We start from the raw sequence: 228,465 nt of genomic DNA, 5'->3' as shown, positions 1-228,465 counted from the left end.
CCGATACGCTGAACCTGCTCCATTCTGTCCATAAGGAAATCCCCATGATTCGCTCCTCCTTGCGCTTCACCACCCTGTGCGCCGGCCTGCTGCTGTCGGCCAGCGCCCTGGCCCTGTCGCTGGGCGACCTGTCCCAGAGCGACGCCTCCGGCGGCCTGAAGGACGCCCTCACCCAAGGCGCGCAGATCGCCGTCAAGCAACTGAGCACCCCCGGCGGTTTCAGCAACAACCCCGACGTGCGCATCGAACTGCCGGGCAACCTCGGCAAGGCCGCCAAGGCCATGAAGATGTTCGGCAAGGGTGAACAGGTCGAAGCCCTGGAAACCAGCATGAACAAGGCCGCCGAGGCCGCGGTGCCACAAGCCCAGGCGATCCTGGTGGACGCGGTGAAGAAGATGACCGTGACCGATGCCAAGGGCATCCTCAGCGGCGGCCAGGACTCGGCCACCCAGTACCTGAACAAGAGCAGCCGCGAGCAGATTCGCGCCAAGTTCCTGCCGATCGTCAAGCAGGCCACCGACAAGGTCGGCCTGGCCCAGCAGTACAACAACTTCGCCGGGCAGGCCGCAGGCCTGGGCGTGGTCGACGCCAAGAGCGCCAACATCGAGAGCTACGTGACCGAGAAAGCCCTGGACGGGCTGTTCGAGATGATCGCCAAGCAGGAAGAGAGCATTCGCCAGAACCCGGCCGGTGCCGCGACCAGCCTGGCCAAGAAGGTGTTCGGCGCACTCTGAGGCGTCGGTTCCGATCGCGGGTCAAGCCCGCTCCCACCGTGGGAGCGGGCTTGACCCGCGATGTTGTCAGTCCTTCCTGACCCTGAACCACGCCGCATACAGCGCCGGCAGGAACAGCAGGGTCAACACCGTGGCGACGATCAACCCGCCCATGATCGCCACCGCCATCGGCCCGTAGAACACGCTCCTCGACAGCGGAATCATCGCCAGCACCGCCGCCAATGCGGTCAGCACGATCGGCCGGAAGCGCCGCACCGTGGCCTCGATGATCGCCTGCCAACGCTCCATCCCCGCAGCGATATCCTGTTCGATCTGGTCCACCAGGATCACCGAGTTGCGCATGATCATCCCCGCCAGGGCGATGGTCCCGAGCATGGCGACGAAACCGAACGGCTGGCGGAACACCAGCAGGAACAGGGTCACGCCGATCAGCCCGAGGGGCGCGGTGAGGAACACCATGAACATCCGCGAGAAACTGCGCAGCTGGATCATCAGCAGGCTCAGCACCACCACGATGAACAAGGGCATGCCGGCATTCACCGAGCGCTGGCCACGCTCGGAGTCTTCCACCGTGCCGCCCACTTCAAGCAGGTAGCCATCGGGCAGCTCGCTCTTGATCTGGGCCAGGGTCGGCTGGATCTGCTTGACCAGGGTCGCCGGCTGCTCCTTGTCGTAGATGTCGGCGCGCACGGTGACGGTGGGCAGGCGGTTGCGGTGCCAGATGATGCCTTCCTCGAAGCCGTATTCCAGGGTCGCCACCTGCGACAGGGCCACGCTCTGGCCGTTTTCGGTGGGCACCGCCAGGCTGCCGAGGTTGCCCAGTTCGCGCCGCTCCTGCGGGGTGCCGCGCAGGAGGATCTCGATCAGCTCGTTGTCCTCGCGGTACTGGCTGACGTTGCTGCCGGTCAGCGAGCTCTGCAGGAAGCTCGACAGGTGCGCGGTGCTCACCCCCAGCGCCCGGGCGCGGTCCTGGTCGATATCCAGGTAGACCGCCTTGCTCGGTTCCTCCCAGTCCAGGTGCACGTTGACCACATGGGGGTTCTCACGCACCTTGGCCGCTACCTCGCGGGCCAGGGCGCGGACCTTCTCGATGTGCTCGCCGGTGACGCGGAACTGCACCGGATAGCCCACGGGCGGGCCGTTTTCCAGGCGCGTGACCCGCGAACGCAGGTCGGGGAACTGCTGGTCGAGGGTGCCGATCAGCCAGCTGCGCAGACGCTCACGGTCCTCCAGCGACTTGGCCAGCACCACGAACTGGGCAAAGCTCGCCGCCGGCAGCTGCTGGTCCAGCGGCAGGTAGAAGCGCGGCGAGCCGGTGCCGACGTAGGCGACGTAGTTGGCGATGCCGTCCTGCTGCTTGAGCAGTGCCTCCAGCTGCTTGACCCGTTCGGCGGTGTTGTTCAGCGAAGCGCCTTCGGCCAGCTTCAGGTCGACCATCAGCTCCGGCCGGCCGGAGGCCGGGAAGAACTGCTGCGGCACGAAACGGAACAGCAGGATGCTGCCGACGAACGCGGCGATGGTCAGGACGATCACCGTCTTGCGCCGCCGCACGCACCACTCCACCACCCGCCTGACGCGCTGGTAGAACGGCGTGGCATAAGGGTCGGGGGCATGTCCGTCGGCACCATGGCGGGCCGCGTGAAGCTTGGCCAGGTCCGGCAGCAGGCGCTCGCCCAGGTAGGGCACGAACACTACTGCGGCGACCCAGGAGGTCAGCAGGGCGATGGTCACCACCTGGAAGATCGAGCGGGTGTACTCCCCCGTGCTCGAAGCCGCCGTGGCGATCGGCAGGAAACCGGCGGCGGTGATCAGAGTACCGGTGAGCATCGGGAACGCGGTACTGGTCCAGGCGTAGCTCGCCGCCTTGAGCCGGTCGTAGCCCTGCTCCATCTTGATCGCCATCATCTCCACCGCGATGATCGCATCGTCCACCAGCAGCCCCAGGGCCAGTACCAGCGCCCCCAGCGAGATCTTGTGCAGGCCGATGCCGAAGTAGTGCATGGCGGCAAAGGTCATGGCCAGCACCAGCGGAATCGCCAGCGCCACCACCAGGCCGGTACGCAGGCCCAGGGAGAAGAAGCTCACCAGCAGGACGATCGCCAGGGCCTCGATCAGCACCTGCACGAACTCGCCGACCCCGGCCTTCACCGCCGCCGGCTGGTCGGACACCTTGCGCAGTTCCATGCCCGCCGGCAGGCTCTGCGCCAGGCGGGCGAACTCGCCTTCCAGGGCCTTGCCGAGCACCAGGATGTCGCCGCCGTCCTTCATCGACACCGCCAGGCCGATGGCGTCCTCGCCCATGAAGCGCATGCGCGGCGCGGGTGGGTCGTTGAAACCGCGCTGCACGTCGGCGACATCGCCGATACGGAAGGTGCGGTCACCTACGCGGATGGGGAACTGGCGAATCTGCTCGACGCTGTCGAAGCGCCCGCTGACCCGCAGTTGCAGGCGCTCGCTGGGGGTTTCGAAGAAGCCTGCGGTGCTCACCGCGTTCTGCTCGCGCAGCGCCTGCTGCACGGCGGCCAGCGGTACGCCCAGAGTGGCCAGCTTGACGTTGGACAGCTCGATCCAGACCTTCTCGTCCTGCAGGCCGATCAGCTCGACCTTGCCCACATCCTTGACCCGTTGCAGCTGGATCTGGATACGGTCGGCGTAGTCCTTGAGCACCGCATAGTCGAAGCCGGCGCCGGTCAGGGCATAGATGTTGCCGAAGGTGGTGCCGAACTCGTCGTTGAAGAACGGCCCCTGCGCCTCGGGCGGCAGGGTGTGCTTGATGTCCGCGACTTTCTTGCGGATCTGGTACCACAGCTCGGGGATGTCCGCGGAATGCATCGAGTCGCGGGCCATGAAGGTGACTTGGGACTCACCGGGCCGCGAGAACGAGACGATCCGCTCGTACTCGCCGGTTTCCATCAGCTTCTTTTCAATACGCTCGGTGACCTGGCGCGACACTTCCTCGGCGGTCGCCCCGGGCCACAGGGTACGGATGACCATGGCCTTGAAGGTGAAGGGTGGATCCTCGCTCTGCCCCAACTTGGTGTATGACATGGCGCCGATCGCCGCCAGCAGGATCATCAGGAACAACACGATCTGGCGATTGCGCAGCGCCCAGGCGGAAAGGTTGAAACCCATCGGGACTTACTCCTTGGCCGCCAGGTTCACTTCACGGTTGCTGCGGTCCACAGGCCGCACCTGCTGCCCTTCGCGCAGCACATGACCGCCCGCGGCGACCACCCAGTCGCCGGCCTGCAGCCCTTCGAGCACCGGCACGCTGTCGGCGCCATAGGCGCCCAGGCGCACCTGTGCGCGTTCCAGGCGGTTGTCCTTGCCGACCTTCCAGACATAGGCCTGGCCGGCCTCGGCAGTCACCGCCGAGAGCGGCACCGCCAGCGGCGAGCGTTCGGCATGCTCGATGAACACACGGGCGCTCTGGCCGAGTTCGGCCGGCGTGTCGCTGGAGGTGAAGGCGATGCGTGCGGCAAAGGTCCGCGAACGCGGGTCCGCCGCCGGGGACAGCTCGCGAATGCGGCCCTCGAAGCGTCGGTTCGGGTGCGACCACAGCTCCACGCTCACCGCCTGGCCGACGGCGAAGCGGGCGAACTGCTGCTCGGGCAGGCCGATGGCCACTTCGCGCTCACCGTCGGCGGCGAGGGTGAACACAGTCTGTCCGGCGGCCACCACCTGGCCCACCTCGACCTGGCGCTTGGCGATCACCCCGGCCTGGGGCGCGCGCAGCACTGTGTACTCGGCCTGGTTGCCGGCCACTTCGAACTCGGCCTTGGCCTGCTTCAGCCGCGCCTGGCCGGCACGGTAGAGGTTCTCGGCGTTGTCGAACTGGGAGTGGCTGACCATCTGCCGGTCCAGCAGTTTCTGGTAGCGGTCGCGCTCGGCGCGGACCAGCGCCAGGTTGGCCTCGGCCGCCGCCAGCTGGGCGCGGTTGGCCTCCAGCTGCAGGCGCACGTCCTGGGGATCGAGTTCGGCCAGCGGCTGCTCGGCCTTGACCCGCTGCCCCTCTTCCACCAGGCGCTTGCTGACCTTGCCGCCGATGCGGAACGCAAGTTCAGGCTCGAAGCGCGCGCGCACCTCGCCCGGATAGCTGTCGGCCGAGGCCTGCGCGGGTTGCGGCTGAACCACCAGCGCCGGGCGCGGCGCGGCAGGTGGCGCGGCCTCCTGGCCGCAGGCGGAAAGCAGGAGCACGGCGACTGCCGGCAGGGCGAGGGACAACGCACGACGCAACATGATGAATGACCTTTGGCAGAGGGCGCATCGAATATTTATACTGACGAGTATATTAAGTCAGCGAACCGGGCCGGGGAAGCGGGCGTGTCAGAGAAAATCCATATTGGCCTTGCGACGTATGCTGCAGCCGACGCCTTCACGACCCGGTAAGATGTGTCCCTTTCACACTGAATGCGGTCCCTCATGTCCAACGACGCACCCATCGGCCCAGGCCGGCCCAAGGACCTGGCCAAGCGCGAGGCCATCCTCGAAGCCGCCAAGCACCTGTTCCTCAGCCTTGGCTATGCCAACACCAGCATGGATGCGGTCGCTGCGGCGGCAGGTGTTTCAAAGCTCACTGTCTACAGTCATTTCACCGACAAGCAGACGCTGTTTGGCGCGGCGGTCATGTCCACCTGCCAGAACCAGTTGCCTGACTTGATGTTCGAGTATCCGGAAGGGGTGGCGGTGGAGGATGTGCTGCTGAACATTGCCCGGGGGTTCCAGGCGCTCATCAGCAGTGACGAAGCGGTCAAGCTGAGTCGCCTGATCTTTGCCCTGGGTAGCCAGGATCCGGGGTTTGGGCAGTATTTCTACGAGGCGGGGCCGAAGCGGGTGATGGCCGGGATGGCGGCGCTGCTGCATTGTGTCGACCAGCGGGGGTTGCTGCGGATCGACAACCCGTTGCGGGCGGCGGAGCATTTCTTCTGCCTGGTGAAGGGGGCGCCGGATTATCGGTTGTTGCTGGGGTGTGCGCAGGCGCTGAGTGGGGATGAGGCTGAGGCGCATGTGCGGGAGGCTGTTGGGGTTTTTGTTCGGGCTTTTCGGAGGTAGTTCGGGTTCGGGTTCGGGGGTGATTGTTTTGATTTTTGCATGCTCATTCGTAGGCGATGTCGACATTTAGTCACCTTTTCGCCTTTACGGCGACCTACTTTTCTCTAGGGAAAAGTAGGCAAAACCGTTCCGCTCCGTTCATCCGGCCCCTACGCTGCGCTCCGGGGTCCCCTCGCTCCGTTCTTGCTCCCGGGAGGACCGCGCTGAACGCCCCATCCTGGGGCGCAGCGCTTGACGGCCATCCATGGCCGTCACCTCCCTACGCAAGAACTCCGCTCGGCCTCCTGAAGTCGCAATTGGCGGCGCCTGGACTATTGCGCGCTTAGAAGCAAGAGCAAGAGCAAGAGCAAGAAATGCGAAGTTAGTTTTTTGGCCATTAATTATGTATTGGCTGTTCCGGCCCTTTCGCGGGGCAAGCCCGCTCCTACAGATATCTATATAACGACGACTATTGCGTGGGAGCGGGCTTGCCCCGCGATACGATCGAGAGATCAACTAAACTTTCAACTAGCGACAGCTGCGCCAGTCCAGGCGCCGCTCGTAACTTCGCGACTTCAGGAGGCCGAACGGAGGTCTTGCGGAGGGAGGTGACGGGCATGGATGCCCGTCAAGCGCTGGGGCCCAGGATGGGCCCTACAGCGCGGTCCTCCCGGGAGCAAGGCCGGAGTGAGGGAACCCGGAGCGAAGCGGAGGGCCGGATGAATGGAGCGAGGCGGCTTTGGTTACTTTGGCCAAGACCAAAGTAACCCGCCGTAAGGGCGGAAAGGTGAATAAGCGTCGACATCGCAAATGAATGCGCATATAACTTCAAAAACAAACACCACCCAAACCCAACGAACTAACGAACTAACGAACAGTCAAGCCTTCAAAGCCTTCTTGGGATATATATCATACCGACTCGATTTCCCCTCCAGACTATGACTCGGCTTGGCCCCCTCGATAATAGGCGCCTTGCGCGGCCGCTTGACCACCACCCGATGCGTGGCGAGCGCCAAAGCCGCCTCGAGCAACGCCGGCGCATCCAGGTCATCGCCGACCAAAGGCCTGAACACCCGCATTTCCTTCTTCACCAAGGCACTCTTGTCCCGATGCGGAAACATCGGATCCAGGTAGATCACCTGCGGCGCCTCCCCCTCCCAAGCCCGCATCCGCTCGATGGCATTGCCGGTCAGCAAGCGCATGCGCGCAACGATCGGAGCAATCTCCTCATCCCCCCGCGCCCGCACCAACCCATCTTCCAGCAGCGCGGCAATCAACGGCTGACGCTCGATCAGGGTCATCTGGCAACCCAGGCTGGCCAGTACGAACGCATCCTTGCCCAACCCCGCCGTAGCATCGAGCACCTGCGGCCGCACGCCCTGGGCGATGCCCACGGCCTTGGCGATCATCTGCCCGTTGCCACCGCCGTACAACCGCCGGTGCGCCGCCTGCCCCTCGACGAAATCCACCCGCACCGGCCCCGGCGCCTGCGGCCCGAGCTGCTGGATCTGCAGCCCCTCGTCCCCCAGCTGCACGGCGAACTCCGCGGCATCATCGACCAACGGCAAGCCCAGCCGCTCGGCCCATGCCTCGGCCTGCGCCTGAAACTGCGGGGCCAGTGCCTCGACCCTGATACCTGCGCCTTGCTGCTGCTCTACCATCCGTTCCCGCACTCGAAATAAATTAATGAAACCCCGGCCAGAGCCGATACAGGCAATATCCCGCTATTCTGCCAGAGCTCAACGTCCGCGACTGCCATGTCAGACACTCTTCCCATCGGCTTGACCTACTTGTCGCCCGTCGGCAACTACGGTCGACAGAATACCCAGGCACTGGGTGGCGTCAGCCACCTGTGGCAGGATTTCTTCGCCCAGGCCATGGCAGAGCAATCGCAAGGCGAAGTCGACACCTTCAGCCAGGCGCTGCTGCAGTGCGACCAGGACAGCGGCGAACCGGTCGGCGGCGCCCGTGCCCTGGCCCTGATCGACGCCCAGCGCGCCCTGCCGGTTCACGACACCGAGGTGGCCCCGCCCGAGCCGCTGTTCCTGCCCAAGGCGGAACTGGAAGCCAAGCTGCTGCCACCCGCTCCGGAGCCCTTCGACACCGTCGAACTGATCGAGCAGCAACGCCAGCTCGATATCAGCAACAGCTGGTTGCGCCCGGTGATCATGAGCCAGGGTCACCCCATCGCCGAGCCCGGCCCCGACCCATCGCCGCGGCCGCTGTTCCTGCCAATCGCCGAGTTCGAGACCAACCTGCTCGACCCTGCGCCCGAACCCTTCGACGAGCAGACGCTGGCCAAGCAGCAGAACGACCTGGAGTTCGATATCCACTGGGCGCGCCCGGTGGTGCTGAACAACGTGCGCGTGCACGCCTGAGTTCAACGGCAGATCTGCCAGAAGCCCATGTCCAGGTGAAAGTGGTTGTGGTGCGCGGCGTTGTAGTCCGGCCCCAGCGCCGTGCTGAAGCTTTCGCAGGCCGACGCCTGCACTTGCCGCAGGAAGTCAGCCTTGGGGCCCTCTCCCGACCAGTCCTGGGCCAGTACGATGCGCTGGCCATCCTTCAGACGAAAACCACTGATATCCAGCGCATTGGCCGTGGCATGCTGGCTGAGCCGGCCCTGCTTGCGGTGGTAGACATTGCGGCAGGCAAAACTGCCCAGATGATCGACCTGAACCACTGGCTGACCGAACACCCGCTGCGCCGCCGGCTGCAATCCATGCATTTCGAACAGTGCATAGGCCACCGCCAGCGGACAACTGGCGAGGAAGCTGCTGCTCAAGCGCGCCTGCCCGCCCTCCACACGCCAGACGTTGCGCAACGGACAAGCGGCCTGCGCCGGGCTGTCACTCTGCGGGCGATAACGCAGCGTGGTGGTCTGCAACGCCTGGCGGCATAGCTCGGGATCGTCGCGCAGACGCGACAGCTTGTAAGGCGTCAGCAAATTCGGGGGCTGCCGAACATCCAGAGCGGCCCAGGGGCTCCAGGCAGCCGGCGGGCGCCAGCCCATCAACCAGGCGAGCAGCACAACCAACAGCAGGCTGACCAACGCAGTCAACGCTCTACCCATGGGCCCTCAACGGCGGAACAAGTCATTGAGCTGGGCAAATGGCAGAGCCTGCTCGCCATAGCTGAAGGTGCCCTGCTCACGGATCTCCAGCGCGGCCCGCTGGAAAGCGCCCAACGCCGCCCGCGCCAGCGAGGAACCGACACTGATGCGCTTCACGCCAAGGTCCTGCAGCTGATTCACGCTCAACGGTACCCCCGGCATGCCCATCAGCACATTCACAGGCCTGGGTGCGACAGCCTGCACCACCGCCCGGATCTCGTCGACGCTGCGCAGACCAGGCGCGTACAGCACGTCCGCTCCGGCCTCGGCATAGGCCTGCAACCGGCGGATGGTGTCGTCCAGGTCGAGACGCCCGTGCAGCAGGTTCTCGGCGCGGGCACAGAGGGTGAAGGGGAAGGACAGGCTGCGGGCGGCCGCGACGGCGGCGCGCACCCGTGCCACGGAGAGTTCGAAATCGTAGATCGGCGCGTCGTTGCGCCCGCTGGCATCCTCGATCGAGCCACCCACCAGCCCCACCTCGGCAGCGCGCAGGATGGTCTGCGCGCAGTCTTCCGGCAAATCGCCGAAACCATTTTCCAGATCAGCCGCCACCGGCAACGGCGTGGCGTCGACGATGGCGCGGGCATTGTCGAGGGTCTCCTCGAGCGTCAGCGCGCCTTCGGCATCCGGCCGCCCGAGGCTGAACGCCAACCCGGCACTGGTGGTGGCCAGCGCCTCGAAGCCCAGGCTGGCCAGCATCCGTGCGGAGCCGGCATCCCACGGGTTGGGAATGACGAACGCGCCATCACGCTCATGCAGGGCCTTGAAGGCTTCGGCTCGCAGGGTTTGCACATCCATGGTTCAACCTCCGACAGTCAGATCACAGTAGCCCCAGTTGTTCGACCTCAGGGGCACGCGGCAATTCAGGCAGCGCCGCCAAGCCTGGCAGCTGGGCCATCAGGCGCTGGTGAAAACGCTGGGCCAGTGCCGCGGCCAGACGGTTGTCCGAGGTATGCAGGAAGACGTACGGGCGGCGCCCCTCCTCGATCCAGGCGGCGACCTTGTCCACCCAGGGCGTGAGGAAGCGTTCGTTGGCCTCGAGCTCGGGATGGCCGATGAAGCGCACCTGCGGATGTTGGGTAAAGGCTGCCGGGCGCGGCGGCACCTTGGGCTTCTTGGCCTGGGCATGGAGCACGGCGGGCTCGCGCGAAGCGCAGCTGAACAGCGCACGCGGATCCAGGCAGATACGCTCGACGCCGCGTTCATGCAACAGGCGGTTGAGCTGGCGCTCCTCCTCGCCACGGGCAAAGAACGCGTCATTGCGCACCTCCACCGCCACCGGCACGCCGATCTCGTCGAGAAAGTGCGCAAGCTCACCCAGGCGCGCCGGGCCGAACATCGCCGGCAACTGTAGCCAGTAAGGCGACACGCGCTCGCCCAAGGGGGCCATCAGCCGGGTGAAGTCCAGCGCCGAGTCGAGCTGCTCGCGCAGATCGCCCGCGTGGCTGACATCACCGGGAAACTTGGCGGTGAAGCGAAACCCCGCCGGCATGATCTGCGCCCAACGCTCGACCGTCGCTGGCGCGGGACGGGCATAGAAGGTGGTATTGCCTTCGACGGCGTTGAATACCTGGCTGTACAGCCCGAGGAACTCACTGGTGCGGGCGTCGGCGGGGTACAGGTACTCGCGCCAGGCGTTCTCAGCCCAGGACGGGCAACCGAGGAAATAAGGGAGGGGTGATGGCGTCATCCATCAAATGTACAGGTCCAGCCCCAGCACTTCCATCTCCCAGTCGGTGAAGCCGGCAGTGGTCAGGTAGCTGGCCAGCGCCGTGGAGGTACGCCGGTCGCGGGCGCGGGGATAGATCAGGTCCTGCTGACGGGCCGGCAGGTTCTCGCCGCGACGGCTGGCACGACTGACCTGCGCGTCGATGTCCTCGATGATCTCGGCATCGGCTTCGTCGATGACTTCGCCACGCGCCGGCGCCTTGCGAGGCGCACGCTTGATGGGGTAGCTCTGTGAGGAGAAGCCGTCGATACGCATGACAGGGGCACTCAGGATCAATGATGGCAATTTAGCAGCATCAGGAATCCTTCGCTAATGCCCGAACTGATAACTGGACCACAGAACGCGCAAAAGGTTTTATCGTGAACGGCGATAGCCGACGAACTGCATTCAACGCGCCTTGGGCGTAGCCACATTGTCGCGCAGGTACACCGGTTGCGCCTGCTCGGCGGCGACCGCCTCGCCCCGCGCCCAGGCGAAGCCGGCCAGGGTGAGGATGTCCAGGGCGTTGGGCAAGGCAACGGCATCGCTGGCCGCGACCTGCACGGCCAGTCGCTCGGCATAGCCCCAACCGGTGCCGGCGCCGAACCACTCGCCATCCAGGTCTTGCGGCAGCGCAACCCGCTCGGGTGGCAGGACCATTTCCTGGCCGATCAGGCGCATCTCCCCCTGCTCGGCGCGGTAGCAGCCCCAGTACACCTCATCCATGCGCGCATCGATGGCCGCGGCCACCTGCTGCACGCCCCGCTCACGCAGCGCGCCCTGGGCCAGGGCCGCCAGGTTGGAGACCGGCAGCACCGGACGCTCGAGGGCAAAGGCCAGCCCCTGGACCACGCCGATGGCGATACGCACGCCGGTGAAGGCGCCCGGGCCACGACCGAAGGCGATGGCGTCCAGCGCGCTCAGCGCCACGCCCGAGTCGGCCAGCAGCTGCTTGATCATCGGCAGCAGCTTCTGCGCGTGCAGGCGTGGGGCCACCTCGTAGTGGCTGGTCACCTTGCCGTCGTGCAGCAGCGCGACGGAACAGGCTTCGGTGGCGGTATCCAGGGCCAGCAAGGTGGTCATCGAACGAGGTATCCAGGCGACAGGGGAAAAAGAGCGGCAGTATAAACGACAACGGCCCGCAAGCGGGCCGTCGTGACGCACGGTGATGGATCAGCTCAGGGCTGCCAGCACCTTGGCGGTGATCGACTCGACCGAGCCGACGCCTTCGATGTGGCTGTACTTCGGCTTGCCGGCGTTGGCGGCCGACAGCTTCTGGTAGAAGTCCACCAGCGGCTTGGTCTGGCTGTGGTAGACCGACAGGCGGTGACGCACGGTTTCTTCCTTGTCGTCGTCGCGCTGGATCAGGTCTTCGCCGGTGACGTCGTCCTTGCCTTCCACCTTCGGCGGGTTGTACTGGATGTGGTAGGTGCGGCCCGAGGCCAGGTGCACGCGGCGACCAGCCATGCGGCCGACGATTTCTTCGTCGTCCACGGCGATCTCGACCACCGCGTCGATGTCGACACCGGCGGCGACCATGGCTTCAGCTTGCGGGATGGTGCGCGGGAAGCCGTCGAACAGGCAGCCGTTGGCGCAGTCCGGCTGAGCGATGCGCTCCTTGACCAGGCTGATGATCAGCTCGTCGGAGACCAGCTGGCCGGCATCCATGACCTTTTTCAGCTCCAGGCCCAGCGGGGTGCCGGCCTTGACGGCGGCACGCAGCATGTCACCGGTGGAGATCTGCGGAATACCGAACTTCTCGGTGATGAACTTTGCCTGAGTACCTTTACCGGCCCCGGGAGCTCCCAGCAGAATTACGCGCATCTTGTGCTCCTCATATTTTTCTTTGCAAATCAACGGATTCGGCGCACAAGGCCAACTCCGGAAAATCGGACGAGACCGTAAAATCGGTCAAAAGGCTGCTCAAGATACACAGCGCCCGCCCCCCCGACAAGCGTCCAAAAGTGCCAGGAACGGGCCGCCCGCCGCTGGCCGGGGCACTGGTTGCGCCCGGCGCAACCGGCCGTCGGGGGTTGGCGCAAGACCAACCCCGCCAATCACCGAGACCGGTCTCGAACGACCTCAGCCGGTGTTGCGCAAACCTGCCGCGATCCCCGCCACGGTCACCAGCAAGGCCTGCTCCAACGGGCTGTCCAGAGCGGCTTCACGACTGCGCGAGCGCGCCAGCAGCTCGGCCTGCAGGCGGTGCAACGGGTCCAGGTAGGTGTTGCGCAGGCGGATGAATTCCAGGGTTTCCGGGCTGTGCGCCAGTAGCACCGGCTGCCCGGTCAGGCCCAGTACCACCTGGCACGACTGCGACAATAGGTCGCGCAGGTGCGCGCCCAACGGCAGCAGTTCGGGTTGCACCAGACGTTCGTCGTAGGCCTCGGCGATTTGCGCATCGGCCTTGGCCAGGACCATCTCCAGCATGTCGATGCGGGTGCGGAAGAACGGCCATTGCTCGCGCATCTGCGCCAGCAGCGTCCCCTGCCCGCGCGCCAGGGCATTGTTCAGCGCCGTTTCCCAGCCCAGCCAGGCCGGCAGCATCAGCCGCGTCTGGGTCCAGCCGAAGATCCACGGAATCGCCCGCAGGCTCTCGATGCCCCCGGCGCGGCGCTTGGCCGGGCGGCTGCCCAGCGGCAGGCGGCCGAGCTCCTGCTCGGGGGTGGACTGACGGAAGTATTCGACGAAGTCCTGATTCTCGCGCACCACGCCGCGGTAGGCCTTGACGCCATCGGCGGCCAGCTGGTCCATCAACGCGCGCCAGGCCGGCTCCGGCGGTGGCGGCGGCAGCAGGGTCGCCTCCAGCACGGCGGCCAGGTAGAGGTTGAGGTTCTGCTCGGCAATGCCGGGCAAGCCGAACTTGAAACGGATCATCTCGCCCTGCTCGGTGGTGCGGAAACGCCCGCCCACCGAGCCCGGCGGTTGCGACAGGATCGCCGCGTGGGCCGGGCCGCCGCCGCGCCCGACCGTGCCGCCGCGGCCATGGAACAGCAACAGCTCGACCTGGTGTTCGCGGCAGATGCGCACCAGGTTCTCCTGGGCGCGGTACTGGGCCCAGGCCGCCGCGGTGGTGCCGGCGTCCTTGGCCGAGTCGGAATAGCCGATCATTACCTCCTGCGGCCCTTGCAAGCCGGCACGGTAGCCCGGCAAACCAAGCAGGCGTTCCATCACCGGGCCCGCGTTGTCCAGGTCGGCCAGGGTCTCGAACAGCGGCACCACGCGCATCGACCGGGTCAGCCCGGCCTCCTTGAGCAGCAACTGCACCGCCAGCACATCGGAGGCCGCGCCGGCCATGGAGATCACGTACGACCCCAGCGACGCCGCAGGCGCGGCGGCGATCTCGCGGCAGGTGGCGAGCACCTCGGCGGTCTCGGCCTGGGGCTGGAAGTGCGCCGGCAACAGCGGGCGACGGTTTTTCAGCTCAGCCTGAAGGAACGTGATGCGTCGCTCCTCGTCCCACTCGGCATAGCGACCGAGGCCGAGGTAATCGGTGATTTCCGACAGCGCGTCGCGGTGGCGGGCGGCATCCTGGCGCACGTCCAGGCGGACCAGGAACAGGCCGAAGGTCACCGCGCGGCGCAGGCAGTCAAGCAACGGGCCGTCAGCGATCACCCCCATGCCGCATTCATGCAGCGACTGGTAGGCCAGCTCCAGCGGCGCGATCAGCTCGCGATTGTCCACCAGCACCGCGGCGCTGGCCGGCTGCGTGCTCGTCAGCGAGGCATGGGCCCAGGCGCGGGTGGCGCGCAGGCGGTCGCGCAGCTGCTTGAGCAGGGCGCGATAAGGCTCGGCGCTGTCGCCGACCTTGTCTTTCAGCGCGGCGCTGGCCTGCTGCATGGACAGTTCGGCGGCCAGTCCGTCGATATCGCGCAGGAACAGGTCGGCGGCCATCCAGCGCGCCAGCAGCAGGACTTCGCGGGTGACCGCCGCCGTCACGTTGGGGTTGCCGTCGCGGTCACCGCCCATCCAGGAGGCGAAGCGCACCGGCGCCGACTCCAGCGGCAGGCGCAGCCCGGTGGCCTCGAACAAGGCCGCGTCGACCTTGCGCAGGTGGTTGGGGATCGCCTGCCACAACGAGTGCTCGATGACCGCGAAGCCCCACTTGGCTTCATCCACCGGGGTCGGCCGGGTGCGACGGATCTCCTCGGTGTGCCAGGCTTCGGCGATCAGGCGGCGCAAGCGCTCGCGTACCTGCTGGCGCTCGCCGGGAACGAGGTCGCGGTGGTCCTGCGCGGCCAGTTGCGCGGCAATGGCGTCGTACTTCTGGATCAGGGTGCGGCGGGCCACCTCGGTGGGATGGGCGGTAAGCACCAGCTCGATGTTCAGCCTGGCCAGTTGCCGGGCCAGCTCATCGTTGCCGTGGCCCGCCGCCTTCAGCCGCGCTAGCAGTTCCGGCAGCACCCGCGCCTCGAACGGCTCGGGCTGGTCGGCGTCGCAGCGCCGGATCAGCTGGTACTGCTCGGCGATGTTGGCCAGGTTGAGAAACTGGTTGAACGCCCGCGCCACCGGCAGCAGGTCCTCCTCGGCCAGGTCGCCCAGGGTCGAGCTCAGTCGCTCGCCCTGCCCCCGCCGGTCGGCCTTGGCGCTGTGGCGGATGTCCTCGATCTTCTGCAGGAACGCCTCGCCATGCTGCTGGCGGATGGTCTCGCCCAGCAGTTCTCCCAAAAGGTGCACATCCTCGCGCAAGCGCAGATCGATATCACTCATCAGCCTTCTCCACTCCAGGAAACCGCATGCGCCCAAGAGTGCCCACTCGCGCCGGCGCCTGGCAAGCCGGAAGCGGCCAGAGCGACTAAAGTGAACACAGGACATCCGAAGCAATGCCATTACCAGGCTTTGACAGAGGTCATCATGAAAATTCGCCAACTCGCCCAGCACTGGGAACAGAACGCCGCCGGCCGCCTGAGCCCCACCGGCCATGTCCTGCACCTGGACATGGAAGCCGAAGCGCGCCTGGCCGCGCTGATCGACATGTACCCCAAGCGCAGCCCCGAGGAATTGCTGGGCGAACTGGTGGCGGCGGCGCTCGAAGAGCTTGAGGCCAGCTTCCCCTACATCAAGGGCCAGCAGGTGATCGCCACCGACGAGGAAGGCGACCCGCTGTACGAGGACATCGGCCCCACGCCGCGCTTCCTGGCCCTCTCCCGACGCCACCTGCAGGCCCTTGGCCGGGTGCGGGAAGAGCAGTCGCACTGAGCCTTTCCGGGTGCCGGGCAAGACCCGGCATACCGTCATCCACAGCGGAAGTTCCACGGAAATTCCGCTGACTGATTAGTCAGAAAAAAATACCTTTAGCGTGCAAATTTTTCTGAACTATTCAAAAAACGCCTCGGTCACAGCCAATAGCCATCACGGCAAAACCCTGTAAACACGGGCCTTTGCGCCCGACGCTGGCCACAGGGGAACAGCGATAGCCACTACGTGGCATCGTCGTTTAACAGGAGTGACCCAATGGAGTTGACCACCATGAAGACCCGCATCGCACAACCTTCCTCCACTCACCTGCGCGGGCTCAAGCTGGCCGCGCTGGCCCTGGGCAGCAGCCTGGTGCTGGCCGGCTGCGCGGGCAAGCCGCCGACCGAGCAATACGCCGTGACCCAGTCGGCGGTCAACTCGGCGGTCAGTGCCGGTGGCACCGAATTCGCCGCGGTGGAGATGAAGGCTGCCCAGGACAAGTTCAAGCAGGCCGAGATCGCCATGCACGACAAGCAGTACGACCAGGCCAAGCTGCTGGCCGAACAGGCCGAGTGGGACGCCCGCGTCGCCGAGCGCAAGGCCCAGGCGGCCAAGGCCCAGAAGGCCGTGCAGGATGCCCGCCAAGGCATCAACGACGTACGCGAGGAAGGCCTGCGCAGCGCCGAATGAGCCCTGCCCAGCCTCATGAGCCTTCGTTAACGATCAAAGGATGAACACTATGCGCAACTACGTCATGATTCCCGCCCTGCTGGCCCTGAGCGTAGGCCTCGCCGCCTGCTCCCACGACCCGAACGCCAACCTGGAGTCGGCCCGCACCAACTTCTCCGCCCTGCAGAGCGACCCGCAGTCGAGCAAGGTGGCCGCGCTCGAGACCAAGGACGCCCAGGACTGGCTGAACAAGGCCGACAAGGCCTACATGGATCGCGAGGACTCCAAGAAGGTCGACCAGCTCGCCTACCTGACCAACCAGCGCGTCGAAGTGGCCAAGCAGACCATCGCCCTGCGTGGCGCCGAGGCCGAACTGAAGAACGCTGCCGCCCAGCGCGCCCAGGCCAAGCTGGACGCCCGCGACGCGCAGATCAAGAAGCTGCAGGACAGCCTGAACGCCAAGCAGACCGATCGGGGCACGCTCGTGACCTTCGGTGACGTGCTGTTCGACTTCAACAAGGCCGTACTCAAGAGCAGCGCCTACCCCAACGTCACCAAGCTGGCCCAGTTCCTCCAGGAGAACCCTGAGCGCAAGGTGATCGTCGAGGGCTACACCGACAGCGTTGGTTCGGCCAACTACAACCAGACCCTGTCCGAGCGTCGCGCCGCCGCGGTGCGCATGGCACTGGTACGTGCCGGCGTGGATCCTGCACGCATCGTCGCCCAGGGGTACGGCAAGGAGTACCCGGTGGCCGACAACAGCAGCAACTCGGGCCGCGCGCAGAACCGTCGGGTGGAGGTGACCATCTCCAACGACAACCAGCCGGTGGCGCCGCGAGCGGTGAGCCAAGTCCAATGAGGGCTGCTGTCTGAATGAAAAAACCCGCCTGATGGCGGGTTTTTTCATGCTTGACCTTCCGTCAAAAGCACCTTTGAAGACACCTTTAAAAGCACTAAACTGAGGCAACCGTCCTTCTCGACAAATGGGTTGATACAACTATGACCTACCCTGTCCTCGCCGATCTGGCAGCATCCATCACCGACCTTAAGAAAGACCCAATGGGCACCATTCGCCAAGGGCACGGTGAAACCGTGGTGATCCTCAATCGGAACGAGCCCGCCTTCTACGCAGTACCACCAGAGCGCTACGAGGCGATGATGGATCTGATTGACGATATCCAACTGGCCGAGCTGGTACGCCAGCGACTTGGCGGGCCTACCGTGAGGGTGGATATCGATGAGCTCATCGCCGACGCAGAGCGCGACAGCAAGCTACAACCTTGAGTTTGATTCACGAGCGCACAAGGAGTACCGCAAGCTCGAACCCACATTGCGCCTGCAGCTTGCCAAGAAACTCAAGGCCCGGCTGGCTCAACCCAGGGTTGAAAAAGACCGGCTCAATAACATGGCTGATTGCTACAAGATCAAATTGAGATCAGCCGGCTACCGCTTGGTCTACCAGGTGATTGATCAGCGCGTGGTAGTGCTTGTCATTGCGATCGGCAAACGTGAACGATGCGATGTCTATTCAGTCGCCAGCGCGCGATTGAACTGATCGGGCCGCATTGCAGCAGCCCCATCATTCACTGCACCTGCTGCGGCGTCTCCTGCCCCATGCAACGCACCGCGCGCTTGCGGTTGTCCACCAGCACCCCGGTCAGGCCCTTCTGCTCGGTGTCGAACAGCACCAGCACGCCATCGATGCACTGTGCCACCTGTGGCGCCGGCGTCAGCGAGACCTTGTAGTCTTCCCCCGGAATGGTCTTGAGCATGGTGAAATCCTGCAACAACAGCGCATCCTCGGGCTTGGCGAAATGCAGGTAGCCGTAGTACCAGAGGGTTCCCACCGTCACGATGATGCTGCCGACGCCGGTCAGGATCAGCGGGATGGCGTTGCGTTCTTCACTCATTGCTTGTTCTTCTCGTCAGGGTAGTCGGGGACTTCGGCCAGGCGGCGCAGGCCGTTGAAATGGGCAGGGTCTTCCAGGAAACGCAGCATCACCTGACGCCAGGTCGGGTCGGCGAAAGTCTGCACATGGTCGCCCCGGGTCAGTTGCAACACCCGGGGCGGCGGCGCCTGGCGGTACAAACGCAGGCCGTTGTCCAACGGCACGAGGTTGTCGTCGATGCTGTGGAAGAACAGCTTCGGCGGGCTGTCCAGGCGGGCGATCGAGTTGATCGCGCTGTCGCCGTCCGGCACCAGCCACGACAGCGGCACCTGCAGTGGCCAGGTCATCCACGAAGTGCTCAGGGCATAACGCCCCACCGCCCGGTAGCTGGCCGGCACGCCATCAAACACCAGGGCGCTGAAGCGTCGGCGCTGCTCGGGGTGCTGGGCCAGGTAATGGATGGCCATGGCCCCGCCGAGGCTCTGGCCCAGCAGCACCAGCGGCCTGCTCTGGGTCTGGGGCGCCTTGTCGAGCCAGTCCAGCGCCGCGCCGATATCGCCATACACCTTGGGCAGTGTCGGCTTGCCCTGGGACAACCCATAACCGCGATAGTCGATCATCAGCACCTGGTAGCCCGCCTTCGGCAGCCAGTAGCTGCCGCCCAGGTGCCAGGCCAGGTTGCCACCATTGCCATGCAGGTGCAGCACCGTGCCCTTGACCTCGACGCCCTGCGGCACGGGCAGCCACCAGCCATGCAGGCGCGTGCCGTCGGCGGCGCTGAGGGTCAGGTCCTGATACTGCAAGTGGGCCTTTTCCGGGGTGAACGGCTGGCCGGGCTCGGGATAGAACAGCAGGCTGCTGCAGCCGCCCAAAAGCAGCAACCCGAGGCCGAAGGCGAGGTGACGGCAGGCGTCAGAGAATGTTCGCGTAGTCGGCTTCAATACGGTCCAGGCTCAGGTGGTTGAGGAAGTTGGAGAAGCACATCCAGGCCGACAGCGCGTTGAGGTCGCGGAACTGCTCGGGCAGGTACTTGGGCGGTTCGACCAGCCCTTCCTCGACCAGCTGGCGCAGCGTGCGCATGTCTTCCAGGGTGGTCTTGCCGCAGAACAGCAACGGGATCTGCTCGAGCTTGCCCTTCTTCACGGCCAACTGAATGTAGTTGTAAACCATGATGAAGCCCTTGAGGTAGGACAAGTCCTTGGTGAATGGCAGGCCATTGGGCACCGAGCCACGGAACACCCGGCTGGCGTTGCTGTAGCTCTGCCCCATCTCGAAGCCCTGGCCGCGGAAGAACTCGAAGACCTGCAGGAAGTCGGCGCCCTCCTCCACCATGTGGATGGCGCGGGTGCGGTTGGTGAGCTTGCGCAGGCGGCTGGGGTAGGAGGCGAAGGCGATCACCTCCATGAGGATGGCCAGGCCTTCCTGGGTCACCGTCGACGAGGGCGGGCCCTTGGCCAGGAAGGTGCAGATCGGCTGGTTCAGGCCGTTGAGGGTGGTGCCGACGTGCACCAGGCCTTCATGCACTTCCAGGGCGCGCACATCGCGGCTGTTGAACATGGCGTCGGCGCGCACCTTGATGTAGTCGGCGCCAGCCGCGGCGTCGGCAACGATGCCGTCGGACTCGAACACGCGGATGGTCTCCTCGGCCTCGCCGAACACCTTGTTCAGGCGACGCTGGAGGATCTCCACCGCTTCCTTGGCCGTGAGGTTCTTCGGCTCGTCCTTCAGGTCGCCTCGACCGTCGATGTTGTTCAGGTAGTCCGAGAGCATCAGGCCCAGATCGGCCAGGGTCGGATCACCAGCGTGGAAGGCATCGGAGGCAGCGCCGTAGAGCTCCTGGGAGATCAGCCCGAAGTCCTCGGTGCCGCGTGCCTCGAGCATGCGCACGACCATGCGGTATTCCTTGCACATGCGCCGCATGATCTGCCCGACCGGGTTGAACTGGCCCAACTGCCGGGTGATGTCGCGCTCGATGCTCTGGAACTCGGCCTTCACCGCGCTGGAGTCGAACGACAGCGGGCGGTTCTGGTAGTAGGCACGGTCCACCGCCGGTGGCTCCTTGCCCTTGGCCTTGAGGAAGCCCTGGCGGATGCCGTCGTCCCATTTCACTGCGTCGAGTACGCGGATCGGGGTCTGGGTGGCGACGATGCGGTCGGACAACGTGCGTATGGTCTGCTGGTACTCGTCCACGCGGGACTCCTTCTTGGAGCCTCATCGCGGGGCAAGCCCGCTCCCACAACCCGGAGCGGGCTTGCCCCGCGACGAGGCCGGTATGCTCACTGCTATTTACCGGAACGCTGGAAGCGCGCCACCTCGACGAACAGATCGGAGTTGGCGGGATCGTCCAGGTACGCCAGCACCCGCTCGGTCGGGCTGTCGATCAGCACGCCCTCGCCGTTATCTTCCGGCACTTCGGTACTGCGTCCGCTCAGTTCTTTCTTGGCGACGGCCTGCTGCACCTGCTCGACATCGAGGTTGTAGACCACCAGCTGCTTGCCGTCGATCACCTCGAAGCCACCGATCAGGAAGTTGCCGCCCAGGCGCTTGGGCACCCCGGCCGACAGGTACCAGCGGTTGCCGTGCCGGGCCACGGTGAAGGCGTATTCCTCGGGGGCCTTGCCCTGGGCACGGGCCACCGCCTTGTAGGTGTTGCCGCCGGCGCGGCTGATGCTCAGCTTCAGCGGCTGGCCCCAGGCGTCCTTGCTGCTCCACTGCCCGAGCAGGGCCTTGGGCGCCGGCTGGTTGGCCGGCAGCGGCTCGTCGAACGTCACCAGACAACCGCCCAGCAGGAGGAATGACAAGGTCAACAACACCACACGCCAGGCTTTCATCAGGTTCTCCTTGAAAAGTCGTTCGCCACTCAGGCCGAGGCCAGCACCATCTGCAGGTATCGGACAAGGATAGCGAGCATCTGCTCATCGGCCTGCGCATTCGCATCCTTGAGCAGGCCCTGATATTCCATCTGCTCGATTATCGCCGTCAACATCTGGGCATCCTGCTCGGGCTGGCGCGAGCCGACCACCTGCAGGATCTGTCGCGCGCCATGCAGCAGGATCTGCTCGTGGGCCTGCACCAACTCGGCCAGGCGCGGGCACAGCAGCGCCTCCTGGCGGAAGGCCTGCTCGGCCATGAGGAAGTCGCGGCGGTTGTTCAGTTGGCGCAGGACGTAGTCGGCCAGCATGCGCGCCACTTCATCGGCCAGGTGCGCCCGGGCCTGGGGGCTGCCGTCGCCCTGGGCCAGCAACTGGCGCAGCACGCCTTCGGTGTTGGTCCAGAGCTTGGCCATGTAGGCCGCGCTGCGCTCGACGTACTGGGCGAAGGTATCGGCCAGCAGGTCCTGGATATCCTTGAAGTAGTAGGTGGTGGCCGACAACGGCACACCGGCCTCGGCGGCCACGGCGCGGTGGCGCACGCCGCGCACGCCATCGCGCACGACGATGCGCATGGCGGCGTCGAGGATCTGCTGGCGGCGCTGCTCGCTGCCCTGGCGGGCGGTCTTGCGGCCCTGGTACTGCACGCTCTCGGCGACGGCGGTGGCGATGCCGGCGGCGCCTTGGTGGGGCATTGCGGGGGTCACTGGAGGTACCTCATGAACAGTGGGTTACCGGTGCCGACCTCATCGCGGGGCAAGCCCGCTCCCACGTTACACCACAACGCTCAAGCCCTGCGGTGCAACTGTGGGAGCGGGCTTGCCCCGCGAGGAGGCCCGCACTGACAACATAAAGCTTCAGGCATGAAAAAGCCGCCTCGAAAGGCGGCTTGTTCAGATCGCTCAGGCCTGTGGACGCATGTGCGGGAACAGGATCACGTCGCGGATCGACGGCGAGTTGGTCAGCAGCATCACCAGGCGGTCGATGCCGATGCCCTCACCGGCGGTCGGCGGCATGCCGTATTCCAGGGCACGGACGAAGTCGGCATCGTAGTGCATGGCCTCGTCGTCACCGGCGTCCTTCTCGGCCACCTGGGCCAGGAAGCGCTCGGCCTGGTCTTCGGCATCGTTGAGCTCGGAGTAGGCGTTGGCGATCTCGCGGCCACCGATGAACAGCTCGAAGCGGTCGGTCACGGCCGGGTTGTCGTCGTTGCGACGGGCCAGCGGCGAGACTTCGAACGGGTACTCGGTGATGAAGTGCGGCTGCTCCAGCTTGTGCTCGACCAGCTCTTCGAAAATCATCACCTGCAGCTTGCCCAGGCCTTCGTGGCCGAGCACCTTGGCGCCGGCTTTCTTGGCGATCTCGCGGGCACGGTCGACGTCCTGCAGGTCGGCGGCGGTGAGCTCCGGGTTGTACTTGAGGATCGAGTCGAACACCGACAGGCGCACGAACGGCTCGCCGAAGTGGAACACCTTGTCGCCGTACGGCACGTCGGTGCAGCCCAGTACCAGCTGCGCCAGCTCGCGGAACAGTTCCTCGGTGAGGTCCATGTTGTCGCGGTAGTCGGCGTAGGCCTGGTAGAACTCGAGCATGGTGAATTCTGGGTTGTGACGAGTCGAAACGCCTTCGTTACGGAAGTTGCGGTTGATCTCGAAGACTTTCTCGAAGCCACCGACCACCAGGCGCTTGAGGTACAACTCAGGCGCGATGCGCAGGAACATGGCCATGTCCAGGGCGTTGTGGTGGGTTTCGAACGGCTTGGCCGCGGCGCCGCCGGGGATGGTCTGCAGCATCGGGGTTTCGACTTCGAGGAAGTCGCGCTCGATGAGGAACTTGCGGATGTGCGAGATCACCTGCGAACGGACACGGAAGGTGTGGCGGGTTTCCTCGTTGACCATCAGGTCGACGTAGCGCTGGCGGTAGCGCTGCTCGGTGTCGGTCAGGCCGTGGTGCTTGTCCGGCAGCGGGCGCAGTGACTTGGTCAGCAGGCGCACGTTGGTCATCTCGACGTACAGGTCGCCCTTGCCGGAGCGGGCCAGGGTGCCTTCGGCGCTGATGATGTCGCCCAGGTCCCAGGTCTTGACCGCGGCCAGGGTTTCTTCCGGCAGGGTCTTGCGGTTGACGTAGACCTGGATGCGGCCGGTCATGTCCTGGATGACCATGAACGAGCCACGGTTGAGCATGATGCGACCGGCGACCTTGACCGGAATGCCGGCTGCTTCCAGCTCTTCCTTGGTCTTGTCCGCGTACTGCTTCTGCAGGTCGTTGCAGTAGCTGTCGCGGCGGAAGTCGTTGGGGAAGGCATTGCCCTTGGCGCGCTCGGCGGCAAGTTTTTCCTTGCGCAGGGCGATCAGGGCGTTTTCTTCCTGTTGCAGGTCTTGCGCTTCGGTCTTGAGGTCGCTCATGTCGTCATTCTTTCCATCAGGTGTTCGTTGCCCCTGTCGGGCAGGGCACGCGATACGGGCCCTGGGCCTCGTATCGCGGCGGTGGTGTGCGGTTTACAGCCCCTGCTTGAGGCTCGCTTCCAGGTACTGGTCGAGGTCGCCGTCCAGGACCTTCTGGCAGTCGCTGCGCTCGACGCCGGTCCGCAGGTCCTTGATGCGCGAGTCGTCGAGCACGTAGGAGCGGATCTGGTGGCCCCAGCCGATGTCCGACTTGCTGTCTTCCAGGGCCTGGGAGGCGGCGTTGCGTTTTTGCATTTCCAGCTCGTACAACTTGGCCCGCAGCATTTTCATGGCGGTGTCCTTGTTGGCGTGCTGGGAGCGTTCGTTCTGGCAGGCCACCACGGTGTTGGTCGGCACGTGGGTGATACGCACCGCCGAGTCGGTGGTGTTGACGTGCTGACCACCGGCACCGGAGGAGCGGTAGGTGTCGATGCGCAGGTCGGACGGGTTGATCTCGATCTCGACCTTGTCGTCGATCTCGGGCGAGACGAACACCGCCGAGAACGAGGTGTGGCGACGGGCGCCGGAGTCGAACGGGCTCTTGCGCACCAGGCGGTGCACGCCGATCTCGGTGCGCAGCCAGCCGAAGGCGTACTCGCCCTTGATGTGCACGGTGGCGCCCTTGATGCCGGCGACTTCGCCTTCGGACAGTTCGATGATGGTGGCATCGAAGCCGCGCTTGTCGGCCCAGCGCAGGTACATGCGCAGCAGGATGTTGGCCCAGTCCTGGGCCTCGGTGCCGCCGGAGCCGGCCTGGATGTCCAGGTAGGCGTTGTTCGGGTCCATCTCGCCGCTGAACATGCGACGGAACTCGAGCTGGGCGAGGGATTCCTCAAGCCCTTGCAGCTCGGTCTCGACATCGCTGACAGCGCCTTCATCGCCCTCCTCGACGGCCATGTCGAGCAGGTCCTTGCAGTCGGTCAGGCCGTTGGACAGTTTATCGAGGGTCTCGACCACCTGCGCCAGCATGGCGCGCTCGCGGCCCAGGGCCTGGGCGTACTCGGGTTTGTTCCAGACAGCGGCGTCTTCCAGCTCGCGGTTTACTTCGACCAGACGATCATGTTTGTGATCGTAGTCAAAGATACCCCCGAATGGATTGGGAACGCTCGGTGAGGTCCTTGATGGTGTTCAGGATCGGTTGGATTTCCATGGGCGGGCAGCTCTCGTGCGAATTCGGTGAAAAGCCCGCGAGTATAACCGAGTCTGGGGTCTGGCGGCAGACCCGCCGGGCGGTCTGGGCGCAAACCCCTTTACGCCCGATTCCCGGCGTTGCCGTTGCCGTTGCCGTTGCCGTTGCCGTTGCCGTTGCCGTTGCCGTTGCCGTTGCCGTTGCCGTTGCCGTTGCCGATCAAGAGTCTAGCGCCATACTCAACTAGCGACAGCTACGTCAGCCCAGGCGCCGCCCGTACCTTCGCGACTTCAGGAGGCCGAACGCAGGCCTTGCGGAGGGAGGTGACGGGCATGGATGCCCGTCAAGCGCTGGGGCCCAGGATGGGCCCTGCAGCGCGGTCCTCCCGGGAGCAAGGCCGGAGTGAGGGGACCCGGAGCGAAGCGTAGGGCCGGATGAATGGAGCGAGGATTTTTTGGTTCCTTAATGAGATGGTCACCCCGGCACCCTGCGAGGCGTACGCTTTCGCAGGGTGTTTTTTCTTCGGAGACCGTCATCATGAGCACCGTGACACTGATCGGCATCGACATCGGCAAACATACCTTCCACCTGCATGCCCAGGACAAGTTCGGCAAAGAGGTATCGCGCAAGAAGTGCTCAAGGCTGCAGATGATGCGGTTTCTGGCCAATCATCCTCCCTGCACGGTGGTGATGGAGGCCTGTGCCGGTTCGCACTATCTGGCTCGAGAACTCACGGCGATGGGGCATGAAGCCAAGCTGATCTCGCCTCAGTTTGTTAAGCCTTTCGTCAAGAGCAACAAAAACGACTTCGTTGATGCGCAAGCCATCTGCGAAGCTGCTTCCCGGCCTTCCATGCGCTTTGTGACGCCAAAATCGCCTGAGCAGCAAACGCTCTCTGTTTCTCATCGGATGCGTGAATCATTGATCCGCGACCGAACCAAGACGGTGAACCAGATGCATGGGTTCCTGCTCGAATTCGGCGTCAGCCTGCCGACCGGACTGGCAGTGGTCAAACGCCTCGCTTCTGTGCTTGAAGAGCACGACTTGCCTGTACGTCTTGTCGCATTGTTGCAGCGGCTACATGAGCATTTCGTCTACCTGAGCGAGCAGATCAAGTTGTTGGACGAAGAGCTGGTGAGCCAGCTGACTGACGATGATCTGGGTAGTCGTTTGCTGAGTATTCCGTGTGTCGGACCGATCACCGCCAGCCTGCTGGCTGTGGAAATGGGCGATGGCCAGCAATACGGCAGTAGCCGGGACTTTGCGGCCTCTGTAGGTCTGGTGCCCCGTCAGTACAGTACCGGTGGCAGACAGAATTTGCTGGGGATTAGCAAGCGCGGCGACAAGAACCTTCGACGCTTGCTGGTGCAATGCGCACGGGTTTACCTGATGCGTTTGAAGTACCAGAAAGGCCCATTAGCCGATTGGGTGCGCTCACTGCTCGCTCGACGTCACTCCAACGTGGTGGCCTGCGCGTTGGCCAACAAACTGGCACGCATCGCTTGGGCCATTACCACTCGGCACACGCAATATAAAACGGAGCCAGGCGCCATGAACGCCTGACCCCGTAGTGCTGCACCGTGTTTCACCATCAGGTTTTGCGATAGCTGTACAACAGATGAAACAAACGGCCGATCGGCCTGACGATGATCCTGGGATCAAAAATGGCTCTTGGAAGCCGCTTACTTTTTAAGGATTGTCAGGTGCGAACGCTCATCGTGGCGCGGGCGGATACGAGCCCATCAGACGCCGGATAGATTTACGCAAGCCATCCATTTCATCTGATGAACAGTATTGCAGAAAACGGGGTGACCATAGATTTTGATCCTTCAAAAAGGGACTCGCCGTAAGGGCGAAAAGGTGACTATGCGTCACCATCGCAAATGAATGCGCTTACAACTGTGAAAACGCACGCCGATCGCATTTGACTTTGACTTTGACTTTGACTTTGACTTTGACTTTGACTTTGACTTTGACTTTGACTTTGAGAGTGTGTTTTGAAAGTTATATGCGCATTCATTTGCGATGGTGACGCAATGTCACCTTTCCGCCCTTACGGCCATCCCTTTCAAGGTCTTTTGGTTTTAGCGGCCTTGATGACCCGATCCGTCGAAACGTGGGCATGCACAGCCGTACCTTGCACCCAGGCCTTCGCTTTGGGCACCTTGGGGCCTCGTGGACTTTTCACGACCTGTTTGGGCTGGATGTTTCTGGCTAGCTCCAGCAGGCGCTGGGCCAGTTTGTCTATCGGTACAACTGGCATGTACTCGGATGGCAGGGCAATCTGCATGCCTTCGTAACCCCCTCTGATCTGCACCGCCAAGTGATAGATCGAGGCTTCCCAATTATCGGGCAAGGCATCCCGATGGGCCTGCTCAACACTACGTTTGAGCAAGGCCAGAACGTTGTATGCCAGAACGGCAGTGGTGAAGCCAAGCAAGGCAGCTCGCGGGCTGCCAAGGGTTTCAATTTCACTTTCCAGAATCGCTTCCAGTCGCTGAAACATCCCTTCGATGCTCCAGCGACGGCGATAGAAGTCTGCGATTTGTTGTGCACTGATGCTCTCGGGCAGATTGCTCCAGAACATCAAGCTGTTATCACCTGAGTCGTTTGGCGAATGAAGTGTCAACTCGACACGTCGCCAGCAGTGCCCGCCTTTTACTTCGATGGATTGCTCGCGCACTGTGCCTGTTGCTACCGGCATCGGTGCTTGCCACTCACCTTCTTGGATCAAGCGGGGATGTTTGGCTTGCTGGCGAATGACAAATGATGTGCTCACCTGTTCGCACGCCTCCATGACAGGCAGCGTGCAGTAGAGGCGATCAGCGACCCAGACCTGATTGGCCTTTGCTTGAGCCAGTAACGGCAAGACACAGACGCGCTCACTTGCGTAGGCGTCTTCACACGGTTGGAGGTCGATCACCTGATCCAGATCGGGATCGTAGACCACTACCGAGAACCCGGGGCGAGCCGCCCCACGCTCTTGGCGCAACGCACCAAGACGCTTTTCGGTGGAGGCCAGGTGGCTTCCATCGACTATCCGAACTTGCCAATCAGGAAGCATGGCTGAATAGCCCAACTCATGGATTGTCGGCGCCAAGCGCTGCGCACAGCCTGTCACCAGAGCACGCAACAGGGCAGGTTCGGTTCGACTGATCTTGTCGTAAAGGGCCGCCAGACTGACGGGAAGGTCGTCTAGTTGTCTCGCGGCAGCATGTAAGGATGGCTTCAAGCCCAGAGAAACAAGCGACATCAGCTTGACGATGGTCGAGAACAGCAATTCGCGAGAATACTGCCGTTGCCGGTGCTCCTCGAAAACCTGATCGACCCACTCCGGCGCAATGGCCTGCTCCAAGGCAAGTTTGGCCATTACGCTGGCGGGTGCTTTTTTCTCGAATCGCGCTAGTACATCAGCCCACATCGTTCGGGTCTTCCTGACTGGATTTCAGTGGATTCTACCGAAGACCTTGAAAGGGATGGCCCTTACGGCGGGTAACTTTTTGAAGGATCAAAAAGTCACCAAAAAATCCTCGCTCCATTCATCCGGCCCCTACGCTCCGCTCCGGGGTTCCCTCGCTCCGTTCTTGCTCCCGGGAGGACCGCGCTGAACGCCCCATCCTGGGGCGCAGCGCTTGACGGGCATCCATGCCCGTCACCTCCCTCCGCAAGAACTCCGCTCGGCCTCCTGAAGTCGCAATTGGTGTTGCCTGATCTACCGCGCACTTAGAAGCAAAAGCAAAAGCAAAAGCAAAAGCGAAGAGCGAAGAGCGAAGAGCGAAGAGCGAAGAGCGAAGAGATTGGAGTTTAGGTTTCAGCCAGCAATTGTTGTTTACAACCTCTGCCGACAAGCCGGTCCCGCAGGGTTAGTGAAGTGCTGAAAACACTAATACCCCTGCGGGAACTCACTTAGGCAATCCCGACTTGATTACGCCCGCTGTTCTTGGCCAGATACAACCCCTTGTCCGCCGCCGAAATCAGTTGCCGACAGTGACTGCCGACACTCGGCGTCAAGGTCGCCAGACCGATGCTAACGGTCAGGTGCGAGGCCGCCTCAGGGACGGTGTGGGCAATCTTCAGGCCCATGATGGTCTGGCGCAGCTTTTCCGCCACCAGCCGCGCGCCACCAGGCGAAGTATTGGGCAGCACCAGGGCGAACTCCTCGCCGCCATAGCGCGCCGGCAGGTCGGTCGGCCGCGAGCAGCAGCCGCGAATGGCCTCGGCCACCTGACGCAGGGCCTCGTCACCGGCAAGGTGGCCGAAACTGTCGTTGAACGCCTTGAAGTAGTCGACATCGACCATCAGCAACGACAACTGCTGCTGCTCACGAATAGCCCGGCGCCACTCCAGCTCCAGGTATTCGTCGAAGTGACGGCGGTTGGACAGCCCGGTGAGCCCGTCCGAGTTCATCAACCGCTGCAGCATCAGGTTGGTGTCGAGCAACTGCTGCTGGCTCACCCGCAGGGCGCGGTAAGCCTCGTCACGCTGCAACAGCGTCAGGTACGAACGCGAGTGGTAGCGGATACGCGCCACCAGCTCGATGGTGTCCGGCAGCTTCACCAGGTAGTCGTTGGCCCCGGCGGCGAAGGCCGCGCTCTTGACCAGCGGGTCCTCCTTGGTCGACAGGACGATGATCGGGATGTCCTGGGTGGCCGGGTTGTTGCGGTATTCGCGCACCAGGGTCAGGCCGTCGAGGCCCGGCATGATCAGGTCCTGGAGGATCACCGTGGGCTTGATGCGCATGGCCTGGGCCACCGCCTGGTGCGGGTCGGCGCAGAAGTGGAAGTCGATGTTCTCTTCATGGGCCAGACCACGGCGCACCGCTTCGCCGATCATCGCCTGATCGTCGACCAGCAGGACCATCGCCGCGCTTTCGTTGATGGTCGTGAAACCTTCGATCGGTAGATCATTCATCCGTAGTCACCCGTTGACCGCCGGCCACGCGGCGCGCCTCAATACATATCGTCATTTCGAAAAGATTTCCATCAGTCGCCCGGCAATTCGCTCCAGCGGACGGATTTCCACCGCCGCGTCGATCGCCGCGGCGGCCTTGGGCATGCCGTATACCGCGCTGCTCTGCTGGTCCTGGGCGATGGTCAGGAAGCCCTGCTGGCGCATCAGCTTCAGGCCCTGGGCGCCATCGCGCCCCATCCCGGTAAGCAGCACGCCCACCGCATCGCCAGACCAATAGCGCGCCACACTCTCGAAGAACACGTCGATCGAGGGCCGGTAGATTTCGTTGACGGGCTCGGCAGTGTAGGCCAGCTCGCCATTTCTCAGCAGACGGATATGGTGGTTGGTGCCGGCCAGCAGCACCTGCCCCGGCTGCGGAGGCTCACCCTCGCGGGCCAGGCGCACCGGCAGGCCGGACGCGGTGCTGAGCCATTCGGCCATGCCGGCGGCGAACACCTGGTCGACATGCTGGACCAGCACGATGGCCGCCGGGAAACTGCGCGGCAGGCCCTTGAGCAGTACCTCGAGCGCCGCCGGCCCACCCGCCGACGAGCCGATGGCCACCAGGGCACGGCGCTGCGAAGTCTCGCGCAGCGGCGCGGCCACCGCCCGGGCAGCGCTGGGACGCTGCTGGCCGATCAGCCAGCCGATGTTGAGGATCTTGCGCAACAGCGGCGCGGCCGCCTCCCGGGCGTCGCCCGCGCCCAACGCCGGGGTATCGACCACATCCAGGGCGCCATGGCCCATGGCCTCGAACACCCGGTGCACATTCTGCTTGCGGTCCACCGTGACGATGACGATGGCGCACGGGGTCTCGGCCATGATCCGTCGGGTGGCCTCGACACCGTCCATCACCGGCATGATCAGGTCCATGAGGATCAGATCAGGAGTCTGCTCGGCGCACAGGCGCACCGCCTCGGCGCCATTGCCCGCCACCCAGATCACCTGATGCGCGGGTTCGAAGGCCAACGCGCGGCGCAGGGCCTCCACGGCCATAGGCATGTCGTTGACGATGGCGATTCTCATCCCTGGGCACCTCCGATCAGCTCCACGACCGCCTCCAGCAACGCATCGTCATGGAAGCTGGCCTTGGCCAAATAATAGTCAGCGCCGGCATCCAGTCCACGACGCCGGTCTTCTTCACGATCCTTGTAGGACACCACCATCACCGGCAACGATTGGAGGCGGTTGTCACGCCTTACCAAGGTGACCAGCTCGATACCGTCCATGCGCGGCATGTCGATGTCGGTGATCAGCAGGTCGAAATCATCACTGCGCAGGGCGTTCCAGCCGTCCATGCCATCGACGGCCACCGCCACGTCATAGCCGCGGTTGCCCAGCAGCTTGCGCTGCAGCTCGCGTACGGTGAGCGAGTCGTCGACCACCAGGATGCGCTTGCGTGCCACGCCCTTGCCGCCCCGCCCGCCCCGTTCGATACGTTCCAGGCGGCCGGTGCTGAGCAGTTTGTCCACCGAGCGCAGCAGGTCCTCGACATCGACGATCAGCACCACCGAGCCATCATCGAGCAGGGCGCCGGCGGAAATGTCCTGGACCTTGCCCAGGCGCGCGTCCAGTGGCATCACCACCAGCACCCGTTCGCCGATCAGCCGCTCGACCGCCACCCCATAGAGCTGTTCGCGCTCACGAATCACCACTACCCGAAGGCTCTGTTCATCACCCTGGGCCGCCGGCCGGTTGAGCAACTGACTGGCAGCCACCAGGCCGATATGCCGCCCTTCGTGCCAGAAGTGCTGACGGCCTTCGATCTGCACGATGGCCTCGGCAGGCACTTCGACGGTGCGCTCGATATGCGCCAGTGGGAAGGCATAGGCCTCGCCGCCCACCTCGACCACCAGGCTGCGCACCACCGACAGGGTCAACGGCACTTCCAGGTGGAAGCAGCAGCCCTGCCCGGCAACCTGGGTCAACTCGATAGACCCGCGCAGTTCGCGAACCATGTGCTGCACCGCGTCCAGTCCGACACCGCGTCCGGAGACCTCGGTGACCGTATCGCGCAGGCTGAAGCCCGGCAGGAACAGGAACGTCAGCAGCTCGGCCTCGCTCATCTGCGCCACGGTCTCGGCCGGCGACAGGGCACGCTCGACGATACTGCGGCGCAGGCGCTGCAGATCGATACCGGCACCGTCGTCGGACAATTCGAGAATCAGCAATCCGGCCTGGTGCGAGGCGCGCAAGCGTACCGTGCCCTCGCTTGGCTTGCCGGCCAGCAGGCGCTGCTCGGGCAGCTCGATACCGTGATCGACCGCGTTGCGCAACAGGTGCGTCAGCGGAGCCTCGAGTTTTTCCAGCACATCGCGGTCGACCTGGGTCTTCTCGCCCTCGACCAGCAAGCGCACGGGCTTGTCCAGCGAGCGGCCAAGGTCGCGGACCATCCGGCTCTGCCCGGTCAGCACATCGGCGAACGGACGCATGCGACACGCCAAAGCCGTGTCGTAGAGCAACTGCGCGCGCTGGCTGGCCTGCCAGCCGAATTCGTCCAGGTCAGCCGCCTGTTGCAACAGGATTTGCTGGGTTTCGGCCAGCAACTGCTGGGTCTGGGCCAGGGCTTCGAGCACTTCTGGCCCCTGGCCGCTCTCCTCCAGCTGGGCCTTCAGCCCGTCGAGCCCCCGCATGCCCTGGCCATGCATGCGTTTCAGGCGCTGCAGGGTGGCCAGGTAGGGTTTCAGGCGCTGGGTCTCGACCAGCGACTTGCTCGACAGGTCCAGCAGGCTGTTCAGTCGGTCGGCGGTGACCCGCAACACCCGCTCGCCGCCCTCGCCACCGCGTTTTCCGGCCTTGCGGGCAGGCACCGGCTCTGCCTCGACGTCGGGTTCAGGTGGCGACAGGGCCTCAGGCTCCGGCAGTGAGGGCTGGACGACAGGCGGCAGGCTCGCTGCACTCGGCTGCGCGTTGGCCAGCAAGGGTGCCGAGGGGTCGAGCAAGGCCGCCATCTGTGCCAGGAACACCGCCACGGCGGCCTCGCTGTCCTGGTCGCCCGGCGTGGCGATACGCATCAGCAGATCGGTGCCCTGCAACAGTGCGTCGATATGCTCGGGGCGCAGCAGCAGGCGGCCCTCCTGGGCGGCCACCAGGCAGTCTTCCATCACGTGGGCGACACTGACCCCGGCGTCGATGCCGACGATCCGCGCCGCCCCCTTGAGCGAGTGCGCCGCACGCATGCAGGCCTCGAGCTGATCAGGTTGCGCGGGGTTGCGCTCCAGCGCCATCAGGCCCGCGCTGAGCACCTGGGTCTGGGCCTCGGCCTCCAGGCTGAACAGCTCGAGCAGCGACGCATCGCGCATTTGCTCCGGGGTCATGACAGGCTCCGCTTCACGGCTGACATCAGGTGTTGTTCATCCAGCACACGCACGCTGCGCCCGCGCCACTGCAGCACCGCCGCGGTGAAGTGCGCAGCATCGCGGCCATTGTCCAGGCTCGCCGGGTCGAGGCGATGGATCCCGTCGATCTCATCCACCGGCACCACCACCGGCCCGCCTTCGGCCGCCAGGATCAGCATGCGCGGCATGCTCCGCCCGCCGCGCTCGCTGCCCGCCTCGACCGGCACGCCCAGCAGGTCGGCCAGCGACAGGCAGGGCACCAGCGCCCCGCGCACATTGGCGACCCCCTGCAGCACCCGTGAACGCTGGTGAGGCAACGAGTGCACCGGCTGCAACGGGGCGATCTCGGCCAGGCAGGCGGTGGCCAGGGCCAACCATTCCTCGCCCAGGCGGAACAGCAGCATCGAGCGGCCGACCGCCTCCTCCTGTACAGCGGGAGCCTCGAGCTGTTCATCCTGGATCAGCGCATAACGGTCGAGCAGGCGCGTGGCCGCCTCGGCATAGACCTCGCAGTTACGGCAGTGCACATGCCGTGGCAGCAAGGGGCACTGTTTGTCGCCATGCACCCCGATACGGTTCCAGCAATCATCGATCTGCTCGTCATCGTGGGCAATCAGTTGCATAGGGTATCCGCCGCTCATCGTTCAGACTCCCGGCCAGCCCGAGCGGCACGCTCCTGCAGGCGTCGCGCGCCCGCCTCGTCGCCCTGCGCGGCCAGCAGCATGGCCAGGTGCATCAGCGCCTCCGGGTGCTGCGGCTCGAGGTAGAGGGCCTTGCGGTAATGGGTGATGGCCTGCGCGGCATCGCCCTCGGTATCGCTGAGCAACCCCAGCCAGTAGTAAACCTGTGCCTTGGGCGCGAACTTGCGCAGATAGCGCTCGCAGCCTTCCCTGGCCTGGGCGCTGTCACCGGCATTGGCATGCTGGGCGATGTTGGCCAGCAGTTGCGCCTCATCCTCGGTCGGCATCGCCTTGGCGACTGGCACGGCATTCGGCCTGCCGACCCGCGGCGACAGCGTCACGATACGCGGTGGCACGGGTGGCACCACTGCAGGGCGGGCCACCGGCGCCGGCTTGGCGATGACGACCGGCGGCGCTTCTTCCTGACGAACGTAGGCGAACGACTGGGCGATCCCCAGTGGTCGCATACCCAGGCGCGCCAGCAGGCTGCCCTCGGCCGGACCGATGAACAGGACGCCCTGGGCATGGGTCAGGTGCTTGAGCACCTCGAACACCCGCTGCTGGGTCGGTACGTCGAAATAGATCAGCAGATTACGACAGAACACGAAATCGTAGAGGCCTTCACGGGCCCGCAGCGCCGGATCGAGCACGTTGCCCACTTGCAGGCTGACCTGCTGGCGCACCCGCTCATCCAGGCGATGGGCCTCGTCGACGACACTGAAATGTCGCTCGCGAAAGGCCAGCTCACTGCCGCGGAACGAGTTGCGGCCATAAACGCCTTGCTCGCCCTTGGCCACCGAGCTGGGGCTGATGTCGATGCCGTCGATACGAAATGCCCCGGGGTTCAGCCCGCCGTCGAGCAATGCCATGGCGATCGAATACGGCTCCTCGCCGGTGGAGCACGGCAGGCTGAGGATCCGCAGCGGCCGGGCGCCGGCCAGCTCAGCCACGCGCTTGTGGGCCAACCCCGCCAGGGCGGTGAAGGATTCGGGGTAGCGGAAGAACCAGGTCTCCGGAACGATGACCGCCTCGATCAAGGCCTGCTGTTCATCGGTCGACTGCTGCAACCGTATCCAGTAGTCGTCCAGGTTCTCGGCCTGCACGAGTGTGCAACGCTGGCGCAAGGCACGCTCGACCATCGCCGCGCCGACCGACTCGACGTCCAGGCCGATACGTTCCTGCAGGAAACGGAAAAAACGCTGCTCACTCATGCCTGCACCTGCCCTGGCTCCAGCGGATACAGCAACTCGCGCACCGCATCCGACAACAGGTCGTCCACCTCGATGCGTTGCAGCAAGCCCCGGGCGTCCTGACGCACTGGTCCGAGGTAACGCGCCTCGGCATTGTCCAGCCCGTAGGGTTGGAAATCTTCGGGAGCACAACGCAGGGTGTCGGTGGCCTGCTCCAGGATCAATCCCAGCTGCAACTGCGGACGCTGCGGATCGACGCGGTAGTGCACCAGCACCAGTCGCGTACTGCTGCGCGACTGGGCCGGCGAGCCGAAACTGAGCGCCGACAGGTCGATCACCGGCACCAGCGCACCGCGATGGGCGAGCACACCAGCGACCCAGGCCGGGGCCTGGGCGATGGGCTTGAGCGCACGATGCGGCAGGACCTCGATCACCTCGCGCACATCCAGGGCGAAACGCTGGTCGGCGATGCGAAACTGCAGGTACAGCACGCCCTTTTCAGTGGTGGCGCGCGCCTCGCGGGGGGACATGTCGTTCATCGTCGTCAGACTTTGAACCGCGACACACCACCCCGCAGCCCGGCGGCCACCTGGCTCAGTTCGTCGATGGCGAAGCTGGCCTGGCGCAGCGACTCGACGGTCTGGGTGCTGGCATCGCTGAGCTGGGCCAGCGCCTGGTTGATCTGCTCGGCGCCGGTGGCCTGGGCCTGCATGCCCTCGTTGACCATCAGCACCCGCGGCGCCAGCGCCTGCACCTGGTGGATGATCTGGCTCAGTTGCTCGCCGACCTGCTGCACCTCGAACATGCCGCGGCGCACTTCCTCGGAGAACTTGTCCATGCCCATCACCCCCGCCGACACCGCCGACTGGATCTCGCGCACCATCTGCTCGATGTCGTAGGTGGCCACGGCGGTCTGGTCGGCCAGGCGCCGCACCTCGGTGGCGACCACGGCGAAACCGCGACCGTATTCGCCGGCCTTCTCCGCCTCGATGGCGGCGTTGAGCGACAGCAGGTTGGTCTGGTCGGCGACCTTGACGATGGTCACCACCATCTGGGTGATGTTGCTGGCCTTTTCGTTGAGGATCCCCAGCTTGGCATTGACCAGGTCGGCGGCGCCCATCACCTGGTGCATGGTTTCTTCCATGCGGGCCAGGCCCTGCTGGCCGGAGCCGGCGAGGCTCGACGCCTGGTCGGCGGCGCTGGTGACTTCGGTCATGGTGCGAACCAGGTCGCGCGAGGTGGCGGCGATTTCCCGCGACGTGGCACCGATCTCGGTGGTGGTGGCGGCGGTTTCGGTAGCGGTGGCCTGTTGCTGCTTGGAGGTGGCGGCAATCTCGGTGACCGAGGTGGTCACCTGCACCGACGAGCGCTGGGCCTGGGCCACCAGGTTGGCCAGGGACTCGGCCATCTCGTTGAAGCCCCCTTCGATCGCGCCGAACTCATCCTTGCGGTCCAGATTCAGGCGCATGCTCAGGTCGCCGGAGCGCAGGCCGTCCAGGCCGTGGACGATGCGTTGCATGGGCGCGGTGATCGCGCGCATGAGCAGCAGGCCGCAGACACCGGCGGCGATGATGGCCAGCAGCAACGAGACGATCATGCTGCCCTTGGCGGTGTTGACCGCGCTGACAATGTCATTGGTGGCCTTGTCGGCGGACTCGCGATTGCGCTCGATCACTTCGTTCAGGTGCTGGCGCCCTTCCTTCCAGGCCGGCGTGAGCACATCCATGATCAAGCGCTGGGCTTCGGGGTAGTTCTTCTGGCGATAGGTTTCCAGGACCTGGTCGACGAGCTTGACGTACTCCTCCTCCAAACGGGTGAAGTCGTCGAACGCCGCCTGGTCGGCCGCGTCGCGAATGGTCGCCTGGTAGCTGGCCATGTGCTTCTTGAGGCGATCATCGAAGCTCTTGAACAGTTCAAGATCGGCTGTGGTGATCTCACGGTGGTTCGACAGTCCCACCAATTGCTGGCTGGTGACGTAGCTGTCGACCCAGGCACTGCGGATCATCGAGCTGTAGTAGACGCCGGGGATGCTGTCGGACCCCACGGCTTCCTCGCTGGACTCGATCGCCACCAGCCGCGAATAGGCGGCCACGATCATCAGCAGCATGATGGCGATGATCACGGCGAAACTTGCCAGGATCCGTTGGCGCAAGGTCCAGTTCTTCACATTCAGCCCTCAGGAATTCGATACGAGCGGGAAAAATCGCCGAAGTATAGCCCAGGCTTCCCGTTCAATTGCGGCTGAATGCGGCGGTATTCAGGCGTCCGTGCCCGTTCAGGTGGCCAAATGCCGGTTCATTGACCCCCGGCAAGCCTGACCTGGTTCTCCAGTTCCTGGCGCAAGTTCGGGTCGAGGCGCAGCTGGCGGGCCAGCTCATCGAGATAAGCGCGCTCCATGAAGTTCTCCTGATCGACCATCATCACGCTGGCCAGGTACATCTCGGCGGCCATTTCCGGGGTCTGCGCGGCGCGGGCGACCTCGGCCGGGTCCAGCGGCTTGTTCAGTTCGGCATGCAGCCAGTGCTGCAACTCGCGGTCGCTGTCCAGGCGAGTGAACTCGCCCTCGATCAATGCCCGCTCGCGTTCGTCGATATGGCCATCGGACTTGGCCGCGGCCACCAACGCCCGAAGCACGGCCTGGCTATGCTGCTCGGCCTGGGCCGGCGGCAGGCGGTCGAGGGTCTGCGGTTCGTGATTGCCCCCGCCCTGGCGCGCCTGCCAGTTGCCATAGGCCTTGTAGGCCAGCACGCCAAGCGCGGCCAATCCGCCATAGGTGAGCGCCTTGCCGCCATACTTGCGCGCCTTCTTGTTCCCCAGCAGCAGGCCCATGGCTCCGGCCGCCAATGCGCCACCGCCAGCACCGGACAGCAGGCTGCCGAGGCTCCCGGAGCCCTTGTGACTGGTGCCCTTGCCCTGTTGGTTCTGCAGCATGGATTGACCGGTTTTCAATAGCTGATCGAGCAAACCACGGGTGTTCATCTGGCAGACCTCGCAAGCATCCAAAGTAGGTAGGGCTCCAGAGTAGGCCGGCAAGCTGAAGCCACGCTTAACGCATTTGCATCCGGATGTTGCCCAGCTTGGTTTGTTGGCTGCGCCAGTTGCTTCCAGTAGGGAGCGTTACCATGGCGCAGCGGTTTTTCCACACAACCGCGCGACATTTCCCACGAATTGCCCCTGCGGCGCCCTACCGTTGATCTATTGAGCTTTGCGGTACTGGTATCACAGACTGATACCATGAATAATCATCAACGTGCGTTACTCGAACTCGTCTTCAAGAAGCCCGTTCCACGAACGCTGGACTGGTCGCGCCTAGAGTCCCTGCTGGTTTCGCTCGGTGCTCGGGTGATCGAAGGCAGGGGTTCACGCGTGCGGTTCGAGCTCAATGGCGAGGTCGCGACCTTCCATCGCCCTCACCCCGACCGGCACGCCAAGCCCTATCAGGTGCGCGATGCCCGCCAGTTCCTGGAGCAGGCAGGAGTTACCCCATGAATGTGATGAACTACCGCGGCTACTCGGCCCGCATCGAATACAGCGACGAAGACCAGCTGCTGGTTGGCCATGTCGCCGGCATCCGCGATGTGATCGGCTTCCATGGCGAATCGATCAGCGAACTGCGCCAGGCGTTCGAGGAAGCCGTCGATGACTACCTCGAAACCTGCCAGCGCCTGGGGCGCGAACCGCAGAAGACCTACTCCGGAAAACTCAGCCTGCGCCTGGAGCCCACCCTCCACGCCAGCGTAGCGGCGAAGGCCGAGCTGGCGCAGAAGAGCATCAACCAGTGGGTCAGCGACATCCTCAGCCAGGCGGCCTGTCGCTGAGTCAGTCGCGCAGGTCCGACTCGTGGATGGGGTTGGCCCGGCTGGTGGCCCGCTGATACTGCGCCGGCCAGGTCGCCTTGTTGCCACCCAGGTCGTCGTCGGCATGCAATGGCCAGTACGGGTCGCGCAGCAGCTCACGGGCGAGGAAGATCACATCGGCCTGGCCGGTGCGCAGGATATGCTCGGCCTGAGCCGGTTCGGTGATCATGCCGACGGTGCCGGTGGCGATTTCCGACTCCTTGCGTACCCGTTCGGCGAAGCGGGTCTGGTAGCCGGGGCCGGTGGGGATCTCGGCATTGACCGAGGTGCCTCCTGACGACACGTCGATCAGGTCGACGCCCAGGGCGCGTAGGCGACGGGCCAGCTCGACGGTCTCGTCCGGGTTCCAGCCGTCCTCGACCCAGTCGGTGGCCGAAACCCGCACGAACAGCGGCAGTTCCTGCGGCCAGGCCTTGCGTACCGCCTCGGCAACCTGCAGGGTCAGGCGGATGCGGTTCTCGAAACAGCTGCCGTACTCATCGCGGCGCTGGTTGCTCAGGGGCGAGAGGAACTGGTGCAGCAGGTAGCCGTGGGCGGCGTGGATCTCGACCACCTTGAAGCCGGCCTGCAATGCCCGCTCGGTCGCGGCAACGAACGCGGCGACCACGTCCTGGATCTCGTCCTTGGTCAGTTCACGTGGCGGGGTGTGCTGCGGGTCGAAGGCGATCTTCGACGGCCCGACCGGTTGCCAGCCGCCCTCCTCGATCTTGACGCTGCCCTGCTTGCCGAGCCACGGCCTGTGGGTGCTGGCCTTGCGCCCGGCATGGGCCAGCTGGATACCGGGGACGGCGCCCTGGGCGGTGATGAAACGGGTGATGCGTTGCAGGGGTTTGATCTGAGCGTCGGTCCACAAGCCGAGGTCCTCGGCGGTGATGCGTCCGTCGGCGGTGACCGCGACGGCCTCGCTGATTACCAGGCCCGCGCCACCGACCGCGCGGCTGCCCAGGTGGACCAGGTGCCAGTCGTTGGCCAGGCCGTCTACGGCGGAGTACTGGCACATGGGGGATACGGCGATGCGGTTGGGCAGGGTCAGCTGACGCAGGGTGTATGGCTCGAGCAGCAGGCTCATGGGGCACCTCCCAGGGACTCCAATGGTTTCCGGGCCGGCTTTTGTGGTTTGGGGGTGGGCCGGTACCGGTAGGTTTCAGACTAGACCATGGGGTGGGGGGTGTTCTGGGTTCTTGGGATCCTGGGGTCGGGGTCGGGGTCAGTTCAACGGCGACCTACTTTTGCTCTTGGGCAAAAGTAGGCAAAAACCGCTGGCTCCATTCATACGGCCCCTACGCTTCGCTTCGGGGTTCCCTCGCTCCGTCCTTGCTCCCGGGAGGACCGCGCTGAACGCCCCATCCTGGGGCGCAGCGCTTGACGGCCATCCATGGCCGTCACCTCCCTCCGCAAGAACTCCGCTCGGCCTTCTGAAGTCGCAATTGGTGGCGCCTGAACTATCGCGCGCTTAGAAGCAAGAGCAAGAGCAAGAGCAAGAGCAAGAGCAAGAAATGCGAAGTTAGTTTTTTGGCCATTAGTTATGTATTGGCTGTTCCGGCCCTTTCGCGGGGCAAGCCCGCTCCTACAGGGTTATATATAACGGCGACTATTGCGTGGGAGCGGGCTTGCCCCGCGATACAATCGATAGATCAATTAAATTTCAACTAGCGACAGCTGCGCAAGTCCAAGCGCCGCTCGTAACTTCGCGACTTCAGGAGGCCGAACGGAGGACTTGCGGAGGGAGGTGACGGGCATGGATGCCCGTCAAGCGCTGGGGCCCAGGATGGGCCCTGCAGCGCGGTCCTCCCGGGAGCAAGGCCGGAGTGAGGGAACCCGGAGCGAAGCGGAGGGCCGGATGAATGGAGCGCAACGGCTTTGGTTACTTTGGCCAAGACCAAAGTAACCCGCCGTAAGGGCCATCCCTTTCAAGGTCTTCGGTAGAATCCACTGAAATCCAGTCAGGAAGACCCGAACGATGTGGGCTGATGTACTAGCGCGATTCGAGAAAAAAGCACCCGCCAGCGTAATGGCCAAACTTGCCTTGGAGCAGGCCATTGCGCCGGAGTGGGTCGATCAGGTTTTCGAGGAGCACCGGCAACGGCAGTATTCTCGCGAATTGCTGTTCTCGACCATCGTCAAGCTGATGTCGCTTGTTTCTCTGGGCTTGAAGCCATCCTTACATGCTGCCGCGAGACAACTAGACGACCTTCCCGTCAGTCTGGCGGCCCTTTACGACAAGATCAGTCGAACCGAACCTGCCCTGTTGCGTGCTCTGGTGACAGGCTGTGCGCAGCGCTTGGCGCCGACAATCCATGAGTTGGGCTATTCAGCCATGCTTCCTGATTGGCAAGTTCGGATAGTCGATGGAAGCCACCTGGCCTCCACCGAAAAGCGTCTTGGTGCGTTGCGCCAAGAGCGTGGGGCGGCTCGCCCCGGGTTCTCGGTAGTGGTCTACGATCCCGATCTGGATCAGGTGATCGACCTCCAACCGTGTGAAGACGCCTACGCAAGTGAGCGCGTCTGTGTCTTGCCGTTACTGGCTCAAGCAAAGGCCAATCAGGTCTGGGTCGCTGATCGCCTCTACTGCACGCTGCCTGTCATGGAGGCGTGCGAACAGGTGAGCACATCATTTGTCATTCGCCAGCAAGCCAAACATCCCCGCTTGATCCAAGAAGGTGAGTGGCAAGCACCGATGCCGGTAGCAACAGGCACAGTGCGCGAGCAATCCATCGAAGTAAAAGGCGGGCACTGCTGGCGACGTGTCGAGTTGACACTTCATTCGCCAAACGACTCAGGTGATAACAGCTTGATGTTCTGGAGCAATCTGCCCGAGAGCATCAGTGCACAACAAATCGCAGACTTCTATCGCCGTCGCTGGAGCATCGAAGGGATGTTTCAGCGACTGGAAGCGATTCTGGAAAGTGAAATTGAAACCCTTGGCAGCCCGCGAGCTGCCTTGCTTGGCTTCACCACTGCCGTTCTGGCATACAACGTTCTGGCCTTGCTCAAACGTAGTGTTGAGCAGGCCCATCGGGATGCCTTGCCCGATAATTGGGAAGCCTCGATCTATCACTTGGCGGTGCAGATCAGAGGGGGTTACGAAGGCATGCAGATTGCCCTGCCATCCGAGTACATGCCAGTTGTACCGATAGACAAACTGGCCCAGCGCCTGCTGGAGCTAGCCAGAAACATCCAGCCCAAACAGGTCGTGAAAAGTCCACGAGGCCCCAAGGTGCCCAAAGCGAAGGCCTGGGTGCAAGGTACGGCTGTGCATGCCCACGTTTCGACGGATCGGGTCATCAAGGCCGCTAAAACCAAAAGACCTTGAAAGGGATGGCCGTAAGGGCGGAAAGGTGAACAAGCGTCGACATCACAAATGAATGCGCATATAAATTTCAAAACAAACTATCAACCTATCAACCAATTAACCAATCAAAACAAAATCACCGAGCTTCCATGTGAGCAATCATCAACTGCACACTCTCATTCCCCCGAAACTCATTCACATCCAGCTTGTAAGCCAACTCCACCCACCGCACAGTAGGATTCGGCCAAACCTCCCGATCAACCCCAAACGCAATCCCATCCAACCGCACCGCCCCACACTCGCTCTTGAGCACTACCTTCAGATGCCGCTCCCCGACCACCCGCTGCTCGACCAACTGGAACACCCCATGGAACAACGGCTCGGGAAAGTGCTGCCCCCACGGCCCGGCATTGCGTAATGCCCGCGCCAGGTCAAGGTGAAACTCCTCAACCGCCAGGGTGCCATCCGACAACAGCCGACCGGTCAGGTCATCCTCACGCAGCTGACGCCGTACCTCTTCATCGAACGCCTCGGCAAACGCCGGGAAGTGCTCGGCCGGCAACGACAACCCCGCCGCCATCGCGTGCCCGCCAAACTTGCTGATCAACGCCGGATGCCGCGCCGCCACGGCATCCAGCGCGTCACGGATATGGAACCCCGGTACCGAACGCGCCGAGCCCTTGAGCATCCCCTCGCCCGCATCGGCGAAGGCAATGGTCGGACGGTGGTAACGCTCCTTCAACCGCGAAGCGAGGATACCGATCACCCCCTGATGCCAGTCGGCGTCGAACAGGCACAGGCCATAAGGCATGGACTCGACCGGCAGGTCCTTGAGCTGGGCCAGCGCCTCGCGCTGCATGCCCTGCTCGATGGACTTGCGGTCCTGGTTCAGGCCATCGAGCTGCTGGGCCATGTCCAGCGCCAACGCCGCGTCCTCACACAACAGGCATTCGATACCCAGGCTCATGTCGTCCAGGCGCCCGGCGGCATTCAGCCGAGGGCCGAGGATGAAGCCCAGGTCGGTGGAGGTGATGCGTCGATGATCGCGCCGCGCCACCTCGAGGATGGCCTTGAGCCCGGCGCGAGCACGGCCGGCACGGATACGTTCCAGCCCCTGGTGCACCAGGATGCGGTTGTTGGCATCCAGCGGCACCACGTCGGCGACGCTGCCCAGCGCCACCAGGTCGAGCAGCTCGCCGATGTTCGGCTGCGGCTGCGTCTCATAGCGCCCCAGGCTGCGCAACCGCGCGCGCAGGGCCATCAGCACGTAGAAGATCACCCCCACTCCGGCCAGGGACTTGCTCGGGAACCCGCACCCCGGCTGGTTCGGGTTGACGATGGCATCGGCGGCAGGCAACTGCTCGCCCGGCAGGTGGTGGTCGGTGACCAGCACCTTGAGCCCGGCAGCCTTGGCCGCTGCCACGCCGTCGACGCTGGAGATACCGTTGTCCACGGTGATCAGCAGCTGCGGCTGGCGCTGCAGGGCGACCTCGACGATTTCCGGGGTCAGGCCATAGCCGTATTCGAAGCGATTGGGCACCAGGTAGTCGACATGCGCCGCGCCCAGCAGGCGCAGGCCAAGCACGCCAACAGTGCTGGCGGTGGCGCCGTCGGCGTCGAAGTCACCGACGATGAGAATGCGCTGGCGCTGGTCGAGCGCCTCGACCAGCAAGTCCACCGCCGCATCGATGCCCTTGAGCTGCTGGAACGGCAGCAGGCGTGCCAGGCTCTTGTCCAGTTCAGCCTCGGACTGGACGCCACGGGCGGCATACAGGCGGGTCAGCAGGGGTGGCAGGTTGCCCAGCAATGGCAGGGGAGACGGCAGGGGACGAGGTTCGATACGCATGAGTCTTCGATAATCCGCTGTGAATCAGGTCAGCCGCGCTCGCCGAGCAGCCACTGCAGCTGCACTTCGTGCTGGCCACGGTCGTCGGTGACGAACACCGTGCCTTCGCTGATCATCACATCCCACTTGATGGTGCGCGGCATGTCGGTGGCGAGGACTTCCAGCACGTCCTGCGGCACGGCGGCGATGCTCAGGTTCTTCAGGCCCTTGACTGCGCCGAGCACCTTGTTTTCCCAGACGCGCAAGCTGCCGTAGGCCAACAGGCTGGTGCGCTCGGTCCGCCGCGAGCACCAGGTCAGGCGGTCGGCGTCGGGCTGGCCGACTTCGATCCAGTGCAGGATGCGGTCGTCCAGGCTCTTTTCCCACAGGGCCGCCTCATCGACATCCGACAAACCGCGACCAAAGGACAGCTGCTCGTTGTACCAAAGGGCATAGGCCAGCAGGCGCACGGCCATGCGTTCTTCGGTTTCCGAAGGATGACGGGCGATGGTCTGGCGGACGTTCTCGTACACGCCGCGATCGAGGTCGGTCAGATTCAGTTCGAACTTGTAGGTGGTGGACGGCTGGGCCATGGGCAATAGGCTTCTTGCGGGAGAAAGTCGCACAGTCTAACTGATCCCGGGCGCCAGCGTCGGATCAGACAACGCCGATATACCTGCCACCGCCGAGCTGTGATACAACCTGCCCTCACGCCCAGCCGCCACGGATGCCCCATGCCTACGCCCAGCAAACCCCTCGCCGGCCTGAAAGTCATCGAGCTCGGCACCCTGATCGCCGGCCCGTTCGCCTCGCGGATCTGCGCCGAATTCGGCGCCGAGGTGATCAAGGTCGAGTCCCCCGATGGTGGCGACCCGCTGCGCAAATGGCGCAAGCTCTATGAAGGCACCTCGCTGTGGTGGTTCGTCCAGGCGCGCAACAAGCAGTCGCTGACCCTCAATCTCAAGCACCCGGAAGGCCGCGACGTGCTCAAGCGCCTGCTGGCCGATGCCGACATCCTGATCGAGAACTTCCGCCCCGGCGTGCTGGAGAAGCTGGGGCTGGGCTGGGACGTGCTCCATGCCCTCAACCCGCGCCTGGTCATGGTGCGCCTGTCGGGCTTTGGCCAGACCGGGCCGATGAAAGACCAGCCGGGCTTCGGCGCAGTCGGCGAGTCCATGGGCGGGCTGCGCTACATCACAGGTTTCGAGGACCGTCCGCCGGTACGTACCGGGATCTCCATCGGCGACTCCATTGCCGCCCTGTGGGGCGTGATCGGCGCGCTGATGGCCCTGCGTCATCGCGAGGTCAACGGTGGCACGGGCCAGGTGGTGGACGTGGCGCTGTACGAGGCGATCTTCGCCATGATGGAGAGCATGGTCCCGGAGTTCGACGTATTCGGCTTCATCCGCGAACGCACCGGCAACATCATGCCGGGCATCACCCCCTCCTGCATCCACACCACCGCCGATGGCCGTCACGTGCAGATCGGCGCCAATGGCGATGCGATCTTCAAGCGTTTCATGCAGGCCATCGGCCGCGACGACCTGGCCAACGATGCCGCACTGGCCACCAACGACGGCCGTGATGCACGCCGCGACGAGTTGTACGGGGTCATCGACCGCTGGGTCAACAGCCTGCCGCTGGCCGAGGTGATGCAGGCGCTGAACGATGCCGAGGTGCCGGCCAGCCGGATCTACTCCGCCGAAGACATGCTGGGCGATCCGCAGTTCCTCGCCCGTGAGATGTTCCTCCAGGCCCGACTGCCGGACGGCAAGCCATTCAAGATGCCGGGCATCGTGCCCAAGTTGTCCGACACGCCGGGCTCCGCCGAGTGGGTCGGTCCGGCACTGGGCGAGCATACGGCCACGGTGCTGGCAGGCCTGGGCTACGATGCAGCCGCCATTGCCCGCCTGCGCGCGGCCGGCACGGTCTGACCCACGCACCATGCGGATCCGCCATTTGCCCATCGTGCTCTGCCTGTTGCTGTTCGCACTCGCAGGGCAATCGGCCGAGGCCAGGGAGCGCCTGTTGTGGCTGGTGCGCGACCTGCCGCCGTTCACCATCTTCGAAGGACCTGCCAAGAGCCAGGGGGTGATCGACCAGTTGCTGCCGATGCTGATCGCCCAAATGCCCGAGTACGACCACAGCATCGTCCGGGTCAACCGGGCCCGGGGCCTGCAGATGCTCCAGGAGCGCAGTTTCACCTGTGACCCGACCCTGCTGTGGACCCCTGAACGCGCCAGGTATGTGCATTTCTCCCAACCTTCGTTGGGCGTGCTGAGCAGTGGCCTGATCGTGCGCAAGCAGGACCAGGCCCTGCTCGCGCCGTACCTGGACGGCCAGCAGGTCGACCTGCAGCGCTTGCTGGCCGAGACCCGCCTGAAGCTGGGCATCGTCGCCGAGCGCAGCTACAGCGTGCAGGTCGACGAGGTGCTCCGGCAACTGCCTGATACCGCCTTCAGCCGCCACTACGGCAACGATGCCACGGCCAGCCTGCTGCAGATGCAGCAATTGGGTCGCCTGCAACTGGTGCTCGGCTACTGGCCGGAGATGCGTTACCTGATCCAGCAGCAGAATGGCTCGCTGGACGACTACAGTTTCCACCCCATCCTTGGCGTGAACCGTTACCAGTTCCTGCATGTAGGCTGCTCGGATACCCCGCTGGGGCGCGAGGCGATCGCCCATATCGACCAGCTGCTGCCGACCTTGCGTCGCGATACCTTGCCCGAACTGTACGCCCACTGGCTGGACCCGGGGCTGCAGGAGGACTACCTGGAGCAGGCCAGGCATTTCTTCGACCAGGGTGAACCGTCGGCGCGCTGAAGCGTTGCGAAGTCGATGGCGCAGGGGCGTACCTGGAGTCGGAACAAAAAGAAACCCCGGCCGCTGGGGAGGACGACCGGGGTCAAGCGAAAGCCCTTGGGACTTCCAGTGACAGTCTGGACGGTACCGGAGCAAAGCACCATCAGACGGCCCTTGCTGAATCTGATGGGCCTGTCAGGCAAAGGTTCCGTGCATCTGCCGCTGATGTTGCAAGGCGGCGATCACACAGGGTTGCAGGCGACCTTCGACGATCTGCACGTCACGGTGCAGGCCATCGACCAGGTCGATCAGCAACTGCTGCTCCGCCAATTGACGAGCGCAGACCCCACGTTGCAGGATCGCCACCCCGTGCTCGTCATAGAGTGTCAACTGGCGACTGCCAAGGCTGTCGGGCGTACCAAGCTCGGCCTGGTATGGGGCAAGGGCTTCGTTGAGCAGTCTGCAGATTCTTTCCATCCGGATCACTCGCTGGCTGAGGTTCGAGGAAACTGACCATCGGGCCGACGGAACGTTCGCCTCTGCCCGTTACCGCGAGCATGCGCGGCCAACATGACAGTTTCGATGTACCCGGCCAGCGTCCGATCAGAGGCGCTCCAACACCTGTTCCAGGCCTACCATCGACATCGGCCATGGCAACTCTGCCAGCACGTTCAAGCCGTACTGGCGTGCCTCGAGCGCCAGATCCATTTCCCCCGCGCCGGCACACCCGACGAACAGTAATCCCCCCGCGCAGGAAGCCTGCACCAGGTACTTGAACAGGCGCCGGGCATAGCCCCTGGGCATGCGCTGGTCGAGCACCAGTACATCCACCGGGCGCTGCCGTGCCGTCGCGGTCGGCACGTCATCGGTGACCCGGACGCTGTAGACGCCCTGGGCATTGAAGGCCTGATGCAACAGCATCTGGTGATAGGGCCGAGCCTGGTGGATAAGAACATTGAGCTGACGCATGAGCTTCCCCCGGAACAGTATGCCTTGTAGGTTGGAACGACCACTTTAGTAGGGGCATGTGCCGAACTACATGGGAAAAGTCTGAAAGAGCGAAATCCTGTGCCGTGGACATGAAAAAGCCCGTCCAGGACGGGCTTTTTCGCATAGCGCTCGGCTTACAGCGGCTTGCCGCGGTTGCCATGCTGGCTGACGAAGGCCTGGACGGTCTTCAGGTCGTTGGCCAGCACCGTGCAGCGCTCCTCGCGGCTGAACAGATCGCTCAGGTGCGCTGGCAGCTCCAGGGCCTTGGCGACACCGGCCTTCTCCACCGCCTCGGGGAACTTGACCGGGTGCGCGGTGCCCAGCACCACCATCGGCGTATCCAGGCTGCGGCGGCACTCGCGGGCAGCCTTGACGCCGATCGCGGTGTGCGGATCGAGGACTTCACCGGTGGCCTTGAACACCTCGGCGATGGTCTCGCAGGTCTGCTCGTCGGTGACGGCCAGCGAGTCGAACAGCTTGCGCGCCTCGGTCCAGCGATCCTGCTCGACGCTGAAGCCACCGCCTTGCTTGAAGGTGTCCATCAGCTGGGCAACCGCGGCGCCATTGCGACCGTGCAGGTCGAACAGCAGGCGCTCGAAGTTGGACGAGACCATGATGTCCATCGACGGCGACAGGGTCGGGTGCAGGGAATCCTTGACGTACTGGTTGCCGCTCATGAAGCGGTGCAGGATGTCGTTGCGGTTGGTCGCCACCACCATCTGGCTGATCGGCAGGCCCATGTTGCGCGCCAGGTAGCCGGCGAAAATATCGCCGAAGTTGCCGGTCGGCACCGAGAACGCCACCGAACGGGCCGGGCCGCCAAGCTGCAGGGCTGCATGGAAGTAGTAGACGATCTGGGCCATGATCCGCGCCCAGTTGATCGAGTTCACCGCCACCAGGCGGGTGCCCTTGAGGAACGACTGGTCGGCGAAGCTGGCCTTGACCATTTCCTGGCAGTCGTCGAAGTTGCCTTCGATGGCGATGTTGTGGATGTTGTCGCCGAGGATGGTGGTCATCTGCCGGCGCTGTACTTCCGACACGCGCTGGTGCGGGTGCAGGATGAAGATGTCGACGTTGTCGCAACGGCGGCAGCCTTCGATGGCGGCAGAGCCGGTATCACCGCTGGTGGCGCCGACGATCACCACACGCTCGCCGCGCTTGACCAGCACGTGATCGAGCAGACGGCCGAGCAGCTGCAGGGCGAAGTCCTTGAAAGCCAGGGTCGGGCCGTGGAACAGCTCCATCACCCACTCGTTGCCGTTGAGCTGGCGCAGCGGCGCGACGGCGGCGTGGGCGAAGTTGCCGTAAGTCTCTTCGAGGATCTTCTTGAAGTCGGCGTCGGCGATGCTGCCGTCGACGAACGGGCGCATCACCCGGAAGGCCAGCTCGTGGTACGGCAGGCCCGCCCAGGAGGCAATCTCTTCCTGGGTGAAGCGCGGCAGGTTCTCGGGTACGTACAGGCCGCCGTCGCTGGCGAGGCCCGCTAGCAGGACGTCTTCGAAGTTCAGGGCCGGAGCCTGGCCGCGGGTACTGATATAGCGCATGGGTGCAAACCTTCGATGCTGGGCGCGGGCCGCCGTCGCGGCCCGCCGCCGGAATTAATTGAGCTGTTCGACGCGGATGCGCACGACCTTGCCGATCACGTCCTGAAGCGCTTCCAGGGCGACGATGGCGTCGTCGATGCGTTGCTCGACCACACGGTGGGTCAGCAGGATCATCGGTACCAGGCCGTCCTGTTCCTCGGCTTCCTTCTGCATGATCGACTCGATGTTGATGCCGCGCTCCGAGAGGATGCTGGCGACCTGGGCCAGCACGCCCGGGTGGTCCTTGGCCTGGATACGCAGATAGTAGGCGCTTTCGCAGGCTTCGATCGGCAGGATCGGGTGGGCCGACAGCGCGTCCGGCTGGAAGGCCAGGTGCGGCACGCGGTTCTCCGGATCGGAAGTCATTGCACGAACCACGTCGACCAGGTCGGCGACCACCGACGACGCGGTCGGCTCCATGCCGGCACCGGCGCCGTAGTACAGGGTGGAACCGGCGGCGTCGCCGTTGACCATCACCGCGTTCATTACGCCGTTGACGTTGGCGATCAGGCGATCGTTGGGGATCAGCGTCGGGTGCACGCGCAGCTCGATGCCGTCGGCGGTGCGACGGGCCACGCCCAGGTGCTTGATACGGTAGCCCAGGGCCTCGGCGTAGTTGACGTCGGCGGTGGTCAGCTGGGTGATGCCCTCGGTGTAGGCCTTGTCGAACTGCAGCGGGATACCGAAGGCGATGGACGCCAGGATGGTCAGCTTGTGCGCGGCGTCGATGCCTTCGACGTCGAAGGTCGGGTCGGCCTCGGCATAACCCAGCGCCTGGGCTTCGGCCAGCACGTCGGGGAAGGCGCGGCCCTTGTCGCGCATCTCGGTGAGGATGAAGTTGCCGGTGCCGTTGATGATGCCGGCCAGCCAGTTGATGCGGTTGGCCGACAGGCCCTCGCGGATCGCCTTGATCACCGGAATGCCACCGGCCACGGCGGCTTCGAAGGCGACGATGACGCCCTTCTCGCGGGCCTTGGCGAAGATCTCGTTGCCGTGCACGGCAATCAGCGCCTTGTTGGCGGTGACCACGTGCTTGCCGTTCTCGATGGCCTTGAGCACCAGGTCGCGGGCGATGGTGTAGCCGCCGATCAGCTCGATGACGATATCGATCTCGGGGTTGCTCGCGACTTCGAACACATCAGCGGTAATGGGGGTACCGGTAATCTGGCAGTTCGGGTTCTGCGAGCGCATGGCAATCTGTGCCACTTCAATACCGCGCCCGGCACGGCGGGCGATCTCCTCGGCGTTGCGCTGAAGTACATTGAAGGTTCCGCCACCGACGGTCCCCAACCCACAGATGCCTACTTTGACCGGTTTCACTGTGAACTCCCCATAGAACGGCCGGCACCTGCGCCGACCGTGAAACATGCCGTCACCCCATGACGACGGCGTCTGAATTGATTACTTGCTCTCGGCCAGGGCCAGCTTGGCCACTTGCGGCGCCGGCTGGTAACCCGGAATCACCTGGCCATTCTGTAGAACGATCGCCGGCGTGCCATTTACACCAATCGATTGGCCCAGCTGGAATTGCTTGCTGACCGGGTTGGCACACTTGGCGGCCTTGATCTCCTTGCCGTCGACCATCTTGTCCAGCGCCGCGCGGCGATCGCTGGAGCACCATACCGCCTGCAGCTGCTCGTCACCCGGCGAACCCAGGCCCTGGCGCGGGAAGGCGACGTAGCGCACTTCGATACCACGGCGGTTGAGTTCCGGCACTTCGGCGTGCAGCTTGTGGCAGTACGGGCAGGTGGTGTCGGTGAACACGGTGATGTGCGACTTGGTTTCACCCTTGGCCGGGTAGACCACCATCTCGCCGACCGGAATGCCGTTGATCAGCTTGGCAATGCCCTGGCGCTCGGTCTTCTCGGTGAGGTTGACCGGCTTGCCGTCCTGGATCTGGAACAGGTAGCCCTGCATGACGAACTGGCCGTCGGCGCTGGCGTACAGCACGCGACCGCCCTGCAGCTTGACTTCGTACAGGCCATTGAGCGGGCTGCTGCTGACGCTCTCGACAGGCACTTCCAGCTCGAGGTTCTGCAAGGACTTGCGGATCGCCTGCTCGGCACCGGCATTGGCATCGGTGGCCGCGGCGACGGCAAAGGTACTGGCCAACGCCAGGGCGGCGGCGGCGAAAATCTGGGTCACGCGCATGGGGTACTCCTGAAGGCGGACGGGGCCGGATGCAGCACGCCCGTACTGAAAACGGGGTGTCATTGCGGCCCTCGGTGCAAACCGTCCAAGCCTACCACAGAAGCGGCGGCGGTCGAGGCGTGCTCGATCGGGAGCGCAAGGCTGCGTGCGCCAGGGGGCGGCGGTTACCTCGGCTATCAATCACCGTCTACCAGCAAGACCTCATCTGCATCACTGGAAACTTTCAGAAAATCAACCAAAGCAAGCACATCGCGATCAATGTCCTGCAACAGCAGCGCAATCAACATCTTCTGCTGCCTGGGATAAATCCTGGATCGCCCATAAGGATCGATATAAAGCCCCGTCTTTTCACGCAACTCAATAAATGCGCCCTGCACACGCTTCACCTCAGCGTCACTCAGTTGAAGGTAGGGCTTGTCGCCTAGCGTGTCCGACAGATAGGAGATGTCCAGCATTTCGAAAACCTTTAACCTTTACTTGAATCAACCGAAAAGCAGCTTACGAGATCGCTGTCAAGCGCATAGACAAACTTTAGTGAAAATGAACTCATCCAGTGATTGATGAGCCTTATCGCGCCATGCCTGTCCTGAGCTAATTGCTGCGTACTGAAGTAACTGTTTTTCGACTTGTTCTTGTACAAGGAAAAAGTGAGTTCATAGCTGACAAGCGATACGTCCCTGCCAGATGGACGACACCAGACATCAATGGTTGCTTTGATCTGACTACGCTCACCCGTAACGCATTCGCTGAACGCATAAAAAATATCGGCGTCGAAAAAATTCGCGCGAACCATCATTTGCTCAAGCGGATTATCGATCCTATCAAGGATATTGGGATCAGCGTCAATGAAGTTATTCTTGACCACTGCCCAGCCAGCCGGCATCTGCAAAAAAGCCAACGGGTGGTTTAAAGCCAGGCGTTGAACTATATTCATTTTTTACCTTCGTCAGCGGATGCTCACCCAGTCGTTACAGCGGGAACAACTAAACCACCTAAACCAATGCACTGCGACCTCCACTGTCTTTCTCATATATCCAACCTCCACAGGCTATCCGCCGAGCCCGCTTTGGTTCGACTTTTGTGCAGCGCTCAGGTCAATTGTACGCGGCGTAGAATAGCGCGCAGTTGATTCGCCAATTCATGATGTTACCGACGAATTTTGTTCAGGTTTCCCAGTACGTAGTCGCAATTACCTTTGGCGTCAGGCTCTATCCCCTTCAACCGGGTGAAAAATTTGCGTGCGTGCTCGCTCATGACCCTGACAAATTCATCTTTATCAACTGCAACAGAAACCTCACTATGGCAGGTGACGCTCACCTGCAGACGACCGTTGCTGGGGGTCAAATTGACTTCGATGGGCTGGTCAGGAAAATAACATCTAAACGATTTGCCTTCACTGATCTGTAGCAATCCTTCTGACAAATAGCTCCACAGGTCGTCGACGTAATCAAACATGCTTTTATCAATAAGCGGTGTACCATCAATGGTAAGAACCAGAGCCCCTTCGATAGACGCCTGGCCATTGAACCTGCCTTGATATTCGAAGAAGTCGGAAAACCGTTCACCCGTCTTCACATAGGTTTCAATAATAATTCTATTCTTCATCTTGGATATAATTGTCCTACTCTGCCGCTATTAAGCCCAACCACATACTCTACGCCCCCGGAAGTACCACTGATCTGGTACTTACCAACAGTACCCTTACCGACCAACACACCTCTATTCTGCCTCATGACATCGCGAACAACACTCGAAACATCTTGGATCGATTTTTCAGCATCGGCATGCTGTTGATAACCCGGTTGGTGACCTCGCCGAACGGAGCTTAGTCGCCGGACCAGCGCAGCTGGCCCTGCTCGTTGGTGCACTCCAGCGGGGCGCTGTTCAGGTCGCAGTGCAGCTACAGGAATCCCGCTCACCATAGGCCGTGTTTAGTTGAACGGAGATTAAATAATAAACCTGGAGAATCAGAATCTCTTTCCCGGCTTATTAAAAATTCATCTAAAAATATTTAATATCATATTTTCCAACCACATCGAAAACATGATCATAAGTGCTAAGAACTATATGCTGGAGCCCATCTCCATCTATGTTATCTATCAAATCAAAGCTCGACAGAGAGTGTTTTTCATATGGATAATCATCCATTTTATACACAGACATACTTTTAATATCACTAAACAAAAACTCAACATTAACATCAGGTGCATCTGTAATCATTGGCTTGCAGGAACGCAAAGACAACGATGCTTTAATGACAAACTTAAAAGGATAGAGTATTAATTCAGTCCCTGAAATAACCAAAGCATCTCGCCCATAAATCAGACCATATTTTGTTTCTATTGCCTTAACATTCATATTAGCCACAACCTCTTGTCCTTATCGATTTACCACCATCACCAGTTGAAAACCTTCGATCAAGATTTATTTTAGACAATTCCTCTGAAGTTGCCCATCTGGATGGGATTTTGGATACACCAGCTTCTTTCGCTGCGTACAGCCTTCTATTATCCAAGCTAAACACTGAATCTTTATGTGCTCCTTGAGACAATAAGCGCTCTTGAACATTGGCAGGTAAATCCCGCATCCTGACTTTTCTGATTGGCTCAAGTTCATTTATATACAAGGGATCATTTATAAGTCTATGTGTCAATCCATTAACACTTCTTCCATCCTCAAACACACCATTAATACTGTCTTGTGAGAATAAAATCGTTTTAGGACTAACAGGAGATAATCCAAGCGGATCAACCCACCCGTTCGGATTCGGCGCATACTGATAAAGATTCGTGCCACCCAGCAACCCTATCGGATCCGGCTGCGTGAACCGCCCGACATCCGGATCATAAAACCGAAACGTGTTGTAGTGCAGACCCGTCTCACGGTCCAGGTACTGACCCTGAAACCTGAGGTGCTGCCCTTCGATGAAATGCGCCTCACGCACCTCCTGCAGGGTATTGCCCCAGACCTGATAGCGCGCCTGCCAGACCGCCTCGCCACTGTCATCCGTCAGCTGTTCGGGCAGGCCATTGAGATCGTTATGGTAGTAACGCACCTGCTGGTGCTGCCCCATACCGTCAACCCGAGCCAAGGGTTCGTGGCTGTCTTCGACATACAGGTAAAGGCTGGTCTGGCTGTAGCGATGCTCCTGCAACAAGCGCAGGCCATCCCAGGCGAAACGGGTCTGGTCGAGCAGATTGCCCTGATCGTTGTATTCGCTTTTCTCGACACGCCGCCCGAGCGGGTCGTAGCGCATGTTCAGTATCCGTTCGCGCCCACCGTGCTGGCTGCGCACCTGGATCAGGCGGTGCTCGGCGTCGTAGCTGAAGTGCTGGATGCCACGCCGACTGCTGCGTTTCTCGATCAGGCGGCCGAAGCCGTCGTAGCGGTAGCGTTTGTCCTGGTAGGTGAGCAAGCGGTTATGGCGTACCAGGCCGATGCCGGCCTGGGGGCCGTCGAGCAGGTTGGCAGCAGCGTCGTAGGCGAAGGTTTCGCTCTGGCCCTGGCCAGCGTCCTGGCTGGCCATGATCCGGCCGCTGGCATCGTAGTGCAGCAATTGCTGGTGCTGGCTGCCGGGCTGCTGGTTGAAACGGCCGATCAGGTTGTCTGCCGAGTCGAAATCGAAGCGTTGCTGTACCGTAGCCGGCAGTTGCGGCGGCTGGTGGTTGGGGCGGCGCAGGCGTGAGCGCAAACGACCGCTGCGGTCGTACTCGCTGCGGGTGCTGACCCGGCCCTGGGTGCGCAGCACTTCACGGTGCAGGCGGTCGCGTTCGAAATCGCTGATCACCTTGCCGTCGAGGTTGAGCTGGTGCAGATGGCCGCTGCCGTAGTACAGGCGGTTGAGCCAGCGGCCGTCGGGCAGCTGGGTCTGGATCAGGTTGCCGAGTTCGTCGTAGTGATGTTGCAGCACACCATTGGCGCTGTGCTCTTCCAGCAATTGGCCGAGGGCATCGTAAGCGAAATCCAGTTGCTCGCTGTTGCCTGCCTTGTCGGTGAAGCTGATTGCCGTCAGTTGATCAAGGGGATCGTAGCTGTACTGGGTTTCACCATCGTCGGTGCGCTTTTTGATCAAGCGCCCGACGGCATCCCGGTGCAATTGATGAATGATCGCTTCAGCATCGCCTTGGGGGGCGGGGAGGTACTCAACGCAACTGAGGTTATCCAGCCGGTCGTAGTGATAGCGGCTGGCGCTGCCGTCCAGATCCTGCTGTTCAGTCAGGCGATCAGCCAGGTCCCAGCTGAACCTGTAGCTTTCGCTATTTTCATTGGTCAGCGCCAGCAGCCGCCCGTAGGCGTCGTAACTGAACTGCACCCGCCGACCATGCGGATCGATACGCTGCTGCACCTGGCCACGCCGGTTATAGCGGTATTGGGTAGAGTGCCCGGCGGGGTCGGTATAGCTGTTGAGCTGGCCGTTGCGATCGAGCTGATAGTGCTCACTGCGCCCATCGGGCAATTGCGAGCCGAGCAATCGGCCCTGGGCATCGTACTGGTACTCGGTACGTTCGCCGAGGGCATCGGTGACCGCCTGCAGATGCCCGCGCCGGTCATAGCTGAAGCGGGTCGGATACCCCGAACAATCGACCTGCTCAATCAGCAGGCCCAATTCGTTCCAGCGCAGGTGCTTGTGCTTGCCCGCCGCATCGATGATCTCCACCACCTGGCCGCGTTGGTCATAGCGGTAGCGGGTGGTGTGACCCAGCGGGTCGGTTTCGCTGCTGCAGTTGCCGCGCTGGTCGTAGCGATAGCGCCAACGCCTGCCGGCCTTGTCGGTCTGTACCCGGGGCAGCGACCAGTGTTCCAGCCATTGGGTCGCCTCGCTGCGACCCAGTGGGTCGATGCTTTCGCAGAGGTTACCGGACTCATCGTACAGGTACTGCCATTGCCCGCCTTGCGGGTCGGTAGCGCCCAGCAGCTGGCGTTCGTCGTTCCACTCGAAACGCCAGGTGTGGCCGAGAGCATCGGTGTACTGGGTGATCTGGTACTGCGGGTTCCAATAGCGTGTGCTGACCCGCTGCAAACCGTCGGTGACCCGGGTGATGCCAGCCTCGATATCGTAGTCGAAGTGGTATTCGTCGCCGTCGTCGGTCCAGTGTCGGACCACGCGCCAGTCGTCTGCAGCACGAGTCCACTCATAGAAACAGCGCAGGCCGCTGGGCAGTTGGTGTTCGACCATGCGCCGGCCCTGGTCATAGACGAAGCGCCGTTGCACCTGGCCGCTGGCGTCGCGGACTTCGGCCAAGTCGCCATTGCTGTCATAGGCATAGCTGACCAGCAGCTCGTTCGACTCGTCGCTGTACCATCGCTCGATATGGCTGACCCGGGCTGGCCATTGGCTGCTGTAAACCACCTGCACCTGGACCACATCGAAGGTATCGCGCAGCCTGAGCAAGCGGCCGTTGCTGTCGTAGTCCAGGTAGATGCGGTTGTCGTTGCGGTCACCCAGTTGCGTCAGGCGCAGGCGCTGCGGATTGTTCGGGGTGGGTTGGAACAGGCGATAGAGACCGTCGACGCTTTCGATCAGCAGCTCGCCATTGTGCGCGCGACGGACGCTGAGGCCTTCGCCGGCGCTAAACACGGCATCACCACGAGGGATATGGCCCATGTCGACGACCCGTGCCTGCTCGTCGGTGAACAGCAGGCGCTCGCCGCCTTCAGGATGCGCTTCGATAGCGACGAAGACTTCGTAATCGACGCTCCAGCCAGCACCGAACAAGCCGTCGCGGCGTTCATCCCGGCTATTGTAGTAGCGCTGCCAGTCCAACGGGATCAAGCCCGGAAGGCTGAAATCAAGCTCGGCTTCGCCGCTCAACAGTTTGGCGCCAGTGGCGCTGTGGACCGGGTTGGGCGAGCCGGCGATGGCGCTGGTGATCGCCCCGGTCACCTGGCTGGTGACGGCGCTGCCGATGCCGCCAATCACCATGCAGCCGAATTTGCTGTAGAACTTGCCGCCGCGCCCGCGCAGCATCATCAAGGCGGTAATCGCCAAGCCGATGCCCGGGGTCTTGCCGCTGCGAATCTCGCGGACCACGATCGAGTCGCCGCCGATGCGCACATTATCGGAGACCAGCCCGGCGTCGACGATCACCGCCTCGCAGGTGCTGCGATCGCCGCTGCGACAGGCCGGGTGACCGTTGATGGTGACCTTGCTCGAGCCTTCTGCCAGGTACTGCGGCGGCATCGGCGGATGCTTGCTGCAGAGGATCTTGTCGTCGTCGGCAGGCTCGGTGTTCGGCGCCGGGCTGGCGACCGTAGGCCGCCACATCTGCGAGAAAAAGCCCTTGGCCATGTCGAGGAAGCTCTCTTCCTCCTCCTCGGCCGGCGGCTGAGCCGCGTCGCTGCCGGCGGGCGCAGCGGCGGCAACGATGACGCCGGCAGCGCGGGCGGCCGGTTTGCCATTGGTGCGGGTATTCTTCGAGCCGGTGAGGATGTTGGCTTGCACCGAGGGCGGGAACAGGAAGTTGCCGATGCCCTCGCATAAACGGCTCAAGCCCTTGTCGGCCCCGGTCTTGCTCATGACCACGCCGACCACGATGCCCACCACCGCTCCGAGCACGAAGCAGCCGAGGCCGCCAGTGGCCACGGTCAGGCCCAACGCCGCGGTTACCGCCGCGGTGGCCAGCATACCGATGGCGACGTTGGCGGCCACTTCCAGCACACCGCTGACGATGTCGGCCATCATCGAAGTGTGCATCAGCGCATCGCCCTCGCGGGCGGCCCACAGGGCGTCAGACATTACTGACCGGCAACGGCACGGCTGCAGGCCACTTGAACCTGGTCATGCTTGATTTCCATATCGAGCGTTTGAGGTGTCGATATTTGCTGGATGATCGCCCGAGCGTCAACCTCGAGGGTGATGCAAAGCGTGTAGTTCCTGCAGCCGCGCCTTGGCCACATGGGTGTAGATCTGCGTGGTGGACAGGTCGCTGTGGCCCAGCAGCATCTGCACCACGCGCAGGTCGGCGCCATGGTTGAGCAGGTGGGTGGCAAAGGCGTGGCGCAGCGTGTGCGGCGACAGCGGCTTGTCGATGCCGGCCACCCGCGCCTGGTGCTTGATGCGGTGCCAGAAGGTCTGGCGGGTCATCTGCTCGCCGCGCTGGCTGGGGAACAGCACGTCGCTGGGGCGCCCGCCCAGCAGCTCGGCGCGGCCATCGCGCAGGTAGCGCTCGATCCACACCACCGCCTCCTCGCCCATCGGCACCAGGCGTTCCTTGCTGCCCTTGCCCATCACCCGCAGCACGCCCTGGCGCAGGTTGACCTGGTCCAGGGTCAGGCTGACCAGCTCGGTCACCCGCAGGCCGCAGGCATAGAGCACCTCGAGCATGGCACGGTCGCGCTGGCCGATGGCTTCGCCGAGGTCCGGCGCCTGCAGCAGGGCCTCGACATCGGCCTCCGACAGCGACTTGGGCAGGGGCCGGCCCAGTTGCGGCATGTCCACCTGCAGCGTCGGGTCGACTGCGACCAGCCGCTCGCGCAGCAGGTAACGGAAGAACCCGCGCACCCCGGAAAGAAAGCGCGCGGTCGAACGCGGCTTGTAGCCCTGGTCGAAACGCCAGGCCAGGTGGTCGAGGATCAGCTCACGCCCGGCATCGGGCAGTGCCACGCCATGCTCCTGCAGCCAGCCATTGAACAGCGCCAGGTCGCTGCGATACGAAGCGCGGGTGTTGTCGGACAGCCCCTTCTCCAGCCAGAGGGCATCGAGGAACTGGTCGATCAGGGGGTGGTCCAGTGCAGGCATGAAGACTCGGTGGCAAACGACGAAATGACGCTTAGTCTTTCATAACACGGCATGCAGAGGGAGCCCGCGTGAACGAACAACAGATTCTTTTGAGTGTCGGTGGCATCGGCGCTGCCGCCCTGCTCTGCCAATGGCTGGCCTGGCGCCTGAAGCTGCCGGCGATCCTGTTCCTGCTGCTGTGCGGCATCCTCGCGGGGCCCGTGCTGGGCTGGCTGCAGCCGCAGGCGCTGTTCGGCCCGCTGCTGATGCCGCTGGTGTCGCTGGCGGTGGCGCTGATCCTGTTCGAAGGCAGCCTGACCCTGCACCTGTCGCAATGGCGCGAGATCGGCAGCGTGGTTCATCGCCTGGTCACCGTCGGCGCGCTGAGCACCTGGCTGGTGATTGCCCTGGCCACCCACTGGCTGCTGGGTTTCGACTGGCCCCTGGCGATCCTGTTCGGCACCTTGACCCTGGTCACTGGCCCCACGGTGATCGTGCCCATGCTGCGGGTAGTGCGGCCGAAGGCGGCGATCGCCAACATCCTGCGCTGGGAAGGCATCGTCATCGACCCGATCGGCGCGCTGCTGGCGGTGGTGGTGTACAGCTTCATCATCGCCAGCGCCGCCGGCGAAGGCCTCAGCCACAGCCTGGCGACCTTTGCCGGGGTGATCTTCTGCGGCAGTGCGCTGGGCGTTGCCGGTGGCTGGCTGCTCGGGCAGGTCATGCGCGAGCAGTGGCTGCCGGAATACCTGCACAACCTGGCCTCGCTGGCGGCGGTGCTGGGCATCTTCATCGCCGCCAACCAGATCGTCCATGAATCGGGCCTGCTGGCAGTCACGGTCATGGGCATGTGGCTGGCCAACATGCCCGGCGTGGACGTGCGGCAGATCCTGCATTTCAAGGAAAACCTCAGCGTGCTGCTGATCTCCGGCCTGTTCATCCTCCTGGCCGCGCGGCTCGACCTGCACGCGCTGTTGGCCCTGGGGCCGGCGGTGCTGGCGCTGCTGCTGGTGATCCAGTTGCTGGCACGGCCGCTGAACGTCCTGCTGTCGACCCTGGGCTCGCCGCTGAGCTGGCGGGAGCGGGCATTGCTGGCCTGGATCGCGCCACGGGGCATCGTGGCCGCGGCCGTGTCGGCGATCTTCGCCATTCGCCTGGACCAGGCCGGGCACGACGGCGCGCTGCTGCTGGTGCCGCTGACCTTCGCCGTGATCATCGGCACCGTGGTGCTGCAAAGCGCTACCGCCAGGCCCCTGGCCCGCCTGCTGAAGGTAGCGGAACCTGCGCCGAGCGGGTTTCTCGTGGTCGGCGCCAACCCGCCTGCGCGGGCAGTCGCCAAGGCCCTGCAGCAACTGGGCTGTCGGGTGCTGCTGACCGACTCGAGCTGGGAGAACATCCGCGCCGCGCGCATGGACAACCTGCCGACCTACTTCGGCAACCCCGCCTCGCAGCACGCCGACGCCCACCTCGACCTGGTCGGCCTGGGCCATCTGCTGGGGCTGTCACCGGCGGGCGAGCTCAATGCCCTGGCCTGTGCGCGTTTTCGCCATGACTTCGGCCAAGGCCGGTTGTTCGTGCTGGCCAGCGGCCTGGAAAAACAGCGCAGCGACAAGCACCGGGCCAGCGAGGAGCATCGCGGGCAATTGCTCGGGTCAAGCCCGATGACCTATGGACAGCTGGCCAAGCTGCTGCACCAGGGTGCCGAGCTGTACAGCACCACGCTGACCGAGGCCTTCGGCTGGAGCGACTACCAGCAACTGCATGGCCCGCGGGCCACGCTGCTGTTCGCCCGGGACGGGCAAGGCTGGGTACATGTGGCCAGCCCGGACAATCCGCTCAAGCCGCAGCCTGGGTGGACATTGGTGGCACTGGTGGAGCCGGAGCTGACCGAGCAGCCTGTGGCGCATTGATCCATGAATGGCCCTGGAATCAGGCCAACGGCAGCACCGGCACCGGGCGCTTGTCCTCGTCGATGGCGACGAAGCTGAACACGCCATGGATCGCCCGCTCGCGGCCATCGAGGTACATGTTCTCGACGAACACATCCACCTGCACCTGCAGGCTGGTGTTGCCGACCTTGATCACCGTGCCCACCAGCTCGACGATCGAACCGGCCGGGATCGGGTGCTTGAAATCGATACGATCGGTGGACACGGTCACCAGCGGCAACCGGCAGAACCGGGTGGCGGCGATGAACGACACTTCGTCCATCCACGCCAGGGCGGTGCCGCCGAACAGGGTGTTGTGGTGGTTGGTGGTGTTGGGGAACACGGCCTTGGTCACGCGGGTCACCGACAGCTCGGTGCGGCGCTGGATTTCCTGGTCTCGGGTGGTCATTTTCGGGTCACATCGCAAGGGCGGGTTTCAGAAAGCAAAAAAGCAGCCCGAAGGCTGCTTTTTTCTCGCAAGGCGGCCTAGGCCGCCAGGCAAACTGTACTCAGGACAGTTTTTCCTTGATGCGAGCGGCTTTGCCGGACAGGTCGCGCAGGTAGTACAGCTTGGCTTTACGCACGTCACCACGACGTTTCACGGCCAGGCTGTCGATCTGCGGGCTGTAGGTCTGGAAGGTACGCTCTACGCCAACGCCGCTGGAGATCTTGCGCACGGTGAAGGCGCTGTTCAGACCGCGGTTACGCTTGGCGATAACGACGCCTTCGAACGCCTGCAGACGCGAGCGGTCGCCTTCCTTCACTTTAACCTGAACGACAACAGTGTCGCCTGGTGCGAAGGTCGGGATCTCTTTGCTCATCTGCTCGGCTTCGAGCTGCTGGATGATCTTGTTGGTCATGCTGTGCTCCTAAGATGGATACTTGATCCACCATCGATACGTTTAACTATCGTCCCGCTCGCGGATGTATTCCTCGAGCAGCTTCTTCTCTTCTCCAGAAAGCGAGCGACTTTCCAGAAGATCGGCGCGTCGTTCGAAGGTCCTACCAAGGGACTGCTTCATCCGCCAACGCCGGATATGTGCATGGTTGCCACTTAGCAACACGTCGGGAACACGCTGATCCGCATACACCTCAGGTCGGGTGTAGTGCGGGCAATCCAGCAGACCGTCGGTGAAAGAGTCTTCCTCCGCCGAGTCCACATGCCCTAAAGCTCCGGGCAGCAGCCGTGTAACCGCATCGATCAGTACCATGGCCGGCAGCTCGCCACCGGAAAGCACATAGTCGCCAATCGACCACTCCTCATCGACATGAGCCTCGATAAAGCGCTCGTCGATGCCTTCATAACGACCGGCGATCAGGATCAACGATTCCTGTTCGGCCAGGCCTTTGACCGCCTGCTGGGTCAGCTTGCGGCCTTGTGGCGAAAGGTAGATCACCTTTGCCGATGCTCCGGTTGCCTGCCTGGCGCTAACCAGGGCGTCTTCCAGAGGCTTGATCTTCATCACCATGCCCGGACCACCGCCAAACGGCCGATCATCCACGGTGTGGTGGCGATCTGTGGTGTAGTCCCGCGGGTTCCAGCAGGTCACTTGCAGCAACCCCTGTTTCACCGCGCGGCTGGTAATGCCGTACTCCGTGATGGCCGAGAACATCTCGGGGAACAACGTGATGACGTCTACGCGAAGGTTACCCATCGTCTAGAAGTCCGCGTCCCACTCAACCCGCATCACGCCTGCGTCCAGGTCGATTGCCAGCACGCATTGCCCGGTATAGGGCAACAGACGCTCGCGATCATCCAGGCTGCCTGCGCAGGGCTTGACCACCATTACATCGTTCGCGCCGGTCTCCAACAGGTGATCGATCTTGCCGAACAGTTGTTCGTCCTGATTGATGACCTTCAGGCCCACCAACTGGTACCAGTAGTACTCGTCGGCTGCCAGGTTGGGCAAAAGGCTCCGCGGGATGCAGATTTCGTAACCGCTCAGAAGACGGGCTTCATCACGATCATCGAGGCCTTTGAGTTTCACGACCAGGCCCTTCTGGGAGCCACGACCGCTGACCAGCTCGACCTGTTTTACCTTGCCTTCATGCTTGAGCGTCCAGCGCGGGTAATCCAACAGGTTTTCAATCGGATCGGTAAAGGAATACACCTTCACCTCGCCGCGAACGCCGTGAACCGAAAAAATCTTGCCAACGACGATGAGGTCATCAGCCTTTTCTGGCGTCGCGTTCATACTGCTCAGGCTGCAGCCTTGGCAGCTTCCTTCAGCAGCTGAGCAACGCGCTCAGACGGCTGTGCGCCCTGGCTCAGCCAGTAGGTGACGCGCTCTTGGTTGACCGACAGCTTGACTTCGGCGCCCGATGCGATCGGGTTGAAGAAGCCAACGCGCTCAACGAAACGGCCGTCACGGGCGTTACGCGAGTTGGTCACGGTCAGGTGGTAGAATGGGCGCTTTTTCGAGCCGCCACGGGCCAGACGAATGGTTACCATGTGAACATCGTTCCTATAGTCGGTGCTGCAAAACTGAATGCCCAATGGGCACACGGGTGCCCAAAAGGCCGCATATTCTCGGGGAATACACGGACATTTGCAAATGCCTTTTTCGGCAATGCCGGGGCCTGCCGCTCAGTTCTGCCGGTTTGGGCCTCCTCGCGGCGGCCATGATCCCGCCGTAGCGGGGGTCTGGCGGGCTTCTTCATATAAGGAAGCCCACCGGATTCTTTTACAGTTTCGGCATGCCGCCACCCGGCAGCATCCCGCCAAGGCCACGCATCATCTTGGCCATGCCGCCCTTGGCGGAGAATTTCTTCATCATCTTCTGCATCTGCTTGTGCTGCTTGATCAAGCGGCCGATGTCCTGCACCTGGGTGCCGGAGCCGAGGGCGATGCGGCGCTTGCGCGAACCGCTGATCAGGTCGGGGTCGCGACGCTCGGCCGGGGTCATGGAGTTGATGATCGCCTCCATCTGCTTGAACTGCTTCTCGGCCGCGCCCTGGGCATTGCCCATCTGCGACAGGTTCACGCCACCGATGCTCGGCAGCTTGTCCATCAGGCCGCCCAGGCCGCCCATGTTCTTCATCTGCTGCAGCTGGTCGCGGAAGTCCTCGAGGTCGAAGCCCTTGCCCTTCTTCAGCTTCTTGGCCAGCTTGTCGGCCTTGGCCTTGTCGATGTTCTGCTCGGCCTGCTCGATCAGGCTGAGCACATCGCCCATGCCGAGAATGCGCGAGGCGATACGATCCGGGTGGAACGGCTCCAGGGCCTCGGTCTTCTCGCCCATGCCGATGAACTTGATCGGTTTGCCGGTGATGGCGCGCACCGACAGCGCGGCACCGCCACGGGCGTCGCCGTCGACCTTGGTCAGCACCACGCCGGTCAGCGGCAGGGCATCGCCGAAGGCCTTGGCGGTGTTGGCGGCGTCCTGGCCGGTCATGGCGTCGACCACGAACAGGGTCTCGATCGGCTTGACCGCGGCGTGCAGCGCCTTGATCTCGTCCATCATGTCGGCATCGACATGCAGGCGACCGGCGGTGTCGACGATCACCACGTCGATGAACTTGAGCTTGGCTTCGCGGATCGCCGCCTCGGCGATGGCCACTGGCTTCTGGCTGATATCGGACGGGAAGAAGGTCACGCCGATGTCGTTGGCCAGGGTTTCGAGCTGCTTGATCGCCGCCGGACGGTAGACGTCGGCCGACACCACCATCACGCTCTTCTTCTTGCGCTCTTTCAGGTGACGCGCCAGCTTGCCGGCGGTGGTGGTCTTACCGGCGCCCTGCAGGCCGGCCATCAGTACCACGGCGGGTGGCGCGGCGTTGAGGGTCAGCTCTTCGTTGGCCGCGCCCATCAGGCTTTCCAGCTCGGCCTGGACGATCTTCACGAAGGCCTGGCCCGGGGTCAGGCTGCGCGACACTTCGGTGCCGACCGCGCGTTCCTTGATGCTGTTGACGAAATCCTTGACCACCGGCAGGGCGACGTCGGCCTCGAGCAGGGCCATGCGCACTTCGCGCAGCGTGTCCTTGATGTTGTCTTCGGTCAGCTTGGCCTTGCCGGTGACATGGCGCAGCGTCTGTGACAGGCGGTCGGTCAGGTTTTCGAACATGGTGATCCTTTCAGGCCCAGTGGAGCCGAGGTTTTTCAGATGCCCAGGTGAACATGTACACGCGCCGGGCAGAGCAAGGCGGCGATTATAGCGGAGAGCGGCGGCGGCGCACACCTTGGAGCAGCCCCTCTGGATATTCGGTGACCATGCCGGCCTCTTCGCGGGTAAACCCGCTCCCACAGAGATCGCGCACGCCCCTGTGGGAGCGGGTTTACCCGCGAAGAGGCCGGCATATGGGGTACAAGTCGCTCGCCAGGCACCGGAGCAAGGCTTCCTGGTCTTCCTTGCCCACCGCGATCTATGCCAAACTCCGTCCCTTTAGGGCTTGCCTGCCAGGACTTATGTTCTCTTCACCCAGCCTCATCCCCAATCTGCTCGCCGCCTTCCTTTATCTGGCCGCGACCGTCTACCAGGCCACCGGACTGGCCCGTGGCGCCCGCGCCGACAAACGGCTGCTGGGCCTGCTCGGCACGCTGGCGGTGGTCGCCCAGGGCGGCGCCCTGTTCTTCCAGCTGATCACGCCCCTGGGCCTGAGCCTGGACTTCTTCAGCGCCGCCAGCCTGATCGCCGTGGCGGTGATCGGCCTGACCCTGCTCGCCTGCCTGAGCATCCCGGTGGAGAACCTGCTGGTACTGCTGTTCCCGCTCGGCGCGGTGACCGCGCTGCTGGCCCAGTTCGCCCCGCCCGGCACGGTGCCGCTGATCAACGAAGAGCCCGGCATCCTCGCGCACATCCTGCTGTCGATCCTGGCCTATGGCCTGTTCACCATCGCCGTGTTCCAGGCCCTGCTGCTTTTGTTGCAGGACCACCAGCTCAAGCACAAGCACCCGTCCGGGCTGATCCGCAACTTCCCGCCGCTGCAGACCATGGAAAGCCTGCTGTTCGGCTTCCTCTGGGCCGGCTGGGTGTTGCTGTCGCTTTCGTTGATCTCCGGCTGGCTGTTCCTCGACAACCTGTTTGCCCAGCACCTGGTGCACAAGACCCTGCTGGCCTGCGTGGCCTGGGTCGTGTTCAGCGTGCTGCTGTGGGGCCGCACACGCCTTGGCTGGCGCGGACACAAGGCGATCCGCTGGACCCTGGCCGGCTTCTGCCTGCTGATGCTGGCCTATTTCGGCAGCAAGCTGGTCCGCGAATTCATCCTGCATATCTGACGGCCGCCCATGGACACCCTGCCGTACGCCCCGCTGCTCGGCATCATCGCACTGGCGCTGCTGTGGTCGGCGCTGTTCACCGCGGTCGACAGCGCCCGCCAGCAAGCCGCTGGCCAGGGCGATGCCACCCTCCCCGCCCAGGGCCTGGTGCTCGGCGCCAGCCTCGGCAAACTGCTGGTGCTGGGCCTGGCCTGCCTGATCGGCCAGCGTTACGACGGTGAGCACGGCTTCTGGCTGGCGGGCCTTGGGGCCACCTTCACCCTGCTGGTGCTCGCCGACTACCTGCCGCGCCGCCTGGCCCGCCGTGACCCGCAAGCCTTCCTGAGCCTGGGCGGCAACCTGCTGAAGTGGCCACTGGCGCTGCTGCAGCCGCTGGGCTGCCTGCTCGATGGCTGCGCCAGGCTGATCCTGCGCCCGTTCCGCGTGCAGCCCACTGCGGTGGCCCTGCACCCGCAGGCAGACGACGACTTCGACGAGGACGGCCCGGTCGACAACACCCGCAACGGCCTGCTGGAAGGTCTGCAGGCGCTGGACAAGATCACCGTCAACGACATCCTGGTGCCACGCAACGAAGTCGACGGCATCAACCTCGACGACCCCATCGAACGCATCATCGAGCAGTTGATCGTCAGCCGTCACACCCGCCTGCCGGTCTACCACAACGACATCAACCAGGTCGAAGCGGTACTCAACACCAAGCTGATCAGCCATTTGCTGCCACGGGCCGAGCTGACCCCGGAAAAACTCCAGGCGGCCTGCTACGAACCCTACTTCGTCCCCGAAAGCACGCCGTTGCAGATGCAGTTGCTGAACTTCCACAAGCAGCAGCGGCGCATGGGCGTGGTGGTGGACGAGTACGGCGAGGTGCTGGGCATCGTCACCCTGGAGGACATCCTCGAGGAGATCGTCGGCGAGTTCGAGGACGAGCAGAGCCTGGAGAACCCTCACGTTCATCCGCAACCCGACGGCCGATTCGTCATCGAAGGCACCGCCTCGCTGCGCGAGATCAACCGCACCCTGGGCTGGCACCTGCCCTGCGACGGCGGGCCGAAAACCCTCAACGGCCTGGTTACCGAGGCCTTGGAAAGCATCCCGGCAAGCGCGGTTTGCCTGAAAATTGGCAGATATCGGCTGGAAATCCTCGAAACCGAGGATAATTGCGCAAGCAAGGTACTGGTCTGGACACTGACTCGCTAGCTATACTCAGGTCACGCTTACCCAGCCCTGCCGTCCCGCCCGCTACCCGCACCCGGCGCCCGACGGCCAGTCCGCACCACTGACACGCCCCGCGGTCCTGCTTCAGCACCCCGAACAGCAACCGCTCATCGCCTATCCCCTGGGCTATCGTCAGTCGCGCGACCAACAACAATACGCTCCGGCTCCCGTGTGCCCGTCACATGGGCCGTGCCCCATGGAGCATGACTGTCAGGGACCTTCGCATGACTACCAGCAGCACCTACGCCGAACCTGCCTCGGCAACACCGGTCAATTCGCCGGCCCGGGTGGCCACCGCCAGCTTCATCGGCACCGCCATCGAGTTCTACGATTTCTACGTCTACGCCACTGCCGCCGCGCTGGTGATCGGGCCGGTGTTCTTCCCGTCTGGCTCCGGCACCGCGCAGATGCTCGCGGCCTTCCTCACCTTCGGTATCGCCTTCCTTGCCCGCCCGCTGGGCTCGGCGCTGTTCGGCCACTTCGGCGACCGCATCGGGCGCAAGTCGACGCTGGTCGCCTCGCTGCTGCTGATGGGCGTGTCCACCACGCTGATCGGCGTGCTGCCCGGCTATGACAGCATCGGCGTCTGGGCCCCGATCATTCTTTGCCTGCTGCGCTTCGGCCAGGGCCTGGGGTTGGGCGGTGAATGGGGCGGCGCGGCACTGCTGGCCACCGAGAACGCGCCACAGGGCAAGCGCGCCTGGTTCGGCATGTTCCCGCAGCTGGGCCCGTCGATCGGCTTTCTCGCCGCCAACGGCCTGTTCCTCACCCTGGCCCTGCTGCTCAGCGACGAGCAGTTCCGCGAATGGGGCTGGCGCATTCCGTTCCTGCTCAGCGCGGCGCTGGTGCTGGTCGGCCTGTATGTGCGCCTGAAGCTGGAGGAAAGCCCGGTGTTCGCCAAGGCGGTCGCCCGTCACGAACGGGTAAAGATGCCGGTGGTCGACCTGTTCGCCCGCTACTGGCTGCCGACCCTGCTGGGCGCCGCGGCGATGGTGGTGTGCTACGCGCTGTTCTACATCTCCACGGTGTTCTCGCTCAGCTATGGCGTGACCACCCTCGGCTACAGTCGTGAGACCTTCCTCGGCCTGCTGTGCTTCGCCGTGGTGTTCATGGCCCTGGCCACGCCGCTGTCGGCCTGGCTCAGCGACCGTTACGGGCGCAAGCCGGTGCTGGTGGTCGGCGGTCTGCTGGCGATCGCCTCGGGCTTTACCATGGAGCCACTACTGACCTCGGGTTCGACCACCGGCGTGGCGCTGTTCCTGGCCATCGAGCTGTTCCTGATGGGCGTGACCTTCGCGCCGATGGGCGCGTTGCTGCCCGAGCTGTTCCCAACCCATGTGCGCTACACCGGCGCCTCGGCGGCCTACAACCTGGGCGGCATCGTCGGCGCCTCGGCGGCACCGTTCTTTGCCCAGAAGCTGGTGAGCATGGGGGGATTGAGCTGGGTGGGAGGGTATGTGTCGGTGGCGGCGGTGATCAGCCTGATTGCCGTGTTGTGCCTGAAAGAGACGCGCAATACCGAGCTTTGAATCAATCGCGGGGCAAGCCCGCTCCCACGCCAGGTTGATACTGGCGTGGGAGCGGGCTTGCCCCGCGATCGTTTCAGATCAGAACTCGACCTTGACCGCCTGCGAAGCACGGGTCGCTTTGGCTCGCGCCGCCTCGACCGACTCGTCGCGGGCCAGGCACACGCCCATGCGGCGGGTGCCGTTGATCTCCGGCTTGCCGAACAGGCGAATGGCGGTATCCGGCTCGCTCAGGGCGGCGCCGAGGTTGGCGAAGCTGGTCTGCTGCGACTGACCTTCCGGCAGGATCACCGCCGAGGCGGATGGACCGAACTGGCGCACCACCGGGATCGGCAGGCCGAGAATGGCCCGGGCATGCAGGGCGAACTGCGACAGGTCCTGGGAAATCAGGGTCACAAGGCCGGTGTCGTGCGGACGCGGCGAGACCTCGCTGAACCACACCTGGTCGCCCTTGACGAACAGCTCCACGCCGAACAGGCCACGCCCGCCCAACGCATCGGTGACCGCCTGGGCCACGCGCTGCGACTCGGCCAGTGCCTTCGGGCTCATGGCCTGGGGCTGCCAGGACTCCTGGTAGTCGCCCTTCTCCTGACGGTGTCCGACCGGCGCGAGGAAGGTGGTGCCGCCCACATGGCGCACGGTCAACAGGGTGATCTCGTACTCGAAGTCGATGAAGCCCTCGATGATCACCCGGCCCTTGCCGGCGCGGCCGCCTTCCTGGGCGTAATCCCAGGCCTTGCGCAGGTCATCGTCGCCGCGCAGCAGGCTCTGGCCCTTGCCCGAGGAGCTCATCACCGGCTTGACCACGCACGGGTAGCCCAGGTCGGCCACGGCCTTGGCGTAGTCCTCGTAGGTGTCGGCGAAGTGATACGGCGAAGTCGGCAGGTCGAGCTCTTCGGCCGCCAGGCGGCGGATGCCTTCGCGGTTCATGGTCAGCTGGGTGGCACGGGCGGTAGGCACCACGTTGAAGCCTTCGTTTTCCAGCTCGACCAGGGTGGCGGTGGCGATGGCCTCGATCTCGGGCACGATGTAGTGCGGCTTCTCGGCCTCGATCACCGCGCGCAGGGCGACGCCGTCGAGCATGTTGATCACGTGGCTGCGGTGCGCGACCTGCATGGCCGGCGCATTGGCGTAACGGTCCACGGCAATCACCTCGACACCCAGGCGCTGCAGTTCGATCACCACTTCCTTGCCCAGCTCGCCGCAGCCGCACAGCAGTACACGGGTCGCGGTGGGCGACAATGGGGTTCCGATACGGGTCATTTCAGGTCCTCGAAGGCGTCCGGGGCCGCGCCACGCTGGCTGCCGCCCGCTGAAAAATGGACCGGTATTCTACAAGATTCCGTGGAAGCGGGCTTGCCCCGCGATAGCCGCGAAGATGATCAGCCGGCCAGCGCCGCGCGCCGTGCCCGCCAGGCCATGATCAACCACACCGCCGTGACCCCGGCGAACTTCGAGGCCAGCGCGGTGCCGATCACCGCCGGGGTCAGCGCGCCGATCATGCCGAAGAAGATGAAGGTGTCCACCGGAATGCTCAGCGCCGAACTCAGCCACAGGCGGTCGCGCAGGGGCCGGCGGGTGACGCTGAACACCAGCCAGTCGATCAGCTCGGAGACGAAGAACGCGGTGGCGCTGGCCAGGGCGATGGCCGGCTCCGACGTCGCATAGGACAGCACCAGCGCCACCAGCATGGCCAGCAGCGCGCCGTGGCCGTAGCGGGTTTGCACCATGTCGCGCAGGATGAACACCAATCCGCCCCAGGCGGACCAGATCACGTCCAGGTGCGGCGCGCTGGAAAAGGCGTAGTTGATCAGCACCACGCTGCTGATGTAGGCGATGAGATAGAACATGGTCTTTGCGTTCGGTGGGCCAGCCGCACAGATTAGCGCCGGCCCCATCGCGGGACAAGCCCGCTCCCACGCCACGGGCGTCAGTACTACAGGCCAATCACCAGACCGGCCGCCAGCGCCCGCTCATGGCACTTCTTCAGCACCTCCCGGCGCTGTTCGTTGTCCATCCGCCCCCAGCGGGTGATCTCGTCCACCGTGCGCTGGCACCCGGTGCAGATATCCTGCTCGTCCAGCGCGCAGATGCTGACGCAGGGCGAGGCCACGGGCCGTTCGTCAGTCTTCATCGATCACCAGCTCACGCGCATAGCGCTGGGCGTTGTGCACATAGTGCGCAGCGCTGGCCTCGAGCATGCGCTTCTGCTGCTCGGTGAGCTCGCGCACCACCTTGCCCGGCGAGCCCATCACCAGCGAGCCGTCGGGAATTTCCTTGCCTTCGGGGATCAGCGCGTTGGCGCCGATGATGCAATGCTTGCCGATCCGCGCCCCGTTGAGAATCACCGCGTTGATGCCGATCAGGCTGTAGTCGCCGACCGTGCAGCCATGCAGCATGGCGTTGTGGCCGATGGTCACGCCTCGCCCGATGTTAAGCGGCGAACCCATGTCGGTGTGCATCACCGTGCCGTCCTGAACATTGCTGTCCTCGCCGATGTCGATCAGCTCGTTGTCGCCACGCAGCACCGCGCCGAACCAGACGCTGGCGCGGGCCTGCAGGCGCACCTTGCCGATCAGGGTGGCGTTGGGCGCGGTCCAGCTCTCGGGATGGGTCTCGACCCGCAGGTCGCCCAGGCGGTATTTCATGTATCGCTCCTCACGGTTGAACGCCAGTGGCGGGGTGTGCCCCGCTCAGTTCTTGATGAAACGCTCGGGTGGCTGGTGCAGGCTGATGCCGGCATCGAACAGCAGGTTGACCAGTTCGACGATCATGATCGCCGACAACCCCCAGATCTTGTAGTCGCCGTAGCGGTAGCTGGGCACGTACCAACTGCGTCCCTGGTAGTCGATACGATGGGTATGTTCACGAGGGTCCTGCCGGAAGAATTCCAACGGCACGGTGAACACTGCGGCAATTTCCGCGTCGTTGGCGCGGTACTCGACATAGTCGGGGATCAAACCGACGAACGGTGTCACCTTCAGGCCGTGCAGCGAGATCACCGGGCTGAGCGGCCCGATCACCTCGACCAGCCCGGGCGGCAGGCCGATTTCTTCCTCGGCCTCGCGCAGGGCGGTGAACACCAGGTCGGGGTCTTCCGGATCGCGTCGCCCGCCAGGAAAGGCGACTTCGCCGCCGTGGGTCGACAGGCCCTGGGCGCGCAGGGTCAGCACCAGCTCCGGCTCTTCGCTACGGGTAATGGGCAGCAACACCGCCGCTTCGGGGAAACGGCGGTCCGTCTCCAGTGACGCGGGGGTATGGTTGCTCATTCGGCGAAGAAGCTCGTCCAGCATTACGCACTCTCGTGTCCAAGGCCTGCCGTGCATGATGCACCAAAGCCGCGAGGCACCCAAGCCCCGCCCGCAGGCCGCTTGCGGTGGGCGGGCCGGGCGCGCCAAGATAGTCCGACCCCATTGGAATGAATGTAAGCATGAAATTCTGCAGCGCGTGCGGCCAACCGGTCACCCAGCGGATCCCCGAAGGCGACAGCCGCCTGCGCTATGTCTGCGACCATTGCCAGACCATCCACTACCAGAACCCCAACATCGTCGCCGGAGTACTGCCCACCTGGGGCTCCCAGGTGCTGCTGTGCCGCCGCGCCATCGAGCCGCGTCGGGGCTTCTGGACCCTGCCCGCCGGGTTCATGGAGAACGGCGAGACCCTGGATGCCGCCGCCCGTCGCGAAACCGTCGAGGAAGCCTGCGCCCGGGTCGCCGAAATGAGCCTGTACCAGCTGTTCGACCTGCCGCATATCAACCAGGTGCACGTGTTCTTTCGCGCCGAACTGGCCGACCTGGACTTCGCCGTGGGGGTCGAGAGCCTGGAGGTTCGCCTGTTCGAGGAACACGAGATTCCCTGGGGCGAGCTGGCTTTCCGCACCGTCACACGCACACTAGAATGCTATTATCGCGACCGCATCAGGCAGCACTACCCGATAGGCCATGAATACCTGCCGCCGATGAACGTTTCGTCGCCCACCACTTAAGTCTTCAGGGATACGGTTTCATGCGCTGGCTGCTTGCCCTCTTCTGCCTCAGTGTCGCCTCGGTGTCGCAAGCCGCCTTCACCGAGACCATCATCCGCAAGACGCCGTCGGCCGTGCCGTCGCCGGTCCAGCCCGCCGCTGGCGGCGTCCAGCAGGAACGGCTGATCGACAAGGTGCTGGTGATCAAGTCCGAACGCCGCCTGCAGCTGATCAGCCGCGGCGAGCCGCTCAAGACCTACCGCATCTCCCTGGGCAAGCAGCCCAAGGGCGCCAAAGAGCGCGAGGGCGACAAGAAGACCCCCGAAGGCCTGTACTGGCTGGACTGGCGCAAGGTCAGCGACCGCTACAACCTGGCCATGCACATCTCCTACCCGAACATCACCGATGCCGCCAAGGCCCGCAGCGAAGGCGTGGCCGCCGGCAGCATGATCATGATCCACGGCACGCCGATCAACGAGGAGTACCCCGAGTGGTACTTCCACACCCTTGACTGGACGGAAGGCTGCATTGCCATGCGCAACGACGACATGCGCGAGGTGTGGAGCATGGTCAAGGACGGCACGCTGATCGAAATCCGGCCCTGAACCACCCTCGACAGCATTCGATTACAACAAAGGCCTGTCCCGCTCACGCGGGGCAGGCCTTTGTCGTTCACCGCCGATATTCCCTTTCGACGCACAACCGCTCACTTTTCCTACACACGCAATAGCCTTCCTTCCCACAAAGTGATGGCTTTGAGCCATACAAATGCCATCACCAGCATTCTTAAAATTCCCGCAAATGATTTCTCTGTTTCATACATCACTTGCGAGGTTCTCATGCAAATCCCTACACCAAAGACCAGGCCTGACACCCTACGCTGGGCCGTCTTTCTCGCCCTGCTGGGCACCACCCAGGTCGAGGCGCAAGGCGCCCTGACACCAACGCTGGGCCCGGGTGGCACCCCGATCATCGACAATGGCCACGGCGTGCCGGTCATCGACATCGTCGCGCCCAATGCCGGCGGCCTGTCGCATAACCAGTTCCTCGACTACAACGTCGGCAAGCAAGGCCTGGTACTGAACAACGCCCTGCAGGCCGGGCAATCGAAACTGGCCGGCCAATTGGGCGCCAACCCGCAGTTCCAGGGCCAGGCCGCCTCGACCATCCTCAACGAGGTGGTCAGCCAGAACGCCTCGCGAATCGAAGGCCCACAGGAAATCTTCGGCCAGAAGGCCGACTACCTGCTCGCCAACCCCAATGGCATCACCCTCAACGGTGGCAGTTTCATCAATACCACACGCGCCGGGTTCCTGGTCGGCAATGTCGACATCCAGGACGGCCAGCTCAAGCACCTCGACAGCCGCGATGCCAGCGCCACCCTGCAGGTGCTGGGCGGTGGCCAGAGCAACGCCAGGGGCGCCCTCGACCTGATCGCCCCACGCATCGACAGCAAGGGGCCGCTCCTGGCCCAGGGCCAGTTGAACCTGACCGTTGGCCGCAACCGGATCGACGCCGGCAACCGCGAAGTACTCGAGCACCTGCCTGCCGCCAGCGCCTCCATCGATGCCAAGCTGCTCGGCGCCATGCAGGGCGGACGCATCCGTATCGTCAGCACTGGCGAAGGTGCCGGCGTGCAGGTCGGTGACGCCAGCCTGCTGGCGGACCGTGACCTGATCATCCACTCCGCCGGTGACCTGCACGTGCAGGGCAGCGACAGGCGCCAGGCCAGCCTCACCAGCAGCACCGGCAAGCTCGACCTGAACGCCGCCGGCGACCTGCGGCTCACTGCAACCCAGGGCAAGGCCAGGCAGATCGAGGTCAATGCCGGCAACAAACTGACCCTGGACACCGTCACCCGGGAGAAGATGCTGGAGGATCCCACCAGCTGGAAGAAGGAGTGGGCGTTCATCACTACCGAAGCGTTCGACGGCAATACCAAAACGACCCGCCGCGAGCAACTGGGCAGTCGGCTGCGCGCCGAGGACAGCATCAACCTGCAAGCTGGCAGCGACCTGCACCTGACCGCCGTGCAGCTGGATGCAGATAATGCGCTAAAGCTGCGCAGTGGCGGCACGATGACCATTGATGCCGGCCTGGATAGCGAGCAAGTCGATGAGCAGCTCAACCATCGCGTCTACCTGAACAATACGGGCATCGACAGCAAGTCCTACGCCGAGAAAGTAAAGTCCAGCACGCTCAAGGCCGACACCGTGGTTGTCAGTGCCGGGGGCGATCTGCAATTGCGCGCAGCCAAGCTCGAAGCCAAAAAGACAATCGCGCTCGACGCCAACGGCGACTTGATCATCGAAAGCGCCGAGGAAAACGCCCGCACCGAGCGGTCCACCGGCAAGCGCCATTTCACCGCGAGCGCCGGGCAGACCCAGCCTGGGCAGGATGACCAGCCAGGCTCGGGCCAGTACACCGCGAGCGTGGGCTACGAAGCCCTGCACAGCGACGAGCAGACCTCGGCCACACGCCAGGTCGCCAGCAGCATCAGTGGCGCCGCCGTAACCGTGCGCAGTGGACAGAAACTGAAAGTGAGCAGCTCCGAGGTCAAGGCGAACGCCGGCAACCTGGAGGTATCTGCCAGCGAAATCGAACTCGCCGCCGCCCACGACAGCGTGGCCCGACAGACCGTCGACACCCGCACCGGCGCCGCGCTGACCGTCACCGGCGGCATGGATCGCCTGGGCCTGGGCATCGATGCCTACCGTGGCCCGGCCAGCCTGATCGAACGTGAAAGCAACGTGCGCCGCAGCACCCTTCAGGCCAGCGGCGACCTGCAACTCGACACCCGGCAACTGACCACCGAAGCGGCGAATGTGCAAGCGGGCCGTACGTTGTATGTGAACGCCGAGCGTATCGACAACCGTGCGGCCGCCAATACCCGGGAAACCGAGACCAGCCTCAGCCAATGGGACGGCAGCCTTGGCGTCAGTACCGACTACCAACGCATCACCCGCCCTATCGAACGTCTGTTCACCGGCAGGCAAGCCGAAAGTGCCCGACCCTCTACCGTGATCGACAAACTGGCCCTGCCCAAGACCGGCGCCGAACTGGCCATCGGGCACCAGACCCGCCTGCAGAAAGACATCGACAGTACCGCGCAGGTCAGCACCTTCAGCGGCGCCGATGTCAGGGTCAAGGCCGACCACATCGAAGACAAGGGCACCGACTACAACGCCAGGACCGGCAGCCTGCGAATAGAAGCCGGTGAACACCAGGCGCTGGCCGCCACTGATGAAAAGACCCGTAGAATCGAGCAGACCACCGGAGGCGGCAGCCTGCGGGTGGACACCACCCTGGCCACGGACATCAACGCCAGGCTCGAAGGCAAAGGCTCCAAACTTACGGAAACAGAAAAAGCATTGGTCGCCCGTGTCGGTAGCCTGCGCGGCAAGAACGGCGTGGAGATACAGCTCGAACGCCAGGGCCGCTATGAGGGAGCCCACATCGATGGCGGTGAAGGCGCGGTCAACCTGAGCAGCGCTGGCAGCCTGGCCCTGAGCGCAGCCAAGGACAGCATCACCAAAACTACCAACAGACTCGGCGTCAACCTGGCTGTCAAGGGTGGCACCGGATTGCTCGGCCCCAAAGGCGGACTGGACGGCAGTCTCGAGCACAGCACGCTCACGCATGAAAACGAAAAGGCCAGGGTGGCGCAGATCGACGGCAAAGGCCCGATCGACCTGTCCAGCGTTGGCGACATGCATCTGGTCGGCACGCGTATCAGCAGCCGTGAAGGTGATATCCGCTTGCACAGCGAGGGTGTACTGAAGGTCACCGCCGCTCAAGACACCCGCAAAAGCGACGGCAAGACCTGGAGCGGCGACCTGGATGTCACAGGAAGCACCACCGGGGGTGCCCTGGGTGGCCACGGCACCTTTGGCTGGATCAACGAGAAGGCCAGCACAGCTGTTGGCGCGCAGTTCTCCGGCAAGGGCGCGGTGCAGCTCACCAGCCTTGCCCGCGAAGATTTCGCCTTGCAGGTGCAGGGACTAAAGGCCAGTGCCGACCGGATCGGCCTGGATGCCCGCAATGGTGGCCTGAAGATAGAAGCGGCCGAGAACAAAGAGCATCACGACAATCTTGCCATCACCATCGGTGGCGGCGGCGGTCTCAAGCTGGCGGCCATGGATTTCGGTGGTATCAAAGGGCAGGTCGATCTTACGCTGGACAAGCGTGACAACACCACTTGGCTGAACAGTGACCTGCGCGCTGACCTCGTCGAGTTGCATAGCCAGGGCGACACTGAAATCAAAGGCGCCCAGATCGATGCAAAACGAGTCGAAGGCAACATCAGTGGCAACCTGTTGGTTAGCAGTCTCCAGAATAAAGTCGACAGCACGGCCATCAAGGTCGACGCCAGCCTGACCCAGAAGTACGCCGCTGACGAGGACGTAACCAACCCGCTGGCTGCGCTCGAAGGCGGCAACATCGGGGAAATGGCCGGTGCACTCTGGAGCAGGATCACCGCGAAGTTCACGCCGTCCCTCAAAGTGGATTACACCCAGCGCACTGACAACACCGTCAACCAGCAGACCACCCTTTCCGGAACACAAGGCATAGCCCTGGAAGTCGGTGGCGATACCCGCCTGAAAGGCGCCAGGTTGCAGGCAACCGGCGGCCAGGTCGAGCTCGGTACGGGCAGCATCGCCAAAGAAAACCTGAACGGCCGTGACTACCAGCGCGAGGTAAAGCTCGACGCATCGCTCTCGCCAATCGACCTGGCAGACACCCTGTTCTCGTTCATCAAGGACAAGGTCACGGGCAATGACGGAACCGACAACGGTGACAAACCACTTGACCTCGGCCTGGTCCGCACCAGCGGGCACGACCGCAGCGTCGAGTACGTTTCGAAGGTCGAGGAGGGTCGCAGGCACTAGGCCGGCTCTCATGAAACTTAACTTAATACTTTGATTTAACTGGGAAAGCGTGGGAGCGGGCTTGCCCCGCGATCACCGGCTATGCCGGTGCCATACACCGCATCGCGGGGCAAGCCCGCTCCCACGCTGGAACCCTGTTCCTTGCGCGACAGCGCATCCCGGAAGGGCTGCGTGATCTCCTGCAGGGCACGCGGACTATCTGCGAACTCTGCTCCCTGCACAACGGCTCCGTGACCAGACCAGATGCCAATGACCACACAACGACTCCACTCACTCACCATTGCGCGATGCATTTCCCAACTTCTGCTCGCCATCCTCGCAACGGCAATCCCCCTGGCCCAGGCCGATCCGGCCAGCCAGCAACTGCGCAACGAGCAGCAGAAGCTGCGGCAGTTGGAACAGCAACAGCGCCTCGATCGCTGGCAACGTCCCCAGCCCTCCACCGCCCTGGAGGCCACCGACTCAACCTTCACAGCGTCCGACCAGCACTGCTGGGCAATCAGCGGCGTGCGCCTGGCTGGCAACCGCACACTCGATACCCGTCAGCTGGAATCGACGGTGCGCGCAGTGTCTTCCTCATGCATGGGCATCGCTGAAATAGACCGATTGCTCAAGCACCTGACCCAGCACTACGTCGAGGCCGGCTACCCCACCAGCCGCCCCTATGTAGCCCGCCCGCCCGAGCACGGCGCGCCACTGGACATCGTCATCGTCGAAGGCTTCATCGAGTCGATCGAGCTGGCCGGCGCCAACCTGCCACTGTCACTGCGCGGCGCGTTTCCTGGCCAGTTGGGCCAGCCGCTGCATCTGCCGGACCTCGAACAGGGTCTGGACCAGCTCAACCGGTTGCGCGCCTATGACCTTGAGATGGCCCTGCTGCCGGGTGAGTTGCGCGGTGGCACCCGTGTCGTGATCGAACCACGACGGGTCGCCTCGCCCGTGCATCTGAATGCCCTCCTCGACAACCGCGGCGGTGAGCTCACCGGCCGCCACCGCCTCAACCTCGGCCTTGGCCTGGACAGCCCGCTGGGGTTGAACGACGACCTGCGCCTGTCGCTGAGTTCGGTGGTGTTCGGCGCGCCCGGGCAAAGCGAAGGGAGCAGCCTGTACTACAGCCTGCCTCATGGCCGCTGGACCTTCACCCTCAACGCCAGCCGCATGCGCTACCGCGCGCCGATCCCGAACACACGCCATGCCAGCAGCGGCCGCAGCGAGTTCTTCGGCCTCGGCGCCGAGCGCGTGCTGTGGCGCAATCACCAGGGCATGCTCAGCGCCAGCGTCCGGCTGGACCGCAAGCAACTGGTCAACCGCTTCGGCCCCGCCGTGCTGGCCCTGCAGAGCCCGACCCTGGCCACCGTCGAGGCCGGGCTCAACCTGCTGTGGCTCGAAGGCGGGTTGTGGAACGCCTACCTGGGACTGAGCCAGGGCATGCACTGGCTCGGCGCCGACCGCCCGTTCGCCCACAAGCAGGCGCCAAGGCCGGATTTCACCAGGTACCGCGCCAACCTGCTGCACCTGCGCCAGGGCCCCGCCCAGTGGCCATGGCGCTGGCAGAGCGAACTGGCCTTGCAATACAGCGCCCATGTCCTGCCCGCCGTCGAACAGATGTCACTCAGCGATCATTCGGCCGTGCGTGGTTTCCGCCAGCACAACGTCGCCGGCGCCAGTGCCGGCGCCTGGCGCAATACCCTGAGCCAGCCACTGCCGCTGCCGGTACAGGTGCGCCCTACCGTAGGCCTGGACCTGGGCTGGGCCCGCTATGCACGCAGCAGCCCGTCGCAGCGCCTGGTCGGCGCCTCGGCAGGCGTCGAACTGAGCCTGCCGCGCAGCCAGCTGCGCCTGGACTACCAGCGCGGGCTGTATGCCAGCGATCGACCACGCAAGGCACTGGAACAAGGCTTCTGGGTCGCGCAGTGGTCACTGAACATCTGAGCTACCAGCTCAGCCGGCGCTGCCCGACGCTGTCCTCCGGCCCCAGCCATTGCAAGCCGCGCAGCACCGGAGTCAGGCCGGCATCGGCCGACATTGCGAAGTCGAGCTGCGCCCGTCGTGCCACCAGGTCGGCCTCCAGGCCGAGCTGGTGCTGACCTTGGCGAACCAGCCCCGCGACCAGCCGCCAACCCTGGTGGCAATCCATTTCCAACGTCCCCTGCCCCAATCCCAGGGACCACGGTGCACTCAACGCCAGGTCGGCCACCGTGATCCGCCCTTCGGCGGCCAGGCAACGCTGCCCCGAGCCTTGCAGGCTGATGCCTCCTTGCCACTGCCCGGTCAGGCGGTATCCCAGGACCGCGCTGGGCTGCGCGCCCACTGCCTGCAATCCGGCCTGCCAGCGCCACGGCCAGCCGCTCAGGCGCCCTTGCCAACCCCGCCCTTGAAAGCCCAAGCGCACCTGCAGGTCGCGCTGCCACGGTCGCCACGTCCATTGCACCGGTCCTGCCGCACCCAGCCGCTCGGCCTGCCCTTGCCACAGGCTGCCGCTCACGCCCTCGGCCGGTAAACCAACCCCCGCGACCAGCCAGCGCGCCGGCAGCTCGGCCAACAGTGTCAGGCAGAACACCAGAGCCATCCACAGGCCAGCCCACCGCTTCATGGCCGTAGCCGCACGGTAAAGCGCAGCCCCTCGGTGTCTCGCTCCAATCCCCACTGCAAAGGTTGCGCGCCATCATCGCGCAGGGCCTGCAACCAGCCTTGCAGCGCCTGGGCATCGGCTACCTTGCCACGCGCCAGCCAGCCTTCGTCCTCGGGCTGCACCTCGGCCAGCTCGATATGTCGCGCCTGGGCCGACTGGTGCAGCCCTTCCAGGGTCAATGCGGGCTGCTGCGCCTGCGCTGTCAGCGATTCGGCCAGCGCCCGCCACTGCGCCTGCTCGCGCCAATAGGCGATGCCCTCGCGCAGTGCCAGCAGCGCAACCAACAGCGCGACGACGCCCCAGGCCAGCGATAGCCGATGCTGCTGCAACCATTCGCGGTTCATGCTGCGCTCCCCAGGTCGAACACCACGCGACGCGCCTCGTCTTCCACCTGGACCTGCACGCCGATCGCCGTGGCCATGTCGTGCCAGGGCGCGACGTCGCCCTCGCCTTCCAGCTCCAGGTGCCAGCGCTGGCCGTCGTACCGCACCGCCCGCACCTGCCAACCAGGGTGATCGCTCAACCAGGCATGGACCTGCGCCTGCACCGCGTCGAGCAGACGCAGGCGCACCTGGCTTTCACCGGCGTCGTCCCGCAGACGCTTGAGCGCCAGCGCCGCCTGGCGTGGCGTCGCCTGGGGACCGGTCAGCGCCAGCACCTGGGCGCGATAGACCTGGGCCTGTCGCCACTGTTGCGTGCACCACAGCCCGCCCCATGCCAGGGCAAGCGCCAGGCAGGCGACGGCCAGGCGCGATTGCCCGCCCTGCAAACGCGGGCGTGAGCGGGCACGTCGCGTCTCGAACACCCCCGGCAGGCCATCGAGCGGCGCCAGCACCTCTGGCCATGGGCCCTCGATGCATTCGGCGTCATCGGCCAGCCCGTCCAACGCCGGCGGCAGGCCGAGCACCTGTGGCCAGGCCAACCAACGCGCCTGGCTTTTGTACAGGCTCGTCGTCCCTCGTCGCCAATGCCAACCCGTCGCGCCCACGCTGTCGGGCAGCAGCTGGAACTCAGCCCAGCAACGCTCCACCGGCAGCGCCCAGGCGGCGCACTGCGCACGCCATTCATCCAGCCTCGCCCGCGCCACCACCAGCAATTGCACCTGCCCCGCGTGACGCCCGATACAGGCACACAGCACCTCATCGACGCCTTGCAGCAAGCGGTCCTCGACCAGCAACGGCCACTCCTCGCGCTTGAGCCCCGGCGGCGCGGCCACTTGGAAGTGACTGCAATGCTCGCCGGGGACGATCAGGGCGACGCGCGCCTCGAGCCCTGGCGGTGGCTCCCCCAGTCCCTCGCGCACCGGACGGCCCTGGATCACCAGCAGCCACTCCCAGACCTCTCCGGGGCGCAGCAGCAGCCAGGGTTGTGCCGGCGCCCGGCGGCGCCATTCAAGCTTCATGAGCGCCCCCAGGGCAGAACGAAGGTGCAGGTAAACGGTGCTCCATCACGCACTAACTCCACGCGCACACCCCGCCCGGGGTGCGTCGGTTGTTCGGAAGGCCAGGCCAGCCAGCGGCCGGACTGGTGGTAGAGGATGTTCATCGCGCTGACCCGCTCCAGCCGTTCGCGCATCACCCATTGCGGGGCTGCGGCGGCGTAGAGGTCGGCCGAGGTTTCCAGCAGCAGGCGTTGTTCGCGGGGCTCGAAACGCAGGCGCTGGCGCTGCAGGCGCGAGCCGCCCTCGGCCTGGGGCCAGGCCGCGGCGGCCACCCACAGCAGTTGCTGGCGGTCGGGTTGCCAGTCGAGCCAACGCGGTGCCAATGGCAGGCGCTGTTCATATACACGCCGCAGCAGCGGGCTGTCGAAGCGCCGCTCCAGTGCCAGGCAGAAATCCACCACGCCGGTTTCGCGCACCTGTTCGTCGAGCCGCTCGCGCACCTTCAGCCAACCGTTGACCAGCGCCGACAGCAACACCCCGAGCAAGGCGGTGAGGGCCAGGGCCACCAACAGTTCGATCAGGGTCATGCCCGCCTGGCGCCGCTTCATGGCCGCTCCAGGAACACGGTGTACTGCCCCAGCGGCAGGCGCTGGTCGCGGTCGGCATGCAGCAGCAGTTCGCCGCGACGCAGGTCGCGCACGCCGGTACGGCGCAGTTGCAGCTGCCAATGGCAGGCCCGTCCGCCCTCGACCAGCACACCGCTGTCCTGGTTGGCCGCCGGCCAGTACTGCTCGACGGCGAAACGCGCCTGCAGCTCACGGGCGCACAGCAGGCCCAGGCGATGCTGCTGCACGGTGTCCTGCACGGCCAGACGCTGGCGCAGGACCTGGCTGGTGATCACCGCCAGGACCGCGGCGATGCCCAGGGCCACGCTCACTTCGAGCAAGGTGAACCCCCGTTGCCCGCGTTTCATGGCATCACGCTCACGCGCAACTGGCCACTGCGGTCCCAGTCCCAACGCCGGCCGCCCTCGGCCCAGCGCCAGCGCACGGTGCCCGGGCGGGCCCAGCCATCGGGGGTGAACAGCAGTGCGGGCGTCTGGCTGGCGGGCCAGTCCGGGCGCAGGCCCTTGGGCCAATCGCCCAAGGCCACGGCTTCCACCTGCCACTGATCCCCTTGACGGCGCACGAACTCAGGCCGCTGTCCGTTCCAACGTATCCCCCGCAGTTGCCCGGCATGGCGCGCCAGGTCGGCCTGGGCCACGGTGGCGGCGGCCAGGCGGTCGAGGGTCTGGTCGACGCTGCTCCTGCCGCTGTCGAGCCAGGCCACCGCCAGGCTGGTCATCAGCGCGGCGATGGCCAGCACCACCAACAGTTCGAGCAGGCTGAAGCCACGCTGTTGGATCGCGACAGCGTGGGAGCGGGCTTGCCCCGCGATAGCGGTGGCATGGCCAACATTGCCATCGCGGGGCAAGCCCGCTCTCACGCAGTTGCACTCACTTCGGGCAGACATTTCAGAGCGACCAGTTGCCCAGGTCGGCATCGAGCCCTTCGCCGCCCGGCACACCGTCGGCGCCCAGCGAATAGACATCGACCCGGCCATGCTCGCCGGGCATGCGGTACTGATACGGCGTGCCCCACGGATCTTCCGGCAGACGACGGATATAGCCATCGCTGCGCCAGCTGCGCGGCAGCGGTTCCTGGGTCGGTTTCTTCGCCAGCGCCGCCAGGCCCTGCTCGTTGCTGGGAAAGCGCAGGTTGTCCAGGCGGTACATGTCCAGCGCCTGCTCCAGGGTCGCAAGGTCGGCCATGACCTTCTGCTTCATGGCCTTGTCCTGGTTGCCCAGCACGCTGGGCGCGACCACGGCGATCAGCAGGCCGATGATGAAGATCACCACCATGATTTCCATCAGCGTGAAGCCACCCTGGCGGTTGCGTCGTTGTTGCATGAAAGGTCTCCTTGTCACAGTTGCAATCCCTGGTTGAGCTGCATGATCGGCAGCAGCACCGCCAGCACGATGAACAGCACCACCGCGCCCATCACCAGGATCATCAGCGGTTCGAACAGCGCCATGGCGGTGTCCACCTGGCGGGCGAAGCCGCGCTCCTGGTCATCGGCCACGCGCTCGAGCATGTCGGCCAGGGTGCCGCTGGCCTCGCCGCTGCCGACCATGTTCACCAGCAGCGGCGGAAACTGGCCGGCGCCGTCCAGCGCCCGGTGCAGGCTGGTGCCGCCCTGCACCTGCTGGCGCACCTGCGCCATGGCGGCATGGATACGCAGGTTGCCGACCGTCTCGGTGGCCACCTGCAAGGCTTCGAGCAGGGCCACGCCACTGCCGCAGAGAATCGCCAAGCTGCGCGCCAGGCGCGCGCTCTCCAGCACCTGCAACACCGCGCCGACACGCGGCAGGCGCAGTAGCAGGTCGTCGCGGCGCAGGCGCCAGTGCGGCTTGCGCAACAGCCAGCCGCCGGCCACGGCCAACCCGATCGCCAAGGCCAACAGGTACGGCCCGGCCAGGACCAACCCCTGGCTGATGCCGATCAGCAGTGAGGTAATCAGTGGCAGGCTCTGCCCGGAATGGGCGAACTGCTCGGTGAGCTTGGGCACCACGAAGGTCATCAGGCCGACCACCACCGCCAGCGACACGCCCATCAGCACCGCCGGGTAGATCAGCGCTGTGCGTGCCTTGTGGCGCTGACGCTGGACCTGCTCCAGGTGATCGGCGAGGCGCGCCAGCACCTGGCCCAGGCGCCCGGAGCGCTCGCCGGCCTCGACCAGCGCGCAGTACAGCCCGGTGAACGGCGCGCCTTGGCGTGCCAGGCTACGGGCCAGCCCCAGGCCTTCGGCGAGGGAGCCACGCAGGGTCACCAGCACCGCATGTAGGGCTGGTTGGCGCAATTGCCGCTCCAGTGTCGCGAGGGCATCGACCAGTGGGATGCCGGCACCGATCAGGGTCGCCAGTTGGCGGGTCAGCTCGCACAGCTGGGCGCGGGTCAGGCGCTGGCGACGGGGCTGCGCGCTATCGTTGCGCTGCAACTGCCGGGCGAACAAACCCTGCTCGCGCAGCAACTGGCGCGCATGCCGCTCGCTGTCGGCCTGCACGCTGGCCTTGTGCGCCTTGCCGTTCATGTCCACGGCCTGATAGCGATAGGTCGGCATGCTCAGCCCTGCACCACGCGCAGCACTTCGGCCAGGCTGGTCTCGCCACGGGCCAGGCAGTTGCTGGCCATGGCCACCAGGCTCTGCCGGCGGCCATCCAGGTAGGCCTGCATGGCCAGCTCGCTCTCGCCGTCGTAGAGCAAGGCGACCAGCCCGGCATCCAGCTCGATGAATTCGTACAGCCCCAGCCGACCGACATAGCCACTGCCCTGGCAATGCTCGCAGCCAACCGGGTGATAGCTCTCGCGCAGGCTGCCCAGTTCCGGCCACAGCTCGCGCTCGGCGCGTTGCAGTGGCTGTGCCACCGCGCAGGCACACAGCCGCCGCACCAGGCGCTGGGCCAGCACGCCGCGCAGGCACGAGGCGATCAGAAAAGGCTCGATGCCCATGTCGCGCAGGCGGGTCACCGCGCCAACGGCGCTGTTGGTGTGCAGGGTCGACAGCACCAGGTGCCCGGTGAGGCTGGCTTGCACGGCGATCTGCGCGGTTTCCTGGTCGCGGATCTCGCCAAGCATGATCACGTCCGGGTCCTGGCGCAGGATCGCGCGCAGGCCACTGGCGAAGGTCAGCCCGGCGCGGGGGTTGATGGCGGTCTGGCCGATGCCGGCGATAGCGTACTCGACCGGATCCTCGACGGTGAGGATGTTGCGGCTGCCGTCGTTCAGGCTGTTGAGGCTGGCGTACAGCGTGGTGGTCTTGCCCGAACCGGTGGGGCCGGTGGACAGCACGATGCCGTTGGGCCGCGCCAGGCAGCCGCGCAGGCCGCGCAGCACGGCGGCGGGCATGCCCAGGTTGTCCAGCGCCAGCAGGCTGGCCTGCTTGTCGAGCACGCGCATCACCACCCGCTCACCATGGATGCCGGGCAGGGTCGAGACCCGCACATCCACCTCGCGCCCGGCAGCGCGCAGGGTGATGCGGCCGTCCTGGGGCTGGCGCTTCTCGGCGATGTCGAGCCGGGCCATGACCTTGATCCGCGACACCAGCATCGCCGACAGCGCCCGCGGCGGGCGCAGCACCTCGCGCAGGTGGCCGTCGACGCGCAGGCGCACCACCAGGCTCTGCTCGAAGGTCTCGACATGGATATCCGAGGCGCGCAGCCGCAAGGCCTGGCCAAACAGGCCGTTGATCAGTCGGATCACCGGGGCTTCGTCATCGCTTTCCAGCAGGTCCTCGATGCGCGGCATCTCGCTCATCAGGCTGTCCAGGTCGACCTGCTCACCGATGCCTTCGATCAAGGCCTCGGTCGCCGCCTCGCCGGCCTGGTAGAGCTGGCCGAGGCGCTCGTCGAACTGCGCGCCGTCGAGGCGTTCCAGGCTGGCCGGCAAGCCATGCACGCGCAACAGCTCCTGCAACTGGTCGCTGTCGGCGTCGCCGCGCAGCCACAGCTGCCAGCCGCCCTCGGCCGGCGCCATGGCCACCCCGCTCTGGCGCGCCAGGCGATAGGGCAGCATCACCAGTCACCGCCTTCGAGGCGCGCCCGGCTGGAGGGGAACACCTGCAGCAACGGCAGGCCCTCGGCCAGCGACGGCAGCTTGAGTGGCGTGTTCTGTTGCAGGCTCTGGTACTTCTGCTGGCTCAGGCCGGCCAGGCTCTCGCCGTCACGCAGGATGCGCGGGCGGATGAACACCATCAGGTTCTGCTTGGTGTTCTTGCTCGCGTCGGAGCGGAACAGCCGGCCCAGATAGGGAATGTCGCCGAGCAGCGGCACCCGCTGGTTGCTGGTGGAAAGTTCGTCGCTGATCAGCCCGCCGAGGATCACCAGGCCGTTGTCCTCGACCATCACCTTGGTCTTGATCTCGCGCTTGTTGGTGATCACGTCGCTGGCGGCACTGGAATCGGCGATCGACGAGACCTCCTGGACGATGTCCAGGCGCACGCTGTTGTCGACGTTGACCTGCGGCTTGATGCGCAGCTTCACCCCCACTTCCTTGCGCTCGATGGTCTGGTAGGGGTTGGCGTTGTTCTGGGTGACGGAGCCGGTGACGAACGGCACCTCCTGACCGACCAGGATCGACGCCTCGGCGTTGTCCAGGGTCAGCAGGGTCGGCGTGGACAGCAGGTTGAAGCCGCTCTTGCCCTTGAGCGCGTTGACCAACATGGCGAAGTTGAAACCGCCGCCGATATGGCCGATGCCGGCGGTGGCGCCGGTGGTGGCCGACAGCAGCTTGCCGAGTTTTTCGTTGTCGCCGCTGCTGGCGGCCCCGGCGATGCTGGCGATGTTCACCCCGTTGCCGCCGAAGTTGACGATCCCGGCGCCGAACTTCTCGTCGGCGAACAGCCACTGCACGCCCAACTCCTGGGCGCTGCTGTCTGACACCTCGGCGATGATCGCCTCGACCACCACCTGCGCCCGGCGGATGTCCAGTTGCTCGACGATGCTGCGGAAGGCGGCCAGCTCGCTGTCCGGGCCGACCATCACCACGGCATTGGTGCCCTCCTCGTATTCCAGGCGAATCCCCGAATCGCTGGCCGCCGGCACCGGCGGCGCGTCCTTGCCCTCGCCTTCGGCGGCCGGCACCGCGCCAGCCTGGCTCAGGCCGCGCAGTACCTTGACCACTTCGGCGGCGTTGGCGTGGCGCAGGTACATGACCTGGGTATTGCTGCTGCGCAGGTTGTCGCCGGGCCGGTCGAGCTGGGCCAGCAAGGCCCGCACCCGCTCGCGGCTGTCGGCGCTGCCGCGCACCAGCAAGGCATTGCTGCGCGGGTCGGCGACCACCTGGGCGGCATCGCTGCCCTGCTCGCGGGCCAGCAGGCGGGTCACCAGGCCCGCGGTATCGGCGGCGCTGGCATGCTTGAGCGGGATGACCTGCAACGGCTCGTCGCTGACCTGGTCGAGCTGGCGCAGCAGGCTGTCGATACGCTCCAGGTTGCTGCGCCAGTCGGTGACCACCAGCAGGTTGGCGGCCGGGTACGGGGTGATCACGCCGACCCGCGGGTCGATCAGTGGCTTGAGGATGCCGAGCATCTGCTCGCTGGCGGCGTTGCGTACGTTGAACACGCGGGTGGCCACGCCATCGCTGCCCTCGGATTTCTTGCCGGCGCTTTCCACCGGCACCGGTTCCAGGCGTGCGGCCTGGTCGGGCACGATCTTCACGCTGCCGTTGGGCAGGTCCACGGCAGCGAAACCCTGGGCCCGCAGCTGGGCCAGGAAGATGTCGTAGATGGCGTCGGCGTCATGCCGATCGACCGTGCGCACGGTGACCTTGCCCTGCACCCGCGGATCGACGATGAAGGTGGTGCCGGTGATGCGCGACACGCTGTCGATGAACTCACCGAGCTCGGTGTCGACGAAATTGACCTCGTACAGCGGCGTGCCGTCGTCGGCGAACACCTCCGGCTCTTCGGCCCGGCCCAGGGACATGCCGAGCATCAGTAGCCCGGCCAGACAGTACCTTGCGATCATCATTCATCCTTGGCGCTTGAAGCCGGTCACGGCGGGGCGTGGCGGCCAGGGCAGACGCTCGCGCCGCCCGTTGTTGTCGAAGATCAGGCCATCGGCGTCGATGTCCTGCAGCACGATGCCCGGCGCCAGGCGCTGGCCGCGGCCGAGGGTGCGCACCTGCTGGCCGTGGCGCAGCACCACCACGCTGGCCGACAGCGGCTGGGCCTTGAGCCCGCCCAGGTAGGCCAGGGGCAGACGGGTGATGGGGATACTTCCGTCATCGACGGGAGCCTGCCAGTGCTCCACCAGCAGCCCCGGCAGCGCGACGTCCGCTTGAATCGGCGCGCTGACCGGCAACGGCTGGCGACTGAGCAGCAGCACGCATTGCGCCGCCAGCCAGCCGGCCAGGGTCAGCAAGGCGAAAGTGACCAGGCGCGAGGTCACGCCGCCACCTGGTGCGGGTGCCAGCCCGGATGGCCCTGGACGTAGCGCACCGCCGGCAACTGCAGTGCTGCCAGCGCCCAGCCTGGCGTCTGCCGGGTCAGCCAGGCTTCCAGGGTCTGCCACAGCGGTACGCCGGCCTGGGCGTCGAAGTGCAGGCCGAAGGTGCGGCAGAGGCCCTCGACCGGCTGCAGGCCGATGATGCGCTTGCCGTTGGGGCTGTAGCTCACCTGCCAGTTCTGGCTCTGCCAGCGCGGCAGGTCCTGGCTGTTGTCCAGCAGCAGCGGGTCGCCGAACAGTTGCTCGGCGGCGTTCTCCAGCACCTGTTCAACCTGGCGCGCCGGGGCTTCGACCACTGGCGCGGGGTAGCCACCGGTGAGGCTGATCAGGTGTTCACGGGTGATCGGCTCACCCGCCCGCAGCGGGAAGTCGTAACGCAGGCCGGGCAGCAGCACCGGCATGCTCGAATCGTCGGCCAGAGCCTGGTGCAGCAAGCGGTCCCAACTGCCGCCACGGGTATCGCGGCGCCACAGCGCCTCGGGGGCGTGGGCCAGGGGCTGGTCGAGCCAGGCGGCGTGGCCGCTGCGCTGGCGTTGCAGCTCGCCGCGCAACTGGCTGGCGCGGGCCTGGGCTGGCGCGCCGAGGCTGTGCTCGAAGGCCGGAAAAAAACGCGCCTCGAACTGCCACTGGCCACCGGCCTGGCGGCAACGCAGGCGAAACGCGCCACTGGCCCGGCAGCCGGCGAACAGCACCGGCACCCGCCGGCCACTGGCCTGGCTCGCCATTACCGGCGCGGGCCACAGGTCCTGGCCGCGGGCGCACAGCAGCACATCCACTTCCGGCACCCGCTCGGCCAGCCAGAGACCGGGGCCGGTGCCGACATCCGCCAGCGCCACTACCAGGTCGGCCTCGCGCCGGGCCTGCTGGAAGCTCGGTTGCAACGACTGGTACCACTGTTTCAGGGAGGCTTTCTGGTCCTGGGCGTAAGGGTCGGTGACCCCCACCACCGCAATGCGCACACCACCGCGCTGGAACACCTTGACGCCTTCAATGCCCAGCGCCTTGGCCTGGGTGTTGGCAAGCCCGGCGCCGAGGGTAATAGAAGAAGACTGGCGATAGAGCCCGGCGCTGCGCTGCGGCCACAGCACCCGCTCATCACTGCTGACCCGCACCTCGCTGCCCAGCAACTGGCTGCCCTGCACGCCGCTTTCGCCCTGGGTGAGGTAGGCCAGGCCACTGCCGTTCCAGCACTGGCCGTTCTCCAGGGTCAGGCACTGCTCACTACCGGCTTCGGCGCGCAATTGTTCGAGCAGTGCCGCGAGCACCGCGTAACCGCCGGTACGGGCCTGGCCGGCCAAGCTCGCGTCGAGCAACGGCGCCAGTTCCGGCTGACCGGCACTGGCATTGGGCCCGCTCATCCACGGCGCGCGGCCCAGATGGCTGACCGGCCCCAGGCGCGTGGCCGGCACCACGGCCTGGCCCGGCTGACGGGCATCGAGGGTGTCGGCCACATACAGCAGGTCCAGCGCCCGGTCGCTGCCGCCACGCGGCACCGGCAGCGCGGAACAGGCACCGAGCAGCGGCGCCAGCGCACCGACGCCCATCCACCCGATCACCTCGCGCCTGCCCAGACTGCTTGCCATCGACTCCGCCATCCCTGTTCACGTTGGGACCCGGATATTGCGGCGTTGGCGTGACAGTTTGATGGCAGAAATCCGCTGCTAATTCCAAAACAGCCTTGATTAGACCTTTAGTAATAGCAGCGCGTTTTAAACGCCCTTTAACATTTCTGCCAATCAATCGACATACTTGCCGTCTACAGTCGCGGTTTCCTTCAACTCAGCCAAAAAAAGGACACCCTGATGAGTCGAGATACCGGCGATAACCTGGACCGGAACCTGAGCGGCAACCTGCCGATGGCCAGTGTCATGGACACCTACCTGAGCCGTCGCGCCGTGGTGCGCGGCAGCCTCGGCGCCGCCATCGCCATGATCGCCGGCACCGGCCTGACCGGTTGCTTCGACGGCGGCGGCGGTTCCGACAACGACGATCCGGCGCCCCAGCCGGAGAAACCGAAACTCAAGCTGGGCTTCAATTCCATCCCAGGCTCGCGCACCGATGCCTGCGTGGTCGCCGCCGGCTACAGCGCCTATGTGCTGGCGCCCTGGGGCACGCCGCTGAACGCCACCGCCAATCCCTGGAAGGCAGACGGCAGCAACACCTCCACCGACCAGGCCAACGCCATGGGCATGCACCACGACGGCATGCACTTCTTCCCTATCAATGGCAGCTCCAGCGATGGCCTGCTGGCGATCAACTTCGAGTACATCGACACCGCCGCCCTGCACCCGGCCGGCCCCACCACCGTCGCCGGCAAGCGCCCGGTCGAGGAGGTGCGCAAGGAGATCAACGCCCATGGCGCGGGCGTGGTGCGCATCAGCAAGGTCGCCGGGCGCTGGCAGGTGGTCGACAACGACCCGCTGAACCGCCGCTTCACCACCGTCTCGCTGATGGACATTGCCGGCCCGATGCGCGGCACCGACCACGTCAAGACCAAGTTCTCGCCCACCGGCACCCAGTGCCGCGGCACCAACAACAACTGCGGCAACGGCTACACCCCGTGGGGCACCTACCTGACCTGCGAGGAGAACTGGCCCGGCATCTTCGTCAACAAGGGCACCCGCCCGGCCAACCAGGTGCGCATCGGCGTCTCCAGCAGCAGCGGCCAGTACAAGTGGGAAACCGCGGCCGGTGACGCCAGCGAAGTAGCCGGCGAGTTCGCCCGCTTCGACATCACCCCAACCGGCGCCAGCGCCACCGACGACTTCCGCAACGAAGCCAGCACCTACGGCTACATCGTCGAGATCGACCCGTACACCAGCAACACCCTGGCGGTGAAGCGCACCGCCCTGGGCCGTTTCCGTCACGAAGGCTGCTGCCCGGGCCTGCCGGTGGCCGGCAAGCCGCTGGTCTGGTACACCGGCGACGACTCCAACAACGAGTACCTGTACAAGTTCGTCTCCGACGCCCTGTGGGATCCGGCCGACGCCAACCCGGCCGACCGCCTGGCCACCGGCGCCAAGTACCTGGACAAGGGCAAGCTCTACGTAGCCCGCTTCGACGCCAACGGCACCGGCGCCTGGCTGCTGCTCGACGTCGCCACCCCGACCACCGGCGGCAGCACCCTCGGCGCACTATTCGGCGACCTGCCGGACATCATCCTCAACACCCGTGGCGCCGCCGACGCCGTGGGCGCCACGCCCATGGACCGCCCGGAGTGGACCGCCGTCAACCCGCTCAACGGCGACGTCTACCTGACCCTGACCAACAACAGCGCGCGCACCGCCGCCAAGGTCGACGCGGCCAACCCGCGTGGCCCGAACCGCCACGGCCACATCATCCGCTGGCACGACAGCGACGACCACAAGACCTTCACCTGGGACATCTTCGTGTTCGGCGCCAACGCCGCCGGCACCCCGGACATCAATCGCTCGGGCCTGACCGAACTGAACCAGTTCGCCAGCCCCGACGGCATGAGCTTCGATAGCCGCGGCGTGCTGTGGTTCGAAACCGACAACGGCGAGGCCACCCTGACCAGCTACACCAACGACCAGGTGCTGGCGGTGATCCCCACCGACCTGGTGGACGCCAACGGCAAGCAGATTCCGGTCAACGCCACCAACCAGGCGGCCCTGCGCCGCTTCTTCGTCGGGCCGAACGGTTGCGAGGTAACGGGCATCACCTTCACCCCGGACAACAAGACGATGTTCGTCAACATCCAGCACCCGGACAACTGGCCGACCACCGACAAGGCCACCGACGTCACGCCGGCCGGCACCTCGGTGCGGCCACGGGCTTCGACGGTGGTGATCCAGCGTAATGATGGTGGGGAGATCGGCACGGCCTGATCGATCAGCTTTAGCCTCACGCCGCTCCCACAAGGACTTGCGTACTCCTTGTAGGAGCGGCCTTGTGCCGCGAATGGGCTGCGCAGCAGCCCTGACGATTGCAGCGTGAACGCTGAACCCTGGGACCGCTGCGCGCCCCTTTCGCGGCACAAGGCCGCTCTCATGGAACAAAACACAACTCTTTGATTTGACTGGGGCAGCGTGGGAGCGGGCTTGCCCCGCGATGCGGCGTTTGGCACCGGCTACGCCGGTGATCGCGGGGCAAGCCCGCTCCCACGCTGGAACTCTGTTCCCTGCGCGACAGCGTAGTCCGAAAGGCTGGGCGATCTCATACACAGATTGCGCATAGCCTGCGATTGCGTACTACCAAGCCACCGGCTCCCGCCCCCTGACCCGCACCTGCTGCGCCGGCACCCGCGCATGCCATTGCACCACGCCCAGCGCCTCGATCTGGAACTGGCTGCGCAGCGTGCGTCCCTCTTCCTCGAACGACAGCTGCAGCACGAAATGGCCGCTGTTGAGCAACAACCCTTCGCTGAGTCGGGCGAAGGTCTCGTCGTCCACAGCCCCCAGCGCCTGGCGTAATGCCGCGGCATCCACATAACCCGCCGCCGGCCGGCCGCTGATGATGCGGCTGAGCATCGAACGGGAAAACTGCCCCTCGTACAGGGCCTCCAACAACGGCAGGTGCTCCAGCCCCAGGGCGTTGGCATTGAGTCGCCAGCCACCGGTCGATGGCAGTGCGCAGAGCATTCGGTAGCGGCTTTGTCGGCCACTGTCCGGCTCCAACAGCAGGTTGAGCTCACTGGTGTCGAGCATTGGCTGGTTGGCCGCCAACCGGGGTGGCTGCTGGCGCAGGTACTGGGCACTCTCGGCCCCTTGCAAGCGTGCATCGCTGTCGGCGTCCAGCCAGTCGGCCAGGGCATCGACCAGCCGCTCGGCGGCCATGTCGTCACCGAGCAGTTGGCGCAGTTGACGCTCGGCCCGCGGACCGTCCTCACCCAGCAGGGCGTTGACGTTGAAGCAGCCGTGCTGGTCGATCACTCGCAGTTGCGCCTTGCCGGCACCGAAGTCATAGGCCAGCGGTTGCCCGCGCAGGGCCTGCCAGAACAGCGGGCTGGCCCGCCAGGCCGGATCGCGCAGGGCCTGGGAAGCATAGGCAAGCCCCGCCTGCTCCATCGCCCGCACCTGTACCCGCTGGTGCAACAGGCGCACCTCGTCCACCTGGCGCCGGCCATCTTCCACCAGCCAGGCCAGCCCCGCCGCGAGCATCGCCAACACCACCAGCACCATCAGCAGTGCCGCGCCCTGTTGTCGCCTGCGCCCCATCCCTGTCTTCCCGTGGCCACTGCAAAGCGCCAGTCAACACGCCCGTTGTTTCAGCCAGATGGCAGTCATGTGCCCGTCATCTGCGCAGGGCAGGATTGGCCTTCCTTTTTCTTTGACCTGACAGGAGTGGTCTTACATGGGTGGCATCGGAATCTGGCAATTGGTGATCGTGCTGTTGATCGTCTTCCTGCTGTTCGGCACCAAGCGTCTCAAGGGGCTGGGCAGTGATGTCGGCGAGGCGATCCAGGGCTTTCGCAAGTCCATGGGCGGTACTGCCGACAACAGCGTCGAGCAACAACCGCAGGTGCTGAACAATCAGCCGGTACAGCAGACGCAGACGGATCGTCAGGCCTGATGTTCGAGATCGGCTTCACCGAACTGCTGCTGGTCGGCATCGTCGCCCTGCTGGTGCTCGGCCCCGAGCGCCTGCCGGTGGCGGCGCGCACCCTCGGCCGGGGGCTGGGCCAGGCACGGCGGGCGCTGAATGCGTTGAAGGCGCAGGTGGAGCGGGAGATCGACATGCCCGCCCTGGATGCCGCGCCGTTGCAGCGCCTGGAGCAGGAGATCCGCCAGGGCATCCAGCTCGACGCGACGCCGGCCAATGATCCGACGCCGGTCGCCCATACCAAGGAAAGCGCCTGATGTCCCTCACCCTCGACCAGGCGGCGCGCATGCCGCTGACCGACCACCTGCGCGACCTGCGCAAGCGCCTGATGCGTTGCCTGCTGGTGGTCGCGCTGGTGTTCTGTGGTTTGTTCCCCTTCGCCCAGACGCTGTACACGCAGATCTCCGAACCGCTGCGCCGCTACCTGCCCGAAGGCGCCAGCATGATCGCCACCAGCGTCACCTCGCCGTTCCTCACCCCGTTCAAGCTGACGGCGATGTGCGCGCTGTTCGTCGCCATGCCGCTGCTGCTGCACCAGGCCTGGGGCTTCATCGCCCCGGGGCTGTACCGCCGCGAACGGCGCATTGCCCTGCCGCTGCTGGTGTCGAGCATCCTGCTGTTCTACGGCGGCATGGCCTTCGCGTTCTTCCTGGTGTTCCCGATGATGTTCGGCTTCTTCGCCAGCGTGACCCCGGACGGGGTGGCGATGATGACCGACATCGGCTTGTACCTGGACTTCATCATGGCGCTGTTCCTGGCGTTCGGCCTGGCCTTCGAGATCCCGGTGGCGACCTTCATCGTGGTCTGGGCGGGGTTGACCGACGTGGCCACGCTGCGGCGCAGCCGGCCCTATGTGATCGTCGGCTGCTTCGTGGTGGGGATGATCCTGACGCCGCCGGATGTGTTTTCCCAGACCATGCTGGCGGTGCCGATGTGGGTGCTGTTCGAGGTGGGGTTGCTGGCGTGTGGGTTGGTACACCGGGCGGAGTAAAGCTGTACCGGCCTTATCGCGGGGCAAGCCCGCGATAGGGTCATCGGCTCAACCAGAACGGTTCAACCCCACCTCCATGTCATCGATCAGCGCCTTGGCCATGGCACTGAGGATTCGCGCCGAGCTGCCGGCCAGCAGGTCACCCTCCATTTCCGCCTCGCAGGTCAGGTGGCGGATGCAGCCAAGCAGCACCGACAACTCGCTGAAGGCATCCTCGAATGAAACGCCTGGCTCGACCTTGAACAGGTCCAGGCAGACCGTGCGGCCTGCGGTGTGGCCGCGGGTCATGGCCGGACCTGCGGCTTGTGTTCGAGCAGGGCGCAGGCGAGTTGGCCGAGGTAGTCGCTGGCAGTGAACAGGCAGTCCTGGGCTTCTCCGGGTTCGGTCTTGAAGTAGATATCGAGTACATCGGAAATGGCGGTGGCCACTTCGACAGCGGCTGTCATGGCCTCATCGCGGGTGAGCGTGGAACGGATGCTGATGAAAGGTGCGAGACGGGGTGGATCTGGGACGATCTTTTTCATAGGTCCAACTCTCGTGCATTCCAAGGAAGCGCCATCCCAAGGCAATTCTCACAAGACAAAGGGTGGCAGCCGTGAACGGGGTGAGAATCCGGGGCACAAGAAACCCGGTCAGACCGAAGTCTGCCCGTGCACGGCTGCCATGAAGGGACTGCCGAAAAACTTGTACTCCAGGATTCTCACACCCTGGTCACCAAATCTGGCGACCCGATGAAGTTATCCCTGGGGTATTTCCCCGACAACGCGGCAGCTTCCGGCAAGCGCGTAGGATAGTTCCCAAGCTTTGCTGGCTGAAGCATTTGGTTTCAGGTTCGGAAATGTCTGACAGCTCTTGAGATCGCTGGGGCTGTTTCACAGCCCTTTCGCGGCACAAGGCCGCTCCTACATAGGAGTACGCGCATCCCTGTAGGAGCGGCCTTGTGCCGCGAAAGGGGCGCAAGGCGCCCCCAGGGATTGCGACAGATGATCAGACCAGTGGTATTGACCTGGTATTAAAGTGGTATTAATTTTCCACCCAACAACAATACCGGACACCGCCCATGCGTCCTCTATCGGCCCTGCGCCCCGACGACACCAGCGCCACCCCGCTCTACCTGCAGCTGGCGCGCAACCTTGAGCAGGCCATCCACGCCGGCCAATGGACCGCCGACCAAGCGCTGCCCTCGGAGCGCACCCTCAGCGAAACCCTGGACATCTCCCGGGTCACCGCGCGCAAGGCCCTCGAGGTCCTGCTCGAACAAGGCCTGATCCATCGCATCCAGGGCTCCGGCACCTTCATCACGCCACGCCTCGAACAACCCCTGTCACGCCTGTCGAGCTTCAGCGAAATGCTGCGCATGAAAGGCTTCGTGCCCAGCTCCCAATGGCTCGAGCGCAGCATCGGCACCCCGAGCAACGACGAACTGATCCGCCTCGGCCTGTCGCCCACCGACCAGGTGGTCCACCTCAAGCGCCTGCGCAAGGCCGACGATATCGTCATGGCGGTGGAGGTCAGCACCCTGCCCGCCCGCCTGCTCGGCGACCCGCAGGCCATCGGCGATTCGCTCTACCAGCACCTCGACCAACTCGGCCGCCCGGTGGTCCGTGCCCTGCAACATATCCGCGCGATCAACGCCGGCGACGAGCTGGCCGCCCAGGTGGGCATCGCCCCCGGCACCGCCATGCTGCTGATGACCCGCATCGGCTACCTCGACGACAACACCGCCATCGAGCTGACCGACACCTACTGCCGCAACGACTACTACGACTTCGTCGCCGAACTGCGACGCTGACCGGAGCCCCCATGGACATCGCCAACATCCTCACCCCCGACGGCTGGGTGCGCGGACAACTGCACCTCGAAAACGGCCGCATCCGGGCCATCGACGGTACGTCGTGCGACCCGCAGGCCAACGACCTGCCGTACCTGCTGCCCGGTTTCATCGACCTGCACGTGCACGGCGGTGGCGGCAGCGACATCATGCAGGGCGGCGACGCCTTCGCCACCATCGCCCGCACCCACCGGCGCTTCGGCACCACCTCGCTGCTGGCCACCACCATGACCGCACCCCGCGAGGAGCTGACCCGCGTGCTCGCCGAACTGGGCGAACACCTCAAGCAACCGCGCCAGGGCGCGCGCATCCTCGGCGTGCACCTGGAAGGCCCGTACATCAACCCCGGCAAGCTCGGCGCGCAGCCGAACTTCGCCCACCAGGCGCTGCTCGACGAAGTCGAGCAATACCTGGCCCTGGCGCCGATCAAGGTCATCACCATCGCCCCGGAAATCGCCGGCCACCTGCCGCTGATCCAGGCCCTCAGCCAGCGCGGCATTCGCCTGCAGCTTGGCCACACCCTGGGCAGCTACGAAGAAGGCGTGGCGGCACTGGAAGCTGGGGCGACGAGCTTCACCCACCTGTACAACGCCATGAGCCCGCTGCACCACCGCGAGCCGGGCATCGTCGGCGCGGCCCTGGCCCACGCCCGCTACGCCGAGCTGATTCCCGACCTGCTGCACGTGCACCCAGGCGCCATGCGCGTGGCCCTGCGCTCGATCCCGTGCCTGTACTGCGTGACCGACTCCACCGCCGCCGCCGGCATGCCCGACGGCGAATACCGCCTGGGCAGCCACACCGTGACCAAATGCCTGGGCGGCGTGCGCCTGCCCGACGGCACCCTGGCCGGCAGCACCCTGACCATGGACCAGGCCCTGCGCAACCTGGTGAAGATCGGCCTGCCGCTGGCCGAAGCCTCCGAGCGCCTGTCGCGCCATCCCGCCGATTATCTCGGCATCGCCGACCGTGGCCGCCTGCAACCGGGCGCCTGGGCCGACGCGGTGCTGCTGGACCGCCAACTGAACCTGACCGCCGTGATGATCGAAGGAGAAACCGCATGAGTTCAAGGATGCTCGAAGAAGCCCGCGCCTGCGCCGAGGTCGTCGAACGTCAGACGCAGACGCTGGACCCTCGCCTGGAGACCCTGGCCGAACAGCTGCGCCGGCTCGATCCGCAAGTGGCGCTGACCGTGGCCCGGGGCAGCTCGGACCACGCCGCCAGCTACTTCGCCTACATCGCCATGCAGCAGCTGGGCCTGCCGGTGGCTTCGCTGCCGATGTCGGTGGTGACCCTGCAGCAGGCACCGCTGCGGGTGCGTGGCCAGGTGGCGCTGGGCTTCTCGCAGTCGGGCCAGAGCCCGGACCTGGTCGACAGCCTGCGACGCCTGGGCCAGTGCGGGGCGACCACGGTCTCGCTGGTCAACGCCGAAGGCTCGCCCCTGGAGCAGGCCTGCCAGCACCACTTGCCGCTGTGCGCAGGCCCCGAGCTGTCGGTGGCGGCGACCAAGAGCTTCGTCGCCACCCTGGCTGCCGGCGCCCGCCTGGTCGCCCACTGGGGCGAGGACCGCGCCCTGCTGGAAGCCGGCCTGGCCCTGCCCGCGCAACTGCGCGAGGCCGCCGCACAGGACTGGAGCCCGGCCATCGACACCCTGCGCGACAGCGAGCGCCTGATGGTGATCGGCCGTGGCGCGGGCTTCGCCATCGCCCAGGAAGCCGCGCTCAAGCTCAAGGAAACCTCGGTGATCCAGGCCGAGGCCTTCAGCAGCGCCGAAGTGCGCCATGGCCCGATGGCGCTGATCGATGCCCAGTACCCGCTGCTGGTGTTCGCCCCCCGTGGCGTCGAGCAGGCCGGGCTGCTGCAGCTGGCCGCCGACATGCGCCAGCGCGGTGCCCGCGTACTGTTGGCGGCGCCGGCTGACACCGCCGGGCGCGATCTGACCCTGAGCTGCGCCGAACACCCGGCCCTGGACCCGCTGCTGGCGATCCAGAGCTTCTACATCATGGCCGCGGCCCTGGCCGAGGCCCGCGGCCTCGACCCCGACCAGCCGCGTCACCTGAGCAAAGTGACCTGCACGCAGTGAAGCCGCGAGGAACAGCGCATGCCCGACAATAACAAGATCATCCTCCATGCCCCGCTCGCCGGACCGCAGGTACCGCTGGACCAGGTACCGGACCCGGTGTTCAGCAGCGGCACCTTGGGCGACGGCGTCGCCATCGACCCGTTGAACGACGTGCTGCATGCGCCCTGCGCGGGCGAAGTGGTGCAACTGGCGCGCACCGGCCATGCGCTGACCCTGCGCGTGGCCAACGGCGCGGAAGTCCTCTTGCATATCGGTGTCGACACCGTGCAGTTGCAGGGGCGCGGCTTCTCGCCGCTGGTGGCGCTGGGCGACCAGGTGACCCAGGGACAACCGCTGGTGCGCTTCGACATGGACCTGGTGGCGCAACACTGCGTCAGCCTGGTCACCGTGATGCTGGTCAGCAATGGCCCGGGCTTTGGCCTGACGCGACTGGACACAGGCGCTTCACGCCTGGGTGCGGCGTTGCTGGAGGTCGAGGCCACAGGCAGCGAAGCGCAGGCACGACCGGTCAGCCATGAGCGTGCACACGGCCATGCCCGGGTCGCTCATCACGGCGGCCTGCATGCCCGCCCTGCCGCCCTGCTGCGCCAGACCGCGCAAGGCTTCCAGAGCCATGCCGTGCTGCGTTTCGCCGAGCGCGAGGCCGACCTCACCAGCCTGGTGGCGGTCATGGGCCTGGGCGTTGGCGAAGGCGCCGAAGTCGAACTGATCTGCACCGGGCCGGACAGCCAGGCCGCGCTGCAGGCGTTGATCGCCGCCGTGCAGACCGCCTCGGTCGCTGAACGCCATGCCGCGCATGCGCCCACCAGCACCGCCACGCCCAAGCCCAATGCCGAGCCCGGCGTGCTCAACGGTGTCTGCGCCGCCCCCGGCCTCGCCCTCGGGCCACTGGCGCGCCTGGACGGCATCAGCCTGCCGGCGGACAGCGGCGACAACGACCCCGCCGAGCAGCACCAGGCGCTGAACACTGCCCTGGCCGAGGTCCGCCATGCCATCGATCGCGACTGGCGTCACCTGCCTCGCGGCCAGGAGGACGCGGCGGCGATCCTCGAGGCCCACCTGGCCCTGCTCGACGACCCGGCCCTGCTCGGCGACGCCCGCCAGCATATCGCCGGCGGCGTCGCCGCCAGCCATGCCTGGAGCCGCGCCATCGAGACCCAGTGCCAGGTCCTGCGCAGCCTGGGCAACCCGTTGCTGGCCGAGCGCGCCAACGACCTGTACGACCTGCAGCAACGGTTATTGCGCGCCCTGCTCGGCGAAACCCGGCAACTGCGCCTGCCGCCGGCGGCCATCGTCGTCGCCCACGAACTGACCCCCTCCGACCTGCTGCTGCTCGCCCGCCACGATGTCGCCGGGCTGTGCATGGCCGCCGGTGGCGCCACCTCGCACGTCGCCATCCTCGCCCGCGCCCGCGGCCTGCCGTGCCTGGTAGCCTTGGGCGAAACGCTGCTCGACCTGCCCGCCGGCACGCCCCTGGTGCTGGACGCCGACCAGGGCCGCCTGGAAACCCAAGCCGCCCCGCAACGCCTGGCCGAGGTCCACTGCCACCTGCAGCAACGCCGCGAAATCCGCCAGCGCCAGCAGGCCGCCGCGCAGCAAGGCGCGCGTACCCGCGATGGCCAGTTGATCGAGGTCGCGGCCAACGTGGCCAGCGCCGAAGAGGCCGCCCAGGCCCTGGCCCAGGGCGCCGACGGCATCGGCCTGCTGCGCAGCGAGTTCCTGTTCATCGACCGCCCCACCGCACCGGACGAGGCCGAGCAGCGCAACGCCTACCAGGCAGTGCTCGACGCCATGGCCGAGCGCCCGGTGATCATCCGTACCATCGACGTCGGCGGCGACAAGCAGCTCGATTACCTGCCCCTGCCTGCCGAGGCCAACCCGGTGCTGGGGCTGCGCGGCATCCGCCTGGGCCAGGTCCGCCCGGAGCTGCTCGACCAGCAACTGCGCGCCCTGCTTCAGGTCAGCCCGCAGCGGCGCTGCCGGATCATGCTGCCGATGGTCACCGAGGTCGACGAGCTGATCGCCATCCGCCAGCGCCTCGACCGGCTGGCCGCCGAGCTGGGCGTGACGGCACGCGCCGAACTGGGCGTGATGATCGAGGTGCCGGCCGCGGCGCTGCTCGCCGAACGCCTGGCCGAGCATGCGGACTTCTTTTCCATCGGCACCAACGACCTGTCCCAGTACACCCTGGCCATGGACCGTGACCATGCCGGACTGGCTTCACGGATCGATGCCCTGCACCCGGCACTGCTACGCCTGATCGAGCTGACCTGCCAGGGCGCGACGAAGCACGGCCGCTGGGTCGGCGTGTGCGGCGCGCTGGCCTCTGACCCACTGGCCACGCCGGTACTGGTCGGCCTGGGTGTAGCCGAGCTGTCGGTCAGTCCGCCGCAGATCGGCGAGATCAAGGCCCTGGTCCGCCAGCTCGACGCCAGCGCCTGCCGCCGTTTCAGCCAGGGCCTGCTGGGCCTGGCCAGCGCCGGGGCCGTACGCCAGGCCTGCCGCGACTTCGCCGCGCAATCCCACGCCCAACCCGCGGCCCCCGTGGCCCTACAACAATAATCGGAGCGCACCATGTACCAGCACTTCATCCAGGGCCTGCAGCGGCTCGGCCGCGCCTTGATGCTGCCCATCGCCATCCTGCCCATCGCCGGCCTGTTGCTGCGCCTGGGCGACACAGACCTGCTCGACATCGCCCTGGTGCATGACGCCGGGCAAGCGATCTTCGCCAACCTGGCGCTGATCTTCGCCATCGGCATCGCCGTGGGCTTCGCCCGCGACAACAACGGCACCGCGGGCCTGGCCGGCGCCATCGGCTACCTGGTGCTGGTGGCGACGCTGAAGGTGATCGATCCGAAGATCGACATGGGCATGCTCGCCGGGATCATCTGCGGCCTGCTCGGCGGCGGCCTGTACAACCGCTTCAAGGACATCCAGCTGCCGGACTACCTGGCGTTCTTCGGTGGCCGGCGCTTCGTGCCGATCGCCACCGGGGTATCGGCGGTGTTTCTCGGGCTGCTGTTCGGCCTGATCTGGCCGCCGATCCAGCACGGCATCAACGAGCTCGGCCAGCTGATGCTGGAGAGCGGCAGCATCGGCGCGTTCTTCTTCGGCGTGCTCAACCGGCTGCTGATCATCACCGGCCTGCACCATATCCTCAACAACCTGGTGTGGTTCGTTTTCGGCAGCTTCCAGGCGGCCAGCGGCCAGGTGGTCACGGGCGACCTGGCACGCTTCTTCGCCGGCGACCCGAACGCCGGGCAGTTCATGGCCGGCATGTTCCCGGTGATGATCTTTGGGCTGCCTGCCGCCTGCCTGGCCATGTACCGCCATGCCCTGCCACAGCGGCGCAAGCTGATCGGCGGGGTGCTGCTGTCGATGGCGCTGACCTCGGCGCTGACCGGGGTCACCGAGCCGATCGAATTCGCCTTCATGTTCCTGGCGCCGCTGCTGTACCTGATCCATGCGCTGCTGACCGGGCTGTCCATGGCCATCTGTGACCTTTTGGGGATCCGCCTGGGCTTCACCTTCTCCGGCGGCGGCATCGACATGGCCCTGGGCTGGGGGCGTTCGAGCAACGGCTGGCTGGTGTTCCCCGTGGGCGTGCTCTATGGGTTGGTCTACTACTTCGTGTTCGACTACTGCATCCGCCGCTTCGACCTGAAGACACCCGGCCGCGAGGAACAGGCGGCCAGCCAGGCCGAGGGCAGCGATGCGCCGCGGGCCCGGCGCTATATCGACGCCCTCGGCGGCGCGGCCAACCTGCAGGGCGTGGATGCCTGCACCACGCGCCTGCGCCTGGTATTGGCCGACCGCAACCTGGCCCGCGACCAGGACCTGAAAGCCCTCGGCGCCCTCGCCGTGGTACGCCCCGGTACCGGTGGCAGCCTGCAGGTGGTGGTGGGGCCGATGGCCGATGCACTGGCCGACGAGATTCGCGGGGAACTGCCCCATGCACGGGTGGCGGCACCGGTTGTCGAGAAGGCCGCGGTGGTCACCGAGACGGTCGTTGCGGATGAATGGCTGCAGGCCCTGGGCGGGCGCGGGAATGTGCTGGAGGCGCAGTGCGTGGCCTCAAGCCGGGTGCGGGTGCGGGTCAGGGATGAGGGCAAGGTAGAGCAGGAGCGCCTGGCCGCCTTGGGCTGCCAGGGAGTGAGTCCGCAGGCGGAAGGGGTATGGCATCTGGTCGTGGGTAGCAAGGCGCCTGCGTTGGGCAGCGCTTTGCAGGGCTGAAAAGCATCGCGGGGCAAGCCCGCTCCCACAAGGTATCAACAGGCCTTGTGGGAGCGGGCTTGCCCCGCGATGTCATTCGACGCCGTTCTAGAAGTCAGCCAGCGGCCAAACCTCATAAGCCGGCGTTTCATACGGGTGGCTCTGCTTGAGCGCGGCGACCACCTGGGCGATCAGCGCATCAGCCACCACCAGCTCCACCTTCCACTCCTCGACCACCTCGACCTGGCCGGTCTGCCCGAGGTACGGCTGGCTGCCGTCCAACGGGCGGAACTGGCCCTGGCCCAGGGTCTGCCAGGCGCAGTGGTCGTAGTCACCGATGCGTCCGCCACCGGCGGCGAACACGGCGGCCTTGACCACCTCGACATGGCTGTCGGGGACGAAGAAGGCGAGCTTGTACACCCTTAGTTCACCCACACCCGCGCATTGCGGAACATGCGCATCAGGGCCGCGTCTTCCTGCCACTCATCCGGGCGCCAGGAGTTCTGCACGGCACGGAACATCCGCTCCGGGTGCGGCATCATGATGGTCACGCGGCCGTCGCGGCTGGTCAGGCCGGTGATGCCACGCGGCGAGCCGTTCGGGTTGGCCGGGTAGGCTTCGGTGACCTTGCCGTGGTTGTCGACGTAGCGCAGGGCCACGCAACCGGACAGGTCGGCTTCCAGCAGTGCTTCCTCGCTGGCGAACTCTGCATGGCCTTCGCCGTGGGCGATGGCGATCGGCATGCGCGAACCGGCCATGCCCTGCAAGAAGATCGAGTTGGACTTCTGTACCTCGACCATGGCCACGCGCGCCTCGAACTGCTCCGAGCGGTTGCGCACGAAGTGCGGCCAGTACTCGGTGCCCGGGATCAGCTCGTGCAGGTTGGACATCATCTGGCAACCGTTGCACACGCCCAGGGCGAAGCTGTCGGTACGCTCGAAGAAGGCCTGGAAGGCATCACGGGCACGGGCGTTGAACAGCGCCGACTTGGCCCAGCCCTCACCGGCACCCAGCACGTCGCCGTAGGAGAAGCCGCCGCAGGCCACCAGGCCTTTGAAGGCTTCGAAGTCGACACGGCCAGACAGGATGTCGCTCATGTGCACGTCGACCGCAGCGAAGCCCGCGCGGTCGAAGGCCGCAGCCATCTCGACCTGGCCGTTGACGCCCTGCTCGCGCAGGATCGCCACTTGCGGACGCACGCCTTTCTTGATGTACGGCGCGGCGATGTCGTCGTTGACGTCGTAACCCAGCTTGACCGACAGGCCCGGGTTGTCTTCTTCGAGCAGGGCGTCGAATTCCTGGTCGGCGCAGTCGGCGTTGTCGCGCAGGCGCTGGACCTGGTAGCTGGTCTCGGCCCACTGGCGCTGCAGCAGGCGGCGATCGCCGTTGAACAGTTCTTCGCCTTCGAAGTTGATCAGCACTTCACCGTTGTTGATCGGCTGGCCGATCACGGCGACGCAATCCTCACCCAGGCCAGCGGCGCTGAACTGCGCCAGTACATCCGGCGTGGCGTCCTGACGGACCTGGATCACCGCGCCCAGCTCTTCGTTGAAGAGGATGGCCGCGACTTTCTCGCGCTTGCTGGTCAGGTTGCCCAGTTCCAGCTCCAGGCCACAGTGGCCGGCGAAGGCCATTTCCAGCACGGTGGTCAGCAGGCCGCCGTCGGAACGGTCGTGGTAGGCCAGCAGGTGGCCGTCTTCGTTCAGGCCCTGGATCACGGCGAAGAACGCCTTGAGGTCCTCGGCGTCATCGACGTCCGGCGCCTGGGCGGCCAGCTTGCCGTGGGTCTGCGCCAGGATCGAGGCGCCCATGCGGTTCTTGCCACGGCCCAGGTCGATCAGGATCAGGTCGGTTTCGCCCTTGTCCATGCGCAGTTGCGGGGTCAGGGTCTTGCGGATGTCGGTGACCGGGGCGAAGCCGGTGATGATCAGCGACATCGGCGAGGTGACGCTCTTCTGCTCGCCCGCTTCGCTCCACTGGGTCTTCATCGACATCGAGTCTTTACCGACCGGGATGGTGATGCCCAGCTCCGGGCACAGCTCCATACCGACGGCCTTGACGGTGTCGTACAGGCGGGCGTCTTCGCCCGGGTGACCGGCGGCGGACATCCAGTTGGCCGACAGTTTGATGTCGGACAGCTTCTCGATGCGCGAGGCCGCCAGGTTGGTCAGGGTCTCGCCGATCGCCATGCGCCCGGACGCCGGGGCGTCGAGCAGGGCCAGCGGCGTGCGTTCGCCCATGGCCATGGCTTCACCGGTGTAGACGTCGAAGCTGGTGGCGGTGACGGCGCAGTCGGCCACCGGTACCTGCCACGGGCCGACCATCTGGTCACGGGCCACGAGGCCGGTGATGGTGCGGTCGCCGATGGTGATCAGGAAGCTCTTGCTGGCCACGGCCGGGTGACGCAGGACGCGCTCGACCGAGTCCTTGAGTTCCAGGGTGCTCGGGTCGAACTCATCGCCCAGCTCCGCTTCGCGGGTGACCGAGCGGTGCATGCGCGGCGGCTTGCCCAGCAGCACGTCCAGCGGCATGTCCACCGGGGTGTTGTCGAAGTGGCTGTCGGTGACGGTGAGGTGCTTCTCTTCGGTGGCCTCGCCCACGACCGCGAACGGGCAACGCTCACGCTCGCAGATGGCCTGGAAGCGCTCGAAGTCCTCGGCGCTGACCGCCAGCACGTAGCGCTCCTGCGATTCGTTGGACCAGATCTCGTGCGGGGCCATGCCCGGCTCGTCGTTGGGCACATTGCGCAGTTCGAAGCGGCCACCGCGGCCACCGTCGTTGACCAGCTCCGGGAAGGCGTTGGAGATGCCGCCGGCACCAACGTCGTGGATGAAGGCGATCGGGTTCTTGTCGCCCAGCTGCCAGCAGCGGTCGATGACCTCCTGGCAACGGCGTTCCATTTCCGGGTTCTCGCGCTGTACCGAAGCGAAGTCCAGGTCAGCCGAGCTGGCGCCGGTGGCCACCGACGAGGCGGCGCCGCCGCCCAGGCCGATCAGCATGGCCGGGCCGCCGAGCACGATCAGCTTGGCGCCGACGGTAATCTCGCCCTTCTGCACGTGGTCTTCACGGATGTTGCCCATGCCGCCGGCGAGCATGATCGGCTTGTGGTAGCCACGGACTTCTTCACCGTGCGGGGTGTTGATGCCCTGCTCGAAGGTACGGAAGTAGCCGGTCAGCGCCGGACGGCCGAATTCGTTGTTGAACGCGGCGCCGCCCAGTGGGCCTTCGATCATGATGTCGAGGGCGTCGACGATACGCTCAGGCTTGCCGTAAGGCTTCTCCCATGGCTGCTCGAAACCCGGGATACGCAGGTTGGACACAGTGAAGCCGGTCAGGCCGGCCTTGGGCTTGGCGCCACGGCCGGTGGCGCCTTCGTCGCGGATCTCGCCGCCGGAGCCGGTGGAGGCGCCGGAGAACGGGGCGATGGCGGTCGGGTGGTTGTGCGTCTCGACCTTCATCAGGATGTGCACCGGCTCCTGCACCGCGCCGTACTGGCGGGTCTCAGGGTTCGGGAAGAAGCGGCCGGCGACGCTGCCGACGATCACCGAGGCGTTGTCCTTGTAAGCGGACAGCACGCCTTCGCTGTGCATCTGGTAGGTGTTCTTGATCATGCCGAACAGGCTCTTCTCCTGCGCCTGGCCGTCGATGTCCCAGCTGGCGTTGAAGATCTTGTGGCGGCAGTGTTCGGAGTTGGCCTGGGCGAACATCATCAGTTCGATGTCGTTCGGGTTGCGCTTGAGCCCCTGGAAGGCGTTGACCAGGTAGTCGATCTCGTCCTCGGCCAGGGCCAGGCCCAGGTCGATGTTGGCTTGCGCCAGGGCGGCGCGGCCACCGGCCAGGATGTCCACCGAGGTCATCGGCTTGGGCTGGGCGTGGCTGAACAGGTCGGCGGCGTCTTCCAGCTTGGCCAGCACGCGCTGGGTCATGCGGTCGTGCAGCTCGGCGGCAAGCACCTGGGCGTCGGCGTCGGAAATGTTACCGGCGACGTAGTAGGCGATGCCGCGCTCCAGGCGCTGGATCGACTGCAGGCCGCAGTTGTGGGCGATGTCGCTGGCCTTGGATGCCCAGGGCGAGATGGTGCCCAGGCGCGGCACGACCAGGAACAGGCGGCCGGCTGGCTCCTGCACCGGCACGCTCGGGCCGTACTTGAGCAGACGGCCCAGCACCTGCTGCTGGTCGGCGGTCAGCTCGCCGTCGACGTCGGCGAAGTGGGCGAATTCGGCATACAAACCAGTAACAGCGGGGACTTTCTGGCTCAGTTGCTCGAGTAATTTACCGTGGCGAAAGGCAGAAAGGGCAGGAGCGCCGCGCAGGATCAACATCGTCGGGACAGCCTCAGGAAGGGGTGTGCTTAGAGGCCGTGCATTCTAGCCTAATTCGCAGGCTTTCGGCACCCGCTCGAAGCCAATGCTGCCGGGCGGTGGAACCGGACCCAGGGGTCAAAAAAACCACCGACTTCGCGCGCTCCCTGTAGGAGCGGCCTTGTGCCGCGATGGGCTGCGCAGCAGCCCCGAATTCACAGCCGCGCTGGGAAAACCTTTGGGGGCCGCTGCGCAGCCCATCGCGGCACAAGGCCGCTCCTACAAAGGAATCGAGCCGCTGCTGCACAGAACCTGCTAGCAGACCTGCCAACCATTGTCGAGATATGGCGCCGCCGGTCCTTTGCGTATACTGCACCCTATGTTCGCCCACACTGCTTTGCGCCAGCGATGCGCCAGATGGCTCCTCGCAACCGGACTCTTCCTGATGCTCGGTGCCTGCGTTGAAAAACCCAGCACCCTCGAACGCGTCAAGGAGGATGGCGTATTGCGCGTGATTACCCGCAACAGCCCGGCCACCTATTTCCAGGACCGCAACGGCGAAACCGGTTTCGAATACGAACTGGTCAAGCGCTTCGCCGACGACCTGGGCGTGAAGCTGGAGATCGAGACCGCCGACAACCTCGACGAGCTGTTCGACCAGCTGGGCAAGCCGTCCGGCCCGGTGCTGGCCGCCGCCGGCCTGGTCAGCAGCGAACGCCGCGCCGCCCAGGCGAAGTTCTCCCACCCTTACCTCGAGGTGACCCCACAGGTCATCTACCGCAATGGCCGCTCGCGGCCGACCAGCGCCAAGGGCCTGGTGGGCAAGAAGATCATGGTGCTCAAGGGCAGCAGCCACGCCGACCAGCTCGCCGAGCTGAAAAAGCAGAACCCGGGGCTGGAGTACGAGGAGTCCGACGCCGTCGAGGTGGTCGACCTGCTGCGCATGGTCGACGAGGGCCAGATCGACCTGACCCTGGTCGACTCCAACGAGCTGGCCATGAACCAGGTGTACTTCCCCAACGTGCGCGTGGCCTTCGACCTGGGCGACACCCGCGACCAGCGCTGGGCGGTGGCCGCCGGCGAAGACAACAGCCTGCTCAACGAGATCAACGAGTTTCTCGACAAGTCGCAGAAGAACGGCACCCTGCAGCGGCTGAAAGACCGTTACTACGGCCATGTCGACGTACTCGGCTACGTCGGCGCCTACACCTTCGCCCAGCACCTGCAGCAGCGCCTGCCCAAGTATGAAAAGCACTTCAAGACCAGCTCCAAGGTCGAGCAGGTCGACTGGCGCCTGCTCGCCGCGATCGGCTACCAGGAATCGATGTGGCAGCCCGAGGTCACTTCCAAGACCGGCGTGCGCGGCCTGATGATGCTGACCCAGCGCACCGCCCAGGCCATGGGCGTGTCCAACCGCCTGGACCCCAGGCAGAGCATCCAGGGCGGCGCCAAGTACTTCATGCTGGTCAAGGACCAGCTCGACGACAGCATCAAGGAGCCGGACCGCACCTGGTTCGCCCTGGCCGCCTACAACGTCGGCAGCGGCCACCTGGAAGACGCCCGCACCCTGGCCAGGCGCGAAGGCCTGAACCCGAACAAGTGGCTGGATGTGAAGAAGATGCTGCCGCGCCTGTCGCAAAAGCAGTGGTACAGCAAGACCAAGTACGGCTACGCCCGCGGCGGCGAGCCGGTACACTTCGTGGCCAACATCCGCCGCTACTACGACATCCTCACCTGGGTCACACAGCCGCAGCTCGAAGGCCAGGTGGCCGAAGGCAACCTGCATGTGCCGGCGGTGAACAAGGACAAGCCGGCGGATCAGTCGCCGCCGATGTGACACACCACCGTCCTTTGTAGGAGCGGCCTTGTGCCGCGAAAGGGCTGCGCAGCGGCCCCAGGATTTCAGAGTTGAGCAAAGATCGCTGGGGCCGCTTTGCGGCCCTTTCGCGGCACGAGACCGCTCCTACAAGGATCGTGTCAGCTAGGCTTTCGCCCGCCGCGCCTTGAAGAACTCACTCAAGATCGTTCCGCACTCCTCTGCCAGCACCCCACCCTCGAACATCACCCGATGGTTGAGAAACCCCTGGCTGAAGAACTGCCCCTGGCTCTGCACGATCCCCGCCTTGGGCTCCAGCGCCCCATAGACCACCCGCGCCACCCGCGAATGGACGATCAGCCCCGCGCACATGCTGCACGGCTCCAGGGTCACGTACAGCGTGCTGCCCGGCAGCCGGTAGTTGCTGGCGGACTTGGCCGCGGCGCGGATCGCCACCATTTCGGCGTGAGCGCTGGGGTCGCTGTCGATGATCGGTCGGTTGAAACCCTGGCCGATCACCTGGCCATGCTGCACCAGTACCGCGCCCACCGGCACCTCGCCCAGGGCCGCGCCCTGGGCCGCCAAATCGAGGGCCAGGCGCATGAATTCCTGGTCGCGGCTGCGATCGATGATCTGCGGTCGCATCAGACCACCGCGATCGCGGCCATCAGGCCGGTTTCCATGTGGTCGATGACGTGGCAGTGGAACATCCAGGTACCCGGGTTGTCCGCCACCAGCGCCACCTGCGCCCGTTCGTTCTTGCCCAGCAGGTAGGTGTCGGTGAACCACGGCTCGACGATCTTGCGCCGATTGGAGGCGATCACCTTGAAACTCATGCCATGCAGGTGGATCGGGTGCTGGTACTGGGTCATGTTCTTCAGCTCGAGAATGTAGCTCTTGCCCTTCTGCAGCGTGGCGATCGGCCGATCGGCGCAGGTCTTGTCGGTGATGTCCCAGGCCTGGCCGTTGATCTGCCACAGGCTCGGCGGCTTGCCGTTCTCGGTGTTCACCGAGACCTTGCCGACCCATTCGAAATTGAAGTTGAGCTTTTCGGCGTTCTCCAGGTCCGGCTCGGCCACCGGGTTCGGCGGCAGGGCCTTGGGCCAGTCGCCGGGCGCCTCGCTGCTGGCCACCGAACGCAGGGTGCCCAGGCGCACGAAGCCATCACGCAAGGAGATCTCTTCACCCGCCTCGGGGATGCGGATCGCCAGGCAGATGCGCATGCCCGGCCCGAGCCAGTACTCGTCGTCCAGCGGCCGCGGAGTGATCGGGTTGCCATCGAGGGCGTAGATCATCGCCTCGCAGTTACCCTTGAGGTTCAAGCGGTAGGTCCAGGTGTTGTCCAGGTTCAGCAGCCGCACCCGCACCACCTGCCCGGCCGGCAGCTCGGTAACCGAGTCAGCCTGGCCGTTGATGGTAATCAGGCGCCCAGCGGTGCCGTTGCGGGCCGCCTCGCGGGGAATGCTGAACGGCAGCCAGGCGCCCTGCTCGTCCACGTGCCAGTTCTTCAGGCTCAGAGTGCGCTCATGCCGGAAGCCCGTGGGCTCGCGCTCCTCGACGATCAACGGCCCGACCAGACCGCGGCCCAGCTCCTCGGAGCTGCTGACATGCGGGTGATACCAGTAGCTGCCGGCGTCCGGCACCTTGAACTTGTAGTCGAAGTATTCGCCCGGCTTGACCGGCAACTGCGAGACATAGGGCACACCGTCCATCTCCAACGGCAGGCGGATGCCGTGCCAGTGGATGGTGGTCTCGACGGGCAGATGGTTGATGAAGCGCACCCGCAGCCAGGTGCCCTGGCGCACCCGCAGCTCGGTACCCGGCGCCGACGGGCCGAAGGCCCAGGCCTCGGTCTTGAAGCCCGGCACCAGCTCGACGTCCAGGGGCGCGGCGATCAGTTCATAATCGTGCCCGGCGTTGTCGTCTTCGACCTTGCCGAGCCAGTAACGCGCCGCGCCTCCGGCGCCCAGGCCTACCACTGCAAGGCCGGTCAGGCCCTTGAGCATTTGTCGACGGGTGAAGGACATTGGTGCGGGTACCTCGTGTTCTGCGCAATCAAGCTGCCAGCATGGCTGGCGATGAAGGGCGAATACGATACACCTGCAAATGGGAAATATTAAGTGAAGTCTCTTTGGATGCTGCCCGCAGCCTTGCTATCACAAGTGCTGCCTGGAGCCAGACAAAGGTCATTGAACCACTGCTGGTCATCAGCGGACGGCACGCGCAAGGCGGCCTGCAGCAATTGTGGGTCGAGCAGGATGTCCAGGTTGTTCAGGCGCGTGGCGAGGTCGGGGTGCGTATCGAATGGATGGGTAGTGGCCAGCCCCAGCACTTCCTCGCCCAGTTGCAACGGCGTGCCTTGCAGGTGCGCCGCCAGCGCCCGCAAAAGGTTGCTGCCACCGTGTGCGACCAACAAGCCGTCGATCACCCGCCCCAGGGCAATCACCCGTAACAGCGCCTGTACGAACAGCTTCGGGCCAGCGACCTCGGCACCTGCCCGATCAGCCAGCAATTCCTGTGCACGCCCCCAGTGATGAACCGCAAGCTGAAAATGGTGCAAGAACTGCCCGGCCAGCCACAAGGTGGGCCGAACCACCCAGCGCGGAGCATCCTCGTCGCCGACCATGGCCGAATAATGCGCGCACATCAGGCTGAAACGCGCACTGGTTTCGCTGCCCCGCTCCGTATCACGGCGCCTGAAGTGGCCCAGTTCGTGACCGATGACCGAGGCCGCCTCGGCCTGGCTCAAGGCGGCCAGGCAAGGTAAAGGCAGATACAACGTGCGCCCCCTGAGGACCTGCCCACCGGGCTGCAGCAGGATCGGAACGCTGGTGACGAAAAAACCCTGGTCAAGGCCGACCACGATATGGTCCGGGACAGGCGCGTGCAGTTGTGTTGCCAAGGTCTCGATCCACTGCCACACCGCTGGCGTCGCCTGCCTGCCTAGCGGGCGGGCGAGAAAACTGGCGGTCGGAGACTGCATCAGCGGCCAGTGCCGACGCATTCGCCAGACCTGGCGAACACACACAACCAGGACTGAGGCCAGCGGCAGCACCACGACCAGCACCGTCATGCCGCCCTGCGCTGCGCGGCTTGCTCCGGAACTGGCCTCATAGAGCAGCAACAGGCACAGCGAACCAGCAAGCATGACCATGTAGAGACTCAAGCAACAGCCCAAGGCCTGCCAGTTGGCCATCATGCGTTCATACAGGTAGGCCGCAGAGCGCAGCGCCCGCCAGGCAGCCAACTTCAGCTTGAGCCAGGCCCAGAGGCCTGCCAGCAGAGCGGCCACTGCCAGCCAGCAGCTCACACTGGCCATCACCTTGCGTACGCTTACCCAGTGACGATCCGCATCGAGCAGGTCCAGTTGACGCTGCAGGGCCTGCCGCGGATCGACATGCCTGGCAAGCTCCTTGCGGGCTTCCCACGGCAATTGGCGTAGCAACGTCTCATTGGGGGCAGCCAGCCATTGCCGTATGGTCAGGGCCTGATCCTGCGCCGTGTCAGCCCGCCAGTACTGCACTTTACCCCAGCCAAACAGCACCAGAGGCAACAGCAGCAGGATCAGGCCCCAACCGAAGCGCTTCATTGCCCCAGAGCGCCAATGGTCACGTTCAGGCTCATCTGGCCGCTTCACCCAGACGCGCCACACCCGGAAACAGCTGCGCCAACGTACGCCTGGCCTGGGCCGCTTGCACATAGGCATAAAACAGATCCACCAGTTCCTGCAGGCCAAGGCGGCGCCCGGCCACGACGGGCGTGCACAACCACAGCCTGACGCGCAAGCCGCCCGCGACGACCACCGCGTCAGGTGAGGCCAGCGCCCTGAAACAGGCCGGTGCCAGCACTGGTGCATGGCTGAACGCCGACACGGTAAAGATCAGCCGGGTAGTGAAGTAACCCTGCTCGACCTCGAAGCCGTCGAAGGCGTCCAGTGGGGTCGGCGCCTGCGCGTTGGCGAAGCACAGGGTATCTGGTGTCACGCTGAGCACCCGCTTGCCGTGCCGGCGGTATAGCACGACGGCACAGGCCAGTCCCGCCACCCCGACGCCGGCCAGGCCGAGGCCGAAACCAGACATCAGCCAGATGACACCGCTGCTGGCACCGGGACTGAACCGCACCGCCAGAGCGGTCAGCCATATGCCCAGCGCGCCGAACAACAGGCCAATCACGGCACATGCCAGCGCCTTGCCGAGCGAATGCTCCAGCAGTACGAAGTTGTCGGTGGGGCCATCAGCCTGAGCCTGCAGGTACGCGAGGTGGGCTTCGCGTTCGCCGTTATCCATCGTTCTGCAACAGATCCAGTTGCCGTTGCGCATGTGCCGCATCGCGGTAGGCTGCCAGCAGCGCGAGCACTTCCTCGTTCCCCAGCTTGCGTCCGTTGCTGGCCAGGCCTGCGGACATGATGCGGATCTGCGGTCGCGGTTTCTTCAACACCATGGCCTGGTTACCGAAGAACTGCAGTTTCACCACATGATGCTTTGGCAGGACGGCTTCGCTGCTCATTTCCAGCGTCTGTACCATGACCAGCCCTTCATCCTTGACCGAAACGTCCTCCACTTCCGCCAGGTCTACCGGTGCATCCAGCGTATCGACGAACAACTGCCGGCGGGTCAAGCGCATGAAGACCTGGGTACCGGCATTACGGTGTTGCCAGGTCACCGCTGCTGCGATCAAGGTGATGAAGACACCTGCTGCAACCGCCCCCAAGCGTTCCGGGTTGAAGGTCACGGCCGTGATAATCAGTGCACCCAGCAACAATACTGGCCCCCAGATCCGGTAACGCCGGGAGTTGGTGAACTCGCTCTGCTCGGGCACGCGCTCGATTACCTGCTTGAGCTCAGCGATCACTCGGTCGCGCTGGGCGGCACGGCTTTGCTCGTAGTCCTGGCCCAGCGAGCCAGACAGTTCGGACAGCGGGTCGTTGAACTCGCTCATGATCATTGCGCCTCCGTGTTCTGTGCTGCCAGATAATCGGTAAGGAACGCCTGGGCATTGCCCTCACGCGACAGCCCTTCCGAATAGCCGACCTGCTGTGTCTGCGCCTCACCCGGCAGGTTCAACTCGCCGCCCCAGTTGCCCTGGATGATCAGCACCACGTACTTCTTGCCGTCCACGGTGGTGGAGTAGCGGGTGTCCTTGCTGGTCTTCTCCACCTGCATTTTCTGGATGCGCATGTTCCAGTCGTGATCGATGCCTTCGATTTGTACCAGCGCTTCGTTGGCGGCACGTTCACCGATACGCAGCGTCCACACCTTGGTCCCTTGCGCCCCCATGTAGGCAACTACCTGGTCGGCCACTTCCGGCCGTTGTTCAGCGTGAACCTGGCCCAGCCACAGGGCGAGCGCAGCCACCACCAGGGCTGTCCATTTGCGATAAGCGAGCATGTCTTTTCCATCCTGAATCGAAACAAACGCCCATTGAAATAAGCCTGGCCCGACTAGCCAACCCCGCTGACCGGCTTGCACAACAGACAGCACCCTGCACACAACGGCTGTCGCTGAAAATGTGCACGCGTTACCATTCGCGGCCATGCCGCCCTCAGCCAAGGATGCCAAGCGCACATGCGATCGATCAGCCCCTACCTCGACACCGACTTTTCATTCGATAGCCCCGGGTCACTCGCTGATGCTGGTGTACTGGATGCGAGCAGCGCGCGAGTGATGGGTAGCGCGACCGGCCACTATCGGGCGCAGACGGTACACAGCGGGTTGCAATACTTCGATTGCAACCTGCAGTTTCCAGAGCCGCTGAGGATCGACAAGGTGCTGCCGCAAAGCCTGTGCATCGTGCAGGTGTTCGACGGGGCGTGGCAGCACACGGTGGACGGAAGGCTCAACAGTTATGCCCCTGGCCAGTTGCACATGCTGAGCCTGGGTGAAAGCCTGGAGGCGCAGGACCAACTGCCCGCCAACAGTCATGCCCGCATGGCCGGAGTACGTATTGCCGGCGATTACCTGCAAGAGCTGGCCCGGGAGGACGCGCAGCTCAAGCCCCTGTTGGCACTTGTCGCCGACGGCATGCGCTTCGACCAGCTACCGCAGTGTCCAGCGGTGAGCCGCCTGTTCCGGCAGCTGTATCTGTCACCCTATACCGGCGGACTCAGGCGCCTGCATTGCGAGAGCCTGAGCTTGGCCATCTTGCTGGAACTGGCCAGCCACCTGATCGGGCACAGATCCGCAGAGAAGAGTCAAGACCGGGGGCGCCGCGACCTGGCCATTGAAACGCGCCGCCAGCTCGATGAAAACCTGAACGCACCGCCCACTGCTGCCGCACTCGCTCGCCAGCTGGGGGTGAGCGAGACCACCTTGCGCCGCGCTTTCAGCCACGAATACGGTCGGTCGCTCTTGCAGTATGTTCGGCAACAGAGAATGGAGCTGGCCCGCGCCCTGCTGCTGGAGCGTCGCTGGCAGGTATCGCAGGTTGCCTATCATGTCGGCTACGCCAACCCGGCCAATTTCTGCCATGCCTACAAGGCGTATTTTGGGCATTCTCCCGGGGCTGAGTAGGGTTCAGCCCCCCCAAAAAAAACGGGCCTGCAATGCAGGCCCGTTTCATTCAACCGCGAGTCGGGATCATTCCCACTCGATGGTCGCTGGCGGCTTGCTCGACACGTCATAGGTGACGCGGGAGATACCGTCGATTTCGTTGATGATACGGCCGCTGACGGTTTCCAGCAGCTCGTACGGCAGGTGCGCCCAGCGCGCGGTCATGAAGTCCACGGTCTCGACGGCACGCAGGGCCACGACCCAGGCGTAGCGACGGCCGTCGCCGACGACGCCGACCGACTTGACCGGCTGGAACACCACGAACGCCTGGCTGGTCTTGTGGTACCAGTCGGCCTTGCGCAGTTCTTCGATGAAGATGTGGTCGGCGCGACGCAGGATGTCGGCGTATTCCTTCTTCACTTCACCGAGGATGCGCACGCCCAGGCCCGGGCCCGGGAACGGGTGGCGGTAGACCATGTCGTACGGCAGGCCCAGTTCCAGGCCGATCTTGCGCACTTCGTCCTTGAACAGCTCGCGCAGCGGCTCGACCAGCTTGAGGTTCATCTCCTCCGGCAGGCCACCGACGTTGTGGTGCGACTTGATCACGTGAGCCTTGCCGCTCTTGGCGCCGGCCGACTCGATCACGTCGGGGTAGATGGTGCCCTGGGCGAGGAACTGGATGTTGTCCAGTTTGCTGGCTTCGGCGTCAAACACGTCGATGAAGGTGCGACCGATGATCTTGCGCTTCTTCTCAGGGTCCGCTTCGCCTTCCAGGTTATCGAGGAACTGCTTCTCGGCATCGGCGCGGATGACCTTGACGCCCATGTTCTCCTTGAACATGGCCATCACCTGGTCGCCTTCGTGCAGGCGCAGCAGGCCGTTGTCGACGAACACGCAGGTCAGCTGGTCGCCGATGGCACGGTGCAGCAGCGCGGCAACCACGGAGGAGTCGACACCACCGGACAGGCCCAGCAGGACGTTGGCCGAACCGACCTGTGCGCGTACCTGGGCGATGGCGTCTTCAACGATGTTCGAGGCAGTCCACAGGGCTTCACAGCCACAGATGTCCTGGACGAAGCGCGACAGGATGCGACCGCCTTGCTTGGTGTGGGTCACTTCCGGGTGGAACTGCACGCCGTAGTAGCCCAGGGCATCGTCGTACATGCCGGCGATCGGGCAGCTCGGGGTGCTGGCCAGTACGCTGAAGTTGCCCGGCATCTGGGTGACCTTGTCGCCGTGGCTCATCCACACGTCCAGACCCAGTACGCCGTCGTCATCGACATGGTCTTCGATGCCGTCGAGCAGGCGGCTCTTGCCGACCACGTCGACACGGGCGTAACCGAACTCGCGCAGGTCGGAACCTTCGACCTTGCCGCCCATCTGCTCGGCCATGGTCTGCATGCCGTAGCAAATGCCCAGCACCGGCACCTTCAGGTCGAACACGGCCTGCGGGGCGCGTGGGCTGTTGGCTTCGTGGACCGACTCGGGGCCACCGGCCAGGATGATGCCGCGCGGGTTGAATTCGCGGATCGCTTCATCGTCCATGTCGAACGGGTGCAGTTCGCAGTACACGCCGATCTCGCGCACGCGGCGGGCGATCAGCTGGGTGTACTGGGAACCGAAATCGAGGATCAGGATACGGTGAGCGTGAATGTCGAGGGCCATGACTCAATCTCGTCAGTGGAAATCGGAAACGACGCGGGGCTGTGTATGACAGCCCCGTTCGGTAATTGCTGGAAGCCTTAGCCTACGCGGTAGTTAGGGGCTTCTTTGGTGATCTGCACGTCATGCACGTGGGACTCGGCCATGCCGGCACCGGTGATGCGCACGAACTCCGGCTTGGTGCGCATCTCTTCGATGGTCGCGCTGCCGGTGTAGCCCATGGACGAACGCAGGCCGCCCATCAGCTGGTGGATGATCGCGGCCAGGGCGCCCTTGTACGGCACGCGGCCTTCGATGCCTTCCGGTACCAACTTCTCGGCACCGGCCGAGGAGTCCTGGAAGTAACGGTCGGAGGAGCCTTGCGCCTGTGCCATGGCACCCAGCGAGCCCATGCCACGGTAAGCCTTGTAGGAACGGCCCTGGAACAGTTCGACTTCACCCGGGGCTTCTTCGGTACCAGCGAACATCGAGCCCATCATCACGCAGGAAGCGCCGGCTACGATGGCCTTGGACAGGTCACCCGAGAAACGGATGCCGCCGTCGGCGATCAGCGGCACGCCAGTGCCTTCCAGTGCGGCAGCGACGTTGGCGATGGCGCTGATCTGCGGCACGCCGACACCGGCGACGATACGGGTGGTGCAGATCGAGCCCGGGCCGATACCGACCTTGACCGCGTCGGCGCCAGCTTCAGCCAGGGCCTTGGCGGCGGCGCCGGTGGCGATGTTGCCGCCGATCACCTGCACTTGCGGGTAGGTTTCCTTGACCCAGCGAACGCGGTCGATCACGCCCTTGGAGTGACCGTGGGCGGTGTCCACCACCACCACGTCAACGCCGGCGGCTACCAGGGCGGCAACGCGCTCGCCGGTGTCCTTGCCGGTGCCGACCGCGGCGCCGACGCGCAGGCGACCCTGGTCGTCCTTGCTGGCCAGCGGGTAGGCCTTGGCTTTTTCGATGTCCTTGACGGTCATCATGCCCTTGAGGGCGAACTTGTCGTCGACGATCAGGACTTTTTCCAGGCGGTGCTTGTGCAGCAGCTCGCGGACTTCGTTCTTGTCGGCGCCTTCGCGGACGGTGACCAGACGCTCTTTGGGGGTCATCACGTCGCGGACCTTGGCGTCCAGGCGGGTTTCGAAGCGCACGTCACGGGAGGTGACGATGCCGACCAGGTCGCCGTTCGCCAGCACCGGAACGCCGGAGATGTTGTTCAGGCGGGTCAGGTCGAACAGGTCGCGCACGGTGGCGTCGGCGTCGATGGTGATCGGGTCCTTGACCACGCCAGCCTCGAACTTCTTGACCTTGCGTACTTCGCCGGCCTGCTGCTCGATGGTCATGTTCTTGTGGATGATGCCGATGCCGCCTTCCTGGGCCATGGCGATGGCCAGGCGCGCTTCGGTCACGGTATCCATGGCGGCGGAGACCAGGGGAATGTTCAGCTCGATGCCACGAGTCAAACGGGTCTTGAGACTGACTTCATTGGGCAGTACCTCGGAGTAGCCAGGTACAAGGAGGATATCGTCGAAGGTCAGGGCTTCTTGGCTGATACGCAGCATCGCGGGGGCTCCCGGGAGGGAAAAATGGAAGCGCGCCATTATACCCATCCATGGCGCGCCGCTCAATGCAAAATAAGGGCCTTCGGTCAGCCTTGCGGCAGTTTTACCTGCACCACCGCCACCGGCTGGTCCAGCCAGTCGGCGAAGCTGTCGAGGAAGGCCTGGGTGAACCCGGCCTCGCCCCAGTTATTGAAGATGAACCCCAGGTTGGAAAAGGCACACGGCTGCAGGTAGAGAAAGCCATTGATGTCGTCCTCGAAGCCGCACAGCGGGCAGGTGAAGTTGTCGCTCACCCCCGGCATCCACTCCTCCAGGCTCTCGAACAGCGGCTCGCCTACCTCGCGCCGGCATTCCGGGCAGCCAGCCTCCTCGAGAAAACCGTCGGTGGGGGTGTAGATGCAGCGCTTGAGCATCACCTCCAGGCCATTGACCTGTGCGCCGAACGGCAGCTTATCGGGGTGCAGGGCCACCTTGCGCGCCCCTTCGGCCAGGGCATGCCCCATGCGGTTGCCGGTGCGGCCACAGGTGCTCAGTTGCTCCTCGACGATCTTTTCGCGCACCAGCCAGCGCAGGATGGCGCGGGCACGAGCTTCGTGAACCGGCACGGTGGACAGCTTGGGGACGATGATGCTCTGGGTGTTCATGCTTGAGGCGGGCCTGCGAACTGCGGTAGTGGCGCAATTCTACCGCCTGCTCAGGCGCTCAGGTAGCGACCGATCAACGCCAGGCCGCTGGCCAGCACCAGCCAGGTGACCAGCCGTACGAAGGCCTCGCGGGACAGCCTCAGGGTCAGCCGTCGGCCCAGCCAGGTACCGACGAACATCACCGGCAGCAGGCAGGCGGCCAACTGCAACAGGCTGGCGTCGGCATACACCCCGGCGATCAGGAACAGCGACAGGCGCACCACCGTGCTGCAACTGATCAGCGCGACCTGGGTCGCTCGCACCTGCTCCTTGGCTTCCAACCGTGCGCTGAGGTAGATCGCGTATAAAAAACCACCACTGCCGAACAGGGCGCCGAACAAGCCACCCACCGTGCCCATGGGCACCGCCCAGGCGCCCGACAGGCTCGCCGGCCGCACCTTCACCGCCAGGCCATAGACCGCATAGGCGGTGACGAACAGCCCCATCAGCAACAGCAGCACATCCGACTTCAGGCGCAGCAGGAACACCACGCCCAGCGTGCAGCCCACGGCCATGAACGGCAGCAGCCTGAGCAGTTCGCCGCGCACCACGTCGCGCCGCGACGGCAGCAGGTTGCCGAAGGCGGCGACGAAGTCCAGCAGCACCAGCAACGGAACGATCCGCGACAGCGGCATGAAATGGATAAGCACGGGGCCGGCGACCAGCGCGGTGCCGAAGCCGGCGATGCCGAAGACGATATAGGCCACCCCCACCCCCAGCAGGATGGGTAGCCAGTCGAGCGTGGAAAACGACAGTTGAGCGAACATCGCGACAATTCCTTGGGAGACCCTGGAAGGTTAGCCAGCGACAAGCCATGCCGACTAATATGCCTTTACGCCATGAGCCATCTTGAAAAGGCATGACATGACCTCGATCCGCCAACTGCGCTACTTCGTCGAAATCGCCGAGGCCGGCAGCTTCAGCGCCGCCGCCGAGCGGCTGTACATCGCCCAGTCAGCCCTCAGCCGACAGATCAAGGAACTGGAGCTGCACCTGGGGTCCGCGCTGTTCGAACGCACCGCCCGCCAGCCACGGCTGACCGCCGCCGGAGTCGCCTTCCTCGACCGCGCCCGGCGCCTGCTGGCCGATCTGGACAAAGCCGAACGCCTGGCACGCGAGGTCGGCCAGGGCCTGCGCGGCAGCCTGCGGCTGAACCACTCCAGTACCGTGCCGTTGACAGGCCAACTGCTGCAGCGCCTCGGCGGTTACCTGGAGGACAACCCCGGCGTCTCCCTGGAGATCGCCCAGCAATCGTCGGAGGCGCAACTGGAGGACATCGCCGAGGGCCGTTTGGAGATCGGCCTGCTGCGCCTGCCGGTGCTGCGCCAGCACGAGGGCGTGGAACTGCATGCGCTGTTCGACGAGCCCCTACTGCTGGCGGTAGCGGCAAGCCACCCACTGGCCACGGCGGGCAGTGTTCGGCTGGGGCAACTGCGCGAGGAACGCTTCATTTCCATACCCCATCGTCAGCGCGGCGGGTTGAGCTACCTGTCGGCATCGCTGTGCATGAACGAGGGATTCTTTCCCCAGGCGGCGCAGGTGGTATCGCGCAAGACCACCCAACTGCAGCTGATCCAGGCTGGGTTCGGGGTGGCGTTGCTGCCCCAGAGCATGCGCGAGATCGCCCCGCCGGCGGTACGTTTCGTGTCGCTAGCCGAGGCGTGCCAAAGCACCGTGGCGCTGGCTTGTCGCCGGGATGCCGGGGAGTTGGTGCGTCAGTTCGTGGCGATCATGCAAGGCTGAAAGCCTCTATCGCGGGGCAAGCCCGCTCCCACGCCCTAGGTCGGATGAGCGTGGGAGCGGGCTTGCCCCGCGATGAGGCCGGCACAGACAACCAGGCCTTCGGTCCTTTATGATGCCCGGCATGATCAGAGACCCTTTCGAACGACTCGGCCTGGACCGCGAGGTCCTCACCGTCAGCCAGCTCAACGGCCGCGCCCGCGTGCTGCTCGAGGACGTGTTCCGCAGCGTCTGGGTGGAAGGCGAGATTTCCAACCTCGCCCGCCCGGCCTCCGGCCACATGTATTTCACCCTCAAGGACAGCGGCGCGCAGATCCGCTGCGCGCTGTTCCGGCAGAACGCCGCCCGCGTGCGCCAGGCCCTGCGTGACGGCCTGGCGGTGAAGGTGCGCGGCAAGGTTTCGCTGTTCGAGGGCCGCGGCGACTACCAGCTGATCCTCGACACCGTCGAACCGGCCGGTGACGGCGCCTTGCGCCTGGCCTTCGAGGCGCTGAAGGAAAAGCTCGGCGCCGAGGGGCTGTTCAGCACCGAACGTAAGCAGCCGCTGCCGGCGCATCCGCGGCGCATCGGCATCGTCACCTCGCCCACCGGCGCGGTGATCCGCGACATCATCAGCGTGTTCCGGCGCCGCGCGCCGCAGGTCGAACTGAACCTGATCCCTACCGCCGTGCAAGGCCGCGAGGCCATCGCACAGATCGTCCATGCCCTGCAGATGGCCGACCGGCAAGGCTTCGACGCGCTGATCCTGGCCCGTGGCGGCGGCTCGCTGGAAGACCTCTGGTGCTTCAACGAAGAGGCCGTGGCCCGTGCCGTGGCCGCCTGCGTGACGCCGATCGTCAGCGCCGTGGGACATGAAACCGACGTGTCGATCAGCGACTTCGTCGCCGACGTGCGTGCGCCCACACCATCAGCCGCCGCCGAACTGCTCGCCCCCGACAACAGCGGGCTGCAGCAGCGCCTGGACAGCCTGCAGCGACGCCTGTTGCTGCGCATGCAGAGCCGCCTGGCCCATGACCGCCTGCGCGTCGAGGGCCTGGCCCGGCGCCTGCGCCACCCGGGCGAGCGCCTGCGCCAGCAGGCCCAGCGCCTGGACGACCTGGACATGCGCCTGCGCCGTGCCTTCGCGCTGAACATGAGCCGACGCCACGAACGCCTCGGCCGCCTCGACATGCGCCTGGCCGCACAGCACCCGGGACGCAACCTGAAACTGCTCAAGCAGCGCCTGGACAGCCTGGCCGAACGCCTGCCACGGGCCATGCGCGACGTGCTCAAGGACCGCCGCCAACGCTTCCAGGCGCAGTTGCAGACGCTGCAGGTGGTCAGCCCATTGGCGACCCTCGCCCGCGGCTACAGCATCCTCCTCGACGAGCGCGGCCAGGCCATCCGCAGCGCCGCGCAGACCCACAACGGCCAGCGCCTGACCGCCCGTCTCAACGAAGGCGAGCTCAAGGTGCGGGTCGAGGACAACCACCAGACTCCGGTCACCCTCTCGCTACTGGACTGACACATGCCCCGCCTGTTCGCGCCCCTGCTCGCCCTCGCCCTGCTGCTGCCGCTCACCGCGGCCCAGGCCAGCTACATCACCCGCGCCCTCGACAAGCCGGTGCCCGGCGGCGTGGCCGTGGTCAACCTGGGGCCGGCCGCCAGCGCGCCGAGCGCCCGCTTCGACGGCAAGCCGGTGCTGGTGGTGAAGGAGCAGGACAACTGGCTGGCCATCGTCGGCATACCGCTCACCCAGAAGCCCGGCAGCGCCGTGCTCACCCAAGGGGGACGCGACATTCGCTTCAGCGTGGGCAGCAAGAAATACCCCGAACAGCACATCACCCTGAAGAACAAGCGCCAGGTCAACCCCGAGCCCGAGGACCTCAAGCGCATCGACCGCGAGCTGGCCGAGCAGGTCAAGGCCTACCGCAGTTTCAGCCCGACCCTGCCGAGCAACCTGATCCTCGACAAGCCGGTCAACGGCCCGCTGTCGAGCAAGTTCGGCGTGCGCCGCTTCTTCAACGGTGAGGAGCGAAACCCTCATGCGGGCCTTGACTTCGCCGTGCCGGCCGGCACGCCGATCAAGACCCCGGCCAATGGCAAGGTGATCCTGGTGGGCGACTACTTCTTCAATGGCCGCACGGTGTTCGTCGACCATGGCCAGGGCTTCATCAGCATGTTCTGCCACATGTCGAAGATCGATGTGAAGCCGGGGCAGGTGCTGCGCCGGGGCGAGGTGGTCGGCCGCGTGGGCTCGACCGGCCGGGCCACCGGGCCACATATGCACTGGAACGTCAGCCTCAACGATGCGCGGGTGGATCCGGCGATTTTCATCGGCGCGTTCCAGCCCTGAGTCCTGTGCCATATGGGCCGGCCTCTTCGCGGGTAAACCCGCTCCCACAGGAATGGCGCCGTACCTGTGGGAGCGGGTTTACCCGCGAAGGGGCCGGCACGGCCAACATCAATCACTTTGTGTTGCGCCATCGAAAAATACTGCGCAACATTAAAGGAACAGAACAACAATATCAGCCATAAAATCTCGAGAAATCGCATTTTTTAAGCATTTCTCTCAATTTCCCCGCAGTGCTTGCCATCCCCCAACCCACTGGTTAGGGTTGAGCCTATGAACATCTTCAGCACCCTGCTCCGACAACACCGCAGCCTCTGCCTGGTCAGCGCCCGACTACCAGGGTGAATCGCGTCGCCTCGCCTTTTTCTCTCGTTTTCGTTTGGCAGGCCCGATCACGGCCGCACATAAAAAGGATTGCTTCCATGACCATGCTCAAAGACCCTTCGAAGAAATACCGCGCGTTCCCGACCATCGACCTGCCCGACCGTACCTGGCCGTCGAAGACCATCACCCAGGCACCGATCTGGTGCAGTTCCGACCTGCGTGATGGCAACCAGTCGCTGATCGAGCCGATGGACTCGGAGAAGAAGCTGCGGTTCTGGAAGACCCTGGTGCAGGTGGGCGTGAAGGAGATCGAAGCGTCGTTCCCGTCGGCCTCGCAGACCGACTTCGACTTCGTACGCACCCTGATCGAAGAAGGCCACATCCCGGACGACACCACCATCCAGGTGCTGACCCAGGCCCGTGAAGACCTGATCGCCCGTACCTTCGAGTCCCTGCGCGGGGCCAAGAAGGCCATCGTGCACCTGTACAACGCCACCTGCCCGTCGTTCCGCCGCATCGTCTTCAACCAGGACAAGCAGGGCGTGAAGGACATCGCGGTCAACGCCGCCAAGCTGTTCGTCAAGTACGCCGCCCAGCAGCCGAACACCCAGTGGACCTTCCAGTACTCGCCTGAAACCTTCAGCGCCACCGAACTGGAATTCGCCAAAGAGGTGTGCGACGCGGTGATCGAAGTGTGGAACCCGACCCCCGAGCACAAGATCATCCTCAACCTGCCGGCCACCGTCGAAGTCGCCACGCCGAACGTCTACGCCGACCAGATCGAATGGTTCTGCCGCAACATCAACCGTCGCGACAGCGTGATCATCAGCCTGCACACCCACAACGACCGTGGCACCGGCATCGCCGCCACCGAGTTGGGCCTGATGGCCGGCGCCGACCGTGCCGAAGGCTGCCTGTTCGGTAACGGCGAGCGCACCGGCAACGTCGACCTGGTCACCCTCGCCCTGAACCTCTACACCCAGGGCATCGACCCACAGCTGGACTTCTCCGACATCGACGGCGTGCGCAAGGTCGTCGAGGAGTGCAACCAGCTGCCGGTGCACCCGCGTCACCCGTACGTCGGCGACCTGGTCCACACCGCCTTCTCCGGCTCGCACCAGGACGCCATCCGCAAGGGCTTCGCCAAGCAGCAGGATGGCGAACTGTGGGAAGTGCCGTACCTGCCGATCGACCCGGCCGACATCGGCCGCAGCTACGAGGCGGTGATCCGCGTCAACAGCCAGTCGGGCAAGGGCGGCATCACCTACCTGCTCGAGCAGGAGTACGGCATCAGCTTGCCGCGCCGCATGCAGATCGAGTTCAGCCAAGTGGTACAGGGCGAGACCGACCGTCTCGGCCTGGAAATGACCGCCGAGCAGATCTACAAGCTGCTGCAGAAGGAATACCTCCAGGCCAATGCACCGTATGCGCTGGTCAGCCACCGTCTGCAGGAAGAGAACGGCAGCAGCCACGTGCAGGTGGAAGTCTCCGGTGAAGGCGAGACCACCCTGCACTGGCACGGTAAAGGCAATGGCGCCCTGGAAGCGCTGGTCGCCGGCTTGCCGGTCAGCGTGGAGATCATGGACTACAACGAGCACGCCATCGGTGCCGGCACCAACGCCAAGGCGGCGGCCTACATCGAGCTGCGCGTGGCCGGTGGGCGTCCGGTGCACGGCGTGGGCATCGACGAGAACATCACCACCGCCAGCTTCAAGGCGCTGTTCAGCGCGCTGAACCGCTCGCTGAGCCAGCAGCAGGCCAAAGCGGCGTAAACCATCGCCGATGAACGAAGCCCGCATCCTTGATGCGGGCTTTTTTATTGCCTGTGCCGGCCTCTTCGCGGGTAAACCCGCTCCCACAGGGATCGCACGGTACCTGTGGGAGCGGGTTTACCCGCGAAGAGGCCGGCACAAGCGCTACAAACATTTCAGGCAAAAAAAAGGGGCGCCGACCAAGCGCCCCACAAGCCGTGTAGCACACAACGAAATCTGTCAGTCCAGCAACGCCATCGCCTCGGCGCTGCACGCCTCGATCCGCGCCCAGTCGCCGTTCTTGATCCAGCTGCTGTCGAGCATCCAGGTGCCGCCCACGCACATCACATTGGGCAGGGCCATGTAGTTGCGCACGTTGGCCGGGTTCACCCCGCCGGTCGGGCAGAAGCGAATGTCGCCGAACGGGCCGGCAAAGGCCTTGATCGCCGCCACGCCACCACTGATCTCCGCCGGGAACAGCTTGAAGCGACGGTAGCCGAGGGCGTAGCCCATCATGATCTCCGACGGCGTGCTGATGCCCGGCAGCAGCGGAATGTCGCTGTCCACGCCCGCCTCGAGAATGTCCTGGGTGATGCCCGGAGTGACGACGAACTGCGCGCCCGCGGCCTCGACGGCGGCAAACATGCCACGGTCGAGCACGGTACCGGCGCCGACGCACAGTTCGGGACGCTGCTCGCGCAGCACCTGGATCGCTTTCAGGCCGTGCTGCGAGCGCAGGGTCACTTCCAGGGTGCGGATGCCGCCGGCGGCCAGGGCGTCGGCCAGGGGCAGGATGTCCTCCTCACGGGCGATGGTGATCACCGGCAGGATGCGCGCCTTGTCGCAGATCGCGTCGATCCGCGCGGCTTTGTCGGCCATCGAGAGCAAAGGCTGTGGGCGTTCGAGGGTGGTCATGACAATGGGTCCTTGGCTCATGGGCACCAGTAGATGTCCAGGGGGTCGTGAAGAAAGGCGCGAATCGGCATTTCGGTAGGGTCTTCGGCCGCCAGGGCGGCACGCAGGGTGGCGAGCTTGCCCGCGCCTTGCACGGACAGGGCGATGAAGCCGGCACTGGCCAGCAGCGCACGGGTCATGCTCAGGCGCTGGTGCGGCACGCTCGGCGCCAGCATCGGCAGGCAGCGACGCTCGCCGACCTTGGCCAGGCCTTGGCGCAGGTTGGGGCTGGCCGGGAACAGCGAGGCCGTGTGGCCGTCGTCGCCCATGCCCAGCACCAGCACATCGATCGGCGGCAGGTCGGCGAGTACCTGGTCGGCCTGCTCGGCGGCGGCCTCCAGGGTCGCGGCGCTCTGGTACAGGCCGATGAAACGCGCCTTGGCCGCACCGCCCTTGAGCAGGTGGCGGGCCAGCAGGCCGGCGTTGCTGTCGTCGTGTTCCACCGGCACCCAGCGCTCGTCCGCCAGGCTCACGGTGACCTTCGACCAGTCCAGCACCTCTGCCGCCAGTTTCTCGAGAAACGGCACCGGGCTGCGACCGCCGGACAGCACCACGCACGCCTGGCCCTTGCTGGCGATGGCCTGGCGCAGGCGCTCGGCCACATCATGGGCCAGGGTCGCCGCCAGGGTTTTCGCATCAGCCAGCTGATGCGCCTTTACCGTCGCCGGCAGTTGCAGTTCAGATATCGCCATACCAGGCCCTCCCATCGCGAGTGATCAATGCAATCGAGCTCATCGGCCCCCAGGAACCGGCCGCATAGGGCTTGGGCGCGTCGCCGCTGGTCTTCCAGCCGGCGATCAGCTGATCGCACCATTTCCACGCGTATTCGATCTCGTCCTTGCGCACGAACAGGTTCTGGTTACCGCGCATCACTTCCAGCAACAGACGCTCGTAGGCGTCCGGAATCCGCGCGCTGCGCCAGGTGTCGGAGAAGTTCAGCTGCAGCGGGCCGCTGCGCAGCTGCATACCCTTGTCCAGGCCCTGCTCCTTGGTCATCACCCGCAGCGAAATGCCTTCGTCCGGCTGCAGGCGGATGATCAGCTTGTTGCCGATCTGCAAACGCTGTTCCGGAGCGAAGATGTAGTGCGGAGTTTCCTTGAAGTGGATGACGATCTGCGACAGCTTCTGCGGCATGCGCTTGCCGGTGCGCAGGTAGAACGGCACGCCCGACCAGCGCCAGTTGCGGATATCGGCGCGCAGGGCGACGAAGGTCTCGGTGTCGCTCTGGGCGTTGGCGTTGTCCTCTTCCAGGTAGCCCGGCACCGGCTTGCCGTCGCTGAAGCCGGCAATGTACTGGCCGCGCACCACATGGGTGCTCAGGCCTTCGCCGGTGATCGGCGCCAGTGCCTTGAGCACCTTGACCTTCTCGTCGCGGATGCTGTCGGCGGACAGGTCGCTGGGCGGGTCCATGGCGATCAGGCAGAGCAGCTGCAACAGGTGGTTCTGGATCATGTCGCGCAGCTGGCCGGCCTTGTCGAAGTAACCCCAGCGGCCCTCGATACCGACCTTCTCGGCGACGGTGATCTCCACATGGGAGATGGAATTCTGGTTCCACTGGGTTTCGAACAGGCTGTTGGCGAAGCGCAGGGCGATCAGGTTCTGTACCGTTTCCTTGCCCAGGTAGTGGTCGATGCGGTAGACCCGGCTCTCGGGGAAGAACCGCGCCACTGCGTCGTTGACCCGGCGCGACGACTCCAGGTCGTGGCCGATGGGTTTTTCCAGCACCACGCGGGTGCGCGAGGCCAGGCCGGCCTTGTCGAGGTTCTCGCAGATCGCGCCGTAGACCGCCGCCGCCGTGGCGAAGTAGGCGATCAGCGGCTGCCCGCTCGGCGCCTGCTCGGCCAGGGCCTGATAGCCCTCGGGTTCGACGAAGTCCAGGTGCAGGTAGCTCAGGCGCCCGAGGAAGCGCCCCAGGGAAGCGGCATCGATCTCGGCCTCCGGCACATGGCGGCGCAGGTGGGCTTCGATGCTGTTCAGGTGTTCCTGCACGCTGCCCGGCTCGCGGGCCAGGGCCAGCAGGCGGGTGTCCGGGTGCAGGAGGTCGGCGCGGTCGAGCTGGTAGAGCGCGGGAAACAGCTTGCGCAATGCCAGGTCGCCGAGGGCGCCAAAGAGGGCGAAGGTGCAGGGTTCGACACTGATCGCGGCCATGATGTTGGTTCTTTTATAAATGTTGGACTAGGAATACCGGTTTCAACCCTGCTTTTCAAGGGTTAATGTAGTAAAAACCACAACATTGAATACAGCCATTACAGACAAGTGGTGTGACAATCTTACCGACAGTACGATACACGCCACCGCAAAAAGCCTGCTTCCCGACCCAAGGACACACCATGGACCGCGTGCGCAACCTCCTGGAACAGATCCAGGGCCGCCTCGACGAGCTGAACAAGGCCGAACGCAAAGTCGCCGAAGTCATCCTGCTCAACCCGCAACAGGCCACCCGTTTCAGCATCGCCGCCCTGGCCCAGGCGGCCAAGGTCAGCGAACCGACGGTCAACCGCTTCTGCCGCTCGTTCGGCGTCAGCGGCTACCCCGAGCTCAAGCTGCAGCTGGCGCAGAGCCTGGCCAGCGGCGCCGCCTATGTCAGCCGCGCGGTGGAGGCCGACGACGATCCGGCCGCCTACACCCAGAAGATCTTCGGCAGCGCCATCGCCTCGCTGGACAGCGCCTGCCAGGCGCTTGACCCGCAGCAGGTCAGCCGCGCCGTGGACATGATGATCCAGGCCCGGCAGATCCACTTCTTCGGCCTCGGCGCCTCGGCCCCGGTGGCCCTCGACGCCCAGCACAAGTTCTTCCGCTTCAACCTCGCGGTGTCGGCCCATGCCGATGTACTGATGCAGCGCATGCTGGCCTCGGTGGCCCACACCGGCGATCTGTTCGTGATCATTTCCTACACCGGGCGCACCCGCGAACTGGTCGAGGTGGCGCGCCTGGCCCGGGAAAACGGCGCCTCGGTGCTCGGCCTGACCGCCGCCGGCTCGCCCCTGGCCCAGGCCTGCAGCCTGAGCCTGTACATTCCGCTGCCGGAAGACACCGACATCTACATGCCGATGACCTCGCGGATCATCCAGCTCACCGTGCTCGACGTGCTCGCTACCGGCATGACCCTGCGCCGCGGCGTGGACTTCCAGCCGCACCTGCGCAAGATCAAGGAAAGCCTCAACGCCAGTCGCTACCCGATCGAGGACGACGACCTCAACTGAGCCGGTGCGCCTGCAGCCGCAGGTGCGCCCGCTCCCCCGGCGCCAGGCTCAGGCCCTCGCCACTGCCACTGGCCGCCTCGACGCAGACAAAGCCCTGGCATTCGCGCCCGGTCACGCCCATCAACGGGCGATTGCCCGGGTGCCAGACCACGGTGTCGTCGCTGTCGCCGGTGTCGATGCACAGCTCGCGCTGCCAGGCCGGGTCCTGCAACTGCACCTTGGGTGTACCGGGGTAGACCTTCTGGCAGCCGCCCTTGAGGGTCAGCGCGCCATCCTCGCGGCAAACCTGGCGATTGAGGCGATCGTAGCCTTGGATATCCTCGAGCCCGGACAGCGCTATCTTCGACACGTCGCTGATTCGCCAGTAGGCCAGCAGCGCATGACTCAGCTGGCAGGGCTCGCTGTCCTGGTGCTCGGTGCAGAGGCTCAGCTCCATGCTCGCGCCAAGCCGGGCGTGCAGGTCGACCTGCCAGTCGCACAGGTCCAGGCGCCACTTCAGGGTCACGCCCTGCTCGTCCTCAAGGCTGTCCACCAGCTTCCAGTCCAGCAGGCGCGCCCAGCCGTGGGCCGGCCACAGGTCCTCGCTGGGGTGACGGCCATACCATGGCCAGCATACCGGCACGCCCCCACGGATGGCGCCCACCTGCGGCCACTGCTCGGCGCACCACAGCCAGGGCTTCTCGCCGGCCGGCTGGAAATGCAGCAGCTGCGCGCCCTGACGGCTGAACACCGCCTGGCAGCGTGGGTGGTCGATGATCAGCACATCGCGCTGCTGGTAACGCTCCCACTCGAAGGTCGGCCTGGGCCGTTGCGAGGTGAAGAAGCGATGTAGCGGATGTTCAGGCATGGTTCCGAGCTCTTTTGTTGTTCGAGATAGCGCTGTCTCGCCCCGTGCCCGCTAACCACTGCTGGCCAGTGGTTAGCGGGAGGTCGAGATGGATGGCGTAAATTTACAACAATTTTTCTCAGAATGACGACTGAATCTTCAACCCCGCGACCAGCGCGTTATCCACCTCGTCCACACCGCCCGGGCTCTTGATGTACTGCAGGTTCGGGCGCACGGTCAGCCAGTTGGTGACGTGGAAGCCGTAGTAGAGCTCGGCGTTGTACTCGGTGCGCTGCAACGGCGCGAAGCCCGGGTTGTCGTAGTCGTTGATACCGCTCTGGGCATTGAGCAGCTCGGCGCGCTTCTTCACGTCGTCGTTGACGTGGATGCGGGCGATGCCGAAGCCGATGTCGTCCTTGGGCCGGGCGTCGAAGGCGCCCTTGTAGACCAGGCCGACCTGCTGGTAGTTGTCGACCACGTTGGTGGCCTTGTCGTGCACGGTGAAGTTGGCGAACAGGCTCAGGCCACGATTGACGTCGCCGGCATGGGCGGTGACCTGCTGCTGCGCCACCACCCACCAGCCGTGCTTGCTGGAGTGCGACTTGAACGCCGCGCCGGTCAGCGCCTGCGGGTTGCCGTTGATGTCGTCGTAGACGTCGTCGGCCTTGGCGGTGCTGTAGTAGTAGCCCAGGCGGTACTCGCCCGGCAGGCCGTTGACCTTCGGCGACCACACCGCCTCCACCGGCAGGATCGCGCCCTTGGTGCCGCTGCCGCTGAGCTTGAAGCCGTTGCCGGTCTCAAGGTTCGACGGGTTCTGCTCGTAGGCGCCGACCTGGACGAAGAATTCCGGGGTGATGTTGTACTTGACCCGCAACGCCCACTGGCTGACCGGCCAGTTGTACCAGATGCCGCCGACCCAGTTGCCCACCTGCGAGCCGCAGAACGCCAGGTTCTGGAAGTCACAGGGGAAGCTGTTGAAGTCCTCGCCCTCGCCGAAGCGGCCGAATTTCACGTCCAGCGCGCCGTCGAAGTACTTCTGCTTGATCCACATCTGGGTCAGGCGCCAGGTCTGGCCCCGGCCCCAGACCTCCTGCACCGAGCTGAACTGCCCGGCGCGCGGGTCGCTGATGCGGTCGTTGGACAGGTTGCGGCCGCTACGCTCGGTGATCGCCAGTTTGAACTCGGTGTCCTTCCAGCCGAAGATCTTCTCCAGGTCCAGGTGCGCGCCCAGGGCGAACTGGTCGCTGTAGCGCGCGGTCTTGTCGTCGTTGTAGCCGCCGTTAAGGTTGCCGGCCACCTCGCCGACGTAGTCGAGGGTGAAGTCGTAGCCCTTCTCCAGCAACTCGGTGCGGGTGCCGCCCCAGTCGCCGGTCATCCATTTCGATTCCGACGAGAAAGCCTCGGCGGCCTGGGCCCCGCTGCTGCCGACCACGGCCAGCAGTGCCAGTGAGCCCAGCGTCCTGATGCGATTGCGATGTTCCATCCCTTTGCGTCCTCTTTTCTTGTTATTAACAGAACGGTTTAACGGCGTTCTTCTGTAGGAGCGGCCTTGTGCCGCGAAAGGGCTGCATAGCAGCCCCAGCAATCCTGAAGGATGCCAAGACCCTGGGGCCGCTTCGCAGCCCTTTCGCGGCGCAAGGCCGCTCCTACAGGGACCGTGTCCGGTTTAGCGGCCTTTGAAACGCGTCACGTTGTCCTTTACGGCGGTGGCGGCAAGGTCCAGGCGTTCGCCGCTGCCGGCGTCGAACAGCAGCACCCGCGCCGGGTCGAACTGCAGGTTGAGGCTGTCGCCGACCCGGCATGCCACATCCGGTGCCAGGCGGCAGCAGACCTTGGTCTGGTTGAGGGTGACGAACACCAGCAAGTCCGGCCCGGTAGGTTCGGTGACCTGCACTTCGGCGCGGATGCCCGGCAGGCCATTGCCCTGCTCCGCGCCCAGGGTGATCTGCTCCGGGCGCACGCCGAGGATGATCTCGCGGCCTTCCAGCTCGTCTGCCGCCGCGCCCAGCGGCAGCTCGCAACGCGCCTGGCCGCTGTCGAGCAGCGCCAGCACGCGCCCGTCCTGCCGGGTCAGGCGCACCGGGATGAAGTTCATCGGCGGCGAGCCGATGAAGCTGGCGACGAACAGGTTGGCCGGATCGTTGTAGATCTGCTGCGGCGTGCCGAATTGCTGGATGATGCCGTCCTTCATCACCGCTACCTTGTCACCGAGCGTCATCGCCTCGATCTGGTCGTGGGTGACATACACCGTGGTGGTTTTCAGGCGCTGGTGCATCAGCTTGATCTCGGTGCGCATCTCCACCCGCAGCTTGGCGTCGAGGTTCGACAGCGGCTCGTCGAACAGGTAGATCTTCGGCCGCCGCGCCAGCGCCCGGCCCATGGCCACGCGCTGTTGCTGGCCGCCGGACAGCTGCCCCGGTTTACGCTCGAGCAGGTGCTCGATCTGCAGCAGCTTGGCGACTCGCGCCACCTCTTCGTCAATAGCGGCCTGGGGCATCTTGCGGATCTTCAGGCCGAAGGCGATGTTGTCGCGCACGTTCATGGTCGGGTACAGCGCGTAGGACTGAAACACCATGGCGATGTCGCGGTCCTTGGGGCTCATGCCACTGACGTCCTCATCGTCGATGAGGATCGCCCCGCCGCTGATGCTCTCAAGGCCAGCGATGCAGTTCATCAGTGTCGACTTGCCACAGCCCGAGGGGCCGACCAGAATCAGGAACTCGCCGTCCTTGATTGCCAGCTGGATATCCTTGAGCGTGTCCGGCAGGCCCACACCGTAGGTCTTGTGCACATTGCGAAGTTCGAGTGTTGCCATGACTTACCCCTTGACCGCGCCGGCGGTCAGCCCGCGCACGAAATACTTGCCCGCGACCACGTAGACCAGCAGCGTCGGCAGCCCGGCGATCATCGCTGCGGCCATGTCGACGTTGTATTCCTTGGCCCCGGTGCTGGTGTTGACCAGGTTGTTGAGGGCCACGGTGATCGGTTGCGAGTCGCCGCTGGAGAACACCACGCCGAACAGGAAGTCGTTCCAGATCTGGGTGAACTGCCAGATCAGGCAGACCATGATGATCGGCGTCGACATCGGCAGGATGATCCGCCCGAAGATGGTGAAGAACCCGGCGCCGTCCAGGCGCGCGGCCTTGACCAGGGCATCGGGGATGCTCACGTAGTAGTTGCGAAAGAACAGCGTGGTGAAGGCCAGGCCGTACACCACGTGCACCAGCACCAGCCCGCTGGTGGTACTGGCCAGGCCCAGCTTGCCGAGGGTGAACGAGGCCGGCAGCAGCACGGTCTGGAACGGCAGGAAGCAGCCGAACAGCAGCAGGCCGAAGAACAGTTGCGACCCACGGAAGCGCCACATCGACAGCACATAGCCATTGAGCGCGCCAATCGCGGTGGAGATCAGCACCGCAGGCACAGTGATCAGGATCGAGTTGACGAAGTAGCCGCTGACCGTGGTCCACGCCTTGCTCCAGCCAATGGTGGTGAACGCAGTCGGCCAGCTCAGCAGGTTGCCGCTGCCGATGTCCTCGGGGGTCTTGAAGCTGGTCAGCAGCATCACCACCAACGGCACCAGGTACAGCAGCACGGCCAGCAGCAGCACGGCGTGGATGGCGATACGGCTGAGGTTCAGTGCGGGTTTGTCGGTCAGGCTAGTCATGGCGTTTGCCCCGCAATTCGGAATACAGGTACGGCACCAGGATCGCCAGGATCGCGCCGAGCATCAGGATCGCGCTGGCCGAGCCCATGCCCATCTGCCCGCGACTGAAGGTGAACGAGTACATGAACATGGCCGGCAGGTCCGAGGAATAGCCAGGGCCGCCGGCAGTCATCGCCGCCACCAGGTCGAAGCTCTTGATGGCGATGTGCGAAAGGATCATCAGCGAGCTGAAGAACACCGGGCGCAGGCTGGGCAGCACCACGGTCCAGTAGATGCGCGGCAGGCTGGCGCCATCGAGCTGGGCGGCGCGGATGATCGACTGGTCGACACCGCGCAGGCCGGCGAGGAACATCGCCATGATGAAGCCCGAGGCCTGCCACACGGCGGCGATCACCAGGCAGTAGACCACGCGGTCGGGGTCGATCAGCCAGTCCAGGCGAAAGCCTTCCCAGCCCCAGTCGCGCAGCAGCTTGTCCAGGCCCATGCCGGGATTGAGCAGCCACTTCCAGGCGGTGCCGGTGACGATCATCGACAGGGCCATGGGGTACAGGTAGATGGTGCGGATGAAACCTTCGCGGCGGATGCGCTGGTCGAGCAGCACGGCGAGGAACACGCCGATGGCCAGGGTGATGCCGATGAACAGGCCGCCGAACAGCAGCAGGTTCTTGCTCGCCACCCACCAGCGGTCGTTGTCGAACAGCCGGGCGTACTGCGCCAGGCCCGCCCACTTGTAGGTGGGCAGGAAGGTCGAGGTGGTGAACGAGAGGACGAAGGTCCACAGGATATAGCCGTAGAAGCCCACCAGGACGATGAACATGCTCGGCGCCAGCACCAGCTTCGGTAGCCAGCGCTGCAGCGCGTCCAGGGGGGAGGCCCGCAGGCGGGCAGTTGCTGTGGTCATGGTTCAGATCTCGTTTCGAGAAAGGCAGATAACCGTGTAGGAGCGGCCTTGCCGGGGCGCCGGACCGGCCGGAAAGGGCCGCAGCGCGGCCCCGGCAACAACTGGAGAGGCCAGGGGCCGCTATGCGGCCCTTTCGCGGCACGAGGCCGCTCCTACACAGGCGCCTGACTACTTGGCGGCGTTGACTGCGGCGGCCAGCTTCTTCGCCGCATCCGCAGGATCGGCCTTCGGATCGTTGATGTAGTTGGTCACCACATCGAAGAACGCCCCCTGCACCGCCAGCGTGGTGGCCATGTTGTGCGCCATGCTCGGTTGCAGGCCGCCGGTCTTGGCGTCGGCCAGGAAGTCCTTGGCCGCGGTCTGGGCGCAGCTGTCGAAGCCGTGCTTGCCCATGTCGGCGAGCATGTCGTTACGCACCGGGATCGAGCCCTTGTTGGTGCTGAAGACCTTCTGGAACTCCTCGCCCAGCACCTTGCGGGCGATGTCCTGCTGGCCCGCCGCCGTGCCCTTGTCCTTCTGTTTGAACACCACCAGCGAGTCGATGTTGTAGAGGAAGGCCTGGTCGGTGCCGGGGAAGGCCACGCACTGGTAGTCCTTGCCAGCAGTCTTCTTCGCCAGGGTCCATTCGCTCTTGGCCCAGTCGCCCATGATCTGCATGCCGGCCTTGCCGTTGATGACCTTGGCCGCCTCCAGGTTCCAGTCCTGGCCCTTGCCGTCAGGGTCCATGTAGGTGGCGACCTTCTTCAGCTCGGTGAGCGCCTTGACCATCTCGGGGCCGGTCAGGGCCTTTTCGTCCAGTTCGACCAGCGCTTTCTTGTAGCCTTCTACGCCCATTACCGAGAGCACCACGCTCTCGAACACGGTGCTGTCCTGCCACGGCTGGCCGCCGTGGGCCAGCGGGATGAAGCCGGCGGCCTTGAGCTTGTCGCCGGCGGCATAGAATTCTTCGAGGGTGGTCGGCGCCTTGTCGATGCCGGCCTTCTTGAACACTTCGGGGTTGATCCACAACCAGTTGATGCGGTGGATGTTCACCGGCACGGCCACGTAGTCGCCGTCGTACTTGACGGTGTCGGCGACCTTTTTGTCGAGCAGGCTGTCCCACTTCTCCGTTTTGGCCACGTCCTTGAGCACGTCAGGGTCGAGCAGGCCGGTCGCGGCCCAGTCCTGGATATCCGGTCCTTTGATCTGGGCCACGGCGGGCGGGTTGCCTGCCACCGCGCGGCTCTTGAGCACGGTCATCGCGGTGGCGCCACCACCACCAGCCACGGCACCGTCCTTCCAGGTGAAACCATCTTTCTCGACCTGGGCCTTGAGCACGTCGACGGCAGCTTTTTCACCACCGGAGGTCCACCAATGGACGACCTCCACGTTGCCTTTGGATTCGGCGGCATGGGCATTGAGCGAGCAGAGTGAGGCGAGGGAGATCGCAGCGGCGAGACGAAGCGTCGAATGCATGGGAATACCTTTATTGTTGTTATGCGAGGCAAGACTGTCGCTTGCATGGCATGGAGTGTAAGGAGCCCGCGTCCGTCGTCAGGTAACGAACGGATGCGCGAATGTCATCATCTGGTTACATAGCCAGGGACGTGGCCAGGCTCGGCGCCAGCGGCAGGCGCGGCAGCAGCAGGGCCTGGTAGGCGTGGTAGAGGTCGGGCTTGCCGCCCCAGATCCGTGCACTGGGCAGCAAGGTCGCATCGAGCTCGTGGTGCCAACTGCCGTGGCTGCGGTCGATGAAGTGGCTGGCGATGAAGTCCCAGAAGCAGCGATACCAATGTTCGTACTGCGCCTCGCCGGTACGCCGCAACAGGGCCGCGGCGGTGGCGCTGGCCTCGGCATGTACCCAGTGCAGGCGCTCGCGCACCACCGGGCGGTTGCGCCAGTCCAGGGTGTAGACCAACCCCGGCGTGCCATCGGCCTGCCAGGCATGCTTGCAGGCGCTGTCGAACAGCCCCCTGGCGGCAGGCAGCAAGGACTCGGGCGCAGGCAGTTGCGCCCGTTGCAGGGCCGCCTCCAGGTGCAGCACCAGGCGTGCCCATTCGAAGGCATGGCCGGGCGTGGTGCCGTAGGGGCGGAAGCCGTCGGCGGGGTTGTCGCGGTTGTAGTCGGGCAATGCCTGCCAGTGCTCGTCGAAATGCTCGGTGACCCGCAAACCATCGGCGGCGACCTGGGCCAGGATCAAACGCTGCACGATGCGCAGCGAACGATCCAGCCAGCGCACGTCGCCGGTGACATCGGCCAGGGCGAGAAACGCCTCGACGCCGTGCATGTTGCTGTTGGCTCCACGGTAGGTCTCCGCCTGCCGCCAGTCGCGGGAGAACGACTCGCGCAGGGCGCCCTCCTCCTCGCACCAGAAGTGCTGCTCGATGACCCGGAGCACGGCATCCAGCAGTGCCTGGGCCTGTGTGACACCCGCCACCACCGCCGAGCTGGCGGCAAGGGCGACGAAGGCATGCAGGTAGGCGGCCTTGCCGGTGTCGCCGTGGCCTTCGGGCTGGGCGTACCAGCCGTCGTGCTCCTGGTCGCGCAGCGGGCCCAGCAGGGCCTCGACGCCATGCTCGACCAGCTCGCGGCAACCCGGAACGCCCTGGATATGCGCCAGGGCGAAGCTATGCGTCATGCGCGCGGTGTTCATGGTCTCGGCCAGGGCGCAACGGGGCAGACGGCCTTCGTCGTCGAGGTTGCCGAACCCCTGGGGCAGGCGCGAAGCCCTGGCGAAGGCGAGCAGGCGCAGGGCCTCGGCGTCGAGCCAGGCATGGTGTGTCGGGGAGTCGATCCAGCGGTTGGCCATGGGCATGGTCTTCCTTGTTGTTGTCAGCCGATTCTAGTCAGCCGTCCTGGCTGGCATGTCACGAAGACTGGCTCGATTGTCACCACATCGTTACATCGAAGCCTTTATCGCGGGGCAAGCCCGCTCCCACGCCGGCCGCGCATGTTGGCGTGGGAGCGGGCTTGCCCCGCGATAAGGGCTCATTCGGCTGTACGCGGCAGGTACAAGGTCACCCGCAGTCCACCCTCACGCAAGTTGAACAGGCTCACCTCGCCGCCATGACTGTGGGCGATGTTGCGCGCGATCCCCAGTCCCAAACCGTACCCCTGCTGCTGCCCGGCCAGCCGGAAGTGCGGCTCGAACACCTGCTCCAGGCGCTGCTCCGGCACCCCCGGCCCCTGGTCGTCCACCTGCAGGACGAAGCTCTCGGTACTGTCGAGAATCCGCAGGTGCGCCCGCTCGCCGTACTTGATGGCGTTATCGATCAGATTGCCGATGCAGCGGCGCAGGGCCAGCGACTTGCCGGGATACGGCGCCAGCGCCTGTCCCTCGAGGGTGATGCGGCCGTCACCGAGGTAAGGCTCGGCGAGCATCTCCAGCACCTGGTTGAGGTCGATCGGCTCGATGTTCTCGTGAATGTCGGTGTCCTTCACGCACTGCAACGCCCCTTTGACCAGCAGCTCCAGCTCGTCGAGGTCGCGGCTGAACTTCGCTTGCAGCTTCTCGTCCTCGAGCAGCTCGACCCGCAGGCGCAGGCGCGTGATCGGCGTGCGCAGGTCATGGGAAATGGCGCTGAACAACTGGGAGCGCTCGGTGAGGTAACGGCTGATGCGCTCGCGCATGCTGTTGAACGCCCGCCCCACCTCGACCACTTCACTGCCGCCGCCCTCGGCCACCGGGGCCACGTCGGCGCCCAGCGACATTTCCCGCGCCGCCCGCGCCAGGCGCTTGAGCGGCCGGCTCTGCCAGTGCACCAACAGGCCGATGAACAGCAACAGCAGGGCGGTGGTCATGGCGATGAAGCCGATCTGCTGGCGCGGCAGGCGCTCGGCCTCGAGGCTGGTGTAGGGCTCTGGCAACAGCGAGGCGATGTACAGCCACTCGCCCTCGCCCAGGCGGATCTGGGTCACCAGCACCGGCGGGTTGAGCGGCTCCAGGGTCAACGAGTAGTGCGCCCAGGAACGGGGCAGCTCATCGAGTTTCAGGCCGCTGTTGAAGATCCGCAGGTCGTCGGGGCTGACGAATTCGACGGAGATCTCCAGCTGCTGGCCCAGGCGCTCGTGCAACACCTCCTGGAACACGTCGATCACCGCCTGCTTGCGCGGGGTGATCGGCAGCACCGGCATCTCCAGCGGCTTGACGTTGAGCGAGACGAAGAAGCGCGTGCCGCCCATGCTGCGCAACTGGTCGAGGACCATGGGTCGGTAGGCCACCGGCAGCGAACGGAAGTAGCTGACGCTGGCACTCATCGAATGGGCCAGGCTGCCAGCACTGGCACGCAGGCCCTGCAGCTGGCTGGCGCGCAGTTGCGCCACCCAGATCAGGCTCGACAGCCCCTGGGCCAGCAACACCACCAGCAAGGTCAGCAGCAGCATGCGTCCCAGCAGCGAGCGCGGCAGCAGGCGCCAGCGGCGCTCGCTAGGCCGGGCAGACATTGGCCGCCAGCAGGTAGCCGCTGCCGCGCACGGTGCGGATCAGCCGAGGGGGTTTTTCCGTGTCGCGCAGGCGCTGACGCAGGCGGCTGACCGCCATGTCGACGATACGGTCCAGCGGCATCGGCTCGCGCCCGCGGGTGGCGTTGCCGATGGTGTCGCGGTCGAGGATCTGCTGCGGGTGGTCGAGGAACAGCTTGAGCAGGGCGAAGTCGGCGCCGGAGAGGATCACCTCCTCGCCATCGCGGTGGAACAGGCGATGGCTGATCGTGTCCAGGCGCCAGTCGTCGAAGGCCAGCACCGCGCTGGCCGGCGCCGCCTGGCCGAAATCGGCGCGGCGCAGCAGGGCCTTGATGCGGGCTTGCAGCTCACGCGGGCTGAAGGGCTTACCGAGGTAGTCGTCGGCGCCCAGCTCCAGGCCGATGACCCGGTCGGCCTCGTCGGAGCTGGCGGTCAGCATGATGATCGGCACCCGCGCCTGGCGCGGGTGCTGGCGGACCCAGCGGCACAGGCTGAAGCCATCCTCGTCGGGCAGCATCACGTCGAGGATCACCAGGTCATAGGGGTTGGCGTCCAGGGCGCGGCGAAAGCCCTGGCCATCAGGTTCGGCATGGACCTGCAGGCCGCAGCGGGCAAGGTAGGTCTGCAACAGTTCGCGGATGTCCTGGTCGTCGTCGACCATCAGGATCGATTTGCCGGCAGTGGTCACAGTGGTCAGTCCTCTTGTAAACGCAGATCTTCATGCCTGCTGTACGGGGCTGCCTTGCAGCCCTTTCGCGGCACAAGGCCGCTCCTACCGTTGATCGCGTTTCCCCTGTAGGAGCGGCCTTGTGCCGCGAAAGGGTCGCAAAGCGGCCCCAGCGATCAATGATCCAACGCTTGCTGCAAGGCCACCCCGGCCCCCAGCAACCCGGAAAACTCCGCGGTCACCAGCCATACCGGCACCCCGGCGAAATAACCACTCATGCAGCCCTTGTCGGCGAAACTCGCGGCGAATCCGCTGCCCAGGAACAACTCGGCGAAACGCGGAATCACCCCACCGACAATGTAGACCCCACCCCGGGCGCCCAGGGTGAGCACGTTGTTGCCCGCCACCCGCCCGAGGAAGCGGCAGAACTGCTCGATCACCGCCAGCGCCCGGGGCTCGCCGGCCAGGGCCGCGTCGGTGATCTGCGCCGGGGTCTTGTGCGTCGGCGTGGCGCCGTCGAGCGCGCAGATCGCCTGGTACAAGCGCACCAGCCCACCGCCACTGAGCACCGTCTCGGCGCTGACATGGCCGATCTGCCGGTGAATCTCCTGGTGGATCGCCGCCTCGCGGGCATTGCCCACCGGCAGGTCGACATGCCCGCCCTCCCCCGGCAGCGCCAGCCAGTGCTCGCCCAGGCGCAGCAGGCTGCCCACGCCCAGGCCGGTGCCGGGGCCGATCACCAGTGCCGGACGCGCCGGGTCGGCGAGGCCTGCGCAGACCTCGCGGAATTCACCGTCGCGCAGGCGGGTCATGCCCAGGGCCATGGCGGAAAAATCGTTGATCAGCAACAGGCGCTCGACCTGCAGCGTCTGGCAGAACGCGCTGCGGCTCAGGCGCCAGTGGTTGTTGGTGAAGCGGAATTCGTCGCCGTCCACGGGACCGGCCACCGCCAGGCACACCGCCGCCAGGCCGCCACGGGCGATGCTCTGGTCGGCGAGGTAGGCCTCGATGGCCTGCTCGGGGCTGGTGTAGTCGGCGGTGGCCAGCACCTGGACCGCCTGCAGCTCGTTGTCGCGCCACAAGGCAAAACGTGCGTTGGTGCCACCGATGTCGCCGACCAGCAAGGCCTTCATTTGAGGTTCTCCAGGGCCGAGGTGAAGGCGCTCGCGCCCTGTTCGGCGGAACTGAACGCCACGCGCATGAAGCCGAACAGCTCGCGCCCGCAGCCCAGGTCGTTGCCCGTGGGCGGCTCGGGCAGCTCACGGCTGGCCAGTTCCTCGGCCGGGACCATGATCCGCAGCGTGCCTTCGGCACCATCGACGCGCACGATATCACCATCGCGCACCCGCGCCAGCGGGCCGCCGTCGAAGGCTTCCGGGCACACGTGGATGGCCGCCGGGATCTTGCCCGAGGCGCCGGACATGCGCCCGTCGGTCACCAGCGCCACCTTGAAGCCGCGGTCCTGCAGCACGCCGAGGAACGGCGTCAGCTTGTGCAGCTCGGGCATGCCGTTGCAACGCGGGCCCTGGAAGCGCACCACGGCGACGAAGTCGCGCTCCAGTTCGCCGGCCTTGAACGCATCGGCCAGCGCCTGCTGGTCGTGGAACACCCGGGCAGGCGCCTCGACCACGCGGTGCTCAGGCGCCACCGCCGACACCTTCATCACGCCGCGCCCGAGGTTACCCTCCATGACCCGCAAGCCGCCCTCGGCGGAGAACGGCCGCGCCACCGGGCGCAGGATGCTTTCGTCGAGGCTGTCCTTCGGCCCTTCGCGCCACACCAGTTGGCCATCTTCGAGGAACGGCTCCTGGGTATAACGGCGCAGGCCATGCCCGGCCACGGTGTTGACGTCCTCGTGCAGCAGGCCCGCATCGAGCAGCTCGCGAATGAGGAACGCCATGCCGCCGGAGGCCTGGAAGTGGTTGATGTCGGCCTTGCCGTTCGGATAGACGTGGGACAGCGTCGGCACCACCTCGGACAGGTCGGCCATGTCCTGCCAGGTCAGCTGGATACCGGCGGCCTGGGCGATGGCCGGGATGTGCAGGGTGTGGTTGGTCGAGCCGCCGGTGGCGTGCAGGGCGACGATCGAGTTGACCAGCGCCTTTTCGTCGACGATCTCACCGATGGGCATGAAGTTGCCGCTGGCCTTGGTCATGCGCGTGACCTGGCGCGCGGCTTCGGCGGTGAGGGCATCGCGCAGTGGCGTGTACGGGTTGACGAACGAAGCGCCCGGCAGGTGCAGCCCCATCACCTCCATCACCAGCTGGTTGGTGTTGGCGGTGCCGTAGAAGGTGCAGGTGCCCGGGCCGTGGTAGCTCTTCATTTCCGATTCGAGCAGTTGCTCGCGGGTGGCCTTGCCCTCGGCGTAGCGCTGGCGCACATCGGCCTTCTCTTTGTTGGAGATGCCCGAGACCATCGGCCCGCCCGGCACGAAGATGGTCGGCAGGTGGCCGAAACGCAATGCGCCCATCATCAGGCCGGGAACGATCTTGTCGCAGATGCCCAGCATCAGGGCGGCGTCGAACATGTTATGCGACAGGGCGATGGCGGTGGACATCGCGATCACTTCGCGGCTGGCGATGGCCAGCTCCATGCCCGGCTCGCCCTGGGTCACGCCATCGCACATGGCCGGCACGCCGCCGGCGAACTGGCCGACCGAGCCGACTTCGCGCAGGGCCTGCTTGATCTGTTCGGGGAAGTGTTGGTACGGCTGGTGCGCCGAGAGCATGTCGTTGTAGGCCGAGACGATGGCCACGTTGGCGGCGTTCATCAGGCGTAGGGTCTGCTTGTCCTCGCCGCCACAGCCGGCCACGCCATGGGCGAAGTTGGCGCACTGCAGGCTGGCGCGCATGGGTCCGTCACTGGCCGCCCCACGGATCAGCTCAAGGTAGCGTTCACGGGTACGGCGGCTGCGGGCGATCAGCCGTTCGGTGACCTCAAGGATGCGCGGATGCATGTACTGGACTCCAGGCTAACTGTGGGGCGGCTTCACCAGGCCATTTCCCCTCCAAACGATTGCGACCTAGGCTCTAGAAAAAGGTGCCTGGACCGTTCGAAATGGGGCTGACCCGACCACTCGTTGTATGTTTAAACAAAATACTGCCAGCAAAAAGGCTTGTTTTCTATCTCTCGGTGAATAATCTTGTAATTCCAACAACAAAACCGTTTCAGTGAAGCTGCTCTTTGTGCCACAGGCTTCACCCGACTGCCAGAGGTAACGCCATGACCCTACGCATCGCCATCAACGGATTCGGCCGCATCGGACGCAACGTCCTGCGCGCACTGTACACGCAGGGCTACCGCCAGGACCTGCAGGTCGTCGCCATCAACGACCTGGGCGACAGCGCGATGAACGCCCATCTGCTCAAGTACGACAGCGTCCACGGCATTTTCGACGCCAGTGTCGAGGCCGACCACGAAAGCCTCACCGTCAATGGCGACCGCATCGCCGTCAGCGCCATCCGCAACCCCGCCGAACTCCCTTGGAAGACCCTGGCCATCGACGTGGTGTTCGAGTGCACCGGGCTGTTCACCGAACGCGCCAAGGCCGCCGCCCACCTGACGGCCGGCGCCGCCAAGGTGATCGTCAGCGCGCCGGCCAAGGGCGCCGATGCCACCGTGGTGTACGGGGTCAACCACGATGTGCTGCGCGCCTCGCACCAGATCATCTCCAACGCCTCGTGCACCACCAACTGCCTGGCGCCGATCGCCCAGGTGCTGCACCGCGAGTTCGGCATCGAGCAAGGCCTGATGACCACCATCCATGCCTACACCAACGACCAGGTGCTCACCGACGTCTACCACGGCGACCCTTACCGCGCCCGCTCGGCCACCCAGTCGATGATCCCGAGCAAGACCGGCGCCGCCGAAGCCGTGGGCCTGGTGCTGCCGGAACTGGCCGGCAAGCTCACCGGCATGGCCGTGCGGGTACCGGTGATCAACGTGTCGTTGGTCGACCTCACGGTCAACCTCAAGCGCGAGGCCAGCGCCGACGAAGTCAACCAGCTGTTCCTCGAGGCCAGCCGCCACTCGCGGGTGCTGGGCTATAACGCCCTGCCGCTGGTGTCGTGCGACTTCAACCACAACCCGCTGTCGTCGATCTTCGACGCCAACCACACCCGCGCCAACGGGCGCATGCTCAAGGTGCTGGCGTGGTACGACAACGAATGGGGCTTCTCCAACCGCATGCTGGACAACTGCCTGGCGTTGTTCAACGCCAGGTGAAGTCTTACGCGATCCCATGTAGGAGCGGCCTTGTGCCGCGAAAGGGGCGCGAAGCGGCCCCAGCAACTTCTGCATTCACATCGAAATCCTGGGGCCGCTTCGCGGCCCTTTCGCGGCACAAGGCCGCTCCTACACGGGTCGCGTTAGCCGCATTATTTACCTGATCGTGACATTTCTGCGCTTGACCTCGAGCATGGATGATAAGCATTATCATTCACCCGAAAAACGACCAGGTTTCCCCGTGAGTCAGTCCCGGTTCAACTCAGTGTTCCTCACCCAGCGCCTCTCCCTGCTGCGCACCTTGCAGCGCATGGTGGGCAACTCCAGCACCGCCGAGGACCTGCTGCAGGAAACCTACCTGCGGGTCACCCGCGCCCTGGGCGAGCGGCCGATCGAACACCTCGAGCCCTTCGTCTTCCAGACCGCGCGCAACCTGGCCCTGGACCACCTGCGGGCACGTCGGGTGCAGGCGCGCACGCTGGTGGACGATGTGCCCGAGCAGGTCCTGCACAATGTCGCCGCCCCCTCGGCCAGCAGCGAGGACGCCACCCACGCCGAGCAACTGCTCAAGCACCTGAGCGTCAGCCTCGGCCAGCTCAGCGAACGCCAGCAGCGCATCTTCATCCTCAGCCGCCTGCACGGCGCCAGCTACCTGGAAATCGCCGACCAACTGAAGGTCTCGGCCAGCACTGTGCAGAAAGAGCTGAAACTGATCATGGCCATCTGCATGGGCGTGGCCGATCGTCACCAGTGATGCGACCGCTCGCCGCTGCCCCGCGCAAAGCCCTTGCCATGGACCGGGCCTGCACTGATCATGCGCAAAAAAAGCCCCTCTCAAGGATCCCCCGTGACCGACCACCCCACCCCTCGCCCGTCACCCGCCGAGCCTGATGCCCGCGCCCGTGCCCGCGAGGAGGCGCTGGACTGGTTGATCCGCCTGCAGTGCGCCAGCGAGGACGACACCCGCGCCTTCGAGCACTGGCTGGGGGCCGAGCCGGAAAACGCCGAGGCCTATGTCGAGGCCGAAGCACTTTGGAACGGCGCCTCGCTGCGCCAGGCCGCCGGCCAGTTGCAACACAGGCGCAAGCGCTCGCTCGCCGGGCGCCTGCGCAGCCACTGGAAACCGCTGGCCACCGCCGCCGTGCTGCTGGTCGGGCTGTTCACCTTCGGCAACCTGCCGGTGCGCCTGCAGGCCGACCACCTGACCGTGGTCGGCGAACGCCAGCGCCTGGAGCTGGACCCGGGCGCCAAGGTGCTGCTCAACACCAACTCGGCCTTCGCCAGCGACGAGCGAGAGGGCCGCAAGGTCGCCCGCCTGCTGCAGGGCGAGGCGTACTTCCAGGTATCCAATACCAGCCAGCCGCCCCTGGAAGTCCAGGCCGGCCCGTTGCGCGCCAGCGTGCGCGACACCGACTTCGCCGTGCGCTACCTCGATGGCGAGGCCCAGGTGCGGGTGCAGCGCGGCGATGTCGACCTGCAGGCCGCGAGCGACCAGCGCATCCGCCTGAGCGCCGGCGACAGCATCAGCGTCGGCCCCAAGGGGTTCGGCCAGCGTCAGCGCCCCGACATGAGCAAGGACCTGGCCTGGGTCGAAGGCCGCCTGGTGTTCGAGAACTGCCCGCTGAGCCAGGTGCTCGCGGAAGTCCGCCGCTATTACCCGGGTTGGATCATCAATAGCAACGCCCACCTGGAGCAGGTCGCGGTCACCGGCAACTACCGCCTCGACCAGCCGCTGGAAACCCTGCGCGCCCTCGCCCATATCACCTCGGCGCAACTGCACGAGTACCCAGCCGTGGTGATTCTCAACTGACCCGGTAAGTTTTTTTACGCGATCACCCTGCCTCGCCCGTCTCGTTATAGCCAATACGATTGATTCTCGTTCGAAAACGAGAACAAGCACCGCCTATAACTCACGCGCGACAGGGAGCGCTTTCGATGCCCACAGGTCAGACCCGCCCGTCCACTTCTTCCCGCCGTCGCGGGCAATTGTCCCTGCTGACCCTGGCCCTGCTCGCCAGCGGCGCCTGCAGCCTGCCGGCGCTGGCCGTGGAACCGGCCCAGGCCAGCAGCCCGCGCATGGGCGACTACCGTTTCGCCATCGCCCAGCAGCCGCTGGTCGAGGCCATCAACGCCTTCAGCAAGGTGACCGGCTGGCAGGTCGGCTTCAGCGCCGAGCTCGCCGATGGCGTGGCCTCGCCCGGCGTGCAGGGCTCGCTGGCCCCGGAGATGGCGCTGCAACGCCTGCTGCGCGGCACCGGCCTGGGCTACCGCAAGATCGGCAACGGCAACGTGGTGCTCGAGCGCCAGTCCGCCGACAACGCCATCGCCCTGCAACAGGTGACCGTCAGCGCCACCCGCAGCGCCCAGGATGTCAGCCAGGTGCCGAGCACCGTCAGCGTGCAGACCCGCGAACAGCTGGATCGGCAGAACGTCAACGATATCAAGCAACTGGTGCGCTACGAGCCCGGCGTGTCGGTGTCCGGCAGCGGCCAGCGCAGCGGCCTGAACGGCTACAACATCCGCGGTATCGATGGCGACCGGGTGCTGACCCAGGTGGACGGCGTGTCGATTCCCGACAGCTTCTTCAACGGCCCCTACGCCCAGACCCAGCGCAACTATGTCGACCCCGAGATCGTCAAGCGCGTGGAGATCCTGCGTGGCCCGGCCTCCGTGCTGTACGGCAGCAACGCCATCGGCGGCGCGGTGAGCTACTACACCCTTGACCCCGAAGACATCATCAAGCCTGGCAAGGATGTCGGCGCACGCCTGAAGACCGGCTACAGCTCCGCCGACGAAAACTGGCTGACCTCGGCCACCGTCGCGGGCCGCCAGGGTGACTTCGACGGCCTGCTGCACCTCAGCCAGCGCAATGGCCATGAGACCGAGTCCTATGGCGGGCATGGCGGCGTCGGCATCAACCGGACCAAAGCCAACCCCGAGGACGTTCGCACCACCAACGTGCTGGCCAAGCTGGGCTGGAACTACGCCGACGACGCGCGCCTCGGGTTGACCTACGAGCACTACAAGGATGATCGCGACCAGAACATCCTCAGCGCAGTGGGCGGACCGTTCAACGGTGGCTCGCCCATGGGCATGTACCGCAGCCGCACCGGCAACGATACCGTCACCCGCGAGCGTTTCGGCATCAATCATGAATTCGGCCTGGATTCGCTGGTCGCCGACCACGTCAAGTGGAGCCTGAACTACCAGATCGCCAAGACCGACCAGGCAACCTCGGAAATCTACTTCCCGTTCAGCCGTACCGTGCTGCGCGAACGCGACACCACCTACAAGGACCGCCAATGGGTGCTTGATGCCCAGCTGGACAAGGCGTTCCGCATTGGTGAAACCGACCACCTGCTCACCTACGGCACCACGCTCAAGCACGAAAAGATCACCGGCCTGCGCACCGGCAAGGGCACCTGCCTGGTGGTGGGCGGCGCCTGCCGATTCATTGGCCAGACCAGCCCGGCCGACACCCCGGCGCCGGTCAGCGATTTCCCGGATCCGACCGTCAACACCTACAGCCTGTTCGCCCAGGACGAGATCCGCTGGAACAACTGGACCTTCCTGCCAGGCGCTCGCTACGACTACACCCGCATCGATCCGAAGATGACCGCCGAATACCTGCGCGGCGTGCAGAGCACCAGCCCCACCGGGCAAAGCCGTCTGAACGACGACGACAAGAAATGGCACCGCGTATCGCCCAAGCTGGGCGTGACCTATGCCTTCAACGACAACTACACCTGGTACGGGCAGTACGCCGAAGGTTTCCGCACGCCGAGCGCCAAGGCGATCTGGGGCCGCTTCGAAAACCTCGCCGGCGGCTATGTGGTCGAGCCCAACCCGGGGCTGGAGCCTGAGAAGAGCAAGAGCTACGAAACCGGCCTGCGTGGCAACTTCGACGCCGGCAACTTCGATGTCGCGGTGTTCTACAACAAGTACCGCGACTTCATCAACGAAGAGGCCGTGCAGTCGACCAACCTGGGGACCTCCTTCCAGGCCAACAACATCAAGCACGCCACCATCAAGGGCGCCGAAGTCAAGGGCCGCCTCAACCTGGATCGCTTCGGCGCGCCTGAAGGCCTGTACACCGTCGGTTCCATCGCCTATGCCTACGGGCGCAACGACGACACCGGGCAACCGCTGAACAGCGTCAACCCGCTGACCGGCGTATTCGGCCTGGGCTACGAGCAGGTCGACTATGGCACCCAGCTCAGCTGGACCGTGGTCAAGCGCAAGAACCGCGTGGACGACACCAAGTTCTTCGCCCCCGACGGTTCCAGCTCGAACTTCCGCACACCCGGCTACGGTGTGCTGGACCTGACCGGCTTCTACCGGATCACCGACGACCTGACCGTCAACGGCGGCATCTACAACCTGGCCGACAAGAAGTACTGGCAGTGGGATGACGTGCGCAAGTACGCCATGGTCGGCGACCAGAATGGCGTGGGCGAAGCCGCCGTCACCCAGCCGGCCAACCTGGATCGCCTGACAGCGCCGGGACGCAACTTCGCCATCAACCTGGTGTGGGATATCTGACCGATCGAGATCGACGTCACCGCCATCGCGGGGCAGGCCCGCTCCCACAGCCCCGCGATGGCCCCGGCTCTAGATCATGAGAATGATTTCACTTCGCAGGTGAGGTTTTTTTACTGTCCCGCGTCTTCTGTTTCGTCTTGTCACTAGACAGCCCCATTTTCCAAGGATGCCCCCATGACCGCCCCTTCCACCGAACGCGCCGCCCTGCGCTCCCAGCGCCTGAACCAGGTCACCCACGCCCCGCACACCGAGCTGGACGCCCTGGTCAAATCGCACAAGCCGTTCGACAGCCGTGAAAGCTTCGCCCGCTTCGTGGTTGCCCAGTACCTGTTCCAGTCCGAGCTGCAGGCGCTGTACACCGACCCGCAACTGATCGCCATCGTGCCCGACCTCGCCGCGCGTTGCCGCGCCGAACAGGCCCGCCTGGACCTGGCCGACCTCGACACCGAAGTGCCCGCGCCCTTCGCCGGCGCCCTGGGCAAGCCAAGCCTGGGTGAGGCCCTGGGCTGGATCTTCGTCTCCGAAGGCTCCAAACTGGGCGCCGCGTTCCTGATCAAGCGCGCCGTGGCCCTGGAGCTGTCCGAGACCTTCGGTGCCCGTCACCTGGGCGAGCCGGCCGGTGGCCGTGCCGAGGGTTGGAAGCAGTTCACACGCATCCTCGACAGCCTGGAGCTGTCGCCCGAGGAAGACGCCGCCGCCGAACGTGGCGCGGTTGCCGCCTTCGAGCGCTTCACCGAGCTGCTCAAGCATGCCTACGCCGCCGATGCCGCGCTGGCCTGACACGCTTTACCCGGCCGCCTGCGGGCGGCCACACCGTTGCAGTGAGACCATGACCCGAATTGCCCGCTCGAAACTGTCCCGCCTGCTCTACGCGATCCTGGCCTATGTCAGCCTGGGCATTGGCCTCGTGGCCATCGTCATTCCCGGGCTGCCCACCACCGAGTTCATCCTCCTCGCCGCCTGGGCCGCGACCCGCAGCTCGCCGCGCCTGTCCGCCTGGCTGGAGAACCACCGGCTATTCGGTCCGATTCTCTACAACTGGCGCAACGGCAAGGTGATCCAGCGCCGCGCCAAGGTCAGCGCGACCATCAGCATGCTGCTGTGCGCCGGCCTGATGCTGACCTTCCTCGAGCACCACTGGCCGGTGTTCCTCGCCATCGCCGGCATGACCCTGGGCAACCTGTGGATCTGGTCGCGTCCGGAACGTCCGACGCCACCAGCCGCTGTCGAACTGCAAGGTTGATTCATTTGCGCTGCGGCGCCGGATGTACTGCAATGGGATCCACGAAGGAGGATCCGGCATGCAGCCATTGCTCGACACCATCGCCCATTCACTACAACTCTCCCCCACCGCCGTAAGTTGGCACGGCATCGGCGCCCTGCCCTCCACATTTGCAGTAACCGAACTGGCCGCCGCCAGCCTCGCCGCCTGCGGCCTGGCCCTGGCCGATCTGCTCCGGGGCCAGTCGGGCCACTGCCCTCTGGTGCACATCGACCGCCGCCTGGCGTCCTTCTGGTTCGCCACCAGCCTGCGGCCTGGCGGCTGGGAGCCACCGCCGCTGTGGGATGCCATCGCCGGCGACTATCAGGCCCGCGACGGCTGGATCCGCCTGCACACCAACGCGGCGCACCACCGCACCGCCGCCCTGCGGGTACTGGGTGCCCAAGCCGACCGTGCCAGTGTCGCCAACAAGGTCGCCCGCTGGGACGCCGATGCACTGGAAGCTGCAGTAGTGAGAGCCGGTGGCTGCGCGGCGCGGATGCGCAGTTGGCCCGAATGGTGCGCGCATCCCCAGGGATTGGCAGTGAACCAGGAACCGCTGATCCTGCGCCAGGTCTTCACCGCAACCACCCTGGCCTGGCGCGGCAGCGCAGATCGACCGTTGGCCGGCATCAAGGTCCTCGACCTCACCCGCATCCTCGCCGGCCCCATCGCCACCCGCCTGCTGGCCGCTTTTGGTGCCGACGTGCTACGGATAGACCCACCCGACTGGGAAGAGCCCGCGGTGGCCGCCGAGGTTACCCTGGGCAAGCGCTGCGCCCGCCTAGACCTACGCACTCTTGCCGGCCGTCAATGCTTCGAGCGCTTGCTGGCCGAGGCCGATGTACTGGTACACGGTTACCGCGCCGATGCCTTCGAACGGCTCGACCTGGGTGTCGAACGACGACGCCAGCTCAACCCCGGGCTGATCGATGTGAGCCTGAACGCCTATGGCTGGAGCGGCCCCTGGCAAGACCGGCGCGGATTCGACAGCCTGGTGCAGATGAGCACCGGCATCGCCCGCGAAGGCATGCGCTGGCGCCAGGCGGATCGGCCTGTACCACTACCGGTGCAGGCGCTGGATCACGCCACCGGATACCTGATGGCGGCCGAAGTGATACGGGCGCTGGGGCGAGGCGAGGGATGCCGGTCGAGGCTGTCACTGGCACGCACGGCGGCATTGCTGATCGAACGAGGCACCGTGGAAGAGGACCTGGCGCTGGCCGCAGAATCGGCGCTGGACATCGATCCGCGCATCGAACGCACACCTTGGGGCGAAGCACAGCGGATCAGAGCGCCGTTGAAAGTGGGCGAGGCCACCATGAGCTGGGCGCGGGGAGCCTGCGAGCTTGGTTCCGCACCTGCCCAGTGGTGACTGCCAGATCCCCTGTAGGAGCGGCCTTGTGCCGCGAAAGGGCTGCGTAGCAGCCCCGGCAATCCTGAGGCATTCCTGAAACCCAGGGGCCGCTGCGCGTCCCTTTCGCGGCACAAGGCCGCTCCTACAGGGTCAATGCCCGGCCTGATCACAGGCTCAACAACCCCGAATACAGGGCGTACGCCGCCAGCCCCGCCCCCGCCAGCACCGCCGCGAAGATCAATTTCTCCCACGCAGTGAACAGCACCTGCCCCTGCTCTTGCTTGGCCCGGGCGAACAGGATCACCCCAGGCGCATACAGCAGCGCCGACAGCAGCACGTACTTGAGCCCTCCGGCATACAGCAGCCAGACCGCGTACAGCAGCGCGATCGCCGCCACCAGCAGGTCCTTGCGCCGCAGCCCCGCCTGCCCCTGGTAGCCTTCACCGCGGCAGGCCAGCAGCACCGCATAGGCCGCCGACCAGAAGTACGGCACCAGGATCATCGATGACGCCAGGTAGATCAGGCTGGTGTAGGTCCCCGCCGAGAACAGCGTGATCAGCAGGAAGCCCTGGATCATCACATTGGTCAGCCACAGGGCGTTGGCCGGCACCTGGTTGGCATTCTCCCGCGCCAGGAAGCGCGGCATGGTCTTGTCCCGGGCGGTGGCATAGAGAATCTCGGCGCACAGCAGCGCCCACGACAGCAATGCACCCAGCAGCGACACCGCCAGGCCGATGCTGATCAACAGCGCCCCCCACGGCCCGACGATATGCTCCAGCACCGAAGCCAAGGAGGGGTTCTGCAAGCCAGCCAGCTCCGGCTGGGTCATCACCCCCAGCGACAGCACGTTGACCAGCACCAGCAACGCCAGCACGCCGAGAAAACCGACCACGGTGGCCTTGCCCACGTCCGAGCGATGCAGCGCCCGCCCCGAATAGACACTCGCGCCCTCGATGCCGATGAACACGAACACCGTCACCAGCATCATGTTGCGCACCTGCTCCAGCACGCTGCCGAACTGCGGATTGCTCAGGCCCCAGATGTCGCGGGTAAAGATGTCGGCGCGAAAGGCGAAGGCGGCGATGACGATGAACATCAGCAGCGGCACGACCTTGGCCACGGTGGTCACCTGGTTGATGAAGGCGGCCTCCTTGATGCCGCGCAGCACCAGGAAATGCACCGCCCACAGCAGCAGCGAGGCGCAGCCGATGGCCACCGGCGTGTTGCCTTCGCCGAACACCGGGAAATAGAAGCCCAGGGTACTGAACAGCAACACGAAGTAGCCGACGTTACCCAGCCAGGCACTGATCCAGTAGCCCCACGCGGAAGAAAAGCCCATGTAGTCGCCGAAGCCGGCCTTGGCGTAGGCGTACACCCCGGAGTCCAGCTCCGGCTTGCGGTTGGCCAGGGTCTGGAACACGAAGGCCAGCGCCAGCATCCCCACCGCGGTGATGCCCCAGCCGATCAGCACCGCCCCGACATCGGCGCGGGCCGCCATGTTCTGCGGCAACGAGAAGATCCCGCCACCGATCATCGAGCCGACCACCAGCGCGATCAGCGCACCTAGGCGCAGTTTCTGTCCCGGTTCGCTCATAGGACTCCTCGTGCGCGGGCGCGCGTGAACGTATTGGCCGACACTATTGTTACAAGTTTTTTATCAAATAAAGCCATTAAACCTATAGCACTCATAACCATGCTGTCTATACCGACACCTTAATAAAAACCACATTAGTCGACTACTTTGCGGATCGTCTAAACCCGTCGCTATTTGCTGTGAAAAATTTGCGAAAACCGCAAAACGGACTAACTTCTCAGTTCGCAGGCGAAACGGAGCGTTTGCTCTAGAAAGGCATGGAGGTGCCAGCGCACAAGGCCTGCGTCAGAGCTGTCGGCATCCTCCAGGAGGCGCGTGAAGGATTTTTCTGATCTTCATGCGGGCATGAACTGATCTAAGTCAGCGAATGATCCAGGCGTCAGATTTATTCTGAGGTCAACTTTCTCCTGGTACGGAGTCGTTAAATGTCTGATTCTCCCGGAAAACTAAAACTAGGTGCACTCGTTGCACTTGTCGTCGGCTCGATGATCGGTGGCGGGATCTTCTCGTTGCCCCAGAACATGGCCGCCAGCGCTGGCGTCGGCGCCGTGCTGATCGGCTGGGCCATCACTGCGGTGGGCATGCTCACCCTCGCCTTCGTCTTCCAGACCCTGGCCAACCGCAAGCCCGATCTTGACGGCGGGGTGTACGCCTACGCCAAGGCCGGTTTCGGCGACTACATGGGCTTCTCTTCGGCCTGGGGCTACTGGATCAGTGCCTGGCTGGGCAACGTCGGCTACTTCGTGCTGCTGTTCAGCACCCTGGGGTATTTCTTCCCGGTATTCGGTGAAGGCAACACCCCGGCGGCGGTGATCGGTGCTTCGATCCTGCTGTGGGCCGTGCACTTCCTGGTGCTGCGCGGCATCAAGGAAGCCGCCTTCATCAACCTGGTCACCACCGTGGCCAAGGTCGTGCCGCTGGCGTTGTTCGCGCTGATCTGCCTGTTCGCCTTCAAGCTCGACGTATTCACCGCCGACATCTGGGCCGTCGGCACGCCGGAGCTGGGCAGCGTGATGAACCAGGTGCGCAACATGATGCTGGTAACCGTGTGGGTGTTCATCGGCATCGAAGGCGCGAGCATCTTCTCTTCCCGTGCAGAAAAACGCTCCGACGTCGGCAAGGCCACGGTCATCGGCTTCGTCACCGTGCTGCTGTTCCTGGTGCTGGTCAACGTGCTGTCGCTGGGCGTGATGACCCAGCCGGAGCTGGCCAAGCTGCAGAACCCGTCGATGGCCGCGGTGCTGGAACACGTGGTCGGCCACTGGGGCGCGGTGCTGATCAGCGTCGGCCTGATCATCTCGCTGCTGGGCGCCCTGCTGTCGTGGGTGCTGCTTTGCGCCGAGATCATGTTCGCCGCCGCCAAGGACCACACCATGCCGGAGTTCCTGCGCCGCGAGAACGCCAACCATGTGCCGGCCAACGCCCTGTGGCTGACCAACGCCATGGTGCAGATCTTCCTGGTCATCACCCTGTTCTCCAACAGCACCTACCTGTCGCTGATCTACCTCGCCACCTCGATGATCCTGGTGCCCTACCTGTGGTCGGCGGCCTATGCCTTCCTGCTGGCCTGGCGCAGCGAAACCTACGAACAGGCCCTGGCCGAACGCAAGAAAGACCTGATCATCGGCGGCATCGCCCTGCTCTACGCGATCTGGCTGCTCTACGCCGGCGGCGTGAAATACCTGCTGCTCTCGGCCCTGCTCTACGCCCCTGGCGCGATCCTGTTCGCCAAGGCCAAGCGCGAAGTTGGCCAACCGATCTTCACCAGCGTGGAAAAACTGATCTTCGCCGCCGTGGTCGCGGGCGCCCTGGTGGCAGCCTATGGCCTGTACGACGGCTTCCTGACTCTCTGAACCCCACGTCTTCGCTTTACAGGAGGATTCACCATGTCCACTGAGAAACAGAAATACGGCGTCCATTCCGAAGCCGGCAAGCTGCGCAAAGTGATGGTCTGCAGCCCGGGCCTGGCGCACAAGCGCCTGACCCCGAGCAACTGCGACGAACTGCTGTTCGACGACGTGATCTGGGTCGACCAGGCCAAGCGCGACCACTTCGACTTCGTCACCAAGATGCGCGAGCGCGGCGTCGATGTGCTGGAGATGCACAACCTGCTGACCGACATCGTCCAGCAACCCGAAGCGTTGAAGTGGATTCTCGACCGCAAGATCACCTCCGACACCGTCGGCGTCGGCCTCACCAATGAAGTGCGCAGCTGGCTCGAAGGCCTCGATCCACGCCACCTGGCCGAATTCCTGATCGGCGGCGTGGCCGGCCAGGACCTGCCGGAAAGCGAAGGCGCCAGCGTGGTCAAGATGTACAACGACTACCTGGGCCACTCCAGCTTCATCCTGCCGCCACTGCCCAACACCCAGTTCACCCGCGACACCACCTGCTGGATCTACGGCGGCGTGACGCTCAACCCGATGTACTGGCCGGCGCGACGCCAGGAAACCTTGCTGACCACCGCCATCTACAAGTTCCACAAGGAGTTCACCAACGCCGACTTCCAGGTCTGGTACGGCGACCCGGACAAGGACCACGGCAACGCCACCCTCGAAGGCGGCGACGTGATGCCGATCGGCAAGGGCGTCGTGCTCATCGGCATGGGCGAGCGCACCTCGCGCCAGGCCATCGGCCAACTGGCACAGAACCTGTTCGCCAAGGGCGCGGTGGAGAAAGTCATCGTCGCCGGCCTGCCGAAATCCCGCGCCGCGATGCACCTGGACACCGTGTTCAGCTTCTGCGACCGCGACCTGGTCACGGTCTTCCCGGAAGTGGTCAAGGAGATCGTGCCGTTCATCATCCGTCCGGACGAAAGCAAGCCGTATGGCATGGACGTGCGCCGCGAGAACAAGTCGTTCATCGAAGTGGTCGGCGAGCACCTGGGGGTCAAGCTGCGCGTGGTCGAGACCGGCGGCAACAGCTTCGCCGCCGAGCGCGAACAATGGGATGACGGCAACAACGTGGTGGCCGTGGAGCCCGGCGTGGTCATCGGCTACGACCGCAACACCTACACCAACACCTTGCTGCGCAAGGCCGGGATCGAGGTCATCACCATCAGCGCCGGCGAGCTGGGCCGGGGCCGCGGCGGCGGCCACTGCATGACCTGCCCGATCGTGCGCGACCCTATCGACTACTAACGCCCATCGAACCCGGCCGCGCCCACGAGGCGGCGGCCGGACACCTCACCGAATCCTAGGAGAACCGTCATGGCGTTCAACATCCACAACCGCAACCTGCTCAGCCTCGAACATCACAGCACCCGCGAGCTGCGCTACCTGCTGGACCTGTCCCGCGACCTCAAGCGCGCCAAGTACACCGGTACCGAGCAGCAGCACCTGAAGGGCAACAACATCGCCTTGATCTTCGAGAAGACCTCGACCCGCACCCGCTGCGCCTTCGAAGTCGCCGCCTACGACCAGGGCGCCAACGTCACCTACATCGACCCCAACTCCTCGCAGATCGGCCACAAGGAGAGCATGAAGGACACCGCCCGCGTGCTCGGGCGCATGTACGACGCCATCGAGTACCGTGGCTTCAAGCAGGAGATCGTCGAGGAACTGGCCAAGTTCGCCGGCGTGCCGGTGTTCAACGGCCTGACCGACGAGTACCACCCGACCCAGATGATCGCCGACGTGCTGACCATGCGTGAGCACAGCGACAAGCCGCTGCACGACATCAGCTACGCCTACCTGGGTGACGCCCGCAACAACATGGGCAACTCGCTGCTGCTGATCGGCGCCAAGCTCGGCATGGACGTGCGCATCGCCGCGCCCAAGGCCCTGTGGCCCCATGACGACCTGGTCGAGCGCTGCCATAAATACGCCGAGGAAAGCGGCGCGCGCATCACCCTGACCGAAGACCCGAAAGCCGCGGTCAAGGGCGTGGACTTCGTCCACACCGACGTCTGGGTGTCGATGGGTGAGCCGATCGAAGCCTGGGGCGAGCGCATCAAACTGCTCAAGCCCTACCAGGTGAACAAGGATCTGATGAAAGCCACCGGCAATCCACGCACCAAGTTCATGCACTGCCTGCCAGCGTTCCACAACTCCGAGACCAAGGTCGGCAAGCAGATCGCCGAGCAGTATCCGGACCTGGCCAACGGCATCGAAGTCACCGATGACGTGTTCGAGTCGCCGGCGTGCATCGCCTTCGAGCAGGCGGAAAACCGCATGCACACGATCAAGGCGATCCTGGTGTCGACCCTGGCTGACCTTTGATGGCCATGTAGGGTTCCTCGGTGGGAGCGGGCTTGCCCCGCGATAGCGCCAGCCGCGATGGCATCGTTGCCTGGTCCGACGCCATCGCGGGTCAAGCCCGCTCCCACGATTACAGGTTTTCCACGAAAGGACATTCCCCATGCGTATCGTTGTTGCATTGGGCGGCAACGCCCTGCTGCGCCGCGGCGAGCCGATGACCGCCGACAACCAGCGCGCCAATATCCGCACCGCCACCGAGCAGATCGCCAAGATCCACCCCGGCAATGAACTGGTCATCGCCCACGGCAACGGCCCGCAGGTCGGCCTGCTGTCGCTGCAGGGGCTGTCGTACAAGCCGGATGAAGCCTATCCGCTGGACGTGCTCGGCGCCGAGACCGAAGGCATGATCGGCTACATGATCGAACAGGAGCTGGGCAACCTGCTGGCCTTCGAGGTGCCGTTCGCCACCCTGCTCACCCAGGTGGAAGTGGACGCCAACGACCCGGCGTTCAAGGATCCGACCAAGTTCATTGGCCCGGTCTACGCCAAGGACGAGGCCGAGCGCCTGGCCAAGGAAAAAGGCTGGGTGGTCAAGCCCGACGGCGACAAGTACCGCCGCGTGGTGGCCAGCCCGAAACCCAAGCGCATCTTCGAGATCCGCCCGATCAAGTGGCTGCTGGAGAAGAGCAGCATCGTGATCTGCGCCGGCGGCGGCGGCATCCCCACCATGTACGACGAGAACCGCAAGCTCAAGGGCATCGAGGCGGTGATCGACAAGGACCTGTGCTCGGCGCTGCTGGCCGAACAGCTGGAAGCCGACCTGCTGATCATCGCCACCGACGTCGACGCGGCGTACATCGATTTCGGCAAACCGACCCAGAAGGCCATCGCCCAGGCCCACCCTGAGGAGCTCGAGAAGCTCGGTTTCGCTGCAGGCTCCATGGGGCCGAAGGTGCAGGCCGCCTGCGATTTCGCCCGCCACACCGGCAAGGTGGCGGTGATCAGCTCGCTGGAGAACATCGAGGACATCGTCAAGGGCACCGCCGGCACGCGGGTTTCCACCGCCAAGCCCGGTATCAGCTACCGTTGAATGCAGTTGGCGGGTGCCTGGCGCCCGCCGTTTTCAACCTTCCGGAGGACTCGCCATGGCCCAGTATCAACCTGGTCACGTGCATATCGAGCGCACCGCGCTGAACACCAACGACCACAGCTACGACCTGTGCATCGACTACGAGGCCGTGTCGGACCCGAGTGAAGGCCGCGGCATCCAGTTCCGCATGCATGGCAAGATCGAAGGCAAGGCGGTGGACGAAAAGTTCTTCCTGGCCAAGGACCAGGTACTGCCGAGTTTTTTGATGCAACTGAGCCGCAAGGCCCAGTCCTACCTGCCAGCGCCGAAGAAGTTCGAGAACCTCGGCTCGCCGCACAAGCTGTATGACTACATGTTCGAAGACATTCGCACCAAGCTGGATGTGAAATCGGGTGACCCGATCAAGCCTGAACATCTGGAGTGATCCTTGGGGCCGCTGCGCGGCCCTTTCGCGGCACAAGGCCGCTCCTACAGGGATCGCACGCCCCTGTAGGAGCGGCCTTGTGCCGCGAAAGGGCTGCGCAGCAGCCCCGGCAACAGTGGGCTAGAACGACATCGCAAGGCATACTGACGCCCATCCCGGCCAAAGCCTCGCTCATCATGCGCATCCACGTCAGCTTCATCGACCGCGTCGGCATCACCCAGGAAGTCCTGGCCCTGCTCGGCGCCCGCAACCTCAACCTCGATGCCGTGGAGATGGTCCCGCCAAACGTCTACATCGACGCCCCGACCCTCAGCCCCGCCGTGCTTGAAGAGCTGCACGACGCCCTGCTCGAGGTGCACGGCGTGCAATCGGTGGAAGTGGTCGACATCCTCCCCGGCCAACGCCGGCACCTGCAGCTCGACGCCCTGCTCGCCGCCATGAGCGACCCGGTGCTGGCGGTGGACAGCGCGGGCAAGGTGCTGCTGGCCAACCCGGCGCTGATCGCCCTGTGCGGACGTGAGTCCGCCGGGCGTTCGGTGGGCGAACTGTTCGGTGATCCGGACCTGCTCCAGGCCCTGCTGGACAACAATTTCCACCTGCCCATGCGCGAAATGCAGTTGAACGGCCAGAGCCTACTGCTCGATGCCACGCCGATCACCCACGCCGGCGGCCTGCTGACCCTTTACCCGCCCAACCGCATGGGCGAACGCCTGTCGGCACTGCACCACGATCACGCCGAGGGTTTCGACGCCATGCTCGGCGACTCCCCGGCAATCCGCACCCTCAAGGCCCGCGCCTTGCGCGTGGCCACCCTCGATGCGCCACTGCTGGTGCACGGCGAGACAGGCACCGGCAAGGAACTGGTGGCCCGTGCCTGCCACGCCATCAGCAGTCGCCATGCCGCGCCGTTCCTGGCCCTCAACTGCGCGGCGCTGCCCGAGAGCCTGGCCGAGAGCGAACTGTTCGGCTATGCCCCCGGCGCCTTCACCGGCGCGCAACGTGGCGGCAAGCCCGGGCTGATGGAGCTGGCCAACCAGGGCACGGTGTTCCTCGACGAGATCGGCGAAATGTCGCCGTACCTGCAGGCCAAGCTCCTGCGTTTTCTCAGCGACGGCAGCTTCCGCCGGGTCGGCGGCGACCGCGAGGTGAAAGTGGATGTGCGCATCATCAGCGCCACTCACCGCGACCTGGAACGCATGGTCGCCGAGGGCACCTTCCGCGAAGACCTGTTCTACCGCCTCAACGTGCTCAACCTGCAAGTCCCGCCCCTGCGCGAGCGCGGCCAGGACATCCTGTCGCTGGCGCAGTTCTTCATGCAGCAGGCCTGCACCCAGATCCAGCGCCCAGCCTGCCGACTGGCGCCTGCCACGCATCCGGCGCTGCTGGCCAACCCCTGGCCGGGCAATGTGCGCCAGCTACAGAACGTGATCTTCCGCGCCGCGGCCATCTGTGAAAGCAACTTGGTGGATATCGATGACCTGGATATCGCTGGCACCTCGGTGGCACGCGGCCAGGATGGCGAGGTGGCCAGCCTGGAACAGGCGGTGGGGGATTTCGAGCGCGAACTGTTGCAGCGCCTGTATGCCAGCTACCCCTCGACCCGGCAGTTGGCCGGACGCTTGCAGACTTCGCATACGGCCATTGCCCAGCGCTTGCGCAAGTACGGAATTCCAACCCGAGGTTGACTCAGGCCACACCTGTCGTATCGATTTCATTACGACGTAACGATATCGATACACATCCATTTGCATGCGCCTTTGCAAGGGTTTGATCCTGCAACGCTTTTGATTTCCTGCTCATCTGTATCGATTTCGTTCCAAGCGAATGACATAAAACCTACGAAATATAATTAACTTATTGATTAATAAGGATTTTTGTTATCTGGCCGCATTATTGCTAAGGGAATTCCAACCTTAAGAGCGCGGAGCCTACCGCGCCCAACGCCCCCTGCTTCCCGAGGAATTCCCATGAGCGAGTTGCGTTTCACCGAAGATCACGAATGGCTGCGCGTCGAAGCCGATGGCAGCGTCACCGTGGGCATTACCGCCTACGCCCAGAACGCCCTCGGCGACGTGGTCTATGTGCAACTGCCGGAACTGCAGCAGTACGACAAGGGCGCCGAAGCCTCCACCGTGGAATCGGTCAAAGCCGCCAGCGGCGTGTACATGCCGCTGACCGGTGAAGTGGTCGCTGTCAATGAAGGCCTGAACGACAGCCCCGAGCTGGTCAACGAAGACCCGCTGGGCGAAGGCTGGTTCTTCCGCTTCATCCCCGCCGACATGAGCCAAGTGGCCGCCCTGCTCGACCAGGCTGCCTACGACCGCCTGCTCAAAGCCAACGACGACGCCTGAGGTACCGCACCATGACCCTCAACCTCGGCACCGCCAACGAATTCATCGCCCGTCACATCGGCCCGCGCGCCGCTGACGAGCAAGCCATGCTCACCACCCTGGGCTTCGACTCGCTGGAGGCCATGACCGCCGCAGTCATCCCCGACAGCATCAAGGGCACCAGCGTGCTCGGCAGCGAAGACGGCCAGAGCGAGGCCGATGCCCTCGCCGCGCTGAAAGCCATTGCCGGCAAGAACCAGCTGTTCAAGAGCTACATCGGCCAGGGCTATTACAACACCCACACCCCGGCGCCGATCCTGCGCAACCTCCTGGAAAACCCGGCCTGGTACACCGCCTACACCCCGTACCAGCCAGAGATCTCCCAAGGCCGCCTGGAAGCGCTGCTGAACTTCCAGACCCTGATCAGCGACCTCACCGGCCTGCCGATCGCCAACGCCTCCCTGCTCGACGAGGCCACCGCCGCCGCCGAAGCCATGACCTTCTGCAAGCGCCTGTCGAAGAACAAGGCCAGCCACGCCTTCTTCGCCTCCGTGCACAGCCACCCGCAGACCCTCGACGTGCTGCGCACCCGTGCCGAGCCGCTGGGCATCGAGGTGGTGGTGGGCGACGAACGTGAACTGGGCGACGTCAGCGCCTACTTCGGCGCCTTGCTGCAATACCCGGCCAGCAACGGTGACGTGTTCGACTACCGCGAAGTGGTGCAGCGCTTCCACGCCACCGGCGCCCTGGTGGCCGTGGCCGCCGACCTGCTGGCCCTGACCCTGCTCACCCCGCCAGGCGAGTTCGACGCCGACGTGGCCATTGGCAGCGCCCAGCGCTTTGGTGTGCCGCTGGGCTTCGGTGGCCCGCACGCGGCCTACTTCGCCACCCGCGATGCGTTCAAGCGTGACATGCCGGGCCGCCTGGTCGGCGTGTCGATCGACCGCTTCGGCAAGAGCGCCCTGCGCCTGGCCATGCAGACCCGCGAACAGCACATCCGCCGCGAGAAGGCCACCAGCAACATCTGCACCGCCCAGGTGCTGCTGGCCAACATCGCCAGCATGTACGCCGTGTACCACGGCCCGGCCGGCCTCAAGCGCATCGCCGAACGCACCCACGCGCTGACCGCGATCCTCGCCACCGGCCTGACCAAGCTGGGCGTGAAAGTTGTCACCGACGAGTTCTTCGACACCCTGACCCTGGCCACCGGCAGCGCCACCGCCGCCCTGCACGACAAGGCCCGCGCCCAGGGCATCAACCTGCGCCAGGTCGACATCACCCAGCTGGGCCTGTCGCTGGACGAAACCAGCAGCCAGGCCGATGTCGAGGCCCTGTGGCAGCTGTTCGCCGACGGCCAGGCCACCCCTGACTTCACCGCCCTGGCCAACACTGTCGCCGTGCGCCTGCCGGCTGGCCTGCTGCGCCAGTCGGCCATCCTCGAGCACCCGGTGTTCAACCGCTATCACAGCGAAACCGAGCTGATGCGCTACCTGCGCCGCCTGGCCGACAAGGACCTGGCGCTGGACCGCAGCATGATCCCGCTGGGCTCGTGCACCATGAAGCTCAACGCCGCCAGTGAGATGATCCCGGTGACCTGGGCCGAGTTCGGCAACCTGCACCCGTTCGCCCCGGCCGAGCAGAGCCAGGGCTACCTGCAGATGACCACCGAGCTGGAAGCCATGCTCTGCGCCGCCACCGGCTATGACGCCGTGTCGCTGCAGCCCAACGCCGGTTCCCAGGGCGAGTACGCAGGCCTGCTGGCGATCCGTGCCTACCACCGCAGCCGCGGTGACAGCCACCGCGACATCTGCCTGATCCCGTCCTCGGCCCACGGCACCAACCCCGCCACTGCGCACATGGCCGGCATGCGCGTGGTGGTCACCGCCTGCGACGCCCGCGGCAACGTCGACATCGACGACCTGCGCGCCAAGGCCATCGAGCACCGCGAGCGCCTGGCGGCGATCATGATCACCTACCCGTCGACCCACGGCGTGTTCGAGGAAGCCATCGGCGAGATCTGCGCGATCATCCATGACAACGGCGGCCAGGTGTACATCGACGGCGCCAACATGAACGCCATGGTCGGCCTGTGTGCCCCGGGCAAGTTCGGCGGCGACGTCTCGCACCTGAACCTGCACAAGACCTTCTGCATCCCCCACGGCGGTGGCGGCCCGGGCGTCGGCCCGATCGGCGTCAAGTCGCACCTGGTGCCGTTCCTTCCCGGCCACGCGACGCTGGAGAACACTGCCGGTGCCGTGTGCGCCGCACCGTTCGGCAGCGCCAGCATTCTGCCGATCACCTGGATGTACATTCGCATGATGGGTGGCGCGGGCCTCAAGCGCGCCTCGCAGATGGCGATCCTCAACGCCAACTACATCGCCCGTCGCCTGGAAGAGCACTATCCTGTGCTGTACACCGGCGGCAACGGCCTGGTGGCGCATGAGTGCATCCTCGACCTGCGTCCGCTCAAGGACACCAGCGGCATCAGCGTCGACGACGTGGCCAAGCGCCTGATCGACTTCGGCTTCCACGCCCCGACCATGTCCTTCCCGGTGGCCGGCACGCTGATGATCGAACCGACCGAAAGCGAGTCCAAAGAGGAACTGGACCGCTTCTGCAACGCGATGATCCAGATCCGCGAGGAAATTCGCGCCGTCGAGAATGGCAGCCTGGACAAGGACGACAACCCGCTGAAGAACGCCCCGCACACCGCGGCGGAGCTGGCCGGCGAATGGACCCACGGCTACAGCCGCGAGCAGGCGGTGTACCCGCTGCCGAGCCTGGTGGAAGGCAAGTACTGGCCACCGGTGGGCCGAGTCGACAACGTGTTCGGCGACCGCAACCTGGTCTGCGCCTGCCCGTCGATCGAGAGCTATCAGGACGTCTGATAGCCCAGGCCTGCCCACACCTGTGAGGCGGGCCTCGGCCCCTGTGGGAGCGGGTTTACCCGCGAATGCAATAGTGAATTCACCGACGCATTCGCGGGTAAACCCGCTCCCACAGGGTCACCATCAACCCCAAGAGCCGGTTAGGAGATCACCATGTCCCTGAGCGTCTTCGACCTGTTCAAGATCGGCATCGGCCCCTCCAGCTCGCACACAGTCGGCCCGATGCGCGCCGCCGCGCGCTTCGCCGAAGGCCTGCGCCGTGACGGCCTGCTGGACGGCACGGTCAGCGTCAAGGCCGAGCTGTACGGCTCGCTCGGCGCCACCGGCAAGGGTCACGGCAGCGACAAGGCCGTGCTGCTGGGCCTGGAAGGCGAACATCCCGATACCGTCGACACCGAAACCATACCCGCCCGCCTGCAGGCGATCCGCGACAGCGGCCGCCTGCGCCTGCTCGGCGAACATGAAATCGTCTTCGTCGAGAAGCAGCACCTGGCGATGATCCGCAAGCCGCTGGACTACCACCCCAACGGCATGATCTTCCGCGCCTTCGACGCCGCCGGCCTGCAGATCCGCAGCCGCGAGTACTACTCGGTGGGCGGCGGCTTCGTGGTCGACGAGGAGGCCGCAGGCCACGACCGCATCGTCGAGGACAGCACCGTGCTGGCCTACCCGTTCAAGACCGGCAAGGAACTGCTGGCCCATTGCACCACCCAGCAGCTGTCGTTCAGCCAGGTGATGCTGGCCAACGAAGCCGCCTGGCGCCCGGAGGCCGAGACCCGCGCCGGCCTGCTGCGCATCTGGCAGGTGATGCAGGACTGCGTCGAGGCGGGTTGCAGGCATGAGGGCATCCTGCCCGGCGGGCTCAAGGTCAAGCGCCGGGCGCCGGCGCTGTACCGCCAGCTCAGCCGTCATCCGGAGGCCAGCCTGCGTGACGCGCTGTCGGTGCTCGACTGGGTCAACCTCTATGCCCTGGCGGTGAACGAGGAGAACGCTTATGGCGGGCGGGTGGTCACCGCACCGACCAACGGCGCCGCCGGCATCGTCCCGGCGGTGTTGCACTACTACATGCGCTTCGTCCCTGGCGCCAATGAGGACGGGGTGGTGCGCTTCCTGCTCACCGCGGCGGCGATCGGCATCCTCTACAAGGAAAATGCGTCGATCTCCGGCGCCGAGGTCGGCTGCCAGGGCGAGGTCGGCGTGGCCTGCTCGATGGCCGCCGGCGCCCTGTGCGAAGTGATGGGCGGCAGCCCGCAGCAGGTGGAGAACGCCGCCGAGATCGGCATGGAACACAACCTGGGCCTGACCTGCGACCCCATCGGCGGGCTGGTCCAGGTGCCCTGCATCGAGCGCAACGCCATGGGCTCGGTGAAAGCGATCAACGCGGTGCGCATGGCCCTGCGCGGCGACGGGCAGCACTACGTCTCCCTCGACAAGGTCATCCGCACCATGCGCCAGACCGGCGCCGACATGAAAAGCAAATACAAGGAGACCGCCCGCGGCGGTCTGGCCGTCAACATCATCGAATGTTGACCCGAACAAAAAACGAGGAGTCACCGATGTCCGAAACACTGCACAAGACCCCGCTGCACGCCCTGCACCTGGAACTGGGCGCGCGCATGGTGCCCTTCGCCGGCTACGACATGCCGGTGCAGTACCCGCTGGGCGTGCTCAAGGAGCACCTGCACACCCGCGAGCAGGCCGGCCTGTTCGACGTCTCGCACATGGGTCAGATCATCCTGCGCGGCAGCGACGCCGCCCGTGCCCTGGAAACCCTGGTGCCGGTGGACATCGTCGACCTGCCGGTGGGCATGCAGCGCTACGCCATGTTCACCAACGCCGAGGGCGGCATCCTCGACGACCTGATGGTCGCCAACCTCGGTGACGACACCCTGTTCCTGGTGGTCAACGCCGCCTGCAAGGACCAGGACCTGGCGCACCTGCGCAAACATATCGCTGATCGCTGCGAGATCCAGCCACTATTCGAGGAACGCGCCCTGCTCGCCCTGCAAGGTCCGGCGGCGGTCAAGGTGCTGGAGCGCCTGGCCCCGGAAGTGGCCGGCATGACCTTCATGCAGTTCCGCCCGGTCAGCCTGCTCGGCAACGACTGCTTCGTCAGCCGCTCGGGCTATACCGGCGAGGACGGCTACGAGATCTCGGTGCCGGCCGCCGCCGCCGAAGCCCTGGCCCGCCGCCTGCTGGCCGAGCCCGAGGTCCAGCCGATCGGCCTGGGCGCGCGCGACTCGCTGCGCCTGGAAGCCGGCCTGTGCCTGTACGGCCACGACATGGACACCACCACTACCCCGATCGAGGCCAGCCTGCTGTGGGCCATCTCCAAGGTGCGCCGCGCCGATGGCACGCGCGCTGGTGGCTTCCCTGGGGCAGACACCGTGTTCGCCCAGCAACAGGCTGGCGTGGCGCGCAAGCGGGTCGGCCTGCTGCCCCAGGAACGCACGCCGGTGCGTGAGGGCGCGCAGATCGTCGACCAGGCTGGCAAGGTGGTCGGCGAAGTGTGCAGCGGCGGCTTCGGTCCGACGCTCGGCGCGCCCGTGGCCATGGGCTATGTCGATAGCGAACATGCGGCCCTCGACACGGCGTTGTTTGCCGTCGTCCGTGGCAAGCAAGTTGCCCTGAAGGTCAGCAAAATGCCTTTCGTGGCACAACGTTACTACCGTGGCTGAATGAGTGGATTGGACGGGTTCGACATATTCGTTTTCGAACCTGTCCAATAACTTCTGAACATAGCGCCAGCCCAGGCGCCACGCCGTTTCCGACAAATCGTTCGGTTATCGGGAAAACCCTGATTTTCACCCCCCGCAAGGGCTTGTTTTTCGCTCGGCAGTTGGCGTAGAGTCATCGCACTGTGTTTGCATGGGTCGCAACAGTTCGTGACCTGGGCCAGTAGCCGCAATCTGCTACAACCCGTTCGACGTCTCTTACTTTCCTGCAACCCAGCCCAGTAGTCTTTCACTTACAAATGCGTGAAAGAAACTGTCATCAAAATTCAAGTTTCATAGGAAATAAGACAATGGCTGAGCGTCAGAACGGTACCGTCAAGTGGTTCAATGACGAGAAAGGTTACGGCTTCATCACCCCTGAGAGCGGTGCTGATCTGTTTGTTCACTTCCGTGCCATCGAAGGCAACGGCTTCAAGAGCCTGAAAGAAGGCCAGAAAGTCACCTTCGAAGCCGTGCAAGGCCAGAAAGGCCTGCAGGCTGACAAAGTTCAGGTTGTCGCTTAAGCGATTACCCGAATTCAAAAAGCCCCTGCCAAGTGCAGGGGTTTTTTTTTGCCCGTAGAATGGCGGCTTCGTCATTCGGAGCCGTCCTGCATGTCCAAGCCCCTGCTCTCACCCCAGGGTGATTTCCCCCCCGTCGGCCTGGGTCGCCGGCTGGCGGCGATGTTCTATGACTTCCTGCTGTGTACCGCCCTGCTGATCGTCACCGCCGGCGCCTACAAGATGATCCAGATGGCGATCATCGGCGAGGCACGCATGCGCGAACTGACCGAGGCCGGTGCACTGGATGGCGACCCGCTGCTGTCGACGATCCTGCTGTTCGCCCTGTTCGGCTTCTTCGCCAAGTTCTGGACCCACGGCGGCCAGACCCTGGGCATGCAGGTGTGGGGCGTGCGCGTGCAGAACGCCGACGGCAGCGCCATCAGCCTGTGGCAGGCGCTGCTGCGCTTCCTGGTGTCCATCGCCTCCTGGCTGTGCCTGGGGCTGGGGTTCTTCTGGTCGCTGATCGACAAGCGCCAGCGCAGTTGGCACGACATTTACTCCGAGACACAGCTGGTGCGTCTGCCCAAGCGCAAGAAGTAGCCCGGACGACGACCACCCTGTAGGAGCGGCCTTGTGCCGCGAAAGGGCCGCAAAGCGGCCCCGGCGATTCGTATCGTGGCGTAGATCCTTGTGCCGCTCTGCGGCCCCTTTCGCGGCACAAGGCCGCTCCTACAACAGTCCTGCTCACAAAAAAGCCGACCCAAGGGTCGGCTTTTTTTTGCAGCTCAGGCCATTATCCGGCCCGACGCATCAACCACAAACCAGCCAGCGCACAGATCCCCGCCGGGATCACCACCGCCAGCAACGGCGGGAAGCCGAACACCTGGCTCGATGGCCCCAGCAGGTCCCCGGCGATACGGAACACGAAGCCCACCAGCACGCCGGTGAACACGCGCTGACCCAGGGTCACGGAACGCAGCGGGCCGAAGATGAACGAGATCGCCATCAACACCAGCGCCGCAGTAACCAACGGCTGCAGGACCTTGGTCCAGAACGCCAGCCAGTAACGCGAGTTGTTCAGCCCCTGGTCGGCCAGGTAGTGGATGTAGTCCCACAGCCCGGTGATCGACAGCGACTCCGGCGCCAGCACCACGGTATTGAGCAGCTCCGGTGTCACCGAGACGTCCCACACTTCCTCGGGGCTCTTGACCACTTCGGTGTGGTCGCCGCGGAAGTAGGTGGTGGAGACATCGTTGAGCATCCACTTGCCTTCCACATACTGCGCCCGGCGGGCGAAGCTGGAGGTCTGGATCTTGCGCTCGGCGTCGAAACGGTAGCGGGTCACGCCCAGCAGCAGGCCATTGGGCTGCACCGAGTTGATGTGCACGAACTCCTCGCCCTGGCGGTGCCACATGCCGCGCTTGGAGCTTTGCGCCTCGCCACCGCCCTGGGCCAGCGAACGGTCGGCCTGGGCCTTGTTCTCGGTCACCGGGGCCACGTACTCGCCGATCAGCAGGCCGACCAGCATCAGCACCAGCATCGGCTTCATCACCGCCCAGACGATGCGGCCGATGGACACGCCGGCGGCACGCATGATGGTCAATTCGCTGCTGCTGGCCAGGCTGCCCAGGCCGATCAGGCAGCCGATCAGGGCCGCCATCGGCAGCATGTCGTAAAGCCGGCGCGGCGCGGTCAGCAGGACGAAGCTGCCAGCGTCCATGAAGGTGTAGGTCGCGCTCAGGTCGTTCAGTTCGTCGATCAGGGCGAACAGCGAGGCCAGGCCAAGGATGATGCCCAGCACGGCGGCGATCGCCAGCAGCACGCTCTTGCCGATGTAGCGGTCCAGTTTAACCACGGGCCACCTCCGCACGACGGGCGGCGCGCTTGAGACGCAGCGGCTCCCAGTACATCAGCGCCAGGCCGATCAGCAGGAACAGGCCATGGACCCACCACATGCCCAGCGAGATGGGCAGCTTGCCCTTCTCCAGGGCGCTACGCACGGAAATCAGCATCGTCAGATAGGCCATGTACAAAAGGATCGCCGGCAGCAACTTGAGGAAGCGGCCCTGGCGTGGATTGACGCGCGACAGCGGCACAGCCAGCAAGGTCACGACGAACACCAGCAGTGGCAGCGACAGGCGCCATTGCAGCTCGGCACGCTCGCGAATGCCTTCATGTCCGAACAGTTCGGACGTCGGGATCGCTTCGCGCTCGGTGACTTCCTCGGCGACTTCCGGCTTGGGCAGCAGCACGCCATAGGTGTCGTACTTGATCGCCCGGTAGTCGGCCTGGCCCGGGTTGCCGTCGTAGCGGTAGCCGTTCTCCAGCACCAGATAACGGTTGCCGTCGGCCTGCACTTCCTGGTGGCCCTTCTCGGCAACCAGCACCGAAGGCGCGCGGTCCTTGGTCTTGTCCTGGTTGAAGCGCTTCTCGGAGATGAACACCCCGCCGAGCTTGATGCGGTCATCGGACAGTTGCTCGGTGTAGGTCACCCGGGAACCGTCGCGCAGGGTCTGGAAACGGCCCGGCACCAGGGTGTCGAACTCGGTCAGGGCATCCTGCTGGGCGATGATCTTCTGCACCTGGGCAACGCCCAGGGGCGCCAGGCTCAGGCTCAGCCAGGCGACCAGCAGGGCCACCAGCGCCGCCGGCACCATGGTCACGGTCAGCAGGCGCTGCTGGCTCATGCCGGTGGCCGACAGCACGGTCATCTCGCTTTCGAGATACAACCGGCCATAGGCGAGCAGGATGCCGAGGAACAGCCCCAGCGGCAGGATCAGTTGCAGGAAGCCCGGCAGGCGGAACCCCATGATCATGAACAGCACGCTAGGATCGAGCGCGCCCTGGGCCGCCTGGGCCAGGTACTTGATGAAGCGCCCGCTCATGATGATCACCAGCAGCACGGCGCTGACGGCGCTCAAGGTCACCAGGACCTCGCGGGACAGATAACGAAAGACGATCAAACCAGACACTCCTGGGTTGTCAGGGGCGGACAGCCAAACGAACGATTCGGACAGCCAAGACCAATGCCGGTTCGCCAAGGCGAACCTCCATGTAAAAGTGCGCGCATTATCCTGTGATTGACGGCGCCTGTCACTTGGCCACGCAGCATGGCGCATATCGGGGTTGTCATCGTGGTCGCGGCAGGCTCAAACTGGCAGCTTTTCCGCTGGCAGGCATCGCCCGCCAGCCGCGTGTTCCGAGCGCTTGCGAAAGACAGCGCCCACTGACAGACAGATCATTCGGGGACCCCAGACATGGAATTGGTTGTAAAGAGCGTAGCCGCTGTATCCGTCAAGACCGCGACCTTGGTCGTACCCGTCGGTGAAGGGCGCAAGCTCGGCGCCACCGCCAAGGCCGTCGACCAGGCCAGCGAAGGCGCGATCAGCGCGCTGCTCAAGCGTGGCGACCTGGCCGGCAAGCCGGGCCAGACCCTGCTGCTGCACAACCTGCCGGGCCTGAAGGCCGAGCGCGTGCTGCTGGTCGGCAGCGGCAAGGACGAAGCCCTCGGCGATCGCGCCTGGCGCAAGCTGGTCGCCAGCGTCGCAGGCGTACTCAAGGGCCTGGGCGGCAGTGATGCCGTGCTGGCCCTGGACGACATCGCCGTCACCGGCCGCGACGGCCACTACGGCAAGTACCGCCTGCTGGCCGAGACCCTGCTCGACGGCAACTACGTATTCGACCGCTACAAGAGCCAGAAGGCCGAGCCCCGCGCCATCAAGAAAGTCACCCTGCTCACCGCCAAGGCCGGCCAGGCCGAGGCCGAGCGCGCCGTGAAGCACGCCAGCGCCATCGCCACCGGCATGGCCTTCACCCGCGACCTGGGCAACCTGCCGCCGAACGTCTGCCACCCGAGCTTCCTCGCCGAACAGGCCAAGGACCTGGGCAAGGCGCACAAGGGCCTCAAGGTCGAGGTGCTGGACGAGAAGAAGATCAAGGACCTGGGCATGGGCGCGTTCTACGCCGTGGGCCAGGGCAGCGACCAGCCACCGCGGCTGATCGTGCTCAACTACCAGGGCGGCAAGAAGAGCGAGAAACCGTTCGTGCTGGTCGGCAAGGGCATCACCTTCGACACCGGCGGCATCAGCCTCAAGCCTGGCGCCGGCATGGATGAGATGAAATACGACATGTGCGGCGCCGCCAGCGTGTTCGGCACCCTGCGCGCCGTGCTCGAGCTGCAGCTGCCGATCAACCTGGTGTGCCTGCTGGCCTGCGCCGAGAACATGCCGAGCGGCGGCGCCACCCGCCCGGGCGACATCGTCACCACCATGAGCGGGCAGACCGTCGAGATCCTCAACACCGACGCCGAAGGCCGCCTGGTGCTGTGCGACACCCTCACCTACGCCGAGCGCTTCAAGCCGCAGGCGGTGATCGACATCGCCACCCTGACCGGCGCCTGCATCGTCGCCCTGGGCAGCCACACCTCGGGCCTGATGGGCAACGACGACGCGCTGGTCGGCCAACTGCTGGACGCCGGCAAGCGTGCCGACGACCGCGCCTGGCAGCTACCGCTGTTCGACGAGTACCAGGAGCAACTGGACAGCCCGTTCGCCGACATCGCCAACATCGGTGGCCCGAAGGCCGGCACCATCACCGCCGGCTGCTTCCTGTCGCGCTTCGCCAAGGCCTACCACTGGGCGCACCTGGACATCGCCGGCACCGCCTGGATCAGCGGCGGCAAGGACAAGGGCGCCTCGGGCCGCCCGGTGCCGCTGCTCACCCAGTACCTGCTGGACCGCGCTGGCGCCTGATGGCGCACGGCCGGTGGCGCCCTGCGCGCCACCGGCCGGCACTGGACGATCATGAGCAAAGTCGATTTCTACATCCTGCCCAGCGACTCGCTGTCGGTGCGGCTGGATTTTGCCTGCAAGCTGTGCGAAAAGGCCTGGCGCCTCGGCCACCGGGTCTACCTGCATTGCCAGGACGAGGCGCAACGCGGCGAGCTCGACCTGCGCCTGTGGCAGTTCAAGGGCGAGGCCTTCGTGCCCCACGACCACGCCGAACAGCACCCGGACGCCATTGTCGCGCTGGGTATCGGCACTGATGCCGGCGAACACCGTGACCTGCTGATCAACCTGGGCGGCGATGTCCCCGCCTTCGTCGGCCAGTTCGAACGGGTCGCCGAGATCGTCGTCGAGGAACCGGCCATCCGCCTGGCCGCCCGCGAGCGATTCCGTTTCTACCGCGAACAGGGCTATGCTCTGCAAGATCACCGCTTACAGCGACTCTGACGACGATGGACAAGCAGCTGAACTCCCTGACCCATTCCGCCCACCTGCTCGACGACCTCGAGTCGATCCGCGAGCTGCTGGGCGACGCCGACCTGCAACCGCCGCTGCTGACCGAGACGGTGGAGCAGATTCCCCTGCTGCTCGACGAGCCGGCCCCCGCGCCGCCCGTCGCCGAGGCAGCGCCGGTAGCGGCCCCGGCACCTGAAGAGGATGCCCAGACCCGCCGGCAGGACACCCTGCTGCACCTGGACGCCGAACTGCGCGCCGCCGCGCAACTGATCATGCAGGACGTGATCAACGACTTCACCCCGCATATCGAGACCGAGATCAAGCGCCGCCTCGATGCGCGGCTGGAGCGGTTGCTCAAGCGTTCCGAGTAACCATTCGTCCGGATCGCGGGGCAAGCCCGCTCCCACGGCAACACGTGGGAGCGGGCTTGCCCCGCGATGGGCGCTACACCTGTCTTGAAGCGCGCAGCTTGGTTATACTTCCCGGCTTTCCCGAATTAATGCCTAAGGGTCCCGCCGCGCATGGATAAGACCTACCAGCCGCACGCCATCGAAACTTCCTGGTACAACACCTGGGAGTCCGAGAACTATTTCGCTCCACAAGGTGCAGGCGAGTCCTACACCATCATGATCCCGCCGCCGAACGTGACCGGCAGCCTGCACATGGGCCACGGCTTCAACAACGCGATCATGGACGCGCTGATCCGCTTCCGCCGCATGCAGGGTCGCGACACCCTGTGGCAGCCGGGCACCGACCACGCCGGTATCGCCACCCAAATGCTGGTAGAGCGCCAGCTCGAGGCCAAGGGCCAGAACCGTCACGACCTGGGTCGTGAGAAGTTCCTGGAGAAGGTCTGGGAGTGGAAGGATCAATCGGGCGGCAACATCAGCCGCCAGATCCGCCGCCTGGGCTCGTCGGTGGACTGGAGCCGCGAGCGCTTCACCATGGACGACGGCCTGTCGGAAGCGGTCAAAGAGGCTTTCGTGCGCCTGCACGAAGACGGCCTGATCTACCGCGGCAAGCGCCTGGTCAACTGGGACACCAAGCTGCACACGGCGATTTCCGACCTCGAAGTGGAAAACCACGACGAGAAGGGCCACCTGTGGAACCTGCGCTACCCGCTGGCCGACGGCGCCAAGACCGCCGAAGGCAAGGACCACCTGGTGGTCGCCACCACCCGTCCGGAAACCCTGCTGGGTGACGTCGCCGTCGCGGTCAACCCGACCGACGAGCGCTACCAGGCACTGATCGGCAAGTTCGTCGAACTGCCGCTGGTCGGCCGTCGCATCCCGATCGTCGCCGACGACTACTGCGACCCGGAGTTCGGCACCGGCTGCGTGAAGATCACCCCGGCCCACGACTTCAACGACTATGAAGTCGGCAAGCGCCACAACCTGCCGCTGCTCAATATCTTCGACAAGAACGCCACCGTGCTGGCCGCCGTGCAGGCGTTCAACCTCGACGGCAGCGTCAACGAAGGTATCGACACCTCGCTGCCGGCCCAGTACGCCGGCCTCGACCGCTTTGTCGCGCGCAAGCAGATGGTCGCCGACCTGGACGCCCAGGGCCTGCTGGTCAGCATCGACGACCACGCCCTGAAGGTACCGAAGGGCGACCGTTCGGGCACCGTCATCGAGCCGTGGCTGACCGACCAGTGGTATGTCTCCACCAAGCCGCTGGCCGAGCCTGCCATCGCCGCCGTGGAAGACGGCCGCATCCAGTTCGTGCCCAAGCAGTACGAGAACATGTACTTCTCCTGGATGCGCGATATCCAGGACTGGTGCATCAGCCGCCAGCTGTGGTGGGGCCACCGCATCCCGGCCTGGTACGACGAGGCCGGCCAGGTCTACGTCGGCCGTGACGAGGCCGAAGTGCGCGCCAAGCACAACCTGGGCAACGAGGTGAAGCTGCGCCAGGACGACGACGTGCTCGACACCTGGTTCAGCTCGGGCCTGTGGACCTTCTCCACCCTGGGCTGGCCGGAGCAGACCGAGTTCCTGAAGAAATTCCACTCCACCGACGTGCTGGTCACGGGCTTTGACATCATCTTCTTCTGGGTCGCCCGGATGATCATGCTGACGATGCACCTGATCAAGAACGAGGACGGCACCCCGCAGGTCCCGTTCAAGACCGTCTACGTGCACGGTCTGGTCCGCGACGGCCAGGGCCAGAAGATGTCCAAGTCCAAGGGCAACGTCCTCGACCCGCTGGACATCGTCGACGGCATCACCCTCGACGCCCTGCTGGAAAAACGCACCAGCGGCATGATGCAGCCGAAGCTGGCCGAGAAGATCGCCAAGCAGACCAAGGCCGAGTTCCCCGAAGGCATCGCCAGCTACGGCACCGACGCCCTGCGCTTCACCTTCTGTTCGCTGGCCTCCACCGGTCGTGACATCAAGTTCGACATGGGCCGCGTCGAAGGCTACCGCAACTTCTGCAACAAGATCTGGAACGCCGCCCGCTACGTGCTGGACAAGGGCGAGGACTGCGGCCAGAACGGCGAGGCCTACGAGTTGTCGCTGGCCGACCGCTGGATCATCTCGCAGCTGCAGCGCACCGAAGCCGAGGTTACCCGCCAGCTCGAGCAGTTCCGCTTCGACCTGGCCAGCCAGGCCCTGTACGAGTTCATCTGGAACCAGTACTGCGACTGGTACCTGGAGCTGTCCAAGCCGGTGCTGTGGGACGAGAACGCCCCGGTCGAGCGCGCCCGCGGCACCCGTCGCACCCTGGTGCGCGTGCTGGAAGTCGCCCTGCGCCTGGCGCACCCGTTCATGCCGTTCATCACCGAAGAGATCTGGCAGCGCATCGCGCCGCTGGCCGGCATCGAAGGCAAGACCATCATGCTGCAGCCGTGGCCTGAAGCGAACGAAAGCCGCATCGACGCCGCCGCCGAAGGCGACATCGAGTGGCTCAAGGAGCTGATGGTGGGCCTGCGCAACATCCGCGCCGAGATGAACATCGGCCCGGGCAAGCCGCTGCCGCTGTTCCTGAAGAACGCCAACGCCGACGACCAGCGTCGCCTGCAGGAAAACGAAGCCCTGCTGAAGAAGCTGGCCAAGGTCGAGTCGTTCACCGTGCTCGGCGAGCAGGACGAAGCGCCGCTGTCGGCCACCGCGCTGGTGGGTGACCTGCAGGTGCTGGTACCGATGGCCGGCCTGATCGACAAGGACGCGGAGCTGGCGCGCCTGAGCAAGGAGATCCAGCGCCTGCAGGGCGAGGTCCAGCGCGTGGGTGGCAAGCTGTCCAACGCCGCCTTCGTCGACAAGGCGCCGCCTGCGGTGATCGAGAAGGAACGCGCCAAGCTGGCCGAGTCGGAGCAGGCCCTGGCCAACTTCACCGAGCAGCATGCGCGGATTGCTGCGCTGTAATATTCAGTGAAGCCATCGCGGGGCAAGCCCGCTCCCACGCCATCCCCCACTACAGGGGCGAGAACGTGGGAGCGGGCTTGCCCCGCGATGCTTTCCGGGACCAAACCATGACTCAGAAACCTACCCTGCACCCACGCAACCGCCACCAGGGCCGCTACGACTTTCCCGCGCTGATCAAGGCACACCCTGACCTGGCCCGCTTCACCATTACAAATCCCTACGGCAAGCCCAGCATCGACTTCGCCAACCCCGAGGCCGTGCGGGTGTTCAACCGCGCCCTGCTCAAGGCCCAGTACGGCATCCAGCACTGGGACATCCCGGCCGACTACCTGTGCCCGCCAATCCCTGGCCGCGCCGACTACATCCACGTGCTGGCCGACCTGCTGGCCGAGGACAATGCCGGCGAGATCCCCCGTGGCGCCCAGGTGCGCGCCCTGGATATCGGCGTCGGCGCCAACTGCATCTACCCCCTGCTCGGCCACAGCGACTACCGCTGGCGCTTCACCGGCTCCGACATCGACGACATGGCCCTGGCCTCGGCCAAGGCCATCGTCCAGGCCAACAAGCTCGACAAGGCCATCAGCCTGCGCCAGCAAGCGCAGCCCAGGCACATTCTCAGTGGCCTGCTGCAAGCCGACGAACGCTTCGACGTCACCCTGTGCAACCCGCCGTTCCACGCCTCCCGCGAGGAAGCCACCCGCGGCAGCCAGCGCAAGTGGAAGAACCTCGGCAAGCAGGACCACAAGCGCAAGCTGCCAGTGCTGAACTTTGGCGGGCAGAACAACGAACTGTGGTGCGAAGGTGGCGAGATTCGCTTCGTCAGCCAACTGGTCGCCGAAAGCGCTCAGTACGCGGCCCAGGTGCTGTGGTTCACCAGCCTGGTGTCCAAGGCCAGCAACCTGCCGGGTATCGAGGCGGCCTTGAAGAAGGCCGGGGTGAAGGCCCTGCGCATCGTCGAGATGGGCCAGGGGCAGAAGCAGAGCCGCATGGTCGCCTGGAGCTTCCAGGACGACAGCGCACGCCAGCAGTGGCATGCCGCGCGCAAATCACAGGCATGAAAAAACCGCGCCCGGGCAAGCCGGGCGCGGTTTCGTCAACGCATCAACAATTACTTGTTGATCGAGTCGGTCAGCACTTTGGCTGGAACGAACTTGACGACTTTCTTGGCAGCGATTTCGATGGCGGCGCCAGTCGAAGGGTTGCGGCCGGTACGGGCAGGACGCTCGGAGACTTTCAGCTTGCCGATGCCTGGCAGGGTGATTTCGGCGCCGTTTTCCAGTTGGTCGGCAACGATCTGGCCCAGTTGCTCCAGAGCAGCGCGCGCGGTGGTTTTCGGCGCGTCGATGGATTCAGCAATGTCGGCAATCAGTTGGTCTTTGGTCAGTGCCATGGTGGTGTTCCTTCCCTATCAAATCAGAGGTTGTGCAGCATGTTTGGTCGGTGGTCGGGCCAGCCCGGGACAATCCAGAGGCCGCGTCGATCGCGTATGTAGATACGCAAATCGGCGTTTGGTTCGACACCGCGCAAGCGATCTGCCAGCAATGCGCCACCCAAGGGGCGCAAGACCGCGCAAAGCTACCACAGGAATCGAGAAATATCCGCTGTCGACATTGATTTTGTGCAGGTTTTTCGGGGGTTTTCGGAAAAATCGCAAAAAAATGAACAAAAAACGAACAACTGGCATTTGTGCCAATATCTGGCCACTGCATCACCCCCACCCTGAGGTAAACTGAGCGACTTTTGCAGCGCGGCTTTTCACCGCTCAGACCACCGAGAATTCCATGCCAATCCGTCATTGCATCGTTCACCTGATCGACAAGAAGCCCGATGGCAGCCCCGCCGTGCTCCATGCGCGCGACAGCGAACTGGCAGCCTCCGACGCCATCGAGAACCTGCTGGCCGACCTCAACGACAGCTACAACGCCAAGCAAGGCAAAGCCTGGGGCTTTTTCCACGGCGAGTCCGGCGCCTACCCGTTCAGTGGCTGGCTCAAGCAGTACCTGGATGAGGAAAAGGACTTCGCCGCCTTCAGCCGCGTCGCCGTCGAGCACCTGCAGAAGCTGATGGAAGAGTCCAACCTGTCCACCGGCGGCCACGTGCTGTTCGCTCATTACCAGCAAAGCATGACCGAGTACCTGGCCATCGCCCTGCTGCACCACAGCGAAGGCGTGGCGGTGAACGCCGAACTCGACGTCACCCCGTCGCGCCACCTGGACCTGGGCCAGCTGCACCTGGCGGCGCGGGTCAACCTGTCCGAGTGGAAGAACAACCAGAACTCCAAGCAGTACATCTCGTTCATCAAGGGCAAGAACGGCAAGAAGGTCTCGGATTATTTCCGCGACTTCATCGGCTGCCAGGAAGGCGTCGACGGCCCGGGCGAGACCCGCACCCTGCTCAAGGCTTTCAGCGACTTCGTCGAGAAAGAAGACCTGCCGGAAGAATCTGCCCGGGAGAAGACCCAGACCCTGGTCGACTATGCCACCACCCAGACCAAGCTGGGCGAGCCGGTGACGCTGGAGGAGCTCTCCAGCCTGATCGACGAGGACCGCCCCGAGGCGTTCTACGACCATATCCGCAACAGCGACTACGGGCTGTCGCCGGAGATCCCGGCCGACAAGCGTACCCTCAACCAGTTCCGGCGCTTTACCGGGCGTGCGGAGGGGTTGTCGATCAGCTTCGAGGCGCATTTGCTCGGGTCGAAGGTGGAGTATGACGAGGAAGCCGGGACGCTGGTGATCAAGGGCTTGCCGACGCAGCTGATCGATCAGTTGAAGCGGCGCAAGGACTGAAATAGCCGGGGGCGCGTTGCGCCCCTTTCGCGGCACAAGGCCGCTCCTACAGGAATCGCGCTCCCCTTGTAGGAGCGGCCTTGTGCCGCGAAAGGGCTGCAAAGCAGCCCCAGCGATCTCAAAATAAGCACCGATTCATCAGACTTTCCCCATTCCCTGTAGTCCATTTCCCAAACATACTCCCAAGCCCTTTCAAGCCATTGCGGTGGTCTGGGTTGGCCTCTAGTCTCGGGCAGTCGCTGCACATTCAGCGATCGGCTTTGACAGGCCGTCCTAGGTTTATTCCCGTGGCTTAGCCTTCATGGCGGCTGTGCGTGGGGCACTTTATGTGCGCCGGGTTTTGGGATGCCTACCGGTCTGTCAACCCATGTACAGCTGCCACCTTCTTGTTTGACAGCAGGCGTGTGGTGGCCCTATCCAGGTGCCCCAAAATGCTAAAGATCGTCCCCGATCCACCCCACAACCCTCATTCCCTCGAAGACACCCTCATCCAGGCCACCGAGTACGCCCTGTGCGCCTTGACCGTTGCCCATCACGCCGTGCAGCTCAAACCCAGGTCGCCGGCTGCCGTGCTGATGATGGCGTCGATGCATGAAATGGAGTCGCTGCGTGTGTTGCTCGAAGCGGCATTGATCCAGGTACAGATGCCGGCGCAGGCGCCGACGTTGCATTAAGCCCAATCGCGGGGCAAGCCCGCTCCCACGCCAGCACTCAGTAGGCCTCGGCTGCGTGGGAGCGGGCTTGCCCCGCGATGGCGCCCGCACAGGCACCGACCCTTTCAGGGAGAAAAATCATGACCACAGACAACACCCCCACCACCGTCGGCAAGACCAAGTTCTACCAGGGCGAAGGCATGACCGACCCGCTGTTCTGCATCGAACCCGGCATCCCCTGCCAGCACGCCCGCGACCAGGCCTCGGAACTGATGGGCTGCGTACGCGACCTGACCATCACCGGGATCATGGAGGAAAAGCCTCAGTTACTCTGGGCGTCGTATTACCTGAGCGCCCTGGCCAAAGCATTGATGGATGATGCCGAACTAGGCATGAAGCACTGAACAGGGAACAAGGCGGCGCCATAGGTGTGCAGGACCAAGGCGCCCTGGCGAGGACACTACCCCCCGAGTCCGGCATAGGACGCCACCAACGCCTCCTTCGCCGCCTTGCGCAGCTTCTTCACCAACCGCTCCTGGCGCAACGCCTCGCCCTTGTCCGGCCATTGCTCCACATACACCAGCGCCTGCGCCGGGCTGGTCTTGAAATAGCGCGCGCCCTGCCCTTTCTGGTGCTTGATGAACCGTCGCTGCGGATCGTCGCTGATACCGCAGTACAACGAGCCATTGGCGGCACGCACCAGGTAGACGTACCAGGGTTTGCAATCGGGGGAAGGCGCTGTTTCGCTCACGGCTCGGTTCGGTGCAACGGAAGAAGGCCGCCAGCTTAACGCCTCAGCGCGCCTGCTGGAATGCGCGAAGCCCCTTGAACGCCTGATGGCGCACCTTGTTCTGCAGCATCGGCGTCCAGCCCAGCAGCACACCCGGCATGCCCAGTGCCTGACGTGCCCAGCGCCACAGGCCGAAGGTATCGTCGTGTTGGCAGATCAGCCCGTCGCGGATCACGAAGCGCGCCTGGATATCGTTGACCACCACCCGCCCGGTCTGGCTGAACAGGTAGGTCGCCACCCAGTGCGCGCCATCGCTGCGCACGTCGTCGAAAGTCAGGGTGAAGTCCTTGGCGCGGGCGGTGAGCATCCGCCACATATCACCCGCGTCACGCCCGCGCAGGGTGCCGAAGACCGGGTCGCTGAAGACGATGTCTTCGCTGTAGCAGGCCACCATGGCCTCGGCATCCAGGCGCTGGAAGGCCTGGTAGAAACGGGTGATCAGGGCGCTGTTGGCATCGCTCATGGACTGTTCCTGCGCAAGGTGCGAAACCCGCAAGATACTGCCTGGATGCCAGCAACACCATGCCCATTCGCGTCGTGAATGACGATCACGGGGCAGGCCAGCGCCTTAAACGTGCTCGCTGTTGACCTGCACATGCAGCGCGCGCCCGGCGCCGAGACCGAACAGGATCGCCCCGACGCCCAGCACCGCGAAGATCCAGCCCACCGCGCTCCAGCCACCGGTCAAGTCATGCACCAGGCCCACCGCGAACGGCCCCATGGAAGCCAGCGTGTAGCCCACGCCCTGGGCCATGCTCGACAGGTTCGCCGCCACATGGGCGTCCTTGGAGCGCAGCACGATCAGGGTCAGTGCCAGGGCGAAGGTGCCGCCCTGCCCCAGCCCGAGCAGGATCGCCCAGCCCCACAGCCCCTCGATCGGCGCATACAGGCAACCGAACAGCCCGCCCAGGGTCACCAGCATCACCACCACGATGGCGAGGCGCTGGTCCTTGCCACGCGTGGCCAGCCAGGGCGCGCTCAGGGAGCTGATCAGTTGCACGATCACCGAACCGGACAGCACAAGCCCCGCCTCGGTCGGGCTCAGCCCGCGACCGATCAGGATCGAAGGCAACCAGCCGAACACGATGTAGGCCAGCGACGACTGCAGGCCCATGTACAGCGTCACCTGCCAGGCCAGCGGGTCGCGCCACAGCCCGCGCACGCGGTAGGCGACCTTGTGCACGCCATGGCCCTGACGGGACTGGGGCAACCAGACCAGCATCGCCAGCAGGGCAGGCAGCAGCCAGAAGCCCAGCCCCAGTGCCCAGCTGTCATCGAAGTGGCGGGTCAAGGGCACCGTGGCCCCGGCGGCCATCGCGGCGCCCAGGCACAGCGCCATGGTGTAGACGCCGGTCAGGGTACCGGCGTGCTGGGGGAAGTCGCGCTTGACGATACCTGGCAGCAGCACGCCGATGATGCCGATGCTCGCCCCCGCCATCAGGCTGCCGAGGAACACCCCGGTGGCACCCAGGGTGCTGCGCACCAGGATGCCCAGCGCCAGGGTCAGCAGAATGCCGAAGATCACCCGCTCGCTGCCGAAGCGTCGCGCCAGGATCGGCGCCAGCGGCGCGAACAGCCCCAGGCACAGTACCGGCAAGGTGGTCAGCAGCCCGGCTTGCGATGCGCTGAGCCCCAGCCCTTCGGAGACCTGGCCGAGCACCGGCGACATGCTCGACAGCGCCGGACGCAGGTTCAGCGCCACCAGCACCAGGCCCAACAGCAACAGCCAGGGCCTGCGCAGCACCACGGGCTGTTGCTGGACCTGCTCGTCGTCGGCTTCGGCGTCGATCAGCAGTTCGTCGAGCTCCGCCTCGCGGGGAGCGGTGTTGCGGGTCAGTTGTTCGGCCATGGCCTTCTCGTTGTCAGGATTCGATGAGGGTCCGGCTCAGGTGCTTGGCCCGTTCCGGATCGCGTTGTTCGAGGGCGTCGAGGATCTGCCCGTGCAGGTCGAACACGGCCTGGCAGCGGGGGACGGTGGTCATGTTGTGCTGCAGGGCGGCGCGGACCACGCTGGAGAAATAGCGGTACAGCTCGCTCAGGGCGGGGTTGTGGGCGGCGTCCACCAGGCGCTGGTGGAAGACCAGGTCGCATTCTACGTAGGCGTCGACATCGCCATGGAAGTGCTCCGCGCTGTGCTGCAAGGCCTCGCGCAGGGCCTGCAGGTCGGCGTCGGTGCGGCGCATGGCGGCCAGGCCAATGGCTTCTGCTTCAAGGATATGGCGGGTTTCGCGGGCGTGTTCGACTGCGCAGCGGGACATGACCTGCACGGCCTGCAAGGGGTCCACGGCGGTACGCAGGTAGCTGCCGTCGCCCTGGCGGATTTCCACCAGGCCGCTGAAGGCCAGGACGCGCATGGCCTCGCGGACGGTGTTGCGGCTGATGCCCAGGTCGCTGGCCAGCTCTGGTTCTGTGGGTAGGCGTTGGCCTATCGACCAGGTGCCCTTGGCGATGCGGTCGCGGAGCTGGTCTACGGCTTGTTCTACCAGGGAGCGTTTGATGAGCGGGGTCACGGGGTGGGTACGTCCAGTCATCGGATGAATTTTCTTGGGGTTGGACGATAGCGGTTGGGGGGGGATTGGGCAAGGGTTTGGGTTCGAATTTCAGGGCGTGGGTTTTGATTTTTTTATGCGCATTCGTAGACGATATCGACATTTAGTCACCTTTCCGCCCTTACGGCGGGTTACTTTGGTCTTGGCCAAAGTAACCAAAGCCGCCCCGCTCCGTTCATCCGGCCCCTACGCTGCGCTCCGGGGTCCCCTCGCTCCGTTCTTGCTCCCGGGAGGACCGCGCTGAACGCCCCATCCTGGGGCGCAGCGCTTGACGGCCATCCATGGCCGTCACCTCCCTCCGCAAGAACTCCGCTCGGCCTCCTGAAGTCGCAATTGGTGTTGCCTGAACTATCGCGCGCTTAGAAGCAAGAGCAAGAGCAAGAGCAAGAGCAAGAGCAAGAGATGCGAAGCTATTTGATTGATAGTTAGTTATATATTGGCTGTTCCGACCCTTTCGCGGGGCAAGCCCGCTCCTACAGAGATCTATATAACGACGACTATTGCGTGGGAGCGGGCTTGTCCCGCGATACGATCGAGAGATTATTGAATTTCTAACTAGCGACAGCTGCGCCAGCCCAGGCGCCGCCCGTAACTTGCGCGACTTCAGGAGGCCGAGCGTAGGTCTTGCGGAGGGAGGTGACGGGCATGGATGCCCGTCAAGCGCTGGGGCCCAGGATGGGCCCTGCAGCGCGGTCCTCCCGGGAGCAAGGCCGGAGTGAGGGAACCCCGGAGCGAAGCGCAGGGGCCGGATGAATGAGCGCGCGGTTTTGCTTACTTTTGACGCGGACGGCGAGTCAAGACAAAAGTAAGTCGCCGCAAGGCGAAACAGCGATATAAGCGTCGCCGCTTGAAAAAGCCAAAACAGAAATATTAAAACAACAAGGCGCGAGTCAGAAGTCATAATAAAAACTTCGAACCCGCCCCCAGTCAACCCCCTGAAATCAATTCAAAGCATCAAGCAAAGCCTGATTCATCTCCGGCGTCCCAACGGTAATCCGCAGGAACTGCGCAATCCGCTCCTGCTTGAAGTGCCGAACAATCACCCCCTGCTCCCGAAGCCGAGCCGCGATCCCCGCCGCATCCTCCCCGGGATGCCGGGCAAAGATGAAGTTCGCCGCCGAAGGCAGCACCTCAAACCCCCGCGCTACCAACTCGGCAACCAACACCTCTCGGCTATCGATAACCTTGCGACAGGTCTCATCGAAATACTCACGGTCGTCAAACGCCGCCGCCGCCCCGACAATCGCCATGCGATCCAACGGATACGAGTTGAAGCTGTTCTTGATCCGCTCCAACGCCTCGATCAGGTCCGGATGACCAACCGCCAACCCAACCCGAAGCCCCGCCAGCGAACGCGACTTGGACAAGGTCTGGGTCACCAGCAGGTTGTCATAGCGATCGACCAGGCTGATGGCCGTCTCGCCACCGAAATCGATGTAGGCCTCATCGACCACCACCACCGAATCCCGGTTGGCCTGCAGCAGTTGCTCGACCGCCTCAAGCGGCAACAGGCAACCGGTCGGCGCATTGGGGTTGGGGAAGATGACCCCGGCATTAGGCTTGCTGTAATCCGAAACCCGGATCTGGAACTGCTCATCCAGCGCCACCTGCTCGAACGCGATACCGTACAGGCCGCAATACACCGGGTAGAAGCTGTAGCTCACGTCCGGGAACAGCAGCGGCCCACGGTCATGCTGGAACAGGCCGTGGAAGATGTGCGCCAGCACCTCGTCCGAGCCGTTGCCGACGAACACCTGCGCCGGCGTCACGCCGTAATACTCGGCCACCGCCTGCTTGAGCCGGTCACCGTTCGGGTCCGGATACAGGCGCAGGTTGTCGTTGAGCTCGCCACGCATGGCCTCCAGCGCCTTGGGCGACGGGCCATAGGGGTTCTCGTTGGTGTTCAGCTTGACCAGCCGCGCCAGCTTCGGCTGCTCGCCCGGCACGTAAGGCACCAGGTCCTTGACGAAGGGACTCCAGAATCGACTCATGCTCAGTTCCCCTTCTCGTTGAGGATGCGGTATTCGGCGCTGCGCGCGTGGGCGGTCAGCGATTCGCCCCGGGCCAGCACGGAAGCGGTGTGACCCAGCTCGGACGCGCCCTGCTCGGAGCAGAAGATGATCGACGAACGCTTCTGGAAGTCATACACGCCCAAGGGCGAAGAGAAGCGCGCGGTGCCGGAAGTCGGCAGCACGTGGTTAGGGCCGGCGCAGTAGTCGCCCAGCGCCTCGCTGGTGTGGCGACCCATGAAGATCGCGCCGGCGTGGCGAATCTGCGGCAACCAGGCCTGCGGGTCGGCCACCGACAGTTCCAGGTGCTCGGGAGCGATGCGGTTGGCCACCTCGATGGCCTGCTGCATGTCACGCACCTGGATCAGCGCGCCACGTCCGTTGATCGACTTCTCGATGATCTCGGCACGCTCCATGGTCGGCAGCAGCTTGTCGATGCTCGCGGCCACGCGATCGAGGAACTCGGCGTCCGGGCTGACCAGGATGGCCTGGGCGTCTTCGTCGTGCTCGGCCTGGGAGAACAGGTCCATGGCGATCCAGTCCGGATCGGTCTGGCCGTCGCACACCACCAGGATCTCCGAAGGGCCGGCAATCATGTCGATGCCGACCTGGCCGAACACATGGCGCTTGGCAGTGGCCACGTAGATGTTGCCCGGGCCGACGATCTTGTCCACCTGCGGCACGCTTTCGGTGCCGTAGGCCAGGGCCGCGACTGCCTGGGCGCCACCGATGGTGAACACCCGGTCGACACCGGCGATGCAGGCGGCGGCCAGCACCAGCTCGTTGACCTCGCCACGCGGGGTCGGCACCACCATCACCACCTCGGCCACACCGGCCACCTTGGCCGGAATCGCGTTCATCAACACCGACGACGGGTACGACGCCTTGCCGCCCGGCACGTACAGGCCGGCGCGGTCAAGCGGGGTGACCTTCTGGCCGAGCACGGTGCCGTCGGCCTCGGTGTACTGCCAGGAGTCCTGCTTCTGCCGCTCGTGGTAGATACGCACACGGTTGGCGGCTTTTTCCAGGGCTTCGCGCTGCACCGGGGTGATGCGGGTCAGGGCCAGTTCCAGGCGCGCGCGGTCGAGGATCAGGTCATTGATACCCTTGGCTTCGACACCGTCGAAGCGTTGGGTGAATTCCACCAGCGCCGCATCGCCACGCTCGCGCACGGCCTTGATGATGTCGAGCACGCGCTGGTTGACCGCGTCATCAGACACGCTTTCCCAGCTCAGCAGATGATCCAGATGTCGGGCGAAATCCTGGTCAGCGGCGTTGAGACGGGCAATTGCAGTGGACACGGTCATGGCGAGGGCCTCGTTATTAGCGGATGTTCAGGCGCCCTAAAGCTACCACTCCATCCGCGCGGGCACCTGAGAAAATTGGCTATGACGCGGATAGACGGGCGCGACAGCGGAGGTCGCGCGCAGAGGTCAGCCGCGGTGTCGCGATTCGACAGCGTTGCGCAGGGTGTCGATCAGGCTCTGGATACGGGCGTGCTGCATTTTCATGGAGGCCTTGTTGACCACCAGGCGCGAGCTGATCGTGGCGATCAGTTCCTGGGGCTCGAGGCCGTTGGCGCGCAGGGTGTTGCCGGTGTCGACCACGTCGATGATCTTGTCGGCGAGGTTGATCAACGGCGCCAGCTCCATGGAGCCGTACAGCTTGATGATGTCGACCTGGCGGCCCTGCTCGGCGTAGTAGCGCTTGGCTACGTTGACGAACTTGGTGGCCACGCGCAGGCGGCCCTTGGGCTCGGGCGCACCGGTCACGCCGGCGGTCATCAGCTTGCACTGGGCGATCTGCAGGTCCAGGGGCTCGTACAGGCCCTGGCCGCCGTATTCCATCAGCACGTCCTTGCCGGCCACACCGAGGTCGGCGGCGCCATGCTCGACATAGGTCGGCACGTCGGTGGCACGCACGATGAGCAGGCGGACATCATCCTGGGTGGTCGGGATGATCAGCTTGCGGCTCTTGTCCGGATTCTCGGTCGGCACGATACCGGCTTCGGCCAGCAGTGGCAGGGTATCGTCGAGAATACGGCCTTTGGATAGCGCGATGGTCAACATTGGAACGTCGGTCCTTAAGCAGCTATAGCCGGCCGGGCACAGGGCCCGACCGCAAAAGATTCAGGGCGCGTCCCTGCGCCGTACAGACGACTAGCCCGGTACGCGACGGATCTTCGCGCCCAGCATCTGCAGTTTTTCCTCGATGCACTCGTAGCCACGGTCGATGTGGTAGATGCGATCGATCAGGGTGTCACCTTCGGCGACCAGCGCCGACAGCACCAGGCTGGCGGAAGCGCGCAGGTCGGTGGCCATCACCGGAGCACCTTTGAGCGCCTTGACGCCAGTGACGATGGCGGTGTTGCCCTCGACCTGGATCTGCGCGCCCATGCGGTGCATCTCGTAGACGTGCATGAAGCGGTTTTCGAAGATGGTCTCGATCACCGCGCCAGTGCCTTCGGCGATGGCGTTGAGCGAGATGAACTGCGCCTGCATGTCGGTCGGAAACGCCGGGTACGGGGCGGTACGCAGGTTCACGGCCTTCGGACGCTTGCCGTGCATGTCCAGCTCGATCCAGTCTTCACCGGTGGTGATGTCGGCGCCGGCTTCCTTGAGCTTCTCCAGGACGGCTTCGAGGATGGTCGGATCGGTGTCCTTGACCTTGACGCGGCCACCGGTCACGGCAGCGGCGACCAGGTAGGTGCCAGTCTCGATACGGTCGGGCATGACGCGGTAGGTGGTCGGCTGCAGACGCTCGACGCCATCGATGGTGATGGTGTCGGTGCCGGCGCCCTGGATCTTCGCACCCATGGCAATCAGGAAGTTGGCCAGGTCGACCACCTCCGGCTCGCGGGCGGCGTTCTGCAGCACGCTGCGGCCCTTGGCCAGGGCGGCGGCCATCATGATGTTCTCGGTGCCGGTGACGCTCACGGTGTCGAAGAAGAAGTGCGCGCCGCGCAGGCCGCCCTCGGGCGCCTTGGCCTTGATGTAGCCGCCTTCGACGTCGATTTTCGCACCCATGGCCTCCAGGCCGCGGATGTGCAGGTCGACCGGACGCGAACCGATGGCGCAACCGCCCGGCAGGGCGACTTCGGCTTCACCGAAGCGGGCGACCATCGGGCCGAGCACCAGGATCGAGGCGCGCATGGTCTTGACCAGCTCGTAGGGAGCGACCAGGGTCTTGATGGTGCGCGGATCGATTTCCACCGAGAGCTTCTCGTCGATCACAGGCTCGATGCCCATGCGGCCGAACAGCTCGATCATAGTGGTGATGTCGTGCAGGTGCGGCAGGTTGCCGACCGTGACCGGACCATCGCACAGCAGGGTGGCCGAGAGGATCGGCAGCGCCGAGTTCTTCGCGCCGGAAATGCGGATCTCGCCGTCAAGGCGCGCGCCGCCAGTAATAATCAGTTTGTCCATACGTATCTCGCCGCCAAGTTGGCTCAGGTGCGCTCAGCCCAGGCTGCGCTGCTGAAGAATTTCATGGTTACCGCGTGAATGCTGCCGTTGGCGATCCACGGATTGAGGTGAGCATAGATCGCCTGCTGACGCTTGACCGGGCTCTGGCCGGCCAGCTCGTCGCTGATCACGTTCAACTGGAAGTTGCAGCCTTCGCCTTCAACTTCGACCCGGGTTCCCGGCAATTTCTCTTCCAGAAAGCTTTTGACTTCTACGGCCTGCATGCTCAACCTCGATCGGCGCCCAACGCGCGCGGGTCGGCCATCATACAAAAAAGCCCCTCGCCTGCGAAGCCCATGAGAGGGCGCGCTGACCGAGGGGCCTTTCCCGAACGGCAGGGCATCAGCCTGCCAGGACTTCATCGAGGTCATAGACCCCGGCGATTTCCCGCATATCCTCGGGAATACCGCGCAGTTCCCAGGTCTTGCCGGCCGCCTGGGCATCGCGCATGAAGCCCAGCAACAAAGACAGGCCGACACTGCTCGACTTCACCACCGCGGAGCAATCGAGCACCAGGCGCGGTTCGCGGCACGCCTCGACCAGCGTCTTGCCCTGCTTGCGCAGGGCCGGGCCGCTGCGGTAGTCCAGCACGCCGGCCAGGGCGAGGACGCCCGGCTCGGCCATGCTCACGGCGGCATCGCTCATTTGACTTCCTTATCCGGCGAGCTGTCCGCCGCTTCCTTGGCCTTGGCCACTTCGCCGGCCCAGCCGTCGATGGTCTTGTCCAGGTTGTTGCCGTTGCGCTGCATGGCGTCCTGGAACTGGTCGCGGAACAGCTTGCCGATGTTGATGCCGTTGACGATGACGTTGCGCACCTTCCACTCGCCATCGAGCTTCTGCATGGTGTACTGCACCGGATAGACCGCGCCGTTGGTGCCGGTGATCTTCATGCCGACGCTGGTGCGGTCGCCGTCCTCGGCCTTGGCCGGGTCGACGGTGATCCCTTGGTTGTTGTACTCCAGCAGGGCGTTGCCGTAGAACTGCATCAGGCTGCGCTTGAAGTTCTCCTGGAAGCGCTGCATCTGCTCGGGCGTCGCCTTGCGCGAATACTTGACGGTCATGATGCTCTTGGAAATGCCGTCGGCATCGACCACCGGGCCGAGGTTGCTGTTGAGCGCGTTGTAGAACGCCTCGGGGTTGGCCTTGTACTGCTCCTTGTTGGCCTTCAGGTCGCTGAGCAGCTGCGTGGTGGTGCCCTGGATCACATCACGGGCGGATTGCCCCGGCGCCGCCAGGGCCAGCAAGGGGAAGGCCGCCAGCAGAACCAGCAGGCCACGTCGCAGGATCGAAATCATGGAAACTCCTTAATTAGCCGGTTGTGCTTCTTTCGGTTCCTTGCCCACCGAGTTGAGCAGGAACTTGCCGATCAGGTCTTCCAGCACCAGCGCCGACTGGGTGTCGTGGATGGTGCTGCCGTCCTTGAGTACCGCGTCCTCGCCACCCACGCTGATGCCGATGTACTTCTCGCCCAGCAGGCCTGCGGTCAGGATCGAGGCAGTGGAGTCGGTCGGCAGGTTGTCGACATGCTTGTCCAGCTGCAGCGTGACCCGACCGGTGTAGGAATCGCGGTCCAGATCGATGGCCGTGACCTTGCCGATGGTCACACCGGCCATGGTCACTTTAGCTCTGACCGTCAAACCGGCGATATTGTCGAAGTACGCATAAACTTTGTACGTGTCGCTGCTCGGGCTGGCCGACAGCCCGCTGACACGCAGGGCCAGCAGCAGCAGCGCCAGGATCCCGGCCAGGAGGAACAGGCCGACACCGATTTCCAGGGTGCGGTTTTGCATCAGAAATCTCCAAACATCAAGGCGGTCAGAATAAAGTCCAGACCCAGGACTGCCAACGAGGCATAGACCACGGTCTTGGTGGTGGCACGGCTGATCCCTTCTGAAGTGGGCTCACAGTCGTACCCCTGGAATACGGCGATCCAGGTGACGACGAAGGCGAACACCAGGCTCTTGATCAGCCCGTTGATCACGTCGTCGCTGAACGAAACGCTGTTCTGCATGTTGGCCCAGAACGAACCCTCATAGACGCCCAGCCAGTCCACGGCGACCCATGAGCCGCCCCAGATGCCGACCACGCTGAAGATCAGCGCCAGCAGCGGCAGCGAGATGAAGCCGGCCCACAGGCGCGGGGCGACGATGTACTTGAGCGGGTCGACGCCGATCATCTCCAGGCTCGACAGCTGCTCGGTGGACTTCATGTTGCCGATCTCGGCGGTCAGCGCGGAGCCCGCGCGGCCGGCGAACAGCAAGCCGGTGACCACCGGCCCCAGCTCGCGCAGCAGGGTCAGGGCAACCATCTGCCCCACGGCCTGCTCCGAGCCGTACCTGGCGAGGATGCTGTAGCCCTGCAGGGCCAGTACCATGCCGATGAACACGCCGGACACGACGATGATCGCCAGCGACAGCACGCCCACCGAATACAGTTGCCTGACCAGCAGCTGGAAGCCACCGATGCCGCTGCGCCCGCCCAGCGAATGGCCGAGGAACAGGCACGAGCGTCCCAGCACGGCCAGCACATCGATGGCCGAACGGCCGAACAGACGGATACGTTCGAGTAAGGATTTTCTGCGCATCAACGCGTCCCCAGCAGATCGGCGCGGTAGTCAGGCGCAGGGAAGTGGAAGGGTACCGGGCCGTCCGGGTCGCCTTTCATGAACTGGCGGATGCGCGGATTGTCCGAGCCCATCAGTTCGTCCGGCGTGCCCTGCCCCAGCACCTGGCCGTCGCCGACCACATAGATGTAGTCGGCGATGCTCGCGGTTTCCGCGAGATCGTGGGAAACCACGATGCTGGTGATGCCCAGGGCATCGTTGAGCAGGCGGATCAGGCGCACCAGCACGCCCATGGCGATCGGGTCCTGACCGACGAACGGTTCGTCGTACATGAGGATCTGCGGATCGAGGGCGATCGCCCGGGCCAGTGCCACGCGGCGCTTCATGCCGCCGGACAGCTCGTCGGGCATCAGGTCGATGGCGCCGCGCAGGCCCACGGCCTGCAGCTTCATCAGCACGATGTCACGGATCATCTCGTCCGACAGCTGCGTATGCACCCGCAGCGGGAAGGCCACGTTCTCGAACACATCCAGGTCGGTGAACAGCGCGCCGCTCTGGAACAGCACGCCCATCTGCTTGCGCGCATCAAACAGGTCGCTGCGCGACAGCGCGGGCAGGTTCTGCCCGTTGACCCAGACCTCGCCACCGGACGGGCGCAACTGCGCGCCCATCAGGCGCAGCAAGGTGGTCTTGCCGCACCCCGAAGGCCCCATGATGCCGGTGACCTTGCCGCGGGGAATGCGTATGTCCACATTGCTGAAAATGCTGCGCGAACCGCGCTTGAAGGTGACGCCCTTCAACTCGACCGCGTAGGCGCTATCCACACTCATCTAGACTCCTTGCTAGTGCAGCCTCGTCATGTGGACGCCTGCCTTCATCTTGAAGGCACACAGGTCCCCTGCGGGCTGAATAGCGGCGAACTATAGCACCGCTGATAGGCCCGCCCCAAGGGCGTCCCCCCACTCGTTCAGGGCACAGACAGGCTGGCGCGGCATCCATATGACATTCGAAGGATGAGCCTTTCACACATTGCGGCTATAATCGCCGCCTTTTCATCAGGCATTGCGTTTCGACATGACCCAATCCAGCGAGCTGATCCAATCCGCCCAGCGCACCCTGCGCCTCGAACTCGAGGCCGTGGAGGCCCTGCTGGCCCGCATCGACGGTGATTTCGTCAAGGCCTGCGAACTGATCCTGGCCAGCAAGGGACGGGTCGTGGTGGTGGGCATGGGCAAGTCGGGGCATATCGGCAACAAGATCGCCGCCACCCTGGCCAGCACCGGCACCCCGGCGTTCTTCGTGCACCCGGCAGAGGCCAGCCACGGCGACATGGGCATGATCACCCGGGACGATGTCATTCTTGCCCTGTCCAACTCCGGCAGCACCGCCGAGATCGTCACCCTGCTGCCGCTGATCAAGCGCCTGGGCATCCAGATGATCAGCCTGACCGGCAATCCGGGCTCGCCCCTGGCCCAGGCCGCCGAGGTCAACCTCGACGCCAGCGTCGCCCAGGAAGCCTGCCCGCTCAACCTGGCGCCGACCTCCTCCACCACTGCCGCGCTGGCGCTGGGCGATGCCCTGGCTATCGCCCTGCTCGAAGCCCGCGGCTTCACCGCCGAGGATTTCGCCTTCTCCCACCCCGGTGGCGCGCTGGGTCGTCGCCTGCTGCTGAAGGTCGAGAACGTCATGCACGCCGGCGAGGAGCTGCCCCAGGTCAAACGCGGCACCCTGCTCAAGGACGCGCTGCTTGAAATGTCCCGCAAAGGCCTGGGCATGACCGTGGTCCTGGGTGACGACGGCAAGCTCGCCGGCGTGTTCACCGACGGTGACCTGCGCCGCAGCCTGGACCGCAACATCGACGTGCACAAGACCCTCATCGACGAGGTCATGACCGTCCACGGCAAGACCGCCCGCGCCGAGATGCTCGCCGCCGAGGCACTGAAGATCATGGAAGACCACAAGATCAGCGCGCTGGTGGTCGTCGATCAGGACGACCGCCCGACCGGCGCCCTGAACATGCACGACCTGCTGCGCGCCGGAGTGATGTAAATGAACCAGGACCTGATGCAACGCGCCAAGGCCATCAAGCTGGCGGTGTTCGACGTCGATGGCGTGCTCACCGACGGCCGCCTGTACTTCCTCGAGGACGGCAGCGAGTTCAAGACCTTCAACACCCTCGATGGCCACGGCATCAAGATGCTCATGGCCGCGGGCGTGACCACCGCGATCATCAGCGGGCGCAAGACCCCGGTGGTCGAGCGCCGGGCGAAGAACCTCGGCATCCCGCACCTGTTCCAGGGCCGCGAGGACAAACTGGTGGTGCTGGACGGCCTGCTCGCCGAACTCAATCTAAGCTATGAACAGGTCGCCTACCTCGGCGACGACCTGCCCGACCTGCCGGTAATCCGCCGCGTCGGCCTGGGCATGGCGGTGCACAACGCCGCGGCATTCGTTCGCCAGCACGCCCACGGCGTCACCCAGGCCCGCGGCGGCGAAGGCGCCGCCCGCGAGTTCTGCGAACTGATCATGCAGGCCCAGGGCACCCTGGACGCTGCCAACGCCCATTACCTGTAAGGCTGCCCATGCTCAGCAAGAAGATCAGAAATGTCGCGCTGCTAGGCGGGATCGCCGCCGTGCTGGTTGCGGTAGGCTATTGGAACATCAGCCCGGAGAGCTTCCTCGACCAGCCGCAGGCCCAGGTCGACCAGAGCGCCATCGACTACTACGCGATCAACGCCCACAGCCTGCAGTTCCTGCCCGACGGCAAGCTGCAGTACGAGATGACCGCCGCCAAGGTCGAGCACCTCAAGGCCAGCGAGGTTACCCTGGTGACCACGCCCGACCTGCACATGTACCGCGGCACCGAGTACCCCTGGCACGTGCAGAGCAAGCGCGCCGAGGTCAACCCGGACGGCACCGAGGTCGAACTGATCGACGATGTGCGCGTGGCGCGCACCGACGAGAAGCAACGTGAAACCATCATCACCAGCACACGCATGACCGTGTTCCCGCAGAAGCAATATGCGCAGACCGAGCAAGCCGTTAGAATCGACGGCGCCGGTGGCACGACTACGGGCAAAGGAATGAAAGCGTATTTGAAAGAAGGCAGGATGGACCTGCTCTCTAACGTAAGAGGACAGTATGAGGCTCGTTAAAACCATCCCCCTTCTGCTCAGCCTGGGCGTAGCACTGGGAAGCGCGAGCGCCTTCGCCCTGCCGAACGACCGTGACCAGCCGATCCGCATCCAGGCGGACAACGCCCACCTGGACGACAAGCAGGGCGTTGCCACCTATACCGGCGACGTGATCATCACCCAAGGTTCGATGATGATCAAAGGCAACACCGTGACCATGACCCGCGCCGCCTCCGGCGACATCGACGTGGTCACCTCGGTGGGCAACCTGGCCTACTTCGAGCAGCAGCAGAGCGCCGCCAAGCCCGACAAGATGAAAGGCTGGGCCGTGACCATCCAGTACCAGGCGCAGAAAGACATGGTGATCCTCACCGATCGCGCCAAGGTCGAGAACGAAGGCAACACCACCGAAGGCGAGAAGATCGTCTACAACACCAAGACCCAGGTGGCTACCGCCGGTCGCGGTGGCAACGTGACTGCACCACGTCAGCGCATCGACATGGTCATTCAACCGAAGAAAAAGGCCGAGTAAATGGCAACCCTCAAAGCCCAGCACCTGGCCAAGAGCTACAAGGGCAGGCAGGTCGTTCGCGACGTCAGCCTGTCCATCGACAGCGGCCAGATCGTCGGCCTGCTCGGCCCCAACGGCGCCGGCAAGACCACCTGCTTCTACATGATCGTCGGCCTGGTCCAGGCCGACCAGGGTCGGGTGCTGATCGACAGCCTCGACGTCAGCCACCAGCCCATGCACGGGCGCGCCCAGGCCGGCATCGGCTACCTGCCGCAGGAAGCCTCGATCTTCCGCAAGCTGTCGGTGGCCGACAACATCATGGCCATCCTCGAGACCCGCAAGGACCTCGACCGCGACGGCCGGCGCAAGGAGCTGGAAAGCCTGCTGCAGGAATTCCACATCAGCCACATCCGCGACAACCTCGGCATGAGCCTCTCCGGCGGCGAACGCCGCCGCGTCGAGATCGCCCGCGCCCTGGCCACCGCGCCCAAGTTCATCCTGCTGGACGAACCCTTTGCCGGCGTCGACCCGATCTCCGTCGGCGACATCAAGCAGATCATCCACCACCTCAAGAACAAGGGCATCGGCGTACTGATCACCGACCACAACGTTCGCGAGACCCTGGACATCTGCGAGACTGCCTACATCGTCAACGATGGCCAGCTGATCGCCGAAGGCGACGCCGAGACCATCCTGGCCAACCAGCTGGTCAAGGAAGTGTACCTGGGGCACGAGTTCCGACTCTGACCCGGCCTGCCCGGAGCACTGGCGCAAGCGCCTGTTCGAGGCTTAAGTTGTTACAGTGCTCTAGGCAAACGCTGCAATTTCAGGCATACAACTTGCTTAAAATCGGCGCCCAGGCGCCCTCCGTGTAGTGGATGGCGCATGCGCGCCGGCAACAAGGTATCAAGCCCCAGCCATGAAACCATCGCTCGTCCTAAAAATGGGCCAGCAACTGACGATGACCCCGCAGTTGCAACAGGCCATCCGTCTGCTTCAGCTCTCCACCCTGGACCTCCAGCAGGAAATCCAGGAAGCGCTGGAGTCCAATCCGATGCTCGAACGTCAGGAAGACGGCGAGGACTTCGACAACAGCGACCCGATGGCGGACAACGCCGAGAACAAGCCGGCCGCCGAAGTCCAGGACAACAGTTTCCAGGAAACCAGTACCAGCAGCACCGCGGAAAACCTCGAAGACGGCGAATGGGCCGAGCGCATCCCCAACGAACTGCCGGTCGACACCGCCTGGGAAGACATCTACCAGACCAGCGCCAGCAGCCTGCCGAGCAACGATGACGACGAGTGGGACTTCACCACCCGCACCTCGGTCGGCGAGAGCCTGCAGAGCCACCTGCTGTGGCAGCTCAACCTGGCGCCGATGTCCGACACCGACCGCCTGATCGCCGTCACCCTGATCGACAGCATTAACGGCCAGGGCTACCTGGAAGACACCCTCGAGGAGATCTGCGCAGGCTTCGACCCGGAGCTCGACATCGAGCTGGACGAGGTCGAGGCGGTGCTGCATCGCATCCAACAATTCGAGCCCGCCGGTATCGGCGCCCGCTCCCTGGGCGAATGCCTGCTGTTGCAACTGCGCCAGCTGCCTGCCTCGACACCGTGGATGAGCGAGGCCCAGCGCCTGGTCACCGATTTCATCGACCTGCTCGGCAGCCGCGACTACAGCCAGCTGATGCGCCGCATGAAGCTCAAGGAAGACGAGCTGCGCCAGGTCATCGAACTGGTACAGACCCTCAACCCGCGCCCCGGCTCGCAGATCGAGTCCAGCGAGCCCGAGTACGTCGTGCCCGACGTCATCGTGCGCAAGGACAGCGAGCGCTGGCTGGTCGAGCTCAACCAGGAAGCGGTACCGCGCCTGCGGGTCAACCCGCAGTACGCCGGCTTCGTCCGCCGCGCCGACACCAGCGCCGACAACACCTTCATGCGCAACCAGCTGCAGGAAGCGCGCTGGTTCATCAAGAGCCTGCAGAGCCGCAACGAAACGCTGATGAAGGTGGCGACGCAGATCGTCGAGCACCAGCGCGGCTTCCTCGACCATGGCGACGAGGCCATGAAGCCGCTGGTGCTGCACGATATCGCCGAGGCGGTGGGCATGCACGAGTCGACCATCTCGCGGGTGACCACGCAGAAATACATGCACACCCCACGCGGCATCTACGAACTGAAATACTTTTTCTCAAGCCACGTAAGCACCGCCGAAGGCGGCGAATGCTCGTCCACGGCGATCCGCGCGATCATCAAGAAACTGGTGGCGGCGGAAAATCAGAAAAAGCCATTGAGTGACAGCAAGATCGCTGGTTTACTGGAGGCACAAGGCATCCAGGTAGCCCGTCGCACCGTCGCCAAGTACCGCGAATCGTTGGGCATCGCCCCATCGAGCGAGCGCAAGCGACTGATGTAGCCCCGGGATGTGCCACAGCGTTTCAGTGGCAGGTGCAATACCTGCCTCTTTATGCACGGGCAACAAAGGAGAAGCTGTATGCAAGTCAACATCAGTGGACAGCATGTAGAAGTCACCCAACCACTGCGCGATTACGTGCTCGAGAAGCTCGCCCGCGTCGAGGGTCATTTCGACAAGATCACCAATGCGACGGTGATCATGAAGGTCGAGAAGCTGCAGCAGAAGGTGGAAGCCACACTCCAGATTCCCGGTGGCGAAGTCGTCGCCAACGCCGAACATCAAGACATGTACGCGGCGATTGACGCCCTGGCCGACAAACTCGATCGCCAACTGAAAAAACACAAGGAAAAACAGCAAAGCCTGCTGCAAGGCGCAGCCGCCCGCTGATCCCCCTCATCCATGATCCGACTTGAAACCATCCTGACCCCCGGCCGTTCCCTCGTGAACGTGCCGGGCGGCAGCAAGAAGCGCGCCCTGGAAAAGGTCGCCACCCTGATCGCCGAGCAAGTACCCGAGCTGGAGATGCAAGACGTCTTCGACAAGCTCATCGCTCGGGAAAAACTGGGCTCCACCGGTTTTGGCAATGGCATCGCCATTCCCCACTGCCGGCTTGTGGGCTGCACCGCGCCAGTGAGCGCCCTGCTGCACCTGGATGCCCCCATCGATTACGATGCCATCGATGGCGCCCCGGTCGACCTGCTGTTCGTCCTGCTGGTCCCGGAAGCCGCCACCGATGCCCACCTTGAACTGCTGCGCCAGATCGCCAGCATGCTCGATCGCAAGGAGGTCCGCGATCGCCTGCGTGCCGCCGACAGCAGCGAGACCCTTTACCAGGTCGTCCTGGACGTACAGAACGAGCACTGAACATGCGCCTGATCATCGTCAGCGGCCGCTCCGGCTCCGGTAAGAGTACCGCCCTCGACGTGCTGGAAGACAACGGCTACTACTGCATCGACAACCTGCCCGCCGGGTTGTTGCCGCAGTTGGCGGAAAACGCGCTGATCAACACCGAGCTGCTGCAACCGAAGGTGGCGGTGTCCATCGACGCGCGCAACCTGCCCAGCCACCTGTCGCGCTTCCCCGAACTGCTCGAAGAGGCACGCTCACGGCATATCCAGTGCGACGTGCTGTACCTGGACGCCGACGAAGACACCCTGCTCAAGCGCTTCTCGGAAACCCGCCGGCGCCACCCACTGACCAATGACAGTCGCTCGCTGGCCGAGGCGATCCGCGTGGAAAGCGAGCTGCTCGGGCCGATCGCCGACCTCGCCGACCTGAAGATCGACACCACCAGCCTGAACCTCTACCAGCTGCGCGATTCGATCAAGCTGCGCCTGCTCAACCAACCCGAGCCAGGCACCGCGTTCCTGGTCGAGTCATTCGGCTTCAAGCGCGGCATGCCGGTGGACGCCGATGTGGTGTTCGACGTGCGCTGCCTGCCCAATCCGTACTGGAAGCCGGAACTTCGCGAGCATTCCGGCCTCGAACAGCCGGTAATCGACTACCTGGCCGCCCAGCCGGACGTCGAGGAAATGTTCCAGGACATCTCCGGTTACCTGCTCAAATGGCTGCCGCGCTTCGCCGCCAGCAACCGCGCCTATGTCACCATCGCCATCGGCTGTACCGGCGGCCACCACCGCTCGGTGTACATCACCGAACGGCTTGGCCAACTGCTCCAGCAATCCCTGAAAAACGTCCAGGTCCGCCACCGCGACCTCTAGCCCACAGGATCCGCCCCACGATGCCCGCCCGCGAAATCACCATCATCAACAAGCTGGGCCTGCATGCGCGGGCGGCCGCCAAGTTCGTCGGCGTGGCCGGTCGCTTCCCCTGCCAGGTGCGGGTCGGCCGCGCGCCGGACAAGCTGGTGGACGGCAAGAGCATCATGGCGGTGATGATGCTCGCCGCCGGCAAGGGCACGCCGGTGCACCTGCACACCGAAGGCGAGCAGGACGCTGAAGCCATGGATGCGCTGGTCGAGCTGATCAACAACTTCTTCGACGAAGGCGAGTAACGCTTTCTCCTCCCGCAACATCCTCTTCCAATTGTCCGGATGCAGCTTTGCCAGATTGAATTTATACCTATATAGGTATAAATTCAGCAGGTGATTTCATGGAATCGGACAGGCAACCCAAGCCGCTTTACTGGGTCGCAAGCAGCAAAAAGGATCTGCTGTGCCTCCCCGAGGACGTCCAGCAAACCGTCGGCTTTGCTCTGCACCTGGCTCAGACAGGAGGCAGGCACCTACAGGCTAAAGTCCTAAGAGGATTTTCAGGCGCTGGCGTGCTCGAAGTCGTGGAAGACCATGACGGCAACGCCTATCGCGCGGTCTATACCGTACGCCTTGGCACTGCGGTGTATGTCTTGCATTGCTTCCAGAAGAAGTCCAAGGCGGGCATCAGGACGCCCGAAACAGACATCGCCCTGGTGCGCAAGCGATTGAAGCTTGCACAGGCCCACTCAGAAGGAATCCAGGCATGAGCGAAATCGAACAGGGCAGCGGCAATGTCTACGCAGACCTCAACTACCCGGATGCAGACGAGATGCTGGTCAAGGCACGCCTGGCGAGCAAGATCTGCAGCATCATCAAGGCCCGCCATCTGACCCAGATGCAAGCCGCGCAAATCCTTGGCCTGCCTCAGCCAAAAGTATCGGAAATGATTCGCGGAAAATTCCGTGGTATCAGCGAAAGCAAGATGATCGACTGCCTGGCACGCCTTGGCCGCGACGTGCAGATCGTGGTCAAGGCCGCACCGCGTTCACGTCCCCAAGGGCGGGTGGAGGTCATCTTCGCCTGAGCAACGCCCAACGAGAAGCTGACTCCATCCCCTGCTCCTCTCACGACAGCGCCGTGTCCATCACCATCATCAGGCAGAACCCGACACACAGCCCCAGGCTCGCCAGGCGGTGATGCCCGTTGCTGCGCGATTCGGGAATAATCTCCTGGGTCACCACCAGCAGCATCGCCCCCGCCGCGCAGGCCAGGCCCAGCGGCAACAGCAGTTCGGCGATGTTCACCAGCCAGGCGCAGATCACCGCAGCCAGCGGCTCGACCAGCCCTGACGCCGCGCCGATCAGGAACGCCTTGAACCGCGGCATGCCGGCCCCGGCCAGCACCAGCGCGATCACCAGGCCCTCCGGTACATCCTGCAGCGCGATGCCCATGGCCAGGCTGTCGGCATCAGGCATGCCCCCGCCGGCGGACACACCGATGGCCATGCCTTCGGGGATGTTGTGGGCGATGATGGCAATGACGAACAACCAGATCCGCGCCGCGATCACCGGCTGCTGATCGTTGCCGACCAGGGCCTCTGGCGAGGTGCCGGAAACCTTGAGGTCGACCAGGAACAGGCACAGCGCGCCGAACAGCAGGCCGCCGCTGATCAGGCCACCGGCGCCCCATGGGCTGAAACCGATGGATTGGGCCGCATCCAGCCCGGGCATGATCAGCGAGAATGCGGTGGCCGCCAGCATCACCCCGGCGCCGAAGCCGAGCAAGGTGTCGGCCACGGCCACCGGCATGTTACGGATCACCAATACCGGTACCGCGCCCAACGCCGTCCCCAGCGCGCACAATGCGCCGCCCTCAAGGGCACGCAACATGCGCGGCTCCAGGTCCAGCCAGGCGATGCCCCGCGCCACCAGCAACGCGGTGCCAACCAGCAACAGCAAGGTCCCAAGCGCCAGGCGGAACAGGCGCACACTGCTGACAGACATCACCTCGGAGCGCATACCGGTCAGACTCGTTTCAGGGCTTCAAGGTAGCGACGTTCCACTTCGGCCCAGTCGACCACGTTGTAGAAGGCGCCAATGTATTCCGGACGACGGTTCTGGTACTTCAGGTAGTAGGCGTGCTCCCACACGTCCAGGCCGAGGATCGGCGTGTTGCCGTGCATCAGCGGGCTGTCCTGGTTGCCGCTGCTCTCAACGACCAGCGTGTTCTGCGGGGTCACGCTCAACCAGGCCCAGCCGCTGCCGAAACGGGTCAGCGCGGCCTTGGTGAAGGCCTCCTTGAACGCCTCGAAGCCGCCGAGCTGCGCATCGATGGCCTTGGCCACCTGCCCTGCCGGCTGGCCGCCGCCCTTGGGCGACATGACGGTCCAGAACAGGGTGTGGTTGGCATGCCCGCCGCCCTGGTTGATCACCGCGCCCTGGAGCTTCTCGGGCAGTTGCTTGACCGCGCCCACCAGGCGTTCCACCGGCCATTCGGCCCACTCGGTGCCCTCGATGGCGGCGTTGAGGTTGTTGATGTAGGTCTGGTGATGCTTGCTGTGGTGGATCTCCATGGTCTGGGTGTCGATGTGCGGTTCCAGCGCATCGTAGGCATAGGGCAACGCAGGCAAGGTATGCGGCATGTCAGTGGATTCCGTAGGCAGGTGTGCGATCAGTGATATCCGTATGTGCGACCAGCTCGCCGGCCACCGGGGCCTGCCGGTTGAGCAGGCGCTCGGTACGCGGGTATTGGCCGTATTCGGCGATGAAGCTCAGCAACTCGGTGTAGGTGCGCCCGCTGTGGCGCAACGCGGCGTCGCGCAGGGCCTGGGGCAGGCGCGGATCCTGGCTGGCCTGGAGCAGCCGCTGGTGCGCCGCGCACAGGTAGTCGGCGCTTTCCTGCGGCTGGTTCAGGCGCAAGTGCAGGTCGGCCAGGTTGTGATGGGCAATGACCAGTGCGGCCACCGCCTCGTCGACGTCATGCCAGCGCTCGAATAGCACCTGGGCCAGGGCCAGGGCTTGCAGGTAGTGTTCCCGGGCATCGACCAGCTCGCCCTGCTCGAACAGGCGGTTGGCGTCTTGCGTGGTGCGTTTCCAGTGCTGCATGACGTGTCTCCTGGGCGGCCCGGGCTCAGATGCCGCCGGCGGTGAGTTTTTCCGGATCCAGCAGCGCCTCGAGCTGGTCACGCGACAGGTCGGTGTGCTCCAGCGCCACGTCGATGATCGGACGACCCTGCTTGTAGGCGGTCTTGGCGATCTCGGCGGCCTTGAGGTAGCCGATGATGGGGTTCAACGCGGTGACCAGGATCGGGTTGCGCGACAGCGCCTCCTTGAGCTTGGTTTCGTTGACCTTGAAGCTGGCGATGGCCTTGTCGGCCAGCAGGCGGCTGACGTTGGCCATCAGCTCGATGCTTTCCAGCAGATTGCGGGCGATCACCGGCAGCATCACGTTGAGCTCGAAGTTGCCCGACTGCCCGGCCACGGCGATGGTGGCGTCGTTGCCGATCACCTGGGCGGCGACCATGGCGGTGGCTTCCGGGATCACCGGGTTGACCTTGCCCGGCATGATCGACGAGCCCGGCTGCAAGCCCTGCAGCTCGATTTCACCGAGGCCGGCGAGCGGGCCGGAGTTCATCCAGCGCAGGTCGTTGGCGATCTTCATCAGCGCCACGGCGGCGGTCTTGAGCTGGCCGGACAGGGCCACGGCGGTGTCCTGGGAGCCGATCAGGGCGAACAGGTTCTCGCCGGGGGTGAACTTGACCTGGGTCAGGCCGCTCAACTGGCGGGCAAAGCCTGCGGCGAACAGCGGATGGGCGTTGATGCCGGTGCCCACGGCGGTGCCGCCCTGGGCCAGCGCCTGCAGGCTCGGCAGGGTGGCTTCGATATGCGCCTGGGCGCCCTTGACCTGCGCGGCCCAGCCGCCGAGCACCTGGCTCATGCGCACCGGCATGGCATCCATCAGGTGGGTGCGGCCGGTCTTCACGTGCTTGTGCACTTCGAGCGCCTTGGCCTCGATCACCTGAGTGAGATGGCGCAGGGCCGGCAACAACTGCTCGTGCAGGGCCAGGGCGGCGCTGACGTGGATGGTGGTGGGGATGATGTCGTTGCTGCTCTGGCCACAGTTGACGTGGTCGTTGGCATTGACCGGCTCGCCCAGCACGCGGCTGGCCAGGGTGGCGATGACCTCGTTGGCGTTCATGTTCGAGCTGGTGCCGGAGCCGGTCTGGAACACATCCACCGGGAAGTGCTGGATGAAATCCCCGGCCAGCAGTTGCTCCACCGCCTTGACGATGGCCTCGCCCTGCCCCGCGCTCAGCTGGGACAGCTCGACGTTGGCCTTGGCCGCCGCCGCCTTGGCCAGCAGCAGGGCACGGATGAACTGGGCCGGCATCGGCTTGCCGCTGACCGGGAAGTTGTCGACCGCGCGCTGGGTCTGGGCACCGTACAGGGCCTGGGCCGGCACCTGCAGTTCACCCATGCTGTCACGCTCGATACGGGTATCACTCATCTTCAAGTCCTTGCATCAGTTCTTCGGGAGAAATCGACGGCAGCAGCACGCTGTTGGCGAGCTGCATCGCGTAGGGCTGCCAACGCTGGTTCTGTTCGCAGCGATCGAGGTTGCGCAGGTCGAGCAAGGGCCGCCAGGCCTGGTCCAGGCACAGGCAGCGCCAATGCCACGGCAGCATGCGATCGTTGGCGGTATCCAGCAGCAGGCGGAAGGCGGTCAGCGCCACGGTCCAGAGCGAGGTTTCGGTGCAGCACACCAGGTAGCGACCTTCGGCCAGGTAATGCTCGATCAGGCGCGGCTCGTCGGGTTCGAGCGCGCAGCGGATGCGCCGGCTGAGCCAGCGCCAGTTTTCCAGGTAGGGCAGTTCGTGGAGGACGGGTTTCATGAACATCATCGCCGGGTTACTGGATAATGATATTCATTATTATGTGATAAATAGAATCAGTTCAAGCCAGGCGATGGGCAAAAGAAACCCGGCGCGATGGCCGGGTCTTTTACAAGACATGAGCAGGGCAGCGTGGGAGCGAGCTTGCCTCGCGATTGCAGGTGAGATTATCGCGGGGCAAGCCCGCTCCCACCCTCCCCAGCCAATAGAGCGCCGATCAGCTGCCCGCCACCGTCATCCGCTCGATCAGCACCGAGCCACTGTGGATATTGCTGCGGGTCTCGATATCGCTGCCGATCGCCACGATCTGCTGGAACATGTCCTTCATATTGCCGGCGATGGTCACTTCCTGGACCGGGAACTGGATCTCGCCGTTTTCAACCCAGAAGCCCGCCGCGCCACGGGAATAGTCACCGGTCACCATGTTCAGGCCATGCCCCATCAGCTCAGTCACCAGCAGGCCGCGGCCCATGCGGCGAATCAATGCCGCCTGGTCCTCAACGCCATGGGTGACGAACAGGTTGTGCACGCCCCCGGCGTTGGCGGTGCTCGGCAGGCTCAGCTTGCGCCCGGAATAGGTGCCCAGGATGTAGGACACCAGCTCGCCCTTGTCGACGAACGGCTTGGCGTAGGTGGCCAGGCCATCGCCGTCGAACGCCGCGCTGCCCAGCGCACGCGGGATGTGCGGTCGCTCGTCGAGGGTCAGCCAGGTGGGGAACAGGCGCTGGCCGATGGTGCCTTCGAGGAACGATGACTTGCGGTACAGGTTGCCGCCGGAAATCGCCGACAGGAAGCTGCCGAACAGGCCGCCGGCAAGCTCCGCCGAGAACAGCACCGGCACCTCGCAGGTCGGCACCGGACGCGCGCCCAGGCGGCTGGCGGCGCGTTGCGCGGCGCGCTGGCCGATGCTGCGCGGGTCGGCCAGCAGGTTGCCCTGGCGATTGACGTCGTACCAGTAGTCGCGCTGCATCTGCCCTTCGGCCTCGGCGATCATCACGCAGCTCAGGCTGTGCCGGGTGGACGCGTAGCCGCCAATGAAACCGTGGCTGTTGCCATAGACCCGCACGCCCTGGTGGGTATTGAGGGTGGTGCCGTCGGCGTTGAGGATGCGCTTGTCGGCATCGAACGCCGCCGCCTCGCAGGCCAGCGCCATCTCGATGGCCTTCTCCGGCTCGATGTCCCAGTCGTGGTACAGGTCCAGGTCAGGGATCTCGCGGGCCATCAAGGCGGCATCGGCCAGCCCCGAACACTCGTCCTCGGAGGTGTGCCTGGCGATTGCCAGGGCCGCCGCGACGGTCTCGCGGATCGCCTCAGGGCCGCTGGCCGAGGTGCTGGCCGAACCCTTGCGCTGGCCAACGTAGAGGGTGATGCCGAAGCCCTGGTCGCGGTTGAACTCGACCGTCTCGACTTCGCGCTGGCGCACCGTGGTGGACAGGCCCTGCTCCAGCGACACCGCCACTTCGCAGGCGCTGGCGCCCTGGCGGCGCGCCTCGGCAACGATCGCCTCGACCTGTTCCTGCAACGCCGGCAGGTCCTTGGGGCCTACGCTCTGGACTGCACTCATGGTTCTCTCCACTGAAAATTCTGCGTTCGGCTTGGGTCATTCTACGACCGGGCCGGACAAGCGGCCCCCGACTGGTTATCATGGCGGCGATTTCCTGCGGACTGCCCCCATGGTTGATTCTTACGACGACGCCTTCGACGGCGAAAAAAGCAAAACCCAGATCAAGCGCGAGCTGCATGCGCTGGTCGAGCTCGGTGAGCGCCTCACCACCCTCAAGGCCGACACCCTGGCCCGCCTGCCGTTGACCGACGAGCTGCGCAAGGCGCTGGAAGAAGCCAGCAAGCACACCGCCCACGGCGCCCGCAAACGCCACATGTCGTTCGTCGGCAAGCTGATGCGCGTGCAGGACCTGGACGCCATCCATGCCGTGCTCGAGCAGGTCGACAGCTCGACTCGCCAGTACAACGAGCGCTTTCACGGCCTCGAGCGCTGGCGCGACCGTCTGATCGACGGCAACGACGAGGACCTCGAACGCTTCGTCAACGAGTTCCCCGACACCGATCGCCAGCACCTGCGCTCGCTGATCCGCCATGCCCAGCACGAGAAGGCGCGGAACAAGCCGCCTGCGGCTGCGCGTAAAGTGTTCAAGTACATCCGCGACCTCGACGAGGTCCAGCGCGGCCTGCGTTGAGGCCATCGCGGGGCAAGCCTGCTCCCACAGATGCCTGGAAAGGCTGCGTGGGAGCGGGCTTGCCCCGCGATTGATCATCAAGCCCCTGTACCACCGACAGTGATCGCATCCAGCTTCAGGGTCGGCTGGCCAACGCCTACCGGCACAGACTGCCCATCCTTCCCGCACGTACCCACGCCGCTGTCCAGCGCCAGGTCGTTGCCGACCATCGACACACCCCGCATCGCCTCCGGGCCATTGCCGATCAAGGTCGCGCCCTTCACCGGCGCGGTGATCTTGCCGTCCTCGATCAGGTAGGCCTCGCTGGTGGAGAACACGAACTTGCCGCTGGTGATATCCACCTGGCCACCGCCGAGGTTGGCGCAGTAGATGCCCTTCTTCACCGACTTGATGATTTCCTCGGGGTCGCTGTCGCCGGCGCGCATGTAGGTGTTGGTCATGCGCGGCATCGGCAGGTGGGCGTAGGATTCACGCCGGCCGTTGCCGGTCACCGCCATGCCCATCAGGCGGGCGTTGAGCTTGTCCTGCATGTAGCCCTTGAGGATGCCGTTCTCGATCAGCGTGGTGCACTCGGTCGGCGTGCCTTCATCATCGATGCTGAGCGAGCCGCGGCGGCCTTCCAGGGTACCGTCGTCGACGATGGTGCACAGTTTCGAGGCCACTTGCTCGCCGATACGCCCACTGAACGCCGAGCTGCCCTTGCGGTTGAAATCGCCTTCCAGCCCGTGACCGACTGCCTCGTGCAACAGCACGCCGGACCAACCCGGGCCGAGTACCACCGGCAACGTGCCAGCCGGCGCCGGGATCGCCTCGAGGTTGACCAGGGCCTGACGCAGCGCCTCGCGGGCATAGCCCATCACCCGCTCCTCGGTGAAGAAGCGATAGTCGGTACGACCGCCACCGCCCTGCCCACCGCGCTCGCGACGACCGTTCTGCTCGACGATCACACTGACGTTGAAACGCACCAGCGGACGCACATCGGCGGCCAGGCTGCCATCGGCGGCGGCGACCAGGATCCGCTCCCAGACCCCGGCCATGCTCACGCTGACCTGCTGGATACGCGGGTCGAGGGCGCGGGTGGCGGCATCGACGCGCTTGAGCAGCTCGACCTTCTCGGCGCGGCTCAGCACATCCAGTGGATTGTCAGACGCGTACAGGGCAGTCACATCCTGGCTGCGGAACGCCTGCACCTTGCCGTCCTGCCCGGCACGGGAGATCGAGCGGGCGGCGCGGGCCGCCGAGGTCAGGGCTTCGAGGTTGATCGCGTTGCTGTAGGCGAAGCCGGTCTTCTCGCCGGACTGGGCACGCACGCCCACGCCCTGGTCGAGGTTGAAGCTGCCCTCCTTGACGATGCCGTCCTCCAGCGCCCAGGTTTCCGAGATCTGGCCCTGGAAATACAGGTCGGCGGCATCGATGCCGGGGCCGGCCAGCTCGCCCAGCACCGTCTGCAGGCTGTCGAGGGTCAGGCCGCCCGGGGCCAGGAGCTGCTCGCTGACGGTGGATAAAATCTCGCTCATAGTCACTCCGAGGTGTGCGCAGGCCGCAAGGCGTCCTGCGAGAAAAAGCGCCGGTGCGTGACCACCGGCATGCGCGCCCGGATGGACGCCTGTTCTTCACTGTCGCGCGTGGCAAGCAATACCGCTTCGCCCCGCGCCTGTTGCGCGACGATCCGCCCCCAGGGGTCGACGATCGCCGCCTGGCCGTGGGTTTCCCGCGGCCCCGGATGCAGGCCGCCCTGGGCGGCCGCCAATACATAGCACTGGGTCTCGATGGCCCGTGCGCGAATCAGTACTTCCCAATGCGCCGCTCCGGTCACCGCGGTAAACGCCGCCGGTGCGCTGATCAGCTCGGCCCCGGCGGCGCGCAAGGCGCTGTACAGCTCGGGGAAGCGCAAGTCGTAGCACACCGACAGGCCCAGCCGGCCCACGGGCGTGTCGGCCACCACCACCTGGCTGCCGTGGGCGTAGTCGTCCGACTCACGGTAGCGGCCACGGTTGTCGGCCACGTCTACATCGAACAGGTGCAGCTTGTCGTAGCGGGCGGCGATCTCGCCGTGCTCATCGACCAGCAACGAGCAGGCGTGGGCCTTGGCGTGCGGCTGGCCGACCGGCGGCAGCGGCAAGGTACCGGCGACTATCCATAACCTGAGGTCGCGGGCGGTGCGTTTCAACCATGGCAGGATCGGCCCCTCGCCCAGCGCCTCGGCCCGACCGATGGCCGCGGCGTCGCGCCGGCCCATGGCGGCGAAGTTCTCCGGCAGCACCGCCAGGCGCGCGCCACCGGCGGCGGCCTGCTCGAGCAGTGCCGTGGCACGTTGCAGGTTGGCCAGCACATCGTCCTGGCTGACCATCTGGATCACAGCTGACGTCATGACCACCCCAGGTTATTTGTCGAAAGGTTTCACAAAGGTGATTTTAGGCTCTTTGACCGGACCTTCGACGCGATAGTGCACACTGGCGAAGCGCGCCACCCGGTCACCGATCAGGCGATCGACCAGGAACAACGCGCCGCCGATCGCCGGCGCGCCGACGATCAGCGCGGCCAGCGGCAGGTTGTTGGTCACCGGCAGCGTCACCAGCAGCTTGGCATCGACCCGGTCACGGACGAAGTCCATGGTGCCGTCGAGCTCGAAGTTGCTCGACGGACCGGTGACGGTGATCGGCTCACGGGTCACGTAGACCCCTTCGCTGGCCACCAGCAGGCCCTTGACCCGGTCGTAGGCCAGGCCCTTGCTGAACAGGTCGGAGAAGTCCAGGCGCAGGCGCCGGCCGATGGAGTTGAAGTTGAGCAGCCCGAACACCCGCAAGGCCTGGGCGCTGCCCTCGACCTCGACGAACTGGCCGCTGCGCAAGGCCGCGTCGAGGCTGCCGGAATAGCGATTGAGGCTGACCCAGGCCGGCGAGCCCGGCCAGCGGCCGTCCACGTCCATGCGGAAGTCGCGGCTGGTGACCGTGGGCGCAAAGCCCCAGGCCTTGAGCACATCACCCAGGTTCTTGCCGTCCAGGCGGCCCTTGTACCAGCTCGAACTGCTGCCCGGCTCGCCTTCCCAGCCACCGCTGCCATCAATGTGCAGCCCCTTGAGGTCCAGGTCGACATCGCTCATGGCCATGCCTTTGGCGGTCTGGCGCAGCTTCAGGTTGACACTGCCGAACAGGTCGTCGCCGCGATACAGCTTGTCGATGGTCAGGTCCAGCGGCGGCACCTTGCGCGGGTCGACCCCGGCCAATGGGTCCGGCGCGTTCTCGTCCTGGGCTTCATTCGGGTCGGCCGGCGGCAGGCGCAGGCTCTGCAGCCGGACGGTCATGGGCGTGGCCTTGGCATCGGGAATACGGGCATTGCCGATGACTTCCCTGCTGTCCAGGCGCAGGTCCCAGGCCGGGCCGCCGCGCATCAGGCGGATCACCGCCTGGTTGAGGTCCATGCCGAAGGCCTTGAGCTGGCCGATGCTCAGGTCCACGCTCTGCAGGTTCTGCCGGGCGCTGCCGCCCGGATCCTTGCCGGCCAGGCGCTCCATCTGTTGCTGCCAGGGGGCCAGGTCCAGGGTCTCAAGCCGGCCACGCACACGCAGGCCCTGGCCGCTGGGGAGGCTGGCTTCGCCCGTGCCCAGCAGCAGCTCGCCACGTCCCTGGGCCAGCTTGTCGGTGGGCGCAGCGTAGGCGAAGCGGGCAAGGTCGGCGTAGCTGGCATCGATGCGCCGCTCGGGGCCTTGCAGGGTCAGGCCGAAGCGACTGTCGCGTATTTCCCCGGCGGCCTTGCCAAACGGCGCTGGCAAGTCGATGGCCAGCCCCTTGAGCGAGGAGTTGACGCTCAACCGGTTGTCGCGACTGCCGAGTGTCACCTGCAACTGATAGGGCAGCTCACCCGAGGCGGGCAGCGGCTGCTGGTACTGCAACCAGTCGGTCAGGGCCTTGAGGCCGACCTGGCCATTGGCGTTGATGCGGGTCTGGATCTGCCCACCCTGCCCTTCGGCGGTGATCTGCGCGGTCACCGGCTTGCCAAAGGCGTGCAGGCTGATGTCCTTGCCACTCAGGCCCTTGTCGAAATCGAAGGCGAAGTCGCCTTTGAGCTGGGTCAGTTCCAGGCTCGGCGGCGCCACTTTCAGGGTCGCGTCGTGGGTCGCGAAGTCCACCAGCACCTTGGGCCGTTGCCCATGGGCCAGGGGGATATCGAGCTTGACCTTGCCTTTGAGCGGGCCTTCACCCTCCCAGCCAGCAAAGATCTCGCCCGTGCCGATGGGCGCTTCCTTGAGGATCTTCAGGCCATCGCCGAGGCTGCCGTCGAAGTCGCCATCGAGGAACAGGTGGCTGTGCTGGTCGCCCTCGACATGGGGAATGTCGACGCTGACATCGCTGACCTGGGTGTCCAGCAGCAGACCTTTGCGGGCCTGGATGCGCACGCCGGTGTCCTCGATGTAGACATTGCCGTCGACCTGCTGCACCTGCGGCCAGCCCGGCTGGAAATCCAGCGCGGCGTCGTGGACCTTGAAGAACAGGCTGATATCGCGGGCATGGGGCGGCGCGTTGTGATGCAGCGAGCCCTGGTACTGGAAGTAACCCTCGTCGACATTGCCCTTGACGATGGCGCTGCGCAGCCATTCGTCCAGGGCCGGGCTGAGCACCTCGGGCAGGTACTTGGCGGTGTAGCGACCGTCGCCCTCGGTGAGGCCGACGCGCAGGTCCATGTAGTCTTCATGGCCCGGTTGCAGGTGGATGCGAATCAGGAAGTCCGCGGCGATCTTGCCCTCGTCGCCCAGCACCTTGATGTAGGGAGCCACCAGGGTGAAGGCTTCCTTGTCCAGGGTCCAGGTCAGCCGTGCGTTGGCCTTCGGGTAATGCCAGGGTTTGCCGAAGATCGGGTACAGATGCAGCATGAAGGCCTGGGTATCCAGGCGCAGTTCGCCGTGCCCGAGGTCACCGCTGATGGCGCCGCTGACGTTGCCGGCGGCCGGCGCGCCGTGATAGGCGTCAAAGCCGACTTTCTCCAGGTTGGCGGCGAACTGCAGGCGCTGGTCGCCCTCGGCCTTGGGGCGGATGTCCAGGCGCACGTTGCGCAGCGCGCCGGTCACCTTGAGCGCGTCGACCACCGTCATCAGTTTGTCCGGCAACGGCGCCAGGGCGTCGATCACCGGAGTGAGCGGGGTCAGGTCGAGGCGGTCGGCCTGCACCTGCCAGCTTTCCTCGGCCGGGCTCTGACCAGGACGCTGCGCCAGTTGCAGGTGAGACTCCCAGCGGGTCTTGCCCAGGCTCATGGCCAGGGAGTCGACAACGACGTCGAAGCCCTGGTCCTGGCGCTGGAACCAGGCCGACAGGGCCAGGTTGTCCAGGGTGATGGCCTTGCGCCCGGTGTAGGCGCCCTTGAGCTGCGGGGCGTTGAGACGAACCATCGCCTGCTGCAACTGCCCCTTGCTCCAGTCGATCCAGAACTCGCCACCGGCACGCAGGGTGTCGGCCTGCCACTGGCCCAGCAGCTGCGGCGGCAGCCAGCGCGCCCAATCGCTTTGCGGCAGGCTCAGGTAGGCCTGCACGCGACCGTCGCGCCAGGCCTTGGCGGTGGCGCGGCTGTTCAGGCTCAGGGCCAAGGGCTGGCCATCGGGCAGCGTCGCGCGCAGGTCGACGCTCTGGCGCGACGCCCCGGCCTGCAATCCCAGGCTGACATAGGTGAGGGTCAGGGGATCGCGTTGCCAGGGATGCAGGGTGACCTGGCTGTCGAACACATCGATCCGCCCCAGTTGGCGCAGGCGCTTGAGCGCATCGGCCGGATCGAGCGGCGAATCATCCTTCTGCGGCAGGCCTTCGAGGGTCCAGGTTCCCTGCTCGCTCTCGCGCAGGATCAGTTGCAGCCCGCTGAGCTGGATGCGCGCCAGGCGCACTTCACGGGCCTTGAGGCTGGCCCACAGGTCGGGTACCAGCTTGACGTCGTCCAGGCGCAGGGCCGCCGTGCCTTCGCCCAACTGCAGGTCGCGCACGCGCAACACCGGCGCCAGGCCACTCCAGCGCCCCTCCAGGGCACCGACGTGCACGGGCATGCCCAAGGCCTGTTCGGCCTTGAGTTCGGCGTCGGCACGGTATTCTGCAACCAGGGGCACCAGTTGCCGACCGAGGCTGACATACAGCGCCACCAGCACCGCCAGCAGGGCGCAGATTCCCAGCCCCCAGCGGGTCAAGGCGCCCAGAACGCGGGTCAGACGTTCCATGGCCATGGCCCTCCAAGTCGTCCCTTAACTATGGCCGGTGAATAGCGCTTTGCCAGCCCGTCCATGGGGCGACCGCCATTAGCGAAGGTCAGAGCAGCACCACATCGTATTGTTCCTGGGAATACATGGACTCCACCTGGAAGCGGATGGTTCGCCCGATGAACGTCTCCAGTTCGGCGACGTTGCCCGATTCTTCATCGAGCAGGCGGTCAACCACCTTCTGGTTGGCCAGCACCCGATAGCCCTCGGCCTGGTAGGCACGGGCCTCGCGCAGGATCTCGCGGAAAATTTCGTAACAGATCGTCTCGGGAGTCTTCAGCTTGCCGCGCCCCTGGCACGCCGCGCAGGGCTCGCACAGCACCTGCTCAAGGCTTTCGCGGGTGCGCTTGCGGGTCATCTGCACCAGGCCCAGCTCGGTGATGCCGATGATGTTGGTCTTGGCATGATCACGTTCGAGCTGCTTCTCCAGGGTTCGCAGGACCTGGCGCTGGTGCTCCTCGTCTTCCATGTCGATGAAGTCGATGATGATGATCCCGCCGATGTTGCGCAGGCGCAGTTGCCGGGCAATGGCGGTGGCGGCCTCGAGATTGGTCTTGAAGATGGTTTCTTCGAGGTTGCGATGGCCGACGAACGCCCCGGTGTTGACGTCGATAGTGGTCATCGCCTCGGCCGGGTCGACCACCAGGTAGCCGCCGGACTTGAGCGGCACCTTGCGCTCGAGGGCGCGCTGGATCTCGTCTTCCACGCCATACAGGTCGAAGATCGGCCGCTCACCGGGGTAATGCTCCAGGCGATCGGCGATCTCCGGCATCAGCTCGGCGACGAACTGCGTGGTCTTCTGGAAGGTTTCCCGCGAGTCGATGCGGATCTTCTCGATCTTGGGGTTGACCAGGTCACGCAGGGTGCGCAAGGCCAGGCCAAGATCCTCGTAGATGACCACGGGCGCACCGCAGGTCTTGATCTGCGAGCCGATCTGCTCCCACAGGCGGCGCAGGTAACGAATGTCCTGGAGGATGTCCTCGGCGCGGGCGCCCTCGGCGGCGGTGCGCAGGATGAATCCGCCGGCGTCCTTCATGTCTTCCTGGGCCATGCAGTCGGTGACCACCTGCTTGAGGCGCTCGCGCTCGGCTTCTTCCTCGATCTTCAGGGAAATGCCGACATGGCTGCTGCGCGGCATGTACACCAGGTAGCGCGACGGAATCGACAGCTGGGTGGTCAGGCGCGCGCCCTTGCTGCCGATGGGGTCCTTGGTGACCTGCACCACCAGCGCCTGGCCTTCGTGCACCAGCGCGGTGATGTTTTCCACCGCCGAGCCTTCGCGCTGGGAGATCTCCGAGGCATGAATGAACGCCGCCCGCTCCAGGCCGATGTCGACGAACGCCGCCTGCATGCCCGGCAGGACCCGTACCACCTTGCCTTTGTAGATGTTGCCAACGATGCCTCGGCGCTGGGTGCGCTCCACGTGCACTTCCTGCAGGACGCCGTTCTCCACCACCGCCACGCGTGACTCCATTGGGGTGATGTTGATCAGGATCTCTTCACTCATGGCAGGCTCTCGTCAAAGGTCTCGGGTAATCATGGATCGCTGCGGGATGGCTGGCTAGCGCGGTGTCATATCCTCTTGCTGCTGCCAACAGGGGATGGCGAACTGCTCGAGCAGCTCGGCGGTCTCGCTCAGGGGCAGGCCGACCACGGCCGAGTAGCTGCCCTCGATAGCGCTGACGAACACCGCACCCAGGCCCTGGATGGCATAGCCGCCGGCCTTGTCGACCGGTTCGCCGCTGTCCCAGTAGCGCAGTGCTTCCTCGAAGGAGATGGTGCGAAAACGCACGGTGGTGCTGACGCAGCGGCTGATGCTGCGCTGGCCGTCGGTCAGCGCCACGGCAGTGAGCACCTGGTGCTCGCGCTTGGACAGGTCGCCAAGCATGGCCAGCGCCTGCTCGCGGTTCTCCGGTTTGCCGAGGATCTGGCCATCGAGCACCACGGTGGTGTCGGCGCCCAGTACCACCCCGGCGCCGTCGGTGTGGGCGAAGCCCGCCACGGCCTTGGCCTGGGCCAGGCGCTCGACATAGGCCGCCGGGGCTTCGCCCGGCAGCGGGGTTTCATCAATGGGTGCGCTGACGACGGTGAACGGCACGCCGATCTGGGTCAGCAGTTCACGCCGGCGCGGCGAGCCGGAGGCCAGGTACAGCTGAGTCATATGGACATCTCCCTGTCAGTGGCGGCGGCTCGTCAGTGAATGTGCAGGCGAACGCGCAGGCCGCGCAGGGCGAAACTCACCCAGGGCCAGAGCAGGGCGCTGATCACCGCCGACCAGACCAGGGCCAGGGTCGGCAGGCGATTGCCGGTGAGCGCGCTGAGCCACAGCTGGATCAGCTGGGCGATGCCGAAGATCACCAGGATCACCAGGCTCTGCTGCCACATGGGGAACATGCGCAGGCGCTGCTGCAACGACAGCACCAGGAAGGTGATCAGGGTAAGGATCAGGGCATTCTGGCCGAGCAGGGTGCCGTACAGCACATCCTCGGCCAGGCCGAGCAGGAATGCCGTGGTCATGCCGACCTTGCCGGGCACGGCGAGGGTCCAGAAGGCCAGCAGCAGGGCCAGCCACATAGGCCGGAACACTTCCATGAACTGCGGCATGGGCGAGACGCTGAGCAACAGGCCGATGGCGAAGGTCAGCCAGATGGCCCAGCCGTTTCTGCTACGGGTGCTGGCCATTATTGTCTCCGGGGTTGGGCGGGCGTGGCGGCCGGTTGCGCCGGTGCCGGGCTGGGCGTCGTTGGCGCAGCCGCGGGAGCGTTGCCAGACGCGGGCTGCGCGGCATGGGCCGGCGCGGGCGTGGCTGCTGGCGGAGTATGGCCGGCGCCTTGGCGGTCGGCTTCTTCCTGGGCAATCGCCGCCTCGGTGGCGCGCTCTTCCGGAGTGCGCCGGTCGCTGAACACCAGCAGCATGTAGCGGCTGCGGTTGAGCGCGGCGGTCGGAATGGCACGGACGATGGCGAACGGCTGGCCGGAGTCGTGGATCACTTCATTGACCGTGGCCACCGGATAACCGGCCGGGAAGCGCTGGCCCATGCCGGAACTGACCAGCAGGTCGCCTTCCTTGATGTCGGCGGTGTCGGCCACATGGCGCAGTTCGAGGCGCTCCGGATTGCCGGTGCCGCTGGCGATGGCGCGCAGACCGTTGCGGTTGACCTGCACCGGAATACTGTGGGTAGTGTCGGTGAGCAGCAGCACCCGCGAGGTGTATGGCATCAGCTCGACCACCTGGCCCATCAGGCCACGGGCATCAAGCACCGGCTGGCCGAGAAACACGCCGTCGCGCTCGCCCTTGTTGATCAGGATGCGGTGAGTGAAGGGATTGGGGTCGACACCGATCAGCTCGGCGACCTCGACCTTCTCGTTGACCAGCGCCGAGGAGTTGAGCAACTCGCGCAGGCGCACGTTCTGCTCGGTCAGGGCCGCCAGCTTCTGCAGGCGCCCCTGCAACAGCAGGGCCTCGGTCTTGAGTTTCTCGTTCTCGGCGATCAGCTCGGTGCGGCTGCCGAACTGGCCGGCCACGCCCTGCCACATGCGCTGTGGCAGATCGGTGATCCAGTAGGATTCCATCAGCACCAGGCCCATCTGGCTGCGCACCGGCTTGAGCAGGTCGAAGCGCGAGTCGACCACCATCAGCGCGACCGACATCACCACCAGCACGAGCAGGCGAACGCCCAGCGAGGGGCCCTTGGAGAAAAGCGGTTTAATGGGCCGTTCCTCGTGGACGACTCAGAAGGTCATGGGACATGGGGCAATGCACCGGCCTGCTGCGGATTGACGGAAACGGCGCCCGGGCGGGCGCCAGCACAGCGCATACAGGTAGCACTGTGCGTGCCACCTGTAAACCTGAGGATGCTACTGCACAGCGATCACTCGCTGGAGAGCAGGTCCATGGCGTGCTTGTCCATCATCTCCAGCGCACGACCACCGCCGCGGGCGACGCAGGTCAGCGGGTCTTCGGCGACGATCACCGGCAGGCCGGTTTCCTGGGCCAGCAGCTTGTCGAGGTCGCGCAGCAGCGCGCCACCGCCGGTCAGCACCAGGCCACGCTCGGCGATGTCCGAGGCCAGCTCGGGCGGCGACTGCTCCAGGGCGCTCTTGACCGCCTGGACGATGGTCGCCAGGGATTCCTGCAGCGCTTCGAGCACTTCGTTGGAGTTCAGGGTGAAGGCACGCGGCACGCCTTCGGCCAGGTTGCGGCCACGGACGTCGACTTCGCGCACTTCGCCGCCCGGGTAGGCGGTACCGATTTCCTGCTTGATGCGCTCGGCGGTGGATTCGCCGATCAGGCTGCCGTAGTTGCGGCGCACGTAGGTGACGATGGCTTCGTCGAAGCGGTCGCCGCCGACGCGAACGGATTCGGCGTAGACCACGCCGTTGAGCGAGATCAGGGCGATTTCGGTGGTACCGCCACCGATGTCGACGACCATCGAGCCGCGGGCCTCTTCGACCGGCAGGCCGGCACCGATGGCGGCGGCCATTGGCTCTTCGATCAGGAACACTTCGCGGGCACCGGCGCCAAGGGCCGATTCACGGATGGCGCGGCGCTCGACCTGGGTCGACTTGCACGGCACGCAGATCAGCACGCGAGGGCTGGGCTGCAGGAAGCTGTTTTCGTGCACTTTGTTGATGAAGTACTGCAACATTTTTTCACAAACGCTGAAGTCGGCGATCACGCCGTCCTTCATCGGGCGAATGGCTGCAATGTTGCCAGGCGTACGGCCCAGCATGCGCTTGGCTTCGGTACCGACTGCGACGACGCTTTTCTGGTTGCCGTGGGTGCGGATGGCAACCACCGAGGGCTCATTCAGGACGATACCGCGCTCACGCACGTAAATAAGGGTGTTGGCAGTACCCAGGTCGATGGACAGATCGCTGGAAAACATGCCACGCAGTTTCTTGAACATGGGAAAGTGACCCTGGGGAAAGCGTGGGTAAAAAAGTGCGGCAAACTCTAACAATGGCAGGGATTTTGGGCAAGGAGCCAATATGTTAAATTGGCTGTTTTTCCGAGCATGCCTGCCGATGATCGCGGCCCTTTGACCGCCAGAATCCCAGCATGTTCCTCATTTGCGGACTCATTCCGTCTGTCGTTTTCCTGGAGATCCCCATGGCGCTTCAACGCTCCGACGTGGAAAAGATCGCCCATCTGGCCCGCCTGGGCCTGAATGAAGGCGAATTGCCACGCACCACCGATGCCTTGAACAGTATTCTCGGGCTGGTCGACCAGATGCAAGCCGTCGACACCTCCGGCGTGGAACCCCTCGCCCACCCGCTGGAGACCACCCAGCGCCTGCGTCCCGACCAGGTCACCGAAAGCAACCAGCGCGACCGCTACCAGGCCGTCGCTCCGTCGACCGAGAACGGTCTGTACCTGGTTCCGAAAGTCATCGATTAAGGGATAGCGCCTGCCATGCATCAACTCACTCTGGCCGAGATCGCCCGTGGCCTCGCCGACAAGTCGTTCTCCTCGGAAGAACTGACCGGCGCCCTGCTGTCGCGCATCAAGCAGCTCGACCCGCAGCTCAACAGCTTCATCACCATCACCGAAACCCAGGCCCTGGAGCAGGCGCGCGCCGCCGACGCCCGTCGCGCCGCCGGCGAGACCGGCGCGCTGCTGGGCGCGCCGATCGCCCACAAAGACCTGTTCTGCACCAACGGCGTGCGCACCAGCTGCGGCTCGAAGATGCTCGACAACTTCACCGCCCCGTACGACGCCACCGTGGTTGCCAAGCTGGCCGAGGCCGGCATGGTCACCCTGGGCAAGACCAACATGGACGAATTCGCCATGGGCTCGGCCAACGAGTCCAGCCACTACGGCGCGGTGAAGAACCCGTGGAACCTCGAGCACGTGCCGGGCGGCTCGTCCGGCGGCTCGGCCGCCGCCGTGGCCGCGCGCCTGCTGCCGGCCACCACTGGCACCGACACCGGCGGCTCGATCCGCCAGCCGGCGGCGCTGACCAACCTCACCGGCCTCAAGCCCACCTACGGCCGCGTGTCGCGCTGGGGCATGATCGCCTACGCCTCGAGCCTCGACCAGGGCGGCCCGCTGGCCCGCACCGCCGAGGACTGTGCCCTGCTGCTGCAAGGCATGGCCGGCTTCGACACCAAGGACTCGACCTCGGTCGACGAGCCGGTGCCGGACTTCAGCGCCAACCTGAACGCCTCGCTGCAAGGCCTGCGCATCGGCCTGCCGAAGGAATACTTCGGCGCCGGCCTCGACCCGCGCATCGCCGACCTGGTCCAGGCCAGCGTCAAGGAGCTGGAGAAGCTCGGCGCGGTGGTCAAGGAAATCAGCCTGCCGAACATGCAGCACGCCATTCCGGCGTACTACGTGATCGCCCCGGCGGAGGCCTCCTCCAACCTGTCGCGTTTCGACGGCGTGCGCTTCGGCTACCGTTGCGAGGATCCCAAGGACCTCACCGACCTGTACAAGCGTTCCCGTGGTGAAGGCTTCGGTGCCGAAGTGCAGCGCCGCATCATGGTCGGCACCTACGCCCTGTCGGCCGGCTACTACGACGCCTACTACGTCAAGGCGCAGCAGATCCGCCGACTGATCAAGAACGACTTCATGGCCGCCTTCGAGGAGGTCGACGTGATCATCGGCCCGACCACGCCGAACCCGGCCTGGAAGATCGGTGCCAAGGCCGGCGACCCGGTCGCCGAGTACCTTGAAGACCTCTACACCATCACCGCCAACCTGGCGGGCCTGCCTGGCCTGTCGATGCCGGCCGGCTTCGTCGACGGCCTGCCGGTGGGCGTGCAACTGCTGGCCCCGTACTTCCAGGAAGGCCGCCTGCTCAACATCGCGCACCGTTACCAGCAAGTCACCGACTGGCACACCCGCGCCCCCAACGGCTTCTGAGGAGTTCACACATGCAATGGGAAGTTGTGATCGGGCTGGAGATTCATACCCAGCTCGCCACCCAGTCGAAGATCTTCTCCGGCAGCGCCACCACCTTCGGCTCCGAGCCGAACACCCAGGCCAGCCTGGTCGACCTGGGCATGCCCGGCGTGCTGCCGGTGCTCAACCAGGAAGCCGTGCGCATGGCGTGCATGTTCGGCCTGGCGATCGATGCCGAGATCGGCCCGCGCAACGTGTTCGCGCGCAAGAACTACTTCTACCCCGACCTGCCCAAGGGCTATCAGATCAGCCAGATGGACCTGCCGATCGTCGGCAAGGGCCACCTGGACATCGCCCTGGAAGACGGCACCATCAAGCGCATCGGCGTGACCCGCGCGCACCTTGAAGAAGATGCCGGCAAGAGCCTGCACGAAGACTTCAACGGCGCCACCGGCATCGACCTGAACCGCGCCGGCACGCCGCTGCTGGAGATCGTCTCCGAGCCGGACATGCGCAGCGCCAAAGAGGCCGTGGCCTACGTCAAGGCCATCCACGCCCTGGTGCGCTACCTGGGCATCTGCGACGGCAACATGGCCGAAGGCTCGCTGCGTTGCGACTGCAACGTCTCGATCCGCCCGAAAGGCCAGACCGAGTTCGGCACCCGCTGCGAGATCAAGAACGTCAACTCGTTCCGCTTCATCGAGCGGGCGATCAACAGCGAGATCCAGCGCCAGATCGACCTGATCGAGGATGGCGGCAAGGTGGTGCAGGAAACCCGCCTGTACGACCCGAACAAGGACGAGACCCGCTCCATGCGCAGCAAGGAGGAAGCCAACGACTACCGTTACTTCCCCGACCCTGACCTGCTGCCGGTGGTCATCGAGCCGAGCTTCCTCGACAGCGTGCGCGCCGCCCTGCCGGAGCTGCCGCCGCAGAAGGTCGAGCGCTTCCAGAGCCAGTACGGCCTGTCGGCCTACGACGCCAACGTGCTGGCCTCCAGCCGCGAGCAGGCCGACTACTTCGAGCAGGTGGTGAAGATCGGCGGCGACGCCAAGCTGGCCGCCAACTGGGTCATGGTCGAGCTGGGCAGCCTGCTGAACAAGCTGGGTGTCGAGATCGACCAGTCGCCGGTCAGCGCCGAGCACCTCGGCGGCATGCTGCTGCGCATCCGCGACAACACCATCAGCGGCAAGATCGCCAAAACCGTGTTCGAGGCCATGGCCGCCGGTGAAGGCGATGCCGACGGCATCATCGAAAGCAAAGGTCTCAAGCAGGTCACCGACACCGGCGCAATCGACAAGATGCTCGACGAGATGCTCGCCGCCAACGCCGAACAGGTCGAACAGTACCGCGCCGCCGACGAGGCCAAGCGCGGCAAGATGTTCGGCTTCTTCGTCGGCCAGGCGATGAAGGCGTCGAAAGGCAAGGCCAACCCGGGGCAAGTGAACCAATTGCTCAAGGCCAAGCTCGAAGGGTGATCCCGATCGCGGGGCAAGCCCGCTCCCACAGGTCACGCTGTACCTGTAGGAGCGGCCTTGTGCCGCGAAAGGACCGCATAGCGGTCCCAGTGCCTGAATCGGAGCATTCGACTTGATCAAGCGTTCCCTCACCACCCTCACCCTCTTCTCCCTCCTGGCCGGCTGCGCCAGCCATGACATCGACCCTCGCGGCTACGACCAGACCGGCACCGCCTCCTACTACGGCGCCCGTCACCACGGCAAACGCACCGCCAGCGGCGAACCCTTCAACCAGCACGGCCTCACCGCCGCCCACCGCAGCCTGCCCTTCGGCAGCCGGGTGCTGGTCACCAACCTGTCCAACCAGCGCAGCGTCGTGGTGCGCATCAACGACCGCGGCCCGCATACCCGTGGCCGGCTGATCGACCTGTCACGCGCCGCCGCAGAAAAAATCGGCATGCTCCGTAGCGGAACCGCGCGAGTCCGGGTACAAGGTCTGAGCGATTGACCTGACTGGAGCCCTCGCCATTTTCGACCTGGCCACCCTCCCCGCCTTCAGCCTGCTGCAACTGGGCCTGGGCCTCGTGCTGCTGATCATCGGCGCCGAACTGCTGGTGCGTGCCGCCCTGCGCCTGGCCGGCCGCCTGCACGTGCGCCCGCTGATCATCGGCCTGAGCCTGGTGGCCTTCGGCAGTACCGCGCCACAGCTGACCGTGAGCCTGCAGGCCGCCTACCAGGGCGCGCCGGACGTGGCGCTGGGCAGTGTCGTTGGCAGCAACATCTTCAACGTGCTGGTGATCCTCGGTCTGGCGGCGTTGATCATTCCGCTGCGCGTGTCGCGTCAACTGGTGCGCCTGGACATCCCACTGATGATCCTGGCCAGCGCCCTGGTGTACCTGCTAGCGCTCAACGGCCAACTCGGTCGCCTGGAAGGCGGCCTGCTGCTGCTCGGCCTGCTGGGCTACCTGGCCATGCTCTGGCATCAGTCACGCCACTACGCCCGCACCTACCCCGCGCCGAGCACCGTACACGGCAGCCCGCTGCGCTTCTGGAGCAGGACAGTGCTGCAAGTTGTCGTGGGCCTGGGCCTCCTGAGCCTGGCCGGCCACCTGTTGCTCGAGGCAGTGATCGAGGTGGCCACCGACCTGGGCCTGTCCGAACGCATCATCGGCCTGACCGTGGTGGCTGTGTGCACTTCGTTGCCGGAGCTGGCCGCCGCGCTGATCGCGGCCCTGCGCGGCGAACGGGAGATCGCCGTGGGCACGGTGATCGGCAGCAACCTGTTCAACCTGCTGGCGGTGCTGGGGCTCACGGCGGTGATCACCCCCGAGCCGTTGTCGATCTCACCCAACGCCCTGGACTTCGACCTGCCGGTGATGCTCGGCGTCGCCGCCCTGTGCCTGCCGGTGTTCTATTCCGGCTACCGGGTCACCCGCGCCGAAGGCCTGGTGTTCCTGTGCCTGTACCTGGCCTACGGCCTGCATGTGGTGGCCTTCACCACCGGCATGCCGCTGGCCGGACGCCTTGAACGATTGATGCTGTTCTATGTGATGCCCGTGCTCGGGGTCGTGCTGCTGTACACCACGGCTCGTGCCTGGCGCCGCCAACACTAAGGAAAACAACATGGCTGACACGAAACAGACCGGCGAAAGCATTCGTCGCCAGGTGATGGGTGATGCCTTCGTCGATCGCGCCCTGGGCAATGCGACCGCGTTCACCCAACCGCTGCAGGACTTCGTCAACGAACATGCCTGGGGGAGTATCTGGGCCCGTGATGGGTTGCCGCTGAAGACCCGCAGCCTGATAACCCTGGCCACCCTGACCGCGCTCAAGTGCCCGCAGGAGCTCAAGGGGCACGTACGCGGGGCGCTTAACAACGGTTGCACCGTTGAGGAGATCCGCGAGGCGCTGCTGCATTGCGCGGTGTATGCCGGGGTGCCGGCGGCGATTGATGCGTTTCGGGCGGCGCAGGAAGTGATTGATAGCTATCAGGCGAGCTCTACGGACTAAGGGCGTGCACTGACTATGCAAACTGCTTTTCCCCCGTCATGACTGTCACCTATGTGAGTGAACTTCTGTGTAACCCGTAGGTGATCCATACCGCTTGGCGACCGGAAGATTAGCCACCCTGTCAGCTAGCGAAAGCTGCGCCAGCCCAGGCGCCGCCCGTGCCTTCGCGACTTCAGGAGGCCGAACGCAGGCCTTGCGGAGGGAGGTGACGGGCATGGATGCCCGTCAAGCGCTGGGGCCCAGGATGGGCCCTGCAGCGCGGTCCTCCCGGGAGCAAGGCCGGAGTGAGGGGACCCGGAGCGAAGCGGAGGGCCGGATGAATGGAGCGCAGCGTTTTTTGGTTACTTTTTGTCGCGTTTGACAAAAAGTGACTCGCCGGGGGGCGAAAGGGTGACTATGCGTCGACATCGTAAATGAATGCGCTTGCACCTGTAGAAACCCGCGCCGACCGATTTTGACTTTGACTTTGACTTTGACTTTGACTTTGACTTTGACTTTGACTTTGACTTTCAGAGCGTGTGTTTTGAAAGTTATATGCGCATTCATTTGCGATGGCGACGTATAGTCACCTTTCCGCCCTTACGGCGGGTCCCTTTTTGAAGGATCAAAAAGGAACCAAAAAATCCTCGCTCCATTCATCCGGCCCCTACGCTTCGCTCCGGGGTCCCCTCGCTCCGTTCTTGCTCCCGGGAGGACCGCGCTGAACGCCCCATCCTGGGGCGCAGCGCTTGACGGGCATCCATGCCCGTCACCTCCCTTCGCAAGAACTCCGCTCGGCCTCCTGAAGTCGCAATTGGCGTCGCCTGAACTATCGCGCACTTAGAAGCAACAGCAAGATCAAGATCAAGATCAAGATCAAGATCAAGATCAAGATCAAGATCAAGATCAAGATCACGATCACGAGATGCGAAGTTGGAGGTTAGATCATTGGCAATGTGTTAACTGCCTGCGATGGCAACCGAGAGATTGAAAACAAACTTGAAGGACCATAATACGCCATCCAAGCCTGCTCGGTTTCAGGACGCCATGAACATCCCGAAACCGAACTAGATAAAATCAGGCCTGCCGCGCTTTCTTGATCCGGAATGCCACCCACAACACAGCAATCCACGCCGGAATCAACATCACCGAAATACGAATCGGCGGCGTCAGGTACATCACCACCAGGATCAACACGATGAACGCCAGGCACAGGTAGTTGGTCAGCGGATGCCCCAGGCTCCGGTAGAACGGCTGGATACCCGCCGCCAGCTTGGCCTTGCGGAACTTCAGGTGGGTAATGCTGATGCTCGCCCAGTTGATCACCAGTGCCGACACCGCCAGAGCCATGAGCAGACCGAAGGCCTCGCCCGGCATCAGGTAGTTGATCACCACGCACAGACCAGTGGCGAAGGCCGACACGCCCAGCGCGGTGAGCGGCACGCCACGACGGCTGACCTTGAGCAGCTGGCGCGGCGCGTCACCCTGCGTGGCCAGGCCGAACAGCATGCGACTGTTGGCGTACACACAGCTGTTGTAGACCGACAGCGCGGCGGTCAGCACCACAACGTTGAGGATCGTCGCAACCAGGTCGCTGTCCAGCTCGTGGAAGATCATCACGAACGGACTGCCACCCTGCACCACCTTCTGCCACGGATACAGCGACAGCAGCACGGCCAGCGCGCCGATGTAGAAGATCAGGATGCGATAGACCACCTGGTTGGTGGCCTTCGGGATGCTCTCACGCGGGTTGGCCGCCTCGGCGGCGGTGATGCCCACCAGCTCCAGGCCACCAAAGGAGAACATGATCACCGCCAGGGCCATGATCAGCCCGGTGACACCATTGGGGAAGAAGCCACCGTACTGCCAAAGGTTGGCGACGCTGGCATCCGGCCCACCGTGGCCACTGGTCAGCAGCCAGGCGCCGAAGCCGATCATGCTGACGATCGCCACCACCTTGACCAGGGCGAACCAGAACTCCATTTCGCCGTACACCTTCACCTGGGTCAGGTTGATCGCGTTGATCACCACGAAGAAGATCGCCGCCGTGGCCCAGGTGGGGAAGTCCGGCCACCAGTACTGCACATAGATGCCCACCGCGGTGAGCTCGGCCATGCCGACCAGCACGTAGACCACCCAGTAGTTCCAGCCCGAGACGAAACCGGCGAACTCGCTCCAGTACTGGTGGGCGAAATGGCTGAAGCTGCCGGCGACCGGCTCCTCGACCACCATCTCGCCCAGCTGGCGCATGATCAGGAAGGCCATCAGGCCGGCGATGGCGTAGCCCAGCAACACCGACGGGCCGGCCAGCTGGATGGTCTGGGCGATGCCCAGGAACAGCCCGGTGCCGATGGCCCCGCCCAGCGCGATCAGCTGGATATGGCGATTCTTCAGCCCGCGCTGCAAGCGCTCGGGCGTGCTCTGGTCTTGCATGAAGTGTCCTTTAGGTGAGGCAGTGTTATTGGTTTTGCTTGCAACTGGACGAGTGTGGTGTTTTACAAATACGGCCAATAAGTCGCGAGCGATTTTTGTGCTCAGGCAAGGCGTCGCGACGAGTCGTAGCCCAGCTACGGCGAGGAGCGACAACGCCGCATGAGCGCAAAAAGCGCCGCGAATTATGGTCGTTATTTGTGAAACACCACACTAAATCCATCCACCCCATTGCAAGAAGAAAATCCCGATGTTCGTGGTGACGGCGGCCATCAGCGTGGTGATCACGATGATCGATGCCGCCAGCTCATGGTTACCGTTGGCCTCCCGCGCCATCACATAACTGGCCGCCGCGGTGGGGCTGCCGATGTAAAGGAACAGAATGCCAAGCTCCGCACCGCGAAAACCGCACAACCAGGCGCCAAGCGTTCCCAGCACCGGCAGCCAGACCATCTTCACCAGGCTGACGTCGATGGCCAACCGGCCACTGTCGCGCAGCGCCGCCAGTGACAGGGTGCCGCCGATGCAGATCAGCGCCAGCGGCAAGGTCATCTGCGCCAGGTAGTCCCCCGAGGTCAGCAGCCAGTTGGGCAGCGGCACCTGGCCATACGCCATGGGCGTGGCCACCAGCACGCTGATGATCAACGGGTTGCTGAGGATGCTCTTGCAGATGCTCCACGGGTCGGACTTCAGGTCCGGGCTGTACACCGCCAGGACCACCGCCGACAGCGAGTTGTACATGAGGATCACCAACCCGGCCAGCACCGCGCCGAGGGATATACCGTAGTCGCCATACAGGCTGGCCGCCAGTGCCAGGCCGATCACGCCGTTGTTGCCGCGAAACGCGCCCTGCGTGTAGACGCCCCGGTCCGCCCGCGGGCAGCGCCAGATCGCCAGGCCCCAGGCCAGGCCGAAACACGCCAGTGTCGCGACCACGAAGTAGAGGATCACCCCAGGCTTCACCGCCGACGCCAGATCGGCGTGGTAGATGCCGAGGAACAGCAGCGCTGGCATGCACACGTTGAACACCAGCTTCGAGGCGACCCGGTTGAAGTTGTCGTCGATCAAGCGGATGCGCTTGAGCAGCACGCCCATGAACAGCATGGCGAACACAGGGGCCGTGATGTTCAGTGTCTGGATGAGAAGGGCAAGCATGCAACGTGTTCCCGGGAAATACCGTCAGGGGCGCCATCATACGTGAGTGCCGGGGGAGTTGCGCCCGCCACAGCAGCCAGATACCCGCACAAAGAGGTCTTGACGTAGGAATTTTCCTGAATATAGTACGGATTACTGTATATGCATACAGTATAAAAATGGATTATCCGGACATTGCAAGGAGCAAATCATGTCAGGAATGCACACAATGCCTGCGGCCGCGAAGGCCCAGGCAACGCTGGTGGTCGCCGACCTCGAGCAACTGTTCGAGGAACAGGGCGTCGCCCTGCCCGGCAGCGACAGCCATCTGGTGCTGGTCATGCATGGCCATCACACCGTCAAGTACCACCGCCTTGCGCCGCCACCGGCGCGCGGCCCATCCGCACGGCGCGGACCGGAGCTGTTCTTCGAAGGCGGCGAACACACCGCCATCGGCGACAACACCCTGCTGCGCTTTGAAGCAGGTCAACCGGGTATCCCCGCCCACCAGTCGCCGCTGCCGTTGCCCAACGGCCTGAGCCTGACCTATGGCCAGGTGATTGCCCTGGGCGGCGACTTCTACGGCTTGCCCGAGCGCCCGATCGCCGATGGCGCCAACGACGCCGAGCGGATCGAACGCTTCACCCAGGCCTTCGACTCCCTGGCGCGCCTGCCGGCGGCCAAGGCGGAAGCCGAACAGATCCTTGCGGTCATGCAGGAAGAAATCGGCGCCGCCAACCAGGCCATCAAGGACGGCCGCCAGCCCCACGAGGCCTATGACGCGCTGGGTGACAGCCTGTCGGCGCGCTGGAACCGCATCACCGGTGGCGGCAGCTTCGCCTCCGACCTATTTCCCCTGGGCCGCTACCTGAAACTGGCCGCCAGCAACTGGGATCACTTCGGCCCCTGGGCGCTGGCGGCCTACCAGGCCGGCCACGCCGCCGCCCTGCAGCAGGCGCTGAAAGCCCGCGCCAGCGGCGAGGAGCGCGACCTGCAACTGGCCTACGCGATGAACGCCTTCGCCGACCACTTCCTCACCGACCTGTTCTCCGCCGGCCACCTGCGGGTGCCGCGCAAGGCCCTGGCCGATACCGTCACGCCGAGTGACGTCGGCTCGCTGATCTCGCGCTTCATGCACGACGAGGACAGCAAGTACGGCCTGGCCGTGCGTAATGCCGAAGGCGAGCAATGGCGCGCCTACGGCGACAAGCGCTACTTCGACAGCGTCGATGTGGCCAACCGTCGCCAGGTGGGCCGCGCCGTGCAACGCTCGGCCGACGAGGTGTTCCAGGCCTTCGCCGAAGGTCGCGCGCCGGCGGCGAAGGACTTCGCGGCGCTGCGCCTGGCGCCCGACCTGCGGGCCGCCGAGCAGGACCTGGTGCCCGGCAACTTCGCCCCGCTGTACTTCCAGGACGGCAAGACCGTGCTGCGGCGCAAGGATGTCAACGACCTCAACGATCGCAACCGCATCGGCGACTGGTGGGGCTGGAGCACCTACCTGCTGCTCAAGGACTACAAGCCGAACAAGCCCACCGGCTTCATCGATGCCCCGGCTGCCTCGCCGGCGATCACCGGCTGGGAGCGCCGCGAGCCCGATGGCCTGAACTGGCAGCGGGGCAACGCGGTGCGCTACGCCTTCAGCATCACCGACCAGCTCAACGAGTCGTATATCGGCCCGTGGAGCGCCTATGTCGAGTTGACCGACCAGTTCCACCCGAGCGTGCAGGTGCCAGCGGACGGCAAGCAGCGCGGGCGCAATCTGTTCCGCCAGTTCCGCGGCGGTTCACCGGAACTGATCGCCAGCCTGGACGGCAAGACCACGCTCTATATCGATCGCAACGCGTGACAAGGAGGTTACCGATGACTATCAAGATCAAACTGGAACTGGCTTCGGGCCAGTCGATGGAAGGCATGCCGCTGGAGTTGCTGCGTGCTGGCAAGGTAATTGGCCGGGCGAAAGTGCCGGCAGGGGGACAGGTGGCGTTCGAGGCCCCATCGGGGGCTGGGCAGCTGGCGGTGCGGGTTGACCGCTCGGGGGTGAAAGCCTGATAGAAGGCGG

The 228,465-nt window shown here is 64.9% G+C and carries 212 protein-coding genes; 86 read left to right on the top strand and 126 right to left on the bottom strand.

From position 1 onward, the window contains the following. Positions 1-44: 44 nt before the first annotated feature. Positions 45-734 (top strand): DUF4197 domain-containing protein, encoded by a 690-nt coding sequence (locus K2O50_RS05790; RefSeq protein ID WP_050704395.1) that lies wholly within the window; start codon positions 45-47, stop codon positions 732-734. A 66-nt stretch (positions 735-800) separates the two neighbouring features. Here the strand turns inward: K2O50_RS05790 and K2O50_RS05785 are convergent, their stop codons facing one another. Together K2O50_RS05785 and K2O50_RS05780 are read right to left on the bottom strand one after the other, a co-directional pair. Then, entirely contained in the window at positions 801-3,866 is a 3,066-nt protein-coding gene (locus K2O50_RS05785) for an efflux RND transporter permease subunit (RefSeq protein WP_050704394.1), read from the bottom strand. Positions 3,867-3,872: 6 nt separating this feature from the next. Next, positions 3,873-4,973: an efflux RND transporter periplasmic adaptor subunit gene (locus K2O50_RS05780; protein WP_050704393.1), complete on the bottom strand. Its 1,101-nt coding sequence runs from the start codon at positions 4,971-4,973 to the stop codon at positions 3,873-3,875. A gap of 171 nt (positions 4,974-5,144) precedes the next feature. Here K2O50_RS05780 and K2O50_RS05775 point away from each other — a divergent pair, with 171 nt between their 5' ends. Next, positions 5,145-5,786: a TetR/AcrR family transcriptional regulator gene (locus K2O50_RS05775; protein WP_050704392.1), complete on the top strand. Its 642-nt coding sequence runs from the start codon at positions 5,145-5,147 to the stop codon at positions 5,784-5,786. Positions 5,787-6,643: 857 nt separating this feature from the next. Here the strand turns inward: K2O50_RS05775 and K2O50_RS05770 are convergent. Then, a complete protein-coding gene (locus tag K2O50_RS05770) occupies positions 6,644-7,426 on the bottom strand; it encodes a class I SAM-dependent methyltransferase (RefSeq protein WP_050704390.1) in 783 nt (260 codons plus the stop codon). Positions 7,427-7,522: 96 nt separating this feature from the next. Between K2O50_RS05770 and K2O50_RS05765 the strand changes: the two genes are divergently transcribed. After that, entirely contained in the window at positions 7,523-8,143 is a 621-nt protein-coding gene (locus K2O50_RS05765; protein ID WP_220689976.1) for an energy transducer TonB, read from the top strand. Positions 8,144-8,145: 2 nt separating this feature from the next. On the opposite strand, the gene K2O50_RS05760 is transcribed toward K2O50_RS05765, so the two are convergent. The 7 genes from K2O50_RS05760 to ppc form a co-directional block, all read right to left on the bottom strand. Beyond that, entirely contained in the window at positions 8,146-8,835 is a 690-nt protein-coding gene (locus K2O50_RS05760) for an extensin family protein (protein ID WP_050704388.1), read from the bottom strand. A 6-nt stretch (positions 8,836-8,841) separates the two neighbouring features. Beyond that, positions 8,842-9,672, bottom strand: a complete 831-nt coding sequence (locus K2O50_RS05755) for an oxaloacetate decarboxylase (RefSeq protein WP_050704387.1) — start codon at positions 9,670-9,672, stop codon at positions 8,842-8,844. Between the two features lie 22 nt (positions 9,673-9,694). Then, positions 9,695-10,564: a DUF72 domain-containing protein gene (locus K2O50_RS05750; protein WP_050704386.1), complete on the bottom strand. Its 870-nt coding sequence runs from the start codon at positions 10,562-10,564 to the stop codon at positions 9,695-9,697. Between the two features lie 3 nt (positions 10,565-10,567). Beyond that, positions 10,568-10,858 carry a hypothetical protein gene (locus K2O50_RS05745; protein WP_050704385.1) on the bottom strand — a complete coding sequence of 97 codons (291 nt, stop codon included), beginning with the start codon at positions 10,856-10,858 and terminating at the stop codon, positions 10,568-10,570. Positions 10,859-10,990: 132 nt separating this feature from the next. Beyond that, positions 10,991-11,665, bottom strand: coding sequence for a tRNA (adenosine(37)-N6)-threonylcarbamoyltransferase complex dimerization subunit type 1 TsaB (gene tsaB, locus K2O50_RS05740; protein WP_050704384.1), 675 nt, complete (start codon positions 11,663-11,665; stop codon positions 10,991-10,993). A 90-nt stretch (positions 11,666-11,755) separates the two neighbouring features. Further along, positions 11,756-12,406, bottom strand: a complete 651-nt coding sequence (gene adk, locus K2O50_RS05735) for an adenylate kinase (RefSeq protein ID WP_028691565.1) — start codon at positions 12,404-12,406, stop codon at positions 11,756-11,758. A 258-nt stretch (positions 12,407-12,664) separates the two neighbouring features. After that, on the bottom strand, positions 12,665-15,292 hold the full coding sequence (gene ppc / locus K2O50_RS05730) for a phosphoenolpyruvate carboxylase (protein ID WP_050704383.1): 2,628 nt from the start codon (positions 15,290-15,292) through the stop codon (positions 12,665-12,667). A 144-nt stretch (positions 15,293-15,436) separates the two neighbouring features. On the opposite strand from ppc, the gene K2O50_RS05725 reads away from it, so the two are divergent. From K2O50_RS05725 to K2O50_RS05705, 5 genes are all read left to right on the top strand, one after another. Further along, positions 15,437-15,781: a hypothetical protein gene (locus K2O50_RS05725; RefSeq protein WP_050704382.1), complete on the top strand. Its 345-nt coding sequence runs from the start codon at positions 15,437-15,439 to the stop codon at positions 15,779-15,781. Positions 15,782-16,036: 255 nt separating this feature from the next. Then, entirely contained in the window at positions 16,037-16,450 is a 414-nt protein-coding gene (locus tag K2O50_RS05720) for a DUF4398 domain-containing protein (RefSeq protein WP_050704381.1), read from the top strand. Between the two features lie 49 nt (positions 16,451-16,499). Beyond that, positions 16,500-17,288, top strand: coding sequence for an OmpA family protein (locus K2O50_RS05715; RefSeq protein WP_050704380.1), 789 nt, complete (start codon positions 16,500-16,502; stop codon positions 17,286-17,288). 140 nt (positions 17,289-17,428) lie between these two features. Next, positions 17,429-17,713, top strand: coding sequence for a type II toxin-antitoxin system Phd/YefM family antitoxin (locus K2O50_RS05710; RefSeq protein WP_052896306.1), 285 nt, complete (start codon positions 17,429-17,431; stop codon positions 17,711-17,713). Then, positions 17,667-17,984, top strand: a complete 318-nt coding sequence (locus K2O50_RS05705; protein WP_050704379.1) for a type II toxin-antitoxin system RelE/ParE family toxin — start codon at positions 17,667-17,669, stop codon at positions 17,982-17,984. The genes K2O50_RS05710 and K2O50_RS05705 overlap by 47 nt, the downstream gene beginning before the upstream one ends. A 28-nt stretch (positions 17,985-18,012) precedes the next feature. Here K2O50_RS05705 and K2O50_RS05700 read toward each other — a convergent pair whose 3' ends face one another. From K2O50_RS05700 to prfB, 7 genes are all read right to left on the bottom strand, one after another. Next, a complete protein-coding gene (locus K2O50_RS05700; RefSeq protein ID WP_050704378.1) occupies positions 18,013-18,339 on the bottom strand; it encodes a hypothetical protein in 327 nt (108 codons plus the stop codon). Then, positions 18,336-19,259 carry an alpha/beta hydrolase gene (locus tag K2O50_RS05695; protein WP_050704377.1) on the bottom strand — a complete coding sequence of 308 codons (924 nt, stop codon included), beginning with the start codon at positions 19,257-19,259 and terminating at the stop codon, positions 18,336-18,338. Before K2O50_RS05695 ends, K2O50_RS05700 begins: the two co-directional genes overlap by 4 nt. After that, positions 19,231-20,508 (bottom strand): flavohemoglobin expression-modulating QEGLA motif protein, encoded by a 1,278-nt coding sequence (locus K2O50_RS05690; RefSeq protein WP_028691572.1) that lies wholly within the window; start codon positions 20,506-20,508, stop codon positions 19,231-19,233. The genes K2O50_RS05695 and K2O50_RS05690 overlap by 29 nt, the downstream gene beginning before the upstream one ends. Positions 20,509-20,600: 92 nt before the next feature. Then, entirely contained in the window at positions 20,601-21,149 is a 549-nt protein-coding gene (locus tag K2O50_RS05685) for a hypothetical protein (RefSeq protein WP_050704376.1), read from the bottom strand. Between the two features lie 29 nt (positions 21,150-21,178). Further along, complete coding sequence (locus K2O50_RS05680; protein WP_050704375.1) at positions 21,179-21,883, bottom strand: TetR/AcrR family transcriptional regulator; 705 nt, start codon at positions 21,881-21,883, stop codon at positions 21,179-21,181. Between the two features lie 207 nt (positions 21,884-22,090). Then, positions 22,091-23,593 (bottom strand): lysine--tRNA ligase, encoded by a 1,503-nt coding sequence (lysS, locus tag K2O50_RS05675; RefSeq protein WP_050704374.1) that lies wholly within the window; start codon positions 23,591-23,593, stop codon positions 22,091-22,093. 93 nt (positions 23,594-23,686) lie between these two features. Next, a protein-coding gene (prfB, locus tag K2O50_RS05670; protein WP_139121065.1) for a peptide chain release factor 2 occupies positions 23,687-24,782 on the bottom strand; the annotation gives its coding sequence in 2 pieces (ribosomal slippage) (positions 23,687-24,709 and positions 24,711-24,782; 1,095 coding nt in all). A 516-nt stretch (positions 24,783-25,298) separates the two neighbouring features. On the opposite strand from prfB, the gene K2O50_RS05660 reads away from it, so the two are divergent. Next, positions 25,299-26,324, top strand: a complete 1,026-nt coding sequence (locus tag K2O50_RS05660) for an IS110 family transposase (protein ID WP_050707629.1) — start codon at positions 25,299-25,301, stop codon at positions 26,322-26,324. Between the two features lie 505 nt (positions 26,325-26,829). Here K2O50_RS05660 and K2O50_RS05655 read toward each other — a convergent pair. From K2O50_RS05655 to K2O50_RS05615, 9 genes are all read right to left on the bottom strand, one after another. Further along, complete coding sequence (locus tag K2O50_RS05655; RefSeq protein ID WP_050707627.1) at positions 26,830-28,131, bottom strand: IS4 family transposase; 1,302 nt, start codon at positions 28,129-28,131, stop codon at positions 26,830-26,832. Between the two features lie 536 nt (positions 28,132-28,667). Continuing rightward, entirely contained in the window at positions 28,668-29,672 is a 1,005-nt protein-coding gene (locus K2O50_RS05650; protein WP_050704372.1) for a PleD family two-component system response regulator, read from the bottom strand. Positions 29,673-29,723: 51 nt separating this feature from the next. Beyond that, positions 29,724-30,737 carry a chemotaxis response regulator protein-glutamate methylesterase gene (locus tag K2O50_RS05645; protein WP_050704371.1) on the bottom strand — a complete coding sequence of 338 codons (1,014 nt, stop codon included), beginning with the start codon at positions 30,735-30,737 and terminating at the stop codon, positions 29,724-29,726. Further along, the gene (locus tag K2O50_RS05640) at positions 30,734-33,028 is read right to left on the bottom strand and encodes a hybrid sensor histidine kinase/response regulator (RefSeq protein WP_050704370.1); all 2,295 of its coding nucleotides are present in this window, start codon (positions 33,026-33,028) and stop codon (positions 30,734-30,736) included. Before K2O50_RS05640 ends, K2O50_RS05645 begins: the two co-directional genes overlap by 4 nt. Further along, positions 33,025-33,690: a chemotaxis protein CheW gene (locus tag K2O50_RS05635; RefSeq protein WP_050704369.1), complete on the bottom strand. Its 666-nt coding sequence runs from the start codon at positions 33,688-33,690 to the stop codon at positions 33,025-33,027. Before K2O50_RS05635 ends, K2O50_RS05640 begins: the two co-directional genes overlap by 4 nt. After that, the gene (locus K2O50_RS05630; protein WP_050704368.1) at positions 33,687-34,940 is read right to left on the bottom strand and encodes a CheR family methyltransferase; all 1,254 of its coding nucleotides are present in this window, start codon (positions 34,938-34,940) and stop codon (positions 33,687-33,689) included. The genes K2O50_RS05635 and K2O50_RS05630 overlap by 4 nt, the downstream gene beginning before the upstream one ends. Further along, positions 34,937-35,458, bottom strand: coding sequence for a chemotaxis protein CheW (locus K2O50_RS05625; RefSeq protein WP_050704367.1), 522 nt, complete (start codon positions 35,456-35,458; stop codon positions 34,937-34,939). Before K2O50_RS05625 ends, K2O50_RS05630 begins: the two co-directional genes overlap by 4 nt. 5 nt (positions 35,459-35,463) lie before the next feature. Then, on the bottom strand, positions 35,464-37,086 hold the full coding sequence (locus K2O50_RS05620) for a methyl-accepting chemotaxis protein (protein WP_050704366.1): 1,623 nt from the start codon (positions 37,084-37,086) through the stop codon (positions 35,464-35,466). 128 nt (positions 37,087-37,214) lie between these two features. Beyond that, positions 37,215-37,898, bottom strand: a complete 684-nt coding sequence (locus K2O50_RS05615) for a tellurite resistance TerB family protein (protein WP_050704365.1) — start codon at positions 37,896-37,898, stop codon at positions 37,215-37,217. A 255-nt stretch (positions 37,899-38,153) separates the two neighbouring features. On the opposite strand from K2O50_RS05615, the gene K2O50_RS05610 reads away from it, so the two are divergent. Continuing rightward, positions 38,154-38,408, top strand: coding sequence for a type II toxin-antitoxin system HicA family toxin (locus tag K2O50_RS05610; RefSeq protein WP_050704364.1), 255 nt, complete (start codon positions 38,154-38,156; stop codon positions 38,406-38,408). Next, complete coding sequence (locus K2O50_RS05605) at positions 38,405-38,737, top strand: type II toxin-antitoxin system HicB family antitoxin (protein ID WP_050704363.1); 333 nt, start codon at positions 38,405-38,407, stop codon at positions 38,735-38,737. Before K2O50_RS05610 ends, K2O50_RS05605 begins: the two co-directional genes overlap by 4 nt. A gap of 1 nt (position 38,738) precedes the next feature. Here K2O50_RS05605 and K2O50_RS05600 read toward each other — a convergent pair whose 3' ends face one another. Beyond that, a complete protein-coding gene (locus K2O50_RS05600) occupies positions 38,739-39,845 on the bottom strand; it encodes an NADH:flavin oxidoreductase/NADH oxidase (RefSeq protein WP_050704362.1) in 1,107 nt (368 codons plus the stop codon). A 942-nt stretch (positions 39,846-40,787) separates the two neighbouring features. Here K2O50_RS05600 and K2O50_RS05595 point away from each other — a divergent pair. Continuing rightward, a complete protein-coding gene (locus tag K2O50_RS05595) occupies positions 40,788-42,089 on the top strand; it encodes an IS4 family transposase (RefSeq protein WP_050707627.1) in 1,302 nt (433 codons plus the stop codon). Positions 42,090-42,204: 115 nt separating this feature from the next. On the opposite strand, the gene recJ is transcribed toward K2O50_RS05595, so the two are convergent. Both recJ and K2O50_RS05585 read right to left on the bottom strand, forming a co-directional pair. Beyond that, on the bottom strand, positions 42,205-43,914 hold the full coding sequence (recJ, locus tag K2O50_RS05590; RefSeq protein ID WP_050704213.1) for a single-stranded-DNA-specific exonuclease RecJ: 1,710 nt from the start codon (positions 43,912-43,914) through the stop codon (positions 42,205-42,207). 29 nt (positions 43,915-43,943) lie between these two features. Further along, positions 43,944-44,486, bottom strand: coding sequence for a YaeQ family protein (locus K2O50_RS05585; protein ID WP_050704212.1), 543 nt, complete (start codon positions 44,484-44,486; stop codon positions 43,944-43,946). Between the two features lie 141 nt (positions 44,487-44,627). Between K2O50_RS05585 and K2O50_RS05580 the strand changes: the two genes are divergently transcribed. Beyond that, positions 44,628-45,827, top strand: coding sequence for a CaiB/BaiF CoA-transferase family protein (locus tag K2O50_RS05580; protein WP_050704211.1), 1,200 nt, complete (start codon positions 44,628-44,630; stop codon positions 45,825-45,827). 10 nt (positions 45,828-45,837) lie between these two features. Next, a complete protein-coding gene (locus K2O50_RS05575; protein ID WP_050704210.1) occupies positions 45,838-46,716 on the top strand; it encodes a TIGR02285 family protein in 879 nt (292 codons plus the stop codon). Between the two features lie 174 nt (positions 46,717-46,890). On the opposite strand, the gene K2O50_RS05570 is transcribed toward K2O50_RS05575, so the two are convergent. The 11 genes from K2O50_RS05570 to xerD all read right to left on the bottom strand — a co-directional run bounded on the left by K2O50_RS05570 (position 46,891) and on the right by xerD (position 59,157). Beyond that, the gene (locus K2O50_RS05570; RefSeq protein ID WP_052896260.1) at positions 46,891-47,172 is read right to left on the bottom strand and encodes a DUF3509 domain-containing protein; all 282 of its coding nucleotides are present in this window, start codon (positions 47,170-47,172) and stop codon (positions 46,891-46,893) included. Positions 47,173-47,298: 126 nt separating this feature from the next. Then, positions 47,299-47,664, bottom strand: coding sequence for a hypothetical protein (locus tag K2O50_RS05565; protein ID WP_050704208.1), 366 nt, complete (start codon positions 47,662-47,664; stop codon positions 47,299-47,301). 155 nt (positions 47,665-47,819) lie between these two features. Then, positions 47,820-49,229, bottom strand: coding sequence for a threonine synthase (gene thrC / locus K2O50_RS05560; RefSeq protein ID WP_050704207.1), 1,410 nt, complete (start codon positions 49,227-49,229; stop codon positions 47,820-47,822). Positions 49,230-49,283: 54 nt separating this feature from the next. Further along, positions 49,284-50,588, bottom strand: coding sequence for a homoserine dehydrogenase (locus K2O50_RS05555; protein WP_050704206.1), 1,305 nt, complete (start codon positions 50,586-50,588; stop codon positions 49,284-49,286). A gap of 81 nt (positions 50,589-50,669) precedes the next feature. Next, entirely contained in the window at positions 50,670-51,419 is a 750-nt protein-coding gene (locus K2O50_RS05550; protein WP_028691584.1) for a thioredoxin fold domain-containing protein, read from the bottom strand. 176 nt (positions 51,420-51,595) lie between these two features. Further along, positions 51,596-51,874: a hypothetical protein gene (locus tag K2O50_RS05545; protein WP_050704205.1), complete on the bottom strand. Its 279-nt coding sequence runs from the start codon at positions 51,872-51,874 to the stop codon at positions 51,596-51,598. 11 nt (positions 51,875-51,885) lie between these two features. Then, positions 51,886-52,353 carry a hypothetical protein gene (locus K2O50_RS05540; RefSeq protein WP_050704204.1) on the bottom strand — a complete coding sequence of 156 codons (468 nt, stop codon included), beginning with the start codon at positions 52,351-52,353 and terminating at the stop codon, positions 51,886-51,888. Positions 52,354-52,565: 212 nt separating this feature from the next. Further along, positions 52,566-53,024, bottom strand: a complete 459-nt coding sequence (locus K2O50_RS05535) for a hypothetical protein (protein ID WP_050704203.1) — start codon at positions 53,022-53,024, stop codon at positions 52,566-52,568. A gap of 396 nt (positions 53,025-53,420) precedes the next feature. Beyond that, positions 53,421-53,786: a hypothetical protein gene (locus K2O50_RS05530; RefSeq protein ID WP_218188884.1), complete on the bottom strand. Its 366-nt coding sequence runs from the start codon at positions 53,784-53,786 to the stop codon at positions 53,421-53,423. Beyond that, positions 53,779-58,155 carry an RHS repeat-associated core domain-containing protein gene (locus tag K2O50_RS05525; protein ID WP_259470168.1) on the bottom strand — a complete coding sequence of 1,459 codons (4,377 nt, stop codon included), beginning with the start codon at positions 58,153-58,155 and terminating at the stop codon, positions 53,779-53,781. Before K2O50_RS05525 ends, K2O50_RS05530 begins: the two co-directional genes overlap by 8 nt. Before the next feature lie 105 nt (positions 58,156-58,260). Next, complete coding sequence (gene xerD, locus K2O50_RS05520; protein ID WP_050704202.1) at positions 58,261-59,157, bottom strand: site-specific tyrosine recombinase XerD; 897 nt, start codon at positions 59,155-59,157, stop codon at positions 58,261-58,263. Between the two features lie 68 nt (positions 59,158-59,225). On the opposite strand from xerD, the gene K2O50_RS05515 reads away from it, so the two are divergent. Then, a complete protein-coding gene (locus K2O50_RS05515) occupies positions 59,226-61,046 on the top strand; it encodes a sodium:proton antiporter (protein WP_050704201.1) in 1,821 nt (606 codons plus the stop codon). Positions 61,047-61,065: 19 nt separating this feature from the next. Here K2O50_RS05515 and K2O50_RS05510 read toward each other — a convergent pair whose 3' ends face one another. The 6 genes from K2O50_RS05510 to ffh all read right to left on the bottom strand — a co-directional run bounded on the left by K2O50_RS05510 (position 61,066) and on the right by ffh (position 65,125). After that, positions 61,066-61,473, bottom strand: coding sequence for an acyl-CoA thioesterase (locus K2O50_RS05510; protein WP_023629813.1), 408 nt, complete (start codon positions 61,471-61,473; stop codon positions 61,066-61,068). Between the two features lie 100 nt (positions 61,474-61,573). Then, positions 61,574-61,924, bottom strand: coding sequence for a 50S ribosomal protein L19 (gene rplS, locus K2O50_RS05505; protein WP_011535315.1), 351 nt, complete (start codon positions 61,922-61,924; stop codon positions 61,574-61,576). 42 nt (positions 61,925-61,966) lie between these two features. Next, positions 61,967-62,719 (bottom strand): tRNA (guanosine(37)-N1)-methyltransferase TrmD, encoded by a 753-nt coding sequence (gene trmD / locus K2O50_RS05500; RefSeq protein WP_028691588.1) that lies wholly within the window; start codon positions 62,717-62,719, stop codon positions 61,967-61,969. A gap of 3 nt (positions 62,720-62,722) precedes the next feature. Then, positions 62,723-63,259 (bottom strand): ribosome maturation factor RimM, encoded by a 537-nt coding sequence (gene rimM / locus K2O50_RS05495; protein ID WP_050704200.1) that lies wholly within the window; start codon positions 63,257-63,259, stop codon positions 62,723-62,725. A gap of 5 nt (positions 63,260-63,264) precedes the next feature. Continuing rightward, a complete protein-coding gene (gene rpsP / locus K2O50_RS05490; RefSeq protein ID WP_011535318.1) occupies positions 63,265-63,516 on the bottom strand; it encodes a 30S ribosomal protein S16 in 252 nt (83 codons plus the stop codon). A 232-nt stretch (positions 63,517-63,748) separates the two neighbouring features. Beyond that, entirely contained in the window at positions 63,749-65,125 is a 1,377-nt protein-coding gene (gene ffh / locus K2O50_RS05485; RefSeq protein WP_050704199.1) for a signal recognition particle protein, read from the bottom strand. 341 nt (positions 65,126-65,466) lie between these two features. On the opposite strand from ffh, the gene K2O50_RS05480 reads away from it, so the two are divergent. The 3 genes from K2O50_RS05480 (at position 65,467) to K2O50_RS05470 (ending at position 69,020) form a co-directional block, all read left to right on the top strand. Continuing rightward, on the top strand, positions 65,467-66,276 hold the full coding sequence (locus K2O50_RS05480) for an inner membrane protein YpjD (RefSeq protein WP_050704198.1): 810 nt from the start codon (positions 65,467-65,469) through the stop codon (positions 66,274-66,276). Positions 66,277-66,285: 9 nt separating this feature from the next. Next, complete coding sequence (locus K2O50_RS05475; protein ID WP_050704197.1) at positions 66,286-67,473, top strand: transporter associated domain-containing protein; 1,188 nt, start codon at positions 66,286-66,288, stop codon at positions 67,471-67,473. Positions 67,474-67,715: 242 nt separating this feature from the next. Further along, positions 67,716-69,020 (top strand): MFS transporter, encoded by a 1,305-nt coding sequence (locus K2O50_RS05470; protein WP_050704196.1) that lies wholly within the window; start codon positions 67,716-67,718, stop codon positions 69,018-69,020. A gap of 78 nt (positions 69,021-69,098) precedes the next feature. Here the strand turns inward: K2O50_RS05470 and purT are convergent, their stop codons facing one another. The 5 genes from purT to K2O50_RS05445 form a co-directional block, all read right to left on the bottom strand. Beyond that, the gene (gene purT / locus K2O50_RS05465) at positions 69,099-70,280 is read right to left on the bottom strand and encodes a formate-dependent phosphoribosylglycinamide formyltransferase (RefSeq protein ID WP_050704195.1); all 1,182 of its coding nucleotides are present in this window, start codon (positions 70,278-70,280) and stop codon (positions 69,099-69,101) included. 119 nt (positions 70,281-70,399) lie between these two features. Further along, the gene (locus K2O50_RS05460; protein WP_050704194.1) at positions 70,400-70,867 is read right to left on the bottom strand and encodes a VUT family protein; all 468 of its coding nucleotides are present in this window, start codon (positions 70,865-70,867) and stop codon (positions 70,400-70,402) included. Positions 70,868-70,953: 86 nt separating this feature from the next. Then, positions 70,954-71,151 carry a DUF1289 domain-containing protein gene (locus tag K2O50_RS05455; RefSeq protein WP_028691596.1) on the bottom strand — a complete coding sequence of 66 codons (198 nt, stop codon included), beginning with the start codon at positions 71,149-71,151 and terminating at the stop codon, positions 70,954-70,956. Further along, on the bottom strand, positions 71,141-71,665 hold the full coding sequence (locus tag K2O50_RS05450) for a gamma carbonic anhydrase family protein (RefSeq protein WP_050704193.1): 525 nt from the start codon (positions 71,663-71,665) through the stop codon (positions 71,141-71,143). The genes K2O50_RS05455 and K2O50_RS05450 overlap by 11 nt, the downstream gene beginning before the upstream one ends. Positions 71,666-71,710: 45 nt before the next feature. After that, the gene (locus K2O50_RS05445) at positions 71,711-72,310 is read right to left on the bottom strand and encodes a CoA pyrophosphatase (RefSeq protein ID WP_050704192.1); all 600 of its coding nucleotides are present in this window, start codon (positions 72,308-72,310) and stop codon (positions 71,711-71,713) included. 137 nt (positions 72,311-72,447) lie between these two features. Here K2O50_RS05445 and K2O50_RS05440 point away from each other — a divergent pair, with 137 nt between their 5' ends. From K2O50_RS05440 to K2O50_RS05425, 4 genes are all read left to right on the top strand, one after another. Then, entirely contained in the window at positions 72,448-73,002 is a 555-nt protein-coding gene (locus K2O50_RS05440; RefSeq protein WP_050704191.1) for an NUDIX hydrolase, read from the top strand. 20 nt (positions 73,003-73,022) lie between these two features. Then, positions 73,023-73,586: a murein L,D-transpeptidase family protein gene (locus tag K2O50_RS05435; protein ID WP_050704190.1), complete on the top strand. Its 564-nt coding sequence runs from the start codon at positions 73,023-73,025 to the stop codon at positions 73,584-73,586. Between the two features lie 234 nt (positions 73,587-73,820). After that, positions 73,821-77,870 (top strand): hemagglutinin repeat-containing protein, encoded by a 4,050-nt coding sequence (locus K2O50_RS05430; RefSeq protein WP_050704189.1) that lies wholly within the window; start codon positions 73,821-73,823, stop codon positions 77,868-77,870. Between the two features lie 243 nt (positions 77,871-78,113). Further along, a complete protein-coding gene (locus K2O50_RS05425; protein ID WP_050704188.1) occupies positions 78,114-79,802 on the top strand; it encodes a ShlB/FhaC/HecB family hemolysin secretion/activation protein in 1,689 nt (562 codons plus the stop codon). A 1-nt stretch (position 79,803) separates the two neighbouring features. On the opposite strand, the gene K2O50_RS05420 is transcribed toward K2O50_RS05425, so the two are convergent. Genes K2O50_RS05420 through K2O50_RS05365 form a run of 12 tightly spaced genes read right to left on the bottom strand, consistent with a single transcriptional unit; the run spans position 79,804 to position 90,508 of the window. After that, positions 79,804-80,463 (bottom strand): general secretion pathway protein GspN, encoded by a 660-nt coding sequence (locus K2O50_RS05420; RefSeq protein ID WP_050704187.1) that lies wholly within the window; start codon positions 80,461-80,463, stop codon positions 79,804-79,806. Further along, positions 80,460-80,846: a type II secretion system protein GspM gene (gene gspM, locus K2O50_RS05415; protein WP_050704186.1), complete on the bottom strand. Its 387-nt coding sequence runs from the start codon at positions 80,844-80,846 to the stop codon at positions 80,460-80,462. Before gspM ends, K2O50_RS05420 begins: the two co-directional genes overlap by 4 nt. Further along, positions 80,843-81,904, bottom strand: coding sequence for a GspL/Epsl periplasmic domain-containing protein (locus K2O50_RS05410; protein ID WP_050704185.1), 1,062 nt, complete (start codon positions 81,902-81,904; stop codon positions 80,843-80,845). The genes gspM and K2O50_RS05410 overlap by 4 nt, the downstream gene beginning before the upstream one ends. Continuing rightward, on the bottom strand, positions 81,901-82,491 hold the full coding sequence (locus tag K2O50_RS05405; RefSeq protein ID WP_050704184.1) for a prepilin-type N-terminal cleavage/methylation domain-containing protein: 591 nt from the start codon (positions 82,489-82,491) through the stop codon (positions 81,901-81,903). Before K2O50_RS05405 ends, K2O50_RS05410 begins: the two co-directional genes overlap by 4 nt. After that, on the bottom strand, positions 82,488-82,856 hold the full coding sequence (locus K2O50_RS05400; RefSeq protein WP_050704183.1) for a type II secretion system protein: 369 nt from the start codon (positions 82,854-82,856) through the stop codon (positions 82,488-82,490). The genes K2O50_RS05405 and K2O50_RS05400 overlap by 4 nt, the downstream gene beginning before the upstream one ends. Then, positions 82,853-83,395 (bottom strand): type II secretion system minor pseudopilin GspH, encoded by a 543-nt coding sequence (gene gspH / locus K2O50_RS05395; protein ID WP_082337646.1) that lies wholly within the window; start codon positions 83,393-83,395, stop codon positions 82,853-82,855. Before gspH ends, K2O50_RS05400 begins: the two co-directional genes overlap by 4 nt. A gap of 1 nt (position 83,396) precedes the next feature. Then, positions 83,397-83,831 carry a type II secretion system major pseudopilin GspG gene (gspG, locus tag K2O50_RS05390; protein WP_050704182.1) on the bottom strand — a complete coding sequence of 145 codons (435 nt, stop codon included), beginning with the start codon at positions 83,829-83,831 and terminating at the stop codon, positions 83,397-83,399. A gap of 14 nt (positions 83,832-83,845) precedes the next feature. Continuing rightward, positions 83,846-85,042, bottom strand: coding sequence for a type II secretion system inner membrane protein GspF (gspF, locus tag K2O50_RS05385; RefSeq protein WP_050704181.1), 1,197 nt, complete (start codon positions 85,040-85,042; stop codon positions 83,846-83,848). Between the two features lie 2 nt (positions 85,043-85,044). Next, positions 85,045-86,493 carry a GspE/PulE family protein gene (locus K2O50_RS05380; RefSeq protein WP_050704180.1) on the bottom strand — a complete coding sequence of 483 codons (1,449 nt, stop codon included), beginning with the start codon at positions 86,491-86,493 and terminating at the stop codon, positions 85,045-85,047. Continuing rightward, entirely contained in the window at positions 86,493-88,412 is a 1,920-nt protein-coding gene (gene gspD / locus K2O50_RS05375; RefSeq protein ID WP_371263125.1) for a type II secretion system secretin GspD, read from the bottom strand. The genes K2O50_RS05380 and gspD overlap by 1 nt, the downstream gene beginning before the upstream one ends. A gap of 36 nt (positions 88,413-88,448) precedes the next feature. Next, a complete protein-coding gene (locus K2O50_RS05370; protein WP_050704179.1) occupies positions 88,449-88,868 on the bottom strand; it encodes a pilus assembly protein PilZ in 420 nt (139 codons plus the stop codon). Then, positions 88,865-90,508, bottom strand: coding sequence for a lipoprotein UxpA (locus tag K2O50_RS05365; protein ID WP_050704217.1), 1,644 nt, complete (start codon positions 90,506-90,508; stop codon positions 88,865-88,867). The genes K2O50_RS05370 and K2O50_RS05365 overlap by 4 nt, the downstream gene beginning before the upstream one ends. Positions 90,509-90,727: 219 nt before the next feature. Between K2O50_RS05365 and K2O50_RS05360 the strand changes: the two genes are divergently transcribed. After that, entirely contained in the window at positions 90,728-92,773 is a 2,046-nt protein-coding gene (locus K2O50_RS05360; RefSeq protein ID WP_050704178.1) for a PhoX family phosphatase, read from the top strand. 363 nt (positions 92,774-93,136) lie between these two features. Here the strand turns inward: K2O50_RS05360 and gspK are convergent, their stop codons facing one another. After that, positions 93,137-94,102 (bottom strand): type II secretion system minor pseudopilin GspK, encoded by a 966-nt coding sequence (gene gspK, locus K2O50_RS05355; protein WP_050704177.1) that lies wholly within the window; start codon positions 94,100-94,102, stop codon positions 93,137-93,139. A gap of 136 nt (positions 94,103-94,238) precedes the next feature. Here gspK and tatA point away from each other — a divergent pair, with 136 nt between their 5' ends. Genes tatA through tatC form a run of 3 tightly spaced genes read left to right on the top strand, consistent with a single transcriptional unit; the run spans position 94,239 to position 95,478 of the window. Continuing rightward, positions 94,239-94,457: a twin-arginine translocase TatA/TatE family subunit gene (tatA, locus tag K2O50_RS05350; protein ID WP_050704176.1), complete on the top strand. Its 219-nt coding sequence runs from the start codon at positions 94,239-94,241 to the stop codon at positions 94,455-94,457. Then, positions 94,457-94,744 (top strand): Sec-independent protein translocase protein TatB, encoded by a 288-nt coding sequence (gene tatB, locus K2O50_RS05345; protein WP_050704175.1) that lies wholly within the window; start codon positions 94,457-94,459, stop codon positions 94,742-94,744. The genes tatA and tatB overlap by 1 nt, the downstream gene beginning before the upstream one ends. Beyond that, a complete protein-coding gene (gene tatC / locus K2O50_RS05340) occupies positions 94,744-95,478 on the top strand; it encodes a twin-arginine translocase subunit TatC (RefSeq protein ID WP_050704174.1) in 735 nt (244 codons plus the stop codon). The genes tatB and tatC overlap by 1 nt, the downstream gene beginning before the upstream one ends. Before the next feature lie 48 nt (positions 95,479-95,526). On the opposite strand, the gene K2O50_RS05335 is transcribed toward tatC, so the two are convergent. Beyond that, positions 95,527-95,766, bottom strand: coding sequence for a DUF3077 domain-containing protein (locus tag K2O50_RS05335; protein ID WP_050704173.1), 240 nt, complete (start codon positions 95,764-95,766; stop codon positions 95,527-95,529). Then, entirely contained in the window at positions 95,763-95,924 is a 162-nt protein-coding gene (locus K2O50_RS05330; protein ID WP_256205962.1) for a hypothetical protein, read from the bottom strand. The genes K2O50_RS05335 and K2O50_RS05330 overlap by 4 nt, the downstream gene beginning before the upstream one ends. 614 nt (positions 95,925-96,538) lie before the next feature. Here K2O50_RS05330 and K2O50_RS05325 point away from each other — a divergent pair. From K2O50_RS05325 to nagE, 5 genes are read left to right on the top strand one after another with little or no spacing between them, the layout of a single operon-like run. Beyond that, positions 96,539-97,270 carry a GntR family transcriptional regulator gene (locus K2O50_RS05325; protein ID WP_050704171.1) on the top strand — a complete coding sequence of 244 codons (732 nt, stop codon included), beginning with the start codon at positions 96,539-96,541 and terminating at the stop codon, positions 97,268-97,270. A gap of 11 nt (positions 97,271-97,281) precedes the next feature. Next, positions 97,282-98,370 carry an N-acetylglucosamine-6-phosphate deacetylase gene (gene nagA / locus K2O50_RS05320; protein ID WP_050704170.1) on the top strand — a complete coding sequence of 363 codons (1,089 nt, stop codon included), beginning with the start codon at positions 97,282-97,284 and terminating at the stop codon, positions 98,368-98,370. After that, complete coding sequence (locus tag K2O50_RS05315; protein ID WP_050704169.1) at positions 98,367-99,389, top strand: SIS domain-containing protein; 1,023 nt, start codon at positions 98,367-98,369, stop codon at positions 99,387-99,389. The genes nagA and K2O50_RS05315 overlap by 4 nt, the downstream gene beginning before the upstream one ends. Positions 99,390-99,407: 18 nt before the next feature. Beyond that, positions 99,408-101,951 carry a phosphoenolpyruvate--protein phosphotransferase gene (gene ptsP / locus K2O50_RS05310; protein WP_050704168.1) on the top strand — a complete coding sequence of 848 codons (2,544 nt, stop codon included), beginning with the start codon at positions 99,408-99,410 and terminating at the stop codon, positions 101,949-101,951. A gap of 12 nt (positions 101,952-101,963) precedes the next feature. Continuing rightward, a complete protein-coding gene (nagE, locus tag K2O50_RS05305) occupies positions 101,964-103,622 on the top strand; it encodes an N-acetylglucosamine-specific PTS transporter subunit IIBC (protein ID WP_050704167.1) in 1,659 nt (552 codons plus the stop codon). Between the two features lie 87 nt (positions 103,623-103,709). Here the strand turns inward: nagE and K2O50_RS05300 are convergent, their stop codons facing one another. After that, positions 103,710-104,021, bottom strand: a complete 312-nt coding sequence (locus K2O50_RS05300) for an NGG1p interacting factor NIF3 (RefSeq protein ID WP_050704166.1) — start codon at positions 104,019-104,021, stop codon at positions 103,710-103,712. Positions 104,022-104,023: 2 nt separating this feature from the next. Next, the gene (gene purL, locus K2O50_RS05295; RefSeq protein ID WP_050704165.1) at positions 104,024-107,923 is read right to left on the bottom strand and encodes a phosphoribosylformylglycinamidine synthase; all 3,900 of its coding nucleotides are present in this window, start codon (positions 107,921-107,923) and stop codon (positions 104,024-104,026) included. Positions 107,924-108,281: 358 nt separating this feature from the next. On the opposite strand from purL, the gene mltF reads away from it, so the two are divergent. Beyond that, complete coding sequence (gene mltF / locus K2O50_RS05290; RefSeq protein WP_050704164.1) at positions 108,282-109,739, top strand: membrane-bound lytic murein transglycosylase MltF; 1,458 nt, start codon at positions 108,282-108,284, stop codon at positions 109,737-109,739. 144 nt (positions 109,740-109,883) lie between these two features. On the opposite strand, the gene tadA is transcribed toward mltF, so the two are convergent. The 6 genes from tadA to K2O50_RS05260 form a co-directional block, all read right to left on the bottom strand. Continuing rightward, positions 109,884-110,363 (bottom strand): tRNA adenosine(34) deaminase TadA, encoded by a 480-nt coding sequence (gene tadA / locus K2O50_RS05285; RefSeq protein WP_050704163.1) that lies wholly within the window; start codon positions 110,361-110,363, stop codon positions 109,884-109,886. Then, on the bottom strand, positions 110,363-111,745 hold the full coding sequence (locus K2O50_RS05280) for a multicopper oxidase family protein (RefSeq protein ID WP_050704162.1): 1,383 nt from the start codon (positions 111,743-111,745) through the stop codon (positions 110,363-110,365). The genes tadA and K2O50_RS05280 overlap by 1 nt, the downstream gene beginning before the upstream one ends. Positions 111,746-111,834: 89 nt before the next feature. After that, positions 111,835-113,307, bottom strand: coding sequence for a M48 family metallopeptidase (locus K2O50_RS05275; RefSeq protein WP_050704161.1), 1,473 nt, complete (start codon positions 113,305-113,307; stop codon positions 111,835-111,837). 31 nt (positions 113,308-113,338) lie between these two features. Further along, entirely contained in the window at positions 113,339-114,037 is a 699-nt protein-coding gene (locus tag K2O50_RS05270) for a hypothetical protein (protein WP_050704216.1), read from the bottom strand. Beyond that, positions 113,997-114,656 carry a hypothetical protein gene (locus tag K2O50_RS05265; protein ID WP_082337649.1) on the bottom strand — a complete coding sequence of 220 codons (660 nt, stop codon included), beginning with the start codon at positions 114,654-114,656 and terminating at the stop codon, positions 113,997-113,999. Before K2O50_RS05265 ends, K2O50_RS05270 begins: the two co-directional genes overlap by 41 nt. A 2-nt stretch (positions 114,657-114,658) precedes the next feature. Further along, the gene (locus K2O50_RS05260; RefSeq protein ID WP_050704160.1) at positions 114,659-115,105 is read right to left on the bottom strand and encodes a hypothetical protein; all 447 of its coding nucleotides are present in this window, start codon (positions 115,103-115,105) and stop codon (positions 114,659-114,661) included. Positions 115,106-115,282: 177 nt separating this feature from the next. On the opposite strand from K2O50_RS05260, the gene K2O50_RS05255 reads away from it, so the two are divergent. Next, positions 115,283-116,227, top strand: coding sequence for a helix-turn-helix transcriptional regulator (locus tag K2O50_RS05255; protein WP_050704159.1), 945 nt, complete (start codon positions 115,283-115,285; stop codon positions 116,225-116,227). A 66-nt stretch (positions 116,228-116,293) separates the two neighbouring features. On the opposite strand, the gene guaA is transcribed toward K2O50_RS05255, so the two are convergent. The 4 genes from guaA to K2O50_RS05235 form a co-directional block, all read right to left on the bottom strand. Then, a complete protein-coding gene (gene guaA / locus K2O50_RS05250) occupies positions 116,294-117,871 on the bottom strand; it encodes a glutamine-hydrolyzing GMP synthase (RefSeq protein ID WP_050704158.1) in 1,578 nt (525 codons plus the stop codon). 77 nt (positions 117,872-117,948) lie between these two features. Then, positions 117,949-119,418 carry an IMP dehydrogenase gene (guaB, locus tag K2O50_RS05245; RefSeq protein WP_050704157.1) on the bottom strand — a complete coding sequence of 490 codons (1,470 nt, stop codon included), beginning with the start codon at positions 119,416-119,418 and terminating at the stop codon, positions 117,949-117,951. 86 nt (positions 119,419-119,504) lie between these two features. Beyond that, positions 119,505-120,062: a hypothetical protein gene (locus K2O50_RS05240; protein WP_050704156.1), complete on the bottom strand. Its 558-nt coding sequence runs from the start codon at positions 120,060-120,062 to the stop codon at positions 119,505-119,507. Between the two features lie 50 nt (positions 120,063-120,112). Next, a complete protein-coding gene (locus K2O50_RS05235; RefSeq protein ID WP_050704155.1) occupies positions 120,113-120,868 on the bottom strand; it encodes a sulfite exporter TauE/SafE family protein in 756 nt (251 codons plus the stop codon). Positions 120,869-120,965: 97 nt separating this feature from the next. On the opposite strand from K2O50_RS05235, the gene K2O50_RS05230 reads away from it, so the two are divergent. From K2O50_RS05230 to leuA, 4 genes are all read left to right on the top strand, one after another. After that, entirely contained in the window at positions 120,966-121,844 is an 879-nt protein-coding gene (locus K2O50_RS05230) for a LysR family transcriptional regulator (protein ID WP_050704154.1), read from the top strand. Positions 121,845-121,965: 121 nt separating this feature from the next. Next, positions 121,966-123,345: an exodeoxyribonuclease VII large subunit gene (xseA, locus tag K2O50_RS05225; RefSeq protein WP_050704214.1), complete on the top strand. Its 1,380-nt coding sequence runs from the start codon at positions 121,966-121,968 to the stop codon at positions 123,343-123,345. Positions 123,346-123,348: 3 nt separating this feature from the next. After that, positions 123,349-124,176 carry a M23 family metallopeptidase gene (locus K2O50_RS05220; RefSeq protein WP_050704153.1) on the top strand — a complete coding sequence of 276 codons (828 nt, stop codon included), beginning with the start codon at positions 123,349-123,351 and terminating at the stop codon, positions 124,174-124,176. 419 nt (positions 124,177-124,595) lie between these two features. Further along, positions 124,596-126,269 carry a 2-isopropylmalate synthase gene (gene leuA, locus K2O50_RS05215; protein ID WP_050704152.1) on the top strand — a complete coding sequence of 558 codons (1,674 nt, stop codon included), beginning with the start codon at positions 124,596-124,598 and terminating at the stop codon, positions 126,267-126,269. A 219-nt stretch (positions 126,270-126,488) separates the two neighbouring features. On the opposite strand, the gene K2O50_RS05210 is transcribed toward leuA, so the two are convergent. From K2O50_RS05210 to zwf, 3 genes are read right to left on the bottom strand one after another with little or no spacing between them, the layout of a single operon-like run. Then, positions 126,489-127,163 (bottom strand): bifunctional 4-hydroxy-2-oxoglutarate aldolase/2-dehydro-3-deoxy-phosphogluconate aldolase, encoded by a 675-nt coding sequence (locus tag K2O50_RS05210; RefSeq protein WP_050704151.1) that lies wholly within the window; start codon positions 127,161-127,163, stop codon positions 126,489-126,491. A 17-nt stretch (positions 127,164-127,180) separates the two neighbouring features. Beyond that, a complete protein-coding gene (gene pgl, locus K2O50_RS05205) occupies positions 127,181-127,894 on the bottom strand; it encodes a 6-phosphogluconolactonase (protein ID WP_050704150.1) in 714 nt (237 codons plus the stop codon). Continuing rightward, positions 127,881-129,350, bottom strand: a complete 1,470-nt coding sequence (gene zwf / locus K2O50_RS05200) for a glucose-6-phosphate dehydrogenase (protein WP_050704149.1) — start codon at positions 129,348-129,350, stop codon at positions 127,881-127,883. Before zwf ends, pgl begins: the two co-directional genes overlap by 14 nt. A gap of 191 nt (positions 129,351-129,541) precedes the next feature. Between zwf and hexR the strand changes: the two genes are divergently transcribed. Then, entirely contained in the window at positions 129,542-130,405 is an 864-nt protein-coding gene (hexR, locus tag K2O50_RS05195) for a DNA-binding transcriptional regulator HexR (protein ID WP_177330822.1), read from the top strand. Here hexR and K2O50_RS05190 read toward each other — a convergent pair. The 11 genes from K2O50_RS05190 to edd form a co-directional block, all read right to left on the bottom strand. Continuing rightward, entirely contained in the window at positions 130,398-131,252 is an 855-nt protein-coding gene (locus K2O50_RS05190) for a D-hexose-6-phosphate mutarotase (protein ID WP_050704147.1), read from the bottom strand. The two genes, hexR and K2O50_RS05190, sit on opposite strands and share 8 nt — an antisense overlap. Positions 131,253-131,370: 118 nt before the next feature. Continuing rightward, positions 131,371-132,714, bottom strand: coding sequence for a carbohydrate porin (locus tag K2O50_RS05185; protein WP_050704146.1), 1,344 nt, complete (start codon positions 132,712-132,714; stop codon positions 131,371-131,373). Positions 132,715-132,897: 183 nt separating this feature from the next. After that, on the bottom strand, positions 132,898-134,046 hold the full coding sequence (locus K2O50_RS05180; protein ID WP_050704145.1) for an ABC transporter ATP-binding protein: 1,149 nt from the start codon (positions 134,044-134,046) through the stop codon (positions 132,898-132,900). A 3-nt stretch (positions 134,047-134,049) separates the two neighbouring features. Then, positions 134,050-134,895, bottom strand: a complete 846-nt coding sequence (locus K2O50_RS05175; protein ID WP_050704144.1) for a carbohydrate ABC transporter permease — start codon at positions 134,893-134,895, stop codon at positions 134,050-134,052. Beyond that, positions 134,888-135,796, bottom strand: a complete 909-nt coding sequence (locus tag K2O50_RS05170) for a carbohydrate ABC transporter permease (protein WP_050704143.1) — start codon at positions 135,794-135,796, stop codon at positions 134,888-134,890. The genes K2O50_RS05175 and K2O50_RS05170 overlap by 8 nt, the downstream gene beginning before the upstream one ends. A 168-nt stretch (positions 135,797-135,964) precedes the next feature. After that, positions 135,965-137,251, bottom strand: a complete 1,287-nt coding sequence (locus K2O50_RS05165) for an ABC transporter substrate-binding protein (RefSeq protein WP_050704142.1) — start codon at positions 137,249-137,251, stop codon at positions 135,965-135,967. 115 nt (positions 137,252-137,366) lie between these two features. Continuing rightward, on the bottom strand, positions 137,367-138,584 hold the full coding sequence (locus tag K2O50_RS05160; RefSeq protein ID WP_052896246.1) for an AGE family epimerase/isomerase: 1,218 nt from the start codon (positions 138,582-138,584) through the stop codon (positions 137,367-137,369). Positions 138,585-138,763: 179 nt separating this feature from the next. Continuing rightward, complete coding sequence (locus K2O50_RS05155; RefSeq protein WP_050704140.1) at positions 138,764-140,218, bottom strand: ATP-binding protein; 1,455 nt, start codon at positions 140,216-140,218, stop codon at positions 138,764-138,766. Continuing rightward, positions 140,202-140,897 carry a response regulator gene (locus K2O50_RS05150; RefSeq protein WP_267967174.1) on the bottom strand — a complete coding sequence of 232 codons (696 nt, stop codon included), beginning with the start codon at positions 140,895-140,897 and terminating at the stop codon, positions 140,202-140,204. Before K2O50_RS05150 ends, K2O50_RS05155 begins: the two co-directional genes overlap by 17 nt. 182 nt (positions 140,898-141,079) lie before the next feature. Further along, positions 141,080-142,036 carry a glucokinase gene (locus K2O50_RS05145; protein WP_050704139.1) on the bottom strand — a complete coding sequence of 319 codons (957 nt, stop codon included), beginning with the start codon at positions 142,034-142,036 and terminating at the stop codon, positions 141,080-141,082. Beyond that, on the bottom strand, positions 142,033-143,859 hold the full coding sequence (gene edd, locus K2O50_RS05140) for a phosphogluconate dehydratase (RefSeq protein WP_050704138.1): 1,827 nt from the start codon (positions 143,857-143,859) through the stop codon (positions 142,033-142,035). The genes K2O50_RS05145 and edd overlap by 4 nt, the downstream gene beginning before the upstream one ends. A 266-nt stretch (positions 143,860-144,125) precedes the next feature. On the opposite strand from edd, the gene gap reads away from it, so the two are divergent. The 7 genes from gap to K2O50_RS05105 all read left to right on the top strand — a co-directional run bounded on the left by gap (position 144,126) and on the right by K2O50_RS05105 (position 152,305). After that, a complete protein-coding gene (gene gap / locus K2O50_RS05135) occupies positions 144,126-145,127 on the top strand; it encodes a type I glyceraldehyde-3-phosphate dehydrogenase (RefSeq protein ID WP_050704137.1) in 1,002 nt (333 codons plus the stop codon). Positions 145,128-145,368: 241 nt separating this feature from the next. Next, on the top strand, positions 145,369-145,881 hold the full coding sequence (locus K2O50_RS05130) for an RNA polymerase sigma factor (RefSeq protein WP_050704136.1): 513 nt from the start codon (positions 145,369-145,371) through the stop codon (positions 145,879-145,881). A 93-nt stretch (positions 145,882-145,974) separates the two neighbouring features. Further along, positions 145,975-146,937, top strand: a complete 963-nt coding sequence (locus tag K2O50_RS05125; RefSeq protein WP_050704135.1) for a FecR domain-containing protein — start codon at positions 145,975-145,977, stop codon at positions 146,935-146,937. A gap of 125 nt (positions 146,938-147,062) precedes the next feature. Next, positions 147,063-149,669, top strand: coding sequence for a TonB-dependent receptor (locus K2O50_RS05120; RefSeq protein WP_050704134.1), 2,607 nt, complete (start codon positions 147,063-147,065; stop codon positions 149,667-149,669). A gap of 174 nt (positions 149,670-149,843) precedes the next feature. After that, the gene (locus tag K2O50_RS05115) at positions 149,844-150,449 is read left to right on the top strand and encodes a biliverdin-producing heme oxygenase (protein WP_028691979.1); all 606 of its coding nucleotides are present in this window, start codon (positions 149,844-149,846) and stop codon (positions 150,447-150,449) included. Between the two features lie 49 nt (positions 150,450-150,498). Next, positions 150,499-150,912: a YbaN family protein gene (locus K2O50_RS05110; protein WP_050704133.1), complete on the top strand. Its 414-nt coding sequence runs from the start codon at positions 150,499-150,501 to the stop codon at positions 150,910-150,912. A gap of 58 nt (positions 150,913-150,970) precedes the next feature. Next, positions 150,971-152,305 carry a CoA transferase gene (locus K2O50_RS05105; protein WP_050704132.1) on the top strand — a complete coding sequence of 445 codons (1,335 nt, stop codon included), beginning with the start codon at positions 150,971-150,973 and terminating at the stop codon, positions 152,303-152,305. Between the two features lie 148 nt (positions 152,306-152,453). On the opposite strand, the gene arcD (K2O50_RS05100) is transcribed toward K2O50_RS05105, so the two are convergent. Next, the gene (arcD, locus tag K2O50_RS05100; protein WP_050704131.1) at positions 152,454-153,881 is read right to left on the bottom strand and encodes an arginine-ornithine antiporter; all 1,428 of its coding nucleotides are present in this window, start codon (positions 153,879-153,881) and stop codon (positions 152,454-152,456) included. Positions 153,882-154,306: 425 nt separating this feature from the next. On the opposite strand from arcD (K2O50_RS05100), the gene arcD (K2O50_RS05095) reads away from it, so the two are divergent. The 12 genes from arcD (K2O50_RS05095) to K2O50_RS05040 all read left to right on the top strand — a co-directional run bounded on the left by arcD (K2O50_RS05095) (position 154,307) and on the right by K2O50_RS05040 (position 168,629). Then, positions 154,307-155,734, top strand: coding sequence for an arginine-ornithine antiporter (arcD, locus tag K2O50_RS05095; protein ID WP_050704130.1), 1,428 nt, complete (start codon positions 154,307-154,309; stop codon positions 155,732-155,734). A 33-nt stretch (positions 155,735-155,767) separates the two neighbouring features. Continuing rightward, entirely contained in the window at positions 155,768-157,021 is a 1,254-nt protein-coding gene (arcA, locus tag K2O50_RS05090; protein WP_028691983.1) for an arginine deiminase, read from the top strand. Positions 157,022-157,090: 69 nt separating this feature from the next. Further along, entirely contained in the window at positions 157,091-158,101 is a 1,011-nt protein-coding gene (locus tag K2O50_RS05085) for an ornithine carbamoyltransferase (protein WP_050704129.1), read from the top strand. A 139-nt stretch (positions 158,102-158,240) separates the two neighbouring features. Beyond that, complete coding sequence (arcC, locus tag K2O50_RS05080) at positions 158,241-159,170, top strand: carbamate kinase (protein ID WP_050704128.1); 930 nt, start codon at positions 158,241-158,243, stop codon at positions 159,168-159,170. A 55-nt stretch (positions 159,171-159,225) separates the two neighbouring features. Further along, the gene (locus tag K2O50_RS05075) at positions 159,226-159,594 is read left to right on the top strand and encodes a DUF5064 family protein (RefSeq protein WP_050704127.1); all 369 of its coding nucleotides are present in this window, start codon (positions 159,226-159,228) and stop codon (positions 159,592-159,594) included. Between the two features lie 176 nt (positions 159,595-159,770). Next, complete coding sequence (locus tag K2O50_RS05070; protein ID WP_050704126.1) at positions 159,771-161,279, top strand: sigma-54-dependent transcriptional regulator; 1,509 nt, start codon at positions 159,771-159,773, stop codon at positions 161,277-161,279. 282 nt (positions 161,280-161,561) lie between these two features. Next, complete coding sequence (gcvH, locus tag K2O50_RS05065) at positions 161,562-161,945, top strand: glycine cleavage system protein GcvH (protein ID WP_050704125.1); 384 nt, start codon at positions 161,562-161,564, stop codon at positions 161,943-161,945. An 11-nt stretch (positions 161,946-161,956) separates the two neighbouring features. Beyond that, positions 161,957-164,812 carry an aminomethyl-transferring glycine dehydrogenase gene (gcvP, locus tag K2O50_RS05060; protein WP_050704124.1) on the top strand — a complete coding sequence of 952 codons (2,856 nt, stop codon included), beginning with the start codon at positions 161,957-161,959 and terminating at the stop codon, positions 164,810-164,812. A gap of 153 nt (positions 164,813-164,965) precedes the next feature. Next, positions 164,966-166,342 (top strand): L-serine ammonia-lyase, encoded by a 1,377-nt coding sequence (locus K2O50_RS05055; protein WP_050704123.1) that lies wholly within the window; start codon positions 164,966-164,968, stop codon positions 166,340-166,342. A 26-nt stretch (positions 166,343-166,368) separates the two neighbouring features. Continuing rightward, a complete protein-coding gene (gene gcvT / locus K2O50_RS05050) occupies positions 166,369-167,490 on the top strand; it encodes a glycine cleavage system aminomethyltransferase GcvT (RefSeq protein WP_050704122.1) in 1,122 nt (373 codons plus the stop codon). A gap of 347 nt (positions 167,491-167,837) precedes the next feature. After that, entirely contained in the window at positions 167,838-168,050 is a 213-nt protein-coding gene (locus K2O50_RS05045) for a cold-shock protein (protein ID WP_050704121.1), read from the top strand. Between the two features lie 90 nt (positions 168,051-168,140). Continuing rightward, positions 168,141-168,629 carry an RDD family protein gene (locus tag K2O50_RS05040; RefSeq protein ID WP_028691993.1) on the top strand — a complete coding sequence of 163 codons (489 nt, stop codon included), beginning with the start codon at positions 168,141-168,143 and terminating at the stop codon, positions 168,627-168,629. A gap of 193 nt (positions 168,630-168,822) precedes the next feature. On the opposite strand, the gene lptG is transcribed toward K2O50_RS05040, so the two are convergent. Next, positions 168,823-169,884 (bottom strand): LPS export ABC transporter permease LptG, encoded by a 1,062-nt coding sequence (gene lptG / locus K2O50_RS05035; RefSeq protein WP_050704120.1) that lies wholly within the window; start codon positions 169,882-169,884, stop codon positions 168,823-168,825. After that, positions 169,877-170,992 carry an LPS export ABC transporter permease LptF gene (lptF, locus tag K2O50_RS05030; RefSeq protein ID WP_050704119.1) on the bottom strand — a complete coding sequence of 372 codons (1,116 nt, stop codon included), beginning with the start codon at positions 170,990-170,992 and terminating at the stop codon, positions 169,877-169,879. Before lptF ends, lptG begins: the two co-directional genes overlap by 8 nt. A 294-nt stretch (positions 170,993-171,286) precedes the next feature. On the opposite strand from lptF, the gene K2O50_RS05025 reads away from it, so the two are divergent. The 5 genes from K2O50_RS05025 to rlmF all read left to right on the top strand — a co-directional run bounded on the left by K2O50_RS05025 (position 171,287) and on the right by rlmF (position 177,695). Further along, complete coding sequence (locus tag K2O50_RS05025) at positions 171,287-172,780, top strand: leucyl aminopeptidase (RefSeq protein ID WP_050704118.1); 1,494 nt, start codon at positions 171,287-171,289, stop codon at positions 172,778-172,780. A 51-nt stretch (positions 172,781-172,831) separates the two neighbouring features. Continuing rightward, positions 172,832-173,260: a DNA polymerase III subunit chi gene (locus tag K2O50_RS05020; protein WP_050704117.1), complete on the top strand. Its 429-nt coding sequence runs from the start codon at positions 172,832-172,834 to the stop codon at positions 173,258-173,260. Positions 173,261-173,265: 5 nt separating this feature from the next. Beyond that, complete coding sequence (locus K2O50_RS05015) at positions 173,266-173,640, top strand: hypothetical protein (protein WP_050704116.1); 375 nt, start codon at positions 173,266-173,268, stop codon at positions 173,638-173,640. Positions 173,641-173,790: 150 nt separating this feature from the next. Further along, positions 173,791-176,637 carry a valine--tRNA ligase gene (locus K2O50_RS05010; RefSeq protein ID WP_050704115.1) on the top strand — a complete coding sequence of 949 codons (2,847 nt, stop codon included), beginning with the start codon at positions 173,791-173,793 and terminating at the stop codon, positions 176,635-176,637. Between the two features lie 107 nt (positions 176,638-176,744). Further along, complete coding sequence (gene rlmF, locus K2O50_RS05005) at positions 176,745-177,695, top strand: 23S rRNA (adenine(1618)-N(6))-methyltransferase RlmF (RefSeq protein WP_050704114.1); 951 nt, start codon at positions 176,745-176,747, stop codon at positions 177,693-177,695. Positions 177,696-177,745: 50 nt separating this feature from the next. Here rlmF and K2O50_RS05000 read toward each other — a convergent pair whose 3' ends face one another. Further along, positions 177,746-178,027, bottom strand: a complete 282-nt coding sequence (locus tag K2O50_RS05000; RefSeq protein WP_011535502.1) for an HU family DNA-binding protein — start codon at positions 178,025-178,027, stop codon at positions 177,746-177,748. A 391-nt stretch (positions 178,028-178,418) separates the two neighbouring features. On the opposite strand from K2O50_RS05000, the gene yejK reads away from it, so the two are divergent. From yejK to K2O50_RS04985, 3 genes are all read left to right on the top strand, one after another. Further along, positions 178,419-179,426 (top strand): nucleoid-associated protein YejK, encoded by a 1,008-nt coding sequence (gene yejK / locus K2O50_RS04995; RefSeq protein ID WP_050704113.1) that lies wholly within the window; start codon positions 178,419-178,421, stop codon positions 179,424-179,426. Between the two features lie 431 nt (positions 179,427-179,857). Beyond that, positions 179,858-180,100 carry a hypothetical protein gene (locus K2O50_RS04990; protein WP_046854291.1) on the top strand — a complete coding sequence of 81 codons (243 nt, stop codon included), beginning with the start codon at positions 179,858-179,860 and terminating at the stop codon, positions 180,098-180,100. 119 nt (positions 180,101-180,219) lie between these two features. Continuing rightward, positions 180,220-180,483 (top strand): DUF3077 domain-containing protein, encoded by a 264-nt coding sequence (locus K2O50_RS04985; RefSeq protein WP_050704112.1) that lies wholly within the window; start codon positions 180,220-180,222, stop codon positions 180,481-180,483. A 56-nt stretch (positions 180,484-180,539) separates the two neighbouring features. Here the strand turns inward: K2O50_RS04985 and K2O50_RS04980 are convergent, their stop codons facing one another. From K2O50_RS04980 to K2O50_RS04915, 14 genes are all read right to left on the bottom strand, one after another. Next, on the bottom strand, positions 180,540-180,830 hold the full coding sequence (locus K2O50_RS04980; RefSeq protein WP_050704111.1) for a GIY-YIG nuclease family protein: 291 nt from the start codon (positions 180,828-180,830) through the stop codon (positions 180,540-180,542). Positions 180,831-180,873: 43 nt separating this feature from the next. Then, a complete protein-coding gene (locus tag K2O50_RS04975; RefSeq protein WP_050704110.1) occupies positions 180,874-181,332 on the bottom strand; it encodes a nuclear transport factor 2 family protein in 459 nt (152 codons plus the stop codon). A gap of 105 nt (positions 181,333-181,437) precedes the next feature. Beyond that, positions 181,438-182,718 (bottom strand): MFS transporter, encoded by a 1,281-nt coding sequence (locus K2O50_RS04970; RefSeq protein WP_050704109.1) that lies wholly within the window; start codon positions 182,716-182,718, stop codon positions 181,438-181,440. Positions 182,719-182,731: 13 nt separating this feature from the next. Continuing rightward, on the bottom strand, positions 182,732-183,400 hold the full coding sequence (locus tag K2O50_RS04965; protein WP_050704108.1) for a FadR/GntR family transcriptional regulator: 669 nt from the start codon (positions 183,398-183,400) through the stop codon (positions 182,732-182,734). Positions 183,401-184,359: 959 nt separating this feature from the next. Continuing rightward, positions 184,360-185,409: a histidinol-phosphate transaminase gene (gene hisC, locus K2O50_RS04960; RefSeq protein ID WP_050704105.1), complete on the bottom strand. Its 1,050-nt coding sequence runs from the start codon at positions 185,407-185,409 to the stop codon at positions 184,360-184,362. A 2-nt stretch (positions 185,410-185,411) separates the two neighbouring features. Further along, on the bottom strand, positions 185,412-186,734 hold the full coding sequence (hisD, locus tag K2O50_RS04955; RefSeq protein WP_050704104.1) for a histidinol dehydrogenase: 1,323 nt from the start codon (positions 186,732-186,734) through the stop codon (positions 185,412-185,414). Between the two features lie 126 nt (positions 186,735-186,860). Then, the gene (gene hisG, locus K2O50_RS04950; protein ID WP_011532429.1) at positions 186,861-187,496 is read right to left on the bottom strand and encodes an ATP phosphoribosyltransferase; all 636 of its coding nucleotides are present in this window, start codon (positions 187,494-187,496) and stop codon (positions 186,861-186,863) included. Between the two features lie 90 nt (positions 187,497-187,586). After that, positions 187,587-188,852, bottom strand: coding sequence for a UDP-N-acetylglucosamine 1-carboxyvinyltransferase (murA, locus tag K2O50_RS04945; RefSeq protein ID WP_050704103.1), 1,266 nt, complete (start codon positions 188,850-188,852; stop codon positions 187,587-187,589). Between the two features lie 23 nt (positions 188,853-188,875). Next, on the bottom strand, positions 188,876-189,115 hold the full coding sequence (locus tag K2O50_RS04940; RefSeq protein WP_028689666.1) for a BolA family protein: 240 nt from the start codon (positions 189,113-189,115) through the stop codon (positions 188,876-188,878). A 118-nt stretch (positions 189,116-189,233) separates the two neighbouring features. Next, positions 189,234-189,536: a lipid asymmetry maintenance protein MlaB gene (locus K2O50_RS04935; RefSeq protein ID WP_050704102.1), complete on the bottom strand. Its 303-nt coding sequence runs from the start codon at positions 189,534-189,536 to the stop codon at positions 189,234-189,236. Continuing rightward, positions 189,533-190,186 (bottom strand): phospholipid-binding protein MlaC, encoded by a 654-nt coding sequence (locus tag K2O50_RS04930; protein ID WP_050704101.1) that lies wholly within the window; start codon positions 190,184-190,186, stop codon positions 189,533-189,535. Before K2O50_RS04930 ends, K2O50_RS04935 begins: the two co-directional genes overlap by 4 nt. A gap of 9 nt (positions 190,187-190,195) precedes the next feature. After that, on the bottom strand, positions 190,196-190,681 hold the full coding sequence (gene mlaD, locus K2O50_RS04925) for an outer membrane lipid asymmetry maintenance protein MlaD (protein WP_028689663.1): 486 nt from the start codon (positions 190,679-190,681) through the stop codon (positions 190,196-190,198). Next, positions 190,681-191,475 (bottom strand): lipid asymmetry maintenance ABC transporter permease subunit MlaE, encoded by a 795-nt coding sequence (gene mlaE / locus K2O50_RS04920; RefSeq protein WP_050704100.1) that lies wholly within the window; start codon positions 191,473-191,475, stop codon positions 190,681-190,683. Before mlaE ends, mlaD begins: the two co-directional genes overlap by 1 nt. Continuing rightward, on the bottom strand, positions 191,475-192,284 hold the full coding sequence (locus tag K2O50_RS04915) for an ATP-binding cassette domain-containing protein (RefSeq protein ID WP_028689661.1): 810 nt from the start codon (positions 192,282-192,284) through the stop codon (positions 191,475-191,477). The genes mlaE and K2O50_RS04915 overlap by 1 nt, the downstream gene beginning before the upstream one ends. A gap of 244 nt (positions 192,285-192,528) precedes the next feature. Here K2O50_RS04915 and K2O50_RS04910 point away from each other — a divergent pair, with 244 nt between their 5' ends. From K2O50_RS04910 to K2O50_RS04855, 12 genes are all read left to right on the top strand, one after another. After that, positions 192,529-193,503 carry a KpsF/GutQ family sugar-phosphate isomerase gene (locus K2O50_RS04910; protein ID WP_050704099.1) on the top strand — a complete coding sequence of 325 codons (975 nt, stop codon included), beginning with the start codon at positions 192,529-192,531 and terminating at the stop codon, positions 193,501-193,503. Next, positions 193,504-194,028: an HAD family hydrolase gene (locus K2O50_RS04905; RefSeq protein WP_028689659.1), complete on the top strand. Its 525-nt coding sequence runs from the start codon at positions 193,504-193,506 to the stop codon at positions 194,026-194,028. 8 nt (positions 194,029-194,036) lie between these two features. Then, a complete protein-coding gene (lptC, locus tag K2O50_RS04900) occupies positions 194,037-194,609 on the top strand; it encodes an LPS export ABC transporter periplasmic protein LptC (protein ID WP_028689658.1) in 573 nt (190 codons plus the stop codon). Then, the gene (lptA, locus tag K2O50_RS04895) at positions 194,596-195,120 is read left to right on the top strand and encodes a lipopolysaccharide transport periplasmic protein LptA (protein ID WP_011532418.1); all 525 of its coding nucleotides are present in this window, start codon (positions 194,596-194,598) and stop codon (positions 195,118-195,120) included. Before lptC ends, lptA begins: the two co-directional genes overlap by 14 nt. Further along, positions 195,121-195,846, top strand: coding sequence for an LPS export ABC transporter ATP-binding protein (lptB, locus tag K2O50_RS04890; protein WP_011532417.1), 726 nt, complete (start codon positions 195,121-195,123; stop codon positions 195,844-195,846). 172 nt (positions 195,847-196,018) lie between these two features. Continuing rightward, positions 196,019-197,518: an RNA polymerase factor sigma-54 gene (locus K2O50_RS04885; protein ID WP_050704098.1), complete on the top strand. Its 1,500-nt coding sequence runs from the start codon at positions 196,019-196,021 to the stop codon at positions 197,516-197,518. Positions 197,519-197,596: 78 nt separating this feature from the next. Then, positions 197,597-197,905 (top strand): ribosome hibernation-promoting factor, HPF/YfiA family, encoded by a 309-nt coding sequence (gene hpf, locus K2O50_RS04880; RefSeq protein ID WP_011532415.1) that lies wholly within the window; start codon positions 197,597-197,599, stop codon positions 197,903-197,905. A 12-nt stretch (positions 197,906-197,917) separates the two neighbouring features. Beyond that, positions 197,918-198,382 (top strand): PTS IIA-like nitrogen regulatory protein PtsN, encoded by a 465-nt coding sequence (gene ptsN, locus K2O50_RS04875; protein WP_050704097.1) that lies wholly within the window; start codon positions 197,918-197,920, stop codon positions 198,380-198,382. Positions 198,383-198,384: 2 nt separating this feature from the next. Next, positions 198,385-199,239, top strand: a complete 855-nt coding sequence (gene rapZ, locus K2O50_RS04870; RefSeq protein ID WP_050704096.1) for an RNase adapter RapZ — start codon at positions 198,385-198,387, stop codon at positions 199,237-199,239. Positions 199,240-199,259: 20 nt separating this feature from the next. Beyond that, a complete protein-coding gene (locus K2O50_RS04865) occupies positions 199,260-199,532 on the top strand; it encodes an HPr family phosphocarrier protein (RefSeq protein WP_050704095.1) in 273 nt (90 codons plus the stop codon). A gap of 98 nt (positions 199,533-199,630) precedes the next feature. After that, positions 199,631-199,999: a type II toxin-antitoxin system RelE/ParE family toxin gene (locus K2O50_RS04860; protein WP_050704094.1), complete on the top strand. Its 369-nt coding sequence runs from the start codon at positions 199,631-199,633 to the stop codon at positions 199,997-199,999. After that, positions 199,996-200,316, top strand: coding sequence for a helix-turn-helix domain-containing protein (locus K2O50_RS04855; RefSeq protein ID WP_050704093.1), 321 nt, complete (start codon positions 199,996-199,998; stop codon positions 200,314-200,316). Before K2O50_RS04860 ends, K2O50_RS04855 begins: the two co-directional genes overlap by 4 nt. A 40-nt stretch (positions 200,317-200,356) precedes the next feature. Here the strand turns inward: K2O50_RS04855 and K2O50_RS04850 are convergent, their stop codons facing one another. The 6 genes from K2O50_RS04850 to pmbA all read right to left on the bottom strand — a co-directional run bounded on the left by K2O50_RS04850 (position 200,357) and on the right by pmbA (position 205,687). Further along, positions 200,357-201,250, bottom strand: a complete 894-nt coding sequence (locus K2O50_RS04850; RefSeq protein ID WP_050704092.1) for a ZIP family metal transporter — start codon at positions 201,248-201,250, stop codon at positions 200,357-200,359. A gap of 5 nt (positions 201,251-201,255) precedes the next feature. Continuing rightward, positions 201,256-201,873 (bottom strand): superoxide dismutase, encoded by a 618-nt coding sequence (locus K2O50_RS04845; protein ID WP_050704091.1) that lies wholly within the window; start codon positions 201,871-201,873, stop codon positions 201,256-201,258. Between the two features lies 1 nt (position 201,874). Further along, positions 201,875-202,336 (bottom strand): DUF2753 family protein, encoded by a 462-nt coding sequence (locus K2O50_RS04840; RefSeq protein ID WP_050704090.1) that lies wholly within the window; start codon positions 202,334-202,336, stop codon positions 201,875-201,877. 25 nt (positions 202,337-202,361) lie between these two features. After that, positions 202,362-203,738, bottom strand: coding sequence for a lyase family protein (locus tag K2O50_RS04835; protein WP_050704089.1), 1,377 nt, complete (start codon positions 203,736-203,738; stop codon positions 202,362-202,364). Then, positions 203,731-204,132 (bottom strand): hypothetical protein, encoded by a 402-nt coding sequence (locus tag K2O50_RS04830; protein WP_050704088.1) that lies wholly within the window; start codon positions 204,130-204,132, stop codon positions 203,731-203,733. The genes K2O50_RS04835 and K2O50_RS04830 overlap by 8 nt, the downstream gene beginning before the upstream one ends. A 208-nt stretch (positions 204,133-204,340) precedes the next feature. Further along, a complete protein-coding gene (gene pmbA / locus K2O50_RS04825) occupies positions 204,341-205,687 on the bottom strand; it encodes a metalloprotease PmbA (RefSeq protein ID WP_050704087.1) in 1,347 nt (448 codons plus the stop codon). A gap of 109 nt (positions 205,688-205,796) precedes the next feature. Here pmbA and yjgA point away from each other — a divergent pair, with 109 nt between their 5' ends. Beyond that, a complete protein-coding gene (yjgA, locus tag K2O50_RS04820; protein ID WP_028689647.1) occupies positions 205,797-206,318 on the top strand; it encodes a ribosome biogenesis factor YjgA in 522 nt (173 codons plus the stop codon). 77 nt (positions 206,319-206,395) lie between these two features. Here the strand turns inward: yjgA and tldD are convergent, their stop codons facing one another. The 8 genes from tldD to mreB all read right to left on the bottom strand — a co-directional run bounded on the left by tldD (position 206,396) and on the right by mreB (position 217,459). Further along, the gene (gene tldD, locus K2O50_RS04815) at positions 206,396-207,835 is read right to left on the bottom strand and encodes a metalloprotease TldD (protein ID WP_050704086.1); all 1,440 of its coding nucleotides are present in this window, start codon (positions 207,833-207,835) and stop codon (positions 206,396-206,398) included. A 2-nt stretch (positions 207,836-207,837) separates the two neighbouring features. Then, positions 207,838-208,689, bottom strand: a complete 852-nt coding sequence (locus tag K2O50_RS04810; protein ID WP_050704085.1) for a carbon-nitrogen hydrolase family protein — start codon at positions 208,687-208,689, stop codon at positions 207,838-207,840. A gap of 12 nt (positions 208,690-208,701) precedes the next feature. Further along, positions 208,702-212,517, bottom strand: coding sequence for a YhdP family protein (locus K2O50_RS04805; protein ID WP_050704084.1), 3,816 nt, complete (start codon positions 212,515-212,517; stop codon positions 208,702-208,704). 82 nt (positions 212,518-212,599) lie between these two features. Then, the gene (gene rng, locus K2O50_RS04800; protein WP_050704083.1) at positions 212,600-214,057 is read right to left on the bottom strand and encodes a ribonuclease G; all 1,458 of its coding nucleotides are present in this window, start codon (positions 214,055-214,057) and stop codon (positions 212,600-212,602) included. A gap of 54 nt (positions 214,058-214,111) precedes the next feature. Beyond that, a complete protein-coding gene (locus K2O50_RS04795) occupies positions 214,112-214,711 on the bottom strand; it encodes a nucleoside triphosphate pyrophosphatase (RefSeq protein WP_050704082.1) in 600 nt (199 codons plus the stop codon). A 32-nt stretch (positions 214,712-214,743) separates the two neighbouring features. After that, entirely contained in the window at positions 214,744-215,232 is a 489-nt protein-coding gene (mreD, locus tag K2O50_RS04790) for a rod shape-determining protein MreD (RefSeq protein WP_028689641.1), read from the bottom strand. Beyond that, positions 215,232-216,200, bottom strand: a complete 969-nt coding sequence (mreC, locus tag K2O50_RS04785) for a rod shape-determining protein MreC (RefSeq protein ID WP_050704107.1) — start codon at positions 216,198-216,200, stop codon at positions 215,232-215,234. Before mreC ends, mreD begins: the two co-directional genes overlap by 1 nt. A 221-nt stretch (positions 216,201-216,421) precedes the next feature. Beyond that, positions 216,422-217,459, bottom strand: coding sequence for a rod shape-determining protein MreB (mreB, locus tag K2O50_RS04780; protein WP_003255163.1), 1,038 nt, complete (start codon positions 217,457-217,459; stop codon positions 216,422-216,424). A 203-nt stretch (positions 217,460-217,662) separates the two neighbouring features. Between mreB and gatC the strand changes: the two genes are divergently transcribed. The 6 genes from gatC to K2O50_RS04750 all read left to right on the top strand — a co-directional run bounded on the left by gatC (position 217,663) and on the right by K2O50_RS04750 (position 222,863). Next, positions 217,663-217,950: an Asp-tRNA(Asn)/Glu-tRNA(Gln) amidotransferase subunit GatC gene (gene gatC / locus K2O50_RS04775; protein ID WP_050704081.1), complete on the top strand. Its 288-nt coding sequence runs from the start codon at positions 217,663-217,665 to the stop codon at positions 217,948-217,950. 15 nt (positions 217,951-217,965) lie between these two features. Further along, positions 217,966-219,417 (top strand): Asp-tRNA(Asn)/Glu-tRNA(Gln) amidotransferase subunit GatA, encoded by a 1,452-nt coding sequence (gatA, locus tag K2O50_RS04770; protein ID WP_050704080.1) that lies wholly within the window; start codon positions 217,966-217,968, stop codon positions 219,415-219,417. Positions 219,418-219,428: 11 nt separating this feature from the next. Then, a complete protein-coding gene (gene gatB, locus K2O50_RS04765; protein WP_050704079.1) occupies positions 219,429-220,874 on the top strand; it encodes an Asp-tRNA(Asn)/Glu-tRNA(Gln) amidotransferase subunit GatB in 1,446 nt (481 codons plus the stop codon). Between the two features lie 112 nt (positions 220,875-220,986). Continuing rightward, positions 220,987-221,361, top strand: coding sequence for a septal ring lytic transglycosylase RlpA family protein (locus tag K2O50_RS04760; RefSeq protein WP_052896239.1), 375 nt, complete (start codon positions 220,987-220,989; stop codon positions 221,359-221,361). Positions 221,362-221,422: 61 nt separating this feature from the next. Then, the gene (locus K2O50_RS04755) at positions 221,423-222,466 is read left to right on the top strand and encodes a calcium/sodium antiporter (RefSeq protein WP_050704078.1); all 1,044 of its coding nucleotides are present in this window, start codon (positions 221,423-221,425) and stop codon (positions 222,464-222,466) included. A gap of 10 nt (positions 222,467-222,476) precedes the next feature. Continuing rightward, positions 222,477-222,863: a carboxymuconolactone decarboxylase family protein gene (locus K2O50_RS04750; RefSeq protein WP_050704077.1), complete on the top strand. Its 387-nt coding sequence runs from the start codon at positions 222,477-222,479 to the stop codon at positions 222,861-222,863. 1,056 nt (positions 222,864-223,919) lie between these two features. Here K2O50_RS04750 and K2O50_RS04745 read toward each other — a convergent pair. Next, positions 223,920-225,275, bottom strand: a complete 1,356-nt coding sequence (locus K2O50_RS04745; protein WP_028689633.1) for an amino acid permease — start codon at positions 225,273-225,275, stop codon at positions 223,920-223,922. A 210-nt stretch (positions 225,276-225,485) separates the two neighbouring features. Then, positions 225,486-226,427 (bottom strand): AEC family transporter, encoded by a 942-nt coding sequence (locus K2O50_RS04740; RefSeq protein ID WP_050704075.1) that lies wholly within the window; start codon positions 226,425-226,427, stop codon positions 225,486-225,488. A 190-nt stretch (positions 226,428-226,617) separates the two neighbouring features. Between K2O50_RS04740 and K2O50_RS04735 the strand changes: the two genes are divergently transcribed. Both K2O50_RS04735 and K2O50_RS04730 read left to right on the top strand, forming a co-directional pair. Then, complete coding sequence (locus K2O50_RS04735) at positions 226,618-228,252, top strand: hypothetical protein (RefSeq protein ID WP_050704074.1); 1,635 nt, start codon at positions 226,618-226,620, stop codon at positions 228,250-228,252. Between the two features lie 14 nt (positions 228,253-228,266). Beyond that, positions 228,267-228,455 (top strand): hypothetical protein, encoded by a 189-nt coding sequence (locus tag K2O50_RS04730; RefSeq protein WP_050704073.1) that lies wholly within the window; start codon positions 228,267-228,269, stop codon positions 228,453-228,455. Positions 228,456-228,465: the final 10 nt, after the last annotated feature.

This window comes from Pseudomonas sp. 2hn, assembly GCF_019646095.1.
GTDB lineage: Bacteria > Pseudomonadota > Gammaproteobacteria > Pseudomonadales > Pseudomonadaceae > Aquipseudomonas > Aquipseudomonas peradeniyensis.
Note: the sequence above shows the minus strand (reverse complement) of the source record. Positions and strands in the feature narration are given on the sequence as shown.

Excerpts from the sequence above, each read along its gene's own strand:
- K2O50_RS05790 (WP_050704395.1), top strand. The coding sequence starts at position 45 with ATGATTCGCTCCTCCTTGCGCTTCACCACCCTGTGCGCCGGCCTGCTG.
- K2O50_RS05785 (WP_050704394.1), bottom strand. The coding sequence starts at position 3,866 with ATGGGTTTCAACCTTTCCGCCTGGGCGCTGCGCAATCGCCAGATCGTG.
- K2O50_RS05780 (WP_050704393.1), bottom strand. The coding sequence starts at position 4,973 with ATGTTGCGTCGTGCGTTGTCCCTCGCCCTGCCGGCAGTCGCCGTGCTC.
- K2O50_RS05775 (WP_050704392.1), top strand. The coding sequence starts at position 5,145 with ATGCGGTCCCTCATGTCCAACGACGCACCCATCGGCCCAGGCCGGCCC.
- K2O50_RS05770 (WP_050704390.1), bottom strand. The coding sequence starts at position 7,426 with ATGGTAGAGCAGCAGCAAGGCGCAGGTATCAGGGTCGAGGCACTGGCC.
- K2O50_RS05765 (WP_220689976.1), top strand. The coding sequence starts at position 7,523 with ATGTCAGACACTCTTCCCATCGGCTTGACCTACTTGTCGCCCGTCGGC.
- K2O50_RS05760 (WP_050704388.1), bottom strand. The coding sequence starts at position 8,835 with ATGGGTAGAGCGTTGACTGCGTTGGTCAGCCTGCTGTTGGTTGTGCTG.
- K2O50_RS05755 (WP_050704387.1), bottom strand. The coding sequence starts at position 9,672 with ATGGATGTGCAAACCCTGCGAGCCGAAGCCTTCAAGGCCCTGCATGAG.
- K2O50_RS05750 (WP_050704386.1), bottom strand. The coding sequence starts at position 10,564 with ATGACGCCATCACCCCTCCCTTATTTCCTCGGTTGCCCGTCCTGGGCT.
- K2O50_RS05745 (WP_050704385.1), bottom strand. The coding sequence starts at position 10,858 with ATGCGTATCGACGGCTTCTCCTCACAGAGCTACCCCATCAAGCGTGCG.
- tsaB (WP_050704384.1), bottom strand. The coding sequence starts at position 11,665 with ATGACCACCTTGCTGGCCCTGGATACCGCCACCGAAGCCTGTTCCGTC.
- adk (WP_028691565.1), bottom strand. The coding sequence starts at position 12,406 with ATGCGCGTAATTCTGCTGGGAGCTCCCGGGGCCGGTAAAGGTACTCAG.
- ppc (WP_050704383.1), bottom strand. The coding sequence starts at position 15,292 with ATGAGTGATATCGATCTGCGCTTGCGCGAGGATGTGCACCTTTTGGGA.
- K2O50_RS05725 (WP_050704382.1), top strand. The coding sequence starts at position 15,437 with ATGAAAATTCGCCAACTCGCCCAGCACTGGGAACAGAACGCCGCCGGC.
- K2O50_RS05720 (WP_050704381.1), top strand. The coding sequence starts at position 16,037 with ATGGAGTTGACCACCATGAAGACCCGCATCGCACAACCTTCCTCCACT.
- K2O50_RS05715 (WP_050704380.1), top strand. The coding sequence starts at position 16,500 with ATGCGCAACTACGTCATGATTCCCGCCCTGCTGGCCCTGAGCGTAGGC.
- K2O50_RS05710 (WP_052896306.1), top strand. The coding sequence starts at position 17,429 with ATGACCTACCCTGTCCTCGCCGATCTGGCAGCATCCATCACCGACCTT.
- K2O50_RS05705 (WP_050704379.1), top strand. The coding sequence starts at position 17,667 with ATGAGCTCATCGCCGACGCAGAGCGCGACAGCAAGCTACAACCTTGAG.
- K2O50_RS05700 (WP_050704378.1), bottom strand. The coding sequence starts at position 18,339 with ATGAGTGAAGAACGCAACGCCATCCCGCTGATCCTGACCGGCGTCGGC.
- K2O50_RS05685 (WP_050704376.1), bottom strand. The coding sequence starts at position 21,149 with ATGAAAGCCTGGCGTGTGGTGTTGTTGACCTTGTCATTCCTCCTGCTG.
- K2O50_RS05680 (WP_050704375.1), bottom strand. The coding sequence starts at position 21,883 with ATGCCCCACCAAGGCGCCGCCGGCATCGCCACCGCCGTCGCCGAGAGC.
- lysS (WP_050704374.1), bottom strand. The coding sequence starts at position 23,593 with ATGAGCGACCTCAAGACCGAAGCGCAAGACCTGCAACAGGAAGAAAAC.
- K2O50_RS05660 (WP_050707629.1), top strand. The coding sequence starts at position 25,299 with ATGAGCACCGTGACACTGATCGGCATCGACATCGGCAAACATACCTTC.
- K2O50_RS05655 (WP_050707627.1), bottom strand. The coding sequence starts at position 28,131 with ATGGCCAAACTTGCCTTGGAGCAGGCCATTGCGCCGGAGTGGGTCGAT.
- K2O50_RS05650 (WP_050704372.1), bottom strand. The coding sequence starts at position 29,672 with ATGAATGATCTACCGATCGAAGGTTTCACGACCATCAACGAAAGCGCG.
- K2O50_RS05645 (WP_050704371.1), bottom strand. The coding sequence starts at position 30,737 with ATGAGAATCGCCATCGTCAACGACATGCCTATGGCCGTGGAGGCCCTG.
- K2O50_RS05640 (WP_050704370.1), bottom strand. The coding sequence starts at position 33,028 with ATGACCCCGGAGCAAATGCGCGATGCGTCGCTGCTCGAGCTGTTCAGC.
- K2O50_RS05635 (WP_050704369.1), bottom strand. The coding sequence starts at position 33,690 with ATGAGCGGCGGATACCCTATGCAACTGATTGCCCACGATGACGAGCAG.
- K2O50_RS05630 (WP_050704368.1), bottom strand. The coding sequence starts at position 34,940 with ATGAGTGAGCAGCGTTTTTTCCGTTTCCTGCAGGAACGTATCGGCCTG.
- K2O50_RS05625 (WP_050704367.1), bottom strand. The coding sequence starts at position 35,458 with ATGAACGACATGTCCCCCCGCGAGGCGCGCGCCACCACTGAAAAGGGC.
- K2O50_RS05615 (WP_050704365.1), bottom strand. The coding sequence starts at position 37,898 with ATGAACACCCGTGGTTTGCTCGATCAGCTATTGAAAACCGGTCAATCC.
- K2O50_RS05610 (WP_050704364.1), top strand. The coding sequence starts at position 38,154 with ATGAATAATCATCAACGTGCGTTACTCGAACTCGTCTTCAAGAAGCCC.
- K2O50_RS05605 (WP_050704363.1), top strand. The coding sequence starts at position 38,405 with ATGAATGTGATGAACTACCGCGGCTACTCGGCCCGCATCGAATACAGC.
- K2O50_RS05600 (WP_050704362.1), bottom strand. The coding sequence starts at position 39,845 with ATGAGCCTGCTGCTCGAGCCATACACCCTGCGTCAGCTGACCCTGCCC.
- K2O50_RS05595 (WP_050707627.1), top strand. The coding sequence starts at position 40,788 with ATGGCCAAACTTGCCTTGGAGCAGGCCATTGCGCCGGAGTGGGTCGAT.
- recJ (WP_050704213.1), bottom strand. The coding sequence starts at position 43,914 with ATGCGTATCGAACCTCGTCCCCTGCCGTCTCCCCTGCCATTGCTGGGC.
- K2O50_RS05585 (WP_050704212.1), bottom strand. The coding sequence starts at position 44,486 with ATGGCCCAGCCGTCCACCACCTACAAGTTCGAACTGAATCTGACCGAC.
- K2O50_RS05580 (WP_050704211.1), top strand. The coding sequence starts at position 44,628 with ATGCCTACGCCCAGCAAACCCCTCGCCGGCCTGAAAGTCATCGAGCTC.
- K2O50_RS05575 (WP_050704210.1), top strand. The coding sequence starts at position 45,838 with ATGCGGATCCGCCATTTGCCCATCGTGCTCTGCCTGTTGCTGTTCGCA.
- K2O50_RS05570 (WP_052896260.1), bottom strand. The coding sequence starts at position 47,172 with ATGGAAAGAATCTGCAGACTGCTCAACGAAGCCCTTGCCCCATACCAG.
- K2O50_RS05565 (WP_050704208.1), bottom strand. The coding sequence starts at position 47,664 with ATGCGTCAGCTCAATGTTCTTATCCACCAGGCTCGGCCCTATCACCAG.
- thrC (WP_050704207.1), bottom strand. The coding sequence starts at position 49,229 with ATGCGCTATATCAGTACCCGCGGCCAGGCTCCGGCCCTGAACTTCGAA.
- K2O50_RS05550 (WP_028691584.1), bottom strand. The coding sequence starts at position 51,419 with ATGCGCGTGACCCAGATTTTCGCCGCCGCCGCCCTGGCGTTGGCCAGT.
- K2O50_RS05545 (WP_050704205.1), bottom strand. The coding sequence starts at position 51,874 with ATGCTGGACATCTCCTATCTGTCGGACACGCTAGGCGACAAGCCCTAC.
- K2O50_RS05540 (WP_050704204.1), bottom strand. The coding sequence starts at position 52,353 with ATGAATATAGTTCAACGCCTGGCTTTAAACCACCCGTTGGCTTTTTTG.
- K2O50_RS05535 (WP_050704203.1), bottom strand. The coding sequence starts at position 53,024 with ATGAAGAATAGAATTATTATTGAAACCTATGTGAAGACGGGTGAACGG.
- K2O50_RS05525 (WP_259470168.1), bottom strand. The coding sequence starts at position 58,155 with ATGTCTGACGCCCTGTGGGCCGCCCGCGAGGGCGATGCGCTGATGCAC.
- xerD (WP_050704202.1), bottom strand. The coding sequence starts at position 59,157 with ATGCCTGCACTGGACCACCCCCTGATCGACCAGTTCCTCGATGCCCTC.
- K2O50_RS05510 (WP_023629813.1), bottom strand. The coding sequence starts at position 61,473 with ATGACCACCCGAGACCAGGAAATCCAGCGCCGCACCGAGCTGTCGGTG.
- rplS (WP_011535315.1), bottom strand. The coding sequence starts at position 61,924 with ATGACCAACAAGATCATCCAGCAGCTCGAAGCCGAGCAGATGAGCAAA.
- trmD (WP_028691588.1), bottom strand. The coding sequence starts at position 62,719 with ATGGGTAACCTTCGCGTAGACGTCATCACGTTGTTCCCCGAGATGTTC.
- rimM (WP_050704200.1), bottom strand. The coding sequence starts at position 63,259 with ATGAACGCGACGCCAGAAAAGGCTGATGACCTCATCGTCGTTGGCAAG.
- rpsP (WP_011535318.1), bottom strand. The coding sequence starts at position 63,516 with ATGGTAACCATTCGTCTGGCCCGTGGCGGCTCGAAAAAGCGCCCATTC.
- ffh (WP_050704199.1), bottom strand. The coding sequence starts at position 65,125 with ATGTTCGAAAACCTGACCGACCGCCTGTCACAGACGCTGCGCCATGTC.
- K2O50_RS05480 (WP_050704198.1), top strand. The coding sequence starts at position 65,467 with ATGTTCTCTTCACCCAGCCTCATCCCCAATCTGCTCGCCGCCTTCCTT.
- K2O50_RS05475 (WP_050704197.1), top strand. The coding sequence starts at position 66,286 with ATGGACACCCTGCCGTACGCCCCGCTGCTCGGCATCATCGCACTGGCG.
- K2O50_RS05470 (WP_050704196.1), top strand. The coding sequence starts at position 67,716 with ATGACTACCAGCAGCACCTACGCCGAACCTGCCTCGGCAACACCGGTC.
- purT (WP_050704195.1), bottom strand. The coding sequence starts at position 70,280 with ATGACCCGTATCGGAACCCCATTGTCGCCCACCGCGACCCGTGTACTG.
- K2O50_RS05460 (WP_050704194.1), bottom strand. The coding sequence starts at position 70,867 with ATGTTCTATCTCATCGCCTACATCAGCAGCGTGGTGCTGATCAACTAC.
- K2O50_RS05455 (WP_028691596.1), bottom strand. The coding sequence starts at position 71,151 with ATGAAGACTGACGAACGGCCCGTGGCCTCGCCCTGCGTCAGCATCTGC.
- K2O50_RS05450 (WP_050704193.1), bottom strand. The coding sequence starts at position 71,665 with ATGAAATACCGCCTGGGCGACCTGCGGGTCGAGACCCATCCCGAGAGC.
- K2O50_RS05445 (WP_050704192.1), bottom strand. The coding sequence starts at position 72,310 with ATGCTGGACGAGCTTCTTCGCCGAATGAGCAACCATACCCCCGCGTCA.
- K2O50_RS05440 (WP_050704191.1), top strand. The coding sequence starts at position 72,448 with ATGAAATTCTGCAGCGCGTGCGGCCAACCGGTCACCCAGCGGATCCCC.
- K2O50_RS05435 (WP_050704190.1), top strand. The coding sequence starts at position 73,023 with ATGCGCTGGCTGCTTGCCCTCTTCTGCCTCAGTGTCGCCTCGGTGTCG.
- K2O50_RS05430 (WP_050704189.1), top strand. The coding sequence starts at position 73,821 with ATGCAAATCCCTACACCAAAGACCAGGCCTGACACCCTACGCTGGGCC.
- K2O50_RS05425 (WP_050704188.1), top strand. The coding sequence starts at position 78,114 with ATGCCAATGACCACACAACGACTCCACTCACTCACCATTGCGCGATGC.
- K2O50_RS05420 (WP_050704187.1), bottom strand. The coding sequence starts at position 80,463 with ATGAAGCGGTGGGCTGGCCTGTGGATGGCTCTGGTGTTCTGCCTGACA.
- gspM (WP_050704186.1), bottom strand. The coding sequence starts at position 80,846 with ATGAACCGCGAATGGTTGCAGCAGCATCGGCTATCGCTGGCCTGGGGC.
- K2O50_RS05410 (WP_050704185.1), bottom strand. The coding sequence starts at position 81,904 with ATGAAGCTTGAATGGCGCCGCCGGGCGCCGGCACAACCCTGGCTGCTG.
- K2O50_RS05405 (WP_050704184.1), bottom strand. The coding sequence starts at position 82,491 with ATGAAGCGGCGCCAGGCGGGCATGACCCTGATCGAACTGTTGGTGGCC.
- K2O50_RS05400 (WP_050704183.1), bottom strand. The coding sequence starts at position 82,856 with ATGAAACGCGGGCAACGGGGGTTCACCTTGCTCGAAGTGAGCGTGGCC.
- gspH (WP_082337646.1), bottom strand. The coding sequence starts at position 83,395 with ATGTCTGCCCGAAGTGAGTGCAACTGCGTGAGAGCGGGCTTGCCCCGC.
- gspG (WP_050704182.1), bottom strand. The coding sequence starts at position 83,831 with ATGCAACAACGACGCAACCGCCAGGGTGGCTTCACGCTGATGGAAATC.
- gspF (WP_050704181.1), bottom strand. The coding sequence starts at position 85,042 with ATGCCGACCTATCGCTATCAGGCCGTGGACATGAACGGCAAGGCGCAC.
- K2O50_RS05380 (WP_050704180.1), bottom strand. The coding sequence starts at position 86,493 with ATGCTGCCCTATCGCCTGGCGCGCCAGAGCGGGGTGGCCATGGCGCCG.
- gspD (WP_371263125.1), bottom strand. The coding sequence starts at position 88,412 with ATGCTCGGCATGTCCCTGGGCCGGGCCGAAGAGCCGGAGGTGTTCGCC.
- K2O50_RS05365 (WP_050704217.1), bottom strand. The coding sequence starts at position 90,508 with ATGGCAAGCAGTCTGGGCAGGCGCGAGGTGATCGGGTGGATGGGCGTC.
- K2O50_RS05360 (WP_050704178.1), top strand. The coding sequence starts at position 90,728 with ATGAGTCGAGATACCGGCGATAACCTGGACCGGAACCTGAGCGGCAAC.
- gspK (WP_050704177.1), bottom strand. The coding sequence starts at position 94,102 with ATGGGGCGCAGGCGACAACAGGGCGCGGCACTGCTGATGGTGCTGGTG.
- tatA (WP_050704176.1), top strand. The coding sequence starts at position 94,239 with ATGGGTGGCATCGGAATCTGGCAATTGGTGATCGTGCTGTTGATCGTC.
- tatB (WP_050704175.1), top strand. The coding sequence starts at position 94,457 with ATGTTCGAGATCGGCTTCACCGAACTGCTGCTGGTCGGCATCGTCGCC.
- tatC (WP_050704174.1), top strand. The coding sequence starts at position 94,744 with ATGTCCCTCACCCTCGACCAGGCGGCGCGCATGCCGCTGACCGACCAC.
- K2O50_RS05335 (WP_050704173.1), bottom strand. The coding sequence starts at position 95,766 with ATGACCCGCGGCCACACCGCAGGCCGCACGGTCTGCCTGGACCTGTTC.
- K2O50_RS05330 (WP_256205962.1), bottom strand. The coding sequence starts at position 95,924 with ATGACAGCCGCTGTCGAAGTGGCCACCGCCATTTCCGATGTACTCGAT.
- K2O50_RS05325 (WP_050704171.1), top strand. The coding sequence starts at position 96,539 with ATGCGTCCTCTATCGGCCCTGCGCCCCGACGACACCAGCGCCACCCCG.
- nagA (WP_050704170.1), top strand. The coding sequence starts at position 97,282 with ATGGACATCGCCAACATCCTCACCCCCGACGGCTGGGTGCGCGGACAA.
- K2O50_RS05315 (WP_050704169.1), top strand. The coding sequence starts at position 98,367 with ATGAGTTCAAGGATGCTCGAAGAAGCCCGCGCCTGCGCCGAGGTCGTC.
- ptsP (WP_050704168.1), top strand. The coding sequence starts at position 99,408 with ATGCCCGACAATAACAAGATCATCCTCCATGCCCCGCTCGCCGGACCG.
- nagE (WP_050704167.1), top strand. The coding sequence starts at position 101,964 with ATGTACCAGCACTTCATCCAGGGCCTGCAGCGGCTCGGCCGCGCCTTG.
- purL (WP_050704165.1), bottom strand. The coding sequence starts at position 107,923 with ATGTTGATCCTGCGCGGCGCTCCTGCCCTTTCTGCCTTTCGCCACGGT.
- mltF (WP_050704164.1), top strand. The coding sequence starts at position 108,282 with ATGTTCGCCCACACTGCTTTGCGCCAGCGATGCGCCAGATGGCTCCTC.
- tadA (WP_050704163.1), bottom strand. The coding sequence starts at position 110,363 with ATGCGACCGCAGATCATCGATCGCAGCCGCGACCAGGAATTCATGCGC.
- K2O50_RS05280 (WP_050704162.1), bottom strand. The coding sequence starts at position 111,745 with ATGTCCTTCACCCGTCGACAAATGCTCAAGGGCCTGACCGGCCTTGCA.
- K2O50_RS05275 (WP_050704161.1), bottom strand. The coding sequence starts at position 113,307 with ATGAAGCGCTTCGGTTGGGGCCTGATCCTGCTGCTGTTGCCTCTGGTG.
- K2O50_RS05270 (WP_050704216.1), bottom strand. The coding sequence starts at position 114,037 with ATGCGCAACGGCAACTGGATCTGTTGCAGAACGATGGATAACGGCGAA.
- K2O50_RS05265 (WP_082337649.1), bottom strand. The coding sequence starts at position 114,656 with ATGAGCGAGTTCAACGACCCGCTGTCCGAACTGTCTGGCTCGCTGGGC.
- K2O50_RS05260 (WP_050704160.1), bottom strand. The coding sequence starts at position 115,105 with ATGCTCGCTTATCGCAAATGGACAGCCCTGGTGGTGGCTGCGCTCGCC.
- K2O50_RS05255 (WP_050704159.1), top strand. The coding sequence starts at position 115,283 with ATGCGATCGATCAGCCCCTACCTCGACACCGACTTTTCATTCGATAGC.
- guaA (WP_050704158.1), bottom strand. The coding sequence starts at position 117,871 with ATGGCCCTCGACATTCACGCTCACCGTATCCTGATCCTCGATTTCGGT.
- guaB (WP_050704157.1), bottom strand. The coding sequence starts at position 119,418 with ATGCTGCGTATCAGCCAAGAAGCCCTGACCTTCGACGATATCCTCCTT.
- K2O50_RS05240 (WP_050704156.1), bottom strand. The coding sequence starts at position 120,062 with ATGAACACCCAGAGCATCATCGTCCCCAAGCTGTCCACCGTGCCGGTT.
- K2O50_RS05235 (WP_050704155.1), bottom strand. The coding sequence starts at position 120,868 with ATGTTCGCTCAACTGTCGTTTTCCACGCTCGACTGGCTACCCATCCTG.
- K2O50_RS05230 (WP_050704154.1), top strand. The coding sequence starts at position 120,966 with ATGACCTCGATCCGCCAACTGCGCTACTTCGTCGAAATCGCCGAGGCC.
- xseA (WP_050704214.1), top strand. The coding sequence starts at position 121,966 with ATGATCAGAGACCCTTTCGAACGACTCGGCCTGGACCGCGAGGTCCTC.
- K2O50_RS05220 (WP_050704153.1), top strand. The coding sequence starts at position 123,349 with ATGCCCCGCCTGTTCGCGCCCCTGCTCGCCCTCGCCCTGCTGCTGCCG.
- leuA (WP_050704152.1), top strand. The coding sequence starts at position 124,596 with ATGACCATGCTCAAAGACCCTTCGAAGAAATACCGCGCGTTCCCGACC.
- K2O50_RS05210 (WP_050704151.1), bottom strand. The coding sequence starts at position 127,163 with ATGACCACCCTCGAACGCCCACAGCCTTTGCTCTCGATGGCCGACAAA.
- pgl (WP_050704150.1), bottom strand. The coding sequence starts at position 127,894 with ATGGCGATATCTGAACTGCAACTGCCGGCGACGGTAAAGGCGCATCAG.
- zwf (WP_050704149.1), bottom strand. The coding sequence starts at position 129,350 with ATGGCCGCGATCAGTGTCGAACCCTGCACCTTCGCCCTCTTTGGCGCC.
- K2O50_RS05190 (WP_050704147.1), bottom strand. The coding sequence starts at position 131,252 with ATGCCTGAACATCCGCTACATCGCTTCTTCACCTCGCAACGGCCCAGG.
- K2O50_RS05185 (WP_050704146.1), bottom strand. The coding sequence starts at position 132,714 with ATGGAACATCGCAATCGCATCAGGACGCTGGGCTCACTGGCACTGCTG.
- K2O50_RS05180 (WP_050704145.1), bottom strand. The coding sequence starts at position 134,046 with ATGGCAACACTCGAACTTCGCAATGTGCACAAGACCTACGGTGTGGGC.
- K2O50_RS05175 (WP_050704144.1), bottom strand. The coding sequence starts at position 134,895 with ATGACTAGCCTGACCGACAAACCCGCACTGAACCTCAGCCGTATCGCC.
- K2O50_RS05170 (WP_050704143.1), bottom strand. The coding sequence starts at position 135,796 with ATGACCACAGCAACTGCCCGCCTGCGGGCCTCCCCCCTGGACGCGCTG.
- K2O50_RS05165 (WP_050704142.1), bottom strand. The coding sequence starts at position 137,251 with ATGCATTCGACGCTTCGTCTCGCCGCTGCGATCTCCCTCGCCTCACTC.
- K2O50_RS05160 (WP_052896246.1), bottom strand. The coding sequence starts at position 138,584 with ATGGCCAACCGCTGGATCGACTCCCCGACACACCATGCCTGGCTCGAC.
- K2O50_RS05155 (WP_050704140.1), bottom strand. The coding sequence starts at position 140,218 with ATGTCTGCCCGGCCTAGCGAGCGCCGCTGGCGCCTGCTGCCGCGCTCG.
- K2O50_RS05150 (WP_267967174.1), bottom strand. The coding sequence starts at position 140,897 with ATGGTCGACGACGACCAGGACATCCGCGAACTGTTGCAGACCTACCTT.
- K2O50_RS05145 (WP_050704139.1), bottom strand. The coding sequence starts at position 142,036 with ATGAAGGCCTTGCTGGTCGGCGACATCGGTGGCACCAACGCACGTTTT.
- edd (WP_050704138.1), bottom strand. The coding sequence starts at position 143,859 with ATGCATCCGCGCATCCTTGAGGTCACCGAACGGCTGATCGCCCGCAGC.
- gap (WP_050704137.1), top strand. The coding sequence starts at position 144,126 with ATGACCCTACGCATCGCCATCAACGGATTCGGCCGCATCGGACGCAAC.
- K2O50_RS05120 (WP_050704134.1), top strand. The coding sequence starts at position 147,063 with ATGCCCACAGGTCAGACCCGCCCGTCCACTTCTTCCCGCCGTCGCGGG.
- K2O50_RS05115 (WP_028691979.1), top strand. The coding sequence starts at position 149,844 with ATGACCGCCCCTTCCACCGAACGCGCCGCCCTGCGCTCCCAGCGCCTG.
- K2O50_RS05110 (WP_050704133.1), top strand. The coding sequence starts at position 150,499 with ATGACCCGAATTGCCCGCTCGAAACTGTCCCGCCTGCTCTACGCGATC.
- K2O50_RS05105 (WP_050704132.1), top strand. The coding sequence starts at position 150,971 with ATGCAGCCATTGCTCGACACCATCGCCCATTCACTACAACTCTCCCCC.
- arcD (WP_050704131.1), bottom strand. The coding sequence starts at position 153,881 with ATGAGCGAACCGGGACAGAAACTGCGCCTAGGTGCGCTGATCGCGCTG.
- arcD (WP_050704130.1), top strand. The coding sequence starts at position 154,307 with ATGTCTGATTCTCCCGGAAAACTAAAACTAGGTGCACTCGTTGCACTT.
- arcA (WP_028691983.1), top strand. The coding sequence starts at position 155,768 with ATGTCCACTGAGAAACAGAAATACGGCGTCCATTCCGAAGCCGGCAAG.
- K2O50_RS05085 (WP_050704129.1), top strand. The coding sequence starts at position 157,091 with ATGGCGTTCAACATCCACAACCGCAACCTGCTCAGCCTCGAACATCAC.
- arcC (WP_050704128.1), top strand. The coding sequence starts at position 158,241 with ATGCGTATCGTTGTTGCATTGGGCGGCAACGCCCTGCTGCGCCGCGGC.
- K2O50_RS05075 (WP_050704127.1), top strand. The coding sequence starts at position 159,226 with ATGGCCCAGTATCAACCTGGTCACGTGCATATCGAGCGCACCGCGCTG.
- K2O50_RS05070 (WP_050704126.1), top strand. The coding sequence starts at position 159,771 with ATGCGCATCCACGTCAGCTTCATCGACCGCGTCGGCATCACCCAGGAA.
- gcvH (WP_050704125.1), top strand. The coding sequence starts at position 161,562 with ATGAGCGAGTTGCGTTTCACCGAAGATCACGAATGGCTGCGCGTCGAA.
- gcvP (WP_050704124.1), top strand. The coding sequence starts at position 161,957 with ATGACCCTCAACCTCGGCACCGCCAACGAATTCATCGCCCGTCACATC.
- K2O50_RS05055 (WP_050704123.1), top strand. The coding sequence starts at position 164,966 with ATGTCCCTGAGCGTCTTCGACCTGTTCAAGATCGGCATCGGCCCCTCC.
- gcvT (WP_050704122.1), top strand. The coding sequence starts at position 166,369 with ATGTCCGAAACACTGCACAAGACCCCGCTGCACGCCCTGCACCTGGAA.
- K2O50_RS05045 (WP_050704121.1), top strand. The coding sequence starts at position 167,838 with ATGGCTGAGCGTCAGAACGGTACCGTCAAGTGGTTCAATGACGAGAAA.
- K2O50_RS05040 (WP_028691993.1), top strand. The coding sequence starts at position 168,141 with ATGTCCAAGCCCCTGCTCTCACCCCAGGGTGATTTCCCCCCCGTCGGC.
- K2O50_RS05025 (WP_050704118.1), top strand. The coding sequence starts at position 171,287 with ATGGAATTGGTTGTAAAGAGCGTAGCCGCTGTATCCGTCAAGACCGCG.
- K2O50_RS05020 (WP_050704117.1), top strand. The coding sequence starts at position 172,832 with ATGAGCAAAGTCGATTTCTACATCCTGCCCAGCGACTCGCTGTCGGTG.
- K2O50_RS05015 (WP_050704116.1), top strand. The coding sequence starts at position 173,266 with ATGGACAAGCAGCTGAACTCCCTGACCCATTCCGCCCACCTGCTCGAC.
- K2O50_RS05010 (WP_050704115.1), top strand. The coding sequence starts at position 173,791 with ATGGATAAGACCTACCAGCCGCACGCCATCGAAACTTCCTGGTACAAC.
- rlmF (WP_050704114.1), top strand. The coding sequence starts at position 176,745 with ATGACTCAGAAACCTACCCTGCACCCACGCAACCGCCACCAGGGCCGC.
- K2O50_RS05000 (WP_011535502.1), bottom strand. The coding sequence starts at position 178,027 with ATGGCACTGACCAAAGACCAACTGATTGCCGACATTGCTGAATCCATC.
- yejK (WP_050704113.1), top strand. The coding sequence starts at position 178,419 with ATGCCAATCCGTCATTGCATCGTTCACCTGATCGACAAGAAGCCCGAT.
- K2O50_RS04990 (WP_046854291.1), top strand. The coding sequence starts at position 179,858 with ATGCTAAAGATCGTCCCCGATCCACCCCACAACCCTCATTCCCTCGAA.
- K2O50_RS04985 (WP_050704112.1), top strand. The coding sequence starts at position 180,220 with ATGACCACAGACAACACCCCCACCACCGTCGGCAAGACCAAGTTCTAC.
- K2O50_RS04975 (WP_050704110.1), bottom strand. The coding sequence starts at position 181,332 with ATGAGCGATGCCAACAGCGCCCTGATCACCCGTTTCTACCAGGCCTTC.
- K2O50_RS04970 (WP_050704109.1), bottom strand. The coding sequence starts at position 182,718 with ATGGCCGAACAACTGACCCGCAACACCGCTCCCCGCGAGGCGGAGCTC.
- K2O50_RS04965 (WP_050704108.1), bottom strand. The coding sequence starts at position 183,400 with ATGACTGGACGTACCCACCCCGTGACCCCGCTCATCAAACGCTCCCTG.
- hisC (WP_050704105.1), bottom strand. The coding sequence starts at position 185,409 with ATGAGTCGATTCTGGAGTCCCTTCGTCAAGGACCTGGTGCCTTACGTG.
- hisD (WP_050704104.1), bottom strand. The coding sequence starts at position 186,734 with ATGACCGTGTCCACTGCAATTGCCCGTCTCAACGCCGCTGACCAGGAT.
- hisG (WP_011532429.1), bottom strand. The coding sequence starts at position 187,496 with ATGTTGACCATCGCGCTATCCAAAGGCCGTATTCTCGACGATACCCTG.
- murA (WP_050704103.1), bottom strand. The coding sequence starts at position 188,852 with ATGGACAAACTGATTATTACTGGCGGCGCGCGCCTTGACGGCGAGATC.
- K2O50_RS04940 (WP_028689666.1), bottom strand. The coding sequence starts at position 189,115 with ATGCAGGCCGTAGAAGTCAAAAGCTTTCTGGAAGAGAAATTGCCGGGA.
- K2O50_RS04935 (WP_050704102.1), bottom strand. The coding sequence starts at position 189,536 with ATGAGCGATGCCGCCGTGAGCATGGCCGAGCCGGGCGTCCTCGCCCTG.
- K2O50_RS04930 (WP_050704101.1), bottom strand. The coding sequence starts at position 190,186 with ATGATTTCGATCCTGCGACGTGGCCTGCTGGTTCTGCTGGCGGCCTTC.
- mlaD (WP_028689663.1), bottom strand. The coding sequence starts at position 190,681 with ATGCAAAACCGCACCCTGGAAATCGGTGTCGGCCTGTTCCTCCTGGCC.
- mlaE (WP_050704100.1), bottom strand. The coding sequence starts at position 191,475 with ATGCGCAGAAAATCCTTACTCGAACGTATCCGTCTGTTCGGCCGTTCG.
- K2O50_RS04915 (WP_028689661.1), bottom strand. The coding sequence starts at position 192,284 with ATGAGTGTGGATAGCGCCTACGCGGTCGAGTTGAAGGGCGTCACCTTC.
- K2O50_RS04910 (WP_050704099.1), top strand. The coding sequence starts at position 192,529 with ATGACCCAATCCAGCGAGCTGATCCAATCCGCCCAGCGCACCCTGCGC.
- K2O50_RS04905 (WP_028689659.1), top strand. The coding sequence starts at position 193,504 with ATGAACCAGGACCTGATGCAACGCGCCAAGGCCATCAAGCTGGCGGTG.
- lptC (WP_028689658.1), top strand. The coding sequence starts at position 194,037 with ATGCTCAGCAAGAAGATCAGAAATGTCGCGCTGCTAGGCGGGATCGCC.
- lptA (WP_011532418.1), top strand. The coding sequence starts at position 194,596 with ATGAGGCTCGTTAAAACCATCCCCCTTCTGCTCAGCCTGGGCGTAGCA.
- lptB (WP_011532417.1), top strand. The coding sequence starts at position 195,121 with ATGGCAACCCTCAAAGCCCAGCACCTGGCCAAGAGCTACAAGGGCAGG.
- K2O50_RS04885 (WP_050704098.1), top strand. The coding sequence starts at position 196,019 with ATGAAACCATCGCTCGTCCTAAAAATGGGCCAGCAACTGACGATGACC.
- hpf (WP_011532415.1), top strand. The coding sequence starts at position 197,597 with ATGCAAGTCAACATCAGTGGACAGCATGTAGAAGTCACCCAACCACTG.
- ptsN (WP_050704097.1), top strand. The coding sequence starts at position 197,918 with ATGATCCGACTTGAAACCATCCTGACCCCCGGCCGTTCCCTCGTGAAC.
- rapZ (WP_050704096.1), top strand. The coding sequence starts at position 198,385 with ATGCGCCTGATCATCGTCAGCGGCCGCTCCGGCTCCGGTAAGAGTACC.
- K2O50_RS04865 (WP_050704095.1), top strand. The coding sequence starts at position 199,260 with ATGCCCGCCCGCGAAATCACCATCATCAACAAGCTGGGCCTGCATGCG.
- K2O50_RS04860 (WP_050704094.1), top strand. The coding sequence starts at position 199,631 with ATGGAATCGGACAGGCAACCCAAGCCGCTTTACTGGGTCGCAAGCAGC.
- K2O50_RS04855 (WP_050704093.1), top strand. The coding sequence starts at position 199,996 with ATGAGCGAAATCGAACAGGGCAGCGGCAATGTCTACGCAGACCTCAAC.
- K2O50_RS04850 (WP_050704092.1), bottom strand. The coding sequence starts at position 201,250 with ATGCGCTCCGAGGTGATGTCTGTCAGCAGTGTGCGCCTGTTCCGCCTG.
- K2O50_RS04845 (WP_050704091.1), bottom strand. The coding sequence starts at position 201,873 with ATGCCGCATACCTTGCCTGCGTTGCCCTATGCCTACGATGCGCTGGAA.
- K2O50_RS04840 (WP_050704090.1), bottom strand. The coding sequence starts at position 202,336 with ATGCAGCACTGGAAACGCACCACGCAAGACGCCAACCGCCTGTTCGAG.
- K2O50_RS04835 (WP_050704089.1), bottom strand. The coding sequence starts at position 203,738 with ATGAGTGATACCCGTATCGAGCGTGACAGCATGGGTGAACTGCAGGTG.
- K2O50_RS04830 (WP_050704088.1), bottom strand. The coding sequence starts at position 204,132 with ATGATGTTCATGAAACCCGTCCTCCACGAACTGCCCTACCTGGAAAAC.
- pmbA (WP_050704087.1), bottom strand. The coding sequence starts at position 205,687 with ATGAGTGCAGTCCAGAGCGTAGGCCCCAAGGACCTGCCGGCGTTGCAG.
- yjgA (WP_028689647.1), top strand. The coding sequence starts at position 205,797 with ATGGTTGATTCTTACGACGACGCCTTCGACGGCGAAAAAAGCAAAACC.
- tldD (WP_050704086.1), bottom strand. The coding sequence starts at position 207,835 with ATGAGCGAGATTTTATCCACCGTCAGCGAGCAGCTCCTGGCCCCGGGC.
- K2O50_RS04810 (WP_050704085.1), bottom strand. The coding sequence starts at position 208,689 with ATGACGTCAGCTGTGATCCAGATGGTCAGCCAGGACGATGTGCTGGCC.
- K2O50_RS04805 (WP_050704084.1), bottom strand. The coding sequence starts at position 212,517 with ATGGCCATGGAACGTCTGACCCGCGTTCTGGGCGCCTTGACCCGCTGG.
- rng (WP_050704083.1), bottom strand. The coding sequence starts at position 214,057 with ATGAGTGAAGAGATCCTGATCAACATCACCCCAATGGAGTCACGCGTG.
- K2O50_RS04795 (WP_050704082.1), bottom strand. The coding sequence starts at position 214,711 with ATGACTCAGCTGTACCTGGCCTCCGGCTCGCCGCGCCGGCGTGAACTG.
- mreD (WP_028689641.1), bottom strand. The coding sequence starts at position 215,232 with ATGGCCAGCACCCGTAGCAGAAACGGCTGGGCCATCTGGCTGACCTTC.
- mreC (WP_050704107.1), bottom strand. The coding sequence starts at position 216,200 with ATGTCGGTCGCGCTGATGGTGGTCGACTCGCGCTTCGACCTGCTCAAG.
- mreB (WP_003255163.1), bottom strand. The coding sequence starts at position 217,459 with ATGTTCAAGAAACTGCGTGGCATGTTTTCCAGCGATCTGTCCATCGAC.
- gatC (WP_050704081.1), top strand. The coding sequence starts at position 217,663 with ATGGCGCTTCAACGCTCCGACGTGGAAAAGATCGCCCATCTGGCCCGC.
- gatA (WP_050704080.1), top strand. The coding sequence starts at position 217,966 with ATGCATCAACTCACTCTGGCCGAGATCGCCCGTGGCCTCGCCGACAAG.
- gatB (WP_050704079.1), top strand. The coding sequence starts at position 219,429 with ATGCAATGGGAAGTTGTGATCGGGCTGGAGATTCATACCCAGCTCGCC.
- K2O50_RS04750 (WP_050704077.1), top strand. The coding sequence starts at position 222,477 with ATGGCTGACACGAAACAGACCGGCGAAAGCATTCGTCGCCAGGTGATG.
- K2O50_RS04745 (WP_028689633.1), bottom strand. The coding sequence starts at position 225,275 with ATGCAAGACCAGAGCACGCCCGAGCGCTTGCAGCGCGGGCTGAAGAAT.
- K2O50_RS04740 (WP_050704075.1), bottom strand. The coding sequence starts at position 226,427 with ATGCTTGCCCTTCTCATCCAGACACTGAACATCACGGCCCCTGTGTTC.
- K2O50_RS04735 (WP_050704074.1), top strand. The coding sequence starts at position 226,618 with ATGTCAGGAATGCACACAATGCCTGCGGCCGCGAAGGCCCAGGCAACG.
- K2O50_RS04730 (WP_050704073.1), top strand. The coding sequence starts at position 228,267 with ATGACTATCAAGATCAAACTGGAACTGGCTTCGGGCCAGTCGATGGAA.